Annotated in this window: 235 protein-coding genes, 1 tRNA gene and 1 other annotated feature (1 of these 237 cut by a window edge); of the genes, 182 read left to right on the top strand and 54 right to left on the bottom strand. The window is 34.2% G+C overall.

Annotated features, from left to right (window positions below; all coding sequences use genetic code 11):
- The 18 genes from SPD45_RS02410 to cccB form a co-directional block, all read left to right on the top strand.
- Positions 1 to 267, top strand: the final stretch of a protein-coding gene (locus tag SPD45_RS02410; RefSeq protein ID WP_336266004.1) for a DEAD/DEAH box helicase. It extends 1239 nt beyond the left edge of the window; only the last 267 of its 1506 coding nucleotides appear in the window; the start codon falls outside the window, past its left edge; the stop codon is at positions 265 to 267.
- Positions 264 to 950 (top strand): ComF family protein, encoded by a 687-nt coding sequence (locus SPD45_RS02405; protein WP_336266003.1) that lies wholly within the window; start codon positions 264 to 266, stop codon positions 948 to 950. The genes SPD45_RS02410 and SPD45_RS02405 overlap by 4 nt, the downstream gene beginning before the upstream one ends.
- 39 nt (positions 951 to 989) lie before the next feature.
- A complete protein-coding gene (locus tag SPD45_RS02400) occupies positions 990 to 1421 on the top strand; it encodes a TIGR03826 family flagellar region protein (protein ID WP_336266002.1) in 432 nt (143 codons plus the stop codon).
- 71 nt (positions 1422 to 1492) lie between these two features.
- Entirely contained in the window at positions 1493 to 1753 is a 261-nt protein-coding gene (gene flgM, locus SPD45_RS02395; protein WP_336266001.1) for a flagellar biosynthesis anti-sigma factor FlgM, read from the top strand.
- Positions 1754 to 1786: 33 nt separating this feature from the next.
- The gene (locus SPD45_RS02390) at positions 1787 to 2263 is read left to right on the top strand and encodes a flagellar protein FlgN (RefSeq protein WP_336266000.1); all 477 of its coding nucleotides are present in this window, start codon (positions 1787 to 1789) and stop codon (positions 2261 to 2263) included.
- A gap of 27 nt (positions 2264 to 2290) precedes the next feature.
- Positions 2291 to 3823 carry a flagellar hook-associated protein FlgK gene (flgK, locus tag SPD45_RS02385; RefSeq protein ID WP_336265999.1) on the top strand — a complete coding sequence of 511 codons (1533 nt, stop codon included), beginning with the start codon at positions 2291 to 2293 and terminating at the stop codon, positions 3821 to 3823.
- 11 nt (positions 3824 to 3834) lie between these two features.
- The gene (gene flgL, locus SPD45_RS02380) at positions 3835 to 4734 is read left to right on the top strand and encodes a flagellar hook-associated protein FlgL (protein WP_336265998.1); all 900 of its coding nucleotides are present in this window, start codon (positions 3835 to 3837) and stop codon (positions 4732 to 4734) included.
- A 90-nt stretch (positions 4735 to 4824) separates the two neighbouring features.
- Positions 4825 to 5397 carry a DUF6470 family protein gene (locus SPD45_RS02375; RefSeq protein WP_336265997.1) on the top strand — a complete coding sequence of 191 codons (573 nt, stop codon included), beginning with the start codon at positions 4825 to 4827 and terminating at the stop codon, positions 5395 to 5397.
- Positions 5398 to 5414: 17 nt separating this feature from the next.
- Positions 5415 to 5870: a flagellar assembly protein FliW gene (fliW, locus tag SPD45_RS02370; protein WP_336265996.1), complete on the top strand. Its 456-nt coding sequence runs from the start codon at positions 5415 to 5417 to the stop codon at positions 5868 to 5870.
- A complete protein-coding gene (gene csrA / locus SPD45_RS02365) occupies positions 5864 to 6088 on the top strand; it encodes a carbon storage regulator CsrA (protein WP_336265995.1) in 225 nt (74 codons plus the stop codon). Before fliW ends, csrA begins: the two co-directional genes overlap by 7 nt.
- A 77-nt stretch (positions 6089 to 6165) precedes the next feature.
- A complete protein-coding gene (flaG, locus tag SPD45_RS02360) occupies positions 6166 to 6510 on the top strand; it encodes a flagellar protein FlaG (RefSeq protein WP_336265994.1) in 345 nt (114 codons plus the stop codon).
- A gap of 18 nt (positions 6511 to 6528) precedes the next feature.
- The gene (locus tag SPD45_RS02355; protein WP_336265993.1) at positions 6529 to 7974 is read left to right on the top strand and encodes a flagellar hook-associated protein 2; all 1446 of its coding nucleotides are present in this window, start codon (positions 6529 to 6531) and stop codon (positions 7972 to 7974) included.
- Between the two features lie 36 nt (positions 7975 to 8010).
- The gene (gene fliS / locus SPD45_RS02350; RefSeq protein ID WP_336265992.1) at positions 8011 to 8403 is read left to right on the top strand and encodes a flagellar export chaperone FliS; all 393 of its coding nucleotides are present in this window, start codon (positions 8011 to 8013) and stop codon (positions 8401 to 8403) included.
- Positions 8403 to 8759 (top strand): hypothetical protein, encoded by a 357-nt coding sequence (locus SPD45_RS02345; protein ID WP_336265991.1) that lies wholly within the window; start codon positions 8403 to 8405, stop codon positions 8757 to 8759. Before fliS ends, SPD45_RS02345 begins: the two co-directional genes overlap by 1 nt.
- A gap of 185 nt (positions 8760 to 8944) precedes the next feature.
- Positions 8945 to 9496 (top strand): ribosome hibernation-promoting factor, HPF/YfiA family, encoded by a 552-nt coding sequence (gene hpf / locus SPD45_RS02340; protein WP_336265990.1) that lies wholly within the window; start codon positions 8945 to 8947, stop codon positions 9494 to 9496.
- Positions 9497 to 9849: 353 nt separating this feature from the next.
- Positions 9850 to 12366, top strand: coding sequence for a preprotein translocase subunit SecA (secA, locus tag SPD45_RS02335; RefSeq protein ID WP_336266062.1), 2517 nt, complete (start codon positions 9850 to 9852; stop codon positions 12364 to 12366).
- A 29-nt stretch (positions 12367 to 12395) separates the two neighbouring features.
- A protein-coding gene (gene prfB / locus SPD45_RS02330; RefSeq protein ID WP_336265989.1) for a peptide chain release factor 2 occupies positions 12396 to 13497 on the top strand; the annotation gives its coding sequence in 2 pieces (ribosomal slippage) (positions 12396 to 12467 and positions 12469 to 13497; 1101 coding nt in all).
- A gap of 111 nt (positions 13498 to 13608) precedes the next feature.
- A complete protein-coding gene (cccB, locus tag SPD45_RS02325; protein ID WP_336265987.1) occupies positions 13609 to 14004 on the top strand; it encodes a cytochrome c551 in 396 nt (131 codons plus the stop codon).
- 37 nt (positions 14005 to 14041) lie between these two features.
- On the opposite strand, the gene SPD45_RS02320 is transcribed toward cccB, so the two are convergent.
- Positions 14042 to 14707, bottom strand: coding sequence for a flagellar brake protein (locus SPD45_RS02320; protein WP_336265986.1), 666 nt, complete (start codon positions 14705 to 14707; stop codon positions 14042 to 14044).
- A 352-nt stretch (positions 14708 to 15059) separates the two neighbouring features.
- Between SPD45_RS02320 and ftsE the strand changes: the two genes are divergently transcribed.
- The 22 genes from ftsE (at position 15060) to SPD45_RS02210 (ending at position 39192) form a co-directional block, all read left to right on the top strand.
- Entirely contained in the window at positions 15060 to 15746 is a 687-nt protein-coding gene (gene ftsE / locus SPD45_RS02315; RefSeq protein WP_336265985.1) for a cell division ATP-binding protein FtsE, read from the top strand.
- A complete protein-coding gene (gene ftsX / locus SPD45_RS02310) occupies positions 15736 to 16629 on the top strand; it encodes a permease-like cell division protein FtsX (protein WP_336265983.1) in 894 nt (297 codons plus the stop codon). The genes ftsE and ftsX overlap by 11 nt, the downstream gene beginning before the upstream one ends.
- Positions 16630 to 16653: 24 nt before the next feature.
- On the top strand, positions 16654 to 18120 hold the full coding sequence (locus tag SPD45_RS02305) for a murein hydrolase activator EnvC family protein (protein ID WP_336265982.1): 1467 nt from the start codon (positions 16654 to 16656) through the stop codon (positions 18118 to 18120).
- 147 nt (positions 18121 to 18267) lie between these two features.
- Entirely contained in the window at positions 18268 to 19719 is a 1452-nt protein-coding gene (locus SPD45_RS02300; protein WP_336265981.1) for a S41 family peptidase, read from the top strand.
- A 26-nt stretch (positions 19720 to 19745) separates the two neighbouring features.
- Entirely contained in the window at positions 19746 to 20936 is a 1191-nt protein-coding gene (locus tag SPD45_RS02295) for a PDZ domain-containing protein (protein ID WP_336265980.1), read from the top strand.
- A 285-nt stretch (positions 20937 to 21221) separates the two neighbouring features.
- Entirely contained in the window at positions 21222 to 23204 is a 1983-nt protein-coding gene (gene uvrB, locus SPD45_RS02290) for an excinuclease ABC subunit UvrB (protein ID WP_336265979.1), read from the top strand.
- A gap of 105 nt (positions 23205 to 23309) precedes the next feature.
- Positions 23310 to 26180, top strand: coding sequence for an excinuclease ABC subunit UvrA (uvrA, locus tag SPD45_RS02285; RefSeq protein WP_336265978.1), 2871 nt, complete (start codon positions 23310 to 23312; stop codon positions 26178 to 26180).
- Positions 26181 to 26251: 71 nt separating this feature from the next.
- Positions 26252 to 26599 carry a YojF family protein gene (locus tag SPD45_RS02280; protein WP_336265977.1) on the top strand — a complete coding sequence of 116 codons (348 nt, stop codon included), beginning with the start codon at positions 26252 to 26254 and terminating at the stop codon, positions 26597 to 26599.
- A 257-nt stretch (positions 26600 to 26856) separates the two neighbouring features.
- The gene (gene bshB2 / locus SPD45_RS02275) at positions 26857 to 27540 is read left to right on the top strand and encodes a bacillithiol biosynthesis deacetylase BshB2 (RefSeq protein WP_336265976.1); all 684 of its coding nucleotides are present in this window, start codon (positions 26857 to 26859) and stop codon (positions 27538 to 27540) included.
- A gap of 25 nt (positions 27541 to 27565) precedes the next feature.
- Positions 27566 to 27937 carry a phage holin family protein gene (locus tag SPD45_RS02270; RefSeq protein WP_336265975.1) on the top strand — a complete coding sequence of 124 codons (372 nt, stop codon included), beginning with the start codon at positions 27566 to 27568 and terminating at the stop codon, positions 27935 to 27937.
- A gap of 189 nt (positions 27938 to 28126) precedes the next feature.
- The gene (hprK, locus tag SPD45_RS02265) at positions 28127 to 29056 is read left to right on the top strand and encodes an HPr(Ser) kinase/phosphatase (protein WP_336265974.1); all 930 of its coding nucleotides are present in this window, start codon (positions 28127 to 28129) and stop codon (positions 29054 to 29056) included.
- 18 nt (positions 29057 to 29074) lie between these two features.
- On the top strand, positions 29075 to 29923 hold the full coding sequence (lgt, locus tag SPD45_RS02260) for a prolipoprotein diacylglyceryl transferase (protein WP_336265973.1): 849 nt from the start codon (positions 29075 to 29077) through the stop codon (positions 29921 to 29923).
- Positions 29924 to 29928: 5 nt separating this feature from the next.
- Positions 29929 to 30876 carry a nucleoside recognition domain-containing protein gene (locus SPD45_RS02255; protein ID WP_336265972.1) on the top strand — a complete coding sequence of 316 codons (948 nt, stop codon included), beginning with the start codon at positions 29929 to 29931 and terminating at the stop codon, positions 30874 to 30876.
- Positions 30866 to 31501: a pyrophosphatase PpaX gene (ppaX, locus tag SPD45_RS02250; RefSeq protein ID WP_336265971.1), complete on the top strand. Its 636-nt coding sequence runs from the start codon at positions 30866 to 30868 to the stop codon at positions 31499 to 31501. Before SPD45_RS02255 ends, ppaX begins: the two co-directional genes overlap by 11 nt.
- A 3-nt stretch (positions 31502 to 31504) precedes the next feature.
- On the top strand, positions 31505 to 32020 hold the full coding sequence (locus tag SPD45_RS02245; protein ID WP_336265970.1) for an acyltransferase: 516 nt from the start codon (positions 31505 to 31507) through the stop codon (positions 32018 to 32020).
- A 104-nt stretch (positions 32021 to 32124) separates the two neighbouring features.
- Positions 32125 to 33066 (top strand): thioredoxin-disulfide reductase, encoded by a 942-nt coding sequence (gene trxB, locus SPD45_RS02240; RefSeq protein WP_336265969.1) that lies wholly within the window; start codon positions 32125 to 32127, stop codon positions 33064 to 33066.
- Between the two features lie 399 nt (positions 33067 to 33465).
- Entirely contained in the window at positions 33466 to 34344 is an 879-nt protein-coding gene (gene rapZ / locus SPD45_RS02235; protein ID WP_336265968.1) for an RNase adapter RapZ, read from the top strand.
- Between the two features lie 7 nt (positions 34345 to 34351).
- Positions 34352 to 35320, top strand: a complete 969-nt coding sequence (locus SPD45_RS02230) for a gluconeogenesis factor YvcK family protein (protein WP_336266061.1) — start codon at positions 34352 to 34354, stop codon at positions 35318 to 35320.
- A 6-nt stretch (positions 35321 to 35326) separates the two neighbouring features.
- The gene (gene whiA, locus SPD45_RS02225) at positions 35327 to 36268 is read left to right on the top strand and encodes a DNA-binding protein WhiA (RefSeq protein ID WP_336265967.1); all 942 of its coding nucleotides are present in this window, start codon (positions 35327 to 35329) and stop codon (positions 36266 to 36268) included.
- Between the two features lie 88 nt (positions 36269 to 36356).
- Positions 36357 to 36608 carry an HPr family phosphocarrier protein gene (locus SPD45_RS02220; protein WP_336265966.1) on the top strand — a complete coding sequence of 84 codons (252 nt, stop codon included), beginning with the start codon at positions 36357 to 36359 and terminating at the stop codon, positions 36606 to 36608.
- Positions 36609 to 36697: 89 nt separating this feature from the next.
- Positions 36698 to 37885: an alanine racemase gene (locus SPD45_RS02215; protein WP_336265965.1), complete on the top strand. Its 1188-nt coding sequence runs from the start codon at positions 36698 to 36700 to the stop codon at positions 37883 to 37885.
- Positions 37873 to 39192, top strand: coding sequence for a D-arabinono-1,4-lactone oxidase (locus SPD45_RS02210; RefSeq protein ID WP_336265964.1), 1320 nt, complete (start codon positions 37873 to 37875; stop codon positions 39190 to 39192). Before SPD45_RS02215 ends, SPD45_RS02210 begins: the two co-directional genes overlap by 13 nt.
- A gap of 46 nt (positions 39193 to 39238) precedes the next feature.
- On the opposite strand, the gene clpP is transcribed toward SPD45_RS02210, so the two are convergent.
- Positions 39239 to 39823 carry an ATP-dependent Clp endopeptidase proteolytic subunit ClpP gene (clpP, locus tag SPD45_RS02205; RefSeq protein ID WP_336265963.1) on the bottom strand — a complete coding sequence of 195 codons (585 nt, stop codon included), beginning with the start codon at positions 39821 to 39823 and terminating at the stop codon, positions 39239 to 39241.
- A gap of 285 nt (positions 39824 to 40108) precedes the next feature.
- Between clpP and SPD45_RS02200 the strand changes: the two genes are divergently transcribed.
- The 5 genes from SPD45_RS02200 to SPD45_RS02180 all read left to right on the top strand — a co-directional run bounded on the left by SPD45_RS02200 (position 40109) and on the right by SPD45_RS02180 (position 42251).
- Positions 40109 to 40182: transfer RNA gene (locus SPD45_RS02200), tRNA-Arg, on the top strand.
- Positions 40183 to 40359: 177 nt separating this feature from the next.
- Positions 40360 to 40530, top strand: a complete 171-nt coding sequence (locus SPD45_RS02195) for a hypothetical protein (RefSeq protein ID WP_336265962.1) — start codon at positions 40360 to 40362, stop codon at positions 40528 to 40530.
- Between the two features lie 22 nt (positions 40531 to 40552).
- Positions 40553 to 40927, top strand: coding sequence for a hypothetical protein (locus SPD45_RS02190; protein ID WP_336265961.1), 375 nt, complete (start codon positions 40553 to 40555; stop codon positions 40925 to 40927).
- Positions 40928 to 41049: 122 nt separating this feature from the next.
- On the top strand, positions 41050 to 41301 hold the full coding sequence (locus tag SPD45_RS02185) for a holin (protein ID WP_336265960.1): 252 nt from the start codon (positions 41050 to 41052) through the stop codon (positions 41299 to 41301).
- Entirely contained in the window at positions 41298 to 42251 is a 954-nt protein-coding gene (locus SPD45_RS02180) for a GH25 family lysozyme (RefSeq protein WP_336265959.1), read from the top strand. The genes SPD45_RS02185 and SPD45_RS02180 overlap by 4 nt, the downstream gene beginning before the upstream one ends.
- A 43-nt stretch (positions 42252 to 42294) precedes the next feature.
- Here SPD45_RS02180 and SPD45_RS02175 read toward each other — a convergent pair whose 3' ends face one another.
- On the bottom strand, positions 42295 to 42912 hold the full coding sequence (locus SPD45_RS02175; protein WP_336265958.1) for an SCO family protein: 618 nt from the start codon (positions 42910 to 42912) through the stop codon (positions 42295 to 42297).
- A gap of 181 nt (positions 42913 to 43093) precedes the next feature.
- Here SPD45_RS02175 and SPD45_RS02170 point away from each other — a divergent pair, with 181 nt between their 5' ends.
- The 4 genes from SPD45_RS02170 (at position 43094) to SPD45_RS02155 (ending at position 45302) form a co-directional block, all read left to right on the top strand.
- Entirely contained in the window at positions 43094 to 43450 is a 357-nt protein-coding gene (locus SPD45_RS02170) for a CotD family spore coat protein (protein WP_336265957.1), read from the top strand.
- 345 nt (positions 43451 to 43795) lie between these two features.
- On the top strand, positions 43796 to 44584 hold the full coding sequence (locus SPD45_RS02165) for an HAD family hydrolase (protein WP_336265956.1): 789 nt from the start codon (positions 43796 to 43798) through the stop codon (positions 44582 to 44584).
- Positions 44585 to 44647: 63 nt separating this feature from the next.
- Complete coding sequence (locus tag SPD45_RS02160) at positions 44648 to 44971, top strand: DMT family transporter (protein ID WP_336265955.1); 324 nt, start codon at positions 44648 to 44650, stop codon at positions 44969 to 44971.
- 16 nt (positions 44972 to 44987) lie between these two features.
- On the top strand, positions 44988 to 45302 hold the full coding sequence (locus tag SPD45_RS02155; protein WP_336265954.1) for a DMT family transporter: 315 nt from the start codon (positions 44988 to 44990) through the stop codon (positions 45300 to 45302).
- Between the two features lie 21 nt (positions 45303 to 45323).
- Here SPD45_RS02155 and SPD45_RS02150 read toward each other — a convergent pair whose 3' ends face one another.
- From SPD45_RS02150 to SPD45_RS02130, 5 genes are all read right to left on the bottom strand, one after another.
- The gene (locus SPD45_RS02150; RefSeq protein WP_336265953.1) at positions 45324 to 45791 is read right to left on the bottom strand and encodes an NUDIX domain-containing protein; all 468 of its coding nucleotides are present in this window, start codon (positions 45789 to 45791) and stop codon (positions 45324 to 45326) included.
- Positions 45792 to 45986: 195 nt separating this feature from the next.
- Positions 45987 to 46535 (bottom strand): shikimate kinase, encoded by a 549-nt coding sequence (locus tag SPD45_RS02145; RefSeq protein ID WP_336265952.1) that lies wholly within the window; start codon positions 46533 to 46535, stop codon positions 45987 to 45989.
- Between the two features lie 12 nt (positions 46536 to 46547).
- Positions 46548 to 47753: an NAD(P)/FAD-dependent oxidoreductase gene (locus tag SPD45_RS02140; RefSeq protein WP_336265951.1), complete on the bottom strand. Its 1206-nt coding sequence runs from the start codon at positions 47751 to 47753 to the stop codon at positions 46548 to 46550.
- Positions 47753 to 48133: a (2Fe-2S)-binding protein gene (locus SPD45_RS02135; RefSeq protein WP_336265950.1), complete on the bottom strand. Its 381-nt coding sequence runs from the start codon at positions 48131 to 48133 to the stop codon at positions 47753 to 47755. The genes SPD45_RS02140 and SPD45_RS02135 overlap by 1 nt, the downstream gene beginning before the upstream one ends.
- Positions 48126 to 48398 (bottom strand): (2Fe-2S)-binding protein, encoded by a 273-nt coding sequence (locus tag SPD45_RS02130; RefSeq protein ID WP_336265949.1) that lies wholly within the window; start codon positions 48396 to 48398, stop codon positions 48126 to 48128. Before SPD45_RS02130 ends, SPD45_RS02135 begins: the two co-directional genes overlap by 8 nt.
- 136 nt (positions 48399 to 48534) lie before the next feature.
- Between SPD45_RS02130 and SPD45_RS02125 the strand changes: the two genes are divergently transcribed.
- The 3 genes from SPD45_RS02125 to SPD45_RS02115 all read left to right on the top strand — a co-directional run bounded on the left by SPD45_RS02125 (position 48535) and on the right by SPD45_RS02115 (position 52271).
- Positions 48535 to 49713, top strand: a complete 1179-nt coding sequence (locus SPD45_RS02125; protein ID WP_336265948.1) for an NAD(P)/FAD-dependent oxidoreductase — start codon at positions 48535 to 48537, stop codon at positions 49711 to 49713.
- A gap of 173 nt (positions 49714 to 49886) precedes the next feature.
- The gene (locus SPD45_RS02120) at positions 49887 to 50939 is read left to right on the top strand and encodes a YkvI family membrane protein (protein WP_336265947.1); all 1053 of its coding nucleotides are present in this window, start codon (positions 49887 to 49889) and stop codon (positions 50937 to 50939) included.
- 153 nt (positions 50940 to 51092) lie between these two features.
- Positions 51093 to 52271, top strand: coding sequence for an MFS transporter (locus tag SPD45_RS02115; protein WP_336265946.1), 1179 nt, complete (start codon positions 51093 to 51095; stop codon positions 52269 to 52271).
- A gap of 975 nt (positions 52272 to 53246) precedes the next feature.
- Here the strand turns inward: SPD45_RS02115 and SPD45_RS02110 are convergent.
- Positions 53247 to 54035, bottom strand: a complete 789-nt coding sequence (locus SPD45_RS02110; RefSeq protein ID WP_336265945.1) for a helical backbone metal receptor — start codon at positions 54033 to 54035, stop codon at positions 53247 to 53249.
- Positions 54036 to 54145: 110 nt separating this feature from the next.
- Here SPD45_RS02110 and SPD45_RS02105 point away from each other — a divergent pair, with 110 nt between their 5' ends.
- Together SPD45_RS02105 and SPD45_RS02100 are read left to right on the top strand one after the other, a co-directional pair.
- Positions 54146 to 54658: a GNAT family N-acetyltransferase gene (locus SPD45_RS02105; RefSeq protein ID WP_336265944.1), complete on the top strand. Its 513-nt coding sequence runs from the start codon at positions 54146 to 54148 to the stop codon at positions 54656 to 54658.
- 76 nt (positions 54659 to 54734) lie between these two features.
- Positions 54735 to 56093, top strand: a complete 1359-nt coding sequence (locus SPD45_RS02100; protein ID WP_336265943.1) for a leucyl aminopeptidase family protein — start codon at positions 54735 to 54737, stop codon at positions 56091 to 56093.
- A gap of 98 nt (positions 56094 to 56191) precedes the next feature.
- On the opposite strand, the gene SPD45_RS02095 is transcribed toward SPD45_RS02100, so the two are convergent.
- Positions 56192 to 57148 (bottom strand): DMT family transporter, encoded by a 957-nt coding sequence (locus SPD45_RS02095; protein ID WP_336265942.1) that lies wholly within the window; start codon positions 57146 to 57148, stop codon positions 56192 to 56194.
- 248 nt (positions 57149 to 57396) lie between these two features.
- On the opposite strand from SPD45_RS02095, the gene SPD45_RS02090 reads away from it, so the two are divergent.
- Together SPD45_RS02090 and SPD45_RS02085 are read left to right on the top strand one after the other, a co-directional pair.
- Positions 57397 to 58134, top strand: coding sequence for a gamma-glutamyl-gamma-aminobutyrate hydrolase family protein (locus SPD45_RS02090; RefSeq protein WP_336265940.1), 738 nt, complete (start codon positions 57397 to 57399; stop codon positions 58132 to 58134).
- Positions 58109 to 59071 carry a dipeptidase gene (locus tag SPD45_RS02085; protein ID WP_336265939.1) on the top strand — a complete coding sequence of 321 codons (963 nt, stop codon included), beginning with the start codon at positions 58109 to 58111 and terminating at the stop codon, positions 59069 to 59071. Before SPD45_RS02090 ends, SPD45_RS02085 begins: the two co-directional genes overlap by 26 nt.
- A gap of 329 nt (positions 59072 to 59400) precedes the next feature.
- On the opposite strand, the gene SPD45_RS02080 is transcribed toward SPD45_RS02085, so the two are convergent.
- Both SPD45_RS02080 and SPD45_RS02075 read right to left on the bottom strand, forming a co-directional pair.
- The gene (locus SPD45_RS02080; protein WP_336265938.1) at positions 59401 to 59868 is read right to left on the bottom strand and encodes a hypothetical protein; all 468 of its coding nucleotides are present in this window, start codon (positions 59866 to 59868) and stop codon (positions 59401 to 59403) included.
- Between the two features lie 95 nt (positions 59869 to 59963).
- Positions 59964 to 60542 (bottom strand): YusW family protein, encoded by a 579-nt coding sequence (locus SPD45_RS02075; RefSeq protein WP_336265937.1) that lies wholly within the window; start codon positions 60540 to 60542, stop codon positions 59964 to 59966.
- Between the two features lie 99 nt (positions 60543 to 60641).
- Between SPD45_RS02075 and pgeF the strand changes: the two genes are divergently transcribed.
- From pgeF to SPD45_RS02060, 3 genes are read left to right on the top strand one after another with little or no spacing between them, the layout of a single operon-like run.
- A complete protein-coding gene (gene pgeF / locus SPD45_RS02070) occupies positions 60642 to 61406 on the top strand; it encodes a peptidoglycan editing factor PgeF (protein WP_336265936.1) in 765 nt (254 codons plus the stop codon).
- On the top strand, positions 61397 to 62329 hold the full coding sequence (locus SPD45_RS02065) for a threonine/serine dehydratase (RefSeq protein ID WP_336265934.1): 933 nt from the start codon (positions 61397 to 61399) through the stop codon (positions 62327 to 62329). Before pgeF ends, SPD45_RS02065 begins: the two co-directional genes overlap by 10 nt.
- 21 nt (positions 62330 to 62350) lie before the next feature.
- The gene (locus SPD45_RS02060) at positions 62351 to 65452 is read left to right on the top strand and encodes a hybrid sensor histidine kinase/response regulator (protein WP_336265933.1); all 3102 of its coding nucleotides are present in this window, start codon (positions 62351 to 62353) and stop codon (positions 65450 to 65452) included.
- 45 nt (positions 65453 to 65497) lie between these two features.
- Here SPD45_RS02060 and SPD45_RS02055 read toward each other — a convergent pair whose 3' ends face one another.
- The 3 genes from SPD45_RS02055 to SPD45_RS02045 form a co-directional block, all read right to left on the bottom strand.
- Positions 65498 to 65935 carry a hypothetical protein gene (locus tag SPD45_RS02055; protein ID WP_336265931.1) on the bottom strand — a complete coding sequence of 146 codons (438 nt, stop codon included), beginning with the start codon at positions 65933 to 65935 and terminating at the stop codon, positions 65498 to 65500.
- Positions 65936 to 66118: 183 nt separating this feature from the next.
- Complete coding sequence (locus SPD45_RS02050) at positions 66119 to 66955, bottom strand: YitT family protein (protein ID WP_336265930.1); 837 nt, start codon at positions 66953 to 66955, stop codon at positions 66119 to 66121.
- A gap of 445 nt (positions 66956 to 67400) precedes the next feature.
- Positions 67401 to 67928: an STM3941 family protein gene (locus SPD45_RS02045; protein WP_336265929.1), complete on the bottom strand. Its 528-nt coding sequence runs from the start codon at positions 67926 to 67928 to the stop codon at positions 67401 to 67403.
- Positions 67929 to 68059: 131 nt separating this feature from the next.
- Between SPD45_RS02045 and SPD45_RS02040 the strand changes: the two genes are divergently transcribed.
- Complete coding sequence (locus tag SPD45_RS02040; RefSeq protein ID WP_336265927.1) at positions 68060 to 69190, top strand: DUF4145 domain-containing protein; 1131 nt, start codon at positions 68060 to 68062, stop codon at positions 69188 to 69190.
- A 111-nt stretch (positions 69191 to 69301) separates the two neighbouring features.
- Here the strand turns inward: SPD45_RS02040 and SPD45_RS02035 are convergent, their stop codons facing one another.
- The 3 genes from SPD45_RS02035 to SPD45_RS02025 form a co-directional block, all read right to left on the bottom strand.
- Positions 69302 to 69757 carry a CBS domain-containing protein gene (locus tag SPD45_RS02035; protein ID WP_336265926.1) on the bottom strand — a complete coding sequence of 152 codons (456 nt, stop codon included), beginning with the start codon at positions 69755 to 69757 and terminating at the stop codon, positions 69302 to 69304.
- Positions 69758 to 69779: 22 nt separating this feature from the next.
- Positions 69780 to 70673 (bottom strand): mechanosensitive ion channel family protein, encoded by an 894-nt coding sequence (locus SPD45_RS02030; RefSeq protein WP_336265924.1) that lies wholly within the window; start codon positions 70671 to 70673, stop codon positions 69780 to 69782.
- Positions 70674 to 70778: 105 nt separating this feature from the next.
- A complete protein-coding gene (locus SPD45_RS02025) occupies positions 70779 to 71240 on the bottom strand; it encodes a hypothetical protein (protein ID WP_336265922.1) in 462 nt (153 codons plus the stop codon).
- A 302-nt stretch (positions 71241 to 71542) separates the two neighbouring features.
- Between SPD45_RS02025 and SPD45_RS02020 the strand changes: the two genes are divergently transcribed.
- Positions 71543 to 72175 carry a GTP pyrophosphokinase gene (locus SPD45_RS02020; RefSeq protein ID WP_336265921.1) on the top strand — a complete coding sequence of 211 codons (633 nt, stop codon included), beginning with the start codon at positions 71543 to 71545 and terminating at the stop codon, positions 72173 to 72175.
- A gap of 56 nt (positions 72176 to 72231) precedes the next feature.
- On the opposite strand, the gene SPD45_RS02015 is transcribed toward SPD45_RS02020, so the two are convergent.
- A complete protein-coding gene (locus SPD45_RS02015; protein WP_336265919.1) occupies positions 72232 to 72537 on the bottom strand; it encodes a DUF4282 domain-containing protein in 306 nt (101 codons plus the stop codon).
- A 285-nt stretch (positions 72538 to 72822) separates the two neighbouring features.
- On the opposite strand from SPD45_RS02015, the gene SPD45_RS02010 reads away from it, so the two are divergent.
- The 3 genes from SPD45_RS02010 to SPD45_RS02000 are packed head-to-tail and all read left to right on the top strand — an operon-like array spanning position 72823 to position 77743.
- Positions 72823 to 74787 carry an efflux RND transporter permease subunit gene (locus tag SPD45_RS02010; RefSeq protein WP_336265918.1) on the top strand — a complete coding sequence of 655 codons (1965 nt, stop codon included), beginning with the start codon at positions 72823 to 72825 and terminating at the stop codon, positions 74785 to 74787.
- The gene (locus tag SPD45_RS02005; protein ID WP_336265917.1) at positions 74780 to 76537 is read left to right on the top strand and encodes a coiled-coil domain-containing protein; all 1758 of its coding nucleotides are present in this window, start codon (positions 74780 to 74782) and stop codon (positions 76535 to 76537) included. The genes SPD45_RS02010 and SPD45_RS02005 overlap by 8 nt, the downstream gene beginning before the upstream one ends.
- A gap of 18 nt (positions 76538 to 76555) precedes the next feature.
- Entirely contained in the window at positions 76556 to 77743 is a 1188-nt protein-coding gene (locus tag SPD45_RS02000) for a DUF4317 family protein (protein ID WP_336265916.1), read from the top strand.
- 86 nt (positions 77744 to 77829) lie between these two features.
- Here SPD45_RS02000 and SPD45_RS01995 read toward each other — a convergent pair whose 3' ends face one another.
- The 7 genes from SPD45_RS01995 to SPD45_RS01965 form a co-directional block, all read right to left on the bottom strand.
- A complete protein-coding gene (locus SPD45_RS01995) occupies positions 77830 to 78228 on the bottom strand; it encodes a ribonuclease HI family protein (protein ID WP_336265915.1) in 399 nt (132 codons plus the stop codon).
- A 139-nt stretch (positions 78229 to 78367) separates the two neighbouring features.
- Positions 78368 to 80086 carry a phosphoenolpyruvate--protein phosphotransferase gene (gene ptsP / locus SPD45_RS01990; protein WP_336265914.1) on the bottom strand — a complete coding sequence of 573 codons (1719 nt, stop codon included), beginning with the start codon at positions 80084 to 80086 and terminating at the stop codon, positions 78368 to 78370.
- A 28-nt stretch (positions 80087 to 80114) separates the two neighbouring features.
- The gene (locus SPD45_RS01985; RefSeq protein ID WP_336265913.1) at positions 80115 to 80501 is read right to left on the bottom strand and encodes a MaoC family dehydratase; all 387 of its coding nucleotides are present in this window, start codon (positions 80499 to 80501) and stop codon (positions 80115 to 80117) included.
- Positions 80498 to 80917: an FAS1-like dehydratase domain-containing protein gene (locus SPD45_RS01980; RefSeq protein WP_336265912.1), complete on the bottom strand. Its 420-nt coding sequence runs from the start codon at positions 80915 to 80917 to the stop codon at positions 80498 to 80500. The genes SPD45_RS01985 and SPD45_RS01980 overlap by 4 nt, the downstream gene beginning before the upstream one ends.
- Positions 80910 to 82061, bottom strand: coding sequence for a thiolase family protein (locus tag SPD45_RS01975; RefSeq protein ID WP_336265911.1), 1152 nt, complete (start codon positions 82059 to 82061; stop codon positions 80910 to 80912). Before SPD45_RS01975 ends, SPD45_RS01980 begins: the two co-directional genes overlap by 8 nt.
- A complete protein-coding gene (locus SPD45_RS01970; RefSeq protein ID WP_336265910.1) occupies positions 82061 to 83512 on the bottom strand; it encodes an AMP-binding protein in 1452 nt (483 codons plus the stop codon). Before SPD45_RS01970 ends, SPD45_RS01975 begins: the two co-directional genes overlap by 1 nt.
- Positions 83513 to 84076 (bottom strand): biotin transporter BioY, encoded by a 564-nt coding sequence (locus SPD45_RS01965; RefSeq protein WP_336265909.1) that lies wholly within the window; start codon positions 84074 to 84076, stop codon positions 83513 to 83515.
- A gap of 169 nt (positions 84077 to 84245) precedes the next feature.
- On the opposite strand from SPD45_RS01965, the gene SPD45_RS01960 reads away from it, so the two are divergent.
- The 6 genes from SPD45_RS01960 to SPD45_RS01935 all read left to right on the top strand — a co-directional run bounded on the left by SPD45_RS01960 (position 84246) and on the right by SPD45_RS01935 (position 91297).
- On the top strand, positions 84246 to 84470 hold the full coding sequence (locus tag SPD45_RS01960; RefSeq protein ID WP_336265908.1) for a YdbC family protein: 225 nt from the start codon (positions 84246 to 84248) through the stop codon (positions 84468 to 84470).
- A 93-nt stretch (positions 84471 to 84563) separates the two neighbouring features.
- Complete coding sequence (locus SPD45_RS01955; protein WP_336265907.1) at positions 84564 to 85730, top strand: hydroxymethylglutaryl-CoA synthase; 1167 nt, start codon at positions 84564 to 84566, stop codon at positions 85728 to 85730.
- 64 nt (positions 85731 to 85794) lie between these two features.
- Positions 85795 to 86331, top strand: coding sequence for an EndoU domain-containing protein (locus tag SPD45_RS01950; protein WP_336265906.1), 537 nt, complete (start codon positions 85795 to 85797; stop codon positions 86329 to 86331).
- Between the two features lie 9 nt (positions 86332 to 86340).
- Positions 86341 to 86709, top strand: a complete 369-nt coding sequence (locus SPD45_RS01945; protein WP_336265904.1) for a hypothetical protein — start codon at positions 86341 to 86343, stop codon at positions 86707 to 86709.
- Between the two features lie 322 nt (positions 86710 to 87031).
- Positions 87032 to 88189, top strand: coding sequence for an exonuclease SbcCD subunit D (locus SPD45_RS01940; RefSeq protein ID WP_336265903.1), 1158 nt, complete (start codon positions 87032 to 87034; stop codon positions 88187 to 88189).
- A 12-nt stretch (positions 88190 to 88201) separates the two neighbouring features.
- On the top strand, positions 88202 to 91297 hold the full coding sequence (locus SPD45_RS01935; protein WP_336265902.1) for an SMC family ATPase: 3096 nt from the start codon (positions 88202 to 88204) through the stop codon (positions 91295 to 91297).
- A gap of 153 nt (positions 91298 to 91450) precedes the next feature.
- On the opposite strand, the gene SPD45_RS01930 is transcribed toward SPD45_RS01935, so the two are convergent.
- Entirely contained in the window at positions 91451 to 92434 is a 984-nt protein-coding gene (locus SPD45_RS01930) for a 2-hydroxyacid dehydrogenase (RefSeq protein WP_336265901.1), read from the bottom strand.
- A gap of 251 nt (positions 92435 to 92685) precedes the next feature.
- Here SPD45_RS01930 and SPD45_RS01925 point away from each other — a divergent pair, with 251 nt between their 5' ends.
- Both SPD45_RS01925 and SPD45_RS01920 read left to right on the top strand, forming a co-directional pair.
- The gene (locus SPD45_RS01925; protein ID WP_336265900.1) at positions 92686 to 93039 is read left to right on the top strand and encodes a YisL family protein; all 354 of its coding nucleotides are present in this window, start codon (positions 92686 to 92688) and stop codon (positions 93037 to 93039) included.
- A gap of 99 nt (positions 93040 to 93138) precedes the next feature.
- Positions 93139 to 94647: an alpha-amylase family glycosyl hydrolase gene (locus SPD45_RS01920; protein ID WP_336265899.1), complete on the top strand. Its 1509-nt coding sequence runs from the start codon at positions 93139 to 93141 to the stop codon at positions 94645 to 94647.
- Positions 94648 to 94769: 122 nt separating this feature from the next.
- On the opposite strand, the gene SPD45_RS01915 is transcribed toward SPD45_RS01920, so the two are convergent.
- The 3 genes from SPD45_RS01915 to SPD45_RS01905 all read right to left on the bottom strand — a co-directional run bounded on the left by SPD45_RS01915 (position 94770) and on the right by SPD45_RS01905 (position 97624).
- Entirely contained in the window at positions 94770 to 95996 is a 1227-nt protein-coding gene (locus SPD45_RS01915) for a hypothetical protein (RefSeq protein WP_336265898.1), read from the bottom strand.
- Positions 95997 to 96074: 78 nt separating this feature from the next.
- Positions 96075 to 96338 (bottom strand): NifU N-terminal domain-containing protein, encoded by a 264-nt coding sequence (locus SPD45_RS01910; protein ID WP_336265897.1) that lies wholly within the window; start codon positions 96336 to 96338, stop codon positions 96075 to 96077.
- 452 nt (positions 96339 to 96790) lie between these two features.
- A complete protein-coding gene (locus SPD45_RS01905) occupies positions 96791 to 97624 on the bottom strand; it encodes a Cof-type HAD-IIB family hydrolase (protein WP_336265896.1) in 834 nt (277 codons plus the stop codon).
- A 129-nt stretch (positions 97625 to 97753) separates the two neighbouring features.
- Between SPD45_RS01905 and SPD45_RS01900 the strand changes: the two genes are divergently transcribed.
- The 4 genes from SPD45_RS01900 to moaD all read left to right on the top strand — a co-directional run bounded on the left by SPD45_RS01900 (position 97754) and on the right by moaD (position 99689).
- The gene (locus SPD45_RS01900) at positions 97754 to 98524 is read left to right on the top strand and encodes a prolyl oligopeptidase family serine peptidase (protein ID WP_336265895.1); all 771 of its coding nucleotides are present in this window, start codon (positions 97754 to 97756) and stop codon (positions 98522 to 98524) included.
- 70 nt (positions 98525 to 98594) lie between these two features.
- On the top strand, positions 98595 to 98906 hold the full coding sequence (locus tag SPD45_RS01895) for a metal-sulfur cluster assembly factor (protein WP_336265894.1): 312 nt from the start codon (positions 98595 to 98597) through the stop codon (positions 98904 to 98906).
- Positions 98907 to 98987: 81 nt separating this feature from the next.
- Positions 98988 to 99452, top strand: coding sequence for a molybdenum cofactor biosynthesis protein MoaE (locus SPD45_RS01890; protein ID WP_336265893.1), 465 nt, complete (start codon positions 98988 to 98990; stop codon positions 99450 to 99452).
- A complete protein-coding gene (gene moaD, locus SPD45_RS01885) occupies positions 99453 to 99689 on the top strand; it encodes a molybdopterin converting factor subunit 1 (protein WP_336265892.1) in 237 nt (78 codons plus the stop codon).
- 232 nt (positions 99690 to 99921) lie between these two features.
- Here moaD and SPD45_RS01880 read toward each other — a convergent pair whose 3' ends face one another.
- Positions 99922 to 100104, bottom strand: coding sequence for a DUF2929 family protein (locus SPD45_RS01880; RefSeq protein WP_336265890.1), 183 nt, complete (start codon positions 100102 to 100104; stop codon positions 99922 to 99924).
- A gap of 247 nt (positions 100105 to 100351) precedes the next feature.
- On the opposite strand from SPD45_RS01880, the gene SPD45_RS01875 reads away from it, so the two are divergent.
- The 4 genes from SPD45_RS01875 (at position 100352) to SPD45_RS01860 (ending at position 103721) form a co-directional block, all read left to right on the top strand.
- Entirely contained in the window at positions 100352 to 101290 is a 939-nt protein-coding gene (locus SPD45_RS01875) for a beta-ketoacyl-ACP synthase III (RefSeq protein ID WP_336265889.1), read from the top strand.
- Positions 101291 to 101341: 51 nt separating this feature from the next.
- Positions 101342 to 102583, top strand: a complete 1242-nt coding sequence (fabF, locus tag SPD45_RS01870) for a beta-ketoacyl-ACP synthase II (RefSeq protein WP_336265888.1) — start codon at positions 101342 to 101344, stop codon at positions 102581 to 102583.
- A gap of 106 nt (positions 102584 to 102689) precedes the next feature.
- Complete coding sequence (locus SPD45_RS01865; protein ID WP_336265887.1) at positions 102690 to 102908, top strand: hypothetical protein; 219 nt, start codon at positions 102690 to 102692, stop codon at positions 102906 to 102908.
- 78 nt (positions 102909 to 102986) lie between these two features.
- Complete coding sequence (locus SPD45_RS01860) at positions 102987 to 103721, top strand: DUF3603 family protein (RefSeq protein WP_336265885.1); 735 nt, start codon at positions 102987 to 102989, stop codon at positions 103719 to 103721.
- A 36-nt stretch (positions 103722 to 103757) separates the two neighbouring features.
- Here SPD45_RS01860 and trpS read toward each other — a convergent pair whose 3' ends face one another.
- Positions 103758 to 104741, bottom strand: coding sequence for a tryptophan--tRNA ligase (trpS, locus tag SPD45_RS01855; protein WP_336265884.1), 984 nt, complete (start codon positions 104739 to 104741; stop codon positions 103758 to 103760).
- Positions 104742 to 105309: 568 nt separating this feature from the next.
- Between trpS and spxA the strand changes: the two genes are divergently transcribed.
- The 9 genes from spxA (at position 105310) to SPD45_RS01810 (ending at position 115227) form a co-directional block, all read left to right on the top strand.
- Complete coding sequence (spxA, locus tag SPD45_RS01850) at positions 105310 to 105705, top strand: transcriptional regulator SpxA (RefSeq protein ID WP_336265882.1); 396 nt, start codon at positions 105310 to 105312, stop codon at positions 105703 to 105705.
- A gap of 275 nt (positions 105706 to 105980) precedes the next feature.
- Positions 105981 to 106658: an adaptor protein MecA gene (gene mecA / locus SPD45_RS01845; RefSeq protein ID WP_336265881.1), complete on the top strand. Its 678-nt coding sequence runs from the start codon at positions 105981 to 105983 to the stop codon at positions 106656 to 106658.
- Between the two features lie 341 nt (positions 106659 to 106999).
- A complete protein-coding gene (locus SPD45_RS01840) occupies positions 107000 to 108184 on the top strand; it encodes a competence protein CoiA (RefSeq protein ID WP_336265880.1) in 1185 nt (394 codons plus the stop codon).
- Between the two features lie 24 nt (positions 108185 to 108208).
- Positions 108209 to 110020 carry an oligoendopeptidase F gene (pepF, locus tag SPD45_RS01835; RefSeq protein WP_336265879.1) on the top strand — a complete coding sequence of 604 codons (1812 nt, stop codon included), beginning with the start codon at positions 108209 to 108211 and terminating at the stop codon, positions 110018 to 110020.
- 314 nt (positions 110021 to 110334) lie between these two features.
- Positions 110335 to 112077 (top strand): carbon starvation CstA family protein, encoded by a 1743-nt coding sequence (locus SPD45_RS01830; protein WP_336265878.1) that lies wholly within the window; start codon positions 110335 to 110337, stop codon positions 112075 to 112077.
- 49 nt (positions 112078 to 112126) lie between these two features.
- Positions 112127 to 112384, top strand: a complete 258-nt coding sequence (locus tag SPD45_RS01825) for a cory-CC-star protein (RefSeq protein WP_336265877.1) — start codon at positions 112127 to 112129, stop codon at positions 112382 to 112384.
- A gap of 15 nt (positions 112385 to 112399) precedes the next feature.
- Entirely contained in the window at positions 112400 to 113320 is a 921-nt protein-coding gene (locus SPD45_RS01820; protein WP_336265875.1) for an ArsA family ATPase, read from the top strand.
- Between the two features lie 15 nt (positions 113321 to 113335).
- A complete protein-coding gene (locus tag SPD45_RS01815; protein ID WP_336265874.1) occupies positions 113336 to 114316 on the top strand; it encodes a zinc-binding dehydrogenase in 981 nt (326 codons plus the stop codon).
- 458 nt (positions 114317 to 114774) lie between these two features.
- The gene (locus tag SPD45_RS01810; protein ID WP_336265873.1) at positions 114775 to 115227 is read left to right on the top strand and encodes a hypothetical protein; all 453 of its coding nucleotides are present in this window, start codon (positions 114775 to 114777) and stop codon (positions 115225 to 115227) included.
- Between the two features lie 189 nt (positions 115228 to 115416).
- On the opposite strand, the gene spoVAE is transcribed toward SPD45_RS01810, so the two are convergent.
- The 4 genes from spoVAE to SPD45_RS01790 are packed head-to-tail and all read right to left on the bottom strand — an operon-like array spanning position 115417 to position 117734.
- The gene (gene spoVAE, locus SPD45_RS01805; RefSeq protein ID WP_336265872.1) at positions 115417 to 115767 is read right to left on the bottom strand and encodes a stage V sporulation protein AE; all 351 of its coding nucleotides are present in this window, start codon (positions 115765 to 115767) and stop codon (positions 115417 to 115419) included.
- A 4-nt stretch (positions 115768 to 115771) separates the two neighbouring features.
- Positions 115772 to 116776: a stage V sporulation protein AD gene (gene spoVAD / locus SPD45_RS01800; protein WP_336265871.1), complete on the bottom strand. Its 1005-nt coding sequence runs from the start codon at positions 116774 to 116776 to the stop codon at positions 115772 to 115774.
- Between the two features lie 10 nt (positions 116777 to 116786).
- Positions 116787 to 117254 (bottom strand): stage V sporulation protein AC, encoded by a 468-nt coding sequence (gene spoVAC, locus SPD45_RS01795; protein ID WP_442961974.1) that lies wholly within the window; start codon positions 117252 to 117254, stop codon positions 116787 to 116789.
- A 12-nt stretch (positions 117255 to 117266) separates the two neighbouring features.
- Positions 117267 to 117734 (bottom strand): YhcN/YlaJ family sporulation lipoprotein, encoded by a 468-nt coding sequence (locus tag SPD45_RS01790; RefSeq protein WP_336265869.1) that lies wholly within the window; start codon positions 117732 to 117734, stop codon positions 117267 to 117269.
- 141 nt (positions 117735 to 117875) lie between these two features.
- Here SPD45_RS01790 and SPD45_RS01785 point away from each other — a divergent pair, with 141 nt between their 5' ends.
- Both SPD45_RS01785 and SPD45_RS01780 read left to right on the top strand, forming a co-directional pair.
- A complete protein-coding gene (locus SPD45_RS01785; RefSeq protein WP_336265868.1) occupies positions 117876 to 118280 on the top strand; it encodes a YwpF family protein in 405 nt (134 codons plus the stop codon).
- Between the two features lie 39 nt (positions 118281 to 118319).
- Positions 118320 to 119687, top strand: coding sequence for a TrkH family potassium uptake protein (locus SPD45_RS01780; RefSeq protein WP_336265867.1), 1368 nt, complete (start codon positions 118320 to 118322; stop codon positions 119685 to 119687).
- Positions 119688 to 119915: 228 nt separating this feature from the next.
- On the opposite strand, the gene lepB is transcribed toward SPD45_RS01780, so the two are convergent.
- Complete coding sequence (gene lepB, locus SPD45_RS01775; RefSeq protein ID WP_336265866.1) at positions 119916 to 120440, bottom strand: signal peptidase I; 525 nt, start codon at positions 120438 to 120440, stop codon at positions 119916 to 119918.
- Positions 120441 to 120560: 120 nt separating this feature from the next.
- On the opposite strand from lepB, the gene SPD45_RS01770 reads away from it, so the two are divergent.
- Positions 120561 to 120737 carry an aspartyl-phosphate phosphatase Spo0E family protein gene (locus SPD45_RS01770; RefSeq protein ID WP_336265865.1) on the top strand — a complete coding sequence of 59 codons (177 nt, stop codon included), beginning with the start codon at positions 120561 to 120563 and terminating at the stop codon, positions 120735 to 120737.
- Positions 120738 to 120752: 15 nt separating this feature from the next.
- Here the strand turns inward: SPD45_RS01770 and SPD45_RS01765 are convergent, their stop codons facing one another.
- Entirely contained in the window at positions 120753 to 121652 is a 900-nt protein-coding gene (locus SPD45_RS01765) for a DMT family transporter (RefSeq protein ID WP_336265864.1), read from the bottom strand.
- 11 nt (positions 121653 to 121663) lie between these two features.
- Positions 121664 to 122182 carry a YkyB family protein gene (locus SPD45_RS01760; RefSeq protein ID WP_442961973.1) on the bottom strand — a complete coding sequence of 173 codons (519 nt, stop codon included), beginning with the start codon at positions 122180 to 122182 and terminating at the stop codon, positions 121664 to 121666.
- A gap of 221 nt (positions 122183 to 122403) precedes the next feature.
- Here SPD45_RS01760 and cbpB point away from each other — a divergent pair, with 221 nt between their 5' ends.
- From cbpB to SPD45_RS01745, 3 genes are read left to right on the top strand one after another with little or no spacing between them, the layout of a single operon-like run.
- Complete coding sequence (gene cbpB / locus SPD45_RS01755) at positions 122404 to 122853, top strand: cyclic-di-AMP-binding protein CbpB (RefSeq protein WP_336265863.1); 450 nt, start codon at positions 122404 to 122406, stop codon at positions 122851 to 122853.
- 27 nt (positions 122854 to 122880) lie between these two features.
- Complete coding sequence (locus SPD45_RS01750; RefSeq protein WP_336265862.1) at positions 122881 to 124350, top strand: MDR family MFS transporter; 1470 nt, start codon at positions 122881 to 122883, stop codon at positions 124348 to 124350.
- A gap of 15 nt (positions 124351 to 124365) precedes the next feature.
- Positions 124366 to 125028: a potassium channel family protein gene (locus SPD45_RS01745; RefSeq protein WP_336265861.1), complete on the top strand. Its 663-nt coding sequence runs from the start codon at positions 124366 to 124368 to the stop codon at positions 125026 to 125028.
- Between the two features lie 221 nt (positions 125029 to 125249).
- Here SPD45_RS01745 and rnjA read toward each other — a convergent pair whose 3' ends face one another.
- From rnjA to def, 3 genes are all read right to left on the bottom strand, one after another.
- Complete coding sequence (gene rnjA, locus SPD45_RS01740; protein ID WP_336265860.1) at positions 125250 to 126917, bottom strand: ribonuclease J1; 1668 nt, start codon at positions 126915 to 126917, stop codon at positions 125250 to 125252.
- A gap of 3 nt (positions 126918 to 126920) precedes the next feature.
- A complete protein-coding gene (locus tag SPD45_RS01735) occupies positions 126921 to 127130 on the bottom strand; it encodes a DNA-dependent RNA polymerase subunit epsilon (protein ID WP_336265859.1) in 210 nt (69 codons plus the stop codon).
- A 372-nt stretch (positions 127131 to 127502) separates the two neighbouring features.
- Positions 127503 to 128051: a peptide deformylase gene (def, locus tag SPD45_RS01730; protein WP_336265858.1), complete on the bottom strand. Its 549-nt coding sequence runs from the start codon at positions 128049 to 128051 to the stop codon at positions 127503 to 127505.
- Positions 128052 to 128527: 476 nt separating this feature from the next.
- Here def and pdhA point away from each other — a divergent pair, with 476 nt between their 5' ends.
- Genes pdhA through lpdA form a run of 4 tightly spaced genes read left to right on the top strand, consistent with a single transcriptional unit; the run spans position 128528 to position 133273 of the window.
- Positions 128528 to 129571 carry a pyruvate dehydrogenase (acetyl-transferring) E1 component subunit alpha gene (gene pdhA / locus SPD45_RS01725; RefSeq protein WP_336266059.1) on the top strand — a complete coding sequence of 348 codons (1044 nt, stop codon included), beginning with the start codon at positions 128528 to 128530 and terminating at the stop codon, positions 129569 to 129571.
- Between the two features lies 1 nt (position 129572).
- Positions 129573 to 130550 (top strand): alpha-ketoacid dehydrogenase subunit beta, encoded by a 978-nt coding sequence (locus tag SPD45_RS01720; RefSeq protein ID WP_336265857.1) that lies wholly within the window; start codon positions 129573 to 129575, stop codon positions 130548 to 130550.
- Positions 130551 to 130581: 31 nt separating this feature from the next.
- Positions 130582 to 131862, top strand: coding sequence for a dihydrolipoamide acetyltransferase family protein (locus SPD45_RS01715; protein WP_336265856.1), 1281 nt, complete (start codon positions 130582 to 130584; stop codon positions 131860 to 131862).
- Positions 131863 to 131866: 4 nt separating this feature from the next.
- Positions 131867 to 133273, top strand: a complete 1407-nt coding sequence (gene lpdA / locus SPD45_RS01710) for a dihydrolipoyl dehydrogenase (protein WP_336265855.1) — start codon at positions 131867 to 131869, stop codon at positions 133271 to 133273.
- 493 nt (positions 133274 to 133766) lie between these two features.
- On the opposite strand, the gene SPD45_RS01705 is transcribed toward lpdA, so the two are convergent.
- Complete coding sequence (locus SPD45_RS01705; protein WP_442961972.1) at positions 133767 to 133880, bottom strand: GapA-binding peptide SR1P; 114 nt, start codon at positions 133878 to 133880, stop codon at positions 133767 to 133769.
- Positions 133881 to 134145: 265 nt separating this feature from the next.
- On the opposite strand from SPD45_RS01705, the gene SPD45_RS01700 reads away from it, so the two are divergent.
- Positions 134146 to 134349 (top strand): hypothetical protein, encoded by a 204-nt coding sequence (locus tag SPD45_RS01700; protein WP_336265853.1) that lies wholly within the window; start codon positions 134146 to 134148, stop codon positions 134347 to 134349.
- Between the two features lie 115 nt (positions 134350 to 134464).
- A complete protein-coding gene (locus tag SPD45_RS01695) occupies positions 134465 to 135280 on the top strand; it encodes an inositol monophosphatase family protein (RefSeq protein ID WP_336265852.1) in 816 nt (271 codons plus the stop codon).
- Here SPD45_RS01695 and SPD45_RS01690 read toward each other — a convergent pair.
- Positions 135277 to 135450 (bottom strand): DUF5325 family protein, encoded by a 174-nt coding sequence (locus SPD45_RS01690; RefSeq protein WP_336265851.1) that lies wholly within the window; start codon positions 135448 to 135450, stop codon positions 135277 to 135279. The two genes, SPD45_RS01695 and SPD45_RS01690, sit on opposite strands and share 4 nt — an antisense overlap.
- 155 nt (positions 135451 to 135605) lie before the next feature.
- Here SPD45_RS01690 and SPD45_RS01685 point away from each other — a divergent pair, with 155 nt between their 5' ends.
- Positions 135606 to 135914 carry a YlaH-like family protein gene (locus SPD45_RS01685; RefSeq protein ID WP_336265850.1) on the top strand — a complete coding sequence of 103 codons (309 nt, stop codon included), beginning with the start codon at positions 135606 to 135608 and terminating at the stop codon, positions 135912 to 135914.
- Positions 135915 to 135952: 38 nt separating this feature from the next.
- On the opposite strand, the gene SPD45_RS01680 is transcribed toward SPD45_RS01685, so the two are convergent.
- Positions 135953 to 136135: a YlaI family protein gene (locus SPD45_RS01680; RefSeq protein WP_336265849.1), complete on the bottom strand. Its 183-nt coding sequence runs from the start codon at positions 136133 to 136135 to the stop codon at positions 135953 to 135955.
- 110 nt (positions 136136 to 136245) lie between these two features.
- Between SPD45_RS01680 and SPD45_RS01675 the strand changes: the two genes are divergently transcribed.
- A complete protein-coding gene (locus tag SPD45_RS01675) occupies positions 136246 to 136497 on the top strand; it encodes a hypothetical protein (RefSeq protein ID WP_336265848.1) in 252 nt (83 codons plus the stop codon).
- 64 nt (positions 136498 to 136561) lie between these two features.
- Here SPD45_RS01675 and SPD45_RS01670 read toward each other — a convergent pair whose 3' ends face one another.
- Positions 136562 to 137050: a hypothetical protein gene (locus SPD45_RS01670; RefSeq protein WP_336265847.1), complete on the bottom strand. Its 489-nt coding sequence runs from the start codon at positions 137048 to 137050 to the stop codon at positions 136562 to 136564.
- A gap of 209 nt (positions 137051 to 137259) precedes the next feature.
- On the opposite strand from SPD45_RS01670, the gene SPD45_RS01665 reads away from it, so the two are divergent.
- The 4 genes from SPD45_RS01665 to SPD45_RS01650 all read left to right on the top strand — a co-directional run bounded on the left by SPD45_RS01665 (position 137260) and on the right by SPD45_RS01650 (position 143125).
- Positions 137260 to 137559: a YlaN family protein gene (locus SPD45_RS01665; RefSeq protein WP_336265846.1), complete on the top strand. Its 300-nt coding sequence runs from the start codon at positions 137260 to 137262 to the stop codon at positions 137557 to 137559.
- A 199-nt stretch (positions 137560 to 137758) separates the two neighbouring features.
- On the top strand, positions 137759 to 138883 hold the full coding sequence (locus tag SPD45_RS01660) for an FtsW/RodA/SpoVE family cell cycle protein (RefSeq protein ID WP_336265845.1): 1125 nt from the start codon (positions 137759 to 137761) through the stop codon (positions 138881 to 138883).
- 41 nt (positions 138884 to 138924) lie between these two features.
- On the top strand, positions 138925 to 142371 hold the full coding sequence (gene pyc / locus SPD45_RS01655; protein WP_336265844.1) for a pyruvate carboxylase: 3447 nt from the start codon (positions 138925 to 138927) through the stop codon (positions 142369 to 142371).
- Between the two features lie 70 nt (positions 142372 to 142441).
- On the top strand, positions 142442 to 143125 hold the full coding sequence (locus tag SPD45_RS01650; protein ID WP_336265843.1) for an RluA family pseudouridine synthase: 684 nt from the start codon (positions 142442 to 142444) through the stop codon (positions 143123 to 143125).
- Between the two features lie 13 nt (positions 143126 to 143138).
- Here the strand turns inward: SPD45_RS01650 and SPD45_RS01645 are convergent, their stop codons facing one another.
- Entirely contained in the window at positions 143139 to 144119 is a 981-nt protein-coding gene (locus SPD45_RS01645; protein WP_336265842.1) for a COX15/CtaA family protein, read from the bottom strand.
- Between the two features lie 959 nt (positions 144120 to 145078).
- On the opposite strand from SPD45_RS01645, the gene coxB reads away from it, so the two are divergent.
- From coxB to ctaG, 5 genes are all read left to right on the top strand, one after another.
- On the top strand, positions 145079 to 146146 hold the full coding sequence (coxB, locus tag SPD45_RS01640) for a cytochrome c oxidase subunit II (RefSeq protein ID WP_336265841.1): 1068 nt from the start codon (positions 145079 to 145081) through the stop codon (positions 146144 to 146146).
- A 52-nt stretch (positions 146147 to 146198) separates the two neighbouring features.
- On the top strand, positions 146199 to 148067 hold the full coding sequence (ctaD, locus tag SPD45_RS01635) for a cytochrome c oxidase subunit I (RefSeq protein WP_336265840.1): 1869 nt from the start codon (positions 146199 to 146201) through the stop codon (positions 148065 to 148067).
- A 2-nt stretch (positions 148068 to 148069) separates the two neighbouring features.
- Positions 148070 to 148696, top strand: a complete 627-nt coding sequence (locus tag SPD45_RS01630) for a cytochrome (ubi)quinol oxidase subunit III (RefSeq protein ID WP_336265839.1) — start codon at positions 148070 to 148072, stop codon at positions 148694 to 148696.
- Between the two features lie 3 nt (positions 148697 to 148699).
- Positions 148700 to 149023, top strand: a complete 324-nt coding sequence (gene ctaF / locus SPD45_RS01625) for a cytochrome c oxidase subunit IVB (RefSeq protein WP_336265838.1) — start codon at positions 148700 to 148702, stop codon at positions 149021 to 149023.
- Positions 149024 to 149203: 180 nt separating this feature from the next.
- Positions 149204 to 150112: a cytochrome c oxidase assembly factor CtaG gene (ctaG, locus tag SPD45_RS01620; RefSeq protein ID WP_336265837.1), complete on the top strand. Its 909-nt coding sequence runs from the start codon at positions 149204 to 149206 to the stop codon at positions 150110 to 150112.
- Positions 150113 to 150280: 168 nt separating this feature from the next.
- Here ctaG and SPD45_RS01615 read toward each other — a convergent pair whose 3' ends face one another.
- Positions 150281 to 150643, bottom strand: a complete 363-nt coding sequence (locus SPD45_RS01615) for a YugN family protein (RefSeq protein ID WP_336265836.1) — start codon at positions 150641 to 150643, stop codon at positions 150281 to 150283.
- Between the two features lie 155 nt (positions 150644 to 150798).
- Here SPD45_RS01615 and SPD45_RS01610 point away from each other — a divergent pair, with 155 nt between their 5' ends.
- The 5 genes from SPD45_RS01610 (at position 150799) to coaD (ending at position 153883) form a co-directional block, all read left to right on the top strand.
- Entirely contained in the window at positions 150799 to 151866 is a 1068-nt protein-coding gene (locus SPD45_RS01610) for a CAP domain-containing protein (protein ID WP_336265835.1), read from the top strand.
- A gap of 66 nt (positions 151867 to 151932) precedes the next feature.
- Entirely contained in the window at positions 151933 to 152382 is a 450-nt protein-coding gene (locus tag SPD45_RS01605) for a YlbF family regulator (RefSeq protein ID WP_336265834.1), read from the top strand.
- A 32-nt stretch (positions 152383 to 152414) separates the two neighbouring features.
- Entirely contained in the window at positions 152415 to 152687 is a 273-nt protein-coding gene (locus tag SPD45_RS01600) for a YlbG family protein (RefSeq protein WP_336265833.1), read from the top strand.
- 143 nt (positions 152688 to 152830) lie between these two features.
- Entirely contained in the window at positions 152831 to 153397 is a 567-nt protein-coding gene (gene rsmD / locus SPD45_RS01595; RefSeq protein ID WP_336265832.1) for a 16S rRNA (guanine(966)-N(2))-methyltransferase RsmD, read from the top strand.
- Between the two features lie 3 nt (positions 153398 to 153400).
- A complete protein-coding gene (gene coaD / locus SPD45_RS01590; RefSeq protein WP_336265831.1) occupies positions 153401 to 153883 on the top strand; it encodes a pantetheine-phosphate adenylyltransferase in 483 nt (160 codons plus the stop codon).
- On the opposite strand, the gene ylbJ is transcribed toward coaD, so the two are convergent.
- The gene (gene ylbJ / locus SPD45_RS01585; protein WP_336265830.1) at positions 153876 to 155048 is read right to left on the bottom strand and encodes a sporulation integral membrane protein YlbJ; all 1173 of its coding nucleotides are present in this window, start codon (positions 155046 to 155048) and stop codon (positions 153876 to 153878) included. The genes coaD and ylbJ overlap by 8 nt on opposite strands.
- 113 nt (positions 155049 to 155161) lie before the next feature.
- Between ylbJ and SPD45_RS01580 the strand changes: the two genes are divergently transcribed.
- A complete protein-coding gene (locus SPD45_RS01580; RefSeq protein ID WP_336265829.1) occupies positions 155162 to 156175 on the top strand; it encodes a SepM family pheromone-processing serine protease in 1014 nt (337 codons plus the stop codon).
- Here SPD45_RS01580 and SPD45_RS01575 read toward each other — a convergent pair.
- Positions 156172 to 157371: a nucleotidyltransferase gene (locus tag SPD45_RS01575; RefSeq protein WP_336265828.1), complete on the bottom strand. Its 1200-nt coding sequence runs from the start codon at positions 157369 to 157371 to the stop codon at positions 156172 to 156174. The genes SPD45_RS01580 and SPD45_RS01575 overlap by 4 nt on opposite strands.
- A gap of 132 nt (positions 157372 to 157503) precedes the next feature.
- Here SPD45_RS01575 and SPD45_RS01570 point away from each other — a divergent pair, with 132 nt between their 5' ends.
- The 3 genes from SPD45_RS01570 to SPD45_RS01560 all read left to right on the top strand — a co-directional run bounded on the left by SPD45_RS01570 (position 157504) and on the right by SPD45_RS01560 (position 159231).
- Positions 157504 to 158040 carry a YceD family protein gene (locus SPD45_RS01570; protein ID WP_336265827.1) on the top strand — a complete coding sequence of 179 codons (537 nt, stop codon included), beginning with the start codon at positions 157504 to 157506 and terminating at the stop codon, positions 158038 to 158040.
- 91 nt (positions 158041 to 158131) lie between these two features.
- The gene (rpmF, locus tag SPD45_RS01565) at positions 158132 to 158305 is read left to right on the top strand and encodes a 50S ribosomal protein L32 (RefSeq protein WP_336265826.1); all 174 of its coding nucleotides are present in this window, start codon (positions 158132 to 158134) and stop codon (positions 158303 to 158305) included.
- 173 nt (positions 158306 to 158478) lie between these two features.
- Positions 158479 to 159231: an enoyl-CoA hydratase/isomerase family protein gene (locus tag SPD45_RS01560; protein ID WP_336265825.1), complete on the top strand. Its 753-nt coding sequence runs from the start codon at positions 158479 to 158481 to the stop codon at positions 159229 to 159231.
- Positions 159232 to 159339: 108 nt separating this feature from the next.
- Here SPD45_RS01560 and SPD45_RS01555 read toward each other — a convergent pair whose 3' ends face one another.
- Complete coding sequence (locus tag SPD45_RS01555) at positions 159340 to 159879, bottom strand: N-acetyltransferase (protein ID WP_336265824.1); 540 nt, start codon at positions 159877 to 159879, stop codon at positions 159340 to 159342.
- Between the two features lie 259 nt (positions 159880 to 160138).
- Here SPD45_RS01555 and SPD45_RS01550 point away from each other — a divergent pair, with 259 nt between their 5' ends.
- The 38 genes from SPD45_RS01550 (at position 160139) to SPD45_RS01365 (ending at position 201807) form a co-directional block, all read left to right on the top strand.
- Positions 160139 to 161029 (top strand): 2-dehydropantoate 2-reductase, encoded by an 891-nt coding sequence (locus tag SPD45_RS01550; RefSeq protein ID WP_336265823.1) that lies wholly within the window; start codon positions 160139 to 160141, stop codon positions 161027 to 161029.
- Positions 161019 to 161399 (top strand): DUF3397 domain-containing protein, encoded by a 381-nt coding sequence (locus SPD45_RS01545; RefSeq protein WP_336265822.1) that lies wholly within the window; start codon positions 161019 to 161021, stop codon positions 161397 to 161399. Before SPD45_RS01550 ends, SPD45_RS01545 begins: the two co-directional genes overlap by 11 nt.
- Before the next feature lie 84 nt (positions 161400 to 161483).
- Entirely contained in the window at positions 161484 to 163112 is a 1629-nt protein-coding gene (bshC, locus tag SPD45_RS01540; protein WP_336265821.1) for a bacillithiol biosynthesis cysteine-adding enzyme BshC, read from the top strand.
- 256 nt (positions 163113 to 163368) lie between these two features.
- Positions 163369 to 163800 (top strand): division/cell wall cluster transcriptional repressor MraZ, encoded by a 432-nt coding sequence (mraZ, locus tag SPD45_RS01535; RefSeq protein ID WP_336265820.1) that lies wholly within the window; start codon positions 163369 to 163371, stop codon positions 163798 to 163800.
- A 15-nt stretch (positions 163801 to 163815) separates the two neighbouring features.
- Positions 163816 to 164793 carry a 16S rRNA (cytosine(1402)-N(4))-methyltransferase RsmH gene (rsmH, locus tag SPD45_RS01530; protein WP_336265819.1) on the top strand — a complete coding sequence of 326 codons (978 nt, stop codon included), beginning with the start codon at positions 163816 to 163818 and terminating at the stop codon, positions 164791 to 164793.
- Positions 164793 to 165167, top strand: coding sequence for a cell division protein FtsL (gene ftsL / locus SPD45_RS01525; protein ID WP_336265818.1), 375 nt, complete (start codon positions 164793 to 164795; stop codon positions 165165 to 165167). The genes rsmH and ftsL overlap by 1 nt, the downstream gene beginning before the upstream one ends.
- A gap of 16 nt (positions 165168 to 165183) precedes the next feature.
- Positions 165184 to 167337 (top strand): penicillin-binding transpeptidase domain-containing protein, encoded by a 2154-nt coding sequence (locus SPD45_RS01520; RefSeq protein ID WP_336265817.1) that lies wholly within the window; start codon positions 165184 to 165186, stop codon positions 167335 to 167337.
- A 472-nt stretch (positions 167338 to 167809) separates the two neighbouring features.
- Positions 167810 to 169753, top strand: a complete 1944-nt coding sequence (locus tag SPD45_RS01515; RefSeq protein ID WP_336265816.1) for a stage V sporulation protein D — start codon at positions 167810 to 167812, stop codon at positions 169751 to 169753.
- 54 nt (positions 169754 to 169807) lie between these two features.
- The gene (locus tag SPD45_RS01510) at positions 169808 to 171274 is read left to right on the top strand and encodes a UDP-N-acetylmuramoyl-L-alanyl-D-glutamate--2,6-diaminopimelate ligase (protein WP_336265815.1); all 1467 of its coding nucleotides are present in this window, start codon (positions 169808 to 169810) and stop codon (positions 171272 to 171274) included.
- Positions 171275 to 171279: 5 nt separating this feature from the next.
- Entirely contained in the window at positions 171280 to 172632 is a 1353-nt protein-coding gene (locus tag SPD45_RS01505; RefSeq protein WP_336265814.1) for a UDP-N-acetylmuramoyl-tripeptide--D-alanyl-D-alanine ligase, read from the top strand.
- Between the two features lie 37 nt (positions 172633 to 172669).
- Positions 172670 to 173656 carry a phospho-N-acetylmuramoyl-pentapeptide-transferase gene (mraY, locus tag SPD45_RS01500; RefSeq protein ID WP_336265813.1) on the top strand — a complete coding sequence of 329 codons (987 nt, stop codon included), beginning with the start codon at positions 172670 to 172672 and terminating at the stop codon, positions 173654 to 173656.
- Positions 173653 to 175008, top strand: a complete 1356-nt coding sequence (murD, locus tag SPD45_RS01495; protein ID WP_336265812.1) for a UDP-N-acetylmuramoyl-L-alanine--D-glutamate ligase — start codon at positions 173653 to 173655, stop codon at positions 175006 to 175008. Before mraY ends, murD begins: the two co-directional genes overlap by 4 nt.
- 62 nt (positions 175009 to 175070) lie before the next feature.
- Positions 175071 to 176186, top strand: a complete 1116-nt coding sequence (gene ftsW, locus SPD45_RS01490; protein ID WP_336265811.1) for a putative lipid II flippase FtsW — start codon at positions 175071 to 175073, stop codon at positions 176184 to 176186.
- Positions 176187 to 176312: 126 nt separating this feature from the next.
- A complete protein-coding gene (locus SPD45_RS01485; RefSeq protein WP_336265810.1) occupies positions 176313 to 177083 on the top strand; it encodes a cell division protein FtsQ/DivIB in 771 nt (256 codons plus the stop codon).
- A 27-nt stretch (positions 177084 to 177110) separates the two neighbouring features.
- Positions 177111 to 178397, top strand: a complete 1287-nt coding sequence (gene ftsA, locus SPD45_RS01480; RefSeq protein WP_336265809.1) for a cell division protein FtsA — start codon at positions 177111 to 177113, stop codon at positions 178395 to 178397.
- A 59-nt stretch (positions 178398 to 178456) separates the two neighbouring features.
- Positions 178457 to 179590, top strand: coding sequence for a cell division protein FtsZ (ftsZ, locus tag SPD45_RS01475; protein ID WP_336265808.1), 1134 nt, complete (start codon positions 178457 to 178459; stop codon positions 179588 to 179590).
- Positions 179591 to 179950: 360 nt separating this feature from the next.
- Positions 179951 to 180859, top strand: a complete 909-nt coding sequence (locus tag SPD45_RS01470; protein WP_336265807.1) for a sigma-E processing peptidase SpoIIGA — start codon at positions 179951 to 179953, stop codon at positions 180857 to 180859.
- A 23-nt stretch (positions 180860 to 180882) separates the two neighbouring features.
- Entirely contained in the window at positions 180883 to 181596 is a 714-nt protein-coding gene (sigE, locus tag SPD45_RS01465; protein ID WP_336265806.1) for an RNA polymerase sporulation sigma factor SigE, read from the top strand.
- 92 nt (positions 181597 to 181688) lie between these two features.
- Positions 181689 to 182471: an RNA polymerase sporulation sigma factor SigG gene (gene sigG / locus SPD45_RS01460; protein ID WP_336265805.1), complete on the top strand. Its 783-nt coding sequence runs from the start codon at positions 181689 to 181691 to the stop codon at positions 182469 to 182471.
- A 101-nt stretch (positions 182472 to 182572) separates the two neighbouring features.
- On the top strand, positions 182573 to 182827 hold the full coding sequence (locus SPD45_RS01455; protein WP_336265804.1) for a YlmC/YmxH family sporulation protein: 255 nt from the start codon (positions 182573 to 182575) through the stop codon (positions 182825 to 182827).
- 66 nt (positions 182828 to 182893) lie between these two features.
- Positions 182894 to 183565, top strand: coding sequence for a YggS family pyridoxal phosphate-dependent enzyme (locus tag SPD45_RS01450; protein ID WP_336265803.1), 672 nt, complete (start codon positions 182894 to 182896; stop codon positions 183563 to 183565).
- Positions 183566 to 183580: 15 nt separating this feature from the next.
- The gene (locus SPD45_RS01445; protein WP_336265802.1) at positions 183581 to 184033 is read left to right on the top strand and encodes a cell division protein SepF; all 453 of its coding nucleotides are present in this window, start codon (positions 183581 to 183583) and stop codon (positions 184031 to 184033) included.
- A 6-nt stretch (positions 184034 to 184039) separates the two neighbouring features.
- Positions 184040 to 184303 carry a YggT family protein gene (locus tag SPD45_RS01440; protein ID WP_336265801.1) on the top strand — a complete coding sequence of 88 codons (264 nt, stop codon included), beginning with the start codon at positions 184040 to 184042 and terminating at the stop codon, positions 184301 to 184303.
- A 4-nt stretch (positions 184304 to 184307) separates the two neighbouring features.
- A complete protein-coding gene (locus SPD45_RS01435; RefSeq protein WP_336265800.1) occupies positions 184308 to 185087 on the top strand; it encodes a YlmH family RNA-binding protein in 780 nt (259 codons plus the stop codon).
- Positions 185088 to 185165: 78 nt separating this feature from the next.
- A complete protein-coding gene (locus tag SPD45_RS01430; protein ID WP_336265799.1) occupies positions 185166 to 185660 on the top strand; it encodes a DivIVA domain-containing protein in 495 nt (164 codons plus the stop codon).
- A 73-nt stretch (positions 185661 to 185733) separates the two neighbouring features.
- Positions 185734 to 185953 (top strand) — a binding site (T-box leader).
- A gap of 66 nt (positions 185954 to 186019) precedes the next feature.
- The gene (ileS, locus tag SPD45_RS01425; RefSeq protein ID WP_336265798.1) at positions 186020 to 188788 is read left to right on the top strand and encodes an isoleucine--tRNA ligase; all 2769 of its coding nucleotides are present in this window, start codon (positions 186020 to 186022) and stop codon (positions 188786 to 188788) included.
- A 469-nt stretch (positions 188789 to 189257) separates the two neighbouring features.
- The gene (gene lspA / locus SPD45_RS01420; RefSeq protein ID WP_336265797.1) at positions 189258 to 189725 is read left to right on the top strand and encodes a signal peptidase II; all 468 of its coding nucleotides are present in this window, start codon (positions 189258 to 189260) and stop codon (positions 189723 to 189725) included.
- Positions 189722 to 190633, top strand: coding sequence for an RluA family pseudouridine synthase (locus tag SPD45_RS01415; protein WP_336265796.1), 912 nt, complete (start codon positions 189722 to 189724; stop codon positions 190631 to 190633). Before lspA ends, SPD45_RS01415 begins: the two co-directional genes overlap by 4 nt.
- Before the next feature lie 174 nt (positions 190634 to 190807).
- Entirely contained in the window at positions 190808 to 191350 is a 543-nt protein-coding gene (gene pyrR, locus SPD45_RS01410) for a bifunctional pyr operon transcriptional regulator/uracil phosphoribosyltransferase PyrR (RefSeq protein ID WP_336265795.1), read from the top strand.
- A gap of 152 nt (positions 191351 to 191502) precedes the next feature.
- Complete coding sequence (locus SPD45_RS01405; protein WP_336265794.1) at positions 191503 to 192459, top strand: aspartate carbamoyltransferase catalytic subunit; 957 nt, start codon at positions 191503 to 191505, stop codon at positions 192457 to 192459.
- The gene (locus SPD45_RS01400; protein ID WP_336265793.1) at positions 192386 to 193669 is read left to right on the top strand and encodes a dihydroorotase; all 1284 of its coding nucleotides are present in this window, start codon (positions 192386 to 192388) and stop codon (positions 193667 to 193669) included. Before SPD45_RS01405 ends, SPD45_RS01400 begins: the two co-directional genes overlap by 74 nt.
- Entirely contained in the window at positions 193662 to 194759 is a 1098-nt protein-coding gene (locus tag SPD45_RS01395; RefSeq protein WP_336265792.1) for a carbamoyl phosphate synthase small subunit, read from the top strand. Before SPD45_RS01400 ends, SPD45_RS01395 begins: the two co-directional genes overlap by 8 nt.
- Positions 194752 to 197946, top strand: coding sequence for a carbamoyl-phosphate synthase large subunit (gene carB, locus SPD45_RS01390; protein WP_336265791.1), 3195 nt, complete (start codon positions 194752 to 194754; stop codon positions 197944 to 197946). The genes SPD45_RS01395 and carB overlap by 8 nt, the downstream gene beginning before the upstream one ends.
- 2 nt (positions 197947 to 197948) lie before the next feature.
- The gene (locus tag SPD45_RS01385) at positions 197949 to 198707 is read left to right on the top strand and encodes a dihydroorotate dehydrogenase electron transfer subunit (protein ID WP_336265790.1); all 759 of its coding nucleotides are present in this window, start codon (positions 197949 to 197951) and stop codon (positions 198705 to 198707) included.
- Positions 198707 to 199621, top strand: coding sequence for a dihydroorotate dehydrogenase (locus tag SPD45_RS01380; RefSeq protein ID WP_336265789.1), 915 nt, complete (start codon positions 198707 to 198709; stop codon positions 199619 to 199621). Before SPD45_RS01385 ends, SPD45_RS01380 begins: the two co-directional genes overlap by 1 nt.
- Complete coding sequence (pyrF, locus tag SPD45_RS01375) at positions 199614 to 200321, top strand: orotidine-5'-phosphate decarboxylase (protein WP_336265788.1); 708 nt, start codon at positions 199614 to 199616, stop codon at positions 200319 to 200321. Before SPD45_RS01380 ends, pyrF begins: the two co-directional genes overlap by 8 nt.
- Positions 200305 to 200919, top strand: coding sequence for an orotate phosphoribosyltransferase (gene pyrE / locus SPD45_RS01370; protein ID WP_336265787.1), 615 nt, complete (start codon positions 200305 to 200307; stop codon positions 200917 to 200919). The genes pyrF and pyrE overlap by 17 nt, the downstream gene beginning before the upstream one ends.
- A 27-nt stretch (positions 200920 to 200946) precedes the next feature.
- Positions 200947 to 201807, top strand: coding sequence for a LysR family transcriptional regulator (locus SPD45_RS01365; RefSeq protein WP_336265786.1), 861 nt, complete (start codon positions 200947 to 200949; stop codon positions 201805 to 201807).
- Between the two features lie 415 nt (positions 201808 to 202222).
- Here the strand turns inward: SPD45_RS01365 and SPD45_RS01360 are convergent, their stop codons facing one another.
- Positions 202223 to 203959 carry an Rqc2 family fibronectin-binding protein gene (locus SPD45_RS01360; protein WP_336265785.1) on the bottom strand — a complete coding sequence of 579 codons (1737 nt, stop codon included), beginning with the start codon at positions 203957 to 203959 and terminating at the stop codon, positions 202223 to 202225.
- 49 nt (positions 203960 to 204008) lie between these two features.
- Between SPD45_RS01360 and SPD45_RS01355 the strand changes: the two genes are divergently transcribed.
- The 15 genes from SPD45_RS01355 to SPD45_RS01290 all read left to right on the top strand — a co-directional run bounded on the left by SPD45_RS01355 (position 204009) and on the right by SPD45_RS01290 (position 221355).
- Entirely contained in the window at positions 204009 to 206627 is a 2619-nt protein-coding gene (locus SPD45_RS01355; protein ID WP_336265784.1) for a cation-translocating P-type ATPase, read from the top strand.
- An 86-nt stretch (positions 206628 to 206713) separates the two neighbouring features.
- A complete protein-coding gene (locus SPD45_RS01350) occupies positions 206714 to 207595 on the top strand; it encodes a YicC/YloC family endoribonuclease (RefSeq protein ID WP_336265783.1) in 882 nt (293 codons plus the stop codon).
- Between the two features lie 33 nt (positions 207596 to 207628).
- Positions 207629 to 207889: an extracellular matrix/biofilm regulator RemA gene (gene remA, locus SPD45_RS01345; RefSeq protein ID WP_336265782.1), complete on the top strand. Its 261-nt coding sequence runs from the start codon at positions 207629 to 207631 to the stop codon at positions 207887 to 207889.
- A gap of 15 nt (positions 207890 to 207904) precedes the next feature.
- Positions 207905 to 208516, top strand: a complete 612-nt coding sequence (gmk, locus tag SPD45_RS01340) for a guanylate kinase (RefSeq protein WP_336265781.1) — start codon at positions 207905 to 207907, stop codon at positions 208514 to 208516.
- 7 nt (positions 208517 to 208523) lie between these two features.
- The gene (gene rpoZ, locus SPD45_RS01335; RefSeq protein ID WP_336265780.1) at positions 208524 to 208721 is read left to right on the top strand and encodes a DNA-directed RNA polymerase subunit omega; all 198 of its coding nucleotides are present in this window, start codon (positions 208524 to 208526) and stop codon (positions 208719 to 208721) included.
- 162 nt (positions 208722 to 208883) lie between these two features.
- Positions 208884 to 210092 carry a bifunctional phosphopantothenoylcysteine decarboxylase/phosphopantothenate--cysteine ligase CoaBC gene (gene coaBC, locus SPD45_RS01330; RefSeq protein ID WP_336265779.1) on the top strand — a complete coding sequence of 403 codons (1209 nt, stop codon included), beginning with the start codon at positions 208884 to 208886 and terminating at the stop codon, positions 210090 to 210092.
- Positions 210089 to 212485 carry a primosomal protein N' gene (gene priA, locus SPD45_RS01325; protein WP_336265778.1) on the top strand — a complete coding sequence of 799 codons (2397 nt, stop codon included), beginning with the start codon at positions 210089 to 210091 and terminating at the stop codon, positions 212483 to 212485. The genes coaBC and priA overlap by 4 nt, the downstream gene beginning before the upstream one ends.
- 13 nt (positions 212486 to 212498) lie before the next feature.
- The gene (gene fmt, locus SPD45_RS01320; RefSeq protein ID WP_336265777.1) at positions 212499 to 213437 is read left to right on the top strand and encodes a methionyl-tRNA formyltransferase; all 939 of its coding nucleotides are present in this window, start codon (positions 212499 to 212501) and stop codon (positions 213435 to 213437) included.
- A gap of 5 nt (positions 213438 to 213442) precedes the next feature.
- Complete coding sequence (gene rsmB, locus SPD45_RS01315; protein ID WP_336265776.1) at positions 213443 to 214783, top strand: 16S rRNA (cytosine(967)-C(5))-methyltransferase RsmB; 1341 nt, start codon at positions 213443 to 213445, stop codon at positions 214781 to 214783.
- A gap of 63 nt (positions 214784 to 214846) precedes the next feature.
- Positions 214847 to 215602, top strand: a complete 756-nt coding sequence (locus SPD45_RS01310) for a Stp1/IreP family PP2C-type Ser/Thr phosphatase (RefSeq protein ID WP_336265775.1) — start codon at positions 214847 to 214849, stop codon at positions 215600 to 215602.
- Positions 215602 to 217590, top strand: a complete 1989-nt coding sequence (pknB, locus tag SPD45_RS01305) for a Stk1 family PASTA domain-containing Ser/Thr kinase (protein ID WP_336265774.1) — start codon at positions 215602 to 215604, stop codon at positions 217588 to 217590. Before SPD45_RS01310 ends, pknB begins: the two co-directional genes overlap by 1 nt.
- On the top strand, positions 217591 to 218472 hold the full coding sequence (rsgA, locus tag SPD45_RS01300) for a ribosome small subunit-dependent GTPase A (protein WP_336265773.1): 882 nt from the start codon (positions 217591 to 217593) through the stop codon (positions 218470 to 218472). It begins immediately after the preceding gene.
- A gap of 2 nt (positions 218473 to 218474) precedes the next feature.
- Positions 218475 to 219131 carry a ribulose-phosphate 3-epimerase gene (gene rpe, locus SPD45_RS01295; RefSeq protein WP_336265772.1) on the top strand — a complete coding sequence of 219 codons (657 nt, stop codon included), beginning with the start codon at positions 218475 to 218477 and terminating at the stop codon, positions 219129 to 219131.
- 92 nt (positions 219132 to 219223) lie between these two features.
- Positions 219224 to 219304, top strand: coding sequence for a stage V sporulation protein SpoVM (gene spoVM / locus SPD45_RS14370; protein ID WP_442961977.1), 81 nt, complete (start codon positions 219224 to 219226; stop codon positions 219302 to 219304).
- 299 nt (positions 219305 to 219603) lie between these two features.
- Positions 219604 to 221355: a methyl-accepting chemotaxis protein gene (locus SPD45_RS01290; RefSeq protein ID WP_336265771.1), complete on the top strand. Its 1752-nt coding sequence runs from the start codon at positions 219604 to 219606 to the stop codon at positions 221353 to 221355.
- Between the two features lie 63 nt (positions 221356 to 221418).
- Here SPD45_RS01290 and rpmB read toward each other — a convergent pair whose 3' ends face one another.
- Entirely contained in the window at positions 221419 to 221607 is a 189-nt protein-coding gene (gene rpmB, locus SPD45_RS01285) for a 50S ribosomal protein L28 (RefSeq protein WP_336265770.1), read from the bottom strand.
- 234 nt (positions 221608 to 221841) lie between these two features.
- Here rpmB and SPD45_RS01280 point away from each other — a divergent pair, with 234 nt between their 5' ends.
- The 8 genes from SPD45_RS01280 (at position 221842) to rnc (ending at position 230347) form a co-directional block, all read left to right on the top strand.
- The gene (locus SPD45_RS01280; RefSeq protein WP_336265769.1) at positions 221842 to 223476 is read left to right on the top strand and encodes a DAK2 domain-containing protein; all 1635 of its coding nucleotides are present in this window, start codon (positions 221842 to 221844) and stop codon (positions 223474 to 223476) included.
- A gap of 377 nt (positions 223477 to 223853) precedes the next feature.
- Positions 223854 to 225881 (top strand): ATP-dependent DNA helicase RecG, encoded by a 2028-nt coding sequence (gene recG, locus SPD45_RS01275; RefSeq protein ID WP_336265768.1) that lies wholly within the window; start codon positions 223854 to 223856, stop codon positions 225879 to 225881.
- 85 nt (positions 225882 to 225966) lie between these two features.
- Positions 225967 to 226548, top strand: coding sequence for a transcription factor FapR (gene fapR, locus SPD45_RS01270; RefSeq protein ID WP_336265767.1), 582 nt, complete (start codon positions 225967 to 225969; stop codon positions 226546 to 226548).
- Positions 226545 to 227549: a phosphate acyltransferase PlsX gene (gene plsX, locus SPD45_RS01265; RefSeq protein WP_336265766.1), complete on the top strand. Its 1005-nt coding sequence runs from the start codon at positions 226545 to 226547 to the stop codon at positions 227547 to 227549. The genes fapR and plsX overlap by 4 nt, the downstream gene beginning before the upstream one ends.
- On the top strand, positions 227550 to 228491 hold the full coding sequence (fabD, locus tag SPD45_RS01260) for an ACP S-malonyltransferase (RefSeq protein WP_336265765.1): 942 nt from the start codon (positions 227550 to 227552) through the stop codon (positions 228489 to 228491). It begins immediately after the preceding gene.
- The gene (fabG, locus tag SPD45_RS01255; RefSeq protein WP_336265764.1) at positions 228492 to 229232 is read left to right on the top strand and encodes a 3-oxoacyl-[acyl-carrier-protein] reductase; all 741 of its coding nucleotides are present in this window, start codon (positions 228492 to 228494) and stop codon (positions 229230 to 229232) included. It begins immediately after the preceding gene.
- Positions 229233 to 229284: 52 nt separating this feature from the next.
- Positions 229285 to 229518: an acyl carrier protein gene (acpP, locus tag SPD45_RS01250; RefSeq protein WP_336265763.1), complete on the top strand. Its 234-nt coding sequence runs from the start codon at positions 229285 to 229287 to the stop codon at positions 229516 to 229518.
- Positions 229519 to 229660: 142 nt separating this feature from the next.
- Positions 229661 to 230347, top strand: coding sequence for a ribonuclease III (gene rnc, locus SPD45_RS01245; RefSeq protein ID WP_336265762.1), 687 nt, complete (start codon positions 229661 to 229663; stop codon positions 230345 to 230347).
- Positions 230348 to 230382: 35 nt separating this feature from the next.
- Here rnc and SPD45_RS01240 read toward each other — a convergent pair whose 3' ends face one another.
- Positions 230383 to 230610 carry a DUF1128 domain-containing protein gene (locus SPD45_RS01240; protein ID WP_336265761.1) on the bottom strand — a complete coding sequence of 76 codons (228 nt, stop codon included), beginning with the start codon at positions 230608 to 230610 and terminating at the stop codon, positions 230383 to 230385.
- Between the last annotated feature and the right edge of the window lie 76 nt (positions 230611 to 230686).

Here is a 230686-nt window from a genome sequence, read left to right as displayed (position 1 = left end):
TTAATGACAACGACTATATTGGAACGTGGCGTTACATTTCCTTCAGTTGATGTCATTGTATTAGGGGCAAGTAATCATATATTTGATGTTGCAGCTCTAGTGCAAATCGCAGGTCGAGCAGGAAGAAGTGAAGATGATCCTCAAGGGCTTGTTCTGTATGTACATGATGGTTTAACTAATGCAATGTTAGAAGCGAAAAACATGATTCAGATGATGAATCATAAACGGAAGAAAATGTTGAAAAATAACGTGGTGAAAAAAATATGAGTTACTGTTTATATTGTGAGGAGAGAATAAGTAAAACGATATCTTGGGGGACATTATTCATCTTAGAGGCGGATAAATATAGTTGTGATAAATGTGTGCAAACATTTCAAGCGATAGAAGATAACTATTGTCAATTTTGCTATAAACGATGTGAACAAGAATGTTGTGAAGATTGTTATAAATGGAAAGCAATCTATGATGGGAACGATCCTTTATATAAAAATATATCTATTTACTATTATAATGATAAAATGAAAGATATTATATCGAGGTGGAAGTATCGTGGCGATTATATGCTTGGCAACCTATTTAAACAAAAATTCCAAACCGTTTTTCGAGAGAAATTTTCACATATGAATAAAAATATCTCAATCGTTCCCATTCCATTAAGTAAAGAAAGATTGTACGAACGTAATTTTAATCAAGCCGCTCAATTAGCATCTTTTGTTACACCAAATATTTCTAATATATTAGAACGAACACATACAGAAAAACAATCGAAAAAAAGTAGAAAAGAAAGATTAATGTCAAAAAATCCATTTATTTTAACAGAAAAAGTTCAGACAGATGTCATATTAATTGATGATATTTATACGACGGGACAAACAGTACGTCATGCAGCAAGTTTGTTAAAACAAAGTGGTTGTGCAAATATATATGCATTTACATTAGTTAGAGGGTAAAATAGATAATAAAGAAAAATTTATTATAGGTGATGAAAAATGACGGAATTAGCAAACTGTAATAGTTGTGGAAATGTTTTCGCAAGAGGAATTCGAGATATTTGTCCTGCGTGCTATAAAGAGGAAGAAATTGCCTTTAAAAAAGTATATAAATATTTATCAAGTAAACGAAAAAGAGAAGCGACAATCGATGAAATAGCGAGAGATACAGAAGTTGATAAAGAATTAATTATGAAATTTTTAAAACAAAACCGGTTACGTAATTCAAATTTCCCAAAACTTTCATATCCATGTGAAATGTGTGGTATTGCTATTGTAGAAGGTAAACTATGTGTAACATGTAGTGTTTCCCTTCATAAGCAACTACATCAGCATGAAGAAGAGGAAAAGAAACGAACGGAACGAATTGTCCAAGAGGAAGAAGAGCAACAACAAGTGTACTATACAATAAATAAAGATGAAAAACGTTAAACATTATAAAAATATTGTCGATAAATAAAGTAAGCATGATTAGATACGTATATTAAAGAGAGGTGTGTCGAATGAAAATACAAGGACCGAATCCGTATCTTCAAATATATAATCAGCAAAAACAGTCAACAATTTGTAAAAAGAGTGATCAAAAAACGGATCAATTAAATATTTCTCAAGAAGCAAAAATGATGCAAATGAAACAGACAGGACAATCTGAACGTGCACAATATGTGCAAGAACTGAAAGAAAAAATCCAATCTGGAACATATGAAATAAACTACGAACATGTAGCTGAAAAGATGATCGACTATTGGAAATGGGGAAAATAGTAGGAGGTTAGGGAAATTTCTACACAATTATTAATGAATCATTTACAACAATTACTTCAGGCACATGAGCAACTACTCTCTGTCTCTAAGGAAAAAACAGAGATTATTAAAGCAGGTGAAGTAGAGCGATTATCAAATATTTTAATTGAAGAAAGAAAGCAAGTGCAAACAATTGAACAAGTGGAAAAAAAGCGTTCGCAAGTAACAAATGAACTTTATCATCAGTTACAAATAAAATCTGAAAATCCTTCTTTAAATGAATTAGTAACATATATCGAAAATGGTGCTGAAAAAATAACATTATTAGATCATATGACTAAATTAGTTGAAATAATAACTGCTTTAAAGGCGAACGAATCTTTAAATAAACAATTAATCGAACAATCCATGCAATTTGTCCAGTTATCGTTAAATATGATGGAACCTTCTATGGATCGTATGAACTACGGAGGGGGAAAGCAAACATCGAATCATCAAACAAAACGTTCGATGTTTGATTCAAAGGCATAAATATTAGCAGTAAAAGGAGTAATATAATTGAGTACTTTCCAAGGATTAGAATTAGCAAAAAAAGCTTTATATGCGCAACAAGGGGCATTATATACGACAGGACATAATATCGCGAATGTTAATACAGCGGGATATTCACGCCAACGTGTTAATTTTGAAACGACCTCTCCATTTCCGATGCCTTCACGTGTCATGCCAACGATTGCAGGTCAAATTGGTACGGGCGTTGAAATTGGAACGGTTGAAAGAGTTCGTGATCAATTTTTAGATATGCAATTCCGTGCTGAAAATAGCCGTGCCAATTATTGGAGTGCAAAAAGTGAAGCTTTATCTAGAATGGAAGATTTATTAAATGAACCTTCTGAAGATGGGCTTAGTGCACAAATGGATTTATTATGGCAAGCATTACAAGATTTAGCAGATCATCCGGATAATGATGGAGCAAGATCAGTTGCCGCACAAAGAGCACTAGCATTAACGGAAACATTTAACCATTTGTCGAAAAGTTTACAAGCAATCCAAGGAGATTTAAAAGAACAAATCGACGTATCTACAAAAAATATTAATTCATTGTTATCACAAATCAACGGTTTAAATGAGCAAATCCAAAAAATTGAACCACACGGTATGTTAGCGAATGACTTATATGATGAACGTGATCGTTTAATTGATCAACTATCTAATTACATGAATATTAAAGTTGATTATACGAAGAGCAGTGATAGCTCTTTACAGATTGCGGATGGTTTGGCTTCTATTCAATTAATTGATAGTTCAGGTCAATCTTTTGATCCACCTATTTATTTAATAGATGCACGTGATCGTGATAATTTAATCGTGAATGAATTTGAATTAGCTTATAATGATGCAGATAATGCTGAAAAAGGTTTAGTTTCTAATATTACAGTAGATGGAGTGGACGTATTACAAAATATTTTAAGTTCTGAAGGAGCTTTAAGTGGTCTCATTGAATCTTACGGTGTTGTAGGTGGCGGAGAAAACAACTTATACCCAAATATGCTTGATGAATTAAATAAAATGGCAAAACAATTTGCAGAAGCATTTAATACGCAACATCAAGCAGGTATAGATGCAAATGGAGAAACGGGAAAAGCATTCTTCATCACGAAAGATGGATCTATGGATATTACGGCGGAAAACATAACAGTATTAGGAGATATTGTGAAAGATCCTAACCTAATTGCTGCGAGCGCTGTAGATGGTGGAAGTAGAAATGGTGATAATGCTTTAGACCTTGCTAAAGTATTTGATAAAGATATTGAGGGGCTAGATGATACATCTGTTAGAAAGTATTTTATTGCGCTTATCGGAGATTTAGGTGTAAAAGGACAAAAAGCAAATACGATGAAAAATAGTACAGATATATTAAAATCACAAATTGAAAATTCTAGAATGTCTGTAACAGCGGTATCTTTGGATGAGGAAATTTCCAATTTAATTAAATTTCAACATGCCTACAATGCCGCTGCAAGAAGTATGACGGCAATCGATGAACTAATCGACCGTGTCATTAATCAAATGGGAATTGTCGGAAGGTAAGGAGATAAAATATGCGTATTACACAATCAATGTTGCAAAATAATATGTTGAAAAACTTATACAGTAGTCAAGCACAAATGAATAAATATTTAACGCAAATTAATACGGGAAAGAAAATTTCTCGTCCATCTGATGATCCTGTTATCGTCATGAAAGGGATGGGATACCGTACAGAAGTAACGGAAGTTGAGCAATATCGACGCAACACATCTGAAATCTGGAACTGGATGGACCATACAGATGATGCCTTAGATAAAGCGACAAAAGCGATGCAAAGAATCGAAGAGTTAGCTGTTCAAGCTGCAAACGATACGTATGATAAAGATGAGCGTGAAGCCATTGCAAAAGAGGTGGAGCAATTACAACGTCAATTGGTAGAAATTGCTAACACGAATGTGAATGGAAAGTATATTTTTAATGGAACAGACACAAATTTACAACCAGTGGAAGTAGACGCGGAAGGAAATGTCATTGTTACTGATACAGATGGAAGGAATCAGTATGTGAACATAGAAGTCTCTAAAGGAATTACATTTGATGTTAATATGGATCCAGATAAGATGTTTAATAAAGAATTATTTGCCAACATTGACGATTTTATTTCTGCTTTAAAATCTGATGATTCGAATCAACAGGATGAAATGAACAGTGCACTTGAAAATTTAAGAAAAGGTACGACAGATATCGTTAATACACGTGCAGAGCTTGGGGCTAAAATGAATCGTCTTGAACTTATTGAAGATCGATTATCACATCAAGAAATTATTGCCAAAGATACAATGATGAAAAATGAAGGTGTAGATTTTGAAGAAGCGGTTATGAATTTATTAACACAAGAAGTTATTCACCGTGCAGCATTATCTGCAGGCTCAAAAATTATTCAACCTTCATTAGTGGATTTTCTACGTTAATAAATGGTTGAGACAGTTTACTAGATACAAGTGATCTATGTGAAACATTGTCTCAGCCTTTTCACTATTTTTAGGAAAGGGTGACTCCATATGAATATTCCTCAAATAAGAATGGAATCACAATTTGCCAAAATTGCAATGAGACAGACATATGCTCATTTGGAAATAGAACAACCGAATGCCATCGTTTCAATCGAACAGCCAAAAGCACATGTATCAATCGAAATGAGAAAAGGAAAACTAACGATTGATCAAACGAAAGCATGGGAGCAAATGAATATGTACGGTCCAATTCGAGCAGTTGAAAAAACAGCAGAAGAAGGAAAAAAGGCTATTCAAGAAGGTGTAGCAAGAAGAGCGGAACAAGGGGCACAATTGATTAATATTCATGATGAGGTCAATTATATAGCCGAACTTGCAAAGGAAAATGGTCAACGACCGATGAAGCAATTAAATATAGGTTTTATTCCAGAACCATTTTCAGTAAACATTCAGTATAAAAAAGGAACTGTCGATGTCCAAATTGAACCAAATAAACCTATTATATCTGCCCAAATAAATAAGCCTGAAATTACATATCATCCTGGAAATGTGGAGGTTTTTATGGAACGGGATGCATCATTGAACATTGATTACACGAATGTATATGAGGATGAAACATAAAGGTTGGAGGCGAAACAATGAAAATTAAAACGAAATACTTAAATGAAGTCGTTATTGAAGAGGAAAAAATTATTCATTTTGAACAGGGGATTCCAGGTTTTCAAGAGGAAAAAGACTTTGCCCTACTAGATTTACCTAACAATGATTTATTACAAATTTTACAATCAATAGAGACAGAAGAAATTGCATTTATTGTAACAAATCCACATTTATTTTATCCAACCTACGAATTTACTTTAGAAGACTATGTAGTGGATGCTTTACATATTGAAACAGAAAAAGATATAGCTATTCTTACCATTATGACAATACATGAGCCATTTGCGAAAAGTACGATTAACTTAAAGGCACCTATTATTATTAATACAGTGAATAAAAAAGGAAAACAGTTTATTTTAAATGATGATACATTTGAAATGAAAGCCGCTATCTCAAATTTTTCTAATAATAAAGGAGGAGAAGCGGAATGTTAGTGTTATCGCGAAAAAAGCAACAATCAATTCGAATTGGGAACGATATTGAACTAACTGTTATTGCAATTGAAGGAGATCAAGTAAAATTGGGCATAAAAGCTCCTAAAAATATTGAAATTCATCGTGGAGAAGTATTTGAAGCAATTCAAACGGCAAATAATGAAGCTGTACATGTATCAATAGATGTAATGAAATTAATGAAAAAAAATCCGTTATAATTTTCTTATGAACACTTCACATTTTTCTAATAATGGTCGATATAAAGGGTAGAAAAGAATAGGGAGTTGTTTTAGATATGAATATTTCCGATAAAATATCTCAACCAATGACTATGTCACAAAATTCCCCCTCTTTGGAGGATGCAACAAATCGATTATTACAAACGAAATTAATTAAAGAAGTACATAAAAATGTCAAAAAAGAAGATGTGCAAAATGCGGTGGAGCGGATGAATAGTTTTATTGATCCGTTTCAAACACATTTGAAATTTGTGTTCCATGAAGAATTAAATGAATATTATGTTACCGTTGTAAACCCGGTAACAGACGAAATTATTCGTGAAATACCACCGAAAAAAATGTTAGATATGTATGCAGCAATGACGGAATTTGTCGGTATCGTTGTAGATGAACAAGTATAGAGAGAGGACGGATAAAAGATGGTTATGCGTGTAGGTGGAATCGTATCTGGTATGGATATCGAAGCAATGGTGAATAAATTAATGGAAGCTGAAAGAACTCCATTAACGAAAATGAAGCAACAACAAACAACATTAGAATGGAAAAGAGATGCGTTTCGTGAAATAAATAGTGCATTGTTAGAACTAGATAATATTGTTCGAGACATGAAATATACACGTGCATACAACTCAAAATCAACCACATCTTCATTAAACAATGTTGCAACCGCGACAGCTGGTACAGCAGCAACGAACGGAACATACAACATTGATGTAAAATCATTAGCAACGAGCGAGATGCAGGTGTTTTCTGCTCAAGCTGACACTGTATTTGAAAATGATGGACAGTTTACATTTAATACATATGACGATAAAGGAAAACCAGTCGAACATACAGTTGAGGTGAAAGCAGGCGATACATTAAAAACAGTGTTGAAAAACATGGAAAATGCCAGTGATGGAAAGGTACGTGCGTTTTTAGATGAAACATCAAACAAAGTTGTATTGGAGACGACTCGAACAGGTATATACAATGAAGACGGTCCAGAAATTGTTTTCAAAGGCGATGATAACATCTTCTTAAGTAAAGTAACTAAAATAGATGAACAAGGGCAAGCGGCTTCGAATGCTCAATTTATTTATAATGGCGGTTTAACAATCGATTCTCGTGATAATAATTATTCATTAAACGGTATTACGTTCAATTTACACAGTGTTGGACAAACAGATATTACAGTGCGAACGGATGTTGATGCTGCTTTTGATAATATCGTAAAGTTTGTGGATAAATATAATGAAGTAATTGAAAAAATGAATACATCACAAACAGAGGAAAAGTTTCGTAGTTATCAGCCATTAACAGAAGAACAGAAAAAAGAAATGTCAGAAGAACAAATTAAGCAATGGGAAGAGAAAGCGAAAAGCGGAATTTTAAAAGGTGAATCTTCACTCCGTGATGGCATGTTTACATTGCGTAGTAGTTTACAAGGAGTCGTAGATAATGACGGTCCATTTAAATTATTAAGTGACCTCGGCATTACGACGACAAAAAACTATTTAGATGGTGGAAAACTAGAAATCGATGAAGAAAAATTACGTAGCGCATTAGAAACAGATGCGGATGGAGTATACCAATTATTTGTAGGGGATGGAGAAGGTAAAACGAAAGGATTAATTCATCGATTTGATGAAGCATTAGATAGTACACGCGCAAAAATTGAAGAAAAAGCTGGGAAAGCAACACATACTTTAGATAACTATGCGATTGGAAAACAAATGAAAGATTTAAATGCGCGCATTGCTGATTTTGAAAAACGTATGGTACGTGTAGAAGAACGTTATTGGTCACAATTTACTGCGATGGAAAAAGCAATTTCGAATTTAAATCAACAATCATCTTATCTATTCTCACAATTTGGCTCATAAGAAATAAATTTATTATGTAGGAGAGTGTCATAATTTATGATGGCAAAACAGTACCAAGCATATCAAGATAATTCAGTGACGACAGCCTCAGGACCACAATTGACCTTAATGTTATATAATGGTTGTATTAAATTCATCAATCAGGCAAAACAAGCTTTAGAAAATGAAAATATTGAAGCGAAAAATGAATTCATTCAAAAAGCGCAAAATATTGTACAAGAATTAATGATAACATTAGATCCAGAAATTGAAATATCGAATCAAATGATGCCTTTGTATGAATACATTCATTATCAGTTACAACAAGCGAATATAAAGAATGAGTCATCTTATTTAGATGAGGCATATACGTATGTAGTAGATTTCCGTGATACGTGGAAAGAGGTTATTAAATTAGCAGCGAAAAATAATAAGCGAGAAAAGATCTAATGAAAACATTACAAGCTTTGTATGATCTTTCCGTTAACATGCTTACCTCTTTAGAAAAGGTGCCAGTTGATATCGAGGAACGTGAACAGGTTGTTGAATTAGTTCAATCATTTATTGAAAAACGGGAACAACTTTTAAGACAAATTAAAGGACCATATAGTGAAGGTGAAATGCAATTAGGTAAACAGTTGATCCATCTCGATGAGCAAATTACTCATAAAATGAATGATTTATTACAACAAATTCAAATAGACATGAAAAAAGTAAAAGAAAAGAAAAAATTAAATCGTTCCTATATTAATCCGTACGGCAATATTAAAACGACGGATGGAATGTATTTAGATAGTAAACAATAAAAGGGAAATTAATTCCTTTTTATTGTTTATTTTTTTGTTTTTTTTTACAATTAGTGGTATTGTATAATGTAAGCACTTACATTTATTGTATTATGTGAACGTAAAATGAAAATTGTTGTAATTTACGGAAATTTTACATAAAACATAGTATAATAAAAGTATAAAGAAAAAAGGAGGACACTTATATGAACTATATCATTCGTGGCGAAAATATTGAGGTGACACAGGCAATACGTGAGTACGTAGAAAAGAAGATCGCAAAATTAAACAGATACTTTGATACACCTCCGACATCTGATGTCCATGTAAACTTAAGTGTCTATAATGACGAGCAACAAATCGAAGTAACGATTCCAATGCCAAATTTATTATTACGTGCAGAGGAGCAAAATCCAGATTTATATGCAGCGACAGATTTAGTTGTAGATAAATTGGAAAGACAAATTAGAAAACATAAAACGAAAGTAAATCGTAAGTTCAGACAAGAAGGATCTGTGAAACACATTTTTGCTGAATTAGAGAAAGAGGCAAGTCAAGTAGAAGAAGATTCAGATGACATTGAAATTGTACGTACAAAACGTTTCAATTTAAAGCCAATGGATTCAGAAGAGGCAGTTTTACAAATGGATATGTTAGGACATGCATTCTTCGTTTTCACAAATGCTGAAACGAACGACACAAATGTCGTATACCGAAGAAAAGATGGTACGTACGGTTTAATCGAACCGACAAATTAATAAAGCTGTCATTGTGACGGCTACATGAAAAAAAGAAGACGATGTTATTTATACACTCATTATAAATAACATCGTCTTTTTGTGGCTCTTGTCCAAAGAGTGTTGGTGGAAAAAAAGAGATCGCTACTGATTAGTTAGTGACAGTTGTGTGAAAATTAAATATAGGGTGAATTTCTTATATGTAAGTTTATGAATAATGTATATAATATCTTTTTTATAGTATATATTTCATTCAAAATTTAGTCATTTGTTTTGAGGCTGTAGTAACCTCCTAAGTTGTCATCTAAGTTTGAATAGTGGTATGATTAATATTGGGCTATAAGTTAGTTTCCATATGAAAAGGAGCGTTCAGTATAGTGAGTTTATTAAAGAAAATTTTTGGTGATGGGAATCAACGCCAATTGAATCGAATACAAAAAGAAGTAGATAAAATAGAAGCTTTAGAAAGTGATATAGAAGCTTTATCTGATGAAGCATTACAACATAAAACAGTGGAATTTAAAGAACGTATTGAACAAGGAGAAGAGTTAGATCAATTATTACCTGAGGCATATGCCGTTGTACGTGAAGCATCTAAACGTGTATTAAATATGCGTCCATTCCCGGTGCAATTAATAGGGGCAACCGTTTTACATGAAGGTAATATTTCAGAAATGAAAACAGGGGAAGGGAAAACATTATCTTCTACAATGCCGGCTTATTTAAATGCATTATCTGGTAAAGGTGTCCATATTATTACAGTGAACGAATATTTAGCAAATCGTGACGCCGCAGAGATGGGAAAATTATACGAATTTTTAGGATTGACTGTCGGTTTAAATATTAGTGGAATGTCTAAAGAAGAAAAGAAAATGGCGTATGAATGTGATATTACGTACGGAACGAACAATGAATTCGGATTTGATTATTTACGAGATAATATGGTGCTTTATAAAGAACATAAAGTACAACGTGGTTTGAACTTCGCAATCATTGATGAGGTGGACTCTGTTTTAATTGATGAGGCGAGAACACCACTGATTATTTCAGGAAGTGCTAAAAAATCTGCCAGTTTATATGAGCAGGCGAATAGCTTTGTCGTCACATTAAATAAAGAATCAGATTTCACATACGACGAAAAAACGAAAGGTGTACAATTAACAGAGGAAGGGATGAATAAGGCGGAGAAATTTTTCAATATCGAAAATTTATTCGACTTAAACAATGTTTCGTTAACACACCATATTAACCAAGCGTTGAAAGCACATGTTTCCATGCATCGAGATACAGATTATGTGATTGAAGAAGGCGAAGTTGTCATCGTTGACCAATTTACAGGTCGATTAATGAAAGGGCGCCGTTACAGTGACGGATTACACCAAGCAATCGAGGCGAAAGAAGGATTGAAAATCCAAAATGAAAGTATGACTTTAGCATCGATCACATTCCAAAACTATTTTAGAATGTATAACAAGCTTGCAGGAATGACAGGTACTGCGAAAACAGAAGAAGAAGAATTTAGAAATATTTACAATATGGATGTTATTGCGATCCCAACAAATAAACCAATTGCAAGAGAAGATCGACCAGATATGATTTACAAAACGATGGAAGGGAAATTCAATGCTGTCATTGAAGCAATCCACCGTCGCCATGCAATTGGCCAACCAGTATTAGTAGGTACAGTTGCAGTTGAAACATCCGAGTTAATTTCACAGTTATTAAAAAAGAAAAAAATTAAGCATGATGTATTAAACGCAAAAAACCACTATAGAGAAGCAGAAATCATCGAAAACGCGGGACAAAAAGGTTCCGTAACTATTGCGACAAACATGGCAGGTCGTGGAACAGATATTAAGTTAGGATCTGGTGTACTAGAACTTGGTGGATTAGCAGTGATCGGTACAGAACGCCACGAATCTAGACGTATTGATAATCAGTTACGTGGACGTGCCGGACGACAAGGAGATCCAGGTTTATCTCAATTTTTCTTATCGATGGAAGATGAGTTAATGCGCCGTTTCGGTTCAGATAATTTACGTAGTATGATGGATCGTTTAGGAATGGACGACGATCAACCAATTGAAAGTAAAATGGTTTCTCGAGCAGTAGAATCAGCTCAAAAGCGTGTGGAAGGGAATAACTATGATGCACGTAAAACGATTTTATCTTACGATGATGTATTACGTGAACAACGTGAAATTATTTATAAACAGCGTGATGAAATTATCGCTGCCGAAGATAGTATCCGTACAATTATTGAGGAAATGATTCATTCCACAGTTACTCGTCTCGTTCATAACCATACACAAGACGAAGATGATACAGAATGGAATTTAGAGGCAATCGTTCATTATGCACATGCAAATTTATTAAATGAAGAAGACATTTCTGTGGCAGATCTAGAAGGAAAAGATCCTGAAGAAATGATTGCATTTATGATGGAAAAAGTACGCCATCATTATGATGAAAAAGAGCAAGAATTGTTAGAAGAACAAATGCATGAATTTGAAAAAGTAATCTTATTACGAACAGTAGATTCTAAGTGGATGGATCATATTGACCAAATGGATCAATTACGTCAAGGAATTCATTTACGTGCATATGCACAAAATGATCCGTTACGTGAATATCAATTAGAAGGTTTCAATATGTTTGAAGCGATGATTGAAAGTATAGAAGAGGAAGTTTCTAAATATATTATGAAATCGCAAATTCGCCAAAACCTACAACGTGAAGCGGTTGTGAAAAATACACAAGCTGTATCAGGTGGCGGAGAAGAAAAGAAAAAGGTTCGTCAACCTTACGTGAAAAAAGAAACGGTTGGACGAAATGATCCGTGTCCATGTGGAAGTGGAAAAAAATATAAAAATTGTCATGGAAAACAGTAAATTTGCTGTTTTCCAAAGAGGTGGATAATATGGATTTAATGGAAGTAAAGCAAGAATTAGATAAGATGGAAAAAAGAATCGAAGACTTTAGGGGGTCTCTTTGACTTAGACGAAAAGAAAAGTGACATTGCGTCTTTAGAAGAGAAAATGTCTGCACCTAACTTTTGGGATGATCAACAATTAGCTCAAAAAGTCATCGATGAAGTTAACTTTTTAAAAGGAAAAGTAGAGCAATTCGAATCGCTAGAAAATAACGTATCAGATACAATCGTTATGTATGAAATGGTAAAAGAAGAAAACGACGAAGATATGTTAGGTGAATTGCAGGATGAAGTAAAGCAGTTACTTGTGCAAACAGAAAGCTTTGAATTAGAAATGTTATTAAGTGAACCATATGATAAAAACAATGCTATTTTAGAATTACACCCTGGGGCTGGTGGAACAGAATCACAAGATTGGGCGAGTATTTTATTACGTATGTATCAAAGATGGGCAGAAAGCAAAGGATATAAAGTAGAGACTTTAAACTATCTAGCTGGAGATGAAGCAGGTGTCAAAAGTGTTACTTTATTAATTAAAGGACATAATGCATACGGCTATTTAAAAGCTGAAAAAGGAGTTCATCGTCTCGTGCGTATTTCTCCATTTGATTCATCAGGAAGAAGGCATACGTCATTTGTTTCATGTGATGTATCACCGGAATTAGATGACACAGTTGAAATAGAAGTAAATCCAGACGAATTAAAAATTGATACGTACCGTTCTAGTGGTGCTGGTGGACAACATGTTAATACGACAGATTCGGCTGTACGAATCACACATATTCCGACAAATACGATTGTAAGTTGTCAAAATGAACGTTCACAAATAAAAAACCGTGAAGCAGCAATGAAAATGTTAAAATCAAAGTTATACCAACTTGAAATTGAAAAACAACAACAAGAATTAGCGGAGATTCGTGGAGAACAAAAAGAAATTGGTTGGGGAAGCCAAATTCGTTCCTATATTTTTCACCCGTATTCTATGGTGAAGGACCACCGAACAAATTTAGACGTTGGAAATGTACAAGCAGTAGTAGATGGGGATATAGACCCGTTTATTGATGCATATTTACGAGAACATATAAATTAAATGGACAAAATTAAGACAAATTAATGAATTTTTACCAAAAGTGATTTTAAATCGACAAAAATCGGGTATAATAGAAAATGAATTCAAATATAAGTGAGGGGGATTTTCACTATGAAGAAGAGTTTAATGGCTGTTCTTTTTGCACTTATGTTAGTTTTAGCTGCTTGTGGTGGCGGAAATAATGATGCTACTAATAACGATGCAGGTAATACAAATTCTAATACTAACAACACAGAAGAGAACGCTGGAAACAATGAAGGAAATGACAACGCAGGAGATTCAGTTGACAGCGCTGCTGCAGAAGATGTGTACAAATCAAGCTGTGCTAGCTGTCACGGACAAGATTTATCAGGTGGAGCAGGTCCAGACTTAACGAGTGTAGGATCTGAATTATCAGCCGACGATATCTTATCTGTTATTGAAAATGGACAAGGGTCAATGCCTGGTGGTTTAATTTCAGGTGACGACGCTCAAGCAGTAGCAGACTGGTTAGCAAGCCACAAATAATAAAAAAATCCACATAACGTATGTTATGTGGATTTTTTTATGTATGTTCACCTTTTTGAAGCCGTTTTTGTTCTAGTTCTTTACGAAAGCAGTATTGTATAATCTTGGAGCGATCACTTTCTAATATGTCCGTAAATTTAAAGGATATTGCCCTCTCTTTTGTTTCCTCATTTATATCTTCATATCGAACGACCGTAGCGACTGTATCAATCAATATTTTTTCTTTGTGAACTGATTCTATAAGAAGACTAATTTCAATAGCATCATTTATTGCAATTTGTATATTTTTACGGATATACACCTTCACACCGCCGCCGCTTAAATCGATTGTTGTTGCTAAAATCGGTTTCTTTAATTTTAAAGTAACTTCTGTTAATACATTTATCCGAGCAAAAGATCTTCGTTGAATTCGTTCATATGATTTTGGTATTTGACATTGAATAATTGGCATCGTTTCTTTGATGTTTTTAATACTTAAAGTTTCATATTGGTATACTTCCCCGTACTTTGTCGTAATCGTCATTAAAAATGACGTTTGTTCAAAAAAGAATGTCGTTTTACGGGTTCTTTTGTTTGTCGGTTGTTCAATGTAAAAGGATGTATCATTTACTGAGACAACTTTAGAATAAAATATATTATCTAAATTTATTTCATTTTGGATTGGTAACTGTTGAATTTTAATTGTTTGTCCGATAGAAAACATCTTATCTCATCCTATCTTCATCATTATATTCAAATTTTTAAAGGTAAATTTTACCATGACCTTTATACTACCAGAAAATAAAAAATGTTTCTACAAAGATGATTGAACTTTTAAATAGAAAAAATTAGCAACAAATATAGTTCATGTCTTGAAATTTTTAATTGATGCGTGATACTATCGCTCTTTGAAGAAGATTATCGTTCACTACTTGTTAATATATTTCAGTTTGAAATAAATTTGTAACCAGATTATTACTAAAAAAATTGTTGATTTATGTTATGCTATATATGATGTGATTTTAGAAAGTTGATAGAAGCTATCGTGAATATAAATATTGAAGGTGAAAATATAAATGATAACAATGAAAAATGTTCATAAAGTGTACCCAAATGGGGTTACAGCAGTAAACGGCATCGATGTCGAAATTGATAAAGGTGAATTCGTTTACATCGTCGGACCAAGTGGGGCTGGTAAGTCTACATTTATCCGACTTATTTATCGAGAAGAAGTACCAACTAAAGGAGAAATTATTGTACAAGGTGTGAATGCTTCCAAATTAAAAAATAAAGAAGTCCCGTTATTTAGAAGAGATATTGGAGTTGTTTTCCAAGACTTTAAATTGTTACCAAAACTAACAGTCTATGAAAATGTTGCATTCGCTCTAGAAGTAATTGAAGAATCAACAACCGTTATTCGGAAACGAGTGATGGAAGTATTAGATTTAGTAGGTTTAAAACATAAAGCACGATCGATTCCAGATGAATTATCGGGCGGAGAGCAACAAAGAGTTTCTATTGCAAGGGCGATTGCGAATCATCCAAAAATTTTAATTGCGGATGAACCGACAGGGAACTTAGACCCTGATACATCTTGGTCTATTATGAGAATACTAGAAGAGATTAATGCACGAGGTACAACAGTAATTATGGCAACTCATAGTAAAGAAATTGTAAACACCATTAAAAAACGAGTGATCGCAATAGAAAATGGAGTAATAGTAAGAGACGAAAGTCGAGGAGAATACGGTTATGAAATTTAGTACATTGAAAAGACATATAAGGGAAGGTGTCAAAAACATATTCCGAAATGGGTGGATGTCTGTTGCTTCCATTGGAGCAGTGACAGTGGCACTTATTTTAGTAGCAATCTTTGTTACAGTTATTTTGAACATCAACCAAATGACATCGAATGTTGAGAAGGACGTTGAAATAAAAGTCTTAATTGAACTGACAGCAGATGAGGATCAAATAAAAACGTTAGGTGAAGAAATAGAAGATATTAATGGAATTGAAACGATGCGTTTTTCTTCTAAAGATGATGAATTGAATTTATTAGTAGAAGGAATGGGGGAACAAGGGGAAGCTTGGGCACTATTCGAACAAGATAACCCATTAAACCATGCTTATGTAGTGAAAGCGAAAGACCCTCAACAGACAGAGGTAATTGCAGCGAAAATCGAAAATTTCGAAAATGTTTATAAAGTAAACTTTGGACAAGATGTTGTCCCACAATTATTTAAGTTTAATAACTATGCAAGAGCGACAGGATTAGCGCTTATTGCTGGTCTAGTGTTTATGGCAGTATTTTTAATCTCAAATACGATTAAATTAACCATCCATGCACGTAGTACAGAAATTGGAATTATGAGATTAGTAGGAGCAACGAACAACTTCATCCGCCTTCCATTTTTTGTAGAAGGATTTTTATTAGGTGTGTTAGGTTCCATTATCCCAATTGTTGTTACTTTAATTGGTTATCATTTTGTTATAAAAAATGTGAGTGGACAAACATCCTTTAATTTTGTACAACTACTTCCATACAATCCTTTTGTATGGCAATTATCGTTGTTCATCGTATTAATAGGAGGGATTATCGGGACACTTGGAAGTGGTATGAGTGTGCGTAAGTTCTTAAAAGTATAGAGACAAATGAAAAGGAGCTAAGAGATGAATATGAGAAAGTATGTTAAGTTAGTAGGTTTATTGTTATTATCTTTTTCAATTGTCTTCATTTCAAATCATGGCAAAGTAGAGGCAAAAACTACAAATGATTTAGACAATGAAATCAATGAATTAAATAAAAAGGGAAACGATGTAAATAAAAAGAAAAAAGATGTTTCAGACGAATCGTCTTCTGTAAAGAAGGAAAAGTCGAAAAATAAAAAAGAGCAAACATCTGTGGAAGAACAGTTAGCTGAAATAAATACCGAATTAGAAGAAACAAAATCAAATATTTTAGCAAAAGAAGAAGAAATAGAGAAAACAGTTCAAGAAATAAATGATTTAGATAATGAAATTGAACAATTAAAAGAAGATATTATTGAATTAGAAGAACGGATTGAAAAAAGAGAAGAACTTTTACGTGATCGATTACGTTCGATTCAAGAAGCTGGTGGAGACATTCCATTCTTATCTGTAGTGTTAAGTTCGAAAAGTTTTAATGAATTAATTAGTAGAACTTCAGCAGTTAACTCCATTATGGATCAAGATAAAAATATTATGATTGAACATGAACAAGATCAAAAAGAACTTGAAGAAAAACAAGTTGCTGTAGAAGACAAGAAAGCAAGTGTAGAAAAGAAAAAAGAAGAACAAGAAAGTCAAAAAGCAAGTTTAGAGTCATTAGAAGCTAAGTTAGATAAACAAAATAAAGAAAAAGAGTCTATCATGGCTGCATTAAAAGAAGAATTTGAAGAACTTGAAAATTATGAGTTTACACTAGATGAAGAAAAAGAAATTTTACAACAGCAAGAAGAAGCAATACTAAAAGCAAAGGAATTAGCTGAATCAGAGAAGGCAGAAATTGAAGAAGCTGAAAGACAAGCTAAACTAGAAGCGGAACGTCAGGCGGCAGCTGAAAGAGAGAAGGAAAAAGAACAAGCGAGCCAAGCATCTTCTAGTAGTAATGCTTCTACATCCAAAAAGCAATCGAGTAATACACAATCTTCGGCATCAAGTGGAAATCCAGCTCCTCCATTACAAAGTGGTGGGAATGGCGTATTAAATTGGCCTACAGCGTCAAAAAATGTTTCGTCTGGATATGGTCCGAGATGGGGAACAGAGCATAAAGGAATTGATATTGCAGCAGGAAAAGGAACAGCAGTGCACGCAGCACAAAGCGGTGTCGTTAGTCGAGTTGTTACAGGTTGTGTAGAAGGAGACCGTTCTTGTGGTGGAGGATTTGGAAACCATATTATGATCGTACACCAACTAAACGGCAAAACGTATACAACAATTTATGCACACTTATCTAGTGTGAATGTTTCAAATGGACAATCAGTTAGTTCAGGACAACATATAGGAGGAATCGGTAATACCGGAGACTCCTATGGGGCACATTTACATTTCGAAGTACACCCTGGTGGTTATGGAGGTAGAGGTACTGCCGCAAACCCGATGGGATATTTACCGTAATAGGATGGATAAACATCTCTAAATTAGAAGTTTCTCTAATTTAGAGATGTTTTCTTTTATCTGATTGTATACATGTTAGGAATGGACAATAGTTTTATGGTAAAATAAAAGGTAGAGTAAATTTTCACAATATTTGAGGTGAACGACGTGAATAAAAAAGAGTTAATTATATTCGTTATTTTTACATTTTTCGTCGGTTTTTTAGGAGCTTTTGTTGGATTAAAAGTGATGGAACCGAAACTAGTAACGAATGAAAACATAAAAGCACCTGCAGCTTCTGAAAATTCGAATGTAGAAAATGAAAACATGCAACTCATTCAAGAAGCTTATGAACTAATTGAAGGAAATTATGTAGAAGATGTGGAAGATGGTCAATTATTAGAAGGTGCTATTCAAGGAATGATTGATACATTAGATGATCCATATAGTTCTTATATGAACGTAGAAGATATAAAAGAGTTTAACGAACAAATTGAATCATCCTTTCAAGGAATTGGTGCGGAAGTAAGTTTAGTGGATGGGATTGTAACTATTGTTTCTCCAATTAAAAATTCCCCAGCAGAAAAGGCTGGCTTACGTCCAAATGACCAAATATTAAAGGTAGATGATGAATCACTAGAAGGTTTAGACCTAAATGAAGCTGTCGCAAAAATTCGTGGTGAAAAAGGGACAGAAGTTGTTATACTCGTGCAAAGAAAAGGTGTATCAAAACCGAAAGAATACACACTAATCCGTGATGATATCCCGATAGAAACAGTATATAATGAAATAAAAGAAGTTGATGGGAAAAAGACAGGTATTATTGAAATAACGTCCTTTTCTGAAACGACTGCTAAGGAATTTGAAGAAGCTTTAACAAAATTAGAAGATAAAGGAATGGAAGGATTAGTGATCGACGTTCGTGGAAATCCGGGCGGTTTATTAGATTCGATTGAAGATATTTTACACCATTTCGTTCCAAGTGATGTTCCTTACTTACAAATTGAAGATGGAAATGGCGAAGTTGATAAATTTTATACAAAGTTAGATGAAAAAAAATCGTATCCAATCAATGTAATAGTTGATGAAGGAAGTGCATCTGCATCAGAAATATTAGCAGTCGCAATGAAAGAAATTGGTTATGATATTGTTGGAGAAACTACATTTGGAAAAGGTACTGTTCAACAGGCTGTGCCAATTGGAAAAGATAAAGACCAAAATACGGTGAAATTAACATTTTATAAATGGTTATCTCCAGAAGGGAACTGGATCCATGAAAAAGGTGTGAAACCAACTGTAGAACAAAAACAACCAGCATATTTCTATACGAGTCCCATTCAAGTAGAAAAGACATTCGTTTTAGATCAAAACGATGAGGAAATTGCACATGCACAAACGATGTTAAAAGGATTAGGTTATGACTCAAAACGTGATGATGGATACTTTGATGAGACTACAAAGCAAGCAGTTCAATCATTTCAAAAAGATCATGATTTAGAAGTAACTGGTGAAATAGATGAAAAAACAGCAGGAAAAATTGAATCGGAAATTTTAGATATTATCCGAAGTGGCAAAGAGGATCTACAATTAGAAAAGGCACTAGATGTTTTATATAAATAGAGAAAAATGATAGTAGGTGAAAATCGATGCTAGAACAGTGGGCGTTCGAATTATTAAAAGGTATTGGTAAAATATTTTTACACCCATTATTGTATTGGACTTTCTTTTTGTTATGTATTATCGGGTATAAACGTATAAAAAAGGAACGTTATAATTTTGGGACAAAAATTTATCATTACTTCACAGAAATTAAATATACATTTCCATTAACAGTCATAGCTAGCATCGTACTTTCAGCTGCTACAATTCTATTTGGAATTGTACTTTCTTATGAAGTAATGATCGTTTTAGCGATTGTTACGATTGTATTTAGCTTATTTGGTTCACTACAATTTTTATCTGCTAGTTATACCATTGGGATGACGTTTATTTTATTGTTAGTGTTGCCGTTTTTACAGCGCTATATAGATGTACCGTATGTAGATTTTACTACCATATCGATGGTGCATTTTGTCGGATTAACATTATTACTTGCGTTGTTATTACTTTTTGAAGCAATTTTTATGACAAGAACAAAATCGAAACCGGCATTTCCTTCTTTACATTTGAGTGAACGGGGAGTTTGGGTAGGACAATTTGAAGCAAAACGGATGATGATGGTCCCATTTTTCATACTGATTCCTTCCGATAGTGTAACTGCGATTACACCATTTTTTCCCTATTTTTCTTTTGGTGATCAAACCTTTAGTTTAATATTATTACCATTTATTTTCGGTTATCAATACCGTATGCAAAGTGGGTTGCCAAATGAATTATTAGGAAAAATTACGAAACGGACATATGTTTTAGTTGCCATTGTCATTGCAGGTGCTATTACAAGTATTTTCTATCCATTCGTATCATTTATTACTATTTTAGTTGCATTAGTTGGTAAGGAATGGATGACGTATCGGCATAAAGTAAGAGATAGAGAAAGCTCACCAATGTTTCATCCTTTAGATAAAGGTATTAAAGTGTTTGCAATGATGCCGAATAGTCCTGTTGAACGATTAGGAATTAAAGTCGGAGAAATTATTTTAAAGGTAAATAATGTTAATGTTACAAACTCATCTGAATTTTATGAAGCATTACAAACGAGTCAAACGAATTTCAAAATAGATGTTCTAGATGAAAATGGTGAAATAAGATTTGTTCACGGGACATTCTTTGCTGAGGATCATTATGAACTAGGTTTATTATTTACCGAACAACCACACAAGTATAAAGAAAAAGAATGAATATAAAATCACACTTTCATATATGGAAGTGTGATTTTTCGGCTCTTTTAGAAAAGTACGAAATATTTATAAGTTTATGTAAATGACAATATAAGATAGATATGAATAACTTCGCATATATACAAACTATATGTTCCTTAAATATATATGGAAAAATGAACAATTAGTAAATACGTATGTTTGAAAGAGAGGAATGTTGAGCAATCATAATGGAATGTTCGTTCGTATATATGATACAATTAATGTAAGAAAACATGATAATATGTGAAGATTGGAGAACTTAACATGGCGGAAAAGTTTGAACTTGTTTCATCTTTTAAACCACAAGGAGACCAACCGAAAGCAATTGAAAAGTTAGTAAAACAAATAGACGAAGGTGAAAACCATTTAACATTATTAGGTGCAACAGGTACTGGAAAAACATTTACTGTATCGAATGTTGTGACAGAAATTAATCGACCAACACTCGTTATTGCACATAATAAAACGTTAGCTGGTCAGTTATATAGTGAATTTAAAGAATTTTTCCCGAACAATGCAGTGGAATATTTTGTTAGTTATTATGATTATTATCAACCAGAGGCATATGTTCCATCAACAGATACATTTATTGAAAAAGATGCGAGCATAAACGATGAAATTGATAAATTACGACACTCAGCCACATCGGCTTTATTTGAGCGTCGCGATGTGTTAATCGTTGCTAGTGTATCTTGTATATATGGTTTAGGTTCACCGGAGGAATATAAAAATCAAGTGTTATCGATTCGTACTGGAATGGAAAAAGAGCGTGATATATTATTGCGAGAACTAGTGGATATTCAATATGCACGAAATGATATCGATTTTTCGCGTGGGACATTCCGAGTTCGGGGAGATTCTGTTGAAATTATTCCGGCATCAAAAGAAGAGCATTGTATACGAATTGAATTTTTTGGAGATGAAATTGATCGTATTCGTGAAGTAGATGCATTAACCGGAGAGATTATCGGTGATCGAGATCATGTTGCTATTTTCCCAGCGTCACACTTCGTGACAGGTGATGAAAAAATGAAAATTGCAATTAAAAATATTGAACTCGAATTAGAAGAACGTTTGAAAGAACTTGAAGCAGAAAATCGTTTATTAGAAGCACAAAGACTTGAACAACGAACGAATTACGATTTAGAAATGATGCGAGAAATGGGCTTTTGCTCAGGGATTGAAAATTACTCACGTCATTTAACCCTGCGTGAATCTGGTTCGACCCCATATACATTACTTGATTTCTTTCCGGATGATTTTTTAGTCGTCATTGATGAATCACATGCAACATTGCCACAAATTCGTGGGATGTATAATGGAGATAGAGCAAGGAAACAAATGTTAGTAGATCATGGATTTCGTTTGCCGTCTGCATTAGATAACCGCCCATTAAAGTTTGAAGAATTCGAACTGAAAACACATCAAAATGTATATGTTTCTGCAACACCTGGACCTTATGAACAAGAACATACGAAAGAAATGGTGGAGCAGATTATTCGTCCAACAGGATTATTGGACCCTGTCGTTGAAGTTCGACCGATTGATGGACAAATCGATGACCTTATTGCAGAAATAAATAAACGGATTGATCGGAATGAACGTGTGCTTATTACGACATTGACGAAAAGAATGTCGGAAGATTTAACGGATTATTTAAAAGAACTTGATTTTAAAGTTGCTTATTTACATTCCGAAGTGAAAACATTGGAACGGATTGAAATTATTCGTGATTTACGGGTGAAAAAATATGATGTTCTCGTTGGTATTAATTTATTACGTGAGGGACTAGATATTCCTGAAGTATCACTTGTTGCAATACTGGATGCAGATAAAGAAGGTTTCTTACGTTCTGAACGTTCCTTAATTCAAACGATGGGACGTGCCGCACGTAATGAGAACGGACAAGTTATTATGTATGCAGATAAAATTACCGACTCGATGCAAGTTGCAATCGATGAGACGAATCGTCGTCGTGACATACAACAAGCGTATAATGAAGAGCATGGTATTACACCGAAAACGATTAAGAAAGATGTACGTGAATTAATTCGAGCAACGGTTGCGGCAGAGGAAGAAGCAGGTTATGAAGTAGACCGTATTTCCGAAATCCGAAAAATGCCGAAAAAAGCTCGGGCAGAAGTAATCGAACAGATGGAAGAAGAAATGCGAGAAGCTGCAAAACAATTAGATTTTGAGCGCGCAACAGAATTACGAGATATAATTTTTGAATTAAAAGTAGAATGAATGATCAAAGGAGGCAAGGAAATAGCGAAATGATAAAAAACATCAAGAGCTTATTTTCATTGCCTTTTTTCATCGTATGAAATAGCAGTTGGAAGGATGGAGTATATGTCAAATAAACATATTAAGATACTCGGTGCACGTGCACATAACTTAAAGAATATTGATATAAATATACCGAAAAATAAACTTGTTGTTGTAACAGGTCTTTCAGGTTCAGGAAAATCATCTTTAGCGTTTGACACCATTTATGCAGAAGGACAACGGAGATATGTGGAATCATTGTCTGCCTATGCAAGACAGTTTTTAGGACAAATGGATAAACCGGATGTAGATACGATTGAAGGACTGTCCCCGGCCATTTCTATTGACCAAAAAACGACGAGTAAAAATCCACGTTCTACTGTTGCGACAGTGACAGAAATATACGACTACTTACGTTTATTATATGCACGAATTGGACATCCTTACTGTCCGATTCACGGTATTGAAATAGCCTCACAAACGATTCAACAGATGGTCGATCAAATTATGGACTACCCGGAAAGAACGAGGTTACAAGTATTAGCACCAGTCGTTTCAGGACGAAAAGGTGAACATGTAAAAGTGTTAGAGGATTTAAAACAAGAAGGATATGTTCGTCTTCGTGTCGATGGAGAAATGCGCGAAATTAATGAAGAAATTGTACTTGATAAAAATAAAGTACATTCGATAGAAGTTGTGATTGATCGGATTATCGTAAAGGACGGAATCGAAAGTCGTTTAACAGACTCTTTAGAGACAGCTTTACCACTTGGAGAGGGACGTGTCATCATCGATATAATCGGTGAAGAAGAAATTGTAATGAATGAAAATCATGCATGTCCGGAATGTGGCTTTTCAATTGATGAATTAGAGCCACGCCTTTTTTCTTTTAACAGTCCATTTGGTGCTTGTCCTACATGTGATGGATTAGGTACAAATTTAGAAGTTGATATCGATTTAGTTATTCCAGATTGGGATAAGTCGTTAAAAGAACATGCTATCGCAGCGTGGGAGCCAATAAGTTCGCAATACTATCCACAATTATTACAGTCAGTTTGTACTCATTATGGGATAGATATGACGATTCCAGTGAAAGATATTCCGAAAAAACAGATGGATATTATTTTATATGGTAGTGGGAAAGAAACATTAACATTTACGTATGTGAATGATTTTGGAAAAACGAAGAGCAGTAAAATTCAATTCGAAGGTGTGATGAATAATATTGCACGCCGCTATCATGAAACATCTTCCGACTTTATTCGTGAAACATTAGAAAAATATATGGCAGAAAATGAATGTCCATCTTGTCATGGATATCGATTGAATGAAAAAGCATTAGCAGTATTCGTCCAAGATAAACATATTAGTGAAGTAACAGATTTTTCAATTTCAGAAGCATTGGCATTCTTTCAAGGATTATCATTAACGGAGAAGGAACGTCAAATTGCAAATATGATATTAAAAGAAATTAATGATCGTTTATACTTTTTACAAAATGTCGGTTTAAATTATTTAACGATGTCCCGTGCATCAGGTACATTATCTGGTGGAGAAGCACAGAGAATTCGTTTAGCAACACAAATTGGTTCAGCCTTGACAGGTGTGTTATATGTGTTAGATGAACCGTCTATTGGATTACACCAACGAGATAATGATCGCTTAATTGAAACGATGCAACATATGGTTGATTTAGATAATACATTAATTGTAGTAGAGCATGATGAAGATACTATGCTAGCTGCGGATTGGATTGTCGATATAGGTCCAGGAGCTGGAGATCATGGAGGAAACATCGTGGCAAATGGCACACCGAAACAAGTAATGCGATCCGCTAAATCGTTAACAGGACAATACTTATCCGGAAAGAAAATTATAGAAATACCAGAAGAGCGTCGTCCATTAACGAATCGATTTATAGAAGTAGTCGGGGCGAAAGAAAATAATTTAAAAGATATATCCGCACAATTTCCGATTGGTGTCATGACTGTTGTGACAGGAGTTTCTGGTTCAGGAAAAAGTACACTTGTCAATGAAATTTTATATAAGTCATTAGCTAAATATTTATATAATGGAAAGCATAGACCAGGTGCACATGATAAAGTAAATGGATTAGAACATATTGAAAAAGTTATTGATATAAACCAAGCGCCGATTGGAAGAACGCCGAGATCAAACCCTGCCACATATACTGGTGTGTTTGATGATATTCGTGATGTGTTTGCCGAAACGAATGAAGCGAAAGTACGAGGCTATAAAAAAGGGCGCTTCAGCTTTAATGTGAAAGGTGGCCGTTGTGAAGCTTGTCGTGGAGATGGGATATTAAAAATTGAAATGCACTTTTTACCTGATGTATATGTTCCTTGTGAAGTATGTGAGGGAAAAAGATATAATAGAGAAACATTGGATATTACATTTAAAGGAAAAAACATTGCTGATGTGTTGGATATGCGTGTAGAAGAAGCTTTGCAATTTTTTAGCAACATTCCTAGAATTCAACGTAAACTACAGACAGTGCAAGATGTTGGACTCGGTTATATTAAATTAGGACAGCCGGCAACAACTTTATCTGGTGGAGAAGCACAGCGTGTGAAGCTGGCAAGTGAATTGCATAAACGATCAAACGGAAAAACTGTTTATATTTTAGATGAACCAACTACAGGGCTTCATACAGATGATATAAAACGTTTATTAGCGGTTTTACAACGACTTGTTGAAAATGGTGATTCTGTCATCGTTATCGAACATAATTTAGATGTTATTAAAACAGCTGATCATCTTATTGATTTAGGACCAGAAGGTGGAGATGGTGGCGGTGAAATTATTGCAACAGGTACACCAGAAGAAGTAGCAAAAAATAAAGCTTCTCATACAGGGAAGTACTTAAAAATCATTATGGAAAGAGACCGTCAACGAATGGAAGTATTAGTTGAAAAAGCAATGAAAAAAGGGTAAACATAAATTTTGACGGAAATCTTAAATGTTTGTAAGCTATAAAGAGGGATGAAAGAGGGGGAGTATGTAACGTGAAAGCTATTAACAAAACGGAAGTACAAGAAATACTAGATCGTTTTAAAGGCAAAGAAGTATATTTACATTTAGAAACGACAAATGGCGCATATGCGAGCCATTTTGGAAATAAAGGTGTTAATGTTGGTGCATATATTCGAAATGCAAAACTAACGTATACAGAAGGAAGAATTGAAGGTACACCGGAATCTTATCGAATCGGTTTGAAATCAGAGCTTGGTTGGGTATATGCAGAAGGGTTAAGAGAATGGGAAATGTTTGAACAAAAACTATTAGTTGCCGGTCATGATACAGAAGGTCGATTAATGGTTGCATTCCAACTAAGTGAAACGCCATTCGAATAAAAATAATAGAATTATATTTTAAAATGTGGGTGGACTGTTTCTATATGAAAATTCGTACTTGTCCTATAATAAACATTGATAGGATAGTACGAATGCCATACATGGAATGAGCAAGTATACTTGTTAAATGTGTAGTAATAGTGATGTTTTACTAGTTCAACATACGGCAAGGAAAAAGGCAGTGCCTCATTTTCAATGGAAATGACAAAAGCTAATATATGGCATGATAGAATTGATTAGAAAGAGGGAATACGATAATGGAAAAACATAGACATGTTGTCATTGTATATCCACATCCGGATGATGAATCATTTGGTGGTGCTGGTACAATATATAAATGTAAGGAAGCAGGGGTTCCAGTAACATATTTATGTGGAACTTTAGGGCAAATGGGGCGAAACATGGGAACACCTCCATTTGCAAATAGAGAAACATTATATAAATTCAGAGAAAAGGAATTAGAGGATGCATGCAAGTTTTTAGGTATTGATTATAAGTTGCTCGGATATCGTGATAAAACATTAGAATTCGAAAACAAAGTAGCACTTGCGGCACATGTGAAATCTGTTTTAGAAGAAATTAATCCGTCACTTGTTATTACACATTATCCAGAACACGGGGTACATCCAGATCATAATGCATTAGGAGAGGCGACAATTGAAGCGGTTCGCTTAATGGAACACGAAAACCGTCCGACAGTTTGGGCTTCGGCGATTACAAATGATTTTGAAAAAGTTCTGGGAGAACCAGAGGTAACGATTGCACTAGATGATGACATGGTAAAATTCAAACTAGGAGCTATTTTTGAACATAAATCACAAGCACAAGGGATGCTAGAAAAAATGAACGAACAAAATCCTTCAGCTGAAACGAAAGATTATTTAGAACGTATGAAAGAACGTTTAGGAAAAGAACGTTTTTATATTTGGAAATATGACTAATTAAAACCAATTGGAGGTTGATTTTATGTTTGGAAGAATGTTCATAAGTTGGTTCATATCAATCTTTCTATATGCAGTTGCATTAATTGCTGTTACACAATTATTCGAAGGTTTTTATATTGAAAATTTCCAAACGGCATTGTTAGCTAGTATCGTCTTATCGATACTAAATGCATTTGTAAGACCATTATTAATTATTTTTACATTACCACTTACTATTTTTACATTCGGCTTTTTCATTTTAGTTATTAACACGATTACGTTATTATTAGGCGCAAAGGTGATGGGGTCAGCATTTGAAATTGATGGCTTCCTTATCGCATTCATTGCATCGATCATCATTTCATTACTGAATACTTTTTTACATCGTTTAGTTGGAGATATAAAAAGAGCATAAAGATAATGAAATGTGCAAAAGAGGTTAGGGCACAAATTAGTAAGCTTCTTACAAAAACTTACTTTTTGTTCTGCCCTAACCTCTTTATTTTCCGTATCTATTGTTTTCGATAGATATATTATGTAAGAAACGGTAAAATGAAATTGTTGAAATGATTTAAACATACATACTTTCTTGGGGGTAGAGCAGATGCGTGTCGTAAGAACGGAAGACTTATTAAAAAACTTTAATCTTACACTAGTTGCTGGTGAGGATGGCATATACCGTGAAATTAATTCGAATGATATTCATCGTCCTGGCTTTGAAATGACTGGATTTTTTGAATATTACCCGAAAGAAAGAATTCAAATAATTGGAAAAACAGAGATGAATTACTTTAAAAATTTATCGAAAGCTGATCAGGAAGATCGTGCTCGACGTTTATGTACTGATATAACGCCTGGCATTGTTATTTCTAACTGGATGGACATTCCAGATGTATTGCTTGATGCCGCAAATGAAGCAGGAGTTCCAATTTTAAAATCGCCACGAACGACGAATAGAGTAATTGTTCGAATTACAAACTATTTAGGTTCAAAATTTGCACCGACGACAGCTGTTCATGGTGTACTCGTCGATATTTATGGTGTTGGTGTTCTTATTATGGGACAAAGTGGTGTTGGTAAAAGTGAAACGGCATTAGAGCTTGTTAAACGTGGTCATCGACTTGTAGCGGATGATAGTGTTGAAATTCGTCAAGAAGATTATGATACTTTAATAGGAAGTTCGCCTCCGTTAATTGAGCACTTATTAGAAATAAGGGGATTAGGTATATTAAATATTATGACGTTATTCGGTGCAGGTGCCGTAAAAAATTATAAACGTATTTCTTATGTCGTACAATTAGAATTATGGGATGATAAAAAGCAGTATGAACGACTAGGCATTGAAGAAGATACGATGAAAATAATGGATGTACATGTACCAAAGGCAATCGTTCCCGTACGACCAGGACGAAATTTAGCTGTCATCATTGAAGTTGCCGCGATGAACTTTCGTCTAAAACGAATGGGTGTGAATGCCGCAGAGGAATTTTCACAACAGCTTGCAACGATGATGAAAAATAATAATGAACAATAAGATGTAGGAGTGATTATGTTGATGTGTGAAGCAGAACCGTTAAATAGGGTTTTTCTTGAAATCGGTTCTTTATCTATTTATTGGTATGGCGTCATCATTGCAACTGGGTTGTTTTTAGGGTTGTATTTGGCGACAAAAGAGTCGGAACGTTTAGGATTACAAAAAGATATCATGATCGATCTCGTTGTATTTGCAGCACCAATTGCAATATTATTTGCAAGAATATATTATGTTATATTTGAATTTGATGCATATCGAGGACAGCCATGGTGGAAATTTATCGCTGTATGGGAGGGCGGTATCGCTATTCATGGTGCTTTAATTGGGGCAGTATTAACAGGAATTGTTTTTGCGAAAGTGAAAAAGGTATCCTTTTGGCAAATTGCAGATATAGCTGCACCTAGTATTATTTTAGGACAAGCGATTGGCCGTTGGGGAAACTTTATGAACCAAGAGGCACACGGGGGACCAATTAGCCAAGCGGCATATGAAAATTTCCATCAATATTTGCCGAATTTTATTATGGACCAAATGTGCATTAATGGTGTGATGTATTATCCAACATTTTTGTATGAATCGATTTGGAATATAATTGTCTTTACAATATTAATTTTAATGCGAAAATATAATCCATTACGTGGAGAAATTTTCTTAAGTTATATTGCTTTATATTCTGTCGGTCGGGTCTTTATCGAAGGATTACGTACAGATAGTTTATATTTTGGACCACTTCGTCAAGCACAGTTACTATCAATTGTTTTAATTGTAGGAGCTATTATCATCATTATTATTCGTCGTAAAAGTGGTCAAATTGATCGGAAATATGACGGATCGAACATTTCATCTAAGAAAAAGAAAAGGAAGTAATAGGCATGTTTGGAATTGCATCACGGGGGTTAAAAGAAGGGGCTAGTGTATTTTTAGTGCTAGCAAAAATCATCTTTCCAGTTACAGTTATTATAACGATTTTACAATATACACCTGTTTTACCGTTTTTCATTGAATTAATTGCACCGTTCATGCATGTGTTAGGTTTAAGTGGAGAAGCTGCTATGCCATTAGTGTTGGGGAATGCACTCGGATTATATGCTGGTATTGGAGCGATTATTTCGTTTGATTTTACAGTCAAAGAAGTGTTTATTATGGCGATGATGTTATCATTTTCGCATAATATATTTGTCGAGTCAGCAGTTGCATCACGAGTTGGTGTAAGCTGGTGGCTCGTTTCCCTTATAAGAATTGTTTTAGCAATTCTTTCAGCACTGATTATTAATCTCGTATGGGATGGTGGTGCTGAAATAGCGCAATATGGATTTTTAGCAAGTTCGGAAGTAGTGTTGCATAGCTGGGGAGCGATTGTTTTACATGGGTTTAAAACGGCTCTCATGGCAATTGTTCAAATTTCACTCATTATTTTTCCGTTAATGATTATGATGCAATTTTTAAGAGAACTTGGTTTTTTACATAAAATATCAAAATTATTTGCGCCATTTACGAAAATGCTCGGAATGAAGGAAAACACATCTTTTACATTAGTCGCTGGAATGATTGTTGGTTTATCAATGGGAGCAGGCGTAATGATTCAGGCAGTAAAAGAAGATGGGGTGTCAAAGAAAGATACGATATTAGCACTAATCTTTCTCGTATCATGCCACGCCGTAATTGAAGATACGGTCGTCTTTATTCCACTTGGAATTCCAGTTTGGCCACTATTATTCATTCGATTCCTTACTGCAGTTGTTTTAACAGTGATTGTTGCAGTTGTATGGAATCGTATGGAAAAGACTCAGAAAGGAAGAAAATTAAAATATGAACATTGATACAATTTTATTTGATTTAGATGGGACATTGTTAGATACGAACCGATTAATTCATGAATCTTTTGTATATACATTAGAACAATATGGTTTTCAGTTTTCAGATGAAGAAATTTTGCAGTTTAATGGACCACCTTTAGTCCATACGTTTACAGAATTGAATCCTGAAAAAGTCGATGAAATGGTACAAACATATCGGACACATAATTTAGCACGACACGATGATTACGTTACATTGTTTCCCAATGTAAAAGAAACATTGGCACAACTAAAACAAAAAGGGATCAAAACAGCCGTCGTATCTGCAAAGATGCGTCCAGGAGTAGATAAAGGGCTACAATTTACAGGGATTGAACCATATTTTGATACGATTGTAACGATTGATGATGTACATCATCCGAAACCACATCCAGAATCATTACAACTTGCTATGGACCGTTTAGGCAGTAAACAAGAAAATACGCTTATGATTGGTGATAATTATCATGATATTGAAGCGGGAAATCGGGCGGAAGTGGATACTGTTGCAGTAAGTTGGACACATAAAGGTATTGATTTTTTAAAACAATATAATCCGACGTACGTGATTGATGATATGAAACAATTATTAGATATTGTTGGGGTGTAAACAATGCGAAAAACGGAACGATATAAAGTAGAGGATGCAAATTCATTATGGCGTATTTATAAAACTGTTTCTTTCTTTAAAGTAATGAAAAGTTTTATCGTCATTCAAATCGCTCGTTATACACCGTTTTTAAGTGTGAAAAATTGGTTATATCGGACGTTTTTAAAGATGAGAGTTGGGAAACAAACATCTTTTGCATTAATGGTCATGCCTGATACGATGTTCCCAGAAAAAATTTCTGTCGGGGATAATACGATTGTCGGCTATAACACAACAATTTTAGCACATGAATATTTAATTGATGAATATCGTATAGGAGAAGTGAATATCGGAAGTAATGTCTTAATCGGTGCGAACTCGACGATTTTACCTGGTGTAACAATTGGGGATGGGGCAATTGTATCGGCAGCATCACTTGTTCATAAAGATGTGCCTCCAGGTGCATTTGTCGGTGGAAATCCGATGCAGTTAATCTATACAAAAGAAGAAATGGAAGCAAGAAATAAGAATGAATCATAGATTGTGCAATTGTGAGCATATTAATAGAAAATAAAATGTGATTCAATTAAGCTATAGATAGAGAGATAGTAGATGAAAATTTACGTGTGAAAGGGAGATAAAAAATGGCAGATGAAAAAGTATATGATGTCATTATAGCAGGAGCTGGACCAGCTGGTATGACAGCTGCAGTGTATGCATCAAGAGCGAATTTGGATACGCTAATGATCGAACGTGGCATGCCAGGTGGACAAATGGTCGATACAGAAGCAATTGAAAACTATCCTGGATTTGAAAGTATTTTAGGACCGGATTTATCAACAAAAATGTTTGATCATGCGAAGAAATTTGGAGCAGAATATGCTTATGGAGATATTAAAGAAGTAATTGATCATGGCAATCATAAAGAAATCATTGCTGGGGATAAATCATATAAAGCGAAAGCAATTATTATTTCTACAGGTGCAAAATATAAGAAATTAGGCATTAAAGGGGAAGAAGAGTTAACAGGTCGTGGAGTTTCCTACTGTGCTGTTTGTGATGGAGCGTTTTTTAAAGAGCGTCATTTAGCCGTTATTGGTGGAGGAGATTCTGCGGTTGAAGAAGGTATGTATTTAACGCGTTTTGCGAGTAAAGTAACGGTTATTCATCGCCGTGATACATTACGTGCTCAAAAAATTTTACAAGACCGTGCATTTGCTAACGAAAAAATGGAATTTATTTGGGATACGGTTGTAGAAGAAATAAATGAAAAAGATGGTAAAGTTGGTTCTTTATCATTAAAGAATAGGAATACTGGCGAAGCTTCAGAATTTGATATTGATGGTGTATTCGTTTATATTGGAATGGATCCATTAAGTGAACCATTTACTTCTTTAGGAATTGTTGATGAAGAAGGATATATTGAAACAGATGAAAATATGGCGACGAAAGTTCCTGGTATATATGCTGCGGGCGATATTCGTGTGAAAGATTTACGTCAAGTTGTAACGGCAACAGGGGATGGAAGTATCGCAGCGGAGTCGGCAATTAAATATATTGAAGAAACAGCTTCAACAGTAAAATAAGGAGAAATGCATCGATTAAAAAAAGTAATCACTTTTTAACTTTTTTGTAATCGATTGGCAACAATTATTTTATATAATGTATGTATAAACTAATTGACCCCCTTTAATAAATTAGTTCATGGCACAAGTATTTTACTTGTGCTTTTTTTATGGGAAAATATACAACTGGACGATTTTAACATATGCACCAACTCAATAAAGAGTCCCTCACAACTAATTCCCCAACACTTACATATGAAATTCAAACAATATATAGTCCTTTTCATAATAAAATCGATCAAAATTATCGTTTTTTAGAAACTATGTCGAAAACATATACATCGTGTGATGATTCATTTTCATCTTTCTTGTATAATAGAATATATAGAAATATATTTATGTTGAAATGGGGGATTTAAGATGCCAAGTGGGGAAACGAAGTTTGTGATTATTACAGGAATGTCAGGTGCAGGAAAAACAGTTGCAATTCAAAGTTTCGAGGATTTAGGGTATTTTTGTGTTGACAACTTACCCCCAACACTGATTCCGAAGTTTTTAGAATTATTAAAGGATACGAATAACAGTATGCAAAAAGTCGCCTTAGTTATTGATTTAAGAGGTCGTGACTTTTTTGATGAATTGCACGCATCCTTAGATGAAATTGCGAAAGAAGACTGGATTGAAGAGCATATTTTATTTTTAGATGCGACAAACGATACGTTAGTAAGACGTTATAAAGAAACACGTCGTTCACATCCATTAAATATTGGTGGGTTACCTTTAGAAGGAATAAAAAGTGAACGAAAAATTATTGATCCTTTACGTGGAAGAGCACAAAGGATTATTGATACATCTACATTGAAACCAAAAGAATTACGTGAAAAAATTCATCAATTATATGCAGGGGAAAAAGAATCTGTCTTTTCCATCCATTTTGTTTCTTTTGGATTTAAACATGGCGTACCGATTGATGCAGATATTATGTTTGATGTACGTTTTTTACCAAACCCATTTTACGTAGAACAAATGCGTCCATTAACAGGTCAGGATAAAGAAGTATCTGATTATGTGTTTAAATGGTCAGAAACAAAAACATTTAACCAAAAATTAATCGAACTTTTGCATTTCACCATTCCATTCTATAAAAAGGAAGGAAAATCACAAATCGTTATCGCAATCGGTTGTACAGGCGGACAACATCGCTCTGTTGCGTTAACCGAATATTACAAAGAAGTATTCGCACCATCCTATGTTACGCATATTACACATCGTGACATAGAGAAGAGAAAGGCACATTAATATGTTTATGCAAAAGCCAAAGGTTGTTGTCTTAGGTGGCGGCACAGGAATGCCAGTATTGTTAAAAGGGTTAAAACATCTTCCGATTGATTTATCTGTCATTGTAACAGTAGCTGATGATGGGGGAAGTTCAGGGAAAATTAGGCAAGATATGGACATTCCTGCTCCAGGTGATATCCGAAATGTCATTGCTGCTTTAGCAAATGTGGATGATGAAATGAACGAAATGTTTCAACATCGTTTTCAAACAAATAATGAATTATCTGGTCATGCATTAGGAAATTTAGTACTCGTTGCTTTAAATCATATGACTGGAAATTTTTATGAAGCTGTAAAAAAGTTAGCGAACATCTTTCAGGTAAATGCGAATATTATTCCGGTCGTTAATGAGGCAGTCGTGTTAAATGCGTTAATGGATGACGGTTCCATTATTATTGGGGAATCTAATATCCCCGTCCACAATAAAAAAATTGATCGAGTGTTTCTCACACCGAATAATGTAAAACCGCTACCCGAAACAGTAGAAGCAATTTTGGAAGCGGATGTGATCGTCATATCACCGGGAAGTTTGTATACGAGTATATTGCCGAATATTATTATAAGTGATATTGTAAAAGCTTTAAATGAAACAAAGGCAAAAACAATGTATGTTTGTAATGTGATGACACAGTTGGGAGAAACGAATGACTATGATGCGACATCACATGTTCAAGCGATTTATAATCATATTGGTCCACATACGATCGATGCGATTGTCGTACATAAGGAGGCTATTTCAAAACCAATTCGTCAAATATATGAGAAGGAACAATCATTTCCAGTTACGTATAATATAGAAGAATTAGAACAATTAGGATTAGAGGTAATGGAAGAACATATATTAGATCCTCACAAAACAGTTGTTCGTCATAATAAAGAAAAAATTGCGGAAATTATTTATGATTATGCAATGAATAATATGAATGGTAAAGGATGACGTGAAATGTCATTTACTTCAGAAATAAAAAAAGAACTTATTACATTAGAAGATGATCTCTGTTGTAAAAAAGCAGAGTTAACTGCACTTATCAGAATGAATGGTGTTATTTCTAATATAGGTACATCTATTATGTTAGATGTTCAAACAGAAAACGCTGCTATTGCTCGAAGAATTTTCACATTAATGAAAGAAGTATTTCCGAGTAATATAGAAATTCTCGTTCGAAAAAAAATGAAATTAAAGAAAAATAATATTTACATCGTTCGTATGAGGGAAGCGGTCGATGAATTATTTTCAATCCTACAAATAGAATATGAAGATGAAGGATTTGAATATGGTCCAATTTCAGCAATGTATGAAAATGATTGTTGTCATCGTGCCTATTTACGTGGGGCATTTATCGCGAGAGGATCCATTAATAACCCTGAAACTTCTTCGTATCATTTAGAAATATTTAATCTCGACCCAGAACATAACCACGAGCTATTGCAATTAATGAATGAATATAATTTAAAGGCACGTGAACTACAACGAAGAAATGGATATATCGTTTACATGAAGGAAGCTGAAAAAATAACAGAATTTCTTAATATAATCGGGGCACACAAAGCTTTATTTAAATTTGAAGATGTCCGCATTGTCCGTGATATGAGAAACTCAGTAAATCGTATCGTCAACTGTGAAACGGCTAATTTGAATAAAACGATTAGTGCATCAGTAAGACAGGCGGAAAATATTAAATATATTAAGGAAACTGTAGGGATTGAAGCATTACCAGAAAGGTTACAAGAGATTGCAAAAGTACGGTTAGAATATCCAGAAGTTCCGTTAAAAGAACTTGGGGAATTACTTCCTTCCGGTCCATTATCCAAGTCTGGTGTCAACCACCGATTAAAGAAAATTGAACAATTTGCACAACAACTTCAGGCAAATGATAGCGAATGAATTCGTTTTCATTTGCTTGATGTAAATGATATAATAAGAATAATTTAAAATTTGATCTAATACATACAGATAGGAAGGGTGAATGTGATTGGTTGAAAAAGTTGTAACAGTTTCATTAGAATCTGGACTACAAGCTCGACCAGCAGCACAATTCGTTCAAGAAGCGAATCGCTATAGTTCGGATTTATTTTTAGAAAAACAAGGAAAGAAAATTAACGCAAAAAGTATTATGGGATTAATGAGTTTAGCGATCATGAATGGGGAAGAAGTAACATTGATTGCTGATGGAGAAGACGAAGAAACAGCAATTGAAGGATTAATTGCATTCATCACAGAATAAACATGATAAAAGATGCATGTTCAATATGAGCATATCTTTTATTATGGTAAAATTTCAGAAGATTCCAATACTTCTTTTGAGGTGAGAGGATGAAAGACTACACATATTATAACGATGTATTACAAAACGAAGCAAAGCCTACTTTATTTCTTGAATTAGAAGCATTTCGGGCAAATTTGAAAGCGGTTGCAAATAGTGCGAAAGGGAAACGGATTAGAGTAGCGAGTAAATCGATTCGTAGTGTTGAGGCATTACGTTATATATTTAATTATTCATCCGTTTTTCAAGGGGTAATGTGTTTTACAGGGGAAGAGGCACTGTATTTACATGAACAAGGTTTTGATGATTTATTAATAGCATATCCGATATGGAATGAGAAGACATTAAAAGCGATTTGTGAAAAAGTAACAAAAGGTGCCATCATTACTGTCATGACAGATAATATAGAACATTTAAACCGGCTGGAAGAAATCGCTAAACAAACAAATGGACATTTCTTAGTTTGTATTGATATCGATTTGTCGACAAATCATTTTGGTTTGCATTTTGGTGTGCACCGTTCTCCATTAAAAGGGCTTAAAGAAATTAAGGATTTTATTGATATTGTTTATGAAAATGATTATTTTACATTGGATGGTGTAATGGGGTATGAAGCGCAAATTGCTGGTGTAACGGATGCCGACCCAAGGCATACAATAAAAAATACGACGATCCGTAATTTAAAAAAGCAATCGCGAAAAGAAATTATTTCAAAGCGAAAGAAAATAATGAAATATATAAAAAAATATAAAATTGATGTCCGTTTTATAAATGGTGGGGGAACAGGTAGTTTACATGATACTGCAACCCAGCAAAGTGTAACAGAAGTAACAGTTGGTTCAGGTTTTTACTGTCCACATCTATTCGATAAATATGATGAATTCAAATTACAGCCAGCATTATTTTTTGCATTAGAAATAACGAGGAAACCTGCAAAAGATATATATACATGTTTTGGTGGTGGATATATTGCTTCTGGTGCTGTTGGAGAAGATAAATGGCCTGAAATATATGCACCTGAAAAAGCTAAGTTCACGGCAAATGAAGGTGCAGGTGAAGTACAAACACCAATTGTATATAAGGGGAAACAGCATCTTAACTTAGGAGATATCATTATTTTTCGTCATAGTAAAGCTGGAGAAATATGTGAACGCTTTCATAAAATAGCCGTGATTGATAAAGGGAAAATATTAGAGCATTGGGAAACATACAGGGGGGACGGACAATGTTTTTTATAAAAAAGAAACGGGCAGTATTTTTTAAAAATTGGTCTGAATCTGTACATTGTTTACCAAATCATTATGAAGAGCCAGAAGATTTACATGCGTTAAAAAATATTATCGAGCGTGCTTATATGGAAAAAGAAACGATTCGCGTGGTTGGTTCCGGGCATTCATTTACACCACTTGTTGCGACGAGTGAAGTATTAGTATCTATTGGGAAATTATCTGGCATAGAAAAAATAGATAGAGAGAATCAGCTCGTCACAGTGTGGGCGGGTACGCCATTAAAAGAATTAGGGTTACAACTGCATAAAGTAGGGTATGCTATGGAAAATTTAGGTGATATTAATGAACAAACGATTGCAGGAGCAATAAGTACAGGAACACATGGTACTGGAGCAGAGTTAGGTAGTATATCGACACAAGTACATAGTTTAACAATTATGAAGGCAGATGGGCAATTATTGCATATTAGTCCTAATGAAAATGCATATTTGTTAAATGCCGCAAAAGTTTCTTTAGGATTGCTTGGGATTATTGTAAAAGTAACATTACGTGTTTTACCGGCATATCAACTTACAAGCCATAGCTATAAAGAAAGCTTTATGCAATCTTTACAGCAATTAGAATTATTACGGCGATCCAATCGTAATTTTGAATTTTTTTGGTTTCCTTATACAGATACCGTTCAAATTAAAATAATGAATGAAGATAACTATACAATTACAGAAACAAAAAAACAAAATATGTTTAAAAAGGTCGTCATTGAAAATGGGTTATTCTTCGTACTTTCAGAAGTTAGTAGAGTCGTCCCAAAAACAGCCAAAATGATTAGTGCCGCATCTGCAGCAGGTGTACCAATTGGAACAGAAACCGCGCATAGTCATGAATTATACGCGACCCCTCGTTTAGTGAAATTTAATGAAATGGAATATTGTATTGATGCCAAATATATGCCAGACGTATTAAAGGAAATAGATACATTAATTCGTACTTATGAATTTGCTGTTCATTTTCCAATAGAATGTCGATATGTTAAAAAAGATTCTATATGGTTAAGTCCATCATTTGAAAGGGATTCTGCTTATATTGCTATTCATATGTATAAAGGAATGGAATTTAAGCGATATTTTGAAGAAGTAGAGAAAATATTTGCGAAATATAATGGGCGACCACATTGGGGGAAAATGCATATGATGCAGTATGAACAGTTAAAAGAAGTGTACCCTAAATTAGAAGAATTTTTAGACTTACGAAAGGAACTTGATCCTGAAGGAATGTTTTTGAATGAATACGTACGAGAGTTGTTTCATATTAGGTGAAAAAATGGGACAAAGTCGTTATCGATATTGTCCCATTTTCTATAAATTATTCTTTTTTCTCTAATACTTTGTCGATTAAACCGTACTCTTTTGCCGCAACCGCTGACATGAAGTTATCACGATCGGTATCGGCTTGAATGACATCAAGTGGTTGACCAGTTCTTTCAGATAGAATTTCATTTAGCTTTTCACGCATTTGAATAATTCGTTTTGCATGAATTTCAATATCTGAAGCTTGACCTTGCGTACCACCTAATGGTTGGTGAATCATTACTTCACTATTTGGTAGTGCATAACGTTTACCTTTTTCACCTGCAGCAAGTAAGAAAGCACCCATAGATGCTGCCATTCCTGTACAAATTGTTGATACGTCCGGTTTGATGAATTGCATCGTATCATAGATTGCCATTCCTGCAGTGATGGATCCACCTGGTGAATTAATATAAATAGAGATATCTTTCTCAGGATCTTCTGCTTCTAAAAATAAAAGTTGTGCAACGATGGAGTTTGCAACATTATCATCAATTGCACTTCCTAGCATAATAATTCTGTCTTTTAATAAACGTGAGTAAATGTCATATGCACGTTCTCCACGATTTGTTTGTTCAATAACTGTAGGTATTAAAACCATTTTTACATCCTCCTTTTAGTAGGTAAATGTCCCATATCTAATGAACCTAATTATATCATACATAATTGGTCAATAAAGGTCAAAAGATACGTCTTCCATTTTGACTTTCTTTTTACTATTGCCACTTCTTTTCACCTTTAAACTATTGGGACATGAAAAATATTCCATACACACTAAAAAGTATAGCTTATATATAGACAAAAATAAACTGTTTCTTTTTAATAATGGAAAGAAAAACTTGTCAATTGAAAATGGGACAGGTATAATTACTTTTGTATATCATTTGCGTCCGTAGCTCAGTCGGATAGAGCAACGGTTTCCGGTACCGTGAGTCGGGGGTTCGATTCCTCTCGGGCGCGTCAATTGTCAGATGAATGAAAGTAAGAGCACAACTTTTTGTCTCTTGCTTTTTTTCATATATAAAACTTGTAAACTAAAAGATAAAAAGTTTTTTAGTGAAAAACAATCATATTAACCAGTTTGCTATTATATGAGGGAATATACATATTAATTGTTTTGCTATTGGAGGATGGAGAATGAAACGAACTGTTCTTTTCATTTTAGGGATTTTACTTGGTTTTGCCTTATCAAGCAGTATTAATATGAAGGCATACTATATAACGGGAATTATTCTATTATTTTGTGTAATCGTATTGTTTATTTTTATGAAAAAAAGAAAAGGTAATGTCGAGGGAAAAATGGAATGATGGACAATTAGGATGTGTTTGAATGAAAAAAATCGGAAAGATTGTCATTGTTGTAGCATTGTCACTATTATTATTGAGTTGTTTCCAAAAAGATGTGACATACGAATCGAGCATAACATCCATAGAAGTATATGATTGGGTCGAGACGAAATTAATTCAAACGATTGAGGATGAAGGAATGATAAAGCAGCTACAGCAATCTTTAGAGGATGCCTCAACATATTCGACAGCAAACTTAGATTATCCATTACCACCTTATAAATTAGTCTTTAAAGACGATGAAGAACGAGTTTTTTCCATCGGATATTACGATGAAGTTGTCAATTTAAATGGAAAAGGTCAATTTTTGGATGTACAAAATGATTTACTTTACGGCTTAGAATTTTCTATATTTTAATAACAATAAAAAGTTCATCTACCTAAAAGAAGCATATTTTGTTTCTTTTAGGTTTTTTTATACAACACTTCTTTTCATACATCATACGATAATAATAGTAAGTATATAAAAGGAGGAGTATGATGTATGATTTTACTTTTCTCGTTGCAGTAATTATAGGCTTAACAGAGTTAACAAAACGTGTGACACCATTAAGGAAGAAGTTTTTGCCGTTAATATCTTTATCACTAGGTATAATTGCGAGTATTCTCTACGTAGATGGAATATGGAAAGATAAACTGATGATTGGAGTCATACTCGGTTTAAGTGCGGCTGGATTATTTGATCAGTCAAAAATCCTTGATCGAACATCAGAAGAGGAGGAAAGAAGATGAAGCTAATATTAGATGTATCTCATCATCAAGTACCATCTAAAATGGATTATGATGCACTTGCCAAACAAATTGACCTCGTTATTATTCGTACACAATATGGTTCTAACTTAATTGATAGACATTACAAAAAGCATCATGAGGAATTTCAAAGACGTGGCACACCGACTGCCGCATATGCATGGGTACGTGGTGTGTCAGAAAATGATATGAAAGTAGAAGCGCGAGACTTTTATAATCGGACCAAACAATTCCAACCAACTTTTTGGTTTGTTGATGTAGAAGAAAAATCGATGGCTAATATGCGTGCTGGTATTAGTGCATATATAAAAGAATTACGACGACTCGGTGCGAAAAAAGTTGGGATATATGTGGGGCATCATTTGTACAAGTCATTCAATTTAAAAATGGAAGAGGCTGATGCAGTTTGGTTACCACATTACGGCAAAAATAATGGAACGGTCAATAGCACACCAAAATACCCATGTGATTTTCACCAATATACAGATAAAGGAAGACTGAAAGGGTATAATGGACCTCTTGATTTAAATAGGGTTTTAAGTGATAAACCGTGGAGTTATTTTGTTCATAAACGTGGTGGACAACCAACTACTAAACAATTTGCCGTTACACGAAATGTTGGAGCGTATCGAACGGCAAAACAGGCTAAGGAGAAGAAACAACGTGTTGGAACAGTTCAATCTGGCACCTATTTTATTTTTAATGAAAGTAATGGCATGGTTAATGTAACGAAGCAAAAGGGGATACCAGGTTCGTGGATTGATCCAGCTGAAATGCGCCAAACGAAACAATATTATACCGTAAAACGTGGAGATACTTTAAGCCATATTGCAGCAAAAAATGGATTAACCGTATCCCAAATTCATGCATTAAATCCACAAATAAAAAATGTGAATATCATTTATGCCAATGAAAAAGTTCGCATTAAGTAATAAAAAGCTAGAGATGTAATGAAGGCATCTCTAGCTTTTAGTTTTATTTTAATTCATTGACACGTTCAACAAGTAAATCCATTTCGTCTTGTTTCGTGCCATCAAAACGATCAACGACTTCGCCATCTGGATTTATTAAGAAAAATGATACTGTATGCATCACTTGATCATCTCCATCACCAGGAGGAAGGAGGGAACTTTTAAATGATGTTTCTGATATGTTTTTTACAGTATCAAAATCATATCCGGTTAGGAAGTTCCATGTATCAAAATTTGCTCCATGATTTTCCCCATATTCTTTTAACACTTCTGTCGTATCACGTTCAGGATCTACGGAAAAAGAGACGAGTTGTACATCGTCTAATTCAGCCTCTTCTAAGCCGTCTTGTAAAATTTTCATATTACGAGTCATTGGTGGACAAATCGTTGTACAGTTCGTAAACACGAAATTCGCTACCCACCATTGTCCATCAAAATCATTTAAAGATACTTCCTTTTCGTCTTGGTTTATCGCTTCAAAAGATTCGACACTATCAGAAATCGTTGTTGATTCCATTGGTTGTTTCGATGATTCTCCATCTACATTATTTCCAGTATCATTGCTACAAGCCGCAATGCTTAAAATAGTCAATAATAAGAAAAGTGCTAATACTTTTTTCATGTTCCTTTCCTTCCTTTACATTTTTCTTCTAAAATTAGCATACCATAAAATGTTCGTGAGGAAAGAATGAACTTTTACTATTGTGTGAACGAAGGGATATAATTTAGGAATTTGGCTTAGGTACGTTGTTTATACGGTATACATCTTGTGACATATAGTGAAAGTGAAAGGAGTGATCAATATGAAAAAAAGATGTCATTGCCATGGCCGTTGTGGATGTGAGAAAAAAATTGTACACCCAACTAGAGAAGAAGTGAAAAATGTGTATACAGAAGAGACGATCAATCATGTATATCCAACACATACGACGGTTGTCAATAACCATCTCATTCGAAATGTATATTCTTACCCACACTCGACATCCCATGAAACGAGAGTTCGAGAAATCGATGAAAGAAATGGACGTGTCGGAGGCGTAGGGGATAATGGAGGATGTTCAAACTCAAGAGGGGTAAGAGGAACCCAAACTGAAGGAGGAAAATGTGGTTCCTGTTCTACCTCAAGATGTAGTTGTAGACGTGGAGGATTTTGGTTTTAACCATTCATGAATATTATGTTAGAAAACAAGGATGAATATGTAAAGCACATGGAATAATATATGAACATTAATGATTAAATTTCTATTGACATATTTATATATAGTTTTATCCATGGAAACTATTTATTTTTCACATGCTAAAAATTATGTTTAAATTGTACTAAGTTTTCTATGTAAATGATTCATCTGTTACGAAAAAATCTATTTTTTTAATTGCTTGTTTGATAAGGAATTGGGTGGATAATGGAAAATTTATCCACCCACTTTTTATGGACTTTTATATATAAAGTCGATAAGATATGAATGAAAGGGCTTTTTAAAAATGAAAAAGAAGGTAGATGAAAAATGTTAAAAGCAGTCATTTTTGATTTGGATGACACATTACTATGGGACGATAAAAGCGTTAGTGAGGCGTTTAAAGCAACATGTGAAAAAGCAACAGAAAAATATGCGATTGATCTAGAAACATTAGAGGAAAATGTTCGTAAACATGCACAGGAAATTTATCCAACATTACCTACATATCCCTTTACGAGCAATATTGGAATCGGTACATTCGAAGGAATGTGGGGGACATTCAGTGACGAATCAGACGATTTCAAATTAATGCGTGATACATTACCTACATTTCGCAAAGAAGCTTGGTTTAATGGGTTAAAAGATTTGGATATTGTGGATGAAGCATTAGCTAGTGAATTGGCAGTAATGTTTCCAGCTGAACGAAAAAAACATATTTTCTTATATGAAGAAACAATCGATATATTAGAACAGTTACAAGGGAAATATAAGCTTATTATGCTTACTAATGGTGCACCTAGTTTACAACATACAAAACTATCACTATCACCACAGTTAGCTCCTTTTTTCGATCATATTATTATATCGGGAAATTTCGGACAAGGAAAACCGAGTGTAGACATTTTTAAACATGTGTTACATGTTGCAGGAGTCGATAAAAATGAAGCTGTGATGATAGGGGATAACCCGATGACAGATATTTTAGGTGCTTCTCGTGTCGGCATGGATTCGATTTGGATTAATCACCATAAACGTGATCTTACAGAGGTCACTCCGACATATGAGGTGAAACGATTAAAGGAAATAATGCCTATTATTAAATCTTTAAGTAAATAATCGATGAAAGAAGATAAAATCATTTGTTGATTTTGTCTTTTTTCATATGAAGGGGGTTTTTAAATGAAGGTAGGTTGGATATATGTGTTTCTTGCTGCATTCATTGAAATATTTTGGGTGTTAGGCTTAAAATATTCCGTCAATTTGTGGATGTGGACAGGAACTATTATCATTATTATTTTAAGTTTTATTTTTGTCATTAAAGCATGTGCAAAACTTCCGTCTGGAACAGTTTATGCAGTATTTACTGGGTTAGGTGCGGCTTCGATTGCAATAGTTGATTTTGCATTATTAGGAGCGGATTTTACATATGCAAAAGGATTCTTTATATTTTTAATTATTTTAGGGGTTGTCGGGATTCAGTTGACGACGACTGAGGTAGAATAATAGGGAGCGTGTGTTCATGGCATGGTTTTATTTATTCATTGCTAGTTTCGGTGAAATATTCGGGATGACATTTATCAATCTATATTTACAAAAGAGGCGTTTCATTTGGTTATTTTTCCTCGTCGTTAGTTTTTCGTTAGGCTTTTTCTTTTTAGCGTTAGCAATTAAAGACATTTCACTAGGTGTTGCATATGCGATATGGTCTGGAGTTGGTGCGACAGGATCGGTGTTAATGGGCATACTGTTTTTTAAAGAGTCAGCTAGTACGAAGCGAATGTTATTTTTAAGTTGTATAATTATCGGTGTTGTCGGGTTAAGAATAGTCGGATAATGTAACAAACATCACATCGAATTAACGATGTGATGTTTGTGGTATTTGGACAACGTTTCCGTCTGTATATTCAAATGTTAAGATGCCTTTTTTCTCGAGTAGTTTTGGAATACCTTGTTTCAAAATCGGATGTACTCCATAATTTTCTTCATCTAAAATCCAGTCGATTGACTTCCATTGCAAAATGCCATCACGAGTTTTGGCGATTTTATTTTTCATCAATGTTTGGTCTAAAGTAAATAAGTAAACATTGATCCCTTGCGTTTCTCCTTGTTCGTTTTTCCACGTAAATGTTCCTTTTGAATAAAACTGTTCAACACTATAATTCGTTTCTTCGAAAATTTTACGTTTCACACTCTCATCTGGATGGTCTTTTTGTTCGATTTCGTTAATAATTCCATTCCATAAACCAGGCATCGGTTTCGCATCACGGTTCACCATTAAAATATCATGATCATTTTTTAAAAAAGAGACATTATATTGGAACATTCTTATTCTCCTTTCACAATGTATATGAAGAAATATTTTAACATACTTTAGAAAAGATGAAAGCATTTTGAACATAAAATTTATAAAAAGTTAAAAAAGCTTTTTTAAGAAAATATTTAATACGTATCTGATTTATTTTTGGGAGAGTATAGAGAAAAGACTAGACATACAAAATGTCTAGTCTTTATGTAAAATTTAATCGTATAATTCCCACGCTAGTTTTAATGAATCAATAATATAATCGGCGACCTCTTCTGGATTGAATTGATCGGTTACCAATTTAGAATTATGTTCATCATATGTTTTTTTACGTTCATGAAACAATGTTTCAATATCTTCAATCGATTTATCTTGTAGGACAGGGCGACTATCAACAAGCATATGAAGTCGATCTTTCCATGAATCCCATGAAATATCTAAATAGAACACGATACTATGGTCTAAACAAGCATCACGAATATCATCTTGTAAAAACGCGCCACCACCAAGTGATATAATTTTTAAAGGCTGTTTACAAAAATGTAATACATATTCTTTTTCCTTTGCGCGGAATTGTTTTTCACCGATCTTTTTGAAAATCTCCGTTGTCGACATACCGTATTCTTTTTCAATTTCGACATCAATATCAATAAAGTCACGAAAAAGTTTTTGAGAAACGAGTTTTGCAACGGTCGTTTTCCCGACACCCATAAATCCGATAAATACGATACTTTTTTCTTTAATAGAAGAAACATTACGAATCATTGCATTTACTCCTTATGCGTGTTGTTCGTGAAATGCTCTTTCTACCTTTTCTCTTCCTATTTTAATTTCTGGGTGGAATTGGATGGAAGCAGCATCACGAGTCGCTTTTACTTGTGCTATTGCTTGTTCTAATTTATCACGAACACCCCCAGTTTGCAATAGTTCTTTTACAATAGATAATCCAGCGACGGTACCTTGATCACGAGCTACTTTAGAACTTTCAATACCAGTAATGTTTCCAGCAACATAAATGCCATCTACCGGTGTTTTCATCGTCTCGTTATGGATTGGTACGTGTCCACCTAATTCTTCGCTAAATTTAAACGGACATCCTGCAACAGATGCAAGTTCTGATAATGGGTATAATCCACCTGCAATACAAACAAAATCAACTGGAACTTCTATTTCTGTATTACGAATAATATCACCGTCCATTGTGACATCAACCATCGTAACAGATTCAACTTTATCAGTACCGTTAATTTGCTTTACTGCTTTGCGTAAATGAATTGGCATATCCCACATTTTAATTCCGTCTTTCGGATAATGTTTTAATGCAATGTTTTGTGCAAATTTAAATTTCGCAAATTTACTACCGAATTGAATGAATTTTGAAGGTGCTAAATGTGCGATATGTGATAATCGATCCATGACAACTCTTGGGTTACTTTGGTCATCTGAAACAACATTTCGCGCTGGAAGAACCATACTATGAAGTTCCGTTCCAGCTAGTTGTAATTCACGAGCAATTGCAGCTGATAAAACGTTTACTCCGATAACAATTCCACGCTCTCCCACACTTACACGATGCACATTCGTCATAACTTGTGCCGCTCCAATAGACATAACTCCTGGTAAAGTCCAACCTGGGATAGGTGCAGCTGTTTCAGCAGCTCCAGTTGCAATTAATACTTTTTTAGCAGGAAATGTTTTTTTATTCGTATGTACGACGAAATGATCTTCCAATCTTTCAACATGGTGTACAGGATAGCCAAGTAAAATTTCTGTTTGAAATTTACGAGCTTCTTGCACTAATTTTCCAGCTTCTTTTACACCGTTCCACCATTCTCCATTAGGTTCTTCGTGTAATTGGCCGAGTAATCTTCCACCTGCTTTAGGAAACTCATCTAAGACGACAACAGATAAGTCATGTTTTCTACATTGAACTGCTGCAGCTAATCCAGCAGGACCAGCTCCGATAATTACTACATCATGCATTATTTGTCGCCTCCTTGGTCAAGATATTCTTTATATGTTTTAGGTAATGTACCTTCATTATTTGGATTTAATGGATCTGGTTGTTTTTTTCCACTTTCAACAATCATATTTTCTTCAATTGGTGTTACACATGCACGAACATTCGAAATGTTATCGACTGTACAACGGCATTCGAAACAATGGCCGATATTACAGTAAATTCCACGTGGGTTTCCACTATGTTCGTGTTCACGAAGCGTACGCACACCGTTTGCTAGTAATGCAGAGGCAATGGTATCGCCTTCAATTCCTTCATAAATTTTGCCATCAAAGGTAAAAGGAACAGGGTGTTGATCTGTTAATTTACCTAATACTGGATGATCTAAAATACGTTTAGTCATTGTTACCTCCACCTCCAAGATCTTGTAAAGAAATAGGACGTACTGGTGGTGCTACTTTTAATGGAACGTTATCTGTAGGATGTTCATTCGTTAAATCAGAAATCACTTTATCTACAGCAGGGCGACAAGTTCTCCCACCACAGAATCCCATACCCGCTCTCGTTCTTAATTTTAATTCTCTTGCAGTACAGTTAAATTGTTTTGCAGTTTCTTCTAATTCAGCTAATGTTACTTCTTCACAGCGACAAATTATTAATTGTTGCATAAATTAGCCTCCTTGTTCTAAAATAGTATTAAATATTAAGCGATATTTATATAATAACATAAAACATTCTTTATTTTCTTCAAAAAATAGAATATAATGAAAAAAAGTTCAAAAAAATGTAGCTGGAGGTTTTGGCATGGCTAGAAAAAACTATGAAGTTGCAGTAATTGGCGGTGGAATCGTCGGTTGTTCTGTTGCATATTATTTAGCAGAATCAGGATTGGAAACGGTTTTAATCGAGAAGAATGACATTGCAAGTGGTACGAGTTCGCGTTGCGATGGAAACGTAACCATCGTAGATAAGGATCCTGGTTTTGATAGTCAAATGTCTTTAGTAAGTCAGGAATTATTAAATGATTTAACAAATACATTGAATATTCCTTTTGAATTCAGAGAACATGGTAGTATTTTAGTTTGTGATAATGATGATGAGATGCAAGCGGCTGTTGATTGGGTAAAAACGCAGAGTGAATCAGGGTTAAAATTTAATGTACTAGATCAAAAAGATATTCGTAATGAGTCGCCATTTTTTGCCCATGATATTCCTGGGGGACTAGAATGTGAGACGGACTCCTTAATTAATCCTTATTTATTTTGTTATTCATTAATTGAAAAAGCAGAAAAAGATTTCGGATTACAAGTAAGAGACCAAGCACCTGTCACAAATGTGAAAAAAGTAGAAGATGGTTTCATTGTTGAAACACCTGAGGAAACTATTCATGCAAAAAAGGTTGTAAACGCAGCAGGTGTATGGGCACCGTTTATTGGGGAAATGCTCGGGGTAGAAATTCCGATTATTCCAAGAAAAGGACATATCATTGTTGGTTCGAGACAAGAACCTGTTATGATGCGTAATGTTATGGAATTTGGTTATTTAATGAATAAGTTTGGTCGTGAGCGTATTGCAGATGAACGTACTGCGGAACATGGGGTAGCACTAGTGCTTGAGCCGACGGAAAGTCAAAACTTCTTATTAGGTAGTAGTCGTCAGTTTGTAGGATATGATAGTTCTATTGATATTCAAGTTGTTCAAACGATCGCTCGTCGTGCATTACGATTTTTCCCGAAAATGGACGATTTTAAAATTATTCGCTCGTATACAGGGTTCCGTCCTTTCACAGAAGACCATTTACCAATTGTTTCGGAAGTGGAAGAAATGCCAGGATTTTATATTGCGGCTGGGCATGAAGGTGATGGAATTAGTTTAGCGACTGTAACAGGAAAACTAATTGAAGATATTATTCATGAAAGATCCGAGACAGTTATTCCGACAGAGCCACTACATTTTAATCGTTTTAAAAAGACAACAATCTAATGAATGAAAGAAAATGAATCATTGGCTAGAGGCTTGATTTGTTTCAAAAATTTAGCCAAGATTCGTTTTTTTATTTACACGAATGGTATAGCGCTTACATAAAAAGTGGTAATGTTTTCTATAGGTTGTTATAATACAGCTTATATATAAAAAAGAAATGAGGGATGAAACACATGATAAGGGTATTAAAAATCGGTTTCGCCTTTATGGGGGTTATCGTAGGGGCTGGATTTGCTTCCGGGCAAGAAATTTTACAGTATTTTACAAGTTTTGGAACGCTAGGAACGATTGGAGCAGTCGTTTCAACAGCATTATTCGCTTATTTAGGAATGATTTTAACGAATATCGGAAGCAGATTAAAGGTAGAATCCCATAAGGATGGAATTTACGAAATTAGTGGAAGATGGTTAGGGTATATTGTAGATGCAGTTATTATATTTACACTATTTGGTGTTGGAGTGGTTATGATTGCAGGGGCAGGTTCTACGTTAAATCAACAGTTTGATATGCCAGTCTTTTTAGGTAGTTTACTAATGGTTATTATTGTTGGTGCAGCAATGATGATGAAGTTAGATAAAGTAATTGCAATTATAGCTAGTATTACACCGTTCTTATTATTATTCATTTTAATTATTTCTGTATATAGTTTTACAACGATGGATGGAACATTTAGCGAGTTATCAAAAATTGCTGAACAACAACCAAAGGAATTCCCAAATTGGTTTGTAGCATCTATTAACTATGTTTCGTTCAACATTGCAGTTGGTTGCGGAATGGCTTTACTGACAGGTGGTGCTGAAAAAGATTCTCGTATTGCTGGTCTAGGAGGATTAATTGGGGGTCTCGGTATTGGGGTTATGATTATCCTTGCACACTTAGCAATCTTCTCTCGTATTGAAACAGTTGCAGCATTCGATTTACCGTTATTAAAAATCGTAGAAGAAATTTCGCCAATTTTAGCAATACTTATGGCAATTATTTTATTTGGAATGATCTTTAATACAGGTCTTGGAATGTTCTACGGATTTGTTGCACGATTTTTTGAAATGAACACAAAAAAGGCGAATATTGCTACAGTAATTACTTTAGCAATTGGCTTCGTGTTAAGTTTTGTAGGATTTACAACTCTAGTTTCAAAATTCTACTCATTAATTGGATATTTAGGTTTATTCCTCATCTTCGCATTAATTTACGCACCATTTAAATTGAAGCGAGAAGGGAAGTAAATATACGCATTGAAAATGCCATGTACCATTCGGTCATGGCATTATTTTATTGGATAATAATCGTATGCAATAAATTAAGAATGAAAAGTATTGTTTTTATTTATTTTATGGTAAAATACTATGATGAATTACGTCGCGTAGGAGGAATTAGTTTTGATTGATAAACGCGTATATATGTTAACGATCATTGCATTTATCGTTGGCATGGTCGAATTAATTATAGGTGGAATATTAGATTTAGTAGCAGATGATTTAGATGTCACGATTGGTACAGCTGGGTTGTTAATTTCCATTTTCTCATTAGTTTTTGGAATTTCGGCTCCGATTTTGCTTGTCGTGTTTGCCAAAACAGAAAGAACAAAGTTAACATTCGTATCTTTGATTATCTTTTTAATTGGAAATATCATTGCAGTGTTTAGTTCTTCGTTTGAGTTACTTATATTATCGCGAGTTGTTTCTGCGGCAAGTGGTTCACTTGTCATTATTTTATGTATTAATTTAGCTTCGAATATAGTCGAGCCAGCATATCGTGGTCGTGCAATTGGATTAGTTGTCATGGGAGTAAGTGGCTCCTTAGTATTAGGCCTTCCAATTGGCGTAATGTTAGGGAATATGTTCGGCTGGAGAGCACCTTTTGTGTTAATTTCTATTTTAACGATTTTATTAATAATCGCAGTTCCAATTTTTATGGAAAAGGTAGCACCGAAACAACCTATTCCTATTCGTAAACAAATTGCGACATTGAAAAATGCAAAAATATCGCTTGCACATGCAACAACATTTTTCTTCCTAGCAGGTCATTTTACATTATATGGCTATTTAACTCCGTATACGAAAGAAGTGTTAGGATTTAGTGGAACGACTATCTCTGTCCTTTACTTTGTTTATGGATTAGCTGCATTTTCCGGGGGAGGACTCGGTGGACTTGCAGCAGATTATTTAGGAAAAAGACGAACAATTTTATCGGTCATTGTCTTGTTGGCAGCAGCTTTATTATTAATCCCAACTGCATCACATGTTGTTTGGGCGTTTTGGATTGTCGTTATTATATGGGGCATCATGAGCTGGGGTGTGACACCTTCCATTCAAAGTCATTTAATGGAGTTATCACCTGAAACGTCTGATATTCAGCAGAGCTTAAACAATTCGGCCCTTCATTTCGGTATTGCTTTTGGAACGTTCTTCGGTGGATTCGTCGTGAAGTATGCGGGCATTGAACATGTCAGTTATTTTGGAATCATATTTGTCGCATTAGCTTTTGTTTCAGCTACATTATCGACAAGAAACGAAGCACAAAAATTTCGCCGCAAACCAGCACATACACATTCATAAAAAATGCGGGGAATTGAGGGCGTATATTCGTAATTTTATCGTGGGGGTTGGTTTAACTTGCGGAATTAGTTGATATATCCGCAAGTTCCTGTAGAAAATTGCTCCAACTTGCGAAATTACTTGATATATTCGCAAGTTCCCGTAGAAAAGCGCTCCAACTTGCGAAATTATTTGATATATCCGCAAGTTCCTGTAGAAAATTGCTCCAACTTGCGGAATTATTTGATATATCCGCAAGTTCCTGTAGAAAAGCGCTCTAACTTGCGAAATTAGTTGATATATTCGCAAGTTCCTGTAGAAAAGTGCTCCAACTTGCGAAATTAGTTGATATATCCGCAAGTTGCCATAGAAAATTGCTCTAACTTGCGAAATTAGTTGATATATTCGCAAGTTCCTGTAGAAAATTGCTCTAACTTGCGAAATTAGTTGATATATTCGCAAGTTCCCGTAGAAAAGTGGTTTAACTTGCGAAATTACTTGATATATCCGCAAGTTCCTGTAGAAAAGTTGTTTAACTTGCGGAATTAGTTGATATATCCGCAAGTTGCCATAGAAAATTGCTCTAACTTGCGAAATTACTTGATATATTCGCAAGTTCCTGTAGAAAATTGCTCCAACTTGCGAAATTACTTGATATATTCGCAAGTTCCCGTAGAAAAGCGCTCCAACTTGCGAAATTATTTGATATATCCGCAAGTTCCTGTAGAAAATTGCTCCAACTTGCGGAATTATTTGATATATCCGCAAGTTCCTGTAGAAAATTGCTCTAACTTGCGAAATTAGTTGATATATCCGCAAGTTCGCAGAGAAACCATCCAGCACTTGCGGAATTAACCGTTACTCGCAATCCGTCATTCGCAATCCGTTACCTATTCTATCTACATTCTGCTCTGGTTGATTCCCACATATTAGAATACTAGTAAAACCACCAACTACGAAGAAATTTTGTTTATTACCACCATTATCCAGCGCCCTTTATGGATAATTTTTTGCTAATTCCATTTTAAAATATTCCACTGCGCGTAACATTTTTACTCCATACCAAAACATTTCGCCATCGACGAGTAGTGGCATAGCATTTGTGTCTATTTTTAAAAATTCTTCCTGATGCTTTTCACGAAATGGATATGGTTCTGATGCTAATAAAAAATAATCGAGTGCTTCTGCACGCAAATCCTCTATCGTCACTTCAGGATATCTTCCCTCATAGTACAAAAATGGATTAACAAATCCGAGTCGTTCTAATAATGACTGAATATACGTATTCTTGCCAACGACCATATATGGATCTTTCCATATCACATAAGCGACACGTTTTCCGGTGTAATGGGAGGGGATTGTCGCAAAATCTTCTACAATCCGTTCATATAATAATCTTGCTGAGTCCACACAATCCACTAATTTTCCTAAATCGAGAATCATATGTAAAGCATCATCGACTGTCTGTACTTCAAAGACAAATACTGAAAATTCCTTTTCTAACTGCTCGACCATTTCTTTCGTGTTTTCTTCTTTTTCCGCAATGATCAAATCTGGTTGTAAAGCTCGGACACGCTCGATTTTCATGTCCTTTGTTCCACCGACATTCATTACGTTTGCTACCTTTTCTTTTGGATGAATACAAAACCTAGTACGTCCGACAACTTCTTCCTCTAAATGCAATGAAAAAAGAGTATCAGTAATTGCTGGAGCAAATGAAATAATTTTCTTCGGTTGTTCAGGAACATTTACTGTTCGGCCAAGATGATCTACAACAGTTTTCATCTTTCATCCCCCGTTTCTTTATATATAATGGTAATCGACAAGGAGGACATTTTCAATCAAGGAAAAAGTATGTTTTAATAAGAGTAACTGAAAAAGGAAGGAAGTTTGTTATGGAAGAAATGTTCAGATTGCGCCCTGTAGAGCAAGAGGATAGTAATTTTTTACACCGATTATTTAATGATCAAGAGGTAGTGAAGTTTTGGTTTGTAGAACCATATTACTCAGTACAAAAAATTAAAAATATAGTTGAAGAATCATTAAAGGATAGAGAAAATCGCCGTTTTATTTTTCAGAATGACAAAGAAAAATTAGGCTATATAACACTTTATAATATAGAAGAGGTGCATGGGAAAGCTGAATTTGCAATTATGATTGATCCGGCTCAACAAGGAAAAGGGTATGCAAAAGTAGCGACAAAACTTGCGATGGATTATGCATTTCGTGTGCTTAATTTAAGAAAATTGTATTTAATTGTTGATGCGACAAATACAATTGCTCGAAAAGTGTATGAAAAAATGGGATTTGAGGAAGAGGCTGTTTTAAATGAAGAATATTTTGTCGATGGTGAATACCATGATGCCGTACATATGAGCATTTTCCAAAGAGATTATTTCAAAAAATAACGTCACATTCTTTGCTAGAAAAGGAAAAGTACGTAATACTTTTATGTAAGGGATTAAATTTATTGGAGGTAGCAACATGGAAACAAAAATTTTATTTCAAACGAATGATGAAACATTACTACAATTTATTAAAGGACATCCAAACGCATTTGCAATAACGATTGCGAATGGAAAACAAATTGTATTAGTGAAAGAAGTGAAAGAGAAGAAACAAACATATGATGAGGTTCGTACGTTAGCAGGGACGATTGCACGTGAAGTACAGAAACGTGAAATCGAAACGGTACAAGTGGATGCAAAGGAGCTTACAGAAGCGTTCGCTACATTAGATGAAAATAAGGTAATCGTTGCCTTTACAGAAGGTTGGCATTTAGGTGCATATGCATTTGATTCGTATAAAACGAAAAAAGCGAATGCTATACCTGCATTACAATTTTCAAACGCAGATGAAGCATTAATTACAAAAGGGGAAGTTCGTGCATTTGCAATGGGACTTTCTCGTGATTTAACTAATGAAATTCCGAGCGTATTAAATCCAGAATCATTCCCAACGATTTTACAAAATACGTTTGCAGATACGGATGTAGAAGTTATCGTTCATGATAAAGCAAAATTGGAAGCAATGGAAATGAATGGTTTATTAGCTGTTAACCGTGGAAGTAAATTTGATCCAGCATTTATTGAATTGCACTACAAAGGGGATGAAACAAAGCCGTTAATCGCACTTGTTGGAAAAGGTGTAACATTTGATACAGGTGGAATTAGTTTGAAAAATTCCCGTGATTTAAGTGATATGAGAATGGATATGGGCGGCGCAGCGGCTGTTGCTGGAGCGATTCAATTATTAGCGGCTTCTGGTGCAGAAGTAAATGTTGTCGGTTTAATCCAAACAGTTGAAAATATGCCTGACAAACATTCTATTTTACCAGGAGATATTATTACGTATAAAACAGGTCAAACAGTACAAGTTGGCAATACAGATGCGGAAGGTCGTTTAATTTTAGCGGATGGATTAATTCGAGCAGGTGAATTAAACGCAGATTACATCGTTGATATTGCAACATTAACAGGTGCTGTCATGGCAGCTTTAGGAACAAAAGTTGCGGGAATTTTTGGAGAAGATGATTTATTACAAACAATGAAAGCAATTGGTGAAGAAAATGGTGATTTTGTATGGCCGATGCCACTCGTAGATGCGTATGATAAAATGTTAGATAGTGATTATGCGGACTTCCGTAATATTAGTCATTCCCCATATGGTGGTTCGATTACAGCAGCATTATTTTTACGACGTTTCGTACCTGAAAATAGTAAATGGATTCATGTAGATATGGCTGGAACGATGGATACGAAGCAAGAAGGATATTATGCAAGTGGGGCAACTGGTTTTGGAGCAAGACTGCTAGCAGATTACGCAGAAAAAATTAGTGAATAATGACAAAGGCAGTTTATTAGTGATGTGTACCCCACAAGTTAGACTAAATTCTAATTTGTGGGGTGTTTTTATATTATCTGAAACTCGACATAAATTTCTTAAAGTGCTGGTGGGCTATCCCCATGTTCATACATATGCCGTTTTTTTCGTGATCCGAGAGCAGACACAACGCTGTGCAAAATCATGCCGAAAATAACGAGTAACATTCCAATAATTGAGACAAAACTTGGCAGTGGTGCACTTAAGAAAAACATTTCCCCAAGTAAAGCAAATACAACTTCTCCCGATTGTGTCGCTTCCACACCTGCTAGTTTATGGTCATCGCCATGAACAAGTTCTGTCGCATAAAAAAATAACGCTGTAGCTATAATACCGGATGAGATAGCGACGATAAATGTTTGCAATACTTGACTACCTCCCGGCATACCATGTGCGAATGCACCGTAGATAGATAAAATCAGCCAGAAAGGCATCGAGGCAATCGTCATACCGAGAATTCGCTGGAATGTATCTAAATCTTTTCCGACTAACTGCATCATTTTTCGATTGCCAAGAGGATAGGCAAACGCTGAAATAATGAGTGGGAGGACGGAAAGAATGACACTTACAAGTGAAACAGTTGTCGCATGTTCAAATTGGATGATACATACTCCAGCCAAAATAATGAGTGATATAAATATAGCTTGAATCGGGATGCGACTACCTTTATTCAAGAGTGGAACGAGTAATGACCCCGCTATAATAGTTAATTGAAAAGTTGCAGCAACAAGCCATCCAGGTCCATAAATAGTAGCAAAAGTCATTGGAGCATAGAAAAGTCCAAAACCGACCGTACTCCAAACGAGCCAAGCTGCAGGATGTTGTTTCAGATGGGCCCATACTGGTTGTATATCTCGACGCCAACCTACAATGATAAGTAGAATTAGTAACATAAAAATAAATCGTAAAGAGGCACTCCATACCCAGCTACCGCCATCTAGTTCCATCGACCGATTTAAAATAAATGTTACGGAAAAAAATAGAGCGCCTAATATACCAATCAAAATTGCTTTCATCAAAGTCCCTCCAAAATTTGTTCGAACTAATCTGTAATATACCTTAAAATAGCATCTAGTATTACCTTATAATATGTACATCATATTTCCACAAAAAGATAAATATAATATTTGTTGAAAATTATCTTAATAGTTAGTTTACCATATAAAATATGAATCTTATAAATATTCAAAATAAACATCATTAGAAATAATCATTAGTCATTTTTTGTAGAGTGTCGCATATATCAAATTAGAGGTGAAAATATATGCAACTATTAATCGGTATTACTCCGAACATGAAAGATGATCAGTATAATGTAGCACAAATTCATAGTGATATTATGGAGGATCTTGATGCCATCCCATTTATATTGCCATATGTTGAAAAAGAAAAAACAATCGATTCTGTCGTTACGAAATTAGATGGTTTATATGTAACAGGTGGAGATGATATTGATCCTACGTTTTTTAACGAAGAACCTATAGAAGGGCTCCGCTATATCATTCGTAAACGAGATATGTTTGAACAAAAATTGATCCAAAAAATGCTGCAACAAAATAAACCAATTTTCGCAATATGTCGAGGCGTACAAATATTAAATATAGCAACCGGTGGAGATATGTATCAACATATATATGGTCAAATAAAGAAACAGCTATTACAACATGAACAGTGTGCAAATCGTAATCATCAATCCCATTTTATAACTATAAAAGAAGGGACAATATTATATGAGATGATGCAGAAAAAAAGAATGAAAGTAAATAGCTTTCATCACCAAGCAAATCGTAAGGTGAAACAACCGATGATCGTTTCGGCAACAGCATCTGATGGCATTATTGAAGCGATTGAAAGCACGGCACATAATTTTGTCGTTGGAGTCCAGTGGCATCCAGAATTTTTATATGAAACAGACATCGGTACACGGACATTGTATAAAACATTTATAAAAAAATGCGAAGAAAGGAAGCGATCGAGTGAAAATCGTAGACACACATTGTGATGCACTTTGGAAAATGCAAAAATTTGAACGAGAAAATCGACCCTTTTCATTTCAACATTACCCTTTATTACAAGTCAACGAAGAAAGATTACGAAAAGGTAATATAAAACTGCAATTTTTTGCAATATTTGTTGAAACAAATGTACCGATAGAAGTGAAGTGGCAAACGGCACTGGCACAAATAGAAATATTTCATCGACATGTCATCGAACCGAATCCATCTATCATTCATATAAAAAATTGGGCGGAAATTGATTTGCTTCAAGAAGGAGAAATAGGGGCAGTATTAGCAGTAGAAGGACTTGACATCATTGGTAATGATTTGACGAAATTACGTTTCTTAAGACAACTTGGTTTGTTATCGTTTGGATTAACTTGGAATGAAGCAAATTTATTAGCGGATGGAAGTTTAGAAAAAAGAGGTGCTGGACTAACATCGTTTGGGAGGGAAGTCATCAATTATTTCAACGAACATCAATTGCTAACAGATATTTCACATGCGAGTGACAAAGCAGCAATGGAAATGATCGAACTTGCAACATATCCGATTGCAAGTCATTCTAATTGTCGCGCTGTATGTGATCATCCGCGGAATATAAGTGACTTCACATTGGAAATGTTGTTTCAAAAAAAAGGTATGATACATATTAATTTTTATCCACCATTTTTATCCAATGAAAAAGGGAGGGCAACGATAGAGGATATTGTTCGTCACCTTGCACATGTTTGTGAAGTTGGTGGAGAAGATTATGTCGGTTTTGGTTCGGATTTTGATGGGATCGACCAAGTTGTAAAAGGAGTGGCAAATGCAGGAATGTATCTTTGCTTGTTGGAGGAATTGGGTAACTATTTCACGGAGAAACAAATAGAAAAGTTTGCTTCAAAAAATTTCCTGAAGTTTGTCGAGAGAACGAAAGCAAGAAAAGCAATGATATAATTTTACAAATATGAAACATCTATTGAATAAAAGAGCGAAAAAATGAACGTCGTGCTCCGTGTACGATACTAAACAAACTAACATTTAGATAATCCTTTAACAGAAAAGATGTACAAGAGTCGACGTTCATTACAGGATACATGAATTTATCTTCAAAAGGTTGTTCCTGTCATTACTTCCGCGATAACCATCCAAGCACCAAGAACGATACCGATAAATGATATGAACTTTAATAATTTTAATTTTGTAAAATGGCCAATTACAAATAATAATACAGCAACAATTAAAACAGCAATAACGGTTGTTGATAAAATGACTCTCTCCTCCTACTATGTACAAAGTAAATGAATAACAACAGAGAAAAACAAACAATATCCTAAATATAAATGAATCATGCGTCGGCGATACGTTGTTCGGATGAATCGTAACCAACCGACAAGGACCATCGCAATTAAAATGATTAATGTAAGCAATCCTGAAAGCATTTTTATATTAGTACCTTGCCACCCAAAATAATAAAGTACGACACTTGCATGACCGATGATAAACATAAGTGCAACTGTACCAGTATATTTATGAAACGGTAATACTTTTTTTGAAAGTTTGGCAAACTGAATTTTTCGCTTTCGGCTAATATTTGAACGTATGGTGGAAAATACTGCATGCCTTGTCCAATTATATAGAATAAAAGTTGCTCCAAAACCGCCTAATATAATATGTATTCCTAATGAACTAGAAAAAACTTTCCATAACGCAAATATAAATACGAATGCGTTTGCAAAAAACCACATGCTCATAATTACACTTCTTTCAGTAAATGAATTTACTACTCAAATAATAGCATTATTTACATGAAAAAAGTAGTGAGAAGGGAATTTCCTTCTCACTACGTTTATTTTTCTTCTTCATATTCCAATTGTTTTCCATCATTGAATTGGAATTCTATATCAAATTCAATATAGTCATCAGATAAATCAAACGCGTTTAAAATTTGTTTGAAAACCTCTTGTTTTTCACTATTACTCGTTAAGTCTAACTTTTCTAGTCGTGGAAAAAGCTCCTCAAAGGCATCACGTGCTTTTAATTTTACACCATTAATATCATCTTCAACTTCTACATCATATGTTCCATCGTTATTTAAGTCTACTTCTGCTTCATATTCTTTACGATCGGCATATTTGATTTCTACTTGAAAATCATTGAAGTTTAATGTTTCCATTTTTTCTTTAAAATATTCTTGATCAGACGATGCCGTATCGGTTGTTCCGTCTGTGCTAGTATTGTCATTTGCACTATCATCATTCATATTGCCATCATTCGAATTATCATCGTTTGCGTTATCCATATCATTTTGTTCCGTATTAGTTGCATCATCATTTGGCATTGGGTCATTATTCAATTCCGTATTATCATTATTTCCACATGCAACAAGGACAAAAGAAAACATTAATATAAATAATCCTTTTTTCATATTATCACTCCATTCTTTCTTAATATACCCAAAAATGTTCTTTTAAAACGTCCAAGCGATGAATAGAACATGCTATAATAATGTTGGTGGTGAACTTATATGAAAATATTTATAAAAAATGACCAAATCCTCGCGTGTATGACGATGAAAGATGAAACGAAACTAGAAGCTAATAATATGGCACTTCATTCATGTAAAAATGAAGCGAATATTATCGAAAATAGAAAACGAATCGCAGCAGAGATTGGTGCTTCCATCGATGATTTTGTGTTTCCAACACAAACACATAGTGCTAATTTTTATAAAGTAACGGAAGCTGATAAAGGTCGTGGGGCAACGACGTTAGACGATGCGATTGCTAATACGGACGCATTATATACATTTGAGCCTGATATTGTTTTATGTAGTTTTTCAGCAGATTGTGTCCCGATTTTATTTTATCATGAAACAGCGAATGTGATCGGTGTGATTCATTCCGGATGGCGTGGGACGATTCAAGAAATTGCGAAAAAATTTTTTCAACATTTAATCGAACAAGAAAATTGCTCTGTAAAGGGTTTTCGAATTGTAATAGGACCGGCTATTTGCAAAGAAAAATTTGAAGTAGATGAAGATGTTGCATCCCTATTCCGAGAACTTGGTTATGCTAAGGAATGTATACATTTTAATCAAGAAAAGAATAAATTTTTCATTGATAATCAACAAACGATTATTCAACAATTGCAATTAATCGGAATAAAACAGCATCAAATCATGATCGATGATACATGTACATTTCAACATGAAGCAGGTTTTTCCCATCGACGTGATAAAGAAAAAGGCCGTCATATGGCGTTTATTAGGAGGTCAAAATCATGTCAATAGATGCAATTCAAAGGGCTAGTAAAAAAATACGACCGATAGTAAAAGAAACACCGATTCTAACATCCAAACAATTATCGGAAAAATGTAACAATGATATATTTGTGAAAGCGGAACATTTACAAACGACAGGTTCTTTTAAAATTCGTGGGGCAATGAATAAAGTTTCGGATGTAGCGGCTAAAGGAGAAACAGCAATTATCGCAGCATCTTCCGGTAACCATGGACAAGCCGTTGCTTTTGCAGCAAAAACATTCGGCCTGCAAGCGACAATTGTCGTTCCAGAAGATGCAGCAATACCAAAAATAAATGCTATCCAAGCCTATGGAGCGAACATTATTAAACATGGATATACGTCAGAGGAACGTATCAATTATGCAAAAACGTTAGAAGGAACGTTTATTCCTCCGTACGATGATCCACTTATTATGGAAGGACAAGGAACAGCTGGCTTAGAAATTTTAGATCAAGTAAAAGACATTGACATCGTTTTAGTACCTGTTGGTGGTGGAGGGCTTTTATCTGGTGTATTATTAGCGATTAAACAGACAAATCCAGCGATAAAAGTGATTGCATGTGAACCAGCCATTGCAGATGATACGTATCAATCCTATAAACAAGAAAAAAGAGTACATATCGGGCAAACAGAAACGATTGCAGATGGATTAAGAACGAGCATTCCTGGTGAAATGACGTTTCCAATCGTACAACAATATGTTGATGATGTCGTATTAGTGACGGAGGAAGAAATAAAAGCTGCGATGATGTTTATGTATGAAAGAATGAAGCAAGTTGTAGAACCATCAGGAGCCGTTACTATTGCAGCATGTCTAGGAAAAAAACTACAAGTAACAGGAAAACGTATCGTACCAATTGTCTCAGGTGGTAATGTGGATTTATTTTCATTACATCATTACTTACCATAGAGCAGCATAAAGGGGACTAATATGACAAAAAGAAAAATTACATTAAAACATATATTCATCATTATTCTTTTCGCAATGGTATTATTTGGTTTCCGTTATGTTTGGCTGCAACATTTTAGTAATTCTCAAAAAATTGAGGTAGAAAATGGTGAAGTATTCATAAAAGAGGAATTAGAAGGGGATAAACACGCACAATTAGTTGGCGAATGGGCTTTTTATCCGAATGAATTATTAGAAGAAGTGCCTATTGAAAATGAAAATCATATGTTTTTACAAGTCCCTGGCGGATGGTCTGATGGTTTTGAAGACGAAAGTACATATGGGTATGGAACGTATCATTTACGAATTCATGTTGATCCAGAGGAAGAGCAATCATATAGTTTACGAATGTATAGTGTACGTAGTTCTTCCAAAGTCATTACAAATGGATATAATGTTGGTAGCTCTGGAACAGTTAGTGATAAAGAGGAAACGTATGAAGCATTCAATGTACCTTATAATACATATTCTATCCGACCAGATGAAAATGGTATCATTGATATACTCGTTCAAGCATCTAATTTCACAGACCCTAGATCAAGTGGAATTGTTCGTTCTGTTTATTTTGGAACTGAATTAAGTATAGAATCTACGACTTATATTTCAAGTGTGCTCCAAGTTTTTGCTGGAACAATTTTTATTTTGCATACTATTTTTGCGATAATTATTTATTTTGTTGGGATAAGAAATAAGGAAATACTTTATTTTTCATTAGGTTTATTCATGCTTGCTATATTAAGTTTAAATGCGGGCGACGAAAAAATTATTATGCAATTAATAAAAATGGACTATGTTTTTTCCTATAAATTTTCAATGGTTATTTTGTTTATTCTAGCGTTAGCAATCATTCATGGATTAAAAAGAAATGTCCAACAAATCCATCCGAAAATAGTGCCAGTCTATTCTAGCATACTAATTATTTTAACAGTTCTTAGTATGATTGTTCCAATGGAATATTTAGTAACGGCAGACATGGTGACGATTGGGTCGGTTTTTGTATCGATGGTGATTGTAATTATTAGCTTAATTCGCTCAAAACTTTCTTTCAGTGATCATTTTGGACTTATATTAGCATCCGTTGCAATTATTAATCATTTTGCGTGGTTTAGCTATGCGTTAAAATCTGGAACAAAGGTTATGTTTTATCCATTTGATTTAATTATTGCCGTTATTTGTTTAGCGACTGTATGGTTTAAACATTATTATGATATGAACGTGAAATTTAAAATACAAGCGGATAAACTGGCAAAAGCCGATAAAGAAAAAGATTTATTTTTGGCAAATACAGCACATGAAATAAAGAATCCACTTCATAGTATTTTAAATATGTCGAGTGCTGTGTTAGAGCGTGAAAATAAATTTTTAGAAGAAGAGAGTAAGAAAGATTTAGAAACGGTTTTAGCAGTGAGCAAACGAATGACGATATTAGTCAATGATCTATTAGAAATGTCCCTTCTAAATGATCGTAAACCAAAGCTATTCATACGAAAAACATCTCTACAAGGTGTGGTGCAAGGTATCATTCATATGAATACTTACTTGCTTGAGAAAAAAGATGTTGAAATTGTTAATCGAATTAATATGGATTTTCCTTATGTGTTAGCAGATGAAAATCGTTTAACACAAGTCATGTACAATTTAGTGCATAATGCAGTGAAATTTACAGAACGAGGGACAATAACAATAGATGCGGATGTAGAAGATGGAACAGCTTATATAAGTATTACAGATACAGGAGTTGGAATAGATGAAGCAATATTATCTGATCTATTTTTACCGTATCATCAAGGAACGATTCCATATCAAGCGAACGAGGCTGGCGGACTCGGACTTGGATTATATATATCGAAGCAATTAGTAGAGCATATGTCTGGGGAAATTAATGTACAATCAACTATTGGAGAAGGAACGACCTTTACCTTTACATTACCTATTGGAGATGAAGCGGGTACATATGAGCATAAATCTATTATGAAAAACAATGGGGCACATGTGCATGATGGAGAAGTATTTACTGATCAAGGAATTTTATTAGAGGCACATGATGTGAAAGAAATTGCTCATACAGTAATAAGGGAAGGTCGACCGAAAGTAATTGTCGTCGATGATGATCCAATAAATTTACGTGTAATGGAAGTTGTTCTGCATAATGAACAATATGATGTAACGACTGCATTATCTGGTGTGGAAGTAATGCAAATACTTGAACAAGATGAATATGATTTAGTTATATCAGACGTCATGATGCCACATATGTCAGGGTTTGAATTAACGAAGAATATTCGAAAAAGATTTACGATGTCTGAATTACCGATAATTTTATTAACTTCTCGAGATCGGATTCGTGACGTCAAACATGGATTTGATGTTGGAGCCAATGACTATATTACAAAACCAATTGATGCTATAGAATTAAAAGCACGTGTAAAAGCATTAACAGATGTAAGAATTGCAGCACGTGATAGTTTATATTTAGAGGCAGCATTCCTACAAGCACAAATACAACCACATTTTATTTTCAATACGATTAATTCGATTTTCGCATTATCAGAGATTGATATAAATCGAATGCAAAAATTACTTGAAGCGTTTAGCGATGTGTTGCGAAGCAAGTTTCAGTTTAAAACGATGAAAGAATTTGTTGACTTAAAACAAGAGTTGCAATTAATTGAAGCATATTTATATATTGAACAAGTTCGTTTTGGTGATCGTGTGAAAGTCGTGTGGGAAATAGATGATTATAAAAATGTTCAAATACCGGCGATTACTATTCAACCATTAGTCGAAAATGCGATTTTACATGGTATTACAACCCGTTCTAGTGGTGGAACGATTACGATGAAAGTGATCAATTGTGAAAGAGAAATGGAGATTATCGTAGAAGATGATGGTGTCGGTATTTCTAAAAATATTTTAGATCGGATACACAACCAAGAAAGGGTTGGTACATCTGGTGTTGGTATTTACAATACAAATCTTCGTTTACTACGAACATATGGAAAAGGACTTCATATTGAAAGTGAAGAAGGTAAAGGTACAAAGGTATCCTTTAAAATACCGAAAGAGGAACCGAATCAACAATAAAAGGTCGTTTTCCCTTCCATAGAAAAAGGAAGGGGAAACGACCTTTTAGTTTGTAAAAACCTTCTTAACTCTCTCAGAACGGATAAAGTAAATAACCCAAATGATACTCATTGCTAAATTGAAAGTATCTAAACGAAATCCATCTACACCAACTAGATAAGATAAGTTCCATATGGCATGAATGACAAAATAAAAAATCATTAAATATGGAGTATATTTCTTTCGTTTGATCCAAGCATAGAATGTAATAATTAATAAGGGGATATAAGCAAAGTCGGTCCAATATATAAACAGGTCAAAGCCTGCTAATGTACTTGGATTTTGAAAAGTAACCATGACAATAGATCCGAGAAAAGTTAATAATGCTGCAATAAATGGTAAAATTAAAAAACCTTGAAAATGTGCATAAGGATGACTTGGATCTATCGGCATTTTCGGAATAAGTTCTTTTTTGTTTTTATGTTTAACAGATGAATCGTTCATCATACACGCTCCTTTAATCATAGCAAGTCCACTATGTATTTTACTAAATAGTGTATGGTGTTGCAATGAACACGTATAGACAAGATAAGTTCTAATTGTGATCCGTCTACAGTATAATTTTACAAATTAAATGATTCAAACAATAAAAATGGGTCATCCATGTGAGATGGATAACCCGTTTATTTATGGATTCATTGCGACGAACCCTTCTCCAAATACGTCACGAACATCGTGAATAGCGACGAAAGCATGTTCATCTGCCGCTTGAACAATTCGTTTTAATTTAACTACTTCTTGACTACTAATAACAATGTACAAAATTTTCTTCTCTTCTTGTAAATAATATCCATGTCCAGAATAAACTGTCACACCACGATTCATCTTCTTGTTGACGTTTTGAGCAATTTCATCTGGATTACGAGAAATGATTGTAACTGCCTTCTTCGTACTAAATCCTTCAATGATAAATTGCATCACTTTCGTTGCAATATATAGCATGACGATAGTAAGGAGTAATTTTTCGATTCCGATGACGAAATAAGATGATAATACGACAAGCATATCGAAGAATAACAATCCATAACTAATGTTCCAACCGAGATATTTATTTGTAATACTTGCTAAAATTGTCGTTCCGGCTGTCGTACCCCCTACCCGAATAATAAGGCCGATACCAGCTCCAACAATTGCTCCACCAAAAATCATATTTATAATAATTTCATTTGAATCGATCGCCCAGTTTCTCGTTAAATGTAAAAACAATGAATTTAATAGTACCGCGATAATCGTATACCCAATCGTATTCCGGCTTAAAAATTTATATCCAATGATTAATAATAAACCATTTAAAATAAAGTTCATTAAACCTGGTGACCAACCATATAAGTAGAACAAGATAATGGTAATCCCAGTTACTCCGCCTTCCCCTAAATCATTTCCTAATACAAATACATTAATTCCTACAGCGAAGATAAATGATCCAAACACGATAAAAGATAAATCATAGATTCTCTTTTTCATTCATTCCACCCCTCTATTTCATTATGTCCTAATCCGATTCACTTCAGACATAGTCAACAATAACATATTGCGTACTATTTTGCTTGAGATTTGCAAAAGAAAATAATAATAATTTTTGCAAGATATTATGGGTGGAATTTTACCATTAAATGTGCGTGATTTTAATAATCTATCGAAAATATATTCCTTTAATGAAGGGGAAAGAATAGTATTCACTCATGAAAAAGTTTATTTGGAAGATCATTGAGGAAAGTATGGATGTTCAACTGACATGTGAAGGGGAGATATATACATTTTATTAATTGAAAATGATAGAGAAATAAAAATGTAGAAAAAACTTCAAATAGAAGATACTAGAAGAATAGTCATCTTGAACTTAATCTTATTTAAAAAATCGAAACCTATTTTTATACAAGGTTTCGATTTTTATATAAATATATGTACATTATACTAGTTCGTTTTTATAAAATTCTTCCCAAAAATAATTAATCGCTTCTCCCAATTGTACGGGGTCACATTTTAAATTTTTATAAGGAATATTTATTTGGCTATCCATCAATTTTTTATTCATTTGATTCATTGTTTTTTGAAAAGCATTTGTTCGGTTAATAATTAAATCTTTATCATATGTGTAGATGGATAAGAAATGTTGCCTGCTGAAAGTGGTAAACTGGATATCTTTAATTTCATTCCATTTTACTAATCCGACTTGAAGAGCAGTAGAATGATCTGTAATCCCGTTTTCATCAATAATTAATGCTGGTTTATGTTCTATCGTCTTTTTGAATATGACAAGAAAACAAGCGCCGAAAAACAATATGCTAATGAAACCAATTCCTTTTATAATGCTGGGTGAATATGTAAGTTCTAAATCTAAAAACAAAAAAATGAACCCTAAAATAATAAATATAAATGAACCTAATAAAAGTACGAGCAATTTCAATTTATTTTGATATATGATGAACGGTGACAAGGTCCGACCTCCTAAACGATTATTATCTTCCATAATATCATAAGAAATAAATTACATTCAATATCAATTTCGGCTTAATTTTGCTATTCTTAAATATGGAGAAAATTATTCGTTATGTTGGAGGCATCATATTGAAGAAGACATATTTTTATCAATTTTTAGAGCCAGTATCTGAAGAGCTCGCATACAATTTACAAGAATTAGAAGGAACAATTTTTACTGGGCCACGCAAAATGATTGCCCATAGTCGAACATTAATGGAAGTTGTTTTAGATAAAGTGTTAATCCATGAAAACTTACGTTTAAGGGCGCCAGAAAATACGCTCGTTCATAAAATAGAAAAATTAGTAAAACATGAATTAATTTCATCTACACAAAAACTAGCATTTGAAGAAATTCGCTTATTAGGAAACAAGGCTACTCATGAAATACGAGAGTTTCGTTTTTCTGAAGCATTGAAAACATGGGAAAATATTCATGTCGTCATGAAATGGTTTGTAGAGATATATGTATCCTATAAAATAGATGTACCTACATATGAAGATCCAATGATTAATCAGGAATATCCATATGAATTAGATGAAATCCACGTTCGGCTAGAAAAATTTGAGCAATTGTTGAAAAAGTCGATGGAGTTTGAACGACCGAAAGAAGAAAAAGAAAAGGTTCAAGAAACCGTGCAGAAAGTTCAAATGAAAGAAAAGTTAACGTCTCTCCATTTAGACGAGGCACCAGGGGTTACGACTGTACGAACATTAACTTTCCAAGGGGAGGAAATTCATATCCCACATTTTTTAAGAGATGCATTTCTACTACCACAACGTTTTGAAAGGTCGGAACGGTTTTTACTACGATTAAATGAGGCACAGGAAGCAAGAATTATGAGTGAGTTGCCTACTTCGTTAGATAATTTTCATGAAAGAATTGTTCGATTTAATTTGTCGCATGTAGAACAATTTGTAGAAGAATTAAAAGTTTTCATTACGGAAGAAAAAAGAAGACGACTATTGCTACAAAAACGTTCAGGTGATTTATTTTTATTTTATGAAGGGGAACAAATAGTCGTTACAGATAAATTAGGAAACATCGCAATTACGAAGGAAACCTTCCCAGGTTCTCCCAGTTTAATAGAACAGCTCCATTCGGATGGCATGCAAATAGTGAAAGATTTACCGAAGGAATTTATCATTATTGGAAAGTATAAAGGAATTGGAAAAGGTCGTGTGACAAACTTCTTTGAACAAATTAAAGCGATGCAATAAAAAACTGGAAGGCAATAATAGCTTCCAGTTTTTTCGTTCTTTGGTGGAAAAGTTTCTCCACAAGTTAGTGAAGGGAAAGAAGCGAAATTTAATATGCCGCAAATTTTTATCTCATTTATCTTGAAATAAATATTGCATAATATCTTTACGTGCAACAATTCCAATTAATTGGTCCTCATCATCTAATACAGGTAGTCGTTTTATTTTATGGTGTACGAGCAAATTCGCTGCTTTTTCAACTGTATCGTCTGGATGGATCGTAATAAGCTCCGTAGACATTATTTCATGTACGTATAACCCCATTGTTTTTTTTACATCTTCAAAAAACTTATTTGGGTTATCTAAATAAATAATCCCGCCGAGAAATTCTAAATATGCAGGAGTTTGTACATCGGTTTTTCGACGAATTAAATCTCCCTCAGTTACTATACCGACTAATTTGCCAGCATCGTTTACGACTGGTAGGCCACTTAAACGGTTCGTCGATAAAATGTGGGCACATTTTTCAATTGTTGCATCTTCTTGTACGGTTATCACCTGTTTTGTCATAATTGTTTCTACTGTCATATGTATCTCTCCTAACGAAATATTATTGTACTTCTCTTGCATTCGTTTCATTGTCTTTTGAGTAGACGACCATTCGAGGTGATGGGATTTCAATGCCATGTTCAAATAAATAAGCTTTTACATCTTTACGAATTAATCTTGCACCTTCCCATTGCATGACAGGGAAGGTTTCAGCACGAACTCGCAATACATAGTTAGATAATTCTAATGCTGTCACACCTTGAATAAAAGGTTCATCTACAAACACATCCGGATAATTTGTTTTAAACGTTGGTAAAATATGTTTGATCATGTTTTCAACTTTGACAATATTCGTTTCATAAGGAATATTAATTTCAACCATAGCATACCCATTGCTTGCAGAGTAATTTGTTACAATATTAATTTGTCCATTCGGAATCACATATGTTTGCCCGTAAAAACTTCGTAATTTTGTCGATCTAAGACCAATTACTTCGACATCTCCCTCGATTGCACCGATTTCAATATAATCACCGACCGAAAATTGGTCTTCAAAAATAATGAAAAAACCGGCAATGACATCTTTTACGAGACTTTGTGCTCCAAAACCAATTGCGACACCAGCAATTCCAGCACCTGCTAACATTGTGCGAATGGGCACATCAAATATATCTAAAATCATTAAGACGACAATAAATAATAAAACATAGGATAATATATTTTTAGATAAGTTCTTTAATGTTTGTTCTCTACGATTTGATGTAAGACGAATCGGGATAGTTTTTTTATCTTTGAAAATAATATCAATAACTCGATAACCAATATTTCTCACGATAAATGCAAATAAAATAATGGTCACAATTCTTAATAAAGTTGTGCCAATCCAAATCCATAACTCCTCGCCAACAATATACGAGTATAAATTTTGCCAAACAGATTCCATAAGCTTAATCATTTCCTTTAATATTTATTATTTATATAATTCCCTAAACATATACACTTAAAACGTGGCTGGATGGAATACAATAAATAGTTTGTCATCTTTCATACTTGCGTTCGTTTATATTGCAAAGACCGCAATTTTTTCTAGATTTTTTGTGTGTTTTAAATATTGCGGTGAAATAAATCGGTTTAATATATTTGTTAATTTTACATTTGCACCATAATAATATGCTTGCACGATTAATTTAGAACAATAGTTTTTCTCTCTATTTTTAATATTTGAATTTAAAATCCAATAATCTTTCACATTACCTAAGTTTTCCGTCACCCATTTAGCGGCAGCCTGTGCACCAGATGGCGCTCGTAATAATGTGATTTTATCGCCTTTTCGATGTCGATTCCACATTTGATTGATCGTTAATGAATGTCCAGAAGGTTTTCCTGGAATGGATTCTTTTACAAGATAATCTGAACCAATCATTACTGTATGACCGACATAATAGGTTGAGCGGCCAATCGTTGAATATAAAATATCCCCTTGCTTCACTTCAATATTGCTATTAGGATAATATAATGTCATGTTCGTAAACTCCCTTAAATTCCGTCTTGTTTCTATCTTTTATTATATCAACCTTATTTAAAAAGAGAATGAAAGTGTTTGTTTGTATTTTTAATTAACATAATCGTGACTTTTGGATAGAAAAGTGATTAAATATGAAGTATATAAAGATAGTGGATTATAGACTTAATTTTTTGTTTTTGATGTCCTACATACTCCATGCATACATGTTATTGTTCTAAGTTATTTTAAATGCGAATATAAAAACATTATCCAAAGCTTTTATATTGACGAAGAATAGATGAATAATGAAGGTGATAATGATGAGTAATATTGATAAAATGATAACCCAATATAATACACGTAAAAATATGTATGAACAATATACTACCTATTTAGAATCGCTTTTAACTGCATTAATTGAAGAAAGTGACATTCATTATCATACGATTAGTGGGCGTACAAAATCAGAAAGAAGTTTATATGAAAAACTTAAAAAAGGTACTCATAAATATAAAACATTAGACGATATAACAGATATTGTCGGGGTGAGAATCGTTACTCACTTTGCTAGTGATGTGAGTGAGATAGCTGAATTAATTGAACGAGAGTTTCAGATTGACCGTGAAAATAGTGTAGATAAACGGAAGCAGATGGAAGTAAATCAGTTTGGATATATGTCGCTCCATTATGTGGCAGAATTGGATCCCAAAGGTTTAGATAGCGATGAATATGATGATGTAACAGGTGTAAAAGCAGAAATTCAAATTTGTTCCATATTACAACACGCATGGGCGGAAATAGAGCATGACTTCGGATATAAGGTGGAGAAACAAGTACCATGGGAAGTAAGAAGGGCGTTTTCGCGTATTGCTAGTTTGCTCGAAACTGCTGATTTAGAGTTTGATCGTATAAGAAATCGGATGAAAGAAGATGTAAAAAACGAAGATGAATAAAGGTTAAGACAGATGCAGATGGCATCATGGTCTTAACCTTTTCTTATTGTATGTACTTATTTGTCAAGATGGTCTAATTTTTCATTAATTTTATTCAATGATTCATGCATTTTGAAAAAGATAATTAATAGTTCACAGTACACACGAGTAAGTAAAGCACCGATAACGATAGTTGCAAGACCACCGATAAATACGATAAATCCTTCGCCACCTGCACCATATCCACTAAACATAATTGCTAAACCAGAGAAAATTGAAATAAGACCAAAAATTGCTGAGGCGATTAATCCAATCCAAAAAATAACTTTAATAATAACTGGAGTAATCATACTATCGAAGCTAACGAATTTTTTAATGTCCATGATTTTCCCTCCCTTCTTAACAGTAAATCTTAACAACATCAAAACGGAACGTCAACCTATTTTTGGGAAGATAGGAAGAAGTTCCCGTCTCCAAATGAACGATAGGATACCGTAGGAAATAGTTTCATTATTCGTTATAATAAAATGTAGGGTAGAAAGTCGAGGTGGAGGATCATACGTTTAGCAAACAATATATTAAATCATAAAAAATTAATTGTTATTATTTTTTTCATATTAATGGTTATTAGTGCCATTGCTCAGTTCTTCATCTCGGTAAATTATAATATGACAGATTATTTGCCAGAAGACGCACCTTCCACTGAAGCATTGCAAGTAATGGAAGATGAATTTGCAACTTCAATGACGAATGCGTATGTTATGGTCGAAGATGTGACCTTAATGGAAGCATTAGAAGTGAAAGAGGAGTTAATCGCTATAGATGGTATTTCAGATGTGCTTTGGTTAGATGATGTGACAGATATAAAAGTGCCACTGGAATACTTAGATGAAGAAATGGTGGAGACATATTATAAAGATGGGGCAGCCCTATTTGCATTTACTGTTCGAAGTGGGGATGAGGTTGCTGTAACAGATGAAGTATACGAAGTTATTGGTGAAGATGGTGCGTTAACAGGAGAAGCATTATCTACCGCGACACAGCAAAAAATGGCTTTTTCTGAAACGATGTATGCAGCAGGATTACTCGTACCTATCATCATTATTATTTTAATTATGTCGACAAATTCATGGGTTGAACCGTTATTTTTCTTAACAGCGATTGGAGTATCTGTATTAATTAATTTAGGTACGAATATCTTTTTAGGAGAAATATCGTTCGTTACACAGTCTGTCGCACCAATTTTGCAATTAGCAGTGTCACTCGATTATGCCATATTTTTATTACATAGTTTTAGTGATTATCGAAGAGATATGGAAGATCCGAAAGAAGCGATGCGATTAGCAATGAAGCGGTCGTTTCCAGCAATTATTGCAAGTGCCTCAACGACATTTTTCGGATTTATTGCACTATCATTTATGAATTTTGAAATTGGTTCTGATTTAGGGCTCAATTTAGTAAAAGGTATTTTATTAAGTTTTATAAGTGTGATGGTGTTTTTACCTGCACTTACTTTAATGTTCTATCATTGGATTGATAAAACGAAACACCGTCCATTTATTCCAGACTTTTCAAAAATTGGCCCCTTTGTGATGCGTGTAAAAGTACCAGTACTCATTCTCATACTCGTATTACTCGTGCCGACTTTTTTAGCACAAAGTAAAACGGAATTTATTTATGGCGTCGGAGAACAAGAAGAAGGAACACGAGAAAGTGTGGACGCTGAAAAAGTAGAAGCGATATTTGGAAAAAATACAGAGATTGTTATTCTCGTGCCGAAAGGGGATATCGCAAAGGAAAAAGCATTAGTTAAGTCACTTTCAAAAATTCCTAAAGTGACTAGCACTGTTTCGTATGTCAATATTGTCAGTGCTGTTATTCCGCCGGAGTTTTTAGAGGAAGAAGAATTAGAAAACTTCTATAGTGAAAATTATAGTCGTATTATTTTACATACGAATTCAGAGGAAGAAGGAGATAATGCATTTCAACTTATTGAAGACGTACAGGAAAAGGTAGAAAATTATTATGGGGATAATTTTTATATGTTAGGTGAAAGTGTAACATTATTTGATATGAAAAACGTCGTTCAAAAAGATAATAAACTCGTTAATATTTTAACGGTTGTAACGATTGCGTTTGTCTTGCTCATTACGTTTAAGTCGCTATCATTACCTGTCGTTTTATTATTAACGATTCAAGCATCTGTTTGGATCAATTTATCTGTGCCATATTTAACGAACTCTGCACTCGTGTTTATAGGATATTTAATCGTCAGTACAGTACAACTTGCGGCGACAGTTGACTACGCAATTTTATTAACAGTGGAGTATCGAGAAAATCGCCAACATATGCATGCAGTAAAAGCTGTGAAGAAAACAATAAACGAAAAAACGTTCGCAATCATTATATCTGCATCTATTTTATCAAGTGTTGGATTCATATTATGGTTGACATCGTCAAATCCAATTGTTTCATCGATTGGTTTATTATTAGGTCGTGGAGCATTGTTGGCATTTTTAATGGTATTATTTTTCTTACCAGCTATTTTAGTTATGTTTGATTCAGTCATTAAACGAACGACATGGAAAGCGAACTTTTATGAAACGAAGAAGGGGGAACAGGAAGATGTATAAAAAATGGATAGTTGTTTTAAGTGTAACTGTCATCTTTTTGCTAGCCCCATTTCATGCGATTGCAAAAGAAACATCGTTACCGAAAGATGAAGTTGTTTATGCGGTTTTACATGAAGATGGTCATTATGAGCAATTATATGTTGTGAATAAGTTTCAACTAAATAATGATGGAACATTTACAGATCATGGTGCATATGAATCCGTCAAAAATTTAACTAATTTAGAAGAGATAAACGTAGAAGATGAACTAGTAACGTTTACAGGGGCTGAAGGTGTTTTTCATTATGAGGGATTGTTGCAAGATGTCGCATTGCCATGGGAATTTCAAGTAACTTATTATCTAGATGGCGAAAAAGTGGAACCGACTCAATTAGCTGGAAAAGATGGACACGTAAAAATGACACTAACGTCCAAGCGTGATAAAGCTGGAGAGGAAACATTTTTTAATCATTATATATTACAAATTGGTGCCAATTTTTCCATGGAGAAAACGGACGATTTAAAAGCAAAAAAAGGAATGATTGCTAATGCTGGTGACGAATATCAGGTAACATTTACAGTCATGCCAGAGGAAGAAGCAGAACTAATCGTGGAAGCAGACGTAACGGATTTCCAATTTGGAGGATTTGAAATAAATGCAGTCCCTTCTTTCATCGATATAGAGGAGCCTGATGTGGATGAAATGGCAGGGGATATGAATACATTACAAAGAGCAATTCGTGAAATTAATAATGGAGTACTTCAATTACGAAACGGGTTAAGTGAGTTCCGAGGTGGAGCGAATGAATTATATAATGGTTCAGCTTCATATAAGGAAGGAATAGACATATTAGCAAATGAAGTAAGTGGGGCTACTGCACAATTAGACGAGGCTTTTAGTCAAGTAGATGAAGCTTTCAAAAATTTTGATGGGATGTCTAAGGAAGAAGTGGACACCATTATGTCGATGTTAGAAAATGTACCGCAAGGATTTGAAGAAATACAAAAAGAGTTACAAGCAATTAAAGATGATTTTATGAAAGCGAATGACGCATTAAATGATGCAGTCGAGAAGTTACCAAATGATACGTTGACAAAGGAACAAATCGAAGCTGTAAAAAATAGTGACTTAGATGACGGGACAATAAATGTTTTACTTCAATCATATGAGGCGACAAAGCAAATTAAAGAGGCTTATGATGAAGTGGAAGCGTACAACGATCAAGTTGTCGAATTGTTTGATACATTACTTACACAGATCGATGCGATAATGGGTGCTGCAGCCAATTTAGATGATGTAATGGGAAATCTTACAGATGTATCAGACGTCATAACAGACCTTTCTTCGATAACCGAGCAATATGAACAATTTCGTGATGGTATTGCAGAAATGACAAATGGAATTAGTACGTTAGCTACCACATACGGAGACATTCATGCAGGAATAGGGGAGCTTGCATCGGGTTCTAAAGAATTGGAAAATGGTGCCGCAACATTGTATGATGGTACGAGCGAATTGAAAAAAGGAACAGATCAATTGCCAGATAAATTAAAAGAAGAAATTGATGCTCTAATGGAAAAATATGACAAATCTAATTTTGATATGGTTTCATTCGTTTCAAATAAAAATGAAAAAGTAGAGATGGTGCAATTCGTTATGAAAACAGAACCGATTGAAACGAAAGAAGAACTTGTCGAAGAAGAAGAGGAAGACGAAAAAACTATGTGGCAACGATTTTTAGATCTGTTTTCGTGGCTTAAATTTTGGTAAGTATAGGGGAGAATCATATTGAACAAAAAAGATATTCAACATTTTCGTAAACATTTAAAAACAAATAGTGAATTATTATCCATTGATCATATATATTCTGCATATGTGATGAAAGAATCGAGTGAAGTTTATCATGAACAGTTGATTAGTTTTGATTTATTGGAGGAAGAACAAAAAGAATTATTTTTAAATAATTTTAAAAAGTTACTATCTGGACAATTAGACGAAAAAATGTTCGTCTTAAAATTTCAGCGCGATGTAGAAACAGAACAGCGAAGCGAAGAAATTTTATATGATGCTTTAACGAGTGAAGACCAACAATCTTGGCAAGCAGAAATTAGTTTATTAGTCGATAAAATGTTTCAGGAACGTCACTATGAAACAGATGTTGTCGTTACATTTATACGCGGAAATTACTTAAAACCAGGAAACAAAGGTTATGAAGATCGTGATGAAGCGGAAACAGATATCTTGCATAAACATGGATTTATTATGTGTACTATTAATAAAACACAAATGCCAAAGAGTGAATTGCTTTTTGACTATGTAGAAAAAGAATTTAAATATAATGTGATGATTGATCCGGTTATTAATTTAAAAGCACCATTGTCTGGCTTTTTATATCCGACTTTTACGGAAGGAGTTTCTAATGTAAATCGTGTATTATATGGTGCAGAGAAAAAGTTCAAAATTGATGATTACTTTGTGGAGCATGTATTAAATGCAGAAGATACGATGACGGCAGAAGATGATAAAATTGTTTTTGAGGAAGTCGTTAATCAACTTGCAGCAGAACAGTTAGACACGTCTACATTATCAAAAATGTATGAGGAAATTTATCAAGTTATTGAGTACCATGATGAGGAAGAGGAGACAGATCCGACGTTAGATTTTCGGGATGTAGAAGAAGTATTAAAAAAGAGTGGAGTGGAAGTTGAATCAACTGAAGCGGTCCGTACGGCATTCGAAACTGTCGCACAAGATTCACGTATTGAATTAAAAGCGGCAAATGTCGTACCGAAGGCAACTTCCAAATCGATAAAAATAAAAACAAAGGTAGCAGATGTCGCTATTCGCCCACAAGATTTAAAGTATGTTCGTCAAGTAAAAATGGATGGAAAACTTTGTTTAATGATTGAAGTTGAAGAGAATACGATGATTGAAGGATTTGAAATGATACCAGAAGCATTGTTTAAACAAGATTAACTTGAAATTAATTAGCATATAGTTAGGACAATTCGACAAATAGACAGTGATAGGTCATATGCTTTTAGTTACTGTATCGAATTGTTCTAACTTTTTTTATGTTCTTTACATACTTTTTTTGCTAAATTATCTGCATGCGTATTTTGACTACTTGCAATCCATTTGATGAAAAATAATGGAAAGGATTGGGAGAGATTGTGAATGTTTTTCATATATGCTTCAAATTGTTTATTTTTCACATAATTTTTATCGATTGCATCTACGACAATTTGACTATCAGTGCGAAAAGATAAAATATCGTTAGGATATTTTTCAATACAAATTTCTAATGCTTTTTGTACAGCATAAAATTCTGCTTCGTGATTAGAGCAATATGGGATGGTGCAAGAAAATTCATGTTGTTCTTGTCCATTTTTTATATAAATTCCGATACTACTACATTGCGTAATTTCATTCGTTGATCCATCTGTGTACACTTCTATCATGTAAACGGAGCTCCTTTCGTCATTATTGTAACATAAAAAAAGCCTCGATATTTAATCGAGACTTTTACATGAATACTCTTATTCAGTAAAATAGCGTGTTTGGACATATACCATTTCATTGCGAACGATGAAACTTTTACTATACGGTTACTTTTGATGATATTAATCGTTTTACTTCATCTGCATTTTGCATAGCTAAAGCTTGATGAACGACATCTTTCATTGTATCGACATTCATTTCTTGGAAAAACTGTCGCATATCGAGTATTTTAGATGGTGGCATTGATAATTCATCCACACCAAGTCCAAGTAGTAATGACGCAACTTCTTTATTACTTGCTAAATCTCCACAAACACTCACTTTTATTTGTTCCTTTTTACCAGCTTCTACAATCATTTTAATAAAACGTAAAATTGCGGGATGATATGGTTGGTACAAATGTGCGACTGTTTCATTCATCCGATCGGCAGCGAATGTATATTGAATTAAGTCATTCGTTCCGATACTAAAGAAGTCTACTTCTTTGGCAAAATGTTCCGCCATAATTGCTGCTGCTGGTGTTTCCACCATCATGCCTATTTTTATATGATCACTCACAGCATGTCCATTTTGTTTTAGTAATATTTTTTGTTCTTCTAGTAGTTCCTTTACTTCTTGCAATTCCTCCAACGTAGAAATCATCGGAAACATAATGTGTAAATTTCCGTATACACTTGCACGAAGGAGAGCCCGCAATTGTGTTTTAAATATTTGTTGTTCCGATAAAGAAAGACGAATAGCTCGTAAGCCTAAAAACGGATTCGCTTCTTTCGGTAAATCCCAATAATCTAATTGTTTATCTCCACCAATATCTAAAGTCCGAATGATGACAGGTACATTCCCCATATTTTCCAACACGGTTTTATAAGAATGAAAGGATTTATCTTCCGATGGAAAGTGATTGGAATTCATATAGGCAAACTCTGTTCGGAAAAGTCCGATTCCTTCCGCTCCATTTTCAATGACATGCTCTACATCGGCGCTAGAAGCAATATTCGCCAAAAGTGAAATGTTTTTTCCATCTGCAGTTGTTGTCGGTTCATCCCTTAATGCTAATAACGCTCGTTTTTCACGCTCTAATTGTTGGAAAACCCGTTCATATTTTTGAATCGTCTCACTTGTCGGATTCACATGTACGATTCCATTTATGCCATCAACAATTAAAAAGTCATCTTGATTGACGTTTTCTAATGCATCTTGTGCACCGCCTATTGCAGGAATACCTTGAGTGTGTGCAATAATTGCCGCATGAGAATGTCTGCCACCTTCTACGGTAATGAATCCTTGAACAAATTTACGATCTGCTAGGGCGATGTGAGAAGGTGTTATTTCCCGGGCAATTAAAATTACATCTTCGTTAATTTCGTTTACTGTGACGGTTTTTTCGTTCAATAAATAGGATAAAAGTCGGTTACTTACATCACGAATATCTGTAATTCGTTCTTTCATATATTCATCATCAATTTGTTCAAATAATGCAATATATTGTTCAATTGTTACTTCTAACGCCCATGCCGCATTTTGTTTTTCATGAATAATTAATTGTTCGACTGCCCGAATCATGTCTGGGTCTTTTAATAGAAGTTGGTGGGCATCAAAAATAGCAGCATTTTCTTCTCCTTGTTCTTCAGAAATTTTCTTCCGTAAATGAACTATGTCTGCTATGGATTGTTCTAAAGCTTTATTAAATTTTTTTAATTCATATTCTACATCTTCTATAGGTTCGTGTGTCACTGTATAAGATGGCTCATTTAAAATGAATGCACGTCCAAATGCTAAACCAGTTGATGCAATAATACCTTTGAAAGAAGGTTTCATATCGTTGTACACCCTTCCTCATTTGAAGTTAATTTTCGCTCCTTCTCACAAATACCATTTTACCATAAAAGGTCGTTTTATTATGAAAATTCGTACATGAAATTGTCGCCGTACATTTTTTAGTTGAATGATATGTGATGGTCGAACTTAATTCAAGTTTATCATGTATATAAATAGGGTGTACAAATTTTGATTTAACATTAGATAATGCCCATCCTTTTTCTAACAAAGGAGTACATAAGGTAGAATGAATGGCTAAGATAAGCATGCCATGTGCAATACGATCTTCGAATCCTTTTTCCTTAGCCGTCTTGAGACATAGATGCACTTTATTTCGGTCATTAGATATATCCGCATAAGTAGTGACAAGGTTTTCCGTTACTATAAAATGATGAACAATAGCGATTAATCTCAAGTTGTTTGCACCTCATATAAAAGTGTTGTTTTCATCGTCATTTGTTTTATTCCTTCTAATAAAACTGTTAATGTGTGATATAAAAAGAGTTGTTCATGAATTTTTCTAACATTCGTGAGTTCCATCGAAACATCATATGTTACTCCACATATTAATGGAAAGTCATAGGAGAAGTTTTGTTCAACTAAAATGACCGGATCATCGTTTGTGAGCCAAGGGATAGAAAGTTTTTGCCAAAAAAAACTAGCATATGTGTAAGGAAGGGGAATTCCTTCATAACCTAACTTTTTTGCATATGTTTTATCTTTATATAATACGGATGGTTCCCCAATTAATGCACAATAGTTAGCAACGTCTGTTGCACATATGCGTATTTTTTCTACTGGTGTTTTTTGCCCTTTTTTCCATTTATTCATTATTATAAGAGTCCTTTGCAAATAATGTGGCCAATCCTAAACCACCAGCAATACCGAGTGTTGCTAAAGCATATTTTGTATTAGTTCGCTCTATTTCAGTGCATAACCGACTAACTAAAATAGCACCAGATGCCCCATATGGATGGCCGAATGCAATGGCTCCACCAGACTTATTTAATGTCGTTTCTTTTATTTGTAATGCTTGCATAGAAGCGAGCACTTGAGAAGCAAATGCCTCGTTAAACTCAACTAACCCGATATCATTTATATGTAAATTTTGACGATGCAGTAATTTTTTGACTGCGGGAACTGGACCAATACCAAGTATATTAGGGTCGACACCTGCACTCGTTGCATCAATGAAATGAAGTTTTGGTTGTAAGCCGAGTGTTTTCGCTTTTTCACTAGACATAATTAGAGCGATTGCTGCACCATCATTAATTGGACAAGCGTTTCCCGCTGTTACAGTTCCTCCCTTTGAAAAAGCAGGTTTTAAACGACGTAAGAAGGAAAGAGATAATGCTTTTCTCGGCCCTTCATCGATTGTTTTACCGTGAATTGGTACAATTTCATCGGCGAAAACATTTTCTTCTTGTGCATGAATTGCCTTTTGGTGACTCCAATATGCAAATTCATCTTGTGCTTCTCGTGATATATGAAAAGCTTTAGCGACATTATCTGCGGCAATACCCATAGAAGGGTCACCGATTTCTGGTGTGGAAAAAGGCGCCCGATCATATAATTGTGGCATCTCATATAGACTTTTCGGTTTTGCCATCCGCCAAGGTGCTAAACTGCTACTTTCAACTCCACCAGCCAAATACATATCCCCGGCACTTGCTTGTATAAGGCGACACGCATAATTAATTGCTTCTAGGCCTGAGCCACATTGACGGTCCAACGTAATAGCAGGGATCTCAACGGGGAGATTTGCATGTAATGCTGCAACCCTAGCGATATTTCCACCAGGCCCGATGGCATTACCTAATATAACTTCGTCAATCGAATTTCGATCAATTTGATACGTTTCTATAATATGTTCGATAATTGGTGCAACTAATTGTTCAGGTTCTAAGTGTTTGAACATTCCGCCAACTTTTCCGATGGCAGAACGTTTCACCGTAATAATAACAGGTCGTTTCATTATTGCACCTCTTTCGTTTTATTGTTACCTAATTCTGAACGGATAATTTTTCCTGTGTTTGTCTTTGGGAATGCCTCTACAATCACATATTTTTTCGGTCGTTTATATCTTGGTAATGTTTGGCGGCATAATTTTTTAATCGTAGAAACAACGGTTGGCTCGTGACTACGTAGTTGAATATAAGCGACAGCAATTTGTCCAAATTTCTCATGTGGGACACCAATTACAACGGCTTGTTCTACTTGGTCATTAGAATGAATGACACGTTCGATTTCCACTGGATAAATATTATGGCCACCAGAAATAATCATATTGTTTTCTCTACCGATTAAGGAAACATAGCCAGCATTGTCGATAAATCCAAGGTCGCCAACACATATTCCGTATTCATTTTCTTCCAATATATGGTCTGAAATATATTGTGTACATGCAAATGGACTTTTAACGAAGATTTTTCCAATTTCACCAAATTGTACAGGCTTTCCATTGTCATTACAAATAGTAACTGTAACGGAAGGGAAGGGTACCCCAGTAACGTTTTGCTTTTTCTGATGAATAACTTCATTTTTATATGTAATATAACTTAATTCAGAAGCTCCGTAATATTCGAATAAAGAACGATTAGGGTATACTGTTTTCGTTTGTTCGTACATTTTTGCTTGCAACATGTCACCAGCAGAAATATACGTAATACTACTCATCGTTCGTGGCATTTTTACTAAATCATATAACATGGACGGAACAACAAAAATAACATTTACTGTTTCGGCTGTAATTTTTTCATATAAAATAGTTGCATCAAATTGTTCCATAGCATAAAAAGTAGCTCCACGATGGAGTGCATAGGTTGCCATACACAATGATAATGAATGTGTTAATGGTCCAGGTGCACTGATTGATTTAGTCGCGTCGATAGGAAAGACTTCCTCCATTTCCTCGAAACTCAAAAGCCATGAACGATGTGTACGAACGAAAAACTTCGGATTTCCTGAGGTACCCGAAGTTTGTCCAATATAAAATAAATCATCTTCTTTTGGTTCATATGGTGTATTACGTGGATGTGACAACGAAACATCATTTATATCATCCAAAAATAATATGTTTTCTTCACAAAATAAAAATTTATTAGGCTGGTTCGTTACGATCAACGAAGGTTGAATCGTATGAATAGCTTTTTGAATAGAAATATTTGTTTGTTGTTGATGAATTGGAAGAACAATCCATCCGATTGAAATTGCCGCAAAATATGTTTGTAAAAATGCAATCGGTTCATCCATGTATAGTACCATTTTCTCTTGTTTCTTTGTAGATTGTTGCAAAAGTATTTGTTGAATTGTTCTTATATTTAGACTAAGTTCGCCATAGGTAAGTTGTCTTGTCGCTGTTTCAATCGCAATTTTATTTGGATCGATTTTTGTTTTATCGTGTACATGGCATCCAATATAATTCATTTATGATGCAACCTTTTTTGGTATTTGTTCATTAATCGGGTACACTTGATATAATTTTACGGTTACAAATGCAGCGACGACAGCTTTAATCGTGTCACCAGGGAAAAATGCTAAAGATGATAATGCTGTTGCTAACCAAGGTGTCTCAGCTGTAATTGATAAATATGTAACACCTAAAACGTTCATTAAAACGACTCCAAATAGAAAATTAATTAAAATTAACTTCCATACTTTTAAAGATTGTGTAATTTTTTCTGTAGCATATCCAATGAAAAAAGCGACGACTGGAAATCCTAAAATATAACCACCACTAGGTCCGAATAAAACACCTAAACCACCACGACCTCCGGCTAATAGTGGTGCACCGGCTGCGATTAAAGCAATGAATATAAACATCGCAATGCCTCCGTGTCGTGCACCTAACACTGCACCAGCAAGGATCACTCCAAATGTTTGCAAAGTAATTGGGATTGGTAAAAATGGAATAGGAATGGGTGGAAACAATCCTAATACTGCTACAATAGCAACAAATAAAGATATGAACATCATATTTCTTAAACGCATGATATAATCTCCTTTTAAAATTGATATATATACAATAATAAAAATAACGAACAGTGTCAACCTTTCATTGTTATGGGTGACGAAAAATTTGGGAATTGATTGTTTTTCACATCGTTTTACACAAAATTTTGTTATAATAAAGGCAAGAAATTTTATTGAGGTGAATATGTTGGCAAATTTTTCATATGAAATTATTGAAACGATTGCTGTGTTGTCAGAGGGTTCAAAAGGATGGAAAAAAGAATTAAATTTAATTAGTTGGAATGGACGTGATCCGAAATATGATATTCGTGATTGGTCGGAAAATCACGAGAAAATGGGAAAAGGGATAACTTTATCTAAGGAAGAAGTCCAAACATTATTAAATGCATTAAATGAATCAAATTATTTTTAATAACGTATTCCAATTAGTTGAAAAGATAAATTAAAAAAGCGTATGATAGTGTTAGTTTTAACATTTAAATTGGACGATAGAGGAGAATGACCGTTGAAAATAGGAATTGACCAAATTGGGTTTTATACACCACAATATTTTGTTGATATGAATGATTTAGCTGAATCAAGAGGTGTTGAGCCTGCAAAATTTACTATTGGAATTGGACAAAGTGAAATGGCTGTTGCACCATTAACACAAGATTCTGTTACATTAGCTGCAAATGCAGCATTAACATTTTTAGATGATGAGATGAGAGAGAGTATTGATTTAGTGTTATTCGGGACGGAAACAGGTATTGATCAATCAAAATCTGCTGGAATTTATGTACATGATTTATTAGATATTCAACCATATGCTCGTACAGTTGAAATGAAACAGGCATGTTATAGTGCGACTGCTGCATTGCAACTTGCCAAAGGGCATATTGCATTAAATCCAAATAGTAAAGTACTAGTTTTAGCATCTGACATTGCACGATATGGGTTAAGTACTGCTGGTGAAGTAACACAAGGTGCAGGGGCGGTTGCAATGTTAATTAGTGCAAACCCACGTATTTTATCATTAGAAAATGATAGTGCATATATAACGAAAGATATTATGGACTTTTGGCGTCCAAACTATTCACCATACGCTTATGTAGACGGGAAATATTCAAATGACCAATATATTGCGTTTTTCAATGAAGTATGGGAGCAATATAAAGGAAAAGCGAATCGATCATTAGATGATTTTGCTGCATTATGTTTCCATTTACCTTACACAAAAATGGGATTAAAAGCATTACGTACTATTTTAGATGAAACTTCTGATGCGAATCAGGATCGCTTACAACAATTATATGAACATAGTACGACATATGGTCGTAAAATCGGAAACATTTACACAGCTTCATTATATTTAGGACTAGTTTCATTATTAGAAAATAGTGAGACATTACAAGCTGGGGATCGAGTCGGTTTATTTAGTTATGGTTCTGGTGCTGTAGGTGAATTTTTCACTGGAATTTTAGAAGAAGGATATGAAGAAGCATTGCAAAAAGATACACATAGAAACATTTTTGTACAACGTGAAAAAGTATCTGTTGCACAATATGAGGAAATGTTTACAGAACGATTACCGGAAGATGGCTCTGAAATAATGTTATCGAATGAAAATGATCCTGCACCGGCTTACGTAAGTGGCATGAAAGATCATATGCGATTATATACTCGTAAATAAATGAATGAAAAGGTGGACTGATATTTTTGTTCACCTTTTTTCTTTTAGGAAGGAATGAAACAATATGAAAAGAATTTTTCAATTAAGTATGGCACTTCTTTTATCTATTTCATTATTATATGGATGTAGTGCACTAGATGAATTATTAGGGGATACAAATGAGGCGAATATCGTACAAGATGTCACGCCAATCGATGCATTAGAATATACAGATAACTTTCGACCAAATGCACTTGCACATATTTTAGAAGGAGAATTGAACCGAAAAGGACAAGCAGTAGGGTTTCATTATGACCATCTACCTTCTAAAAAAGGAGAGATTTTAGAAGGGACAAAAACAGATAGTGATGAACATGGTGTATATGAGGCAGAAGTGATGGTAGAAGATGTGGAAAAACAATCAAATAAGGGAAAATCAACATTTTTTCCAGATGATTGGGACTCCCAAGATGTAGTAGATGCAATTAACGAGGCATATGACGAACGTGAATATATACAAGGAAATACATATGAAGGATTAACAGAAGAAGGAATAATCATTCAAATGTATTTAGATGATAACGAAAAAATCATTTCAGCATTCCCAGTTTATGAAGGGTAGGGAGTAAAGATGTATTCTTTTAAAGAATTGACGTTACAACGATCAGGTATTGAAAAGAAACGTTTAGTTATACAATTTGAAGATGAAAACATGGCAATTGTAGCGCAGTTTTTAATGACAGAAGTTGGAAATAATGGAGCGACTTATATAGATGGAATTGTTTCCGTTGAAAAAGAGGAAACTCCTCTATTCGAGGGAACTGGCAACCTTTTCGCGTGGCATGTGACGAAGGAAAAATCTGTTATTGAAGATGTATATTATGATGCAGAAGAACAAATTGGATATGAACCTATCGAATTGAAAACAGCGGACTTAAAAAAGTTCATATCAGTATGGACAAACACGTATGAGGCATGGAAAAAAGGAACATCCATATAGGGAGTTATTGAAAATAAAGGAGGAATAATCAATGAACCAATTGCAGAAATTACGCTGTCAATCTTGTAAAACGGAGAAGAAAAAAGAGAAATCCTCCTTTATATCGATTCCAAAATTGTGTTTTGGACACTATTTGATGATTGCTGGAATTATCTATATTTTAATTTTGCAGCTGTTTTTCGTGTAGAAAAAGGAAGTTTCGTCTAGGGAAAATGCAATTTTGGTTCATTATTCACCCCTAAAAGCGAACTTCCTTTTTTTCGCGAATTTTTATTTTTGGTAAACTAGTAAGAAGGATAAACAGAAAAAGGAGTGACTTATATTGAAAATCTTTCATACGGCAGATTGGCATTTAGGGAAAATTTTGCAAGGTGTTCATTTAACAGAGGATCAATCTGTCGTTATTGCTAATTTTATTTCACAAGTAAAAACGGAAAAACCTGATTGTATTATTATTGCGGGGGATTTATACGATCGTGCAGTCCCGCCACCCGAAGCTGTTCAACTATTAAATGATACGCTACATACATTAGTCATTGAATTGGGGGTACCTGTTATTGCGATTGCGGGTAATCATGATAGTCCAAGTCGATTACAATTTGGTAGTGGATTAATGAGGGAACAAGGTTTATATATTGTTGGTCAATATGCATTTGAACAGGGGCCGGTCATCTTACGGGATGAGGTGGGCGAAGTACATTTTCATCTTGTTCCGTATATGGAACCGAGTACAGTTCGCCACTTATTAAAAGATGACAATATTATCTCACACGATGATGCAATGAAGGCGATTATTGCACATATGAAACCGATGATGGATGAGAAGGCGCGTCATGTTTTTGTCGGTCATGCATTTGTGACACCATATGGAGAAAAAGAGGAAAATACAAGTGATGCTGAAAAACCATTATCGATAGGTGGAGCGGAATATGTTAATGCAGCCCATTTTGATATTTTTCATTATACGGCTTTAGGGCATTTGCACCAAGCCCATTTCGTAAAAAATGAACATATTCGATATGCAGGTTCTCCGTACAAATACTCTATTTCTGAAGAACATCATAAAAAAGGATTTTATGTCGTTGAATTAGATGAAAATGGTGTAGCAAATATTGATAAACGATTGCTCGAAGCGAAGAGGGATATAAGAAAAGTAGAAGCTTCGATGGATGAAATTTTGAAAATGGAGGTAAGTGAAGACTATATATTTGTTACCTTAACAGATGAAACCCCTGTGTTGTCACCAATGGAAAAGATTCGTACTGTTTTTCCGGATGCGATGCATGTAGAACGAAAATATGTTGATATTTCACTTCTACATGGTGAGGAGTCATCAGATACAAAACGAACAGAAATGTCTGATCAAGCATTATTTGAAGCATTTTATCGTGAAGTGACAGGAAAAGAGGTAAATGATCAAGCAAAGGAAGTTTTTACAGATTTAATGGAAACATATGTAAAACAGACGAGAGAAATATAAGGGGGGAGTTTTATGCGTCCATTAAAAATAGAAATGTCCGCGTTCGGACCTTATAAAGAGAAAGAGAGTATTGATTTTTCGAAATTAGCACACCACCAATTATTTGTCATCTCTGGTCCGACTGGTGCAGGAAAAACAACCGTTTTTGATGCTATTTGTTTTGCGTTATATGGAACAGCAAGTGGATCAGATAGGCAAAATATTTCAATGTTACGTAGTCATTTTGCTGACGATGATGTACATACGTCCGTTACATTTATTTTTCGTCTGCGTGATAAAACATATCGTGTTTTCCGTCAACTTGGTCATAAAAAGGCAGGAAATAAAACAGCGACAGGAGAAAAATACGAATTATATGAAATTTTAGCAGATAATTCAGAAGTTCCTGCTGTTGAGCGCCAAATCGTAACTGAAATTAATAAAAAATTGGAGCAATTAATTGGATTAACAGAAGACCAATTTAAACAAATTGTTATGTTGCCACAAGGAGAATTTCGTAAACTATTAACATCAGAAACTGAAAATAAGGAAGCAATTTTGCGACGTCTATTTAAAACAGAAAAATATAAACAGTTTAATCATATTTTACAAGAAAAACGTGATCATTTATTACGTCAATTTACTGAAGAAAAAAAGATGTTAAATCATTTTATGGATCAAGTGACTGCGGTGACGGAAGTACGGGAAGATTCTCCTTTAGCATTGTTATTACAACAAGAAACATATAACAGTGGACAAGTTGTAGAGGCGTTGCTTTCAGAATGGGAATTTTTATGTGAAAAAGAACGTACAGAAAAAAAGGCATATGAAACAGCGCAACAATCGTATGAGAATCAATTAGCTGTTTTAAATGAGAGCATTAATTTGAATGAAAAATTTGTCGAAAAAGAACAGAGGGAAGCTAGTTTACAGCAATTGCTAAGGCAAACAGATAGTTACAAACAAAAAGAAACAACATTAGAAGCGGCAAATGAAGCAGCAAAAATTATGCCATATGAAACACAATTAAACGAACGAAAAACAGAATTGACATCATATACAATAAAACAAAAGGATCTGGAAGAAAAAATTGTTCATGTGAAAAAGTTATACGAACAAGCAGTAGAAATGTATGAAAAAGAAGTATTGCAAGAAGGAGAAAGAGAAAAACTAAAACGTGAAGTAGACCGTTTAGAATCATTTTTACCAATTGTCGAGCAAATGGCGATGAAAGAAAAGAAGCTAGAAGAACAACGGAAACAAATTAAACAAAATCGTGTAACGGTTGAAGGAATTAATAAGAAAATAAGTGAAAACGAACGACAATTAGACGCGAAGAAACATGCCATAGAGTCTGCTGAAGCACAATTAAAGTCGTTAGGGAAAATAGAAGAAAAACTACATGCTTTACGAGAAAAATATCATGTAGTGAATGAATTTCACAAAATCCATGATGAAGCAATGGAGAGTAAAGGAAAGTTAAATCGAGCACAAACCATTTTTACAGAAGAAAAGGAAAAGTATAATCAGCTTGAATCAGTTTGGTTTAACCAACAAGCAGTCGTTTTAGCATCACATTTACATGATGGGGAAGCATGTCCAGTTTGTGGGAGTAGTGATCATCCGAATAAAGCGACGAATAATGGAGCGTCCATTACGAAAGAGCAAATAGAAGAAAAGAAACAGTATATGGAAAAATTGGAGCAACGTCTCAGAAAAATAGAACAAAGTCATTTTGAGTTAGAAGGAAGTTGGAAAATGTATAAGCAAAAAATGGATGAATACGAACTATCCATTAAACATTTAGATGAGACGAAGGCAACAATTAAGCAAGAAGGGCAACAATTAAAGGATACAATTGATAAATTACAATTACTTGAAAAAGAGTATGATACGAATCGTAAAGCGATTGGTACATTAGAAGAGGATATAAAAGTACAACGCAGGAAAAAAGAAGAACTGGATCAAAAGTATGCAGAGGAAAATGCGACATATCGCTCGGAAACTTCCTTATTTATAGCTGATAAGAAAGAAATTCCAGAAGAAATTCAACAAATAGACCGATTGCAAGCCTATTTACAAAAAACACGAACAACGGTCCAACAAAAAGAAGACCAGTTTAAACGAGCAGAAACGAATATGCGCGAAACAGAAAAGGAACATTTATCTGTCACTCAATCTATACAACATATGAAAGAAACGATCCAAGACGCACAAAAAAAGGTCACAAAATTGGAAGAAACATTTCAATCACAACTAGCACGAGCCTCTTTTGAGACGGTAGAAAATTATGAAGCGGCGAAATTACAAGAAGATGATCGTAATCAATTACAACAAGAAATCCGAGCATATTATGATCAAAAATCACTCGTTGAACATCAACTGGAAGAATTAAATAATCTATTACAACATAAACAAAAAGTAGATACGACAGCATTAAAAGCAGAAGTAGATCAATTGAAAATAACTTATGAGCATGCGTTTGAAAAATTACAAAAGACGAAACATCAATCAGAGCGTATACATGAATTAAAAGGAAATATTGAAGAACTTTCAACACGTGTAAAAGGAATTGAGGAAGAAGTCGTCGTCGTAGAAGATGTATATGATGCGCTTCGCGGACAAAATAATTTGAAAATATCGTTTGAACGTTATTTACAAATTGATTATTTAGATCAAATCACACAGGCTGCCAATGAACGTTTCCACTCTTTAACAAATGGGCAATATTATTTAATCCGTAGTGAGCGACAGGAAACACATGGGAGACAGAGTGGTTTAGCAATCGATGTATATGATGCATATACTGGCCTAACTCGAGATGTAAAAACATTATCAGGTGGGGAAAAGTTTATCGCTTCTTTATGTTTAGCTCTAGGTATGTCTGATGTCATCCAAAGCTTCCAAGGTGGTGTATCGATTGAAACGATGTTTATTGACGAAGGATTTGGTTCATTGGATGATGAATCGTTACAAAAAGCAATCGATGCCCTCGTACAACTGCAGCAATCAGGTAGAATGATCGGTGTTATTTCACATGTAGAAGAGTTGAAGTCCATCTTTCCAGCGATGTTAGAAGTAACAAAAACAAAGGAAGGTTATAGTAAAACTACATTTAAGATAAAATAGTGGCAAATTTCACGCTATAAAGAAGAAATAAATGAAACATTGATTGTAAAGAAAGTAGAGAATAAGAGAATTACGCCAAATATAAAATATGAACATGTAAAAAGATTCATCGTATGAAATGAACGAAAAACGCATACGATGAATCTTTATTGTTTATTTTTTTCTTAAGTCCCACATAGCTTTATCTACAAGTGTTATAGGCATTTCATTCGTTAAACCTTTACAGAGATTTTCATATGCTAATGATGCCATTTTTAGTTCTGTTGCATATGTAGCAGAACCAATATGTGGCAATGTGACAACATTATTCATTTTTAATAAAGGGTTGTCCGGGTCAACTGGTTCTTTTTCAAATACGTCTAAGCCTGCTGCGGCAATTTCATTCGTCTCTAAAGCGGTAATTAAGTCTTTTTCTACAATCGTTTGACCACGTGAACCATTGATGAAAATAGCTGTATCCTTCATCAGTTGAAATTCTCGTAAACTTAATAATCCCTTTGTTTCTTTAGTTAATGGTGTCATTAAAACGACATAATCCGATTGTTGTAAAAGGTCTTCTAAAGAGCAGTGAACAGCATCAAATTTTTCCTCTGCTTCATATTTACGGGAACGAGTATGATAAAGAACATTCATATGGAAACCGTGATGAGCACGATTTGCAATAGCTTCCCCGATACGCCCCATCCCGATAATTCCAATTTTTTTATGATGAACATCTAATCCATATAATTGTTCATACATATTTTTCTTCCATTTTCCATCTTTAACGAGGCGATCCATTTCTGGAATTCTTCTAGCTGTTGCAATAAGTAATCCAAAAATAACATCAGCAACCGTATCAGTAAGAACGTCAGGTGTATTTGTTCCCATAACATTGTATTGTTTCATCGCTTCGACATCAAAATTATTAAACCCAACTGAAATATTACATACAATCTCTAATTTTTTTGCTTCTTTTAGCAATGGTTTATCAATAGTAATACCATGTCCAATTATACCGTGGACATCTTTTACGGCATCATACAATTCTTCCTTTGTTGCTTCATATGTTTTGATATAAGAAAGGTCAAATTGTTCATCTAATTGATCAATAATAGTTTGGTCTAATCTGTTTGCTATAAGTACTTTTTTTCGCATGATTCATCCTCCGCCCACTGTTTATATAGCTTCCTAAATATGTTGAAAATGATATATATATTAGTGTATATCGTATATGAAAGAATCGCAACCGTGCAAATTTAGTTGGTAATTCATCGTGTCATCCGTAATTCTCATAAATTTGTCGAATTTATAATGTATGAATTTGCAATCGGGACATGATATAATGCAATGGTACAGTAAAATGCTATTTTATAATTATATTGTTAGAAAAGGAAGGGGAAAGAAACATGGCTCATTTACATATTACTGCTTGGGTTGTAGCCTTTATATTATTATTCGTCGTTGTGGGCTTCTACAAGCAAGGGAAAAAACAAGGGAAAATGCTTCATATGATTTTACGCCTTGATTATTTACTTATTTTATATTCAGGTGGAAGTTTATTTGCCGAATATACGAAAATAAGTGGGGAACTAATTATTAAAATTATTGCTGGATTGTTAGCTATCATTGCAATCGAAATGATTACGGTAAAAACAAACAAACAAAAATCAACAAAAACATGGTGGATTGTATTTGTTGTAAGTGCATTAGTTGCAATTATTTTAGGATTCACTCGCTTACCTTTAGGAATATTACCTTAAAAATTGGGGTTGGGACATGTGTGTCTGTACGTTTAGACGATATAAACACGGTGGCTCCCAACCTTTTTTATGAAAAATAAAGAAAATGGAGTGTCTGTTATGAAGCGATTATTCATTTTATTTATCGTTCCTTTATTAGTTTTTACGATGATTCCTTTTCAAGTAAAAGCAGATGACAAAAGAACGATTCAAGATGAAATTATTTATGACCTTCTCGTAGACCGTTACAATAACGGCCGTCAAGCATCAAGTGATCAAGTCGATATTCATGATCCATATACGTATAATGGTGGGGATATTGATGGGATTACAAAAATGATTGACGAAATTGAAGAAGGCGGATTTACGATGATATCTTTATCACCAGTCATGGAAAATGCCGTTGGTGGATATCATGGATATTGGGTAGAAGATTTTTATGAAGTAGAAGACGAGTTCGGCTCGATGGAAGATATTCATACATTAGTGGAAAAAGCACATGATTTAAGCATGAAGATTATGTTAGAAATTCCTTTAAACTATGTGGCAAAATCAAGTCCACTAGTAGAAGAACATCCAGATTGGTTTAAAGAAGTCGAAGTAACACCAGCATATGAAGCGACAGAATGGTTGGAAGAAGTTGTAGCCTTTGATCAATCAAATGAAGAAGTACAAGCATATTTACAAGATGTAGCATTATTTTGGATGGAAGAAGCGAAAATAGATGGTTTTCAATTTGCTCATGCAGATGAAACAGATGGGGATCTATTAGAAACGATTGCATTTGAATTGAAGAAAAAGGACCCAAATTTTTATCTTATTGCTACAACATTACAAAATGATGGAGATGTCACTCATTTACTTGAAAATGAACATTTAGATGCCGTTGCAAACCAAGAATTTTATACTGCGGCAAATGAAGTGTTTACGAAACCAGACGAACCTGTTTCAAAAGTATTCGAAGAAACGTCATTAACAGATGATATTCGTGACTTATTATATGTTGATAACTTAAACACTCCTCGTTTCTCTAATAATTTTGGAGATAATGGAAGAAATCGGGTTACTACTTGGCAAATTGCTTTAGCTTATTTATATTTAACTCCTGGAGTACCGATTGTGTACCAAGGTTCTGAAGTGCCAATGTATGGACCGGGATATCCTGAAAACCAATATTTTGTAGACTATTCAAGTGCAGATCCAGATGTAAAAGATGTGTTTTCACAAATGGCTGCCATGCGTGAACAATACAAGCAGTTTACACATGGCGATATAGAACACGTCACTTCTGAACAAGGAATGAGCTTATTTAAGCGAACTTATGATGATCGTTCGATTTATGTAGCGATTAATAATGATAGTGAATCACATACAGTAACAATTGATGAGGTTGATGAAGAATTCCAATTACGTGGGTTAATCCATGATGATACAATTCGCGCAAACGATGAAGGCGAATTTTTAATTGGAATGGAACGAGAATCCGCAGAAGTATTTATTATTGAAGGTCGTAAAGGATTTAACTGGGCTTTCATCGGTTTTGTTGCTGGAGTATTTATCGTCTTTGTCGGAGCGATTATTATGTTATCCATTAAACAGAAAAAACGTGAAAAGCAAGCGGGAAAATAAAATTAAGACATTGCTAGTTTTGAATTACACAAAACGGTCATATTTTATCGAGATAAGATAAATATGACCGTTTTTATAGTTACCCATATATGTTTCAGTTCAATTAGTAGGTTGGCACTATTTCATTTTGTTTGTTTACATACGGTTGTCCAAATCGAACATATACCGACTAATAATAAAATTGTCGCACTTAATAAGAGTTCATTTTGATAAGGGATGATCCAACCATTTGTCCATGCAAATAATGCTGAACAAAATAAAATAACTTCCTGTACTACGAAACCACCTAAAAAAATAGCAATTCCATATGTTACTCGTTTTTTTGTTTCATCTAATAATTGGGTACTTTGATATAAATTTAAAATAAACATCGTAATAAAGCCTAAAAGAGTCAAATGTAAATATCCAATAATGACAGAACGAGTTTCATAAATTAAGGATGAAAAGCCCGGTATTAATAATCCGAATTCCAAGAACTGTTTCATTAAAAGGATGAAGGCAACAAATATATACGAAATTTTCATATGTTTGCTAAACAATGCATGAAATGAATGATAAGCAGGGAATATCGTACCGATTAAAAGTAGAATAGCGATGCATTGTCCAATTACACCAATGAAAGCAGCAATATAACCACCTATACCTATGTCGTACCATAATATAGCAGAAAAATAAGCTGGAAATAAACTAATGAAATATATCCAAAAACTACACTGGATCCATTTTTCGTTATATGTTATTTTATTCTTTTGTAAAAAGAATAAAAACAGTCCGATTAACATAAAGAAAAGCCAACCATTGTATTGAAAATGTAAGTAAAAATAAATAGCCATTTCAAATAATGGGGATTCCCTTAATCCATTAGCTGCAATTGCACCTAAACTGAATGGTCCAAGTGTAGATAAAAATAAACTAAGTAAACTCGCATACATAAAAAGACGAAGAGTTCTTGTCATATGAGGGATATATTTTAATGTTATCCAAATAAAAATAATGACCCAATATTCTACGAAAATATGTATAACAGATAAAATAATTGAATATGTCGCATACCCTTCATATAAAAAGGCGATAAACATCATTAAAGTCACGACTAATATCGTATAAAGAATAGCGATCGCATGCTTTTTCTTTGGCATCGATTCCCAGGTCAATTTTACATAGAGAACGAACATGGCAAGAAAAGTCCAACCTAAAATAGCCATATGAGAGTGTCCATGTAAAATATGTTCAAAAGGTAAGGTTTGGGCATTAGGTGCGACAAAATATAGTCTCATCCATATACCAGATAAAGCTGTAATAGTTAAAAAAAACAGAGAAATATGCGTGAATTTCGTCGGAAAAGCCATTATGTTTCCTCCTTGTATTTTTACATGAAAAAACTTGTAGAGATCATTTCCCTACAAGTGATTTGGTTATGTATCAAATTAATATCCATAACTTTCGATAACTTCGATTATTTTGTTTAGTAAGTGATCCCATTCCACATCAAATTGTTTGTTTACTGTAATAAAGTTTTGATAACCAAAAACGTTATCAACACCTTCTAATTTCATTAATTCGTTTAATACTTCATGTTCACTCGTATCTCCAGGCATAACAGAAACACTGTCGTTTCCTTCAAAGATAACTGTATCGGAAGTAAATTTCACTGCGTTTGGGTTTGGTGTTCCTTCTGGTCTAATTGCCACAAATATCCCTCCTATCATTATTCCATCATAAATGTAACATATTTTATAAAAAAAGACCATTTCATCGTTGTGAATAAGGTGCATTTTATAAATATCCGGCAATATTTTTTAAAAAAAGTTCACAAATGAAAAGGTATTCTATTACTTTATATTAAAATTACAATAATTTTCTTAAATATTATCATAGCAAATAAGTAGGTGCGTTGGATAAAACTAACTTTTGATTATGTTGAAATGATAGGAGCACATCATAAGTTATTGTGTAGTTACCTTAAATTTACTAGAGAGTGTTCGTGTATTAACATAGCATAATAGATTTATGGAACGACGTAGTTTATCAAATAAAATGAAAAAGGAATTCCAGTAAAAATTAATTTACTGAAATTCCTTTTTGTAGCTGATAGAGTTATATCCTAATCGCTTGGATATTTTGTATAGGTGATTCTATTAAGCTACTTTTGTAATGAAGTAATTTTTAGTTGAAAATAATCCGCTAAAAATTGACCGATACCATTATTTTCATTTGTATCTGTTACATGTTTTGCGACGGTTTTTAGTTCATCCACCGCATTTCCCATCGCCACACCTACTCCAGCATAATCAATCATAGCCAAGTCATTCGTTTCATCACCGAATGCAATGATACGTTCTTTCGAAATACCGAATTCTTTTGCGACTTGTTGTATTGCTGTTGCTTTGTTTACTTTATTATTCATTACTTCAATGATATTGGTCGGTTCTCCCCAATTTCGATGGTCAATAATATCAGCATGCAAATCATTTAAATACGACGTTAATCGCTGTAAATTGTCTTTATCTGGATACAATAACATCAATGTTGGGTCATCTTTTAATAAATCTGTTACAGGCCCTACATGGAATGGATCATCTTTTTTTGGTTGATAAAAATCAAAAATATGTTCATCGTATTGATCTAAATATACAGTATCTTGTACAGCCGCTAATACGTTTTTTCCTTGCAATTGTTTATTCGCATCAATAATATCTAACGCTAATTTTCGCTCTAATGGAGTATGATGGACTCCCCAATTTTTATCATGTGGATGGTGAATCACAGCCCCGTTAGAGTTAATTAAAGGTGTTTTCAATCCTAATTCATGATAGTAGTGGATACTTAATTTATTAGAACGACCAGTTGCAATGACGACAACATGACCAGCTTCTATTAAATGTTGAATCGTTTCTTTCGTCGGTGCTAATATTTGGCGTTGGTCTGATAACAACGTTCCATCTAAATCTAAAGCTATTAAATGTTTTTCTTTCATTCGTATCACCTCGTGTATGTCTATCATAACAAAAACAAATAAATATCTCTAGCGAACGATTTATATGCGTTGCAAATGAATTATGATTCATCCATAATAAAGATGTATAAAAGGAAAGGACGATGTTGTATGGAATTATCGGTGGAAAAGAAATATATAGAGGAAATACCTGTATTAATCGTATCAGATGCAACGAAAAAGAGTGAAGCATTGCCAACGGTTGTGTATTACCACGGTTTTAATGGAGAGAAAGAGAGTAGTTTAACATTAGCATATAAAATCGCAGAAAAAGGTTTACGAGTGTTGTTGCCGGAGAGTATTTTCCATGGGGAAAGAAGAAATAATGCTACCCAGAGTGAGATAGAGTTAGGTTTTTGGCAAATTGTACTAACGAATATTAAAGAATTACAAACAATTAAAAATTATTTAGAAAAAGAAAACTTACTATTAGATGGGAAACTAGGTATTGGCGGTACGAGCATGGGTGGTATTACAACATATGGTGCTTTACGTACATATGATTGGATTAGTACAGCTACAGTGTTAATGGGAACACCGAGTATGTCAGAGTATGCACAAGTTTTAATTGACCGATATAATACAAATCATGATGCTCAAATTCCGCAAAAAGATGTGGATGCGGCATTGGCGTTAGTGTCGAAATATGATATTACAAAAAACTTAGCTGCGTTAAATGATCGACCTCTGTTTATTTGGCACGGGGATCAAGACGCAGTCGTACCAATCGATTATACGAGAGAATTTTATAAACAAGTAAAAGAACAATACGCTAATAAAGACTATGTTCACTTTTTAGAAGAAAAAGGTCGTATCCATAATATTAGTAAACTGTCGATGAATGAAGCGGCAGCTTGGTTTGAAAAATATTTAAAAAATTAAATCATTCATTTTTCAAAAAGTGTAAAATATGGTTAAATAGAAGTAGATCTATGTAAAGGAGGAAATCTTTATGGATGAAGCTTTAAAAGAAAATATATTAGGCGCTTTAGAAAACGTTATCGACCCAGAACTTGGAATCGATATTGTAAATATGGGGTTAATTTATGATGTAGACCTAGATGATGAAGGTTTATGTACAGTTACGATGACATTAACGTCAATGGGATGTCCGTTAGCTGGACATATTGAAGCAGATGTACGTCATGTCTTAGCGGATATCCCCGAAATAAAAGAAATTAATGTAAATATCGTTTGGGACCCACCTTGGGGGAAAGACAAAATGTCTCGCTATGCGAAAATCGCATTAGGTATCCCTGACTAATATAAAAAGGTTGATTCACGATATCCATTGTGGAATCAACCTTTTTTGTACAAAATTGTCAATTTATAAGGTGGGATAATAATGGAAAAACTTTTTTGGATTACAACTTCACCATTAGATGTTCAATCGTGTATGGATAAGGTTGTTCGACGAGAAGCTGGTGCAATTTGTACGTTCACCGGAATTGCTAGGGAGTTTACAAAAGGAAAAAAGACACTTTATTTGGAGTACGATGCATATATTCCAATGGCTGAAAAACAGCTTGCTCGAATCGGGCAGGAAATACAAGAAATGCATCCCGATGCGGAGGTGGCAATTGGCCATCGAATCGGTAAATTAGATATTTCGGAAATTGCGGTCGTTATTGCAGTTTCTACACCACATCGAAAAGCAGCATTTCATGCGTGTGAATATGCGATTGAACGAATTAAAGAAATCGTTCCCATTTGGAAGAAAGAAAATTGGGAAGATGGAACAGAATGGATTGGTGACCAAAGAGAAACTACCTCGTATCCTGAAGGTAAACCAATGGAAGGGGATATGTAAATGGTACAGTTACTATTTTTTGCACAAATACAAGAAAAAGTTGGACAAAAGCAGTTAGAAGTAGAAGCAAATGGAAAAACAGTAAAAGAAATTAAAGATGTTTTTTTAGCTAAATATGACATTGCTTCCTTATTAGAAGATGCCATGGTCGCAATTAATGAAGAATATGCAACGGAAACAGATGTTGTTCAGTCGGGAGACGTTGTTGCATTTATCCCACCTGTAAGTGGAGGCTAATTGTTGTTAAACTTGGTTAGACGTTGGCGAGTGACTTGAAAACCTTACAATATGTTGATGTAGTAGAATGGCTAGATGAAGCTCGTTGTTATATCGAACTTCATCTAGCCAATTTTTTGATCAATGTAGTTAAAGCAACCTGTCATTATATCGTTTCATTCTTGTTAGTTCGTCCTTATATTTTATAATTCAAAAATAAAAAGATTTCAGCATATGCTGAAATCTTTTTAAGTTATTCGACACTTTTTGTAAAACTTGATAAAATTCCATCAATGATCATTACCGCAACGATCATTGAAATACTTAATCCTAATGCTTGCGTGAAATTAAACATTTCATTTGCCATGCTTGATAGGATATAAGCTAAAGCCGAACTAATTAAAACTGCCCAAATAAACGCGACAATAACTCTCATTCGTTACACCTCATTTACCATTTACATATGTATTTATAATATACATCCTTTATAAGTTTAGCAAAGAATGAATAAAAAGAAAAGAGGAAAACGATAAATTAAGCGTGTAATAAAATATTTGTTAAAAAGAAGTGAAAATTATAATCGGTTTTTAATTTTTTTCTTGCATGAAACGGAAAAATAGCTTAAAGTTTATACCAAGTCATAATATTTGCTATTAAGTTAGAATGTTAAAGGAGATGGCAAGATGGGTGTAGGTATTATTGGTGTTGGACATTATGCTCCAGATAATATCGTAACAAATACGGATTTAGAAAAAATTGTAGATACAACAGATGAATGGATAAGAACAAGAACTGGAATTGAGGAAAGAAGAATTGCCAAAGATGATGAAGATTCATCAGATATGGCTTTTATTGCTGCGGAAAGAGCATTAAAAAGTGCGGGTAAAACAGCAGATGAGATAGACTTAATTTTAGTTGCTACTGTTACACCAGATACGCCTTTTCCATCTGTTGCTTGTATGATCCAAGATAGATTAGGAGCTACAAATGCGGCAGCAATGGATCTAGGTGCAGCATGTGCTGGATTTATGTATGGAGTTATTACAGGTCAACAGTTTATTGAAGCTGGTGCATATAAAAACGTATTAGTGGTAGGGGTAGATAAACTATCAAAAATTACTGACTGGACAGACCGTAATACATGCGTGTTATTAGGGGATGGTGCTGGTGCGGCAGTACTAAGCAATGTGTCTGAAGGAAATGGAATTTTATCATTTGAACTAGGAGCAAATGGTAAAGGTGGACCACATTTATTACAAAAAGATGACGGATTTTTATATATGAATGGACGCGAAGTATTTAAGTTTGCTGTACGTCAAATGCCGGAATCATGCATTAACGTCGTAGAAAAAGCAGGATTAAGGAAAGAAGATGTAGACTATTTAGTGCCACACCAGGCGAATATTCGTATTATGGAAGCGGCACGTCAACGTATTGGAATTGACGAAGATAAAATGGCTACAACGATTAAATATTACGGTAATAACTCATCGGCTTCTATTCCAATCGCATTATCACAATCGATTGAAGATGGAAAAATTAAAGATGGGGATGTTATCGTGTTAGTAGGGTTCGGTGGCGGTCTCACTTGGGGAGCAGTTGCACTACGTTGGGGTAAATAAGGATAACAAATGTTATAAATATAAGACATATTTATAGGGAGGCATTTAGAGATGACGAATAGACGTGTAGTTGTAACAGGAGTCGGAGCGGTGACACCTGTTGGAAATGATGCAGAAACATTGTGGAAGAATATCGTTCAAGGTCAATCAGGAGTTGACTATATTACTAGAGTAAATAAAGATGAATTTCCAGTATCTGTCGCTGCAGAGGTAAAAGATTTTGACGTAACAAAATTTGTGGAGAAAAAAGAAGCAAAACGGATGGATTTATTTGTACAATATGCCATTGCAGCATCAAAAATGGCAGTAGAAGATGCCAATTTAATGATCGATGAATCTATTGCAGATCGTGTCGGAGTTTGGATTGGTTGTGGAATAGGTGGAATGGATACGTACGAAGAACAAATGAGAAAATTCATTGACAAAGGGTATCGTCGTGTAAGTCCATTTTTCGTGCCGATGTTAATTCCAGATATGGCAGCTGGGCAAGTATCGATTCAACTCGGAGCAAAAGGAATAAACTCATGTACAGTAACAGCATGTGCTTCAGGTACAAACTCAATTGGAGATGCTTATAAAGCGGTTCAACGTGGGGATGTAGATTATATTATTACTGGTGGTACAGAATCACCACTAACAAATATGGCATTTGCAGGATTTTCATCAATGAAGGCATTATCATTTAATGATGATCCTAAAACAGCGAGCCGTCCATTTGATAAAAACCGTGATGGTTTTGTCATGGGGGAAGGTGCTGGTATTCTAGTATTAGAAACATTAGAATCCGCACAAGCCCGTGGTGCAAAAATTTATGCGGAAATTGTTGGATACGGTGCAACAGGTGATGCATTCCATATTACAGCACCAGCAGAAGGTGGAGAAGGTGCTGTCCGTGCAATGAAACAAGCATTAAATGATGCGAATGTTCAACCTGAAGAAGTAACATATATTAATGCACATGGAACGAGTACAGAATTAAATGATAAATATGAAACAGAAGCAATTAAAGAAGTATTTGGGGAGCATGCAAAGAAAGTGGCAATCTCCTCAACAAAATCGATGACTGGTCATTTATTAGGAGCTGCTGGTGGAGTAGAAGGGGTCATTTCTGTTAAAGCAATTGAAGATAGTACAATCCCTGCAACAATCAATTATGAAACACCAGACGAAGCGTGTGACTTAGACTACGTACCAAATGAAAGCCGTCAACAAGAAGTGGATGTTGTATTAAGTAATTCATTCGGTTTCGGTGGACATAATGCTTGTTTAGTCTTTAAAAAATTTAACGATTAATACGAAAGTGTAAGCGACGCAAAATTCATGTCGCTTACACTTTTTTAATAAAGATGAAAACGAAGCATAGAGTATAGTACAAGCTTATAAAAATGAGGGAATAAATATGGGGTATATTTTTTTGTTTCTACTTGGGTTTGGACTTGCTATATCTGGTGGAATTACGGTAATTGCGTATATGAATTTTTTACCTGCGGGCATTACTTGGTATGAATATGTACATTTTATTAGCAGACGAATGGAATGTTACTTTTTTCCACTTGGAGTTATTATAGTTAGCATTACCATTCATAAACTACCTTTTGATAAATTACAATTGAAATAATATGCTGTTCAAGAAGCATATTTTTATCCATTTATGGACATAATGGGACATAAATATGTTGAACAGTGAGGGATGAACATGCATTTTATTCATGATGTTTGGGTAAATTGGTTTATTGGTAAAAAAGAAGGATATCAAGTATGTCCACAATATGAGTGGAGAAAGGAAGATAAGGTAGAACTATTAGAACAGATACCGGTCTTATATGTGACTGAACAAGTATTGGATGCAGTAGAAAATAATATTCAACCGTTACCGAGTTCATTACTTTATCATATACATAAAAAAACGACAAAGAGAGAAAAATATAAAAAGACGACCATTGACTATGCGGCAGTTTTGACGGATGGAAAAGGTGTCATTGCGTTTGATACGACTGGATTTAATATGCCATTAAAAAAGAGTCGACTCCCATTAAAACAAGAAATAAAAGTATTGCAACTATGTGAAAAGATGAAACAAATTAAATATTTTCATATGCCCAAAACAGAAGAAAAGGAATCCTTTTTACATGTAAATAGAAAATATATGTACGGGCTTACTAGGAGAGAAAGAGAGTTAAAGATGCTCTTGTTGGTTGCAGTTAAACAGCTTGAAAAAACAAAGAATATGAGCGAATTGTTGTATTGGTTGGCAGAATGGAAGGATGAGAAAGTATCGTATGCAATTCATCAGTTAACAGAGGATCAATTATATCGCCTTTTATACAATGAAGTAAAACGTGGGTGGTCTAAAAAACATGAGCATCTATGTAAACAGATGATGAAGGGAAAGCCTTTTTTAGAAAAATATTTACAAGTAAAACAAAAATAGCAGGAAGGACAAATTCTCTTGTCCACCTGCTTTTTTTTATTTACGTAATATCCCCATTTTCTTTTTCGCTTTTGTTAATGTGCGGTTAGCAAAATGTGCTGCCTTATTTGCACCGTTATTTAAAATTTTATCAAGTTCTTCGGAATTAATTAATTCATGATAACGTGCCTGGATTGGTTCTAATGTATCGACAACAGCATTTGCTACAGCACCTTTAAAATCACCATATCCTTTACCTTCAAACTCAGCTTCAATTTCCTCTAATGTCTTTCCAGTACAACTTGCATAAATGGTCATTAAATTTGATACACCAGGTTTATTTTCTTTATCAAATTTCACAATGCCGTCTGAATCAGTTACAGCACTTTTTATTTTCTTTTCCATTTGTTTTGGTGTGTCTAACATTGAAATAAAGCTTTTTGTGTTTTCATCAGATTTACTCATTTTTTTCGTTGGCTCTTGTAAAGACATAATTCGCGCACCAACTTCAGGAATTTTAATTTCCGGTATGACAAACACATTTCCGAAGCGATTGTTAAAACGTTCAGCAACAGTTCTCGTTAATTCAAGATGTTGTGTCTGATCTTCTCCAACCGGGACAATATCTGTTTGATATAATAAAATATCTGCCGCCATTAAAGCTGGATATGTGAATAATGCAGATGATACAGCATCACGGCCTTCAGATTTATCCTTAAACTGTGTCATTCGTTCTAATTCACCCATATATGTTATAGATTGCAACATCCAGCCTAGTTCAGTGTGTGCGGGTACTTCTGATTGAATAAATAATGTTACTTTTTCTGGGTCTAGTCCTGAAGCGATATATAGTGCTGCTAAAGAACGACTATTTTCTCTTAATTGCTTAGGATCTTGTGGAACTGTAATCGCATGTTGGTCCACAATACAGAAATAACAATGATTGTCCTCTTGTAATTGAACAAATTGTCGCATTGCTCCTAAATAATTACCTAATGTTAATGTTCCACTCGGTTGAATACCTGAAAAAATCTTTTTCACGTTGTTTCACTCCAATGATTTTACAAAATGTTTTACAGTTCTTATTACTTCTTAAATCATATAATACGTTTTTTATGAAAGCAAGGAAATGGCGAGGAATCAACAGAAACAACTTATTTTAGTGCTTTATTCACAGAAAAATAAGAAAGTATTTTTAATTCCTTATTGTTTATAAATAGTTATTTTGGGTAACATACTATAGTGAAACGACAGTTTGTAACAAATTTATGACATTTCAAAAAAACTTTTACTTATTTTGAAAATGGTCTACCTTTTACTTGACAATTGTAGTATAATCGACAGAGGAAGTTTATTTAGAGTCATTATTATATAATAAAAGTTAATACTTCTAATGAGTACAAAATATGGACAGGCAACATATGTTTATAGGTAATTAGAAGTAAAAAACATTGTGAGGGTTATCACATTCAAATAATTCGTACAATGGAATAACTTTTTACAAACAGCACCGTATGGAACATCGGATTGAGCCCATTAATTGGGAATCTTAGAGAGTCTAAGAAGTTCACAATTAATATATAAATAGAAGAATGAGGGGTGAAGTTACATGGTAACACTCTATACCTCGCCAAGTTGTACCTCTTGCAGAAAAGCGAAGGCATGGTTAGAAGAACACGAAATAGCATATAGAGAAAGAAATATTTTTTCTGAACCATTATCATTAGATGAAATAAAAGAAATTTTACGAATGACAGAAGATGGTACAGATGAAATTATTTCAACGAGATCTAAAGTATTTCAAAAATTAGATGTCAATATTGAGCAACTTCCTTTAAAAGATTTATATGAATTAATTCAAAAAAACCCAGGCTTGTTAAGACGTCCTATCATTTTAGATGAGAAACGTTTACAAGTTGGCTATAATGAAGATGAAATTCGTCGCTTCTTACCAAGAACAGTACGTACTTTTCAATTACGTGAAGCTCAAAAAATGGTAAACTAATTTAAATTGCACAATAGAGAAATCGTAAACCATCTTAAATGGTTTACGATTTTTCGTATTTATGCGAATATTGTTTAGAAAAGGTGAAATATTGAAAAATGTTTCGAAAGATAGTATATTATATTCACATTGATAAATAGGCATTTATATTTTCATCTCACGTAAGATAACATACAATAGAGATAAGTATAATAAATTCAGTAAGTAATCTCTTCCACCTTGTTCAAGTTAGGTGCTAAGGATTGTTTAATTTTGATCGAAGGGAGAGGTATTAAATGGAGATAGAAAGAATTAACGAAAATACGGTAAAATTTTATATTTCTTATGTTGATATTGAAGATCGCGGATTTGAGCGAGAGGAAATTTGGTATAACCGTGAACGAAGTGAACAATTATTTTGGCAAATGATGGATGAAGTAAATTATAAAGAAGACTTTTCTGTTGAGGGACCTTTATGGATCCAAGTACAAGCGTTAGAGAAAGGTTTAGAAATTATTGTAACGAAAGCACAATTAGGAAAAGGGGATTCCCCTTTCGAATCATTTGACGAAATTGAAGATACATTTGATATTACAATTAATGATAAAGCACGTAGTTATATTGAAGAAAAATTAGCTAAACATCAGCAAATGGACAATAAAGAAAATATGGATGAAGATAGTTTATGGATGGTATCTACTTTCGAAGAATTAGAGGATGTTATCCAATTAAGCCATAATATTTCCACATTGTTTGAATTTGATATTCGAACAGTGCTCTATCATTATGAAGGAAAATATCACTTATATGTTGAAATTCCTGAGGAATTATACGACGAACAAGAAGATATTTTAAGCCAAATTTTAGAATTTAGCCAAGAGGCTGATTATACTCCACATATTTTAGAGGAGTATGGAGTAGTCGTATTTGAAAATGACGTATTCCGTAATGTGAGACAATATTTTGAACCGTAATCTAGCTCGACCATGATAGATGACAGAATGAACCTGTATATTATCATGGTCGTTTTATTTTACCACGGTCTTTTCGTATAAAATGGTAATATGGTGATAACAATTAATGAAACGTGTAAAAAGCAAAAGTACATATAAGACGTTGCTTATTTTAGTAAAAAGTTTCCTACATGCTAAATTTGAATTTTACGATAATATTTATGTCTAAAACTACAATTTCTCCTAGAGTAAAATTGATTTTTATAGCTGTTTTACATCCCAAAACTCGAGTTTTGTCCATTCGGCAATTCGAGTTTTTTTATGTACAATAACGCATAAAAAGATAAAGGGTGTGTTTAACTATGTTGACGGCGGAAATGAAAGACGGGAGAATGGTTACTTTAGCATTATTGCCGAAAGAAGAGGTGGAATCATTAAGATTAGAGACATTTTATTGCCCAGCGTGTAAATCAGATGTATTGATCAAATCGGGAATCAAAGTTATTCCACATTTTGCACATCGTTCAAAGGTAGAGTGTACATATAGTGGTGGGGAAGGGGAGTTTCACCAAAAGGGAAAATTATTGCTTTATCAATGGTTTATCGATCAAGGAGTGAATGTACGAATAGAATATTACATTGCTGAAATCCAACAACGACCAGATATTTATTTTGAAATAGGGAGTAAGAAAGTAGCAATCGAATTTCAATGTGCAAAAATCCCTTTAAAAGAAGTAATCAAAAGAAATGAAGGTTATCGAAAATTAGATATTACACCAATTTGGATTTTAGGTACAAATTTATATGAACGTGTCACAACCGATCTTATAAAAATACATCCGTTTGCTCACCATATGGTCCATCAGTATCGAGAGGAAGGACCAACATTTCTATATTATTTATGTCCAAGGGAAGAAAAAATATCGATCATACAACATATATACTTTTTGAAAGGCAATATTGCTTATGTGCAACAACAAATGTATCCACTTCAACAAATTGATTTACGTCATTTATTTGCTGAGAAGCCTTTAAACATACATAGATATGTTTCAGTTTGGAGAAATGAAAAGAAACGCTTCCGACTCTATCGCCAAATGACGTATGGAAAAGAGCGAAAGTGGGAAAGCTCATTATATGAAAAGCGGCTTCATCGTACTATTTTGCCATCTTATATTCATCTCCCAATAAAAAATCAAATGGTGATGCGCGTTTCATTATGGCAGTGGCAAAGTAGGATTTTATATGACTTAATAGATGATAAAGAGATACATACGACATTTACAGAAAAAGAAGCTGAATGGCTTATTCGGAGTCAAATGATGGATCTTAGTTATTTTCCACTACTAAAAATAGAAAAACACCCAGCGCGTGAATATTTAGAGTTATTATGTCAAGTTGGTATAATCCAAGAAATGACGAAAGGCGTGTATGTAAAGAAAAAACAGATTTCGCATTATAAAAATTTGGACGAAGCGCTCGACGGGGATTATGAACTTTTATTAGGATTCATGTATAATAAAGAACATATAGAACATTCTTTGTGACGTTTATAAGAGGAGGAATTGATGATGGCTGAAATGACGAAAGAATTACCAAAAAGAGAAGATGTTCCTGTTGAATTAACATGGGATTTAGCATCTATATTTGCAACAGATGAGCGGTGGGAAGAGGAATTTCAAGCACTTCAAGAAGAAATTCCAAAAGTAACTGCATTCCAAGGTAAATTAGGGGATTCCGCAAATACCTTGTATGAATTATTTACGCTACAAGATAATTTATCCGCACGTTTCGGAAAGTTATATGCTTATTCTCGGATGCGTTATGATGAGAATACGACAAACGCAACGTACCAGGCGATGAATCAACGTGCAGAAATGTTAATTACAAATTACTCCAGTGCAATGAGTTATGTCGTACCAGAAATCATTACGATTGATAGTGCGAAAATCGCTCAGTTTTTAGAAGAGAATGAATCATTACGTTTATATAAAAAAGTGTTAGATGAAATGGAACGTCAAAAAGAACATGTACTAAGTGAAAGAGAGGAGATGTTATTATCAGAGGCATCTGAAGCATTGTCTACTCCATCACAAACATTTGGCATGTTAAACAACGCTGATTTAACATTCCCATTGATTAAAGACGAAAAGGGAGAAGAAGTTGAGTTAACACATGGACGTTATGTTAACTTTTTAAAGTCAGATAACCGCCAAGTTCGTCAAGATGCTTTTAAAGCGATGTATGACACATTTGGTTCATTTAAAAATACATTTGCCACAACTTTAAGTGGAAATATTAAAACAGATAATTTTTATGCGAAAGTACGTAAGTATGACTCAGCAAGGCAATCAGCTTTAGATAACAACAATATTCCTGAAAAGGTTTATGATCAATTACTGGAAGCGATTCATGAAGAACTTCCATTATTACATCGATATACAGAATTACGTAAAGAAGCTTTAGAGTTAGATGAAGTACATATGTATGATATATATACTCCGCTTGTAAAAGGGGTTAAAATGAATTTTACGTATGAACAAGCACAAGACATCGTTTTAAAGAGTTTAGCACCATTAGGCGAAGAGTATGTTGCTATTGTTCGGGAAGCATTCGATAATCGTTGGATTGATGTTGTAGAAAACAAAGGAAAACGCAGTGGAGCTTATTCATCTGGTTCATATGATACTAATCCATTTATATTATTAAATTGGCAAAATAAACTGGATGATATTTATACATTGACACATGAGTTAGGGCACTCAGTCCATAGTTATTATACGAGAAAATATCAACCGTACCGTTATGGAAACTATTCGATATTTGTAGCAGAAGTAGCTTCGACGTGTAATGAAGTGTTGCTAACAGAATACTTATTAGACCATTTAGAAGATGAGAAAGAAAAGTTATTTGTGTTGAATCATTTCTTAGAAGGATTCCGTGCAACCGTGTTCCGTCAAACGATGTTTGCAGAATTCGAGCATGATATTCATGTACGTGATCAAAACGGAGAACCTTTAACAGCACAATCATTAACAGAAATTTACTATGACTTAAATAAGAAATATTTCGGGCCAAATATTATTATTGATGAAGAGATTGGATTGGAATGGGCACGTATTCCTCATTTCTATTACAATTATTACGTATATCAATATGCAACGGGCTTTGCTGCTGCAACATCGTTAGCAAATCAAATACTGACAGAAAAAGAAACAGCAGTGGAACGATATATCAATTATTTAAAAGCTGGTAGTAGTGATTTTCCTATTGAGGTACTAAAAAAAGCAGGTGTCGATATGACGGAAAAAGCACCCGTTTTATCTGCATTAGCGGTATTTGAAGAAAAGTTAAATCAATTTGAATCGTTATTAAAAGCTTAAAATAAAATAGTGTTAAAATTTTCCCCTTAAGATAAACAGGGTCTACGGACAAATCTGTTTCTCTTAGGGGATTTTTTATTCAAATAAAATGAAGTATACAAAAGCAACCCATCTTTGTTTTGGAAGATGATCGCTAATTAATATACTAGTTGCTTCCAACATAAAAGCATAAACAATGTCATATAATAATGATACAGTTGCATAACGGAAAAAATATGCTAATATAGTTGTTACAAATGTGTGAATAATCAAAAAACGGAAAGGGGTGCACATGGATAAGATAAGTAAGATGAATTGAATAGGAGGGAATTAGTTTGAATGCAATTCTTGTAGCAATCATTGGAATGGTCGTCTTAGCTTTAGGGTATCGCTATTATTCGAAGTATATTGCAGAGAAAATCTTTAGACTAGACCCGAATTATAAAACACCAGCACATCAATTTAATGATGGCGTAGACTTTGTTCCGACAAATAAATTTGTTTTATGGGGGCATCATTTTACGTCTGTTGCAGGAGCAGCACCTATTTTAGGGCCGGCGATAGCAGTATATTGGGGATGGTTACCTGCATTACTTTGGGTATTATTAGGAACTGTTTTTGCAGCAGGAGTCCATGATTTTGGAACATTAGTATTATCCGTACGAAATAAAGGACAATCTGTTGGAACAATCGCTGATAAATTAATTGGACAACGTGCAAAGATTTTATTTCTATTTATTATTCTTATTTTAGTCTTGATGGTAAATGCCGTATTTGCTTGGGTAATTTCGAATTTATTTATTACATATCCATCGAGTGTCTTACCTGTTTTTATTCAAATTCCATTAGCAGTATGGATTGGATATGCCGTGTATAAACGTCAAAAGAAAATGTTAGTACCTTCTCTAATTGCATTAGTTATTATGTATTTAGCGGCAATTTTAGCGAGTAAATATCAATTTTTACAAATTGACCTTGTCCGCTATATGGGAGGAGAAGAAGGTACTGGTTTATTTGGTTTGTCAACAGTTGGAACAGCATTTTTTATATGGATTATGATTTTAATGATTTATGTGTATATTGCCTCTACTTTACCAGTATGGAAATTACTACAGCCAAGAGATTTTATTAATTCACACCAACTAGTCGTCGGTTTAGGAATTTTATATTTAGGGTTATTATTTACGAATCCGACCATTTCTGCACCAGCAACAAATGCGGTAGATGACAAACAATGGTTCCCACTTTTATTTATTACTATTGCATGTGGTGCAATATCAGGATTCCACGGTCTTGTGTCATCTGGTACTTCTTCTAAACAATTAAATAAAGAAACGGATGCTAGAATGGTAGGTTATTTAGGTGCTGTAGGGGAAGGGGTTTTAGCACTTATTTCTATTTTAGCTGTAGCGACATTATTTTCTAGTAAGGAAGAGTTCTTAGGTACGTATAGTAGTTTTGCTGAAGCGAATGGAACTGGTTTAGGTAATTTCGTACTAGGAGCTGCAAATTTAGCTGAAGGATTAATGATACCAACAGATATAGCGACAACAATTGTTTCGATTATTGTCGTAAGCTTTGCGGCAACGACATTAGATTCATCTGTACGTTTAATGCGTTATATTATTGCAGAACTTGGAATGGAGTACAATGTTCCAGCCTTGGAGAAAAAACACGTTGCAACGACTGTTGCGGTTGTTTCTAGTGCAGCACTCGTATTATTACCTGAAGGACCAAATGGATTTGGTTCAGGTGGGTATGTTTTATGGCCATTATTCGGAACAGCGAACCAACTATTAGCTGCGATTAGTTTGTTGCTTGTAGCAGTTTGGTTACAACGATTAGGACGTAATTATGTTCCGGTACTTGTACCGATGTTTTTCGTTCTAGGTACAACTTTAATTGCGATGTTTCAACAAGTCGTCTATGAATGGTCTTGGTTAGGATCAGATCAAAATAATTTACTGTTTGTTTTCGGAGCAATTATTTTTGTTTTTGCTATTTGGATTTCTTTAACGGCTTTTTCTGCTTTACGAAAAAGTGATGGTACATCGATTGATCAAGATAAAATTGGATAAAGAGACTGCTTTTACAGTCTCTTTTTTTCCTTGAACAGGGTGAAAAAAGATGTTGGATAAATTAAAAAGACTTATTCAGTATTATGAGGAAGTTATTAGCTTACCACATAAAGGTGAAATTGCGAGAGAATTGAGAGACGAGGATGATATTTTTTTCTTGCTTCTATATTCAGAAATGATTGGCATTCCGAATCCTGTTTATTATTATACATTAGAATTATATCCATATATGTTAGAGGAGTTTCATGAGTGGCATTTACGAATGGGAATGGATCACTCGCCGTTATCAGGTTTTCGTTGTTGTTAAAGGAGTGGGAAGAAGATGGTAGATAAAAAGATCGTATTTATCGGCGGAAAAGGTGGTGTAGGAAAATCTACAACATCAGCAGCTTTAGCTTGGCAGATGTCGACAGAACAAAAGAAAACATTGCTCGTATCGACAGACCCTGCCCATAATACCGGGCATATTTTTCATAAAAAAATCGGCCCGACAAAAACGAAAATAAATGATTATTTATATGCGATAGAAATTGATCCGGCATATGAAACGAAAAAATATATCGAAACTGTGAAAGGAAATATAAAGGGGGTTGTTAAGCCGACGATGATGGAAGAAGTGCATCGACAATTGGATACGGCACAAGCATCACCGGGAGCAGATGAAGCTGCCTTGTTTGATCGCCTCATATCTATTATGATAGAAGAGAGTGAGGCATTCGATAAAGTTATTTTTGATACAGCTCCAACCGGACATACGATTCGTTTATTGTCTTTACCCGAAATAATGGGAATATGGATTCAAGGTTTATTAGAAAAGCGTCATAAAACGAGAGAAAATTACTCTCGATTACTACATGATGGTGAACCGATTGAGGACCCAATATTCGATGTATTACAAGAAAGACAAGCTAAGTTTAAACGAGCGCGTGAGATCATGTTGAATGGGGATGAAACAGCATTTATGTTTGTGCTTAATCCGGAAAAATTATCGATTGTAGAAACAGACAATGCGATTCAATTATTAAAAAAATATGATTTAGTTGTATCCACCTTAATTGTCAATCGAGTACTCCCCGATGTGGAGGACGGAAAGTTCTTTCAGCAAAGAAAAAAACATGAACGACAATATTTACAACAAATAGAAGAAAAGTTTACACGTGAAAAATTAATGTATGTTCCTTTTTTTCCTCACGATATGCATGATTTAACACATTTAGAACAATTTGCATCTTATTTACAATAAAGAAAGGTGATAAACATGAAAGCATTAGTATTACAAAATGGACAATTAAATGTACAAGAAATAGAAACACCGGCACTTGGACCAGATGATGTCTCTGTACAATTAAAAGTAGCAGGATTAAATAGACGTGATTTATATATTCCGAGTCGAGTTGGAAATGAAGATACACCGTTAATCTTAGGATCTGATGGTGCAGGTATCGTGGATACGGTAGGGGAAAATGTGACAAACTGGAAACCAGGAGATGAAGTAATAATTAATCCGGCATTACGTTGGGACAGAAATAGTGATGCACCACCGGCAGGGTTTGATATTTTAGGAATGCCTGATCACGGGACAATCGCTGAAAAAATTGTCATTGATAAAAATCAGTTACAACATAAACCAGCTTATTTATCATGGGAGGAAGCGGGTGTATTGGCTTTAGCGGCTTTAACTGGCTATAGAGCTCTCGTAACGAAAGGCCAAGTAAAAGAAGGCGAAACGGTATTTATTCCTGGTGCGGGAAGTGGTGTTGCAACTTATATGATTCAGTTTGCAAAAGCACTTGGGGCGAAAGTTATTGTTACTTCCAGAAGTGCACAGAAGCGTGAAGCGGCATTGAAAATTGGTGCAGACATTGCGCTTGATACAAGTGATGATTGGGTGGTAGCACTTCAAGCTGAAAAAATTGACCTCGTAATCGACAGTGTTGGAAGAGCGACATTTAACCGATCCTTAGATGTGTTACGTCATGGTGGAAGAATGGTTGTTTTTGGAGCTACGACAGAAGATATCGTGAATATCGATATTCGGAAATTTTTCTATGCGCAGCAACAAATATTAGGATCGACAATGGGCTCGAGAGAAGAATTAGAGGAATTATTAACATTGATGGAGGAAAAGGAAATTCGACCGGTTGTTGGTCATACATATGAATTAGAAAACATAAAAGAGGCAATGGAACTATTAGAAGTGAATGATCAATTCGGAAAAATTGCGATTGCAATAAACTAATTTTAACAAAAAATGTATGTAAAGGTTTTGGAAGGGTACGATACAAAATTATTTGCAAACGATAATATTTTTATTTGTCATGATAGATGTGAAGTTGGGATAAAGCGAGAGTGAACTACAAATAGGAATTTCAGTATAAATGAATTTTTACTGGAATTCCTTTTTTCTGCATTTGAAAACCCCTCTGGGTTTGCCGGGAGTTTTAAGTAACTTTTAGCGTAGTATTAAAAATGCTTCCTATTTTGATAAGATAAAGTTGGTTTCATCTTATAACAGAAAGCGGCAATCCTAATGCAGGATAAAAATAGACAGATTGGAGATATCAGTATTCCATCGAAATTAAGTATGTCTCCATTTATGGGATATATATAAGGAAAGAATAGCTGAATGATTTTAATCGTTATGCAAATTTAAAGTGTAAATATGGAAAAAGGAAGTTACAAAAATGTGGGTCGAAGTTGCAAGAATGTGACCCGAAGTTGCAAGAATTCAGGTCGAAGTTGCAAGAATCCGGCTCGAAGTTGCAAGAATCCGACCCAAAGTTGCAAGAAAGCGACCCAAAGTTGCAAGAAAGCGACCCGAAGTTACAAGAATCCGGCTCGAAGTTGCAAGAATGCGACCCAAAGTTGCAAGAATCCGACCCGAAGTTGCAAGAATCCGACCCGAAGTTGCAAGAATGCGACCCGAAGTTGCAAGAATGCGACCCAAAGTTGCAAGAATCCGACCCAAAGTTGCAAGAATGCGGCTCGAAGTTGCAAGAATTCGACCCGAAGTTGCAAGAATCCGGCTCGAAGTTGCAAGAATCCGACCCAAAGTTGCAAGAAAGCGACCCAAAGTTGCAAGAATCCGACACAAAGTTGCAAGAAAGCGACCCGAAGTTACAAGAATCCGTGCGTGGATGTGGTGCATAAGGGAGACCGTTCAGTGAATCTTTTAGATTAAGGTCGGTCACTACCTTCACACTTGTTGGTTTGATTTTATTTTCTTTGATCTACAACGTCAATTCATAAAGATATTTCACGTTCCACTTGGAAAAATGTAAGGAACTTTTGTGCCATATTCATATATTTAAGTACTTTTATGTATGAACAAGAAGGCTTTTATTGTTTTGGTTTAAAGAATATCGCGGCAAAGACACCGAATATGATTGCTGCTGATATACCTGCACTCGTTACTTCAAATATTCCTGTAATTACTCCGATAATCCCGTGTTTTTCAGCTTCTAAAAGTGCACCATGTACGAGTGAATTTCCAAAGCTTGTAATTGGAACAGTAGCACCAGCACCAGCAAAATCAATTAAAGGTTCATACAATCCAAAACCATCTAACAGTGCTCCGACAATGACGAGTGTCGTTAATGTATGGGCAGGAGTCAATTTTCCAATATCCATCATTAATTGACCAATGACACAAATAAGTCCACCGACGATAAACGCCCAAAAGAATAACATATCATCACTTCCTTTCAATAGAAACGGCATGAGCAATAGATGGAATGGTCCGCTTTTGTTGGACTGTTAATGGGGAATGGAGGGCACCAGTCGCAACGAATAATAATTTGTTAATTTTATTTGCCTTCATTTGTTCTAAAAAATACCCATATGTTACGACAGAAGAACAAGCAGCACCACTACCACCTGCTTGCATGTTTTGTTCTTTTTTATATAAAAAATCACCACAGTCTATAAATTGATTCGATTGGAATGTAATATGATGTTTTTTTAATAAATCTTCTGTTAAAGCCCGTCCAACTGCTCCTAAATCACCTGTTATAATCATATCGTAATAACTTGCATCAATTTGTCGATCTTGAAAATGTTGACAAATAGTATCTACAGCTGCTGGAGCCATGGCAGCTCCCATATTAAATGGATCTGTCACTTCATAATCCATCACCTTCCCAATCGTTGCTGAAGTAATTGCTAATCCTTGCTTTTCTTTTCCTAAAAGAACGGTTCCTGCACCGGTAACTGTTCGTTGTGCAGTGGGAGGAATTTGACCGCCATATTCATTTGGGAAGCGGAATTGTCTTTCAGCTGCCGCATAATGGCTCGCCGTTCCAGTTAGTATATAATTGGCTCCATTTTGCTCTAACATCATCGCTGCTAAAGCTAGTCCTTCCGTTGATGTTGCACAAGCACTATACAGACCGAAATAAGGAATATTCAGTTTTTTGGCAGCAAATGTAGTCGGGGTAATTTGATTTATTAAATCACCACTAATGAAAAATTGAATATTTTTTTTCTTAATAGATGATTTTTTTATTGTATAATCAATTGCTTTTGTTAATAATGATTCTTGTGCACGTTCATACGAATCTTCACCGACGAACATATCTTCGATTGCTTCATCATAGTGCCCATTTAAATTGCTAACTGCTTCTTCTTTTCCTACGACAACCCCGCTGCTTACAATGACTGGGTAGGAAGAAAATGTCCACGTACTTTTCCCGGTTATCATATTATTCACCTCAAATAATACCTATCATTTGTAATACTGTTTTAATTAATGCGATTAAAAAAGCTGAAAAGACACCATAAACAATGACAGGACCTGCTAATTTCAACATATTTGATCCAACACCTAAAATAAATCCTTCTGGTCGATGCTCAATAGCAGATGAAATAACGGCATTTGCAAATCCTGTTACAGGTACTGCAGTTCCGGCTCCAGCGAACTGGGCGATTTTTTCATAAAGACCGAATCCTGTTAAAAACATTGTAATGATAATGAGAGTTGCTACAGTTGGATTTCCAACCGTTTGTTCCGTAAAGTCAAAATAATGTATATAAAAAGTTGCTATACATTGCCCGATGAAACAAATGAATCCTCCAATGAGGAATGCTTTACAGCAATTGAGGAAAATAGGACGTTTCGGTTCATGTTCCTTCGTCTTTTTTTCATATGCTTCATATTTAGTTTGTTTCTTCGACATCATTCTTCCTCCAAACTATGTTTGTTCTTTTGAAAGTTTCTTTAATTCTTCGATCTGTTTACTGAGTTGTTCGTCTGTTATATTATTGTTTTCAATTTTTTCTTCTAATTGTTTTAATTCAATGACGAGCTTTTCATCAGATACGACTGTAACATTAAAATTTTTATATTTATTGTTAATTTTTTTGCGAACATCTTTTTCGATATCCTTTAAATTAAATCGTTGAAAATTATCTACTTCAATCGCAATGAATAACTCATCATTATGATTAACTGCACGAACACCTGACAATGATTCTTCTTTACTTAAAAATTGTTTCGCGTCCATTGCAGGTTGTTGATCAGTCATACCTTTAGATGATAATTTCATTAATGATAATGGGTCACTACGTGTCGGTTCTAAATTAGTTGGCTGTTTATCATTCATACAGCCAGAAAGAGTGAAAAACAATAAAGATAGCGATAAAATAAATGATTTTTTCATGTCATATACACCTTTTCTCCTTTTGTTTGTATGTTTATATTGTTCGATTGACTGAAATTTATGCGATTTTTTTAAAAAAAGGAAACGAATATTGACAAGTGACTATAATTGACATACTTTAGTAAGAAGGAGGAACCGTTGATGAAAACATTTAAATTAAAAGATTTAGAAATAGTGGCTAATGAAGAAGAAGGCATTGCCCAAAAGAAAATAAAAATTCATGACGGATTAGTTATTAATCGGGAAGATGAAATTGGTTGGCTTGTCGAAGCTTTTATCGATCGTTCTTATAAACCTTATTTCGAAGCAATTAAACATATTAAAGAGATTATGATTCAAGCAAAAATCACACGTGTGGATAATGATCCCGCATTTTTCATTACTCAAATCATTAGTGTTAATGAAATTGGTGAAGATAAATTAAATGTATTGTTTCAAGGTAAGGTAGTAGATAATAAAAGTCGTATCGAAGAAATGCTACGGGAGATTTTAAACCAAGGATATCAAGGAGAATCTTTATTGAAAAAGTTCAAGGAAATGATATAAAATAAAGGAATATTATAAAGAAAAGTAAGGTGCAAAAGGATGGCAGACGAACAAAAAGTATTGAAAAAATTACATAAATTATCTCCTGCACAGTTATTGCTAATTTTTTACGGTTTAGCAATTATTTTTTCAACGATTCTTTTATCTTTACCTGTTGCATATAAGGAAGGCGTCCATATCCCCTTTATTGATATACTATTTACAGCAGTAAGTGCCGTTAGTGTGACAGGATTAAGCACTATTTCAGTTGGAGATAGTTTTAGTACGACAGGGATCATTTTTTTAGCAATTATTTTACACTTAGGTGCAGTAGGTATTATGACAGTGAGTACATTCCTTTGGTTAATTATCGGAAAAAAAATCGGTTTATCGGAAAGACGCCTTATAATGCAAGACCAAAACCAAACGACCTTTGGTGGAATGGTCCATTTAATAAAACAGATTATTTTGATTGTATTAGTCATTGAAGCAATCTTTGTATTTTTACTTGGTACTTATTATATCCCGCATTTTTCGAATGTAAAAGATGCGTATTTGAATGGTTTTTTCAGTACGATTAGTGCTATATCAAATGCAGGATTTACATTAACGAATGATTCTCTTGTTCCATATGCAAACGATTATTTTGTTCAATCCGCAATTATGTTTTTAATTATATTTGGTGCGATTGGATTTCCAGTTTTAGTAGAAGTGAAACAATATATATTTTTACATAAAAGAGAAAAAAGACAATTTCGTTTCACATTATTTACTAAAGTAACATCGATTACGTTTTTTAGTTTAATTATAATTGGAACGATTTTTATTTATATATTTGATCGAACAAATTTCTTTCAAGGAAAAAGTTGGCATGAATCATTGTTTTATGCATTATTTCAATCTGTTACAACAAGAAGTTCTGGACTTTCAACGATGGATGTATCTATGTTATCGGAAACGAACCATTTATTTATGTCGTTTTTAATGTTTATTGGTGCTTCCCCTAGTAGTGCTGGCGGAGGAATTCGCACTACAACATTCGCACTCGTTGTCATATTTTTAATTACCTTTATTCGTGGTGGTAAAAACTTAAAATTATTTAATCGGGAAGTATATGAAGAAGATTTACAAAAAGCAGTAACAGTGATGATTGTAGCAATTATGATGGTGTTCGTAAGTTTAATGATTTTGTCGCTTATCGAAGATGTTTCCGTATTATCGTTGTTTTTTGAAGTAACATCTGCATTTGGTACGGTTGGACTATCTTTAGGAATTACAGAAGAGTTATCTACTGTAAGTAAATGTATTTTAATGATTTTGATGTTTATAGGAAGAGTTGGAATCATTACATTTCTTTTAACTTTTAGAAAGTTAGCAACGAACGAACAGTTCATCCATTATCCGAAAGAGCGAATTTTAGTCGGATAAAATAATATAAACGCTTTATTATTTATGAGAAAATTGGTATGATATAATTGTAATTTATATGTATTCATTATTTATTAAAAGCAGAAAGGGTGCTTCTATTATGTTAGTTACAATCTTTGGAATTGCTTGTTTAGCGTTTGCATTACTAAATATAGGGTATTGCCTGTTTGACCATGAATAAAAGGAAAGGTTAGGTTTCGTAACGTATGTTACAAAATCTAACCTTTTTTATCGTACTAGCTCAATATTATCAAATGGGTATATAATTAAAGCAGATTTGCCTGTTATTTCAGACCGATGGATTAAACCGAGTTCGTGTCGACTATCTAAACTAACAGGTCGATTATCGCCCATTACAAAGTAATAATCTTCAGGGATCTCTATCGGTCCAAAATCACCAGTTAAAATTTCCACATCACGACTCACATAAGATGATGATAAAGCTTCTCCATCAATATAAAGAGTATAATCTTTCATTTCGATCGTTTCATTTGGCATGCCGATGACACGTTTTACATAATTTTTTTCATCATGTTCAATAATGACGATATCCCCACGATGAGGGTTTGTAACTAAATAGGAAAATTTATTAATAATTACTCTTTCACCATCTTCTAATGTAGGGTACATACTGTTACCATCTACAATAGAGGTTGAAAAAATAAAAGTTCGAATGATAAAGGCAACAATTATAGCAACGATAATTATTTTTAACCAACCGTACCATTCATTGCGAGCAGTGGAGTTAGCCATGTGGGACATCCTTTCTTATGTACATACGTTAATAATATAACATAGCATTTTTCTAGTTTCGAGTAATTCGTCCAATAAAATCAAGGAAAATATTAGAATTTATAGGGAGAGAAAGTAAGTATGTGTATCACGAAAGACAAGCTTTTACATCATATTGAACGATATCGTAATGATTTAATAGAAATCGTTCAATTAAAAGGAATGACAAGTGAAGAGGCAATTGAAAAGAGCCAAGCACTTGATCATTTATTAAATAAATATAATCAATATTTTACTGAAGAGAGTCAACAACGTTAACTAACATATGTCGTTTTATTGTATGACTTTCTTTTTTCTATTGGAAAGTGATGGTAACTCAATTATCATTACCGCAAGAAGGATACATCCCATTCCAACAATTTGAAATATAGTAAATGGCTCCGTAAAAATAAAAATCCCAATTAGCGTTGCAACGACAGGTTCCATTGTGGATAAAATAGCAGCTTTAGATGCTTCGATAAAAGAAAGGCCATATGTATATAAAATATAAGCAATTGCAGTTGGAACGAAGCCTAAACCTAGTGCATATAAATAAACATCAGGTTGGATGAGAAGTGCTCCTTTTTTACTAAATGGAAAAAAAGGAATTAATACAATCGCACTAACGAGAAAAGTATATGTAGTAATGGTTAAGCTATCATAATGTTGTAAAGCAAATTTGCTAAAAATACTATACAATGCATAACCTATACCAGAACATAGCCCAATGATGATCGTCATAATTGGGATTGTTTTATCCTGAAGTGGAAAAAATTCTACTACAAGTATGATGCCGACACATGTGCATAATAATGATAAAATTTTATTTCTCGTAATCTTTTCATGCAAAACTATGAGTGAAATAATAATGACAAATGCAGGTCCAGTATACAATAAAGCAGCCGATACTTGTACCGTAGATAATTGGATCGTTTTAAACATACAATAATTAAAAAATGTAATACTAAACACACCGGTACCAATAAAGTACTTGATATGTGAAATACGTTGTAACTTTAAACTTTTATTAGAAGTGAGCCCAGTAAAAACGCATAAAATAATTGCGGCAACTGTCACTCGAATTGTGACTACTTCCATCGGAGTGAAGCCTGCTTCATATAGATTTTTTACAAAAAAGCTAATCGTGCCCCAAAGAAATGCTCCTACTAATACAAATAATGTTCCACGACCCATTCTTCTACTCCTTAATTATATTTTGAAGGGAATCTTTTTGTTGGAGGCCATTCCATTTTTCCGAGAGAAGAAGGAATGTAAAAGGATGAATGCTTTTTATTTCTCGCTCTTTTTTTATTCGTATCATTTCTTCGATTCGTCGGTGGGTCATCCCATTCAATATATTGGTAAATAATTTTCTTTGCTCTTGATAAAGACATCTTGGTACGAGGATTTCGATAATGATCATCCAATGAGCCTAGATGTTCTAACGTTTTGAAGTCTTCCTTTTTTGGAGGTAAATGAAAGTAGTAGTTTTCCACTTGTATTAATAAAATGGAATGTTGATTACTAAGTTTCGGATTATTTGAAAAATGCAGTCCGATTTTTTTAGCTTTTTCTTCATCAAGTAATTTTTCGATTGTTTTCTTTTTGATGAAGTATAAATGTTGAGGTTCTAAAGCTGTTTTTGCATGTTTATTTATAGTGAATAATGCTTTTGCAATGTCCATTGTAGTAGTTTGTTCTTTCAAAGTAATCCTCCTTTTCATTTGTTTATATTTAGATTACACAAAAAAGCGCTTTCTTGCAATATTTATCAAATGAAAAAAATATGTTTTATGTCGTGTGATAAAATTTTATGTGTGGTACACTATAGATAAAGAGATATTTATAAAAAACGTAAGAATGAAATCGTTTTCTTTCTATGTTGTAGTTGAATTAGACGTACAATATTGAGGTAGGAAACTAATAGATAGAGGGGTTGCTTTACATGAGTATGACACAAAAAGATAGAGAAATTGATAATATTTTAGTACGTGATTTAATGATACCATCTGAAAAGGTAGCACATGTGCAATTAAATAATCCTTTGGAACATGCATTACTCGTATTAATTCGTTCAGGATATTTTGCTGTACCTGTATTAGATACCTCATTTAAATTAGCTGGCTCCATTAGTAAAACAGTTATTTTAGATCAAATTTTAGGAGTAGAAACATATGAAATGGAAAGGTTATCGGAATTAAAGGTGCATGAAGTAATGGATGAATTAGTGAGTATTCATCAAGAAGAATCATTTATTAACGGTTTAAAAGCAGTTATAGATTCACCATTTGTCTGTGTAGTAGATGATGATGGATATTTTGTTGGTATATTAACAAGAAGAGCGATATTGAAAACATTGAAAAAAGATTATTATCAAAAACGAAACCAACATTAATATCGAAAGGAAATGAATATTAATTAGATGGATGATCAGTTAAAACGGCCATTTATACTTGTAGCAGTCATGTTAGGGATGTTTTTATCCGCAATTGAAGCGACAATTGTAGCGACAGCGATGCCAAGTATCGTTGCAGATTTACAACATTTTTCGTTATATAGTTGGGTGTTTTCTGCATACTTATTATCATCAAGTGCAACTGTTTTACTTTTCGGTAAATTAGCAGATATGTATGGAAGGAAACCAATTTATTTATTTGGAATTTCTGTTTTTCTGCTCGGCTCCTTATTTGCCGGGTTTAGTGCTTCAATGTGGTCACTAATCGGATGGCGCTTTATTCAAGGGATTGGTGCTGGAGCGATGATGCCAATTGCAACAACAATCGTTGGAGACATTTATTCCAAAGAAGAGCGTGCCAAAATACAAGGATATTTATCTTCTGTATGGGGGATATCGGCAATTATCGGTCCTTTAATTGGTGCGTTTTTCGTTGATTTTTTAAATTGGCAATATGTGTTTTGGATGAATATTCCGATTGGATTATTATCGATGTTAGGAATCGCTATGTTTTTAAAAGAAACGAAAGTAAAAGAAAAACAATCAGTCGATATATTTGGTACAATAACTATGATGATTGGCATTACACTTTTTATGTACATTTTAGTAGAAGGTGGAAATTCATTGCCATGGAATTCGATACAATTTTATCTCATTCTTGGTAGTTCTGTCACCGCTTTATCGCTGTTTTTTATGAAGAGTAAAAAGGGTAATTCAATGATTGCAAAATCAATTTGGTCTTATCAAACTATTCGATTAGCGAATATCGCCACATTTATAACTGGAATTATTATGATAAGTGTATCGAGTTATTTACCGACATTTGTACAAGGTGTATTAGGGAAATCGGCTTTAATTGCTGGATTTACGTTAACGACAATGTCTATCGGATGGCCGATTGCATCTGCCTTATCTGGTCGGTTATTATTGAAAATAGGATATCGTACAACGACATTAATTGGTGCATTGTTTTTAATGATAGGGACAATTTTATTTATTTGTTTGCCCATTGTACAATCTGTTTATATCGCTAGTTTTGGGTCTTTTTTCGTTGGTGTAGGAATGGGGTTAACGAGTACAGCTTTTATCGTGCAAATTCAATCTACCGTATCATGGAAAGAAAGAGGGAGCGCGACAGCTTCGAATACATTTATGCGTTCATTAGGAAGTGCTGTCGGCGTCGCTTTGTTTGGTGGAATATTAAACAATGCAATTAATCGACAAACGATACAATCACATGGAGAGGAACAATTAAGTGTAGACGATATCGATTTACTTTTACACGATGGCAAAATGGCCTCCTTATCAAAAGAGGCGATTCATATTTTGCAAAAAGGGTTATCGAGTGGATTACAATATATTTATATTGGTATTTTTATTTTGGCAATTATAGCGCTTGTTTGTATTTATTTATTACCAAAAAAAGAAGAAAGTTAGGAAGACGGTGTAGAAATGAAACGGGAATTTGCTGTAATCGGCTTAGGTCGATTTGGTGGAAGTGTTTGTGAAGAATTAAGTTTAGAAGGAATGAAAGTACTAGCAATTGATAAGAATGAGCATAAAGTAAATGAATTTAAAAATATTGCCTCCCACGCAGTAATTGCTGATTCGACAGATGAAGGTGTATTAAAAGAATTAGGCATTAAAAATATGGACCATGTCATCGTTGCAATCGGTGATAATATAGAGGCGAGTATTTTAACGACTGTTATTTTGGATGATTTAGGAGTCGAAAAAATTACAGTGAAAGCACAAAGTGACTATCACGCGAAAATATTACATAAAATAGGGGCAAACCAGGTTGTTCATCCAGAAAGAGATATGGGGAAGCGTATCGCCCATAGTATTATTTCAAGTAATATATTAGATTATTTAGAGCTATCGGATGACTATAGCATGGTGGAAGTTGCTGCGAGTAAGAAAATGCTAGGGAAAACATTGATTGATTTAAATATTCGTGCAAAATTTGGGTGTAACGTCGTAGCGATTAAAAATGGGAAAGATATTAACGTATCACCGACTGCTGATTACAAAATTAATTTCGAAGATACGTTAATTGTAATTGGGGCAGACGAAGACATTTCTAAATTTGAAAAACATTATGTAATTGATTAATACAAATCATCACATGCCTCCATTTAGTTCATTCATAAAAAAGTACTGTTTATCTTTTCACACATAAACAGTACTTTTTTCGCTTTTTACTCTATAGTTCGTCATTAATGGATGTTAAGTCATTGTCAAAATTGGAGATTTCATCCGTATGATAAAAATGGCATTAGTGGAAAGTAAAATCCACTAATGCCATTTACTACTTTTATTCGAGATCGAATATTTTATACTTCCATTATGATCGGTAAAATCATCGGACGACGCTTCGTTTTTTCATATAATACCGGTGCAATCGTGTCGATAATTTCATTTTTAATTTCGGACCATTTACTCGTTTTACGTTGCATAATTTTGTTTAAATGTTCTGCAACAAGTTTTTGTGCTTCATTTATTAAATCTTCAGATTCACGCATATAAACGAATCCTCTTGATATAATATCTGGTCCAGCAGCGATTTCGAAGTTCTTCATATCGATACTTACAACGACAATAACTAATCCTTCTTCTGAAAGAATTCGGCGGTCGCGTAAAACAATATTTCCGATATCTCCAATACCACTACCATCTACGTAAACAGAACCAGAAGGAACACGTCCAGCAATAGCTGCTGTATCTTTTCCTAAAGCTAATACATCCCCATTATCCATGACGAATGTATTGAGTTCTTCTACGCCACATTCTACGGCATGTTTCGTATGTGTTACTAACATAGAATATTCTCCATGGATAGGCATGAAAAATTTTGGTTGCATTAAACGTAGCATTAATTTTTGCTCTTCTTGGCTACCATGACCTGAAGTATGAATTTTACTTAATGGTCCGTGAATGACATTTGCCCCTGCACGCATCAATTGGTTAATTGTGCGGCTTACACTTATATTGTTACCAGGGATTGGTGTAGAGGAGAATACTACAGTATCTCCAGGAGCAATAGAAATTTGTCGATGTGTACCATTTGCGATTCTAGATAATGCTGCCATTGGCTCACCTTGAGAACCAGTACATAATACTGCAATTTCATTTGCAGGATAACGGTTAATTTGGTTTGTCTCGATAAATGTTTCTTTCGGTGCATTAATGTATCCTAATTCACGACCGATTTCAATCGCGGATTCCATACTTCTACCGATAATTGCAACTTTACGGTTATACTTAACAGCTGCATCTACAACTTGTTGTAATCGGTAAATATTGGAAGCAAATGTAGCAAAAATTAACCTTTCGTTAGAACGTGCAAAAAGATCGTAAATATTTTCTTTGACAACACTTTCTGAAAGTGTAAAACCAGGTACTTCACTATTCGTACTATCTGATAGTAAACAAAGTACACCTTCTTTACCAATTTCCGCCATTTTCGCAATGTTTGCAGGTTCGCCAACAGGTGTAAAGTCAAATTTGAAATCACCTGTATGAACGATATTTCCTGAAGGAGTTTTTACTACGACACCATAAGAGTCAGGGATACTATGTGTAACATGGAAAAAGCTAACAGATGTTTTATGGAACTTTACCACGTCGTCTTCACTAATAATGTTTAATTTTGCATTTCTTAATAAGCCATGTTCTTCTAATTTTTTTCTAATAAGCCCAATCGCAAGTTTTCCAGCATATATAGGTATGTTTAATTCACGTAATAAATATGGGATCCCACCAATATGATCCTCATGTCCGTGTGTAACGATTAATCCTTTAATCTTTTCTTTGTTTTGTACTAAATACGTATAGTCTGGAATAACATAATCAATTCCAAGTAATTCATCTTCCGGGAATTTAATTCCTGCATCAATGAGAATAATTTCGTCTTGGAATTGTACACAATACGTATTTTTACCGATTTCGTCTAAGCCACCGAGGGCAAAGACTGCTGTTTGATCGTTTTTAACAAATTTCATTGATTACACACTTTCGACTTTGAAATCTGGTGATTTTTTTTCATACTCTAAATGTGCTTCATTTAATAACTGGATTAATTCAATATTGTATTTGCGATCGCTTAACTTTTGTCGAACTTCACGTTCTGAAGATGCTTCTACGTATAGGCTTTTTGTTTTTTCACGTACTGGAGCACCTTCTATTGATTCTTGATATAAAACTTTATAAATCATTCTATCTCTCCTAAATTTCGTTTATTGTATTGTTTTGTACATCTGTTTTTTGTGTCATATGTGATTGCGGTACACGTCCCTTTAAAAAAACCTTCATTTCCGTCATGTTCACGCTTAGACGTCCTGCGATTATGTTGCAACAATGCACTCCTATCTAGTACATTTTGCAAAATGGTTAAACCGATCCAATCCCTATTATTAATCATTATAATATGATTTCGATATTAATGAAATAAATATTAATAAAATTGTGTAAATCTTTTACATATGATGTATCTTTTAGTTAGAAAATATACAATGAAATTGCATGAAAAGAACAATTCCCTTAAAGGAAATAATCTTTGTATCCTTTAAGAAAATTGTTCTTTACGATTACTCAATTATTTTAGCGTTTTCCGGAATGTAGAAAGGATTCTCTTTATTAATATGGTCATAAAACATAATTCCATTTAAATGGTCAATTTCATGTTGCATGACGATTGCCGGATATCCTTTTAATCGAATTTTCACTGGATTTCCATTGATATCAAAAGCTTTTACAGTGATCTTTGCATTACGCGGTACATAACCCTCGATTACTTCATCAACAGATAAGCAACCTTCCCCCCCACCTAAAAAAGCCTTTTGGACGGAGTGACTTATTATTTTAGGGTTCATTAATTGATAGCTGTACAATTGATCATCATATTCGAAATGTACGACTAATAATTGCTTGCTTATTCCAATTTGCGGTGCGGCAAGTCCAACACCCGATCGTAAATTATATTTTTCAGCTATGTCCTCATCTTGACTATTCTTAATAAATGTTAACATATTATCTAATGTTTTTACATCTTCCTTTAATGGAGGAATTGTAACTTCTGTTGCTTTTTCTCGTAAAACAGGATGTCCATCTCTTACAATATCTTTCATTAATAACATACATATTACTCCTATCTCTATGATCAACATGTTCAATCATATCTTATCATAAAAATGAAAAAATATCGGAAAAGTTGTTCGAAAAGGATAAAAATTATTTTTATATCATGCATGAATCTATTTAAAGAGGGTAAACAATTCATGTGGGTGTTGTAGTAACACAGTGTAAAAAGCGCTTCAAATATTAGTACAGTTCATCTATTTAACTGTAACAGTTTTACTGAATAACAATATTTCTAAATTTTAATTAAAAATTTCAGTTCAAAACATTGACGTTACGGATGTTTTTTCGTACACTGTAAATAGTTGATGTGTATCAATTAAAAGTGAGTGAATTTGTATAACAGTTTTGTTGGCAATTTACTCCAATAAATTTAAAAGCAATGATTTATGTTTTAAAAATAATAAACTTATGTAGGAAAGGATAGGTGAATACATTGAAACATGTATTACAAGATGTTGAAAATAAATTTGAAATGTTTCAAGTGTTGAATGAAGAAGGAGAAATCGTAAACGAAGAATTTGCTCCTGATTTATCAGATGAAGAATTACAAGAATTAATGACAAGAATGGTATATACAAGAGTGTTAGACCAAAGATCAATTGCATTAAACCGTCAAGGAAGATTAGGATTCTATGCACCGACAGCAGGTCAGGAAGCTTCTCAAATTGCAAGTCATTTTGCATTAGAGAAAGAAGACTTTTTATTACCAGGATACCGAGATGTGCCACAAATGATTTGGCACGGATTACCTTTATACCAAGCATTTTTATTCTCGAAAGGTCATTTTCACGGAAACCAAATGCCTCAAGGTGTAAATACGTTAAGTCCACAAATTATTATTGGTGCACAATATGTGCAAGCTGCTGGAGTTGCTTTAGGTAAGAAATTACGTGGCAATAAATCAGTTGCTGTTACGTATACTGGTGATGGTGGTACATCACAAGGTGATTTCTATGAAGGAATGAACTTTGCAGGAGCGTATAAAGCACCAGCTATTTTCTTTGTACAAAATAATTTATTCGCAATTTCAGTGCCTGTTGAAAAACAAACTGCAGCGAAAACGTTAGCACAAAAAGCGGTTGCTGCTGGTATTGAAGGTTATCAAGTGGATGGAATGGATCCGTTAGCTGTTTACGCTATTACAAAATATGCTAGAGAGCGTGCAATTAATGGGGAAGGACCAACATTAATTGAAACGATGACATACCGTTACGGGCCACATACAATGGCAGGGGACGACCCGACAAGATACCGTACGGATGATTTAGATACTGAATGGGAAAAACGTGATCCATTAGTACGTTTCCGTAGTTATTTAGAGAAAAAAGGCTTATGGTCAGAAGAAAAAGAAGAAGAAATTATTGAGCGTGCAAGAGAAGATATTAAAGAAGCGATTAAAAAAGCAGATGCTCAACCAAAACAAAAAGTAACAGAATTAATTGAACATATGTTTGAAGAGTTACCACAACATTTAGAAGAACAATTAGCGGAATATAGAGAAAAGGAGTCGAAGTAAAATGGCACAAATGACAATGATCCAAGCGATTACAGACGCTTTAAGAACCGAATTAAAAAACGATGAAAATGTGCTCGTATTCGGCGAAGACGTTGGACAAAACGGTGGTGTGTTTAGAGCGACAGAAGGTTTACAAAAGGAATTCGGTGAAGAGCGTGTATTTGATACACCGTTAGCTGAATCGGCAATCGGTGGTCTTTCAATCGGACTTGCACTAGAAGGATATCGCCCAGTACCTGAAATTCAGTTCTTCGGATTTTTATATGAAGTAATGGATTCGATTAGTGGTCAAATGGCAAGAATGAGATACCGTTCAGGAAATGCATTCAATTCGCCAATCACGGTTCGTTCTCCATTTGGTGGTGGTGTACAAACACCAGAATTACACGCGGATTCTTTAGAAGGTTTAATGGCTCAACAACCAGGATTAAAAGTTGTTATTCCATCTTCTCCATATGACGCGAAAGGTTTATTAATTAGTGCGATTCGAGATAATGACCCGGTTATTTTCTTGGAGCATATGAAATTATATCGTTCATTCCGTGAAGAAGTACCTGAAGAAGAATATACAATTGAAATCGGAAAAGCAGATGTAAAACGTGAAGGAAAAGATGTAACAATTATTGCATATGGTGCAATGGTTCACACGTCATTAAAAGCTGCTGAAGAGTTAAAAGAAAAAGGAATTGACGCAGAAGTAATCGACTTACGTACGGTTTCGCCGATTGATATCGATACTATTTTAGAGTCCGTACAAAAAACAAATCGTGTAGTAGTCGTGCAAGAAGCACAACGTCAAGCTGGTATTGCTGCGAATATTGCAGCTGAAATTCAAGAACGCGCTATTTTACATCTAGAAGCACCAGTCCTACGTGTTACTGCACCAGATACTGTATATGCTTTTGCGGCGGCAGAAGAAGTATGGTTACCGGATCATAAAGATGTAATCGAAAAAGTAGAAGCTGTTATGAACTTTTAATGAAATGAATAATGAATAGGAGGTAGACATCGTGGCTTTTGAATTTAAATTACCGGATATTGGAGAAGGAATTCACGAGGGAGAAATTGTGAAATGGTTCTTCAATGAAGGGGACGAAGTAAAAGAAGATGATGTACTTTGTGAAGTACAAAATGATAAGGCAGTTGTAGAAATTCCTTCACCAGTAGATGGTACGGTGTTAGAAATTAAAGTTGCTGAAGGAGAAGTAGCGATTGTAGGAGACGTGTTAATTCGTATCGAGGCAGAAGGGTATGAATCAGAAGAGCCTACAGAGGAAACTAAAGAAGAGGCACCGACAGAAGAAAAAGAAACAGAAACGGTAGAGGAAAAGCCGACACCAAAAGAAACGACAGAACCGGTGACTGAAGATGAGAAGAAATTAGTTATTGCAATGCCATCTGTTCGTAAATATGCTCGTGAGCAAGGGGTAGACATTCAAGAAGTAACTGGTTCTGGAAAAAATGGACGTATTTTAAAAGAAGATGTCGATGCATTTGTATCTGGAGATGTTATACCTAGTGAAGAAGCTACAGCAGAAGTGGAAAGCCTATCTGAAGAGCGTGTAGCACCTGTTGCAACAACTGGAACATATCCTGAAACTCGTGAAAAAATGAGTGGTATTCGTAAAGCAATCGCTAAAGCGATGGTGAATTCGAAAACGAAAGCTCCTCACGTTACGTTATTAGATGAAGTAGATGTAACAGAATTAGTAGCACATCGTAAACGATTCAAAGAAGTAGCTTTAGATCAAGGAATTAAATTAACTTATTTACCTTATGTGGTAAAAGCTTTAATTTCTGCATCGAAGAAGTTCCCTATTTTAAATGCTGCAGTTGATGATGAAACAGATGAAATAATTTACAAACATTACTATAATATAGGTATTGCTGCTGATACAGATAAAGGTTTACTCGTTCCAGTAGTGAAAGACGCAGATAGAAAGTCACTATTTGAAATTTCACAGGATATAAATGAGTTGGCAGAAAAAGCTCGTAATGGTAAACTAACAGCAGAGGAGATGAAAGGTGCTTCTAATACGATTACGAATATCGGTTCTGCCGGTGGACAGTGGTTTACTCCAGTGTTAAATTATCCAGAGGCAGTTATTTTAGGTATTGGTCGTATTCAAGAAAAACCTGTCGTTCGTAATGGGGAAGTTGTAGTTGCGCCGGTATTGGCATTATCACTAAGCTTTGACCATAGAATTGTTGACGGAGCAACAGGGCAAGAAGCATTAAATCAAATCAAAAGATTATTAAATGATCCACAGTTGATCATGATGGAGGCGTGAAATAATGGTAGTAGGAGATTTTCCAATCGAAGTTGATACGCTAGTTGTTGGTGCAGGTCCAGGAGGATATGTTGCAGCAATCCGTGCGGCTCAATTAGGTCAAAAAGTTACAATTGTCGATAAAGGAGCACTAGGTGGAACATGCTTAAACGTTGGATGTATTCCTTCAAAAGCGTTAATCCAAGCTGGTCATTTAACAGATGCAGCTCGTGGTAATGAAGAATTAGGAATTACGACGGAAAATGTAAAAGTTGACTTTGGAAAAGTTCAAGAATGGAAGGGAAATGTTGTAAAACGTTTAACTTCTGGTGTAGAAGCATTATTAAAAGGAAATAAAGTAGACATCGTTAAAGGTGAAGTTTATTTCGTTGATAATAACAATGTAAAAGTAATGGATGAAACTCAATCTCAAACATATACATTTAAAAACTGTATTATTGCTACAGGTTCAACACCAATTGAGATTCCTAGCTTTAAATTCTCAGATAGAGTACTTGACTCTACTGGTGGATTAAGTTTAGAGGAAGTACCTGAAAAATTAGTTGTTATTGGTGGTGGATACATCGGTACTGAATTAGGTTCTGCTTATGCGAACTTTGGTACAGAAGTTACGATCATCGAAGGGGAAAAAGAAATTTTAGCAACATTTGAAAAACAAATGTCAAACATCGTTACGAAACGTTTAAAGAAAAAAGGCGTGAATATTGTAACGAGTGCGATGGCTAAAGGTGTAGAGGAAACGAAAGATGGTGTTAAAGTAACGTACGAGGCTAACGGTAAGGAAGAAACTGTTGAAGCTGATTACGTATTAGTAACAGTTGGTCGTCGTCCAAACACTTCAGATATTGGTTTAGAGCAAGTAGGTATCGAATTAGACGAACGAGGACTTGTGAAAATTGATAAACAATGCCGTACGAATATTGATAATATTTATGCAATTGGTGATATCGTAGCTGGATTACCTTTAGCTCATAAAGCTTCTTATGAAGGTAAAGTTGCGGCAGAGGCAATTAGCGGTAAAAAATCTGAAATTGATTATATTGGAATGCCAGCAGTTGTATTCACAGATCCAGAAATGGCTTCTGTTGGATATACTGAAAAAGAAGCAAAAGATGCTGGAATTAAAGTTAAAGTTGGTAAATTCCCATTTGCGGCAAACGGACGTGCTTTATCATTAAACGACACAGAAGGATTCATGAAGTTAATTACTCGTGAAGAAGATGGTCTAGTAATTGGTGGTCAAGTAGTTGGGCCGAACGCGAGTGATATGATTTCAGAAATTGGCTTGGCAATTGAAGCTGGAATGACTGCAGAAGATATTGCTTTAACTGTCCACGCTCACCCAACATTAGGTGAAATTACGATGGAAGCAGCTGAAGTTGCATTAGGAACACCAATTCATACGCTATAAAAAATAATGTTTCATACGAACGTTGTAAAGTATATAAAAAAGAGGTTCAGTAATCTTACTGAACCTCTTTTTTGGGCTTTATATTACATGGTGTTGGTGGAAAGAGTTCATTGATGCCATTTTTTGGCATAAAGGGAGAAGAATTTTTGCTGTTGAATTAAAAAGGGATTAGAATACCATATGTATGATACGATAAAACTTATATATGCATGAATGTGTCATACAATATATTAAATAAAAAGCTTGAAACAATACGCAAGAATTAGTATGAACCAAGAATATCAACGAAAAACTTAAGAAATATAAATGGACTGTATCAGATGTAAATTCTTACATAGTCATCTGTACGTATTGCTCATAATAGGCTTAGCTGTTATATGCCTAAAAAGCGTTGTATATTTCTTGAGTAATTAATATGATCAGTTCTTGTTTCGAAAAGTTTTACGTAATGATGTTTCAAACTTTTTATCGTTCGTTTTTATTATTATTATTATTATTTATTATTGCATGTTGGACACGTGCTGTATAACTTTGTCACTTTTTCTTCTTCGTAGTAATTAATAACTTCCTGGCATTCTTGACAAATAATGATCCCCACAAGAGTCATCTCCTCTACAAATTTATTATGTAATAATTATTATAGTATGGCACATTTAAGTTGTCAACCATAAATAGTATAACACATTTGAAGAATGGAATATATTATGACAAGTAACTAATTTTGTGATAAATACCTTTATTTTACAAAAATGTGTTTCGGAGTTTATATATGAACACAATCGGGAATAAATAAGTAAAGTAATATATATAAAGAAGTAACAATCATGATTAACAGCATATAGATTACGATTTCTAAAAAGGGTGTGAGTGAAATGAAATATTTAGTGGAACAAGTAGAGAGAAAGAAAAATGAACAGGTCATCCATACTATTAAACTTGAAATCGATTATGAATTGTTAACATTATATGATGCGATGGAAATGAATAATGATGAAGAAATAAAAGATGCAAAATTAAAATTAAGCAAATTAGTAAAAAAGTTATATTTATTAAATAAATTATCGACTAATGCATAAAGATTACATCGAAATTTATGCATTTACTAGGATTGTTTGCTACAATATATTAAATTCAATGAATCATTGTATAAGATATTTGAGCAATGTTGTGTATGATATGGGGGCCAATATAATGGATGTCATTCAACGTGAAATTTTATTCAATCGCATTAGATCATGGATATTAGATGCAGGCAACATAATTCGAGAAAACATGTATGATCCACTGACGATCGATACTAAATCAAATCCGAAAGATTTAGTAACTGAATTGGATCGTCAGGTGGAGTTTTTTTTTGCTACAAAAATAAAAGAGCATTATCCAGAACATTTATTATTAAGTGAAGAAGGATATGGAGATCATTTATCGCATTTTGATGGAACAATTTGGGTGATAGACCCAATAGATGGTACGATGAATTTTGTTAATCAAAAACAAAATTTCGCCATTTCCATTGGAGTTTATGCAGATGGAATTGGAGAAATTGGTTTTATTTACGATGTGATGCGTAATAATTTGTATAGTGCTATGAGAGATAATGGTGCTTATAAAAATAATGTACGACTTCAACCATTACAAGAAAAATTGACATTGAAAGAATCTGTCCTTTGTATGAGTCATCGATGGTTTATGCCAAATCGATTCGTAGATGAAGAAGTAATGCATTTATTATCGAAAGAAGTGCGTGGATTGAGATCGTACGGTTCAGCAGCAATTGAATTGGCATATGTCGCTGAAGGAGCGGCAGAAGCATATATTTCGATGGGCTTAGAACCATGGGATGTAGCAGCGGGAAGGGTAATATTAAGTGAAGTAGGTGGAAAGTTAACCGATATGGATGGAAAAGAAATACCAATGTTATCTCGAAGTACTATTATTGCATGTAATCCATCTATTCAATCGAAACTATTACACGAATATTTTAAAAAAGGAAAAAAAGTGACTTAATTGTCACTTTTTCGTTTTGTGGCGATACCATAACCCATAATAAGAAAGCCTAATAAAATAAAGATTACGATAAATAATATACTTTCATAAGATATTGCGACACCGACTAAACAAAACATTAGAACGACTAATGTTGCTAATAAAAATTTTGGTAAATTAAAATTTTGCAATATAACTCACTCCTATTTACTATCATCGTTAGTATAAACGATTTTTCTTGAAAATGAAAACGATGTGTGAATTTTAGACGAATGATTGGAATGAACAGTAAACTTCTAGTATGATATAATATGGGATAAAATGAATATGTTTGCGAGGAGAAAATATGGGAACTGATTTTGGATTAATGTTCAATTTTTTACAATCGAATTTTGGTACAGAGCATATGTTTTGGACATTTTATGTTCTAAATTTAATTTTAAGTATTATCGCATATAAGTTAGGGTTTGCGCGTGAACTACCATTATTAAAATCATTGATCGTATATGTTATGTTGGCTATTGGTGTATTTATTATTACTATATTTAGTGTATTTAAATTGCCGATGACAGAATCACTGATCATTATTTGTGCAGTATTAGGAATCTATCGATTTAGAATGTATAAGGAACGCTCAAATAAAAATGAAGGATAAAAAAGCTTTTATAAGGGGAAACCTTTATAAAAGCTTTTTTAACATCCTTTATTTATAAGGAATTTTCCTGTTGCTAATCTTTTTTCTGTGTTTTCTTTAATCCTATCATAACAAGTAGGGCATAGATACGCATGATTACGTTGTGTTCTTAATCTTCGTGCTGCATAACTATGACGTTCAATTGTTTCTTCTATATCACAAAGTGCACATTGTACATCCATTTCATTGTTCACCTCAATTTATATCATACTTTTTATTTTATACTGTTTAAATTTAAACGTAAAGGGTAAATTATAGTAGCAAGAAATTTAATGAAGAAAGGATGTCAAAATTGAAGAAAAGAATTATCGTACCAATTGTCGGTGCAGCAGCAACTCTTGGCTTAGCATATATGATCAAAAATAAAGATGGGCGCGAAACGACAACCTTTTCTGATGTGTTAAATCAAGCAGGTAAGCCAGACCAAATGATGGGAAACGAAACAGATCAATTAGAAAATGCTAAAATGGTGTCTGAAGGTTCTCAATTTGGTGTACAGTATTTTAATGAAGTATCAGAAGAATTTGACGAGGATAATCAATAAAAAATATCCTCCCAGTGGATAGTTACTGGGAGGATATTTTTTTTCAATACAATTACACATTTTGCTATTCAAATATAATTTCTTTAATACCTTTAATCGGTGCATCTTTGTTAGATCCATCTTTGAAATATAAGTGAACTGGACCATCCTCTTTTAACGGTTTTCCGTTTAAAGAAAATAGGAAATATGTATTTAATAGTTGATCTAATGTGATAATAACATCATCTTCATTCGTTTTTAGACGGACATGTTCAACATCTGCTTCAGGTTCTGCCGAACGTATGAATGTCTCGATTGGCATGACAAAAGAATGTTTTAAGATTTTTTCTTTTTCAAAACGGTTAATACTTTTATTTACTGGAGGTTTAATTTTCGATTGAAAATAAACTTCTTGATCGAACATTTGCGCAGTTTTTTTGTATGATTCATCTTCAACCTCTTCTTTTTGACCTGTAAAAGCATCTTCTAAAATAACTTTTCGGTCATCAAAAATCCAAACAGATGCATCTAAAGTAATTGGGAATTTAATTTTCCCTTTCATTTGAATAATCATCATTACACCTCATTTAATTTAAATACCTTTGTAAAGGATAACAAAAATATATGTTTTTTTCATTAATTTCAACTTACAAACTTATAATAAGTGGAAAAAACATTAAGTGTTTGCAATTTGTCTTATATAACGATAATATTAACTCTAGAGGTAGATAATTACCTATGTTAGAAAATATCGTGAACAATGGATGCGGAGGGACGAAATCCATGTCGCAAATAACGGCAGACCAACGTAAGAAAGCATTGGAAGTATTAAAAGAAGATGCAGATAAAATATTAAGGCTAATTGAAGTACAAATAGATAACTTGATGACACCTCAATGTCCACTATATGAGGAAGTGCTAGATACTCAGATGTTTGGATTATCGAGGGAAATTGATTTTGCTGTAAGATTATCGCTTATTACAGAGGAACAAGGTAGAGAGCTATTAGATAATTTAGAGCATAAATCAAACTTACTACATGAGGCGGCACAAAATACAATTCCATTTAAGAAAAATGGTTAAAACTTTGCGTTTATCGCAAAGTTTTTTATTTATAATACTTGTGAACATTTTGTGAACGATGTTCTTGTTGATTGTTATATCGGAAAATTTAATGTATTCTAAATACTTAAAAGACTCTATCGTCCTAGCAATTGAACGACACATATTATATAATTTAATGTATGTCATGAAGTCATTACTATGGTTTGGAGTGTTTGATGTGCGTAAGCTTTTAAAAGATTTTGATTTTGTATTAATGATCACTCCTATTTTGCTTGCAGGATTTGGAGTAGTTATGGTATATAGTGCGAGCATGCTAATTGCAGTCGTTCAAGGATTGGATAGTTCATTTTATTTAACACGTCAATTAATATGGTTTTGTTTATCTGTAGCAGTTTTTTTATTTGTATCGATTTTTCCGTACAAAAATTACATAAGATTAATGCCAATTATTTTAATTGGTAGTATTGCAGGGCTAGTTTTAGTCCTGTTATTCGGTGAAAGTGCAAATAATGCAGTTCGAGCCATTTCGTTATTTGGGTTTAATCTTCAACCAGCAGAATTTGTTAAACTAGCGATTGTTATTTATTTAGCTTTTATTTACTCAAAAAAACAAAGCCGAATTAATAATTTTGTACATAGTGTGTTACCGCCATTAATTTTATCGGGCTTTTTAATTTTTTTAATCGTTTTACAACCAGATATCGGGACAGCTTCTATTATTGTATTTGTGGTCATTGTGATTTCGTTGTCTGCTGGTGTAAAAATGAAATACTTAGGCTTTATCGGAGGAGTATTGGCGATTATCTTGACGCCGATAATATATTTTTCAGGCTTTGTCACACCAACGAGAATTGAGCGTTTTAAAGGTGCATATGACCCGTTTACAGATGCAAGTGATTCCGGTTTCCAACTGATTCAATCATATGTAGCGATCGGAGGCGGAGACCTTTTAGGACAAGGATTAGGGCAAAGCATTCAGAAGCTTGGTTATTTATATGGAGCACATACGGACTTCATTATGGCAATAATTGCTGAAGAGCTAGGCGTTTTTGGTATTGTGATTGTTATGGGATTATTTATTACAATTGTTGTAAAAGGTGTTATGCTTGCTACGAAATGTAAAGATGGCTTTGGTTCTTTACTTGCAATAGGGATCACTTCACTTATATCGATTCAAGCATTTATTAATTTAGGTTCTATAAGTGGGATCTTGCCGATTACTGGTGTACCATTACCTTTTATTAGTTATGGAGGTTCATCCTTATTAACTTGTATGATTGCAATGGGAATTTTAAATAACATTGCTAAAACAGTTAATGGATACGAAAACATAACAAATTAGGTACTTATATAAATATATATAGTTAGGAAAGGAAGAGAAGGATGACAGTTGTTCAAGGTAGGAAAATCAACAAAATTTTGGCTGCAAACCGTGGAGAAATAGCGATAAGAATATTCAGAGCATGTACAGAGTTAAATATTCGTACAGTCGCTATTTATTCAAAAGAGGATGCAAGTTCTCTACATCGTTATAAAGCTGATGAGTCTTATTTAATTGGTGAAGATAAAAGTCCAATTGATGCTTATCTAGATATTGAAGGAATCATTACATTAGCAAAAAACACAAATGTTGATGCAATTCACCCTGGCTATGGTTTATTATCTGAAAATATTGAGTTTGCTAGACGATGTGAAGAAGAAGGGATAATTTTTATTGGCCCGACTAGCGATCATTTAGATATGTTTGGAGATAAAGTAAAGGCAAAGCAACAAGCAATCAATGCAGGTCTACCGATTATTCCGGGAACAGATGGGCCTGTATCATCTATCTCAGAAGTAGAAAAATTTGCAGAAAAAGCAGGTTATCCAATTATTATTAAAGCTTCACTTGGTGGTGGTGGACGTGGAATGCGAATCGTTCAGCATAAAGGTGAATTAGTTGAGGCATATGACCGAGCTCGTTCAGAAGCGAAAACAGCATTTGGAAATGATGAGATTTATGTAGAAAAGTTTATAGAAAATCCGAAACATATTGAAGTTCAAATTATTGGAGACCAACATGAAAACGTTGTTCACTTATTTGAACGTGATTGTTCGATTCAAAGAAGACACCAAAAAGTAGTAGAAATTGCGCCGAGTTTATCTTTATCAGATACATTACGTGAAGAAATTTGTGAGGCAGCTGTAAAATTATCAGAAAATGTAAAGTATGTAAATGCCGGGACGGTAGAATTTTTAGTTACGGGGGAAGAGTTCTACTTCATTGAGGTAAACCCACGAATTCAAGTAGAACATACGATTACAGAAATGATTACTGGAATTGATATTGTACATACACAAATTAAAGTTGCTGAAGGTCTTAGCTTACACGATCCGGCAATTGGTATTCCGAAGCAGGAAGAGATTCGCACGAATGGCTATGCGATTCAGTCACGGGTTACAACGGAGGATCCATTAAACGACTTTATGCCAGATACAGGAAGAATTATGGTTTATCGTTCTGGTGGTGGATTTGGTGTAAGATTAGACGCTGGGAACTGTTATCAAGGTGCAATAGTATCACCATATTATGATTCTTTATTAGTGAAAGTATCAACATGGGCTTTAACATTTGAGCAAGCTGCCCAAAAGATGGAACGTAACTTAAGAGAATTCAGAATTCGCGGAATAAAGACAAATATTCCATTTTTGAAAAACGTTGTTAGACATAAACAGTTTTTAAAAGGGGAATATGATACAAACTTTATCGACGAAACACCAGAATTATTTGATTTCGAACCGAGATTAGACCGAGGAACGAAATTATTAACTTATATAGCTGATATGACAATCAATGGTGTTGATGGTGTGCCGAAAAAACAGAAGCCAATATTTTCACCATTACATAAACCGGTAGTGGATGATGTACAACTTCAAAAAGGAACGAAACAACTATTGGATGATCATGGACCAGAATATGTATCAAATTGGTTAAAAAATGAAAAACAAACATTGCTAACAGATACGACATTCAGGGATGCTCATCAATCATTGCTTGCAACGAGAGTTCGTTCAAAAGATTTAATCGACATCGCAGAGCCGACAGCAAAACTATTACCTGATTTATTCTCGCTAGAAATGTGGGGAGGAGCAACATTTGATGTTGCATACCGTTTCTTACGTGAAGATCCATGGATTCGATTGCGTAAATTACGTGAAAGCATTCCAAATGTTTTATTCCAAATGTTACTTCGTGCTAGTAATGCTGTTGGATATAAAAACTACCCGGATAATGTAATTGAAGAATTTGTTAAAGAAAGTGCACAATCTGGAATCGATGTGTTCCGAATTTTCGATAGTTTAAACTGGTTTGAAGGAATGGTTCCCGCTATTGAAGCAGTACGTGCAAATAATAAAATTGCCGAAGCATCAATTTGTTATACAGGAAATGTATTAGATAAAGGAAATACAAAATATGATTTATCTTATTATGTGAAACTAGCAAAAGAACTAGAAGCTGCTGGAGCTCATGTGTTAGGAATTAAGGATATGGCTGGTTTATTGAAACCTGAGGCTGCATATCAATTAATTACAAATTTAAAAGAAGTAATAGATATTCCAGTTCATCTTCATACACATGATACGAGTGGAAATGGTGCCTTTATGTACGCTAGAGCAATAGATGCTGGGGTAGATGTTGTAGATGTAGCAGTTGGATCTATGGCTGGTTCTACATCTCAACCGAGTGCACAGTCGTTATATCATGCATTAGATGGTACAAATAAACAACCGAAAATGGATATTGATCATTATGAAACATTGTCAACATACTGGGAAAGTGTACGAGCATACTATGAAGACTTTGAAAGCGGAATGAATGCACCACATACAGAAGTATATAATCATGAAATGCCAGGCGGGCAGTACAGTAACTTACAGCAACAAGCAAAAGCTGTTGGACTGGAAGAACGCTGGGATGAAGTGAAAACAATGTTCAATACAGTTAATAATATGTTTGGTGATATCGTCAAAGTAACACCATCTTCTAAAATTGTCGGTGACATGGCATTATTTATGGTTCAAAACAATTTAACAGAAGAAGAGGTTTATGAGCGTGGAGAGTTTATGGACTTTCCTCAATCCGTAATTGAATTTTTCCAAGGGAATATCGGTCAGCCATATGGTGGCTTCCCAGAAAAATTACAAAAAATAATTTTAAAAGGTCGAGAAAAAATCGATGTTCGACCAGGACAATTATTGGAGCCAGTTGATTTTAAAAAGACATATGAAGAACTATCGAAAAAACTAGGTTTTGAAGTGTCGAACCATGATGTATTAGCATATGTACTATACCCTGATGTATTTACGACATTTGCGAACTTTAGAGAAGAATTCGCGGATGTGTCTGTATTAGATACACCAACATATTTTTACGGTATGCGTTTAGGAGAAGAGATTGAAGTCGAAATTGAAAAAGGTAAGACGTTATTTATTCGTTTAGCATCAATTTCAGAGCCTCGATCTGACGCTACACGTGTCATTTACTTTGAACTAAATGGACAATCACGTGAAATTATTCTAAAAGATAAGAACATCACATCACAAGTTGCCGAACTTCCAAAAGTTGATAAAGAAGATCCGAAACAAATTGGTGCAACGATGCCTGGAACTGTTATAAAAACATTAGTTTCAGAAGGGGATAAAGTAGAAAAAGGGGATTATTTATTAATTACAGAAGCAATGAAAATGGAAACGACGATTCAAGCGCCATTTAAAGGAATTGTAAAACGTATTTTCGTAAATGATGGAACAGCTATCTCTGTCGATGATTTGTTAATCGAGTTTGAATAGGTTATAGTATGGAGGTTAGAACATTTCATTTGTTCTAACCTCTTTAATTTGTAGAAAATGAGGAAGATATATGGATATACCAATTTTATATGAAGATAATCATTTATTAATTGTTGAAAAACCAATCAATATTCCGGTACAAGAAGATCGAACGAAAGATGATGATTTATTAACTATTTTAAAGAAATTCATTAAAGAACGAGACGAGAAGCCAGGGAATGTATATTTAAGTTTAATTCATCGTTTAGATCGTCCGGTTGGTGGGGCAATTGTGTTTGCGAAAACTTCAAAAGCAGCTTCACGACTTAGTGATCAACTACGTAGACGAACTATTGAACGGAAGTATTTAGCGATTGTTCGTGGAGCATTAAAAAAAACAGAGGCAAAGCTAGTCGATTACCTATGGAAAGACACGAAGAAAAATATCGTTTCTATCGTTCCGCAACATAAACGTGATGCGAAAAAAGCAATATTAAAGTATAAGGTGTTAGAGACGAATACAAATTTATCATTGTTAGAAGTAGAGTTAGAAACTGGACGTCCACATCAAATAAGGGTTCAATTAAATGGTATAGGCCATCCATTATATGGCGATCAAAAATATGGTCAACACGTGAATAAAGTTGGAGAACAAATTGCACTATGGGCTTATGAACTAACTTTGACACATCCAACAACGAAAGAAGTTATTACCGTTCATTCATTTCCAAAACAAATATATCCATGGTCAGAATGGGCGTATATAAAAAAATGAGGCTAGGAAAATCCTAAGCCTCATTTTTTGCGTTTTGTTTCATATGAAGAATATTTTTATTCGTTTGTTTTACGTTCACCTTTTGTTCTTGATGTGCACTACGGTTTGATAATAACATGAAGTAACTTAACATACCGAAATAGCATGTAATAAAGAAAGCATGGAATAATGCAATCCATAAGTTTAACTCTGTAAAGATAATCATGGCTCCAAAGAGTACTTGTAATAAAATTAAACTAAAGGAAATCACCCATCCATAGTACATTACTCGGTTATTACGATAATTCTTGTGTACTTTAATTAAGAACGTAAGCGTCCAAATGAATAAAATTGCTGCTAACAGTCTGTGACCCATTTGTACCCACTGATGGAAATTGTAATCGGCAAATGCAAATGGGGCACCATTATTACAAAATGGCCAACTACCACAAACGAGGTTTGCATTTATATGTCTTACTAATGCGCCTGTATATACAACGATAATCGTATAAGTGGATAATAAGTATATTTCTATCCGATCTTTTTTCTTAATATGCAACTTATCTGCATCTAACTTATTGTCTATCTCAAATATGAGTAACATTAGTAAAAAGATAGAGGCAAATGACACTAAAGAAATACCGAAATGAATCGCTAAGACGAAATCAGACTGCCCCCAAACAACAGCTGCAGCACCAATTAATCCTTGTAAAACTAAGAAAAATACAGAAATGAAAGATAAGAATTTCACTTCTCGAATGTGTCCTAAGTGATTCCAAGCAAACACTGCTAGTAATAAAACTGTCACACCAATGATGCTTGAAACAAGACGGTGACTATATTCAATAATTAATTCTGGTGTAATGACATTCGGAAACAATTGACCGTTACATAATGGCCAACTACTACCACAACCAGCACCTGAATCTGTTTTGGTTACTAATGCACCACCTAATAAAATAAAAAACATACCGATTGTGGAAACGACAGATAACCATTTAATCGTTCTAAACATACGTATAGCCTCACTTTATATTAAAATAATGGATGATATAAAAATTTGTTCATTACTAATCATAATAGCATATTCATGAAGAAATCAATTAAAAAAAACATAATAGAACGAGAAGTTCATCAATTATCATAAATTTGTAACAATAATGGAATAAATACGTAAAATTCAGTGACAGATATAGTACAAATTCTTGCAAAAGATATAGAAATTTGATAAAAATAGTATGTAGAAGTTGTCATGCGAAAATCCAATGTTCTTAAGTGGGGGAAGTAATACAAAGACTTAAAGAACAAAGAGTTTAAGAAAGTTGATACACTGTGGATAATCGCCGAAAATGCTTTCATTACAATCGTAAAGAGAGTGACAGCATGAATGATTAGAATATGTATGAAAGAGTAGTTTATTCTTCGCCATATTCTACTTATTTATAATATTGAAGGGAGGCAGCTGCAATATATTTGTAACAGAAGTGTGATCTTCCAGATGAATAGCTTATTTGTTATTCATAAAGCCTTTTATTCCTTTTTGTATGTAGTATGAAAGACTAAGTAATTGTATAAACTAACATTATTCATTCAATATTATGTTATTACATTATATTTCGCTATAATTTTATGATTATTATAAAATGAAACGTAATAACGGATATTGATTTTAAACATGTTTAAAAATATACGATGTACTTAAGAATAAAGGTGCTTTCAATCCCTATGTCACATTATATCTATATGTAAAAAAAAGCATTTTGATCGACCACGTCAACTGAATGACTTTTTGGTTCGTGAGACAAACTTTTAACAAAGGTATTTAAATTAAAATGCATCCCGGACAATTCATTCAATCAATGAATTGTATTAAGATGAAATATTGCATTGTAGCCGTACGTGGTTTATGATAGTAATATACTAAATTCACTTGCCGAATGCAGTTTAAAATTAATGAAAGAGAGGTATACATACATGAAAGGATGGTTAGGGAAAGCAAAGACCCTTCTAATACTGGGTGCTTTAGCCTTTGTACTTTCAGGATGTGGAAGAGATAATTTAACAGCACTTGTACCTAAAGGGTACGGGGCAGAGGTTTCGATGAATTTAATCATTTTAACGACGGTGGTAATGACATGTGTACTAATTATTGTATTTATCATTTACGTACTTGTCTTAGTTAAATTCCGTAAGAAAAAGGGAGATCCTGTTATCAATCCTGAGCAAGTAGAAGGAAACAAAACATTAGAAGCAGTATGGACGATTATTCCAATTATCTTAGTAGTTATTATGGCTGTTCCAACTGTATTTGCTACATTCCATTTAGCAGATGATTCAGACAAGGAAGACCATATTAACGTACATGTTACTGGTAACCAGTATTGGTGGCATTTCGATTATGAAAATGAAGAAATCGCAACAAGCCAGGACTTATACATTCCGGTAAATACGAAAGTATATATTCACTTAATTACAAATGACGTTTTACACTCATTCTGGGTACCAAGTTTATCGGGTAAATTAGACGTTAACCCAGAGAACGTAAATACAATGTATTTAAAAGCATATGAAGAAGGAGTATTCTTTGGTAAATGTGCTGAATTATGTGGTCCTTCTCACTCACTAATGGACTTTAAGGTTGTAGTAGTAAGTGAAGAAGAATACGACCAGTGGGTTGCAGATATGCAAGACTTTAACTCTGAAGAAGTGGAGTTAGATGCAGTTGCACAAGAAGGTCAAGAATTATTTGAAGAAAAAGCATGTATTAGTTGTCACGCAACAGATACACAAAACTACTCAGCAGGTGCAGTGCCAGTTGGACCAGACTTAACGAACTTGGGAGACCGTTCACGTTATGCTGGATATTTAATGCCAACTAAAGAGAATTTAGTAAACTGGATTCTAGATCCAGAAACATTAAAGCCTGGAAACTTAATGACAGGTAAATATCCTGATGTTTCAGAAGATGAAGCTGATAAAATTGCAGAATACTTATTACAATTAAAGCCATCTGACGTTACAGCAGAAAGTAAAGAAAAATAATTTATTTTAATAAACCTTAAGTTTTTAGATTAAAATATAGGAGGTATTTAATGTGAGTACAGCAGCTATGGGTAAAAGAAGCTTTGGCGCAGTCTTATGGGACTATATGACAACTGTTGACCATAAGAAAATTGCTCACCTATACTTAGCAGGTGGAGGATTCTTCTTCATCCTAGGTGGAATTGAAGCATTAATTATTCGTATTCAGTTAATTAAACCTGAAAACGACTTTATTAGTGCAGGATTCTATAATGAAGTAATTACGATGCACGGTACTACGATGATTTTCTTAGCGGCCATGCCGATGATGATAGGACTTATGAACGCCGCCATGCCATTACAAATAGGGGCACGTGACGTTGCGTTTCCGTTTGTTAACGCACTTAGTTTCTGGTTATTCTTCTTCGGGGGAATTTTATTAAACATTAGTTTCTTAACTGGTGGAGCTCCTGATGCTGGTTGGACATCTTATGCTTCATTAGCAATGCAGTCACCAGGACATGGGGTTGACTACTATGTAGCAGGATTACAGATTGCAGGTGCAGGTACGCTAATGGGAGGTATTAACTTCCTGGCGACGATTGTAACAATGCGTGCACCGGGTATGACTTATATGCGTATGCCATTATTTTCATGGGCTACATTCGTAACGAGTATTTTAATTTTATTCGCATTCCCACCATTAACGATCAACTTATTTTTATTAATGTTTGACCGTATGTTTGATACAGCGTTCTTTAACGTTGCATTAGGTGGAAATACAATTATTTATCAGCACTTATTCTGGATTTTCGGACACCCAGAAGTTTATATCTTAATTTTACCGTTTTTCGGTTTATTCAGTGATATTTTCTCTACTTTCTCAAGAAAGAGATTATTCGGATACACTGCAATGGTTTTCGCGACTATGTTAATCGCATTTTTAGGTTTCATGGTATGGGCTCACCATATGTTTACAGTTGGTTTAGGTCCAGTTGCTAACTCGATTTTCGCAGTAGGTACAATGGCGATTGCAGTACCAACAGGAATTAAGATTTTTAACTGGTTATTAACAATGTGGGGCGGTCAAGTAACAATTAACTCTGCAATGTTATGGGCACTAGGATTTATCCCATCATTTACAATTGGTGGAGTTACAGGTGTTATGCTTGGATCAGCAGTTGCTGACTACCAGTATCATGACACATATTTCGTTATCGCACACTTCCACTACGTAATCGTTGGTGGTTCAGTATTTGGTATTTTCGCAGGTTTACATTACTGGTGGCCGAAAATGTTCGGTCGTGTGTTGAATGAAACATTAGGTAAGTGGACATTCTGGTTATTCTTTATTGGATTCCATTTAACATTCTTTATTCAGCACTTCTTAGGTCTAATGGGTATGCCTCGTCGTTACTGGGTATTTTTACATGACCAAGGTTTAGAGTTAGGTAACTTAATTAGCTCTGTTGGTGCGTTCTTTATGGGAGTTGCATCCATCATATTCGTATATAATATTATTTATACGGCAATTAAAGAAGAAAAAGCAGAAGCGGACCCATGGGATGGTCGTACATTAGAGTGGACAGTTTCATCTCCACCACCATATTATAACTTTGAACAGTTACCATTAGTTCGTGGTTTAGACCCGTTATGGATTGAAAAAATGGAAGGTGACGGAACTGTACCTCCAGGAGAACCATTAGATGATGTTCACATGCCTAACGGTTCAATCTTACCGCTCTTAATGGGATTAGGATTCTTCATAGCAGGATTTGGATTTATTTACCAAGATGGTCAAGGAAGCTTATGGTATTTAGCGCTTTACGGAGGAATGGCATTTGCTATCGGATGTATGGTTGTTAGATCACTTAAAGATGACTATGGCTACTATATCCCTAAAGAAGAACTTCAAAAAGCACTTGAAGGGGAGGCTAAGTAATAATGAGTCATGATCATAGCAACTTATTTCCAGAAACTCTCCCAGCAGAACCTGAAAAAGCTACACTGGAAGGTAAAAACAAATTCTTTGGGCTTTGGTTCTTCTTAGGTGGAGAAACAGTATTATTTGCTAGTTTATTCGGGACTTACCTTGCGTTGAAAAACTCAACTGCAGGGGGTCCTGCTTCAGATGAATTATTCGGTCTTGGACTTGTATTTTTAATGACAATGTTATTATTAACGAGTTCATTAACGAGTGTGTACGCTATGTACCATATGCGTAACGGTGATTTTAAGAAAATGTATTTATGGTTAGCGATTACTGGATTATTAGGTATTGGGTTCTTAGCTTGTGAGATCTACGAGTTCGCACACTATATCACAGATTACGGATTTACTTTCCGTTCATCAGCGTTTGGTTCTGCGTTCTATGCATTAGTTGGATTCCACGGAGGACACGTACTATTCGGTATTTGTTGGTTACTTTCGTTATTAATTCGAAACGCTAAGCGTGGATTAAACTTATATAACGCACCTAAATTCAACACATTCAGTTTATACTGGCACTTCATTGATGTTGTTTGGGTATTCATCTTCACAGTAGTTTACCTAATGGGAAAGGTGGGTTAATAAATGACAAACGAAGTAAATACAGAACAAGCAGAATTACTTAGACGTAAAAAAAGTAAAGACGAAATGAAAAAGCAATTAATATCTTTCGGTATGATGATTGTTTTTACTTTAATTTCTTTTGGTTTAGTAGCAGTAGGAACAATTGAAAGAATGTACATTTTACCTATCCTTTTTGTAATGGCTATCGTACAAGCAGGATTCCAGTTCTATTACTTTATGCATTTAAAAGATAGAGATCATGAAATGCCAGCTACTTTCATTTATGGTGGAGTATGGGCAGGATTTTTAACACTAGCGGGATTAATGGTAATCTCTTGGTGGTAAAACTGGTAAAAAGCTAGAGAACTTGTTCTCTAGCTTTTTTATTTGTTTTCATTTTATTATTTCATGACAAAATTGTCACAAATGGCAATGTTTTTAAAAAAATTGAAACGGAATGCATGAAATAAGTGGATGATATCATGTATAATGATGGTTGCAAACTTTATGGAGAGGTGAAGTTTTATGTGGTTGGAAATTCAAATATTCGGCTTCCGTGCTTTATGGAGTCCATATTTTTTAACATTTTTAATTGCTGTGTCGATTTTATACTATTTAGTAACGGGACCATATCGACATAAGTTTGGCGGAGATGAAAAACCGACGAGAAATCAGCAACTTTTTTTCTATAGTGGGATTATTTTAACGTATATTGTGAAAGGATCTCCAATTGATTTAATGTCTCATATTATGATGAGTTATCATATGGCTCAGACAGCTATTTTATATTTCGTTATTTCAATCTTTTTTATTCGTGGTTTACCTATTTGGATGTGGGAAAAATTCGTTAATATTAAAATAGTAAAAAAGATAATGAAAGTAACGACTCATCCTTTAATCGCACTTGTATTATTTAACAGTCTGTTTTCAATGTATCATTTACCAGTAATATTCGATTATACGAAAACACATTTAATCGTACATTCAACTGTCACAATCGTTTTATTCATTTTATCTATGAATATGTGGTGGCCAATTTTATCTCCACTTAAAGAACATGCAACATTAAATCCATTATTAAAAATGGCATATTTAATTGGTAGTATCTTAATTATTTCGATTGCTTGTGCTTTAATGATTTTCTCAACAAAATCATTATATACATCCTATAACTCTGATGGTGCTTGGTTACAGGCAATGAGCTTATGTGTACCACCTGATGTATTAAATGGGATCTCTGATAGCTTATCTGGTGCGGAGATGTTTTCTCCATTATCGGCAGCAGAAGATCAGCAATTAGGTGGAATTTTAATGATGTTCATGCAACAAATTTTCTATGGATTTGTGTTAGCTTATATTTTCTTTGGATGGTTTACGAAAAAGAGCTTAGAAATTGATCCAATGCCAGATACTTTACCGAACTCAAAAGAGTAATGGGTGTGCATATTTTCAATAAAAGGGATGTTAACAAATAACATCCTTTTTTGGTCTTATACTCATTGATAGAACATAAAAAAACGGTACTGAGTATTGAAAAATAAACAGTACCGTTTTGACTAGTTTTCCTAGTCTATTTTATTCTTAACGATGAATGATTATGAATTATCCTAACTGTTCTAATTCATCGTTTACACCAACAACAAGGTTGTGTGCACGTTCCATTAAGTTTTTAGGGAAGTTTTCTTCTTCACCATACTCAATACCATGTGGATAGTAATGTTTTCCTAATAAAGGTGTTTTAATCTTAATTACTGCTGTTTTACTATCGACATCACCTTCAATAGCTTCTCCTTGAATACGTACATAATATGTAACGTTTTTCTCTTGCGAATTGATTTTGTAATCGTATGTAACACGTTCATAGTCCCAGCTTTCCCCTAAAATAAAAGCATGTTTACCCATTACGTAGTTTAATGTTGAAATATCGATTACCTTATTATCAATACCTGTGTTTTCTAATTTCATCCTATTACACCTCTTTAAATAGTATCTTAGCTTAATGATAGTTGAAATATGGACAACTTGCAATAAATTATATAAATAATCGTTAATTTATACGTTTATCTCATCCTTTATTAGTATAATATAAATGGAGAAGTATTTCTAATTAGGAGGACTTTATGAAAAGAATTTTATTATTTATTATAACAGTCTGTTTATTCGGAAGTATATATATTGTTGCACAAGAAAATGATCTATTCGTTTTATTAGAAGAACGTTGGAAGGAATTTAAAGATTCGAAAGAGGATATCGTTTTAAATGAAGAGTTAGTAATAGATGAAGAGGAAGAAGCTGTATATGTTGATCATAATTTATCTGAATTAATAGGATTAAATGCAAACGAAATAATAGAAACGTTTGGGGAACCAAAAAGAATCGATCCAACTCCGTATGGATATGATTGGTATGTGTATACGAATGAAACAACATCTCATGTTCAAGTTGGGATGAAGAATGATCAAGTAAATACCGTTTATGTCATGGGAGATAGTATTAATATTGAACCATTACAATTTGGTCAGTCGTTTGATGAAGCAGATGAAATTGTTTCATTTGAACATGCAGTAACATATAAAAATGGATTTTCTTCTTACACGTTTAAAGTGAAGGAAGAAGAACTAAAAACTACCCCACTTATTCAGTTATCCAATGATATATTTATTCAATGTTATTTTGATGCTGTTAAAGATTCTTTAACAGCTATTCGGTTAATTGATGGGGAAACATTGCTACAACAACGAATGTATGAGTTAGAGTATCGTGGTCCATTACCAGAAGAATTAGAAGAAAATGATAAAAGTTGGCCTAAAATGGAAACGGCAATGGAACAACAAATTAACGAAATGACGAATGTGTTACGCTATTCATTTGATCTACCATTATTATCTCCTCATGAAGAGGTAAGTGATGTCGCTCGTGCACATAGTAAGGATATGTATGAGCAAAATTATTTTGCTCATGAACGTCCGAATGGAGATGGATTGAAAGAACGTTTGGATGAAGGAAATATTTACTTTGTTGCTGCTGGTGAAAATATTGCAGCACAACACGCAGATAGTATTGCCGCAATGTTTGGGTGGTTAAATAGTGAAGGACACCGTGAAGCCCTTTTAAATGATCAATATACGCATTTAGGAGTTGGAGTTTACCGTTATTACTACACTCAAAATTTTATAACTCGTCAGTAATTTGAATGCCAATGCATTTTCATTTATATGAAATCATGTTAAAATGTAAATGGAGGTGTTACTAATATGATCATGACATTAGAACACGTACAAATACTTGATCAAACAGATCATCTAATCGATATGATTAAGCAGTCAGATGTAATGGGAGAATATGAATGTGCTTTAAAACAATTAGAGGAAAATGAAGAAGCACAATCATTAATTCGATCATTTAAACATATAAAAGAACATTATGAAGATGTTCAACGCTTTGGAAGATACCACCCAGACTATCAAGAAATTATGAAAAATGTTCGTAGTTCCAAAAGAAAAATGGACATGAATGAGTATGTGGCGAAATTTAAACTTGCTGAAAGAAATTTACAAACATTTTTAGATGATATTAGTGAATCAATTGCTAGAAGTGTAAGCGAAAAAATTATCGTCCCGAAAGAGAATGGATTACTTTCTGATTCTGGTTGTTCTAGTGGTAGTTGCGGAACAGGTGGATCATGTGGTTGTCAAGCTTCATAATCGGAAAATTATATTATAATAGGAGTTAGAAAATGAATCATACACGCCAAGGGTTAATCGTTTGGTTTCAACATCGAAAAAATATAAAACAAATAAAAAAGCATGGAAACTTAATGTATGTTTCAAAGAAACTTCGTTATGCAGTTTTATATATCAATATAGATGAGGTTGAAACTATTGAAGCATCACTATTAAAACTTCCGTTTGTATCAAAAGTAGATCGTTCGTATAAACATTTATTGAAAACAGACTTTGAAAATGCTTTACCGGATAAAGCGAAACAGTATGATTATAAGACGAATTAATAATTTTTTAGGTTGAAACAAAGGAATTGTATATAGAAAAAGAACGAATAAATTGATACATCTTGCGTTCTTCTCATCTGTACATTTCATTGTTTCAATCTTATTTTTTTGTGAAAAATATAACCATGTAAGGTGGAGAGGCCATGCGCGTTATTGCAGGAGATTTAAAAGGGAGATACATTAAAACAGCAAAAGGATTAAAAACACGCCCGACGAGTGATAAATTAAAAGAAGCGATTTTTCATAAAATTGGTCCTTTTTTTGATGGTGGGAATTGTTTGGATCTATTTGCAGGGAGTGGTTCATTAGGTATTGAGGCGATTAGTCGTGGAGTGGATCATACGGTATTCATTGATCAATCGATAGATGCAATTCGAACGATTGAACAAAATGTGACACAATTTAACATTAAAAACAAATGTGAAATATATCGAAACGATGCTTTTCGAGCTTTACATATACTAAGTAAGAAAAACATGAAGTTTGATTTAGTCTTGCTTGATCCACCTTATGATAAAATTAATTATGGAAAACTGATGAAAGCGCTTGAAAATGTGGATATTTTAAACGATAATTGTATCGTATACATAGAACATCGTCCAGATGAAAAACTTTCTATACGGGATGGAATTTTCACTATTAAAGATGAAAAGAAAATTAACAGTACAACGAGTATTACAATTTTAGAAAAAAGAAAAATGGGGGTATAAGTTGTGGGAAAAAAACTAGCAATTTGTCCAGGAAGTTTTGACCCGATTACAAATGGTCATTTAGACATTATTACACGAGGTGCAAAAGTATTTGATGAGGTTATTGTTGCTATCTTTAATAATTCATCGAAACAACCGTTATTTACAGTAGATGAGCGAATTCATTTAATTCAAGAAGCGACAAAAGATTTGCCAAATGTATCAGTAGATGTGTCAGAAGGACTGTTAGTTGATTATGCACACGAGAAGAAAGCAGACGTAATTTTGCGTGGTTTAAGAGCGGTTAGTGATTTTGAATATGAAATGCAAATTACGTCTATGAATAAAAAATTAGAACCAACGATTGAAACATTTTTCATGATGACGAATAATCAATATTCGTTCTTAAGTTCAAGTATTGTTAAAGAAGCGGCAAAATATAAAGGTTCCATTGATTGTTTAGTACCGGATGTTGTAGCGAAAGCATTGCGTGAAAAATTTAAGTAAGGCGACGATACTTGATGATCAAATAGATACATAATGTAAATGATGTTATATAAAATCCGTATTGCTGAAAAAAATGTACAACATAATAAGAAGTATTCGGTATATTGGCAACCTCCGTACTCGTTACTTCTTTTATTTTTGTGGAAAAGAAGACTTGATAACAACAATATGTAATAAGAACAGAAAAAATGCTTTGTAATAGTCGTCCGAAAAAATAAGGGGAAAATCGAATATCGGTTTTACTTATGACAGATGCGACTTGTGCTTGGATGGACAAACTGTGAAAACCTAATATAAAGCTAACTGCACATAATTTGATAATGGTAGGGACTGAATGCAATGAAGCAATTAATTCAGTCCCTGTTGTTATTTCAAATAACCCTGTAAAAAATGGTGTGACAACAGGTTTTAAAGATGTTGGGACAAATGGTTCCATTACTTTTTCAAAAAAATAAATTGTATGTAATAAATGAGTAATGACAGAAAATAAAATAATGAATCCGCCAATAATAAGTAATGTTTGAATAGAAGATTGCACGGCATCTCCTAACTTTTCTCCGAAGGCGCGCTTATCTAATATTCGTGTTTTATGTAATGCACGCAACGCACGGACAGATATATTTGACTGTTGCTCGACCTTTTGAGTGTCGGGTTTATTAGCGTAATAAAATTTCATGCAAAGACCGACAAATATATTACTTGTATAATGACTTAATGCGAGTAAGATTCCGATATATTTATCTTGAAAAAAACTTATCGCAATGACACCGAATAAAAAAAGTGGACTAGCCGCATTAGAGAAGGTGAGTAATCTTTCTGCTTCTATTTGATTAATATAGTTTTTTTCACGCAAAGATGCAGTTATTTTTGCACCTAAAGGATATCCGCTTGCCATCCCGACGACAAATGCAAAACTACCCGCTCCTGGTACACGAAAGAATGGGCGCATGATCGGCTCAGATAATATACCAATTGCTTGGACAATTCCATACATCATAAGTAATTCAGACATAATAAAAAAAGGAAGTAATGACGGGAACACAATATCAAACCATGTTTGTAAACCACGTACACTTGCATATAATGTATGTTGTGGTAATAAAATAAATAATAATGCCATGATCGATATCGAACATGCGATGAGGATGGAATAATATTTTTGCATAGTTTCCTCCAAGTTTTATAATAATGAACGTTCCTTATATACATATACGAGAAACTCGATGAAATATGTTATATTTAACATAAATAAAATTGTAGAAGGTGAAGAATATACCTATGAAAAAAATGAATCGAAGAATATATAGTACCTTAATCTTATTACTAGTAATAGGATTTTTATTTACATTTCGCTTACCATTCTATGTGCAACAACCTGGGTCGGCAGATGGTTTATCAGAAATGGTAGATGTAACGGATGGATATAATAGTGAAGGCGAATTTCATTTAGTAACAGTAAGTGGTTTTCAACCAACGATATTTGATTATGTTATTGCTTCTTTTTTACCATACAGGGATATTTCACCGATTGAAGATATTATTCCAGAAGGAACGACAGACGAAGAATATCGACATTATCAATTAATGTTAATGGACGGCTCTAAAAATGCTTCCTTAGTTGTGGCGTATAAGGCCGCTAATAAGCATGTAAAAGAAAAGAATAATGGGGTATATGTCGTCCGAATAGTGGAAAATATGCCGGCAGAAGATAAATTGGAGATGGGGGACCGAATTATCCAAGTCGACGATATTGAAGTAATGGAATCGAATGATTTAGTTGATTACGTTCAAAATAAAATTGCAGGAGATATACTGCATATTACGTTTGAGCGAGATGGAGAAATTTTAGAGGAAAATGTAGAGGTGGAACAGTTTACAGATAAAGAGGGGGTTGGAATTGGTATCCAATTAGTAACAGACATTAAAGTAGAAGTGGATCCTGAAGTATTTGTTGATAGTGGTTCTATCGGTGGACCTAGTGCAGGTTTAATGTTTTCGTTAGAGTTATACAATCAATTAGTTGAAGAGGATATAACGAAAGGAAAACAAATTGCTGGTACTGGTGAAATTGATTCGAAAGGGAATGTATTAAGGATCGGTGGTGTAGATAAGAAAGTTGTTGCAGCACATAAAAAGAATATGGAAATATTTTTTGCACCGAATGAAAAAGGTCGAGAAGACTCTAATTATAATATTGCAAAAGAAACCGCAGCAGAAATTGGAACAGATATGAAAATAGTTCCGGTTGATACGTTTCAAGATGCATTGGATTATTTAGAGCAACTCGACTAAAGGATAAGTGGTAATTGAAACTCTTGTTTTCTTAATGATTCCCTAATTTTCGGAGAGAATATGGAATAATACACATTTGTTGTTTTTTCATCTAGGTATAGCAATGAAGCTGTTTTTTTATTTAAATTAGATATAATTGGTATATTAAGCTGTTTTTTAATTTGCCGTATATACTGTTGTCCGGTTTGATTCATACCTAATAAGCGGATGTATGGAATTGGTTCAGATATAAAGGTATCAATTTCTTGTTTTGTTGTATTCGTTAAAATATGTGTGCACATTCTTTGTATTCTAGCGGTCGTATATCGATTTGTACGTATTGCATCAACAAAGTGCTCAAAGTTATTTGCTTTATGTATATATTTTTTAAGTCGATGTTCGATTCCTTCATCAACTGAATGGAGTTCCTGTAGTGCTTTCGTTTCTGTTGTAATTAATTTATAATATAAATAAGGGAAATAAGCTTCCCAACTATGCCACGTATTAGTAATCGTTTTATATGTGTGTAATGCATCAAATGAAGCGGGTGGTATTGTTTGCTTTACTTCATTCAGTCCATTTGTTCGTAATGCACTTTTACGAATGCTCGTAGCACTTGCAATAGTATGTTCAATCGATTCATCATGATAATGGTTATGCAATCGTTGAATGGCAACAGGTTCAATTGGCAAGTTGTTTTTTAAAATTGTTTTAATATAATGAAACCCTAATATGTTATTTGGTTGTTTCATATCAATCATATCCATGCCGATTGCCTCATATCCTTTTTCTGTTGCTTTTGGATAGGAAAGACCTTTTTGAATATGCTTTCTTAATGTAGCTGAAAACAGAGACTCATGAAGGATATATTGTGTAACGGCTTTGTTCATGGCATTCGTATCACCAGACTCACTACCAAAACAAATATGTGCAACATTTAGTGCATGTAAGATTTGCACAGCTCCTTGTGCAAATAAATTACTACTTTGCACAGCATATGCATAAGGTAATTCTACAACGATATCCACACCAGATTGAAGTGCGGCTTTCGTTCGGTGATGCTTATCGATAAATGCAGGTTCGCCTCTTTGGAGAAAAGAACCACTCATCACTGCAATAATGATAGAAGCATCTGTTTTTTTTCTCGCTTCTTCCACGTGATGAACATGACCATTATGGAATGGATTGTATTCAACAATAAGGCCACAAGCCTTCATTTCATTCCCTCCAATCTATTTGCTTTTATTATTGTACCAAAAATATTCAAAAAGCAACAATGATTTTTAGCGAAAAGGTTGACAAAAACCGTTTTTCCTTTTAAAATACTCTTGTTGCCTTGAGGTGATAAAATGAAATTTTCAGCAGTAGAAATGCAACAAAAAGCAGCGATGGAACCATTTGTTTTCCATGGGGAAGTAGATGTATCATCGTTAGCAACATCGACTAATAATGATATTAGACAAATTGATCCTGTTTTTATTAAAGGGATGTGTACAGTTGATCGGCAAGAATTGATTTTCTCTTTTTCGATAGAGGGGAAAATGATTTTACCGTGTGCACGAACATTGGTAGACGTTCCATATGCATTTAAATTTGATGTAACAGAAGTTTTCTCTACAGCACTTGTGTTAGGGGAAGAAGATGAGGAAGATGAAGTACATCTTGTTACAGACGATATGATCGATTTAACTCCATTAATTGAAGAACAAATTTTACTGAAAATGCCATTTCGGGTATTTTCAGAAGAAGAAGCTTTAGATGGAGGAGAAGGTTGGACATATTATTTAGAAGAGGAACGGATCGAAGAAGAAAAAAGTAAAATTGATCCTCGTTTGGCGAAATTAAAAGATCTTTTTCAAAACAGTGATCAAAATGACTCAGAATAAGTGTGCTCCTATTTTTTAGAAAAAAGGGCAACTTACATTCTTTAGTTTATCATATTATGAAGATTGGAATTCCTTAAAGGAGGTGTTCGTCGTGGCAGTACCTAAGAGAAGAACTTCAAAGAAAGTTACGAACCAACGTCGTACGCATAAAAAACTTCATGTACCTGGATTAGTGGAATGTTCAAACTGTGGTGAATACACAAAACCTCACCATGTTTGTAAAGAATGTGGACATTATGACGGGAAAGAAGTAGTTGAAAACTAAATTTCGTTTCTAACGAGAAAAATGAGATATTTGGCTTTGTTCCATAAACGCGGTAACGCTTTTATATAGAACAACAAATATCTCATTTTTTATTTATGTAGGAAATCGTTTATAATGGCAGAATGAGATATGTTAAGATAGTACATAATGATATTGTAAACGGAGAGATATATGTGGAGAAACTTGTGTTATATGAAGAAACAGAATATGGTATTTTAACTTTAAATCGCCCAAATAAGCGCAATGCCATTTCACGAAAAATGGCGCAACAATTAGACGAAATATTGGACGATATACAACAACGTCCAATTAAATTTCTTCTCATTCGAAGTGTAGGTGCCGGTGTTTTTTGTGCTGGTGGAGACTTAACAGAATTACACGGAGATTTAACTGAAGAAGATGCATATGAAGCTTTGCATATAATGAAAACGGTTTTACATAAAATATTAACATTTCCAGTGCCGACGATCTGTTTATTACAAGGAAATGCACTCGGAGGCGGTTGTGAATTAGCGACAGCATGTGATTTTAGACTTGTGAAGGAAGATACGACATTTGGTTTTGTTCAATCGAATTTAGGTATATTACCTGGTTGGGGTGGTGGAGCCATTTTATACAAAAAGGTTGCGAAAAATTTTGCGTTTCAGTGGCTAACGAAAGGTTCAATTTATGGTGCATCCTATTTATATGAGAAAGGGTGGATCCATTCGATTATAAAGAAGAAGGACTGGGAAAATGTAGATACGTACTTACAACCTTATATATCAAAATCCTATGATCAAATGTGTTTTTTAAAGGCACAGTTTTTAGAAGCGTTAGATGTGGATGAATTATATGAAGCGATGGATCGGGAATCGAGTCGTGCAGCGAAATTATGGCCATCTGAACACCATCAACAAGCAGTGAATGCATTTTTGCAAAGATAGAGGATATTTCGAACATCGGATTATAATTTACTTGAGCATTAAATAAACGGTAATGTTTATACGTTCATAAACATTACCGTTTTTGTACGTGGGGGATTTACCCACTATTTATTTCTTTTCAGCTTTTTTTGTTGTTTCTTTCTTTTGAGCAGGTTTTTCTGCACCTAAACGGCTCGGTGGTTGGATTGCTTCTTTAACTCCTTCAGGCATCCAAATATACGGGTTTTCACCGAAGTCTCGTTCAATATTATATGATGCAGATTCAAAGTCCATCTTTTCCCAAAACTCATTTGCTTTAATAAATGGGTTCGTTTTTATCGGCACATTAAAACTTTTGGCGAAATCTACTAACATTTTTGCATAACCTTGGTTACGATAATCTGGTAGCACTTCTAATTTCCATAAGACATAATAATCTTGTGGAGGATTGAAGTAATGATCATACTCCTTTGAACGCTCATAAAGACTCATTCGGGCAACAAGCGTGTTACCATAATAAATCCCATAAAATGGTGATTTACTATCGTTTTCAATCATTTCATTTTGCAAGTCTTCTAACATCGATAATTCTTGTGCTCCATATTGTTGAAATTGTTTGAAGTCTTCTAACGTTTTATAATTAATTAATAATCTTTCTACCTTTACCATGATAACGCTTCCTTTCTATTGTGTAATTTTTTCTTTATCATATTTTATATATCTATCTCTATATACAATTATAATACAATTTTGTTTATATTGAAAACTTCTAATTATACAAAATGATATAAATGTATAATATGTTAAGATAAGATATATTTATCTCTTCTCACTTTTATATAAAGCGGTATATAATGTAATATGTTATTAAGAGCTAGAAATAGTTCATTTAAATGTATGTTATTGAATAGGAATGTGAGGTGTGAGCATGAATATAGGGATAGTTGGCGGTGGTTCGATAGGTTTATTATTATGTGGTTATATAAGTGAGCAGCATGATGTTACTTTATATGTCCGAAGAGACGAACAAAAAAATGCATTACTTGAACATGGTGTTCAATTATATGAACAATCAACCTTTAAAAGAAATGTTCAACCACATATCTCGCTCATCGAACATATGACAACTCATGATTGTTTATTTATTTGTGTCAAACAGCCAGAAATTCCCTATTTGGTTCAACTTCTTATTTCTACTCCTTCGAATATGCCTATTATATTTTTGCAAAATGGCATGGGACATATTGATCGAATAAAACAACTTCCACATCCAACGTATGTTGGGGTTGTTGAACATGGGGCAAGCCGTATGAAGGATGTTCAAGTGAATCATTTAGGGAGAGGTAAAATTGTTTTAGCTACATTCAATGGAAATAAAGAAAAGGCAGAGCAATTGGTACAAGGTTTACATCAAGCAACATTTCCGTTTCAATTGGCAAGTGATTGGCAAACTTTATTAGCGAATAAACTAATTGTAAATGCCGTTATTAATCCATTAACAGCATTGTTTGATGTGCCAAATGGAGATATTATAGAAAATCCACATATACATTCGATTGCACGAAGGTTGTGTGAGGAAGTTTCAGGTGCATTGCAATTAAATACCGAACATAGTTGGGAGCTTGTTTGCATGATTGCGAACAATACTAAGCATAATACATCTTCTATGCGTGCAGATGTTTTAGCAATACGTGAAACAGAAATTGAAGCGATGAATGGATATATTGCAAAAATAGATCCAACACTTCATTTAAATTATTGGATATACACTAGTATATTAGCCTTAACAGAAAGAGGAAGGAATTACGATGTTAGATAAATTAGTCCACTATTTACCAGTTATTATTATTGTAAGTCCGATCGTATTTACAATTATTTTATACCAAGGAAATAAATTATTATATAAACATCGCTGGAGAGCGATTCATTTTATGGTGCAAATAAGTGCTTATATATATCTATTTGCAGTGACATATATGTTGGAAAGACTTGTGCCGTTTACAATTACTGGATATATCGTTATTGTGATTTTAGTCGTTTTAGCAATATTACTTATCCGTCAATGGAAAAAAGATACTGAGGTTGTATTAAGTAAGGCGTTAAGAATGTTATCACGCATATTATTTTTACTATGTTTCGTTTTATATATCGTTTTAGTGGTAGTAGAATTCGTACGACTGTTTTCATAACACTTATAAACAGATTCCATGAAAAGATATATCATTTGAAGTACAATACATAGGAATAGACTATAAAAGGAGATATCGGACGAAATGTTAGTTCAATCTATCCAATTAAATAAAAAGAATCAATTGATAAATGAGTATCGTAAGGAACAAGATTTCGTTACGGAATATTTTGACTATAAACCTTTTACAGAAGTAAAAGAACGTGCAGCATATGTACAACAAATAAAGAGAGATCGTAAAAAGCTTGTAGACGTTTTACATAACATGAATCGAAATTGGGACGCACCGGAAAGTACACTAAAACAAATTAAACGTTTAAATGATGAAGCGAGTGTAGTTGTAATCGGCGGTCAACAGGCAGGTTTATTAACCGGACCATTATATTCTTTAAATAAACTTATTTCTGTTTATCGATTTGCTAAAGAACAAGAGAAATTACTAGGTGTTCCTGTCATTCCAATATTTTGGATTGCAGGGGAGGATCATGACTTTGATGAAATCAATCATATTTATACCGTCCGTGATAAAAGAATAAAGAAACATATGACTAAACAACAAGAATGGATAAAGAAATCCGTTTCCTCTATTCCGTTAGATAAACAAAAAACAGCGAATTGGTTACGAGATGCATTTTTGGATTTACATGAAACATCTTATACGAAAGAATTATATACAAAAATGGAAAATTGTTTAGAGCGTGCACAAACATTTGTTGATTTCTTTGCACTCATTATTTTTGAATTGTTTAAAGAAGAAGGTATTGTCCTCGTTGATTCGGGAAACGAACAGTTACGTCAACTAGAAGGAGAACATTTTACAAACATATTCGAGCAAAGTGAACAAATTGCTGAAGATGTCTATGAGGCCGTACAAACATTACAACAGCAAGGTTATAATGTACCATTGGAAGTTGAAAGAGATGATGTCCATCTGTTTTATCACGATGAACATGGTGAGCGCATACTGTTGAAACGTGAGGCAAATGAATTTGTTGGAAAAAATGGGGAAGTAAAATTAACGAAAGAAGCATTGTTACATATTGCTCAAACAACACCAGAAAAATTAAGCAATAATGTAATTACAAGACCGATCATGCAAGAATTACTTTTTCCTACGCTTGCATTTATTGCAGGGGATGGAGAAATTAGTTATTGGGCAGCATTAAAGAAGGCGTTCCATACATTAGGGGAAAAAATGCCACCAGTTGTTCCAAGATTGTCTTTTACGTATGTTCCTAAGCGTACGGAAAAGCTTTTAGAACAAAGAGTCATCCAAGTAGAGGAGGCAATTCGTGAAGGTGTGTCACAAAAGAAAATGCAATGGTTAATGGCACAAACGCATGCACCAACAGAATACCTTTTTGAAGAAGCAAAATTAAGTTTAGAAAAAATTCATGCACCATTACAAGAAATGGCAGAGAATATTGCACCGGATTTACATGAAGCATCGAAAACAAATATTCATCTAATGATGGAACAATTATCATTTTTGGAACGTAAAACGATGCAGACGATTCGTGAACAACATGACGAGGCAATAGGCCAATTTGAAGAATTGGATTTAGTATTACATCCGAACGGTGGATTACAAGAACGTGTGTATAGCCCACTCTTTTTGTTAAACGAGTATGGTGAAAGTTGGATACAGCAAATAAATCAATTATCCTCTATTCCATTTACAGAAGATCATTTTGCCGTATATTTTATGGGATAGAGTTATCCACATTATATGAAATATTAAAACTTTAATAAAAAACCCTGTTCTGTAGCGTTAGAAGCGCGAAGGAACAGGGTTTTTTATGCGGAAAATTAATGGAGAACGGTTTATTTATGTGATATATTGTTTATTTTTTAAAAGGATTTATAAGGATAAATAGCCCATTTTTATAAAAAGGGGAAAAAATGTGGAAAACATGTGGAGGAAAGTGGGGGATTGTGGTAGAATAATCACATGGAAGGGTTGAATAGATATGTTTATGGGAGAATACCAACATAACATTGATATAAAAGGTCGTATGATCGTTCCCGCGAAGTTTCGTGAGGGGCTCGGGGATTCTTTTGTCTTAACTCGTGGGTTAGACAACTGTCTATTCGTTTACCCGATGGATGAATGGAAAGTTTTGGAGGATAAATTAAAGCAACTTCCATTAACGAAGAAAGATGCAAGACAGTTCACAAGGTTTTTCTTTTCTGGTGCTGTCGAATGTGAAATTGATAAACAGGGAAGAATAAATATACCTGCAACATTACGTACATATAGCAAACTGGAAAAAGAATGTATTGTAATAGGTGTTTCAAATCGAATTGAAATTTGGTCGAAAGATGTTTGGGAAGATTATTTTGAAGCATCTGAAGAGTCATTCGAAGATATTGCAGAAAACTTATTAGATTTTGATATATAGAAGTAGGTGTATAAGATGACACATATTGAACATGAAAGTGTGTTAAATAATGAAGTAATTGATTCATTGCAAATAAAGCCAGATGGTATTTATGTGGACTGTACATTAGGTCGTGCTGGACATACATTTGAAATAGCATCTCGTTTAAATGAAAAAGGGAAAATAATCGGTTTTGACCAAGATGAGGCTGCCATACGTGCTGCGAGTGAAAAGTTAAAAGATTTTTTCCCATTACTACTTCATCAAAATTTTCGACAACTAGAAACAGCTTTACAAGAGAAAGAAATTGGCCAAGTAGATGGTATTTTATTCGATTTAGGTGTATCTTCACCTCAATTTGATCAAGGTGATAGAGGGTTTAGTTACCGCTATGATGCTGAATTAGATATGCGCATGGATCAACGTCAATCATTGACAGCGAAAGATATCATAAATGAATGGCCGTATGAACAGTTAGTAAAGATGTTTTTTGTATATGGTGAGGAGAAATTTTCAAAGCAAATTGCCAGAAACATTGAAAAGAGAAGAGAATCCACACCAATTGAAACGACATTTGACTTGGTTGATATCATAAAGGAGTCTATTCCAGCAGCTGCAAGGCGTAAGGGAGGACACCCGGCAAAAAGGATTTTCCAAGCATTACGAATAGAAGTCAATGACGAGTTGAAAAGTTTCAATGATGCTTTACATCAGGCAGCAAAGTCGGTACGGATTGGTGGAAGAATCGCTGTCATCACTTTCCATTCATTAGAAGACCGACTATGTAAACAGGCATTTAAAAAATGGTCGACAGAAAAGCCTGTACCTAGAGGGTTACCGATCGTTCCAGAAGAATTTGCTGCACCATTCAAATTAATTACACGAAAGCCAATTATTCCAACAGAGGAAGAAATTACAAGAAATCGAAGGGCAAGATCAGCAAAATTAAGAGTAGTTGAAAAAGTGAAGGAATGGGATGATTCCTTTATATATGAAGAAGGGTGGCGGAAATAATGCAATCAAATCATGCGAGAAGTTGGCAAAGAGACTACATAGAAAGACAACAGCAACAACAGAAAAAGGTTGTAAAAAAAGTTAAAAAACGTAAAATATTAACTAAAGGTGAAAAAATTATTTATACATTCTTTAGTATGGTCGTTTTAATTGCAGCTATTTATATTGTGTCATTTGCTTCTACAACAGATGGTTTAAATCGTGATATTCAAAAATTAGAAAGTGAAGTTCAGCAACATAAAGTTGTAAACAAAGATTTAGCATTTGAAATTAGTGAGTTAAGTAAACCAGAAAGAATTACAAAAATCGCTAAAGAAAATGGATTAAAAATCCAAGAGGCAAAAGTGAAACGAGTACTAACGACGAATGATTAAGTCAGGATGAATCAAGATGAAAAAAAATAAACGTACAAATATCGTTTCAAAATTAGTTTTATTATTTTTTGTTCTCGCTTTTTTAGTTATTACAGGTAGATTTTTATACATACAAGTAAGCGGGGAAGTTAAGGACCAAAACTTAAAACAGTTAGCGAAAGAAACACGTGAAATAAGCTTTCAATTAGAAGCGGAGCGTGGAAAGATACACGATAGCAATGGGATGATTTTAGCATATAATCGCCCAACATATCGTGTTTTTGCTATATTAGATGAAGATCGTAAAACACGGACGAATGCACCAGACCATATTGTGGATAGTGCAGACACTGCAAAAAAATTAAGTAGTGTACTAGATATTGACGAAAGTGAAATAAAAGAAAAAATCGATGAAGGTAAGGAAAAAGGGCGTTTCCAAATTGAATTTGGAACGAAAGGGAGAAAACTTCCACAAGAAAAGAAAGAAGAAATTGAAGAACTTAAATTACCTGGTATACATTTCTTAGAAGATTCTATTCGCTATTACCCGAATGGCATGTTCGCCTCTCATATTTTAGGTTTTGCCCGTCAAAACGAAGAAGATGAAACAGCAGGAGTAACGGGAATTGAAAAAGAGATGAATGAATCTTTAAGTGGAAAGAACGGGTATATTTACTATCATAGAGATAGTTATGGGAATAAATTATTAAATCCAAATGAAGTTGTTCAAAAAGCAGAAAATGGCCATGATATTTATTTAACGATTGATCAAAAGGTACAAACGCTATTGGAAGATGTATTATCTCAAGTAGATGAACAATATGAACCTGAGAAAATTATGGCCGTTGTAATGAATCCAAAAACAGGGGAAATTGTTGCGATGAGTAATCGTCCAAGTTTTAACCCGAATGACCCTGGAAAGGTAAAAAATTGGTATAATGACGTCATTTCTTCTCCGTTTGAACAAGGGTCTACAATGAAAATATTTACGTGGGCTGCAGCTATGGAAGAAGGAGTATACGACGGTAAGGAAAAATTCAAATCAGGAAAATATATTATTAATGAAAAAGTAAGAGCAATTAGTGACCATAACGATGGAAAGGGATGGGGGAAAATTTCGTATGATACGGGATTCCGTCGTTCTTCCAATGTTGCTTCTTCAAAATTAGTTTGGGAGAAGATGGACCCAGATGATTTTCTGAAGTATTTAAAGGATTTTGATTTCGATAAACCGACAAACATCGACTTACCGAGTGAAAGCCAAGGTAAAATATTATTCGATTGGCCAGCTGAGAAATTAACGACCTCGTTTGGACAAGGAAGTACAACGACGGCGATGCAGTTAATTAAAGCAGCAAGTGCTATTGCGAATGAGGGAAACATGATGCAACCTTATATCATTAAAAAGGTAGTTGATTCAAATACTGGAGAAGTAATGGAAGAAAATAATCCATCTGTAGTCGGTCAACCGGTTTCGGCGGAGACGGCAAATAAAATGATGGACTTAATGGCCTCAGTAGTTAACTCTAAAGATGGTACAGGGAAAAATTACCGTTTGAAAGATTATACTGTTGCTGGAAAAACAGGTACCGCACAAATTCCAGATCCAGATGGTGACGGTTATTTACCTGGAAAATCGAACAATATGTATTCCTTTGTTGGAGTCGCACCGAAAGATGATCCGCAATTATTAATGTATGTTGCAGTAAAACAACCAAAATTAAGAGGGGATGAAACAGGGTCAGAACCTGTTGCATTCATATTTAATAATGTGGTAGAAAATGGTCTTCATTATTTAAATATTGAACCTGACAAAGAATCAGATGATGATTCTAATGAACATACGAGAACGATGCCACAAGTCAGCGACAAAACAGTGAAAGAAGCAACAAAGGATTTAGAAAATATATCAGATAATATAACTGTCGTCGGGGATGGAAAAAAGGTAGTTGCTGTTAATATCAATGAGGATGAGGAAGTTGTTCATGGACAACATATTATGCTCATTACAGATAAACCAACGATACCTGATTTAAAAGGGTGGTCTAGCAGAGATGTTTATGAACTAGGTACATTGCTAGAAATCGATGTGAAAGTAAAAGGAAATGGTTTTGTGACAAAACAAAACATTAAAAAAGGAACAAAGATTGACAAAAATGTAACATTAGAAGTTGATTTAAAGAAACCATAAATAAATGTGAAAATGAAATAGATTTGTCATCATGTGAAAACAAATTTAAACATAAGGAGCACCTCTGTAAGTTAATGAGTTGATACTTTAACTTGCTCATAGGTGCTCTTTTTGTATGTTTAAATGTAATGAAAGGAGATTGAAAGAACAGCATCATAGACCCATACATAAGAAACTTCAGTAATATTTTGTTGAAGGTAGGTTTTCTGTTGCACTTGATTTTGACCAGTCTTGTTTTTTGATTGTGTAATAAACGATGTTAGTAGTTTCAAAGAACCGGAGGTAAAATTTGAACACACCTTGATGCACTTGAACATATGCTTAAAATATTTGAATATAGAACGACATTTGTGACTAGTTAACTCGAGTGACCTATCTATCTGTTTTTTTATGTTTTATAGGAGAGACTTCTATTCAATTACTCCCATTCATATAGTAGGTGTAAGTTTTATATCGATAGGAGTGACAATAATTGAAGTTTATATCGACGTCTATAACAAAAAAACGCATCATTTTTATTGCTAGTGGTTTTACATTATTGTTTATATTCATGATTGCTCGCTTATTATATGTTCAATTATTTATGAGTGACGAAATTAAAGAAAAAGCATTACAAACATGGTTGCGTGATATTCCTTATGCAGCAGAACGAGGTCATATTTTAGACAGAAATGGGAAAGAAATTGTTCGTAATGTGTATAGTCCAACATTATTATTAATTCCGGCACAAATAAAAAATAAAGAAGAAGCAGCGAAAGAGATTGCATCAATTGTAAATATGTCTGAGGAAAAAGCGTATGAATATGTCACGAAACAAGCAATGAATGTAATCGTTCATCCTGAAGGAAGAAAACTATCTGAGGAACAAGTGACCGCTATCCAAGCATTAAGAATGGATGGAGTTTACATTGCTAAAGATACGAAGCGACATTATCCATTCGGCAAACAATTAGCTCATATTACTGGTTTTGTAGGCATTGATAATGACGGGTTAACAGGATTAGAATTACAATACGATGATAAATTGCAAGGGAAAAATGGCGCATTATCTTATTTTTCCGATGCGAAAGGCAATCGGATTGCATATAAAAATGATTTTTACAATAAACCAATTAACGGAAATCATCTTGTGACGACAATTGATATGCAAATTCAACAAATCGTCGAAAAAGAATTAGATAAAGCATCACTTTTATACAATCCAGACCAAATGATAGCGATTGTCGTTGATCCAAACAATGGGGAGGTGCTATCAATGGCATCTAGGCCAGATTTTCATCCGAGCCAATTCCAACAAGTACCCCAAAGTGTATACAATCGGAATTTACCAATATGGAGTACTTATGAACCTGGTTCAACATTTAAAATTATTACTTTAGCGGCTGCTCTTGAGGAAGAAAAAATGGATCTGGAAAAAGACACCTTTTTTGATCGAGGAAGTATTAAGGTGGCTGGAGCTAATCTTAGATGTTGGAAAGCAGGGGGACATAAAGAACAATCGATGTTAGAAGTCGTTGAAAATTCGTGTAACCCTGGATTTGTTCATATTGGACAATTGTTAGGAAAAGAAAAGTTATTTGAATACATTCGTGCATTTGGTTTTGGAGAGAAAACAGGGATCGATTTATCTGGAGAAGGGACTGGTATTTTATTTAAGGAAGAAAATGTTGGTCCAGTAGAACTTGCTACCACCTCCTTTGGACAAGGTGTATCAGTAACGCCGATACAACAAGTGATGGCAGTTTCTGCTGCGGTTAATGGTGGAGTTTTATATGAACCATATTTTGCTAGGCAATGGATCGATCCCGAAACGAAAGAAGTTATTGCTACACATAAACCTGTAAAAAAACGTCGTGTTCTTTCAGAAGATACATCAAAACATGTTCGGGAAGCATTAGAAAGTGTAGTTGCTAATGGGACAGGTCGACCAGCATATGTAGAAGGATATCGTGTTGGTGGAAAAACAGGAACCGCACAAAAAGTAGGAAAAGATGGCGCATATATGAAGGATAATTATATTTTATCTTTTATTGGTTTTGCACCAGCAGATGAACCAGAAGTAGTTGTATATGTTGCAGTTGATAACCCTAAAAACACGGTACAATTTGGTGGGGTTGTTACAGCACCTATTGTTGGAAATATTATTGAAGAGAGTTTGAGTTTACGTAATATCGAAAAAAGAAAAGGAGCATTACCGAAAGAATACACATGGCCAGATGTACCGAAAGTGGAAGTGCCAAATCTAATCGGTGAGAAGAAAGCAGATATATTGAAACGACAAGAAGATTTTAAAATTGATCTTCACGGGAATGGTACGTACATTATTGATCAAGCACCAGATCCTGGAGTGAAGGTAGAAAGTGGAAGTACATTAAAAGTTTATCTTTCTCGTTCTTATGATCGTGAAAACAACTAAATTCTGCTATAATATAAAGTTATACATGTAAATTTTTATAAAGTAGGGATGAACGTGAAATTACAAGAATTATTATCTATTTTACCAGTATATCAAGTAGATCAATCTATCGAAAAAATAGAAGTGACAGGACTGGAAAGTGACCACCGTTTATTAAAAGAGGGGAATATATTTGTTTGTATAAAAGGTTTTACCGTTGATGGTCATAAGTTTGCAGAAGAAGCGGTCGAAAAAGGTGCAAAAATAATTATTGCCGAACAACCACTAAATATTGCTGGAGCAATTGTTGTACTTGTACCAGATACGACGCGAGCATTGGCATTATTAGCATCCAAATATTATGATTTTGCATCGACTAAATATCCATTAATTGGAGTAACAGGGACGAATGGAAAAACGACAACGACATATATTATCGAAAAAATGTATGAAGCATATGAAAAAAAGATAGGATTAATTGGTACAATCCAAATGAAAATTGGCGAACGAACTTTTCCAATTAAAAATACAACACCAGATGCATTGACATTACAAAAGACCTTCCGGCAAATGCATGAGGCGAATGTTGCTGCAGTAGTCATGGAAGTGTCTTCTCATGCACTTGATTTAGGAAGAGTTTATGGAGTGGACTTTGATGTCGCGTTATTTACTAATTTATCTCAAGACCATTTAGATTATCATAAAGATATGGATGATTATTTACGAGCTAAGACATTATTATTCACAGGTCTTGGAAACGGGTACGGAAATCATTCAAAAGTTGCTATTTTAAATGCAGATGATGAGGCAAGCAAAACAATTGCCAAAAGTACTGCACAACCAATTATGACGTATGGAATTGAAAATGATGCAGATGTTATGGCGACAAATATTACGTATGAAATAACGAAAACAACGTTTGAATTAAAAACACCAATCGGGAATGTAACAGTAGAAAGTCGTCTTATTGGTGCATTTAATGTGTATAATATTTTAGGAGCAACAGCTGTTGCAATATCACAACATATCCCATTAGATGTCATTAAAGAAGCATTACAATCTATCCGTGGGGTTGATGGTCGTTTTGAACCAGTCATTGCTGGTCAGGATTTTGGTGTTATTGTAGATTACGCTCACACAGATGATTCATTAAGAAATGTTTTAGACACTATTAATGAATTTAAACAACGGAAAGTATATGTTGTTGTCGGCTGTGGGGGAGACCGAGATAAAACAAAACGGCCATTAATGGCACAAGTTGCTGTACAACATAGTGATGTAGCGATCCTAACATCTGATAATCCGAGAACTGAAGACCCTAATGCTATTTTAGCTGACATGACAAAGGGACTTAATGCAACAAATTATGAAGTAATTGTGAACCGTAAAGAAGCGATTGAAAGAGTTATACAATTAGCAGAAAAAGATGATATTATTTTAATCGCTGGAAAAGGGCATGAAACATATCAGGAAATTCATGGCATCCGACATGATTTTGATGATCGTGTCATTGCTAAAAATGCGATTGAACAGAGAGGTTAATGAGTATGTTTACAATAGAACAATTAAAAAGTCTCTTCCCTCGTGTTGAAGGGGCTTTTTCCGAAGAAGTAGAAATAAAAGAGGTATATACAGATAGTCGAATGGAAGTTGAAAAAGGATTATTTGTTCCGATAATCGGCGAGAATTTTGATGCACATACGTTTATAGAAGGTGCAGTGGAACATGGAGCAATTGCGACATTGTGGGATGAATCTATTCCTGTACCAACTCATTTAAAAGATTCAATTATGTTCTTTATTGTAGACGATACAATTGAAGGGTTACAAAAACTAGCAACAGCATATCGGAAGAAGGTAAATCCAATCGTAGTTGGTGTAACTGGTTCTAACGGAAAAACTTCGACAAAAGATTTATTAAAGACTGTATTACAGCAAAAGTACCGTACATATGGGACAGTAGGAAATTTCAATAACCATATTGGTCTACCGTTGACAATTTTACAAATGGAGCAAGGGACAGAGATGTTAATTCTTGAAATGGGGATGAGTGATTTCAAGGAGATAGAAACATTGTCTAATATTAGCTTGCCAGATTATGCAATTATTACTAATATTGGTGAATCTCATATTGAACATCTCGGTTCAAGAGAAGGTATTGCAAAGGCTAAATTAGAAATAAAAGCAGGTTTGAAAGAAGGCGGCTTGCTCATTATAGACGGTGATGAAGTGCTCATGGAAAAAGAGCATGAACAGGAACATGTTCTATCATGTGGATTTACACAAACAAACGAGTATATAGTGACAAATGTCGATATTACGGAAGAAGAAACGAAGTTTTTCGTAAACGATGTTCCTTTTACGATTCCTTTAGTAGGAAAACACCATGCACAAAATGCTAGCTTTGTTTTTGCACTAGCGAAACATCTACATATGAGCGATGAACAGATTCAAGCGGGATTTAGTGCATTACAATATAGTAATATGCGATTTGAGCGGTTAGTTGGAAAAAACGGTGTTACGTTAATCAATGATGCATACAATGCTTCACCGACATCGATGAAAGCAGCAATTGAAGTAATGAAACAATTGAAAGATAACAAAAGGAAAATCATTGTGTTAGGTGATATTTTAGAGTTAGGACCTTATACAGAGGACTTACATCGATCGATTGCAGAAGTAATTGATGAGCAAATTGATCATACTTTATTATTTGGTGAAAGTATGCGATATTTATATGATGTGCTACAACAAAAAGGCAGTGTAAAACATGTCGATTACTTCAAGACAAAAGATGCGATAATACAAAAATTAGAAACATATACATCGAGCGATACGACAATTTTATTTAAGGCATCGCGTGGGATGGCGTTTGAACAAATCGTTGAGGCATTAAAGTAGAATGTTGGACGGTTTTATATAAGGAGGAAAAGGAAGTATGAGTATTTATGTAGTGGTAATGGCGATAGCAATAAGCTTTCTAATTACCGTCCTATTAAGCCCGATTTTTATACCATTTTTAAGAAGGTTAAAATTTGGCCAAAGCATTCGAGAGGAAGGACCACAGTCGCATATGAAAAAATCAGGAACACCAACAATGGGTGGTCTAATGATTATTGCGAGTGTTGTCATTACCTTTTTACTCGTATCATTTTTATTTGCAGAGCAGACAGTAAACTACCAATTTTGGTTATTATTATTTGTTATTATTGGATATGGACTTATTGGTTTCTTAGATGATTTTATTATCGTTGTTCGTAAAAATAACCAAGGTCTTACATCTAAACAAAAATTATTAGGTCAAATAGTTATTGCAGTCGTTTTTTACATTACATTAAAAATGAATGACTATCCGACGACAATTGCAATTCCGGGAACGGATTTTGAATGGGAATTAGGATTCTTCTATGCTATTTTAATTGTATTTATGTTAGTAGGTTCATCAAATGCAGTAAACTTAACGGATGGACTTGATGGGCTTTTAGCTGGAACGGCTTCCGTCGCTTTTGGAGCTTTTGCAATTATTACAACTTATCATGGTGAAGAAACACAATTCATTACTATTTTCGCTTTAACAATCGTTGGGGCATTGTTAGGTTTCTTAGTTTTTAACGCACACCCAGCAAAAGTTTTTATGGGAGATACAGGATCACTTGCATTAGGTGGGGCTATTGCAGGGATTGCAATTCTGGCAAAGTTAGAAATTATTTTAGTCATTATCGGTGGTGTATTCGTTATTGAAACATTATCCGTTATTCTACAAGTTATTTCGTTTAAAACGACTGGAAAAAGAATATTTAAAATGAGTCCGATCCATCACCATTTTGAGTTGATTGGCTGGTCTGAATGGAGAGTTGTAACGACATTCTGGGCAGTAGGGATTGTATTTGCAAGTATTGCAATATTTATTGAGGTGGTTTTATGAGTCGCACATTAACCCCATTTCCATATGAAAAAGTACTCGTCTTAGGATTAGCCAAAAGCGGTACAGCAACCGCGAATCTATTGTTAAAAAATGGCATCCATACGATTGTAAATGATTTTAAAACTGAAGAAACAGATCCAGTCGTTGTAGAGTTACGAGCGAAGGGTGCTGAGGTAATCGTCGGTTCCCATCCATTATCTGTTTTAGAGAATATTGATTTAATCGTAAAAAATCCGGGTATTCCATACGAAAATGTTTTAATAAAAGAAGCAATCAAACGTGATATACCTATTATTACAGAAGTAGAACTAGCAGGTCGCTTAGCTGCACCGAATCCGATTATTGGTGTAACAGGCTCAAACGGAAAAACGACTACAACAACTTTAATTGATGCGATGTTAACAGCGAGCAATAAAAAGGTAAAGTTAGCAGGTAATATAGGATTCGTTGCGTCAGAAATGGCTGAAACATTAGATGAAGAAGAACCATTATTATTAGAACTATCATCGTTTCAATTAATGGGTATTGATACGTTTAAACCGCATATTGCTGTAATGTTAAACTTGTTTGAAGCCCATCTAGATTATCATGGTGATGTGTTATCTTATGAACGTGCGAAGTTTAATATGGTAAAAAACCAGACGGAAAATGATTATTTTATATATAATGCAGATGATGCACGTGTTGTATCATATATAAACAATATGAAAGCAATATGTATTCCTTTTTCAGTGAATAAAGTAGTTGAAAATGGCGCATATGTGAAAGACGAAGCGTTATATTTTAAACAGGAAAAAATTATTGATATAGAAGAAATTGTATTAGTTGGATCCCATAATATCTCTAATATTTTAGCTGCAATTGTAGCTAGTAAATTAAGTGGTGCAACGAATGAAGGTATTATACAAACATTGACGACATTTTCTGGAGTAGAACATCGTTTACAATTCGTTGGAAAAATACAAGACAGGCTATTTTACAATGATTCAAAGGCAACGAATAAACTGGCTACGGAAATGGCATTACAATCTTTTCAACGACCGACTATTTTATTAGCAGGTGGATTAGATCGTGGGGATGATTATGATGATCTAATTCCTTTTTTAGCAAATGTAAAAGGGGTCGTTTTATTCGGAGAAACAAAATTAAAATTAAAAGAAATGGCCGAAAAAGCAAATATTGAACACATTGCAATTGTTGAAAATGTAAAAGAAGCTGTACCTGTAGCATTTTCGATGTCAAACGAAAAAGATGTTATTTTATTATCACCAGCTTGTGCAAGTTGGGATCAATATAAAACGTTTGAAGAAAGAGGGAATATGTTCGTCCAAGCTGTGCATACATTAGCATAGGAGGATGAATCATATTTCCCATTGCATCCTCCTATCTAATTGTTTAGAAGGAGGATTTTTTTATGCGTCATTTTCCGCTTTTTCAAAGACAATATTCACATTATATGCATATTTTATGTTTAACTTTGTTATTAGTTACAATTGGGATATTCATGGTTTATAGCGCTTCATATGTATGGGCGAATTATATGTATGGAGATCCTTTTTATTTTGTTAAACGGCAAATATTTTTTTTAATGCTCGGATTCATTGGGTTATTGTTTGTATCGAAAATACATTATCAATATTGGCGTCAGCATGTATATGTTCTTTTTATCGTTTCATTTATTCTTCTATTTATTGTCCTCGTGCCAGGTATTGGAATGGTACGTGGTGGGGCAAGAAGTTGGATTGGTGTCGGGATATTTAGTATTCAACCAGCCGAGTTTATTAAACTAGCATTAATTATATTGCTCGCCCATTATTATGCCATTCGAAAAAAACAACGCCATCTTTCTTTCAAACATTTTTTACAACCACTAATCATTGTTCTCCTTATTTTTATGATAATTATGTTACAACCAGACTTTGGTACTGGGCTAGTTATTGTATTGACATCATTATGTGTGATGTTTATTACAGGATTAAGACTCACTTATTATGTAATTTTCTCCATTTTTGGTATGGTAGGATTAATTGGATTGATTATTTCTGCGCCGTATAGACTCAAAAGGATTACGTCATTTCTAAATCCATGGGAAGATCCGCTCGGTGATGGTTTCCAAATTATTCAATCTTTATATGCGATTGGACCTGGACAACTAGTTGGTGTAGGATATTTAAAGAGTGTTCAAAAATATTTTTATTTACCGGAACCGCAAACTGATTTTATTTTTGCGATTATCGCTGAAGAATTCGGTTTGATTGGTGCGACGGTTGTCATTGTACTATTTTTCTTATTATTTCGTGAAGGAATGATAGTTGCTTTAAAAACGCGTGATGACTTTGCACGTTACGTAGTTTTCGGGATTATGGCAATGGTCGCCACTCAAGTTATGATCAATATTTGTGTCGTTATTGGTTTACTTCCAGTGACAGGTATTACATTGCCTTTTTTAAGTTATGGAGGTTCTTCCTTAATGATGACATTAATCTCTATTGGAATTGTGTTAAATATAAGTTATAATATTTCATACTAATTTAATACTTATTTAATGCATATTTAATGAATGTAGTATATGTTTATCGCTAAAATATGTTATAATTTTATATTATAGGTAAATATTTGTATGTATGGATGAATTTAAGGTAAAGGAAGTAAATAAATGAATGAAATGGAAGATAAAACGGAAGAGAAAAAGGTAATTTCCATAGAAGATAGAATACCAAAGTTAAAAGAAGAACGAAAGAAAAAAGCGAATCGTCGTTTAATTTTTTATTTAACTATCTTTTTCATTTTAATCGCTTGTGTCGTTTATTTACAGTCACCTTATAGTAATGTAAAGGAAATCACTGTTACTGGAAATGATGTCGTCCCCATTGAGGAAATAAAAGAACTAAGTGGTATCGATGATGAGACGAACATTTGGATGTTACAAAAGCGTATAGCAAAAAAAGATATTGAAGGACATCCATTGATTGACTCAATGACAATAAAGCGTAGTTTACCACAAACAGTTAAAATAACTGTGACAGAATTTAATATTATAGGGTATACAGAAGAAAAAGGGAAATATTATCCTGTTTTAGTGGATGGTTCTGTATTAAAGGATTATCCGATGTCATATAGAGGTGATCGTCCTTTTATTTTAAATTTTGATGAACAAGCATACATGGAAATGATTGCAACACAATTAAATGAGTTACCTGAGCATGTTTTACGGTTAATTTCCGAAGTTTCTTGGGAACCGACGAAAAACAATAAAAATAAAATTTTGTTATATATGAATGACGGATTTATTGTAGATGCCACATTACGTGATTTCTCCGATAAAATGAAAAATTATCCGTCGATAATTGCACAATTAGATCCGAAAGAAAAAGGGATCGTGCATATGGGTGTTGGAATATATTTCGAAAAAATAAAGAAGAAATAATTGGTTGACTTTGGAGGTGCCTTGTAAATGAGTAATGGAGAAATTTTAGTAAGTTTAGATATTGGAACATCAGAAATAAAAGTCATTATTGGAGAAGTATTAAATGGCTCCATTAATATTATCGGAGTAGGTACAGCTAAATCAGAAGGTATGCGAAAAGGTGCAATCGTCGATATTGATAAAACTGTACAATCAATCAAAAATGCGATTGGCCAAGCAGAACATATGGTAGACATGAAAATTGAACAGGTGATTGTTTCTGTCAATGGAAACCATGTACAACTACATCCGTGTCATGGTGTCGTAGCTGTTCAAAGTGAAGACCGTGAAATTACAAATGAAGATGTAGAAAGAGTATTAGATGGTGCTCAAGTAATGTCTTTACCACCTGAACGAGAAATCATCGACATTATTCCGAAGCAGTTTATTGTAGATGGATTAGATGAAATAAGTGATCCTAGAGGGATGATTGGTGTCCGCTTAGAAATGGAAGGGACAATTATTACTTGTTCTAAAACAGTTTTACATAATGTTTTACGCTGTGTAGAGCGTGCTGGATTACATATTGCTGATATATGTTTACAGCCAATTGCTGCCGGTTCTGTTGCACTTTCAAGTGACGAGAAAAATCTAGGTGTCGCTTTAATTGATATTGGTGGTGGCTGTACAACTGTTTCTATTTTTGAAAATGATCATTTAAAAGCTACTTCTATCATTCCTCTAGGAGGAAACAATATTACGAAAGATATCTCGATTGGACTACGTACAACGACAGAAGAAGCGGAAGAAATTAAGTTGACATATGGACATGCATATTATGCAACAGCTTCAGAGGAAGAAACTTTTCAAGCGACAATTATCGGAAGTGATCAAAAAGAAACATATAATCAATTGTTCATTTCTGATATGATAGAAGCAAGATTAGAAGAAATTTTTGAATTAGTGAACCAAGAAATTAGAAGATTAGGTTTTTATGATATCCGAGGTGGGTATGTATTAACTGGAGGAACGATGAAGATGCAGGGAGCATTAGAGCTTGCACAGGAAGTATTTAATGCAAATGCTCGTATTGCAATTCCTAATTATATCGGTGTTCGTGAACCGCAATTTACCGTTGGAGTTGGAACATTACAATTTTCATATTATAATGCGAAAATTCAAGGGAAAAACTTATCATCTGGTTTAACGGTAGATGCACCGGCACAACAATCGGCTCCAAAGCCAAAACGAAAAGTACAACAGAAGAGTGAACCAAAAAGTGATGAACCGAAAGAATCAAAAGTGGCTAATTTCTTTAAATCATTCTTTGAATAATAAGTGAAACTGTAAATAGTGTATTTAATACTGGTGAATTCACAATAGGAGGACGAAACATGTTAGAATTTGATACGAATATGGACCAACTAGCGACAATTAAAGTAATCGGAGTCGGGGGCGGTGGAAACAACGCTGTTAACCGAATGATTGATCATGGAGTAGAAGGTGTAGAATTTATCGCTGTAAACACTGATGCACAAGCGTTAAATTTATCTAAAGCTGAAATTAAATTACAAATTGGCGATAAATTAACTAGAGGATTAGGAGCAGGAGCGAATCCAGAAATTGGAAAGAAAGCTGCTGAAGAAAGCCGTGAACAAATCGAAGAAGTTTTACAAGGTGCAGATATGGTTTTCGTAACTGCAGGTAAAGGTGGAGGAACAGGAACAGGTGCAGCGCCCGTTATTGCACAAATCGCAAAAGATTTAGGGGCATTAACAGTAGGGGTTGTAACTCGTCCATTCTCGTTTGAAGGTATTCGTCGTAGAAAACAAGCGAATACAGGAATTGAATCATTAAAAAATAGCGTAGATACTTTAATCGTTATTCCAAATGATCGCTTATTAGAAATTGTTGATAAAAATACGCCAATGTTAGAAGCGTTTAGAGAAGCAGATAACGTCCTACGTCAAGGTGTACAAGGTATTTCAGATTTAATTGCAAAACCAGGATTAATTAACGTTGACTTTGCGGATGTGAAAACGATTATGTTTGATAAAGGGTCAGCATTGATGGGAATTGGTGTTGCAACAGGTGAAAACCGTGCTGTAGAGGCGGCGAAGAAAGCTATTTCTTCTCCTTTATTAGAGACTTCTATTGACGGTGCGCAAGGAATTTTAATGAATATTTCTGGTGGACCATCATTAAGTTTATTTGAAGTTCAAGAGGCTGCGGATTTAGTAACATATGCTGCTGATGAAGAAGTAAATGTTATCTTTGGTAATGTTATCAATGAAAATTTAAAAGAAGAAGTTGTTGTAACAGTCATTGCTACCGGTTTTGATGAGTCGAAGCTTGAGCCAAAGCAAGGTGGACAAAGACAGGTTCCACAACAAAAACAGCCAGCTCAACCAACTCAAGAAATGGAAAAACAACAACGTCCACAAGAAAAACAGGTAGAAGATTCGTTCCAACATGATGAAGACACATTAGATATTCCGACGTTCTTAAGAAATAGAAATAAACGTTAAGTTGTTCGCAAACACTTTTCAAAGTATATTACTTTGAAAAGTGTTTTTTTATGTAGAATTATTTTTGATCATACATTCCATTAATACATTTTGTTTTAAATGAATCAAAAGAGAAAAAGCGAATCCATTCCTCTAAAAAAACGTATTATAGTGTTATAAAATGCTAGAACCCACATATTATTTTATTCTTTCTCTCACTAAATTTTAAAATGTATGCACTTAATCTTCCTTTATTTTCAGATGAAAAAATCGTATATTTTGTCGTGAAAATGACTTGAACATATGTGAAATTATGACAATTTCTGAATCATTCTTGTTTTATAATACATGCTACAACATCATTACAAAAAGGGGGATGTTATGGAGGTTATTTATATCGATGTACTGTTACTGTTGAACCTTTGTTTTAATGGTGTGTTACTTTATGTCACAGGAAAATTAGCCAAACAAAAAATATTGATTAAAAAGTGGTTATTAGCAACAGTGATTGCAACATGTTATTTCATGTTTGATTTTTTCATAGTTTCATCTATTTCCTCATTACTTCTTAATATCGTAATTGCCTTCGTAATCAATTATATAATGTTTGGTAAAATATATTTATGGAAACATGTTGGCTTATTTTACTTTTTAACCTTCATTTTAGGTGGAATGATTTTAGCAATTCATCAGTTCATTCCACAGTCTGGGAAACTCCAAACATACTTTTTATTCGTTCAAAATATTTCAGGATCGACAACAAGTGTCACCGTTTTAACAATTGGACTTATTATTTTTATTTTATTCGTTCGTTGGCAAATGCATGCACATATTCGGACAACTTTTTTTCAAACATTTATGTATGATATTGCGATTCAAATGATAGGAAGTACAAATACAACTAGAGGTTTTTTAGATAGTGGTAATCAATTATTAGATCCATTAACAAATAAACCAGTCATTATTGTGGAAGAGGCATTTTTACAATCTTATTTTAACCCGGAAGAATGGGATTTATTTAAACATGCATGTATGGTTCATGATTTAACACTATTACCGAATGATATTCGAAAAAGCGTACAAATTGTTCCATTCCAAGGTGTACAAGGTGTACAAGATATGTTGTACACGATACAGCCGAAAAATATAACTATTTATAATAAGAGTGAAAAATATGAGACAGATCACGTATTAATTGGGGTTCAGTTTGGTACATTATCAAATGAACATGGATATCAATGTTTACTACATCCAGATTTATTGCATATTCACGTAGTACAAGCAGCCTAAATTGTAGAGGGGGAAAATATTTAATGTGGAAATTTAAATTGCGAGTTTGGATGAATCGGTTGTTACGTCTTTTCCGATTAAAAAAAGACGAAATTTATTATATTGGTAGTAAAACGGTATTACCTTCTCCATTAGAAAAAATGGAAGAAAAACGATTACTGGAACGCTTACAAGAAGATGATCAAGTTGCTAGAGCAACATTAATTGAACATAATTTACGATTGGTCGTTTATATTGCCCGAAAATTTGAAAATACGAATGTGCATATGGAAGATTTAATAAGTATTGGTTCGATCGGTTTGATTAAAGCAGTAAATACATTTGATCCAACGAAAAAAATTAAACTAGCGACTTATGCTTCCAGATGTATTGAAAATGAAATATTAATGTTTTTACGAAAAAATAACCGAATTAAAACAGAAGTATCTTTCGATGAGCCATTAAATACAGATTGGGATGGAAATGAATTATTGTTGTCCGATATTTTAGGGACGGAGGAAGATATTATTACAAAAGATTTAGAGTTAAAAGTGGATAAACAATTATTAAAAAATGCACTAAAAACATTGAATGATCGTGAAAAACAAATTATGGAATTACGTTTTGGTTTAATTGGAAAAGAAGAAAAAACCCAAAAAGATGTGGCAGATATGTTAGGAATTTCCCAGTCCTATATATCACGATTAGAGAAGAAAATAATAAGACGATTACAAAAAGAAATCGAAAAAATGGTATAAACTGGTATGCCGTCATTGTAAAAAAATTGCATATTCCCCTCTCGTTCAGGAAACACTTACGTTGAGTATGATTGTCGAGAGGGGTAGAAAGTATGATGAAGCATAAAGTAGAAATTTGTGGTGTCGATACATCCAAACTCCCAGTATTAAAAAACGAGGAAATGAAAAAATTATTTCAGCAAATTGAACGAGGTGAAGACGTACTAGAAGCACGTGAAACATTAGTAAATGGCAATTTACGACTCGTTTTAAGTATTATTAAACGTTTTACATATCGTGGTGAAAATGCGGACGATTTATTTCAAGTAGGTTGTATTGGGTTAATGAAATCGATTGACAATTTTGATTTAAAACATAATGTTCGTTTTTCAACGTATGCTGTACCGATGATCATCGGAGAAATTAAACGATATTTACGTGATAATTATGCTATCCGTGTATCAAGATCGTTACGTGATACTGCATATAAAGCTCTACAAATAAGAGAACAACTGATGAATAAACATGAAAAAGAACCAAGTCCATATGAAATAGCGAAAGAAATGGGCGTACCATATGAAGATGTTGTATTTGCAATCGATGCTGTACAAGAACCCGTATCATTATTTGAGCCAATTTATAATGAAGGTGGAGATCCTATATTGATGATGGATCAAATTAGTGATGATAAAATTAACGATGAAGAATGGGATGATCATCTTTCAATTAAAGAAGGGATGCATCGATTAACAGATCGAGAAAAGATGATTATTGAAGAACGGTTTTTCCGCGGAAAAACACAAATGGAAGTGGCGGAAGAGATCGGAATTTCCCAAGCACAAATATCACGACTTGAAAAAACAGCAATTAAGCAAATTCGAAGTGATATGTTTTAATATTGTCCATCACATACAAAGCTGTTTTCAATCATACAAATAAGACAAGAACTTTTTATATAAAAGTTTTTGTCTTTTTTTATATTCTAGGAGGGATTACTTTGTTATTATCAGAAATTCAGATGAAAGAAGTTGTCGTTTTGGAAAGTGGAAAACGATTAGGATATATTCAAGATATTGAAATAGCGGAAAATAGTGGTGCCATTCAATCATTTATTATTTCTGATCGTCAATTAAGAGGTGCATTTTTTCAAAAACAAGAAGAAAGAAAAGTTATGTGGGATCAAATTGTAACGATCGGTGCGGATATCATTTTAGTAAAAGAAGAAAAAAAGGAGAAAGAAAATAGTGATTGAATGAACTATTTTTAAAATATGATAAAATAAAAGCAATATCACTATTAAATAGGAGAGTATGAATCAATGGATGTTGCAAACAATGTGAAACAAATAGAAGAGGAAATTGTACGTGCATGTGAGAAAGTACAGCGGAATCGTAATGAAATTACCGTAATTGGAGTAACAAAATATGTTACAATAGAACGAACAGAACAATTACTTGCAACAGGCTATAAAGATGTTGGCGAAAATCGTGCTGAAGAAATGTTGCATAAATATGACGCTATTGGTGAACGAGCAAATTGGCATTTTATCGGTACATTGCAGTCGAGAAAAGTAAAAGATATTGTCGATAAAGTAACAGCAATTCATTCACTAGATCGATTATCTGTTGCGAAACAAATTAATAGTCGTTCCAATAATCCAATTGATTGTTTCGTACAGGTAAATGTGAGTGGGGAGGAATCTAAACACGGTTTAGAACCTGAAGAGGTTATTCCATTTATAGAATCATTACAGCAATTTGAAAAAGTACATGTTGTTGGTTTAATGACGATGGCGCCACATATTCAAGATAAGGAAGAAATTAGACAATTATTCCGTCGTTTACGTCAGTTACGTGATGAAGTGAGTGAAAAGAAATATATTAATGCTCCATGTACACAATTGTCGATGGGAATGAGTAATGATTTTCAAATTGCAATTGAAGAGGGTGCAACACATATTCGATTAGGAACGAGTTTAGTCGGTTCATAAAGCGAGGTGGTAAAAATGAGTTTTAAAGAAAAATTAAAAAATTTCTTTAATACAGAGGATGAATACGAGTATATTGAAGAATATGAAGAAGAAACAACGCCGGTAAAGCAAGAACAAAAAATGGCAACACCAAAACAAAGGACGACAGATAGTAATGTTGTTAATTTATCAGCTATTCATCAAGCGAATTCAAAAGTAATGTTATGTGAACCGAAAACATATAACGAAGTACAAGAAATTGCCGATCATTTATTAAATAAACGCTCTGTCGTTATTAATTTACAACGAGTAGACCAAAGACAGGCGAAGCGAATTGTCGACTTTTTAAGTGGAACTGTATATGCTATAAAAGGAGATATTCAAAAGCTAGGTGTCGCAACATTTTTATGTACACCTGATAATGTTGAGGTAACAGGTGTTATCACAAATTTAGAATATATGGAAGACGAATTTGAAAAGGAATGGTAATAATCTATGATGCAATTAGCGTATTATATTAATTTAGGAATTACACTCTATACGTATGTTCTCATTATTTACATTTTAATGTCTTGGTTTCCAGGGGCAAGAGATACGGCATTTGGTGAGTTTGTAGGGAGAGTTTGTGAACCATACTTAGAACAGTTTAGAAAATTTATTCCACCATTAGGGATGATCGATATTTCCCCAATTGCAGCACTTTTTACATTACAACTTGCCAAAATTGGTGTTATTGAGATTTTCCGTATGTTAGGATAATCTAATGTCGATTTACCAGCATTTCCGAAAACATGAACACCAATTTGTGGACCAAGTATTATCTTGGAAAGAACAAGTAGAACGTACGTATACTTCGTATATAACAGATTTCCTAGATCCACGGGAGCGAAAAATAATCGCAAATTTAATTGGCTCCTCTAATGAGGATGTTCAATACGCATTTTTTGGTGGAGCGGATCATACGGAGCGGCAACGAGCAATTATCGCACCATTTTATGAATCAATTGAGGAAGATAATTTTAAACTCGTTTTACTAGAAGCGAGTTTTCCAAAGAAATTTGTTACGATTCAACATCGTGATATATTAGGAACATTTATTTCGGAAGGATTAGACCGAAAGAAAATCGGAGATATTTTTGTTCGTGATGATTCGTTTCAAATTGTCACGACGGAAGAACTAGCATCCTTTATTATGCTAAATATCGATAAAATAAAAAACGCTTCGGTACAATTAAAGGAAGTACCTAGGAATACCATATTTCCAAGTGATGATGAATGGATGGAACAGACGTCTACCGTATCTTCTCTTAGATTAGATGTTTTAATAAAAGAAATGTACAATATGTCACGAAAAGACGCCTCTTTACTCATTCAAGGAGAACGGGTGAAAGTAAACTTCACTGTAGTGAATGATCCGGCATTTTTAGTAGAGGTAGATGATTTACTATCTGTTCGTGGTCATGGTCGAGGCAAAATTATTTCCATCGATGGTGTAACAAGGAAAGAAAAGGTCCGGATAACGACAGCAAAATTAAAAATGTAAGAAAAATGCTTTATTATATTGAAAAATAGATTATAATAGACAAATAAGATGTTTGTTGAAATTTCAGGAGGTGTATGATTGGTGTTAACGCCGTTAGATATTCATAACAAAGAATTTTCCAAAGGTTTCATGGGATTTAATGAAGATGATGTAAATGAATTTTTAGATCAAATAATAAAAGATTATGAAATGACGATACGTGAAAAAAATGAATTACAAGAAAGAGTAGCTGAGTTAGAAGATAAAGTTGCTCATTTCAAGAGTATTGAAGAAACATTAAACCAATCAATCGTTATTGCGCAAGAAACTGCAGAAGAATTAAAAGATAACGCAAGAAAAGAAAGTAAATTAATTATTAAAGAGGCAGAAAAAAATGCAGATCGTATTTTGAACGAGGCATTAAGTGAGTCACGTCAAATTGCGATGGAAACAAATGAATTAAAAAAACATGCAAAAGTGTTCCGTACTCGTTTGAAAATGCTAATTGAAGCACAGTTAGAAATGGTTAACAATGATGATTGGGAAGAGTTTCTAAAGCTTGCTGAAGAAGATACTGAGATTTCTGTAAAGTAATTCATTTTAGAAATAGTTTTTATTGTATAAAAATTTTAAAAATATGCTATAATGATGTCAATTGAACAAAATAATAAATACATTGATAGAAAAAGTATAGAAGATAAAACTGCTCAAAGCGAGTTAGGGATGGTGGAAGCCTAATACAGTTTCTTTTATAACATCATTCTTGAGTAGCCGTTTGAAATAATAGTAGGATAGGCCGGGTAATTCACGTTATGAATTGTTCAAGTGAATGTGTGAGAAAAGGACACATTTATAAGGGTGGTACCGCGAGATTCCTCGTCCCTTTAGGGATTTGAGGTTTTTTTGTTTTTTATAAGTAAATAATTTGTTTATATAGGAGGATTTATATACAAATGGAATATAAAGAAACATTATTAATGCCGAAAACAAAATTTCCGATGCGTGGAAATTTACCAAACAAAGAACCAATCCGTCGTGAAGGATGGGAAGAAAATAATGTATATGAACAATCATTAGAAAGAACGAAAGGTAGACCATTATTCGTTTTACATGATGGACCACCATATGCGAATGGGGATCTTCATATTGGACACGCGTTAAATAAAGTATTAAAAGACTTTATTACTCGTTATAAATCGATGAATGGATTTCATGCTCCATACATTCCTGGTTGGGATACACATGGATTACCAATTGAGACTGCATTAACGAAACAAAAGAAAATCGACCGTAAAAAAATGTCGATTGCTGAATTTCGTCAAATGTGTGCAGATTATGCGATGGAACAAATTAACAATCAACGTAACCAGTTTAAACAACTAGGAGTCCGTGGGGATTGGGATAATCCGTATATTACGTTAACGAAAGATTATGAAGCAGCACAAATTAAAGTGTTCGGTGAAATGGCGAAAAAAGGATATATTTACAAAGGATTAAAACCTGTATATTGGTCGCCATCCTCTGAATCAGCGTTAGCAGAAGCAGAGATTGAATATCAAGATAAACGTTCTCCTTCTATTTACGTTAGCTATGATGTAAAAGATGGTAAAGGTGTGTTAGAAGAAGGTACGAAAATTATCATTTGGACGACGACTCCTTGGACAATTCCAGCGAGTTTAGGAATTAGCTTACACCCTCATCTAGAGTATGTTGTCGTCGAAGCGGATGGAGAAAAATATGTTGTTGCCCATGATTTATTAGATCCACTTGAAGAAGAGTTAAAATGGGAAAATGTTAAAGTGGAAAAAACATTTATGGGACGTCAAGCAGATCGTATTGTTGCGCAACATCCATTCTATGATCGTGACGTACTTGTTATGTTAGGAACTCACGTAACGACAGAAGCAGGAACTGGTTGTGTTCATACGGCTCCTGGACATGGGGAAGATGACTTCTACGTAGCAAAGGAATACGGTATTGATGCATTATGTCCTGTGGATGAATTAGGATATTTTACGGATGAAGCACCTGGTTTTGAAGGGTTATTTTATGATGATGGAAACAAAGTTGTTACTGAAAAATTAGAAGAAGTTGGCGCACTTTTATTAATGAAATTCATTACCCACTCATACCCACATGATTGGCGTACGAAAAAGCCGACAATTTTCCGTGCTACTTCACAATGGTTTGCATCGATTAAAGATTTCCGTCATAATATTTTAGATGAAATTAAAGAAGTAGAATGGTTGCCACATTGGGGAGAAACGCGTCTTTATAATATGGTTCGTGATCGTGAAGATTGGTGTATTTCACGTCAACGTACATGGGGAGTTCCAATTCCAGTATTTTACGGAGAAGATGGAGAACCGATTATTACAGACGAAACGATTACAAATGTATCGAAATTATTTGCTGAACATGGTTCAAATATTTGGTTTGAATGGGATGCAAAAGATTTATTACCTGAAGGATTCACATCTGAACATAGTCCGAATGGCGTGTTTACGAAAGAATCAGACATTATGGACGTTTGGTTTGATTCAGGTTCATCTCATGAAGCAGTATTATTACATCGTGAAGACCATGTTCGACCGGCAGATATTTATTTAGAAGGTAGTGACCAATATCGTGGTTGGTTTAACTCTTCTTTATCAACTGCAGTAGCAATTACAGGTAAAGCTCCTTATAAAAATGTTATAAGCCATGGTTTCGTTTTAGATGGTGATGGCCGTAAAATGAGTAAATCATTAGGAAATGTAATTTTACCTGGAAATGTTCAAAAACAACTAGGAGCAGATATTTTACGATTATGGGTATCATCGGTTGACTATCAAGCAGATGTCCGTATTTCTCAAGATATTTTAAAACAAGTATCTGAAAACTATCGTAAAATTAGAAATACATTCCGTTTCATGTTGGCGAATTTAGCAGACTTTGATCCACAACAACATACAGTTGCTGAGAAAGATCTAGAGGAAGTAGATCGTTACATGTTATATCGTTTACAACAATTAGTGAGAAACGTAAAAGAAAGTTACGATAAATATGATTTTCAAAATGTATCACAGGCGATCCATAATTATATTACGATTGACTTAAGTGCGTTTTATTTAGATTTTGCAAAAGATATTTTATATATCGAAGCGGCAGACCACCCACGTCGTCGTAGTATCCAAACTGTTTATTATGAAACATTAGTTTCTATCGTGCAGTTACTGACACCAATTATTCCACATACGACAGAAGAAATATGGGAGCATATCAATGGTGTCGAGGCAAAATATGTTCAATTAACAGATATGCCAGAAGCACGTGAAGTAGTAGGGTTCAAAGAAGAAGACGTTGCGAAATGGGATCAATTCATGAAAATTCGTACAGATGTGTTAAAAGCATTGGAAGAAGCGCGTAATGAGAAAGTGATTGGTAAGCCATTAGAAGCAAAAATTACTATTGCTGCAAAAGATGAGGAAACGAAGGCTATTTTAGAATCTATCCCTCATATCCATCAATTATTAATCGTATCAGAAGCGGTAATTGGTGAAAAGCATGAAAATGCGAAAGAATATCAGTATGTCTACGTATGTGTTGAAAAACATGAAGGTGAAAAATGTGACAGATGCTGGATGCATGCTCATACTGTAGGAAAAAATGAAAAACACCCTACTTTATGTGACCGTTGTGCAGAAGTGGTGGAAGAAAATTATAGCCATTTAGTGCAGTAATAAAACAATATGGACATAGCAGGTGACTGAAAAATGTTACCTGCTATTTTTATATTATTTTTGCTAAATAGTATTGGTGCTCCAATATAAAGTCACTCTATATTATATGTTAGAGCCATTCATACAAAATTGAATGTTTCGACAGTGAAATGATAGCTTCTTTTGACTATGTGACTTGAGCAATGTAAAAATCTATCATTTGTTTGGAAAACAGATTGTAAAAAGAAATACGAAAAACCACAAAAGGAAAATAGTTTCCATTAATTTCGTGTACAATCCCGATCGAATAGGAGTACTAAATTGTACGACAGCACTCCGATTAAAATAGCTTACAATGCCTTTACAGTATGAAAATTTTAAAAAATTGATATTTCACTAGGTGAATGACATACTATTTTTAACGAACCGTGTTATACTTTAATATGGATAAAAACGATTGTATATGTTTACATAGCAGGAGGATAAAAAAATGACCCGTTATTATATCATAGCATTATTTATGATCATGATAGACCAGTGGACGAAATGGCTAATCGTACAAAAAATGGATTTACATGAAAGTATCCCAGTGATTGATCAACTATTTTATATAACATCTCATCGTAATGAAGGTGCAGCATGGGGTATATTGCAAGGACAAATGATTTTCTTCTATATTATTACAATTGTCGTAGTTGTTGGTATCATATACTATATGCAAAAATATGCAAAAGAAAGTGTCTTATTAGCAATTTCATTAAGTGTTATTTTAGGAGGAGCTATCGGTAACTTCATCGACCGATTATTTAGAAAAGAGGTAGTAGACTTTTTAGACGTGATGATATTTTCTTATGATTTTCCAATATTTAATGTAGCGGATAGTTGTTTAACAGTCGGTGTTATATTATTTTTCATTGCAACATTTATGGATGAAAAAAGGAAAGGAAAAAGAGTATGACAAAGCAAATTATTGTTGAACCCGAAGAAGTGAATCAGCGAATGGATAAATTACTCGTAATGAAAACAGATTATTCTAGACAACAAATTCAAACATATATTAAAAATGGTTCCATTCTAGTAAATGGACAAGTAGCTAAACCGAATTATAAATGTAAAGAAGCAGATACTATTACATTACATATTCAAGAAGAAGCAGTAGAGGAAAAACCTATTGAAGCAGAAAATATCCCACTTGATATTGTATATGAAGATAATGCATTACTCGTCGTGAATAAACCACGAGGAATGCTCGTACATCCGACACATCATGTTCGTACTGGTACATTAGTTAATGCAGTAAAATATCATTGTAAAACATTATCAGATGTTGGTGGGGAAGAACGTGAAGGGATTGTACATCGTTTAGACCAAGATACAAGCGGTGTAATTATTATTGCAAAAAACAACGATGTACATGCCCATTTAAAAGAACAATTTCAAGCTCGTACAGTTACTCGTATTTATGAAGCAATTGTTTATGGGGTGGTGCCACATGATCAAGGTGTCGTTCGAGCACCGATTGGAAGAAATCCAAAAAATCGGTTAGAAATGGCAGTTGTAGAAGGAGGAAAGGAATCAGAAACAAAATTTCGTGTATTAGAAAGATTTCAGCAATATACGCATGTAGAATGTGAACTTATTACAGGTCGAACACACCAAATAAGGGTACATATGAAATATATGAATCATCCGATTATCGGAGATGAAGTGTATACGAAAAAGAAATCGCCTTATATTAAAGGACAAGCATTATTTGCGAAGAAAGTAAGTTTTGTTCATCCTGTATTAAAGGAACAAATAACAGTAGAAGTCGAACAACCGTCATATTTTAAAAGCGTCATTGAAAAGTTACAAAACATTACTTGACTTTTATGATGGATTTTGAAATAATAAAGACAACTTAAATAAGAAATCCTTTAAAAATAGTCCTGTGAGGCTAAAAAGGAATATACGGAATGTTTAGGGATACGTATGTCCAAAACCTTTTACCTCACATATAGGTAAAAGGTTTTTTTATATAATGTTTAGGGGGATTTAGAAGTGAAGAAGAAAACGGTCGTTCTAGATCAATCAGCAATTAACCGTGCATTAACGAGAATTGCACATGAGATTTTAGAACATAATAAAGGTGGGGAAAACCTCGTACTAGTTGGCATTAAAACTAGAGGTGTTCCAATCGCAAAACGTTTACAAGAAAAAATCGCTCAAATTGAACAAATTACAGTACCGATTGGGGAGCTAGATATTACATTATATAGAGATGACTTACAAGAAAAATCTACTGCTCCAACATTAATTGCAACAAATATTGATGTAGATATTCAAGATAAAACGATCGTTTTAGTTGATGATGTATTATACACTGGTAGGACGGTAAGGGCAGCGATGGATGCTGTCATGGATATCAGTCGTCCGTCTCAAATTCAATTAGCTGTTTTAATTGATCGCGGACATCGTGAATTACCGATTCGAGCAGATTATGTTGGGAAAAATATCCCTACATCAAAGGAAGAAGTAATCTCTGTAGGAATTACAGAACTAGATGAGATGGATGAAGTAAGTATTTTGGAAAAACAATTATAAATGTACCTTTAATTAAATCCAGAGAGATTTAAAAGGTGGCAATTAAACGAGATACGTATATGTATACATACGTATGCCTCTTTGCGACCTTTTGCAAAGAGGCATTTTTTATTGTCTAGGTACATCTTACATGAACAGAGAGGATGTCATTCATGAAACACTTTTTATCTGTAGAACATATGACCAAAGAGGAAATTATTGCGTTGTTGGATATGGCAGAAAAATATCGCCAAGATGAATACGAGTTAACGAAACAAGTATTTAGTGCAAATTTATTTTTTGAGCCTAGCACAAGAACAAAAATGAGTTTTATTGTTGCAGAGCGTAGATTAGGTATTGAAGCATTAGAATTTAATACAGAAAACTCAAGTATGAAAAAAGGCGAGACGTTATATGATACAGCAAAAACATTTGAAGCAATTGGAGCTGATGTGCTCGTTATTCGCCATGAAAGTGATGATTGGGCAGATGAATTAAAAGATAGAATGAATGTACCGATTGTCAATGCTGGTGCAGGGAAAAAAGATCATCCGACACAAAGTTTATTAGATGCAATTACAATATATCAAGAATTTGGTTCTTTTGATGGCTTAAATATCGTTATAGCAGGAGATATAAAACATAGCCGTGTCGCTCGTTCGAATGCACAAATGTTAACGAAATTAGGAGCCAATGTATACTTTACAGGTGCACCAGACTTTATGGATGACAGTTTAGCTTATCCATATGTAACGATGGATGAGGCAATTGAGATGAGTGATGTACTCATGTTGTTACGAATCCAACATGAACGTCATGATCAATTTTCAAGTTCTACCGTAAATTACAATGAACATTACGGGCTAACAATTGAAAGAGAAAAGAAAATGAAAGAACACGCAATTGTATTACACCCTGGACCAGTAAATCGTGGGGTAGAAATAGATACGACATTAGTGGAATGTGATCGTTCAAGGATCTTTAAACAAATGTCGAATGGAGTATATGTAAGAATGGCAGTATTAACAACACAACTATTAAAATGGGGGATTATTCATGAACATGATATTAAAAAACGCAACAGTACTTTCGGGGGACAACCAGTTACAAAAATGCGATCTGTTAATTGAAGGAGATACGATTAAACAAATTGCTCCAGAAATTAATATGGAAGTAGAACGGATTGTTGATTGTGAAGGAAAGTTAGTGACACCAGGATTTATAGATGTTCATATTCATTTACGCGAACCAGGTGGGGAGCATAAAGAAACGATTAAAACAGGTACGGAAGCAGCGGCTCGTGGTGGATATACGACGGTTTGTTCAATGCCTAATACGAACCCAGTACCGGATAGTGTAGAAGAGGTAGAGAGCTTATTTAACCGTATTAAGAAAGATGCTGTCATTCGTGTGTTACCATATGCAGCAATTACGAAAGGATTAAAGGGAGAAGAACGAACAGATATTTCAGCATTAAGTAAAACAGACATTTTTGCATTTACAGATGATGGAGTTGGAATTCAAACAGCAGGTCAAATGTTAGAAGCGATGCAAGAAGCGGCAGCAAATGACCGAGCAATCGTGGCACATTGTGAAGATAACTCCATTCTTTATGGTGGGGCAGTACATGAAGGTGATGTGAGTAAACGTTTAGGTTTACCAGGTATTTTAAATGCATGTGAATCCGTACAAATTGCACGTGATGTATTATTAGCAGAAACTGCAAATTGTCATTACCATGTTTGTCACGTCAGTACGAAAGAATCCGTTCGTGTCATTCGTGATGCAAAAAGAGCTGGGATTCGTGTAACAGCAGAAGTAAGTCCACATCACTTATTATTAACAGAAGATGATATTAAAGAAGATAATGCTGATTGGAAAATGAACCCACCTTTACGTGCAAAAGCCGATAGAGATGCATTACTAGAAGGATTACTTGATGGCACAATTGATTTTGTTGCGACAGACCATGCACCACACGCAGCAGATGAAAAAGCGGTCGGTATGGCTAAGGCACCATTCGGAATTGTTGGTTTAGAAACAGCGTTTCCTTTATTATACACACATTTGGTAAAAACGGGAAAAATGACATTGCAACAATTAGTGGATGCATTTACACGTTTACCAGCAGAAGTATTTCATATGCCATATGGAACATTAGAAGAAGGAAAAGTTGCAGATATTACTTTAGTGGATTTAGAAAAAGAAATGGTTATTGACAGAAAAGATTTTGTATCTAAAAGTAAAAATACTCCATTTGATGGATGGGAAGTTGCAGGTATTCCAGTAATGACGATTGCAGCAGGTAAAGTCGTATATGAGGATGATAAACATGAGTAAAAGAAAATTAATTTTAGAAGATGGAACAACTTTAGTTGGAGAAGCTTTCGGAAGTGAACGTGTAACAGAAGGAGCAGTTATTTTTAATACAGGAATGACTGGATATCAAGAAATAATGTCAGATCCAAATTATTTAGGACATATCGCAGTAATGACATATCCTTCGATTGGATCTTATGGTATAAATCGTGATGACTTTGAATCAATTACCCCTTTTATAAATGGTATTATTACGAAAGAAGTAAATGACGAACCGTCAAATTTTAGAAGTGAAGAAACATTAGATGCTTTTATGAAAAGACATCAAATACCTGGGATTGCTGGTATTGATACACGTATGTTAACGAGATTACTACGTGATAAAGGCTCTATGCGTGGAATGATTACAGATGCATCAGCAACATTTGAGTCTGTGCAAGAAGTGTTAAAAAAAGAAGAAACAAGTTTACTTGTTGAAAAAACATCTATTACAAAGCCATACATCGTACCGGGTGAAGGTGCAAGAGTCGTTATAATTGATTTAGGAATGAAACAAACGATTTTACATGAATTAACGAACTTACAATGTCATGTGACAGTAGTTCCGTATGATACAAGTGCAGAGGATATTTTACGCTTCAAACCAGATGGAGTGTTATTATCAAATGGGCCTGGAAATCCAACATTTGTGCAAACGACGATTGAAACAGTTCAAGCATTGTTAGGAGAAATTCCTATATTTGGAATCGGCTTAGGCCATCAAATATTTGCACAAGCATGTGGGGCAAACATTACGAAATTAAACCACGGGAATTACGGGAATAGTTTTCCAGTGAAAGATTTAGCTATTGATAAAACATGGATTACGACACAGAGTCGTCAATACTATGTAGCGGAGGCTTCGATAGAAAATACAGATTTAACTGTTACATTTCGTTCATTAAATGATGATACGGTGGAAGGTTTAAAACATAAAAAGTTTGATGCCTTTTCTGTACAATTTAATCCAGAAGGAGCGCCAGGTTCTAACGATACGAAATATTTATTCGAACAATTTATTGAAATGATGAAACAAAACAGGGTGAAAAATGGAGGCCAACAACATGCCTAGAAATGAAAACATTGAAAAAATCTTAGTCATTGGTTCAGGACCAATTGTAATCGGACAAGCAGCAGAATTTGATTATTCTGGAACACAAGCTTGTCATGCATTAAAAGAAGAAGGATATGAAGTAATTTTAGCAAATTCGAATCCAGCGACTATTATGACAGACTTTACAGTCGCAGATAAAGTATATATGGAACCACTCACAGTTGAATTTTTAAGTAAAATTATTCGTAAGGAGCGTCCTTGTGCAATATTACCGACATTAGGTGGTCAAACAGGGCTAAATTTAGCAATTGCATTAGATGAATCAGGGATTTTAGACCAATTCAATGTCCAACTTTTAGGTACTTCCTTAGAAGCGATTGAAAAAGCAGAAGATCGTGAAAAGTTCCGTTCATTAATGGAAGAATTAAATGAACCAGTACCTCCAAGTGATATCGTAAATACAGTAGAAGCGGCAGTCCATTTTGCAGAAGAAATCGGATATCCGGTTATCGTTCGTCCAGCATTTACATTAGGTGGTACAGGTGGTGGAATGTGCGATAGCCGTGAGGAATTAGAACATATTGTTAAAAATGGATTAGCATTATCACCTGTAAATCAATGTTTAATTGAAAAAAGCATTGCAGGATTTAAAGAAATCGAATATGAGGTTATTCGCGATAAAAAAGATCAAGCGATTGTCGTTTGTAACATGGAAAACATTGATCCAGTAGGAATTCATACGGGAGATTCAATCGTGGTTGCTCCGTCTGTCACACTATCAGACAAAGAGTATCAAATGTTGCGTCGTGTTTCTTTAAAATTAATTCGTGCATTAGAAATTGAAGGTGGTTGTAACGTACAATTAGCGTTAGATCCGCATAGTTTCCAGTATTATATTATTGAAGTGAATCCACGTGTAAGTCGTTCGTCCGCGTTAGCTTCTAAAGCGACAGGATACCCAATTGCTAAAATTGCCGCTAAAATTGCTGTCGGATTAACATTAGATGAAATTAAAACCCCAATTACAGAAACGACTTATGCTTGTTTTGAGCCACAATTAGATTATGTAGTAACAAAATTCCCGCGTTTTCCATTTGATAAATTTACATCTGGAGACCGTAAATTAGGAACACAGATGAAAGCGACTGGGGAAATTATGGCGATTGGACGAAACCTTGAAGAATCATTTTTAAAAGGGGTTCGTTCATTAGAAGTAGGAAACGGAGACTTTCATTTAGATAAATTAAATGATGTGGAGCAAGATGTTTTATTAACACGTGTTGTAAAAGCAGATGACGAAAGAATGTTCGTATTAGCTGAATTATTACGACGTGGAATGACCATTGAGGAAATACATGAATTAACGAAAATTGATTTCCTTTTCTTACGTAAAATTAAACATATTATAGATTTAGAAGACCAATTAAAAGATGCGAAATATGATCAGGAAATGTTAGAACGAGTGAAACGTTACGGATTTTCAGATACGCAAATTGCACGTGTATGGGGTGTGGCGGAAGAAGAAGTATATGAATTCCGTAAACAACATCAAATTTTACCTGTATACAAAATGGTAGATACATGTGCAGCAGCGTATGAATCAAAGGCGCCATATTTTTATAGTACGTATGAACAGGAAAATGAATCTGTAAAAACAGACCGCGATAAGGTACTCGTATTAGGTTCTGGTCCAATTCGAATCGGACAAGGAATTGAATTTGATTATGCGACAGTACATTCAGTTTTAGCGATACAAGAAATGGGTTATGAAGCGATTATTATGAACAATAACCCTGAAACAGTATCGACCGATTTTTCTATTTCTGATAAGTTATATTTTGAACCATTAACACTAGAAGATGTCATGCACGTAGTTGAATTAGAACAACCATTAGGTGTAATCGTTCAGTTTGGTGGTCAAACTGCTATCAACTTAGCGGCAGGTTTAAAAGCACGTGGTGTGAATATTTTAGGTACAAGTTTAGAAGCAATTGACCGTGCGGAAGACCGTGAAAAGTTCGAAACTTTATTAGAAAAGTTAAATTTAATTCGTCCAAATGGAAAAGCAGTAACAAAAAAAGAAATCGTTGTAGAGACAGCGAATAATATTGGCTACCCTGTTTTAGTTCGACCATCATATGTTATTGGTGGAAGCCAAATGGAAATTGTCTATAACGATGAGGAATTAAATAATTATTTAAATAAAGTAGCGACCATTAATCCAGCTAAACCATTATTAATCGATCAATATATAACAGGTATCGAAGTGGATATTGATGCAATTAGCGATGGAGAAACGACGTTTGTTCCAGGAATCATGGAACATATCGAACGATCAGGGGTTCACTCTGGAGACTCGATTGCAGTATATCCACCACAACGTTTAAGCGATGTGGTAAAACAAAAATGTTTAGAAGCGACAGATAAAATTGCGAAAGAATTAAATGTAGTTGGATTATTAAACATCCAGTTCATCATTAAAGATGAAGATGTGTATGTAATTGAAGTGAATCCAAGAGCATCACGTACGATTCCGTTTTTAAGTAAAATTACTGGTGTAACGATGGCTAATATTGCTACACGTGCAATTTTAGGCGAAAAACTAGCAAATAAAGGATTAAAAACGGAAATTTTACCAGAATGTGAAAATGTGTATGTAAAATTACCAGTGTTCTCCTTTGAGAAATTACGTAGTGTTGATACGACACTTGGACCTGAAATGAAATCAACAGGGGAAGCAATTGGTTATGATAAAACATTAGAAAAGGCATTATATAAAGGTTTAATCGCTTCAGGTTTAAAGATTCCACATGAAGGTTCTGTATTAATGACAGTGGCAGATAAAGATAAACAAGAAGCATTTGAGATTGCCGAGCGTTTCCATGATTTAGGTTTCCAAATTTACGCGACAGAAGGTACGGCGAAATATTTACAAAATGAAGGGTTACGTGTAACTGCAGTAGATAAAATTGGTAGTACAGATACGAATGTACTTTCACTTATTACGAACGGGGAAGTTCAATTTGTGATCAATACTTTAACATCTGGAAAACAAACACGCTCAGATGGATTTAGAATTCGTCGGGAAGCAGTTGAACATGGTATTATTAGTTTAACGAACTTAGATACGGCAGAAGCGATTGTTAATGTAATTGAATCCACAACATTTAGTGCGAACAGAATGGTAGATAAAGGGGCATTATAAGCATGATTAAAAAAGAATCGATGAAAATCATTTCAACAAATGTAATTGCCAAAGAAACAGTAGAAATGGTTTTACACAATGAATATATTAGTGAAAATGCAGCTCCAGGACAATTTTTGCATATCTCAGTATCAGGATGTACGTTAAGACGGCCGCTATCCATTGCGGCTGTTGATCGTACTGCTAAAACGGTAACTATTTTATTTAAAATAATTGGAAAAGGTACGAAACGATTAAGTGAATATGTCGCAGGAGAAACTATTGATGTGCTAGGACCCGCAGGAAATGGTTTTCCTTTAAAAAACTTGCCGAAAAACGATAAAGTTTTATTAATCGGTGGAGGCATTGGTGTCCCACCATTATATTTTTTAGGATGTACCTTGAAAGAGTTAGGATATGATGTACAAGCAGTAATTGGTTTTCAATCGAAAGATTTTGTCTTTTATGAAGAACGATTTAAAAAATTGGGCGAAACAATCGTTGTAACGAATGATGGTTCTTACGGTGAAAAAGGTTTTGTTACAGATATGGTCGATAAAATTGTTCCATTTGATCGTTATTATTCTTGTGGTCCGGCTCCGATGCTGAAAGCTGTAACGAATACATTTAAAGATAAGGAAGGATATTTATCTTTTGAAGAGCGTATGGGCTGTGGTGTTGGTGCGTGTTATGCGTGTATCATACCGACGAACGACGGTTCAAATTATAAGAAAATTTGTCAAGATGGTCCAGTATTTCGGGCAGAAGAGGTGAGTTTATAATGGATTTATCTGTATCAATACCAGGTTTGGAATTAAAAAATCCGGTCATGCCTGCTTCAGGTTGTTTCGGATTTGGTAGGGAATATAGTCAGTTTTATGACTTAAGTAAGCTTGGTGCAGTCATTATGAAAGCGGCGACTGGAGAGGAACGATTAGGAAATCCAACACCTCGTGTAGCAGAAACAGCTTCAGGCATGTTGAATGCAATTGGATTACAAAATCCAGGCGTAGAAAAAATTGTGGAAACAGAAATTCCCTTTTTAAGTAAATTTCATATACCGATCATTGCTAATGTTTCGGGTAGTACGATGGAAGAATATGTGAATGTTGCAACAGTTTTAAATGAAGCCGAAGATTTACGAGCGATTGAACTCAATATTTCTTGTCCAAATGTAAAAGAGGGAGGAATTCAGTTCGGAATCGATCCTCATATGGCAGCTACAGTAACAGAAAGAGTGAAGCGTGCGAGTAGAGTACCGGTTTATGTGAAATTATCTCCCAATGTAACGAATATTGTAGATATGGCAAAAGCGATTGAATCCGCTGGAGCTGACGGATTATCGATGATCAATACATTAACTGGGATGCAAATTCATTTACCGACACGTAAGCCAGTGATAGCGAATAAAACAGGTGGTTTATCTGGTCCAGCTATTAAACCTGTTGCAATTCGGATGATCTACGAAGTGAAGCAACATGTAAACATTCCGATTATTGGAATGGGTGGAATTGAAACGGCAGAAGATGTGTTAGAATTTTTACTTGCAGGTGCAGATGCAGTAGCAGTAGGGACGGCAAATTTTCAAAATCCATTTGTATGTCCAGAAATTATCGATGCATTACCTAAAGTGTTAGAAACATATGGATTTTCATCCGTAAAAGAAGCAACTGGAGGAGCGCACAAGCATGAATAATGGAATGTATTTAGCGTTAGACTTTCCGACGTGGGAAATGTCCAAACAATTTTTAGAAGAAAATAATTTACATGAAGTTCCAGTGAAGGTAGGTATGGAACTTTTTTATCGCGAAGGTATGCATGTCATTGAAGAATTGAAAAAAAGAAACCATCCAATATTTTTAGATTTAAAATTACATGATATTCCGACGACGGTCATGCGTGCAATGAAAAATTTAGCACATGCCGAAGTAGATCTTGTGAATGTGCATGCAATCGGTGGAAGTGAAATGATTAAACGCGCTAAAGAAGGATTAACGTGTGTAAATGATAAGACGAAATTAATTGCCGTTACAATTTTAACATCGATGGACGAAATGGAAATGGCACGTGATTTACGTTTACCGAATAATATTAATGATAATGTATTACATTTATCTACTTTAGCTAAGCAAAGTGGAGCGGACGGTGTCGTTTGTTCGGTACATGAAGTACGAGCAATTAAAGAGGCTTGCTCCAATGAGTTTTTAACAGTAACACCAGGTATTCGTTTAATGAATTCAAAAGATGATGATCAAAAACGAGTTGCAACACCAGCGATGGCGAAAGAACTAAATTCAGATTATATCGTAATTGGTAGAAGTATTACTATGGCAGAACAGCCGTTTGATGCGTATAAGCAAGCGTTAGAGGAGTGGGAAAATGGAATTACAAAATAAAGTAGCTAGAGCATTGTTAGAAATTGAAGCAGTTCAAATTAAAACAGATGGTTATTTTACTTGGACTTCAGGGATTCAGTCGCCAATTTATTGTGATAACCGTCTAACGATGTCATATCCTGAAATTCGTACACAAATTGCAAAAGCTTTTGCAGAAAAATTAGTGGAATTAAATATGACACCGGATGTGATTGCAGGTTGTGCTACAGCTGGAATTCCACATGCAGCTTGGCTTGCAGATGAATTAAATGTTCCGATGGCATATGTTCGTTCGAAACCAAAAGGACACGGAAAAGGCAATCAAATAGAAGGGAAGGTTGAAATAGGTCAAAAAGTTTTAGTAATTGAAGACTTAATTTCTACTGGTGGCTCTTCTATTGATGCAGCAAATGTTCTACGTGAAGAAGGAGCGGATGTTCTGGGCGTGTTTGCCATTTTCACTTATGGATTACAAAAAGCGGTCGATCGATTTAAGCAAGAAGATTTATTTATGGATACGATCACAAATTTTGATCATTTATTAGACGTTTTACGAGAAGATGGTAAAATAAATAGTGAGGATACATTCCGCTTATTAAAATGGCGTGATCAATTATAAAATACGATAGTAAAGTAGTGGTATGAAATGAAAATTGATGATTATGAATTACTTATCCAATTAAATAAAATCGGAACGGTTCGGGGAACAGCAAAGGCAGTTTTAATTTCACAACCGGCAGTCTCCCAAAGATTGAAATATATTGAGGAGTATTTTGGTGAACAAATTTTTATCCGTACATCAAAACGTTTAAAATTAACACCGAGTGGTGAAATCATTTTAAAACATGCTCAAGAAGTAGTAGAACGTGAAACAGAAATAAAAAATACATTAGCTGCATCTAGTATTGAAGTTCGTGGTACGTTATCCATTGCTTGCTCATCATTGATTAGTCAACGATATTTACCGACGATTTTAGCAAAGTTTACAAAGAAGTTCCCATTAGTATCTATTGATTTAGTAACAGGGATGAGTGAAAATATAAAACGTGATTTTAATAAATACCACATTACAATCGTACGTGGTGAAAAAATTAAAGATAGCACTTCTGTATTATTGTTTAAAGATCCACTTTATATTTTTGATACAGAGCCTTTTGAAAATAAAGAGGTGAAAAACCGGCCACTTATTTCATTCAAAAGTGATGACGATTTACATGAGTTAATGAATCATTGGCTATTTTACCGCCAAGATCAAATTCAACCGATTCAAAAGATTAGTGTGGATCAAATTGAAACGTGTAAACAATTTATGAAACAAGGACTCGGCATGGCTATTTTACCGAAAAGTATTTCAAATAATTTAATGAACCAGTATGCGCATTTACCATTAGAAATTGAAGGAGAGCCGATTACACGTGATACATGGCTTTGCTATCAGCCTGGTATGCGTAATTTACCACAAGTAAATAGTTTCATTGATTTGTTTTTAAGTGAAGAGTTTGAGTAAAGATAGTTTGGTGAAAATAACCTCTTTTACAAATTCATAAATTAAATATGATTCTTCGATATTTGGTGTTGGTGGGAAAAATCCACTGGCACCTTTTTTATGCATATAAATAGAAAATAAATGAATTTCCTTTTAGAATTAAAATCGACCAAAATCAAATCAAGGAGGGAAATCACTTGTCTCATTCTAATAATATAAAATTACTGTTTGAAATGTAACATAAAAAACCATCTATGCATCTTCAAGCACATAGATGGTTGACTAAAATTTTGTGTTAACAACAAATGAATCAAAAGCAATATATAGATACTCTTATCGGATAAAACATTTAGAGTATATTTCTATCATGACACCATTACATATCATTATTTATTTGACTATGACTCTAAAGTGACTACATATATCATATCGGTAATCACTTCACTTTTAATTGTTTTATCGCTGATTCTATTGGTGTAACGTGAATGGTTTTTTGATCTGTATATGTGACAAATCCAGGTTTACTACCAGATGGCTTTTTCACATATTTTACTTTCGTATAATCGACAGGAACACTAGCAGATAATTGGGCTTTACTATAATAAGCGGCAATTTGGGCTGCTTCAAAAAGCGTTTCTTCACTTGGATTTGAGTCTTTAATGATCACATGTGAACCAGGAATATTTAATGTGTGCAACCATATATCTTCACGATGTGCTAACTTATGTGTGACATATTCATTTTGCATATTATTTCGGCCAACATAAATATCTGTTCCATCAGAAGAAATGAAATGTTCAGGTGTTGGCTTCTTTCTACGCTTTTGTTTTCCTTTTTGTTTTTTAATATATCCTTCTTCTCTTAGTTCTTCACGTATATCGTCAATATCTTCATCACGAGCAGTAACGATTTGTTGCTCAATTTCTTCTAAATATGCTATTTCTTTTTTCGTTTTCATCATTTCTGTTGCAGAAATATCTTTAGCAATTACTAATTTTCGATATTGTTTAAAGAAACGTTGAGCATTTTCACTCGGAGTTTTATCAGCTAATAACTCAATCGTCATTTCACGTTGTTCGGGATCATAATAATCTATGACCGTAACGGAAGAATCTCCCTTTTGAACGAGGTGCAAATGTGCTGTTAATAATTCGCCTTGTTTTTGAAGAAGATCTGCTTTTTTCGCTTTTTCAATTGTTTTTTCATGAATGAGTAATTTCTTTTTATTTTTCTGCAACTCATTTTTTATGATTCGTTCTAAATCTTTTGCTTGTTGTTTGACACGATCACGTTCTGCTTTATTTGAATAAAAAGCATCTAGCATCTCATGAACGTTATCAAAGTTTATCGTATCTCCATTTAAATATGTGATGGGGAGTACGTGAAAATCTTCCCGGTCCTTACGATAAATAGTTGGAACGAATTGATTTGTTCGGACTTGTTCTTGAAAGGTATCAATTGCCTTTATAAACTCTTTTTGTGCTCCTAAATGTGCTTTATGAACAATCTCTTTTGCTATAAATGGAGAAATACCAGTTATAATTTGAACGAGTTGTTGTTCTATTTTGCCTTGATTAAAATCGAGTTTATGAACTATTTTTTCACTTGGATATTGTAATAAGTCAATTTTTTCCTGAGATGGTGGTCGTTTATAGTCTGCACCAGGTAATAATGTTCGGTAACTATTTTGAAAAGGTGGTACATGTTTCATACAATTAATAATTTTTGTTTCATCATCGTTTAAGAGAAGTATGTTACTATGACGTCCCATAATTTCTAACATAAACGTTTTTGTAATTGGATCACCGATTTCATTAAAACCTCTCACTTTAATGGAGATAATTCTTTCAAGGGCATATTGTTCTATACACTCAATAATGGCACTTTCTAAATGTTTACGAAGAACCATACAAAAAGTTGGAGGTTCATTCGGATATTGAAATTTGTCATTCGTTAAATGAATACGAGCATAGGACGGATGAATCGATAATAATAATGTATAATTTGTTCGATTGTTACGAACCGTCATAATAATTTCGTTATTCGTCGGCTGATAAATCTTATTAATTCTACCACCGATTAAACTCTGTTGTAAATCCTCTGTTACAGCACGTGTAACAATCCCATCAAATGGCATTTCCTTCACCTCGTTCTCTATTATATCATTAATCATTGTCCCACTGCATATATATGAAAAAGAATGTTAGATAGGTGGGGTGTAAATGGAATGGTATAAATTACCGGTAAATGAAGTAGAACGAAAATTACATGTATTTCATAAAAGGGGGCTATTACAAACCCAAATAGACGAAAGACGAAAAAAATATGGCGAAAATTTAATGCAAGAAGCAGAAAGACCATCCATCCTCGTCTTATGGATGAAACAATTTCAAGACTTTTTAGTTCTCATTTTGTTTGCTGCAACATTTATTGCTGCTATTTTAGGAGAGTATATTGATGCGACAGCTATATTATTAATTGTGTTATTAAATGGCTGTATCGGTTTTTTTCAAGAAAGAAAAGCAGAACGATCATTGGAACAATTAAAAGCATTATCGGCACCTGAAATGCGTGTACTTCGTAATGGTGAGTGGAAAACTGTTCAAGCGAAGGAAGCGGTTATTGGGGATGTAGTAGCATTACGTACAGGTGATCGAGTACCAGCAGATATCCGGTTAGTTCAAGTAAATGCATTGCAAATTGATGAAGCAATTTTGACAGGTGAATCTGCACCAGTACATAAACAAGAAACAGCTCTGATTCGTGGTGGAGAAGAAATTCATAACCAGACGAATATGGCATTTAAAAGCACGCTCGTTCGAAAAGGTAACGGTGTTGGAATCATTGTTCGCACAGGAATGCAGACAGAAATCGGACAAGTTGCACAACTACTAGAAAAAACAACTGTTACTACTACACCTCTAGAAAGAAAATTAGCGGATTTAGGCAAAGTATTAATTTATATTGTGTTAGCTTTAACAATATTAACCGTATTAATTGGATTGTATGACGGGAAACCGATGTACGATATGTTTTTAATTGGTATATCGTTAGCAGTTGCTGTCATCCCTGAAGGGCTACCAGCAATCGTCACTGTCACTTTATCTTTGGGAGTACAACGAATGTTACGTAGGAAAGTTTTGGTACGTAAACTATCATCTGTTGAAACATTAGGTTGTACGTCTGTAATTTGTACAGATAAAACAGGAACGATTACAGAAAATAAAATGGTCGTAAAAGAATTGTATATGAATGGACAATATATTGTTTACGATGATCTTTTACAAAGTAATTTACCCAAAAATATTTCGACAAACAATGTCCAACAAATGTTACAGTTTGGTGCATTGTGTAATGAAGCGAATTTACAAGTGAAACGCGGCACTTATGTTGTAGATGGGGATCCAACAGATGGAGCAATATTAATTGCAGCGAGAAATTACGGTATATCTTACGTAGAAGACGAAAAATATCATAAGGTGACAATGGAACCTTTTGATGTGTTAAAAAAACGAATGCATACTATTGTAGAAGGGGAAGGTGGAAAAAGGTATTTCATTATGAAAGGTGCACCAGAGGAAATTATTCCACGAAGTCGTTACCAACTAGACACTAATGGAAGAAAATTTTCTGCGGATAATACGCGGTTACAAAAAGCAGCTGAACATATGGCGGAAAAAGCTTACCGTGTTATTGCGATCGCAATGAAAGAAATTAAAGACTCCCCAGTAAATGAAACAGATTGTATTTTTTTAGGGATGTATGGATTATTTGATCCACCTCGTAAAGGTGTGAAAAAAGCGATAGCTACATGTCGAAATGCGGGCATACAAACGGTAATGATTACTGGGGACCATCCACTTACAGCAAGTGCAATAGCGAAAGAAGTGGGCATTGTATACGATGCTCATAATGAAATATTGGATGGAAAAGCATTAGAACAAATGTCAGATGCTACGCTACAGGATGTAGTTACTAAAGTAAATGTATTTGCACGTGTTACCCCTACACATAAATTACGCATTGTAGAAGCATTTCAAGCAAAGGGACATATCGTAGCAATGACAGGGGATGGGGTTAATGATGCACCAGCAATCAAACAGAGTAATATTGGAATAAGTATGGGAATTACTGGAACAGATGTGACAAAAGAAGCTTCTTCTATCGTATTAATGGATGATAATTTTATAACATTACAGGAAGCGATTAAGGAAGGACGAAATATCTATGAAAATATTCGAAAATTTATTCGTTATTTATTAACTTCGAATGTTGGCGAAATTATATTAATGTTGTTTGCTATTTTATTATCGTATCCATTGCCACTTATCCCAGTACAAATATTATGGGTCAATTTAGTAACTGATGGCTTACCGGCAATGGCATTAAGTATGGATAGACCAGAAAAAAATGTAATGGATGAAAAACCACGGCATCCGAATGAGCGAATTTTGTCAAGAGGGTTAGGGTGGAAAATCATCTCACGAGGATTATTAATTGGACTCGTTTCATTAATTGCCTTTATCGCCAGTTATCATATGTCGAATGATATTACCTATGCAAGGACGATTGCATTTTCAACGATTATTGTTGCACAATTGATTCATGTATTTGACTGCCGAAATGAACGAGGAATATGGACGAGGTCTCCTTTTGGTAATCTATATTTAGTAGGTGCAGTTCTATCATCACTTATTTTATTGTTCGTTGTGTTATATGTCCCATTTTTACAACAAATTTTCCAAACTGTTCCTTTATTAAAGGGAGATTGGGGTATGATAGTATTATTAGGAAGTGTTCCAACTATTGTTAATATTTTTACGAAACATCGAAAAAAATAACATATATTAAAACATTATTTATCATCACATATTAATAGAGAATTTTCACGTAAAATTGTATAATATAAATTATTGGAGTGATGATAATGGTAATGAGTATGACAGGGTACGGTATAAGTGAGTTCCATGTAGAAAATACAACTTGTACTATAGAAATAAAAACAATCAATAGTCGTTACTTAGACTTTGTTCCAAAAATGCCTCGAATTTTACAGGCTTTCGAATTAGATATGAAACAACTCATACAACGTTATTTTGTACGTGGAAGAGTAGAAGTATATGTTTCGATAACTGGAGAAGCATTTATGGAAAAAGAATTACATGTAGATGAACCATTGTTACAGGCTTATTTGGATAAGGCGACGGAGTTAATGTCATCATATGGCTTGAAAAACGACCTTTCCATTCATTCCTTTATTCATCATGAAGACATTTTTTCTGTGCAAGAAAGACCTAAGCAACTTGATGCATTTCAGGAGAAATTTTTTCACTGTATGGAAGATGTATTAAAAGAAGTGAAAAGAAAACGAGAAGAAGAGGCGAACTTTTTACTCAAAGATATGATGAAACGGCTTCATACAATGAAAGATCTCGTCGAACAAATAAATGAGCGTGCGCCAATTATCATGGAGGCATATAAGTCACGTATTCAAGAGAGAATTGAAACGTACATAGGGGAACATATTCAAGTAGAGGATACAAATATATTGCAAGAAATCGCACTTTTAGCTGAGAAAGGCGAAATTACAGAGGAAATTACTCGTTTACAGAGTCATTTTCGACATTTCTCCAATGTGTTGAATGAAGCAGGTGCGGTTGGCAGAAAATTAGATTTTATTAATCAGGAAATACACAGAGAAATTAATACGATTGGTTCAAAGTCCATTGATCCATTGATGAGTGAATTAGTCGTGACATTAAAAAGTGAAAATGAAAAAATTAAAGAACAGGTTCAAAATATAGAATGAGACATTCGTGGTATACTATTAGGGGGTGCCATTTTGGCTTTGCAATTAATTAATATCGGATTTGGAAATGTTGTTTCGGCAAATCGAATCATTTCCATCGTGTCACCAGAATCAGCACCGATTAAAAGAATTGTTCAAGTAGCGAGAGAGAATAATAATTTAATTGATGCGACATATGGTAGAAGGACGAGAGCAGTGATTATTACAGATAGTTCATATGTTATTTTATCAGCTGTACAACCTGAAACAGTTGGACAAAGAGTATTAACACAAGATGAGATGACAGAAGACTAATTAGGAGGATACAGGTTGTTTGAGGAGAAAGGTATTTTATTTATTTTATCTGGACCATCAGGTGTCGGTAAGGGTACAGTAAGACAACGTTTATTTGAACAGGAAACACATTTAAAATATTCGGTGTCGGCAACAACGAGAGAAAAACGTGCCGGCGAACAAGAAGGTATCGATTATTTTTATACAACGAAAGAACAATTCGAGGCAATGATTCAAAATGGGGAACTACTTGAACATGCACAATATGTTGAAAACTATTATGGTACACCTCGTGCCTATGTGGAAGAACAATTAGAAAAAGGAAACGATGTATTCCTTGAAATTGAAGTACAAGGTGCATTACAAGTAAAGGAAAATTTCCCTGAAGGTGTCTTTATCTTTTTATTTCCACCTAGTTTGGAAGAATTAAAAAATCGAATCATTGGACGTGGGACAGAATCTGATGAACTTGTCCGTAATAGACTAAAAGAAGCAGAAAAAGAAATTAGTATGATGTCTGAGTACGATTATGTTGTCGTCAATGATGATGTAGATCAAGCTGTTCAAAAAATAAAAGCAGTTATTACGAGCGAACATTGCAAAAGAGAGAGAATTGAAGCAGAATATAAAAAAATATTGGAAGGATGAATAAAAAATGTTAGAACCATCAATTGATAACCTATTAAAGAAAATTGATTCAAAGTATACACTTGTAACAATTTCATCACGTCGTGCAAGAGAATTGCAAGATGAAGAGAATACACAAATAGAAAATCCAACATCAATTAAACCAGTTGGAATTGCTTTAGAAGAGATTCAAGAAGAAAAATTAGTATTAAAAGAAGAGGCATAAAACTTTTTGAAATAGAAAGTAAGAAAAGACGAACATGATCTTTGTATTTGAGCCTTCAACCATTTAGATAAATGTTTATTTTAAATGGTTAAGGTACGATAACAAATCGTTCGTCTTTTTCCTTTATTATTTGACGTCTATATTTTAAAGAGGTGATACAGCATGTTAAAAAATAAAAAAGTTTTACTAGGTGTCTCAGGAGGCATTGCAGTATATAAAGCATGTGATTTAACAAGTAAACTGACACAATTAGGTGCAGATGTAAAGGTTGTCATGACAGAAAATGCGACGAAGTTTGTTTCACCATTAACATTTCAAGCATTATCGAGAAATGAAGTGTTTATCGATACATTTGATGAGAAAGATGCTAGAAAGATAGCACATATTGATTTAGCTGACTGGGCTGATGTTGCAATCATTGCTCCAACGACAGCGAATATGATTAGTAAATTAGCAAACGGTATTGCGGATGATATGTTAACGACGATATTACTCGCTACAAGAGCAGATATTTATATCGCCCCTGCAATGAATGTGCATATGTATGATCATCCAGTCATAATGGAAAATATGAAAAAGTTAGCTGGTCTAGGTTTCCATTTCATTGAACCTGGTGCAGGTTATTTAGCATGTGGCTATGTCGGAAAGGGTCGACTAGAAGAACCACTTACAATTATACAAGCTATTGAAGAACACCAAAAAAACTTTGAATTATTAGCTGGAAAACATGTGTTAATTTCTGCTGGACCAACTAGAGAGGTGCTTGATCCTGTTCGTTTTTTCTCTAATCGTTCGACAGGTAAAATGGGATTTGCTCTAGCGGAATCGGCAGCAAATTTTGGTGCGAAAGTAACGTTAGTTGCCGGTCCAACAACTTTGGATATTCATCATCCTAATATTACTCGTGTCGATGTCGTAAGTGCTGAAGATATGTATGATGCTATGTGGCGTTATTATGAAGAGGTAGACATCGTTATTAAGGCAGCGGCAGTGGCGGATTATCGTCCTATTGAAACGTTTGATCAAAAACTAAAAAAACAAGGTAGTAATTTAGTTATTGAAATGGAACGTACGAAAGATATTCTACAATCATTGGGGGAAAAGAAAACATCCCAATATCTTGTCGGATTTGCGGCTGAAACGAACGATCCAATCGAATATGGAATTGGTAAACTACAGAAAAAACATTTAGATGCGATTGTTATTAACAATGTATCGTCTGCTGGTGCTGGTTTTGGACATGATACAAACATTGTAACCTATGTTAATAAAAACTTGGAGGAGACTCATATTCCGCTTGCATCGAAAGAAGTTGTTTCAGTACAAATTTTGCAAAAAATTGTAGAAGATATGAAGGATGATCGTCCTTGAACATAGCGAAAGTAATCGTGGATGTACCGTCGAGCTTGGTGAATCAAACATTTGATTATGAAATTCCAAAAAGATTAAAAGGAATTGTACAACCGGGAATGCGTGTTGTCATCCCGTTTGGTCCACGGAAAATTACTGGATTTGTCGATTCCCTTGTCCAACATTCTTCTTATGATACACTGAAAGAAATTATCGATGTGTTAGATATTGCTCCAGTTTTAACAGAAGAATTATTGCATGTTGGAAAATGGTTAGCTCATAAAACTTTATCGTTATATATTTCGACCTATAAGGCGATGTTACCTCAAGCATTACGGTCAACATATGATAAAGAGGTACAAAGAGTAGAAGATAGTATTTTACCAATGGACGTGGCGGCATTTTTTCATGAAAAACAATCCGTTCCATATGATGATTTTATTGAAAAATTTGGTCATCAAATATTGAAACAGCTTATAGACGAAAAGGATGTACAAGTTGTGTACGTTGTTACATCAAATATTACGAAACAGTATAAAACGATGATTATTCCAATAGATAAATCATCATTAAAAATGGCATATGAAGAATTGGATAATCGCGCGAAAAGACAAAAACAAATTATCGCATTTTTTATGGAATATCCGGATCCAATAGACCAAAAATTGTTATGTGATCAATTAAATATACAACGAAGTAATATTAAGCCGTTATTAGATAAAGGATATTTAACAGAAGAAAGAGTAGAAGTGTATCGTAATCCATATGATAGAGACTTTGAGAAAACGACTAATTTAACATTAACAGATGAACAACAAATTGCGGTGAATCGCATCCATGAATCAATCCAGAAGGAACAAGATACAACATTTTTACTACATGGAGTAACAGGAAGTGGGAAGACGGAAGTATATTTACAGTCGATTGAAAAAGTGTTAAATCGTGGGGAAGAGGCAATTTGTCTCGTTCCAGAAATATCACTTACCCCTCAAATGGTACAGCGATTCAAAGGTCGCTTCGGAGACAAAGTGGCAGTGATGCATAGTGGATTATCTACAGGTGAAAAATATGATGAATGGCGAAAAATCCAACGAAAAGAAGTACAAGTCGTTGTTGGAGCAAGATCAGCGATATTTGCTCCTTTTGAAAATTTAGGAATTATTATTATTGATGAAGAACATGAAACGACATATAAACAAGAAGAAACACCTCGTTATCATGCAAGAGATGTAGCGATTAAAAGAGCATCGCTACATGGTTGTCCAGTTGTGTTAGGTAGTGCAACACCAACATTGGAGTCGTTTGCCCGTGCAAAAAAAGATGTATATACATTGCTAACATTAGAACAACGTACAAATAGTCAGCCAATGCCGAAAGTAGACATCATAGATATGAGGGCTGAATTACATGCAGGTAACCGAACGATGTTTTCTCGGACGTTAATGGAAGAAATGAAAGCATGTATTGCACGTGGAGAACAAGTCGTTTTACTATTGAATCGTCGAGGCTATTCGACTTTTGCTTTATGTCGTGATTGTGGTCATGTAGAACAATGCCCGAATTGTGATATTTCCTTAACTTACCATAAAGGAGATCATCGCTTGAAATGTCATTATTGTACACATGAGCAACAAATGCCTGCACATTGTCCAAACTGTGAAAGTGATTTATTTCGCTTTTTTGGAACGGGAACAGAAAGAGTCGAAGAAGCATTGATAAAATTAATGCCTGAAGCATCCGTCATTCGAATGGATAACGACACAACACGTCGTAAAGGTGCTCATGAACGCTTATTACAAAAATTTTCGAACAAAGAAGCGAATATTCTTCTTGGTACACAAATGATTGCAAAAGGACTTGATTTTGAAAATGTGACATTAGTAGGTGTGTTAGCAGCAGATTCGATGTTACATTTACCAGATTTTCGTTCAGCTGAAAAAACTTTTCAACTAATAACACAAGTAAGTGGTCGTGCTGGTCGGCATGAATTAGAAGGAAAAGTAATAGTTCAAACATATACACCAGATCATTATAGTATCGACTTAGCAAGTATGTATGATTATATGGGATTTTATGAAAAAGAAATGCGATTAAGACGAACTTTTAAATATCCACCATATGTTTATTTAATGCTTGTGACAATTTCACATGAAAATATGTTTAAAGTACATGAAGTAGCGAATAAGATCGTGCAAATGTTACAACCAACATTACAAGCACAATCAATTATTTTAGGTCCGACACCATCACCAATTGCTAGAATTAAAAATAAATATCGTTTCCAGTTGATGGTTAAATATCGTTATGAACCAATATTGGAGCAAGAGATGGACCATATTTTAGAACAATTACAAGATGAGCGAAAACAAAATGTACAAATTATAGTCGATATGAATCCATATCAATTGATGTAGAAAGGAATAAAAAATGAAGAAAATTATTTTTATGGGAACACCGCATTTTGCAGTACCTGTTTTAGAAAGTTTAGTACAAGCAAATTATGAAGTTGTTTTAGTCGTCACACAACCAGATCGCCCAGTTGGGAGAAAACGTGTCCTTACAGCACCACCAGTGAAAGAGGCGGCTTTAAAACACAATATCCCTGTTTACCAGCCAGAAAAATTAAAAGATAGTTATGAAACATTATTTACATATGATGCTGATTTAATCGTTACAGCTGCATATGGTCAATTACTGCCAAAAGAATTATTAGAACATCCTCCACTTGGATGTATTAATGTACATGCCTCTTTATTGCCAAAATTACGTGGTGGTGCACCGATTCACTATGCTATTTTACAAGGTGAAAAAGAGACAGGGATTTCAATCATGTATATGGCTGAAAAATTAGATGCTGGAGATATTATTTCTCAAAAAGCAATTCGGATTGAAGAAGAGGATCATGTAGGATCACTTCATGATAAATTATCTGAAATTGGTGCACAATTACTAATAGAGACATTGCCGGCACTTTTGGAAAAAACAAATGATCGAGTAGAACAAGATGAAACAAAAGCGACATTTGCTGCAAATATAGCACGTGAACAAGAGAAAATCGATTTTACTCGAACACAAGAAGAGGTATATAACCATATTCGTGGCTTACACCCATGGCCTGTTGCCTATACAACTCATGAAGGTAAAACGATGAAAGTATGGTGGGGAAAGAAAGCTATAAATGAGTACCCTAGTAAACGAGCAGGTGAAATCGCCCACGTTGATGAGGAAGCAATTTATGTTGTGTGTGGCGATAAAAAGGCTGTACGTATTACAGAAGTACAACTTGCAGGCAAGAAAAAAATGTCCGTGAAAGAGTTGTTACGTGGAAATAAACAATTATTTCAAGTAGGACAGGTGCTGGAGTGACCAAAATGAAAAATGTACGTGAAGTGGCCTTAGAACTTCTTTTAAGGGTAGAGAAATCAGGTAGTTATAGTCATTTATTAATAAACCAAGTCATTGAGCAAGGAAAGGTACATGAAAAAGATGCAGCTTTATTAACTGAAATTGTTTATGGAACAATTGAGAGAAAAATTACTTTAGATTTTTATATACAACCATTTGTTTCAAAACAGAAAAAATTACAAGATTGGGTACGTGTATTGTTACGTATGTCTATTTTTCAATTAGTATATTTGGATCAAGTACCATCATATGCAGTGATTAATGAAGCGGTAGAAATCGCTAAAAAGCGAGGTCATAAAGGTATTTCTAGTGTCGTAAATGGTGTTTTACGCTCATTTCAACGTCAAGGTCCTCCGAAGCTTGATTCTATCCAAAATCAAATGGAACGGTTAGCAATTGAAACGAGCCATCCTACATGGTTAGTTTCTTATTGGATTAAAACGTATGGATATGAACGAACAAAAGAAATGTGTATGAAAAACAATGTGAAAAAACCAATGTATATCCGTGTCAACCAATTAAAAACGAATCGCGAAATAGTAATGGAAAAATTGGAAAATCATGGAATAGAAGCGACTCCATGCCCTTTTGTACCAGATGCTCTTAAAATTGTATATGGGAATGTCTTGAAAACAGATTTATTAAAAGATGGGTATATTACAGTGCAAGATTACAGTTCGATGTTTGCAAGTTATTGTTTGGACGTAGCAGAGGGAATGACAGTACTGGATACATGTAGTGCCCCAGGAGGAAAAGTCACGTACATTGGAGAAATGATGCATCAAATAGGTAATATTTACGCATATGATTTACACAAAAATAAAATGAAATTAATTCAAAACAATGCTATAAGGCTTGGAATTGACAATATTACCGTTGCAGCAAAAGACGCTCGAACATTAAGGGAGGAACATGAAAACGAGACGTTCGACCGTATTATAGTGGATGCACCATGTACTGGGCTAGGTGTACTGCGTTCGAAAGCAGATATTAAATATCATAAAGAAGAAAAAGATATGGAGGCTTTACAAAAGGTGCAAATTGCAATATTAAAAGAAATTGCACCATTATTAAAAGCGAATGGAAAACTTCTTTACAGTACATGTACGATTAATACGATAGAGAATGAAGCGGTAATACAAGCCTTTTTAACAGAACATACAAATTTTGAAATAGACAAATCATTTATAAATATGTGTAAGGAAATGATTGGTGATGCAGCACAAATTACAGAAGAAGGAATACAACTATTTCCACAAACATTGAATGCAGATGGATTTTTCATTACCAGATTGGTGAAAAAATAGGCACAAATTCTGCACATAATAATTCTTTTTTTTAGATAGACTAGGATGGAATGAGGTGAGCATGTGGATGGAAAAATAAAAACGGATCGTGGACAAGTACGTTCAACAAATGAAGATGCAGGGGCTATTTTAATTAACGAACATGAACAAGCATTAGCGATTGTTGCAGACGGAATGGGAGGCCACCAAGCAGGAGAAGTGGCAAGCCAACTCGCTGTACAACTTGCACGTGAAGCTTGGGAAAATGCAGAGAGATTTGTCACTCCGATGGAAGCCGAAATTTGGTTAAAAAAAATGATAGATAAAATGAATGAAGAAATTTTACAACAATCAAAGGAAAATGAATCATTAGAAGGAATGGGAACAACTGTCGTTATGACAATTTGTGCGTTTGAATTTGTTACAGTTGCACATGTTGGCGATAGTCGCTGTTACTTATTAACGGGTGAGAAATTCGATCAAATTACAGAAGACCATTCTTTAGTAAATGAATTGATACGTACTGGAGAAATTTCGAAAGAAGAAGCAGAAAAACATCCACAAAAAAATGTTCTGTTAAGGGCTGTTGGTACAGATCATCAAGCGAAAGCAGATGTTAGAACATTAATTTGGGAAGAAGATGATTTATTACTATTATGTTCTGACGGTTTAACAAATAAAATTTCTGACGAAGAACTTGAACATTATTTACGAGAAATGAAAGATGTAGATCAAGTTGCAAACGGATTAATTGAAGAAGCGAATAAAAGAGGCGGGGAAGATAATATAACGATCTCTATTGTCCGTAATCGACCTATTGGTAAAGTAGGTGATGAATGATGTTAGAAGGACATGTTTTAAATGAACGTTACCGTATAGAAAAAACTATTGGCGGCGGCGGAATGGCTAATGTGTATTTAGCACAAGATATGATATTAGATAGAGAAGTAGCCATTAAAGTATTACGTTTGGAATTCGCAAATGATCCTGAATTTATTGCACGATTTGATCGGGAAGCACAAGCAGCAACGAGCTTAACCCATCCGAATATCGTAAGTATTTATGATGTCGGAGAAGAAGGTAATATTTTATATATGGTCATGGAATATGTGGAAGGATCGACCTTAAAAGAATTTATTCAAGAACATGGACCATTAGAAGTGGAACAATCGATTCAAATCATGAAACAATTAACAGATGCGATTGCACATGCACACGCAAACGGACTTGTGCACCGTGATATTAAACCACAAAACATTTTAATGGATGAATATGGCAATGTGAAAATAACAGATTTTGGAATCGCAGTCGCGTTAAGTGCAACATCTTTAACACAAACGAATTCTATTTTAGGTTCTGTACATTATTTATCACCAGAACAAGCACGTGGTGGGATGGCGACAAGGAAATCAGATATTTACGCCTTAGGTATCGTGTTATATGAATTACTGACGGGACAAGTACCTTTTTCAGGGCAATCGCCTATATCTATTGCATTGAAACATTTACAAAATGATACACCATCTGTAAGAACAGTACGGCCTGAAGTGCCTCAAAGTGTGGAAAACATTATATTACAAGCAACAGCAAAAGATCCGTTTCACCGATATAATTCAGTACATGAAATGGAAGATGCATTAGTACAATCATTAGACCCTTCTTTAGCAAATGTAGCGAAATATACACCACCATTTGAAGCTGGTGAGGAAACAAAGGCTATTCCTGTCATTACAGATGATCAATTAAAAGATGCGAGTGCGGATGAAACATTAGTTCATCATGCAGGAGAAACGAAAAAGGTAGAAGAAAAGCCTACAAAAGTTGAAGAAAATGATGCAAAACCGAAAAAGAAAAAGCGATTCCGTAAAACAAAAATCGCTTTGCTTATACTAGCACTCATTATTATTAGCGTGATTGCTATTGTTTTATTTACAAGCCCGAAAGAAGTAGAAGTACCTGATGTCGTAGGTAAAGAAGCAGATGAAGCAGAAGATATTTTAGATGAATTAAACTTGAAGATCGAAAAGGAAATGACCTTCTCTGAAGATGTGGAAGAAGGATATGTGACAAAAACGACACCAGTTAAGGGCAAAAAGGTAAAAGAGACGTCGATTGTTAAAATGTTTGTAAGTGATGGAAAAGAGACATTAAAAATGGACGATTATGTCGGGGATAAATTTTCACAAGTAGAAAAGATATTAGAAGGGTTAGGATTTGAAGATATTATTGCATATGAAAAAGAATCAGACCGTCCAGTTGGCGAAATTTTAACCCAAATTCAACCAGCACCAAAATCGGATGTCGTTCCAAGCGAAACGAAAGTTATTTTTGAAATTAGTGGTGGTCCTAAAAAGATAAGTTTAAATAATTTAGTTGGTCAGTCACTAAATGACGTAAAATCATATGCAGATACAAATAATTTAAAATTAGAAGTAACAGAAGATTATTCAAATGATGTAGATGAAGGTAAAATAATGAAGCAAAGTCCAGAAGCAAATACAGATGTAGTCGAAGGAGAAACGATTAAAGTGACTGTGTCTGTCGGTCCGAAAGAATTGCCAGCAAAATCTCATTCTGTTACATTTACGGTCCCGTTTAAACCAAAAGAGGATGAAGATGGAGAAATAGCAACAACCCAAAAAGTAGAAGTATTTGTAGAGGATAAAAATACATCAATGGATAAACCATTGTATGTGGAAGAAATAAAGAAAGATGAACAATATACTTTAACTTTAGTGATCGATCCTGATAAGAAAGCGACATATAAGGTAGTCCGAGATGGAGAAGAGTTTTTAAATAAGACGATATCATATGAGGATGGGGATTAAATGAAAGAAGGAAGAATTGTAAAAGCGTTAAGTGGATTTTATTATGTTCAAACAGAAGACGCACTATATGCTTGTAAAGGACGAGGCGTATTCCGTAACAAAAAGATTACCCCACTTGTCGGTGATTATGTTCAGTTCAGGGAATCTGGGGAACTAGAAGGATATATTACGACAATTGAAGAAAGAAAAAATGAATTTGTGCGACCGCCTATTGCTAATATTACACAAGCAGTAATTGTAAATGCCATTACTGCTCCTTCTTTCAATCCATATTTATTGGATCGTTTTCTCGTCATCACAGAATTAAAAGGAATTAAACCTTGTATTGTTATGACAAAAAAAGATCTTGCAACAGAAAAGGAACTACTTATGATGGACACATATAAAGCAGATTATGAACAATTAGGTTACGATGTGTTCATTGTTAGTTTACAAACAGACGAAGAAATAGCATTTATAAAAACGTTATTAAAAGATGAGATGACGGTATTAATGGGACAATCTGGTGCAGGTAAATCAACTCTATTAAATACAATTAATCCATCCTTATCGATTGAAACAGGGGAAATTTCTATGAGTTTAGGTCGCGGGAAACATACGACGAGACATGTGGAATTGCACGAGGTAGCCGGAGGATTAGTTGCAGATACGCCGGGATTTAGTTCCATAGACTTTGATGACATGGATCATGACCAGTTGATGCATGGATTCATTGAAATAAGTGAGAAAAGTAGTTATTGCAAATTTAGAAGTTGTTTACATGTTAAAGAACCAAAATGTGCTGTAAAAGCAGCAGTTGAAAATAAGGAAATTAAACAGTATCGTTATAATCATTACGTACAATTTTTACAAGAAATAATGGAGAGAAAGCCGAGGTATTAATGATGACAAAAATAGCACCTTCGATATTATCAGCAGATTTTGCAAAATTAGGGGAAGAAATAAAAGATGTGGAACGTGGTGGAGCAGATTATATTCACGTTGATGTGATGGATGGCCATTTTGTACCAAATATTACTATTGGTCCACTTATTGTAGATGCCATTCGTCCAATTACGACATTACCTTTAGATGTTCATTTAATGATTGAACGACCAGATCAATATATTCCTGCATTTGCTAAAGCAGGGGCTGATATTATTACGGTTCATCAAGAGGCTTGTCGACATTTACACCGTACAATTCAATTAATTAAAGATAATGGAGTAAAAGCGGGAGTCGTCCTAAATCCAGCAACTCCTGTATCTAGTATTGAAGAAATATTATCAAATGTTGATATGGTATTAATTATGACAGTTAATCCAGGTTTTGGTGGACAATCATTTATTCATGAAGTACTTCCAAAAATTGAAAAACTACATACATTGCGGAAGGAACATCGATATTCATTTGAAATTGAAATTGATGGTGGTGTCAATGTAGACACTGCAAAATTATGTACGGATAGAGGGGCTGACGTCCTTGTAGCTGGAAGTGCAGTGTATAATAAGGAAGATCGTGCAGCAGCGATTACAGCAATTCGTCAAGCAACTTTAGATTAATTTTACTTCCATTGTTCTAAAAGATAGCTATGTACATACAATATTAGTAGAAAAAATGTCAAGCTAACTTGAACGATGGAGGAGGCAAATAAATGAAATTTTATACGATAAAATTGCCGCGGTTTATGAGCAATATAGTGAAATTATTCATCAATATATGGAAAAAAGAATGAAGAGGAATTATATGATGTAAGTTTCAATGTCGTGCTTGTTTCGTTCAGGTCATATCATTTATTTTCATATTTAGTTTGAAACAATTATATATTTGTCACATACAATAAAGCTACACTTCTTTTAGGACGCTACAAAGAAGTGTGGCTTTTTTATTTATTTCATACTATTTCACTATTTTTACAGTAAATTCAGAACTTTTTTTCTATTTTACATTACTGGAATTTATAGAATTCAGATGTATAATAGTCATTGTTTACTATATAAATTAACTATATTAGGTATAAAGGAGTGTTTATAAGTGGAGATTAAGTGGAATAGGAAAAGTTTAGCAATAAAAATTGTTGCTATTAGTTTAAGTATGATTTTCTTATTAATGGTTGCTGGAATTATTTTACTTCAATACATGGGAAAAGTTTCGACAGAGAGGACATTAGCTTTATATGCGGAAGAGGCTGTTGAAAATAGTAAAAATTATATTGATGTTCCGTCATATAAACAATTTTTAGAACAGCAAAAAGATGATGAGGTGTACATAAATCTAAAGACATCAATGAATGATTTTCGCGAAAAAGCGGATTTACTGTACGTATATACAATTTCGTTAGAGGATGATAAGTCATATGTTATGATTAATGGTCAACCAGAAAATGCTGAAATTCAAACAGCAATCAAAGAGGAAACAACGACATATAGTCCAGAGTTATTACAATCTGTTTTAGATGGTGCAATCATTTCTACTGAAATACGGGAAAATGAAGTATATGGGGACTTTTTAACCGCATTAGCCCCGTTGGAAGATGAAAATGGAAATGCTGTCGGTATTATTGCTGTTGATATTAGTGCAGAAAAAGTACAAACAATTACGGACAATGTAATGAAAAAAGTATTGCCTATTGTTTTAATTGTATTTGTCGTTATTTTTATCGTTACATCTTTAGGATTATTATATTATGTGTTAAAACAAATGCGTCCATTGCAAACAATTAAAGATATTGCGGAAAAAATTGCAGTCGGTAATCTAAAAGCAGCAAGTGAACAAATTACTTCATTACCAAATAATCGGCAAGATGAAGTTGGTCAATTAAGTAAATCCTTCGAGGTAATGGTAAAAGAATTAGAAGATGTTATGACTCAAGTAGCGACAACATCTGAGCTTGTTGCTGCCTCATCTGAAGAACTGTTTGCAAGTGCTGATCAATCATTGGAAGCGAACCGCCAAATGGAACAATTAATGGAAGGATTATCTACCGGTGCGCAAACACAACATGATTATGTCGAACAGACTGCTATGAATATGCAGGAAATGAATACCGGTATTGAAACAATTGCAAGTGCTGCAATTAATGCAACAGACTCTTCTGTCCAAGTGTTAGAAGAAGCACAAGCAGGGCATGAAACAATTGAAAAAGTTGTCACACAAATGCAGGCAATCAACGATACAAATCAAGATATTGAAAAAGTGATTCAACGATTGGTAACCCAATCTAAACGTATTGAAGAAATTTTATATGCGATTACTAACATAGCGGAACAAACGAATTTGTTAGCACTAAATGCAGCAATTGAAGCGGCTCGAGCAGGTGAACATGGTAGAGGATTTGCCATAGTTGCCGAAGAAGTACGTACATTAGCAGATCAATCGAAACAATCTGTAGAAGAAATTTCTCAATTAATTCAAACAATTCATGTGGATGTCGAACAAGCTGTTGTAACGATGGATAAAGGAAAACAAGAATCAGAGACTGGAATCGATATTGCGGCACATACGACAAAAGCAATTGAAGAAATTATTATGAGTGTTCAACGTGTAACGAATGAAATGCAAGATGTATCTGCTTCAACACAACAGATGGCGGCGACAAGTGAACAGGTGAATGATGTCATGAAACAAGTAGAATCAATCACTAATACAGTAATGGAAAACACGAAAAAAACTGTCACGAGTATTGAGGGGCAAAGTAGTGCAATGGAAGATGTTACAAGTGCAAGTCATGACTTAAGTTTAGTCGGACAAGAACTACAAGAAATGTTACAGAAATTCACATTATAAAGCAACAAAAATAGACGCCATTGTCATGAAGACGATGGCGTCTATTTTTGTATAAAAAGTCGATTATACACGTTCAACTTTTCCTGATTTTAAAGCACGTGCAGAAACGTATACTTTTTGAGGCTTTCCATCAACCATAATTCTAACTTTTTGTACGTTCGCTTTCCATTTACGTTTGTTAGCGTTCATAGCGTGTGAACGGTGGTTTCCAGTTCCAGTTTTACGTCCAGTAACAACACATTTTCTTGACATACGAATCCCTCCTAACTGCATATGTGTCTATACATACCTTATATAATTTATCACAATGGACATTATTTTGCAATTGTAAATAAATCATCCTTGAAAAAATGTAGTAAATAAATAGTATAGGAAATATTGTCACTTGTAAAGATGAATTGTTTCACTTATGATAAAAAATATGTACAATGTAAGAAGTAGATTTTAATATGTCGTTTACATATATTTAGGAGAGGGTTAAGAAAAATGAAATTACTGAATAGCTCCATTCTCATACAGATGATTCAAATGGGAGCAAGAAATTTATCGAATAATAAAGATATGATTAATAAATTGAATGTTTTCCCGGTACCAGATGGGGATACAGGGACGAATATGAACTTATCGATGCAATCAGCAGTTCAATCTATTCAACAATTAGAAGAATCACCATCGATGGAATTAGTTTTAAAAGCATTTTCAAAAGGATTATTAATGGGAGCACGTGGGAACTCGGGCGTTATCTTATCGCAACTTTTCCGAGGTTTTTGTGCTGCATTAGAACAAACAGAAACAATCGATACGAAACAGTTTGCCGAGGGTTTACAAGCAGGAGTAGATGTAGCATATAAGGCAGTAGCAAATCCTGTTGAAGGGACCATTTTAACAGTAGCGAAAGATACTGCAAAATTTGCGTTAACTCATGCAGAGACGGAAGATGATTTCGTACCATTTATGGAAACAGTAATTAAAGAAGCGAACCGTTCTTTAGATCATACACCTGAACTATTACCAGTATTAAAAGAAGTAGGTGTTGTAGACTCGGGCGGTAAAGGACTCGTTACTGTATATGAGGGGTTTTTAGCCATGTTAAAGGGAGAAGCATTGCCAGAACCTGAAATGGATGTGGAAGCATTAATCAAACACGAACACGAAAAATCTGTACAATCTTTTATTAGTAAAGATTCGATTGAAAAAGGTTATTGTACTGAATTTTTCGTGGAAATAACATCAGATGCATTTGATGAAAATGAATTTCGTGATACGTTAGCACAGTATGGTGACTCTTTACTTGTTGCTACGACAGACGATATTGTGAAAGTACATATTCACTCTGAAACACCAGGAGAGGTTATGTCTATCGCACAAAAATATGGAGAATTAGATCGTATTGATATTGAGAATATGCGTAAACAATATGAACATATTGTCGAACAAGAGAATGCAGAAGTGAAGGATCCAATTGATGTTGGCATTATAACGGTTGCATTTGGTAAAGGTATTACACAAACATTTAATAGTATTGGTGCTACGACGATCATCGAAGGTGGACAAACGATGAACCCAAGTACTGAAGATGTGTTAGCAGCAATTGAAAAAACGAATGCAGCACATACATTTATTTTACCGAACAATAAAAACATTGTTTTAGCAGCAAATCAAGCAAAGGAAATTTCTGATAAATCGATTATGATTATTCCGACAAAATCGGTACCAGAAGGTATTAGTGCATTATTAGCATATGACGAATCTTTTTCTAACGAAGAAAATGAACAAGCGATGTTAGAAGCGATGCAAGATATTAAAACAGGTTCTGTTACGTATGCAACGAGAGATACTGTTATTAACAACATGGAAATTAAACAAGGTGCATATATTGGTTTAAATGATGATACGATTAAAGTAACGAAAGATAATCAACTTGATACGATTCAGGCATTGTTAGCAGAGATTGTCGATGAGGATGAAGATGAGTTAATTACGTTGTTTTACGGTGAGAACGTAACAGAGGACGAAATAGAAAATATCGAGTCTTTTGTAGAAGAGACGTTTGAAGATGTGGAAATTGAAGTACATGAAGGAAATCAACCAATCTATGCGTACATTTTCATGGTAGAATAATAGAATTTTGGTAGAATGAACGACATACGAACAAAAGGATAGCATATACAAGGGACGTTAGTGGAATATTGTACTAACGTCTCTTTTTATTTGTCTTTTTGTTACACACTTCAGTTAAATACATGATTTCCCTCCTTTTATCGAACGAGAACACGACTCTGATTTTAATTTTTGCCCGGCTTATTTTTCGTATGCAATTTCAAGTTTTTTATATCAAATTATATTTTCACTTGGTATAATATAGGAAGATTAAGTTTGGAGTTTCGTAGAAGTACAATGTTTTTATAGGTTCTTGATAAAGGGAAAATGACATAAATAAAAAGATGAATATACAATTTGAATAAATGATATCTGTAGATAGAAAGAGTGAATAGAGTTTGTTAGAAAAATCTGTTGATATATTGAAAGGTGTAGGAGAAAAGGTAAAAGAGGACCTCGCCTTAATGGATTTACATACAATTGAAGATATATTATATTATTTTCCATATCGATACAATATAGCAGAAGTAAAACCGTTAGATCAATTAGTTCATGATGATACGGTGACAATAGTAGGTACAGTTTTGCATGATCCGACTGTCTCTTATTTCGGTCGTAAAAAATCGCGATTATCTTTTAATGTTCAAGTGGAACAATTTGCGGTGAATGTAGTTATGTTCAATCGTGCCTTTGCCAAAAAACAATTACTTCAAGGAACAGTTGTTACATTAACGGGAAAGTGGGATGCACATCGATTGCAAATTACAGTAAGCCATTATAAAGTTGGCGAACCAAGTGATGAAGTGTCCATTCAGGCCATATATTCTGTTAAAGGCAATATAAAACAAGCGAGAATAAAAGGATTTATTACACAAGCAGTCGAAAATTATATTCAAGAAGTGAAGGAGATTTTACCTCCATCTTATTTAGAAACATATAAATTACCGTCCATTCAGCAAGCGATTTATTCGTTGCATTTTCCTGAAAACAAAAATGCTTTAAAACATGCGCGAAGAAGGCTCATTTATGAAGAGTTTCTTTTATTCCAATTAAAGATGAATTATTTAAAACATCGCAATCAGCTCGAAGTCGGTGGGGTAGCACAACAAATAAATCGAGAAAGACTAGAACAGTTTATGAAAACCTTACCATTTGTATTAACAGATGCACAGGTAACAGCGTTGGAAGAAATTTTAAAAGATATGACAATGCCGATGCAAATGAATCGATTGCTACAAGGGGATGTTGGATCAGGGAAAACCGTTGTTGCAGCGATTAGCTTACTAGGAACGGTGACAGCAGGTTTTCAAGGTGCATTAATGGTTCCGACGGAGATTTTAGCCGAACAACATTATGAATCGATACAACAATTATTACCGAATTTACGTGTTGCTCTTCTAACAAGTTCAATTAAAGGAAAAAAACGCACTGCTGTTTTAGAAAGTATTGCACAAAATGAGGTCGATGTTGTTATCGGTACACATTCGTTAATTCAAGAAGAAGTTATGTTTCATTCTTTAGGATTAGTTATTATTGATGAACAGCATCGATTCGGTGTAGAGCAAAGAAGGACATTACGAGAAAAAGGTTTACAACCAGATGTATTATTTATGACAGCAACGCCTATCCCAAGAACATTAGCGATTACAGCTTTTGGAGATATGGACGTGTCTGTTATTCAGCAATTACCAAAGGGAAGAAAAGAGATTGAAACATATTGGGTAAAGGATGATATGTTAGATCGTGTGTTAACATTTATTCAAAAGAAAATTGCTCAAGGGGAGCAAGCATATATCGTTTCGCCACTTATTGAGGAATCTGAAGCATTAGATTATCAGAATGCTGTTGCATTATATGAGCAGTTGCAAACCTATTATCCAGCACATATAAATATCGGGCTATTACACGGTAAAATGAAAAATGATGAAAAAGAGTCCATCATGAAGCAATTTTTAGCCAATGATATTCAAATATTAGTAGCGACAACTGTGATTGAAGTTGGTGTGAACGTACCGAATGCAACAGTTATGGTTATTTATGATGCAGAACGTTTTGGTTTATCACAATTGCATCAATTGCGTGGACGTGTTGGACGTGGAGACAAGCAAAGTTATTGTATTTTAATAGCAGACCCAAAAGGCGAAGTTGGTCAGGAAAGAATGAAAATTATGACGGAAACGAATGATGGATTTAAATTATCAGAAGAAGATTTAAAACTACGTGGACCTGGGGATTTTTTCGGAAAAAAACAAAGTGGATTGCCAGAGTTTAAAGTGGCTGATATTGTTCATGACTATAAAGCGTTAGAAGTAGCAAGAAATGATGCACAAAAAATTATTCGTCATAATTTACTGTTTGAAAATGAGGAATACGAAATGATGCGAAATGTAGTGGAAAAACAAATCGATATCAAGCAATTTGATTAAAAAAAGTTTCTTGCATTATTATACGTCATCATATATATTACTATTAGTACCTAGTCTTAATTACTGTAAGATGGATGTGGTCGAGATGAAATTGAAAAAGGCAGAGCGACAAAAACAATTAGTCGAAAAAATAGAAGCGACACCATTTATTACGGATGAAGAGTTAGCAAATTATTTTCATGTAAGTATACAAACAATCCGATTAGATCGTTTAGAATTATCTATTCCTGAACTGAGAGAGCGAATAAAATCCGTAGCAACAAATCAATGGAACGAGACAGTTCGTGCTTTACAAGTAGAGGAAATTATTGGGGATGTCATTGATTTAGAATTAGATGAACGTGCGATTTCTACGATGACGATTCAAAAAGAACAAGTTTTTTCACGAAATAAAATTGCTAGAGGGCATCATTTATTTGCCCAAGCAAACTCTTTAGCCGTCGCTTTAATTAATGATGAGCTAGCATTAACGACAAAATCCGAAATAACGTTTAAGAGACAAGTGAAACTTGGTGAACAAGTTGTCGCGAAAGCAAATGTAAAAGAAGTGCAAAATAATGGCATTACAATTGTCGTAGTACATAGTTATGTGAAACAAGAATTAGTATTTTCAGGTATATTTTATATGTATCGTTCGAAACCGAAGGAAAAGGTGGTTAAATCATGAAGCTAGCATTAGATGCTATGGGTGGGGATCATGCACCAAAAGTAATCGTAGAAGGTGCAATGGCAGCAATAAAAGATAAACAAGACTTAGAAATAACATTGATTGGGGACGAAGCTAAAATCCGTTCATTTTTAACGGATGGGGAGCGAATCAATATTATCCATACAGAAGAAATGATAGAAGCAGATGACGAACCTATTCGTGCTGTTCGTCGTAAAAAACAGGCTTCTGTCGTATTAATGGCGAATGAAGTAAAAGAAAAACGTGCAGATGCATGTATATCTGCTGGTAATACAGGTGCTCTTGTCGTTGCTGGTTTATTTGGCGTTGGTCGAATTAAAGGAATCGAACGCCCCGCATTAAGTCCAACACTTCCAACGATTGATCAACATGGCTTTTTATTGTTAGATGCAGGTGCAAACGTAGATGCTACACCAAAGAATCTTTTACAATACGGTGTGATGGGCTCGATTTATTGTGAAAAAGTCCGTCATATTAAACGTCCACGTGTTGCATTATTAAATGTTGGAACGGAAACCGGTAAAGGAAACGCGCTAACAAAGAAAGCGTATGAACTTTTATCGGAAGCACCAATTAATTTTATTGGCAATGTGGAAGCACGTGATTTATTAGATGGTGTCGCAGATGTAATCGTCACAGATGGTTTTAGTGGAAACGTTACATTAAAGTCCATTGAAGGAACGGCGCTTCATGTAATGAAGTTGTTAAAAGGGACATTAACATCATCCTTAAAAACAAAATTAGCTGCAGGATTAATAAAAAAAGACCTATCACAATTAAAAGAAGCATTAGACTATCCAGAATATGGTGGGGCATCGTTATTTGGATTAGCAGCACCGGTTATCAAATCACATGGTTCTTCCAATGAACGAGCAATCTACCATACGATTTTACAAGCATGTGAGATGGTAGAACAAAATATGGTAAAAACAATTAGTGAAACGATTGCAACATTGCAAGTAGACGAGGAGGAAAAATAAATGAAAAAGATTGCAGTAATGTTTCCTGGCCAAGGTTCACAAGCAGTAGGAATGGGACAGGAATTATATGATAGTTTTGACGAAGTGAAACAAATTTATGACAAAGCAAATGATATTTTACATACAAATATAACAGAATTAATGTTTCAAGGACCTGTGGAAACATTAACGGAAACAGAAAATGCTCAACCAGCTTTATTATTAAATAGTATTGCTGTTTATGCACTGTTAGCAAAAGAGAACATTCAACCAACAATGGCTGTTGGACATAGTTTAGGAGAGTATAGTGCCCTTGTTGCAGCTGGTGCAATATCGTTAGAAGAAGCACTGCCATTAGTGAAAACACGTGGCAACTTAATGGAAAAAGCATTTCCTAAAGGAAAAGGAACGATGGCGGCTGTATTAGGTATGTCAGAGGAAGAAATCGCAACAGCATTAGAAGAAGTTACTGAAGATGAAATCGTAGATATTGCTAATTTAAATTGCCCTGGTCAAATAGTTATTTCGGGATCGAAAGAAGGAGTGGATGAAGCGAGCGAACTATTAAAGGAAAAAGGTGCAAAACGCGTGATTCCTTTAAATGTAAGTGGACCATTCCATTCTAGATTAATGCAACCGGCGAATGAAGAATTTGCTAAACATTTAGATGCAGTAACGATTACAGAGGCGTATATGCCGATATATGCGAACGTTACAGCGGCACCTGTTACGCAAAGGGTAGAAGTGAAGCAGTTATTATTAAAACAATTATATTCACCAGTCCGATTTGAACAATCAATTGAAAATATGTTAAAAGAAGATGTGGATGCATTTGTCGAAGTAGGGACTGGTAAAGTATTGTGTGGACTCGTTCGAAAAATTAACCGTAAAACAAAAACATTTGCAATTCAAGATGTTGCATCATTTGAAAAGTTTTTAGAATGGTATAGGGAGGAAGCATAAATGTTACAAGGGAAAATAGCGTTAGTAACAGGGTCTTCTCGTGGAATCGGTCGTGCTATCGCATTGGAATTAGCGAAACAAGGTGCGAACATTGCTGTAAACTATGCAGGTAGTGAAGATAAAGCAGAAGAAGTTGTGCAAGAAATAAAAGCATTAGGTGTAGAAGCAATCAAAATAAAGGCAAATGTCGCGAATGAAGATGATGTAAAGGCGATGATAAAGGAAGTAACAAAAACTTTCGGTGCATTGCATATTTTAGTAAATAACGCTGGTATTACACGTGATAATTTATTAATGCGAATGAAAGTAGAAGACTTTGATGATGTTATTGAAACGAATCTAAAAGGTGCGTTTTTATGTACAAAAACAGTAACACGACAAATGATGAAACAAAAAGAAGGACGTATTATTAATATTGCATCAATAGTCGGGGTAAGTGGTAATCCGGGACAAGCGAACTATGTAGCTGCAAAAGCAGGAATGATTGGATTGACGAAATCGACTGCTAAAGAATTAGCTTCGCGTAATATTTTAGTCAATGCGATTGCACCAGGATTTATAACGACTGATATGACAGATATATTAACAGAAGAACAGAAGGAAGCAATGTTAGCGACTATACCTTTAGAAAAATTAGGAGAGCCTGAAGATATTGCAAATGTTGTAACATTTTTAGCATCTGATAAATCCAAATATATTACTGGACAAACGATTCATGTAGATGGTGGAATGGTAATGTAAAGGTAGTAATTTTTCGTGATTTACAATATACTATTGGAGGGAGGTGAAAGGGATGACAGAAGTATTCGAAAAAGTAAAAGAAATTATCGTTGAACAACTTGATGTTGATGAAGCAGATGTAACTATGGAAGCCTCTTTCAGAGATGATTTAGATGCGGACTCATTAGACGTTGTTGAATTAGTAATGGAACTTGAAGATGAATTTGACATTGAAATTGCAGATGAAGAAGCTGAAAAGATTAACACAGTTGGAGATGCGGTTTCATATATTGCAAACAACCAATAATGTATGAACAGTCCTTATTTACATACATAAAGGGCGTTAAATGTTCGAACTTAATAGGTTGAGACGAAGTAACTTAGGACTTTTCGTAATTACTTATGTCTCAACCTGTTTCGTTTTATCAATGAAAAAAGGAGGGATGACAGTGAATATGGAACAAATAAAAAAAGAATTATCGATACAATTTGATGACGATGCATTATTAACGCAAGCATTTACCCATTCATCGTATGTGAATGAGCATCAACAAAAACGTTTAACAGATAATGAACGATTAGAATTTTTAGGTGATGCTGTACTAGAATTAGCCGTTTCAGATTTCTTATTTAAAAAGTATACGAATATGAAAGAAGGAGAAATGACAAAGTTACGAGCAAATATTGTTTGTGAAGAATCATTATATTATTTTGCTAATATTTTAAAATTACATAAATATATTTTGCTCGGTAAAGGGGAAGAGCGCACCGGTGGAAGACATCGTCAAGCATTACTTGCAGACGTGTTTGAAGCTTTTTTAGGCGCATTATATTTAGATCAAGGAATGGCTAGTTGCCAACAATTTTTAGAAAAGCATATTTTTCCACATATAACAGCTGATGCTTTTTCACATGGGATGGATTATAAAACACAGCTTCAGGAAGTTGTGCAAAAAGAAAAAGGGAGTAAAATCGAGTATTGTATTGTCGAGGAGAAAGGACCTTCACATGCGAAGGAATTTAAGGCGCAATTGCTTGTAAATGGAAAGAATAAAACAATTGGGATTGGTAGGACAAAAAAAGAAGCAGAACAAAAAGCGGCAAAAAGTATGTTAGAGAGGTTAAAACAAAAATAAAAGGCTAACCATGTATCATGATTGCCTTTTATCTTTTATGAACCTTTTCGGACAGAACGTAGCTCATCTACAAATGCTGCCGTCTCTTGAGGACTTAATTTTCCAGTTTGTACAACATGGTCGTAAAGGAATTTTAAGTGATCATAACGTTCTAAATCATAATCTTCATCATCGAAAAGAGCGCGATTGGCAACACCGAGTCGTTCACTAAGTTGTTCTAACAAAAACTTTAAGTTCTCTTGTGACGCTTCATTTAAATTCATGTATAGTTCCCCCAACATTTTATATAAAATATGTAACTTTTAGTTTACAATGTTATGTAAGATAACACAACTAGGA

Origin of the sequence: Pseudogracilibacillus sp. SO10305, from assembly GCF_037072005.1 — a bacterium.
Lineage (GTDB): Bacteria > Bacillota > Bacilli > Bacillales > Amphibacillaceae > Pseudogracilibacillus > Pseudogracilibacillus intestinigallinarum.
The sequence above is the reverse complement of the archived record's forward strand: the minus strand, read 5'-3'. Positions and strand labels throughout refer to the sequence as shown.

Coding starts and splice junctions, on each gene's coding strand:
- fabG (WP_336265764.1), top strand. CDS start 228,492: ATGTTACAAGGGAAAATAGCGTTAGTAACAGGGTCTTCTCGTGGAATC.
- SPD45_RS01840 (WP_336265880.1), top strand. CDS start 107,000: ATGTTGACGGCGGAAATGAAAGACGGGAGAATGGTTACTTTAGCATTA.
- SPD45_RS02080 (WP_336265938.1), bottom strand. CDS start 59,868: ATGAGCATGTGGTTTTTTGCAAACGCATTCGTATTTATATTTGCGTTA.
- SPD45_RS01705 (WP_442961972.1), bottom strand. CDS start 133,880: ATGACTCTTGTGGGGATCATTATTTGTCAAGAATGCCAGGAAGTTATT.
- SPD45_RS01700 (WP_336265853.1), top strand. CDS start 134,146: ATGAAATATTTAGTGGAACAAGTAGAGAGAAAGAAAAATGAACAGGTC.
- spoVAC (WP_442961974.1), bottom strand. CDS start 117,254: ATGATGTCGAAGAAACAAACTAAATATGAAGCATATGAAAAAAAGACG.
- sigE (WP_336265806.1), top strand. CDS start 180,883: ATGTGGAAATTTAAATTGCGAGTTTGGATGAATCGGTTGTTACGTCTT.
- SPD45_RS02005 (WP_336265917.1), top strand. CDS start 74,780: ATGTATAAAAAATGGATAGTTGTTTTAAGTGTAACTGTCATCTTTTTG.
- flgM (WP_336266001.1), top strand. CDS start 1,493: ATGAAAATACAAGGACCGAATCCGTATCTTCAAATATATAATCAGCAA.
- pgeF (WP_336265936.1), top strand. CDS start 60,642: ATGAAAATATTTATAAAAAATGACCAAATCCTCGCGTGTATGACGATG.
- SPD45_RS01685 (WP_336265850.1), top strand. CDS start 135,606: ATGGGAACTGATTTTGGATTAATGTTCAATTTTTTACAATCGAATTTT.
- uvrB (WP_336265979.1), top strand. CDS start 21,222: ATGGCGGAAAAGTTTGAACTTGTTTCATCTTTTAAACCACAAGGAGAC.
- SPD45_RS01995 (WP_336265915.1), bottom strand. CDS start 78,228: ATGATAGAAGTGTACACAGATGGATCAACGAATGAAATTACGCAATGT.
- SPD45_RS01735 (WP_336265859.1), bottom strand. CDS start 127,130: ATGATTTATAAAGTTTTATATCAAGAATCAATAGAAGGTGCTCCAGTA.
- SPD45_RS02105 (WP_336265944.1), top strand. CDS start 54,146: ATGGAAGAAATGTTCAGATTGCGCCCTGTAGAGCAAGAGGATAGTAAT.
- SPD45_RS02110 (WP_336265945.1), bottom strand. CDS start 54,035: ATGAAAACTGTTGTAGATCATCTTGGCCGAACAGTAAATGTTCCTGAA.
- rsmD (WP_336265832.1), top strand. CDS start 152,831: ATGCGCGTTATTGCAGGAGATTTAAAAGGGAGATACATTAAAACAGCA.
- SPD45_RS02075 (WP_336265937.1), bottom strand. CDS start 60,542: ATGAAAAAAGGATTATTTATATTAATGTTTTCTTTTGTCCTTGTTGCA.
- ctaF (WP_336265838.1), top strand. CDS start 148,700: ATGACAAACGAAGTAAATACAGAACAAGCAGAATTACTTAGACGTAAA.
- SPD45_RS02055 (WP_336265931.1), bottom strand. CDS start 65,935: ATGAACGATTCATCTGTTAAACATAAAAACAAAAAAGAACTTATTCCG.
- SPD45_RS01905 (WP_336265896.1), bottom strand. CDS start 97,624: ATGAAAGAAAAACATTTAATAGCTTTAGATTTAGATGGAACGTTGTTA.
- SPD45_RS01505 (WP_336265814.1), top strand. CDS start 171,280: ATGTTTACAATAGAACAATTAAAAAGTCTCTTCCCTCGTGTTGAAGGG.
- SPD45_RS02090 (WP_336265940.1), top strand. CDS start 57,397: ATGCAACTATTAATCGGTATTACTCCGAACATGAAAGATGATCAGTAT.
- SPD45_RS02270 (WP_336265975.1), top strand. CDS start 27,566: ATGTTTGGAAGAATGTTCATAAGTTGGTTCATATCAATCTTTCTATAT.
- SPD45_RS01865 (WP_336265887.1), top strand. CDS start 102,690: ATGGGGTATATTTTTTTGTTTCTACTTGGGTTTGGACTTGCTATATCT.
- pdhA (WP_336266059.1), top strand. CDS start 128,528: ATGTTTCAAGTGTTGAATGAAGAAGGAGAAATCGTAAACGAAGAATTT.
- flgL (WP_336265998.1), top strand. CDS start 3,835: ATGCGTATTACACAATCAATGTTGCAAAATAATATGTTGAAAAACTTA.
- cbpB (WP_336265863.1), top strand. CDS start 122,404: ATGAGTATGACACAAAAAGATAGAGAAATTGATAATATTTTAGTACGT.
- SPD45_RS01350 (WP_336265783.1), top strand. CDS start 206,714: ATGGTAATGAGTATGACAGGGTACGGTATAAGTGAGTTCCATGTAGAA.
- SPD45_RS01680 (WP_336265849.1), bottom strand. CDS start 136,135: ATGGATGTACAATGTGCACTTTGTGATATAGAAGAAACAATTGAACGT.
- SPD45_RS01600 (WP_336265833.1), top strand. CDS start 152,415: ATGAATCATACACGCCAAGGGTTAATCGTTTGGTTTCAACATCGAAAA.
- fabF (WP_336265888.1), top strand. CDS start 101,342: ATGACGAATAGACGTGTAGTTGTAACAGGAGTCGGAGCGGTGACACCT.
- SPD45_RS02025 (WP_336265922.1), bottom strand. CDS start 71,240: ATGACATTATATTATCCTAATAGCAATATTGAAGTGAAGCAAGGGGAT.
- SPD45_RS01365 (WP_336265786.1), top strand. CDS start 200,947: ATGAAAATTGATGATTATGAATTACTTATCCAATTAAATAAAATCGGA.
- hpf (WP_336265990.1), top strand. CDS start 8,945: ATGAACTATATCATTCGTGGCGAAAATATTGAGGTGACACAGGCAATA.
- ftsW (WP_336265811.1), top strand. CDS start 175,071: ATGCGTCATTTTCCGCTTTTTCAAAGACAATATTCACATTATATGCAT.
- SPD45_RS02010 (WP_336265918.1), top strand. CDS start 72,823: ATGACAGATTATTTGCCAGAAGACGCACCTTCCACTGAAGCATTGCAA.
- rsmH (WP_336265819.1), top strand. CDS start 163,816: ATGACACATATTGAACATGAAAGTGTGTTAAATAATGAAGTAATTGAT.
- SPD45_RS01875 (WP_336265889.1), top strand. CDS start 100,352: ATGGGTGTAGGTATTATTGGTGTTGGACATTATGCTCCAGATAATATC.
- SPD45_RS01355 (WP_336265784.1), top strand. CDS start 204,009: ATGGAATGGTATAAATTACCGGTAAATGAAGTAGAACGAAAATTACAT.
- SPD45_RS01385 (WP_336265790.1), top strand. CDS start 197,949: ATGATTAAAAAAGAATCGATGAAAATCATTTCAACAAATGTAATTGCC.
- SPD45_RS01445 (WP_336265802.1), top strand. CDS start 183,581: ATGAGTTTTAAAGAAAAATTAAAAAATTTCTTTAATACAGAGGATGAA.
- bshC (WP_336265821.1), top strand. CDS start 161,484: ATGTTAGTTCAATCTATCCAATTAAATAAAAAGAATCAATTGATAAAT.
- rpoZ (WP_336265780.1), top strand. CDS start 208,524: ATGTTAGAACCATCAATTGATAACCTATTAAAGAAAATTGATTCAAAG.
- SPD45_RS01400 (WP_336265793.1), top strand. CDS start 192,386: ATGAACATGATATTAAAAAACGCAACAGTACTTTCGGGGGACAACCAG.
- ptsP (WP_336265914.1), bottom strand. CDS start 80,086: ATGAAACCTTCTTTCAAAGGTATTATTGCATCAACTGGTTTAGCATTT.
- SPD45_RS02165 (WP_336265956.1), top strand. CDS start 43,796: ATGTTAAAAGCAGTCATTTTTGATTTGGATGACACATTACTATGGGAC.
- SPD45_RS01945 (WP_336265904.1), top strand. CDS start 86,341: ATGTATTCTTTTAAAGAATTGACGTTACAACGATCAGGTATTGAAAAG.
- SPD45_RS01860 (WP_336265885.1), top strand. CDS start 102,987: ATGCATTTTATTCATGATGTTTGGGTAAATTGGTTTATTGGTAAAAAA.
- SPD45_RS01380 (WP_336265789.1), top strand. CDS start 198,707: ATGGATTTATCTGTATCAATACCAGGTTTGGAATTAAAAAATCCGGTC.
- mraZ (WP_336265820.1), top strand. CDS start 163,369: ATGTTTATGGGAGAATACCAACATAACATTGATATAAAAGGTCGTATG.
- SPD45_RS01920 (WP_336265899.1), top strand. CDS start 93,139: ATGAAGCGATTATTCATTTTATTTATCGTTCCTTTATTAGTTTTTACG.
- SPD45_RS02120 (WP_336265947.1), top strand. CDS start 49,887: ATGATAAGGGTATTAAAAATCGGTTTCGCCTTTATGGGGGTTATCGTA.
- moaD (WP_336265892.1), top strand. CDS start 99,453: ATGGTACAGTTACTATTTTTTGCACAAATACAAGAAAAAGTTGGACAA.
- SPD45_RS01930 (WP_336265901.1), bottom strand. CDS start 92,434: ATGCGAAAAAAAGTACTTATAGCAAACAGATTAGACCAAACTATTATT.
- pknB (WP_336265774.1), top strand. CDS start 215,602: ATGTTAGAAGGACATGTTTTAAATGAACGTTACCGTATAGAAAAAACT.
- SPD45_RS02035 (WP_336265926.1), bottom strand. CDS start 69,757: ATGACAGTAGAAACAATTATGACAAAACAGGTGATAACCGTACAAGAA.
- SPD45_RS01550 (WP_336265823.1), top strand. CDS start 160,139: ATGAATATAGGGATAGTTGGCGGTGGTTCGATAGGTTTATTATTATGT.
- ftsX (WP_336265983.1), top strand. CDS start 15,736: ATGAAATTTAGTACATTGAAAAGACATATAAGGGAAGGTGTCAAAAAC.
- ftsL (WP_336265818.1), top strand. CDS start 164,793: ATGCAATCAAATCATGCGAGAAGTTGGCAAAGAGACTACATAGAAAGA.
- SPD45_RS02210 (WP_336265964.1), top strand. CDS start 37,873: ATGTTTTTTATAAAAAAGAAACGGGCAGTATTTTTTAAAAATTGGTCT.
- SPD45_RS01570 (WP_336265827.1), top strand. CDS start 157,504: ATGAAATTTTCAGCAGTAGAAATGCAACAAAAAGCAGCGATGGAACCA.
- SPD45_RS01880 (WP_336265890.1), bottom strand. CDS start 100,104: ATGAGAGTTATTGTCGCGTTTATTTGGGCAGTTTTAATTAGTTCGGCT.
- carB (WP_336265791.1), top strand. CDS start 194,752: ATGCCTAGAAATGAAAACATTGAAAAAATCTTAGTCATTGGTTCAGGA.
- ylbJ (WP_336265830.1), bottom strand. CDS start 155,048: ATGCAAAAATATTATTCCATCCTCATCGCATGTTCGATATCGATCATG.
- ftsZ (WP_336265808.1), top strand. CDS start 178,457: ATGTTAGAATTTGATACGAATATGGACCAACTAGCGACAATTAAAGTA.
- whiA (WP_336265967.1), top strand. CDS start 35,327: ATGTCATTTACTTCAGAAATAAAAAAAGAACTTATTACATTAGAAGAT.
- SPD45_RS01665 (WP_336265846.1), top strand. CDS start 137,260: ATGTCGCAAATAACGGCAGACCAACGTAAGAAAGCATTGGAAGTATTA.
- SPD45_RS01610 (WP_336265835.1), top strand. CDS start 150,799: ATGAAAAGAATTTTATTATTTATTATAACAGTCTGTTTATTCGGAAGT.
- SPD45_RS01450 (WP_336265803.1), top strand. CDS start 182,894: ATGGATGTTGCAAACAATGTGAAACAAATAGAAGAGGAAATTGTACGT.
- SPD45_RS02295 (WP_336265980.1), top strand. CDS start 19,746: ATGCTAGAACAGTGGGCGTTCGAATTATTAAAAGGTATTGGTAAAATA.
- SPD45_RS01915 (WP_336265898.1), bottom strand. CDS start 95,996: ATGGCTTTTCCGACGAAATTCACGCATATTTCTCTGTTTTTTTTAACT.
- bshB2 (WP_336265976.1), top strand. CDS start 26,857: ATGGAAAAACATAGACATGTTGTCATTGTATATCCACATCCGGATGAT.
- SPD45_RS02180 (WP_336265959.1), top strand. CDS start 41,298: ATGAAGCTAATATTAGATGTATCTCATCATCAAGTACCATCTAAAATG.
- SPD45_RS01895 (WP_336265894.1), top strand. CDS start 98,595: ATGGATGAAGCTTTAAAAGAAAATATATTAGGCGCTTTAGAAAACGTT.
- ftsE (WP_336265985.1), top strand. CDS start 15,060: ATGATAACAATGAAAAATGTTCATAAAGTGTACCCAAATGGGGTTACA.
- murD (WP_336265812.1), top strand. CDS start 173,653: ATGAGTCGCACATTAACCCCATTTCCATATGAAAAAGTACTCGTCTTA.
- rsmB (WP_336265776.1), top strand. CDS start 213,443: ATGAAAAATGTACGTGAAGTGGCCTTAGAACTTCTTTTAAGGGTAGAG.
- pyrF (WP_336265788.1), top strand. CDS start 199,614: ATGAATAATGGAATGTATTTAGCGTTAGACTTTCCGACGTGGGAAATG.
- SPD45_RS01670 (WP_336265847.1), bottom strand. CDS start 137,050: ATGATTATTCAAATGAAAGGGAAAATTAAATTCCCAATTACTTTAGAT.
- SPD45_RS02160 (WP_336265955.1), top strand. CDS start 44,648: ATGAAGGTAGGTTGGATATATGTGTTTCTTGCTGCATTCATTGAAATA.
- SPD45_RS01780 (WP_336265867.1), top strand. CDS start 118,320: ATGGCAGACGAACAAAAAGTATTGAAAAAATTACATAAATTATCTCCT.
- SPD45_RS01745 (WP_336265861.1), top strand. CDS start 124,366: ATGAAACGGGAATTTGCTGTAATCGGCTTAGGTCGATTTGGTGGAAGT.
- SPD45_RS01815 (WP_336265874.1), top strand. CDS start 113,336: ATGAAAGCATTAGTATTACAAAATGGACAATTAAATGTACAAGAAATA.
- def (WP_336265858.1), bottom strand. CDS start 128,051: ATGTTATTAATGAAAGATATTGTAAGAGATGGACATCCTGTTTTACGA.
- ppaX (WP_336265971.1), top strand. CDS start 30,866: ATGAACATTGATACAATTTTATTTGATTTAGATGGGACATTGTTAGAT.
- fabD (WP_336265765.1), top strand. CDS start 227,550: ATGAAAAAGATTGCAGTAATGTTTCCTGGCCAAGGTTCACAAGCAGTA.
- ctaG (WP_336265837.1), top strand. CDS start 149,204: ATGTGGTTGGAAATTCAAATATTCGGCTTCCGTGCTTTATGGAGTCCA.
- fliS (WP_336265992.1), top strand. CDS start 8,011: ATGATGGCAAAACAGTACCAAGCATATCAAGATAATTCAGTGACGACA.
- SPD45_RS01485 (WP_336265810.1), top strand. CDS start 176,313: ATGAATGAAATGGAAGATAAAACGGAAGAGAAAAAGGTAATTTCCATA.
- fapR (WP_336265767.1), top strand. CDS start 225,967: ATGAAATTGAAAAAGGCAGAGCGACAAAAACAATTAGTCGAAAAAATA.
- SPD45_RS02150 (WP_336265953.1), bottom strand. CDS start 45,791: ATGTTCCAATATAATGTCTCTTTTTTAAAAAATGATCATGATATTTTA.
- SPD45_RS01925 (WP_336265900.1), top strand. CDS start 92,686: ATGGCTCATTTACATATTACTGCTTGGGTTGTAGCCTTTATATTATTA.
- SPD45_RS02065 (WP_336265934.1), top strand. CDS start 61,397: ATGTCAATAGATGCAATTCAAAGGGCTAGTAAAAAAATACGACCGATA.
- SPD45_RS02170 (WP_336265957.1), top strand. CDS start 43,094: ATGAAAAAAAGATGTCATTGCCATGGCCGTTGTGGATGTGAGAAAAAA.
- SPD45_RS02215 (WP_336265965.1), top strand. CDS start 36,698: ATGAAAGACTACACATATTATAACGATGTATTACAAAACGAAGCAAAG.
- SPD45_RS02195 (WP_336265962.1), top strand. CDS start 40,360: ATGAAACGAACTGTTCTTTTCATTTTAGGGATTTTACTTGGTTTTGCC.
- SPD45_RS01750 (WP_336265862.1), top strand. CDS start 122,881: ATGGATGATCAGTTAAAACGGCCATTTATACTTGTAGCAGTCATGTTA.
- SPD45_RS01975 (WP_336265911.1), bottom strand. CDS start 82,061: ATGAAACGACCTGTTATTATTACGGTGAAACGTTCTGCCATCGGAAAA.
- SPD45_RS01825 (WP_336265877.1), top strand. CDS start 112,127: ATGTTGGATAAATTAAAAAGACTTATTCAGTATTATGAGGAAGTTATT.
- SPD45_RS01950 (WP_336265906.1), top strand. CDS start 85,795: ATGAAAAGAATTTTTCAATTAAGTATGGCACTTCTTTTATCTATTTCA.
- SPD45_RS02030 (WP_336265924.1), bottom strand. CDS start 70,673: ATGATTAAGCTTATGGAATCTGTTTGGCAAAATTTATACTCGTATATT.
- SPD45_RS01280 (WP_336265769.1), top strand. CDS start 221,842: ATGAAATTACTGAATAGCTCCATTCTCATACAGATGATTCAAATGGGA.
- SPD45_RS01785 (WP_336265868.1), top strand. CDS start 117,876: ATGAAAACATTTAAATTAAAAGATTTAGAAATAGTGGCTAATGAAGAA.
- coxB (WP_336265841.1), top strand. CDS start 145,079: ATGAAAGGATGGTTAGGGAAAGCAAAGACCCTTCTAATACTGGGTGCT.
- SPD45_RS01415 (WP_336265796.1), top strand. CDS start 189,722: ATGACAAAGCAAATTATTGTTGAACCCGAAGAAGTGAATCAGCGAATG.
- SPD45_RS01545 (WP_336265822.1), top strand. CDS start 161,019: ATGTTAGATAAATTAGTCCACTATTTACCAGTTATTATTATTGTAAGT.
- SPD45_RS01360 (WP_336265785.1), bottom strand. CDS start 203,959: ATGATTAATGATATAATAGAGAACGAGGTGAAGGAAATGCCATTTGAT.
- SPD45_RS02175 (WP_336265958.1), bottom strand. CDS start 42,912: ATGAAAAAAGTATTAGCACTTTTCTTATTATTGACTATTTTAAGCATT.
- lepB (WP_336265866.1), bottom strand. CDS start 120,440: ATGGCTAACTCCACTGCTCGCAATGAATGGTACGGTTGGTTAAAAATA.
- SPD45_RS01520 (WP_336265817.1), top strand. CDS start 165,184: ATGAAAAAAAATAAACGTACAAATATCGTTTCAAAATTAGTTTTATTA.
- SPD45_RS02060 (WP_336265933.1), top strand. CDS start 62,351: ATGACAAAAAGAAAAATTACATTAAAACATATATTCATCATTATTCTT.
- SPD45_RS02230 (WP_336266061.1), top strand. CDS start 34,352: ATGCAAAAGCCAAAGGTTGTTGTCTTAGGTGGCGGCACAGGAATGCCA.
- SPD45_RS01765 (WP_336265864.1), bottom strand. CDS start 121,652: ATGGGTCGTGGAACATTATTTGTATTAGTAGGAGCATTTCTTTGGGGC.
- spoVAD (WP_336265871.1), bottom strand. CDS start 116,776: ATGATAACCGGGAAAAGTACGTGGACATTTTCTTCCTACCCAGTCATT.
- SPD45_RS02255 (WP_336265972.1), top strand. CDS start 29,929: ATGTTTGGAATTGCATCACGGGGGTTAAAAGAAGGGGCTAGTGTATTT.
- ileS (WP_336265798.1), top strand. CDS start 186,020: ATGGAATATAAAGAAACATTATTAATGCCGAAAACAAAATTTCCGATG.
- rsgA (WP_336265773.1), top strand. CDS start 217,591: ATGAAAGAAGGAAGAATTGTAAAAGCGTTAAGTGGATTTTATTATGTT.
- SPD45_RS02125 (WP_336265948.1), top strand. CDS start 48,535: ATGGCTAGAAAAAACTATGAAGTTGCAGTAATTGGCGGTGGAATCGTC.
- SPD45_RS01965 (WP_336265909.1), bottom strand. CDS start 84,076: ATGCGTTTAAGAAATATGATGTTCATATCTTTATTTGTTGCTATTGTA.
- SPD45_RS01720 (WP_336265857.1), top strand. CDS start 129,573: ATGGCACAAATGACAATGATCCAAGCGATTACAGACGCTTTAAGAACC.
- SPD45_RS02015 (WP_336265919.1), bottom strand. CDS start 72,537: ATGGACATTAAAAAATTCGTTAGCTTCGATAGTATGATTACTCCAGTT.
- SPD45_RS02375 (WP_336265997.1), top strand. CDS start 4,825: ATGAATATTCCTCAAATAAGAATGGAATCACAATTTGCCAAAATTGCA.
- uvrA (WP_336265978.1), top strand. CDS start 23,310: ATGTCAAATAAACATATTAAGATACTCGGTGCACGTGCACATAACTTA.
- rpmB (WP_336265770.1), bottom strand. CDS start 221,607: ATGTCAAGAAAATGTGTTGTTACTGGACGTAAAACTGGAACTGGAAAC.
- SPD45_RS01890 (WP_336265893.1), top strand. CDS start 98,988: ATGGAAAAACTTTTTTGGATTACAACTTCACCATTAGATGTTCAATCG.
- SPD45_RS01405 (WP_336265794.1), top strand. CDS start 191,503: ATGAAACACTTTTTATCTGTAGAACATATGACCAAAGAGGAAATTATT.
- plsX (WP_336265766.1), top strand. CDS start 226,545: ATGAAGCTAGCATTAGATGCTATGGGTGGGGATCATGCACCAAAAGTA.
- SPD45_RS02020 (WP_336265921.1), top strand. CDS start 71,543: ATGAGTAATATTGATAAAATGATAACCCAATATAATACACGTAAAAAT.
- mraY (WP_336265813.1), top strand. CDS start 172,670: ATGAGTATTTATGTAGTGGTAATGGCGATAGCAATAAGCTTTCTAATT.
- spoVM (WP_442961977.1), top strand. CDS start 219,224: ATGAAATTTTATACGATAAAATTGCCGCGGTTTATGAGCAATATAGTG.
- SPD45_RS01820 (WP_336265875.1), top strand. CDS start 112,400: ATGGTAGATAAAAAGATCGTATTTATCGGCGGAAAAGGTGGTGTAGGA.
- rnjA (WP_336265860.1), bottom strand. CDS start 126,917: ATGAAATTTGTTAAAAACGATCAAACAGCAGTCTTTGCCCTCGGTGGC.
- SPD45_RS01970 (WP_336265910.1), bottom strand. CDS start 83,512: ATGAATTATATTGGATGCCATGTACACGATAAAACAAAAATCGATCCA.
- SPD45_RS01470 (WP_336265807.1), top strand. CDS start 179,951: ATGGAGGTTATTTATATCGATGTACTGTTACTGTTGAACCTTTGTTTT.
- SPD45_RS02130 (WP_336265949.1), bottom strand. CDS start 48,398: ATGCAACAATTAATAATTTGTCGCTGTGAAGAAGTAACATTAGCTGAA.
- SPD45_RS02355 (WP_336265993.1), top strand. CDS start 6,529: ATGGTTATGCGTGTAGGTGGAATCGTATCTGGTATGGATATCGAAGCA.
- SPD45_RS01440 (WP_336265801.1), top strand. CDS start 184,040: ATGATGCAATTAGCGTATTATATTAATTTAGGAATTACACTCTATACG.
- spxA (WP_336265882.1), top strand. CDS start 105,310: ATGGTAACACTCTATACCTCGCCAAGTTGTACCTCTTGCAGAAAAGCG.
- SPD45_RS02400 (WP_336266002.1), top strand. CDS start 990: ATGACGGAATTAGCAAACTGTAATAGTTGTGGAAATGTTTTCGCAAGA.
- SPD45_RS01555 (WP_336265824.1), bottom strand. CDS start 159,879: ATGGTAAAGGTAGAAAGATTATTAATTAATTATAAAACGTTAGAAGAC.
- SPD45_RS02050 (WP_336265930.1), bottom strand. CDS start 66,955: ATGAAAAAGAGAATCTATGATTTATCTTTTATCGTGTTTGGATCATTT.
- SPD45_RS01695 (WP_336265852.1), top strand. CDS start 134,465: ATGGATGTCATTCAACGTGAAATTTTATTCAATCGCATTAGATCATGG.
- SPD45_RS01615 (WP_336265836.1), bottom strand. CDS start 150,643: ATGAAATTAGAAAACACAGGTATTGATAATAAGGTAATCGATATTTCA.
- SPD45_RS02095 (WP_336265942.1), bottom strand. CDS start 57,148: ATGAAAGCAATTTTGATTGGTATATTAGGCGCTCTATTTTTTTCCGTA.
- rapZ (WP_336265968.1), top strand. CDS start 33,466: ATGCCAAGTGGGGAAACGAAGTTTGTGATTATTACAGGAATGTCAGGT.
- SPD45_RS01980 (WP_336265912.1), bottom strand. CDS start 80,917: ATGAATAAATGGAAAAAAGGGCAAAAAACACCAGTAGAAAAAATACGC.
- pepF (WP_336265879.1), top strand. CDS start 108,209: ATGGCTGAAATGACGAAAGAATTACCAAAAAGAGAAGATGTTCCTGTT.
- csrA (WP_336265995.1), top strand. CDS start 5,864: ATGTTAGTGTTATCGCGAAAAAAGCAACAATCAATTCGAATTGGGAAC.
- sigG (WP_336265805.1), top strand. CDS start 181,689: ATGATGAAGCATAAAGTAGAAATTTGTGGTGTCGATACATCCAAACTC.
- SPD45_RS02155 (WP_336265954.1), top strand. CDS start 44,988: ATGGCATGGTTTTATTTATTCATTGCTAGTTTCGGTGAAATATTCGGG.
- lspA (WP_336265797.1), top strand. CDS start 189,258: ATGACCCGTTATTATATCATAGCATTATTTATGATCATGATAGACCAG.
- SPD45_RS02100 (WP_336265943.1), top strand. CDS start 54,735: ATGGAAACAAAAATTTTATTTCAAACGAATGATGAAACATTACTACAA.
- SPD45_RS01760 (WP_442961973.1), bottom strand. CDS start 122,182: ATGAAAAGGAGGATTACTTTGAAAGAACAAACTACTACAATGGACATT.
- clpP (WP_336265963.1), bottom strand. CDS start 39,823: ATGGTTTTAATACCTACAGTTATTGAACAAACAAATCGTGGAGAACGT.
- SPD45_RS01770 (WP_336265865.1), top strand. CDS start 120,561: ATGTGTATCACGAAAGACAAGCTTTTACATCATATTGAACGATATCGT.
- SPD45_RS01935 (WP_336265902.1), top strand. CDS start 88,202: ATGCGTCCATTAAAAATAGAAATGTCCGCGTTCGGACCTTATAAAGAG.
- SPD45_RS01645 (WP_336265842.1), bottom strand. CDS start 144,119: ATGTTTAGAACGATTAAATGGTTATCTGTCGTTTCCACAATCGGTATG.
- SPD45_RS01790 (WP_336265869.1), bottom strand. CDS start 117,734: ATGAAAAAATCATTTATTTTATCGCTATCTTTATTGTTTTTCACTCTT.
- hprK (WP_336265974.1), top strand. CDS start 28,127: ATGCGTGTCGTAAGAACGGAAGACTTATTAAAAAACTTTAATCTTACA.
- SPD45_RS01630 (WP_336265839.1), top strand. CDS start 148,070: ATGAGTCATGATCATAGCAACTTATTTCCAGAAACTCTCCCAGCAGAA.
- SPD45_RS02245 (WP_336265970.1), top strand. CDS start 31,505: ATGCGAAAAACGGAACGATATAAAGTAGAGGATGCAAATTCATTATGG.
- SPD45_RS02135 (WP_336265950.1), bottom strand. CDS start 48,133: ATGACTAAACGTATTTTAGATCATCCAGTATTAGGTAAATTAACAGAT.
- SPD45_RS02305 (WP_336265982.1), top strand. CDS start 16,654: ATGAATATGAGAAAGTATGTTAAGTTAGTAGGTTTATTGTTATTATCT.
- SPD45_RS01650 (WP_336265843.1), top strand. CDS start 142,442: ATGGATATACCAATTTTATATGAAGATAATCATTTATTAATTGTTGAA.
- SPD45_RS01395 (WP_336265792.1), top strand. CDS start 193,662: ATGAGTAAAAGAAAATTAATTTTAGAAGATGGAACAACTTTAGTTGGA.
- pyc (WP_336265844.1), top strand. CDS start 138,925: ATGACAGTTGTTCAAGGTAGGAAAATCAACAAAATTTTGGCTGCAAAC.
- SPD45_RS02320 (WP_336265986.1), bottom strand. CDS start 14,707: ATGTTTTCTATCGGACAAACAATTAAAATTCAACAGTTACCAATCCAA.
- SPD45_RS02405 (WP_336266003.1), top strand. CDS start 264: ATGAGTTACTGTTTATATTGTGAGGAGAGAATAAGTAAAACGATATCT.
- SPD45_RS02185 (WP_336265960.1), top strand. CDS start 41,050: ATGTATGATTTTACTTTTCTCGTTGCAGTAATTATAGGCTTAACAGAG.
- trxB (WP_336265969.1), top strand. CDS start 32,125: ATGGCAGATGAAAAAGTATATGATGTCATTATAGCAGGAGCTGGACCA.
- pyrE (WP_336265787.1), top strand. CDS start 200,305: ATGGAATTACAAAATAAAGTAGCTAGAGCATTGTTAGAAATTGAAGCA.
- cccB (WP_336265987.1), top strand. CDS start 13,609: ATGAAGAAGAGTTTAATGGCTGTTCTTTTTGCACTTATGTTAGTTTTA.
- fmt (WP_336265777.1), top strand. CDS start 212,499: ATGAAGAAAATTATTTTTATGGGAACACCGCATTTTGCAGTACCTGTT.
- spoVAE (WP_336265872.1), bottom strand. CDS start 115,767: ATGTTATTCTTTTGGGCGTTTATCGTCGGTGGACTTATTTGTGTCATT.
- flaG (WP_336265994.1), top strand. CDS start 6,166: ATGAATATTTCCGATAAAATATCTCAACCAATGACTATGTCACAAAAT.
- coaBC (WP_336265779.1), top strand. CDS start 208,884: ATGTTAAAAAATAAAAAAGTTTTACTAGGTGTCTCAGGAGGCATTGCA.
- ftsA (WP_336265809.1), top strand. CDS start 177,111: ATGAGTAATGGAGAAATTTTAGTAAGTTTAGATATTGGAACATCAGAA.
- SPD45_RS01435 (WP_336265800.1), top strand. CDS start 184,308: ATGTCGATTTACCAGCATTTCCGAAAACATGAACACCAATTTGTGGAC.
- SPD45_RS01240 (WP_336265761.1), bottom strand. CDS start 230,610: ATGAATTTAAATGAAGCGTCACAAGAGAACTTAAAGTTTTTGTTAGAA.
- fliW (WP_336265996.1), top strand. CDS start 5,415: ATGAAAATTAAAACGAAATACTTAAATGAAGTCGTTATTGAAGAGGAA.
- SPD45_RS02140 (WP_336265951.1), bottom strand. CDS start 47,753: ATGCATGATGTAGTAATTATCGGAGCTGGTCCTGCTGGATTAGCTGCA.
- acpP (WP_336265763.1), top strand. CDS start 229,285: ATGACAGAAGTATTCGAAAAAGTAAAAGAAATTATCGTTGAACAACTT.
- SPD45_RS02345 (WP_336265991.1), top strand. CDS start 8,403: ATGAAAACATTACAAGCTTTGTATGATCTTTCCGTTAACATGCTTACC.
- mecA (WP_336265881.1), top strand. CDS start 105,981: ATGGAGATAGAAAGAATTAACGAAAATACGGTAAAATTTTATATTTCT.
- SPD45_RS02390 (WP_336266000.1), top strand. CDS start 1,787: ATGAATCATTTACAACAATTACTTCAGGCACATGAGCAACTACTCTCT.
- lpdA (WP_336265855.1), top strand. CDS start 131,867: ATGGTAGTAGGAGATTTTCCAATCGAAGTTGATACGCTAGTTGTTGGT.
- SPD45_RS01580 (WP_336265829.1), top strand. CDS start 155,162: ATGAAAAAAATGAATCGAAGAATATATAGTACCTTAATCTTATTACTA.
- rpe (WP_336265772.1), top strand. CDS start 218,475: ATGACAAAAATAGCACCTTCGATATTATCAGCAGATTTTGCAAAATTA.
- SPD45_RS02190 (WP_336265961.1), top strand. CDS start 40,553: ATGAAAAAAATCGGAAAGATTGTCATTGTTGTAGCATTGTCACTATTA.
- SPD45_RS02145 (WP_336265952.1), bottom strand. CDS start 46,535: ATGATTCGTAATGTTTCTTCTATTAAAGAAAAAAGTATCGTATTTATC.
- SPD45_RS01605 (WP_336265834.1), top strand. CDS start 151,933: ATGATCATGACATTAGAACACGTACAAATACTTGATCAAACAGATCAT.
- SPD45_RS01900 (WP_336265895.1), top strand. CDS start 97,754: ATGGAATTATCGGTGGAAAAGAAATATATAGAGGAAATACCTGTATTA.
- SPD45_RS01575 (WP_336265828.1), bottom strand. CDS start 157,371: ATGAAGGCTTGTGGCCTTATTGTTGAATACAATCCATTCCATAATGGT.